The sequence below is a fragment of the Celeribacter neptunius genome (assembly GCF_900113955.1).
Classification (GTDB): Bacteria; Pseudomonadota; Alphaproteobacteria; order Rhodobacterales; family Rhodobacteraceae; genus Celeribacter; species Celeribacter neptunius.
In genome coordinates, this window is record NZ_FORH01000002.1 from 342,504 (window position 1) to 556,589 (window position 214,086).

Consider the following 214,086-nt stretch of genomic DNA (forward strand, 5'->3'; position numbering starts at 1 on the left):
GAGTGAACGGGCAAGATCATGGACGCGAACGCAAAACCCACCGAAGTCATTTCAGTCCGCGATGTCTTTGGCATCGACACCGACATGACGGTGAAAGGCTTTGCCGAGCCCTCCGACCGCGTGCCCGAACTGGACCCGACCTACAAGTTCGACCCGGACACCACGATGGCGATCCTCGCGGGCTTCAGCCACAATCGCCGGGTGATGATCCAGGGCTATCACGGCACCGGCAAATCGACCCATATCGAACAGGTGGCTTCGCGCCTCAACTGGCCCTCGGTGCGCGTCAACCTCGACAGCCACATCTCGCGGATCGACCTGATCGGCAAGGATGCGATCAAACTCAAGGATGGCAAACAGGTCACCGAGTTCCAGGAAGGCATCCTGCCCTGGGCGCTCCGCAACCCCTGCGCCATCGTGTTCGACGAATATGACGCCGGCCGCGCCGACGTGATGTTCGTGATCCAGCGGGTGCTGGAACATGACGGCAAGCTCACCTTGATGGACCAGAACGAGGTGATCACGCCGAACCCGTATTTCCGGCTGTTTGCCACCGCCAACACCGTGGGTCTCGGCGACACCACCGGGCTTTACCACGGCACGCAACAGATCAACCAGGCGCAGATGGACCGCTGGAGCCTTGTGGCGACGCTGAACTACCTGAGCCATGACGCGGAATCGAACATCGTCCTGTCGAAAGCGCCGCATTACAACACCGAGAAGGGCCGCAAGCAGATCAGTCAGATGGTCACCGTCGCCGATCTCACCCGCACCGCTTTCATGAACGGCGATCTGTCGACCGTGATGTCGCCGCGGACCGTGATCACCTGGGCGCAGAATGCCGAGATCTTCCGCGATATCGGCTATGCCTTCCGCCTCACCTTCCTCAATAAATGCGATGAGCTGGAGCGTCAGACCGTGGCCGAGTTCTACCAGCGCTGTTTCGACGAGGAACTGCCCGAGTCGGCGGCCTCTGTCGCGGGCTGAGCCCGTGCGCCGCTTCCGCGTGACCCGGTTCGGTGTGATCTTGGGTCTCGCCCTCTGCGGCAGCGCAGCAGGGGCGGAGTTCACCGCACAGAACCCGGAATTCATGCGCAATGGCGCTGCGGTCTGCATCGGGGCCTACACCGTGGCGCAATACGCCCCGGGCAGCGGCAGCCAGATTAGCTATTGGCAGGGCATCCTGCATCAGTATCGTGAGGCGCTGAGCGAAGCCGAGATTCAGGCATTGGTCGACGAGCGCGTTGCGAAATTCGAGAACATCGCCCGCAGAGCCTCTTTTGCCGAAGGCGCCGCGCCGGCGCAGAAAGCCGCCGCTGATTTCATCCGGAACGCGACAGGAAACTGCGCCGGGAACCGCGCGCTTTTGGAAAAGCTGCAATAAGCCGGAGATGGTGCGCGCGCCCGGTCGCGCTATCCGGAGTACCCCGCCCCCCTCGCCAAGATCACCGTGCGCAAGGTTAAACGGCCGGAAACCATTTCCTGACAGACTCGTCGCATGCGCTGGCCTCGGATCATCATGGCCGCCACGCTGATTGCAAGTGATGCGGCATGTCCCGCTCAGGCCCTCCCGGCCCGGAGCATCGATCCGCTTGTCCGCGAATTCGCCTATTGCGCCGGACGGCTGTCTGCCGAGATGGAACATCAATGGCTGCTCTCCGACCCGGCTTCGGACCGCACCGCCGTCCAGCGTCGCGCCATGCTATCGCTTCTGGAGGCGGCGAGCCCGCCCGATCAGGGGCGCGATTTGCTGCATCTGAGGATCTCCGCAAAATTTGCCCATGCCGATCTGTTGCGCCGCGCGAGCTTTGATCCCGACCCCGAAAGCGCCAACCGCGCCCGGCTGCGTGCCGAGGTGGAATTGGCGCATTGTCTGGCCCTGATCCTGAGCTGAGCCTGGCGCGCGCCCGAGGGGCGCCCCGCGGCGCTTGCGGGCGGAGAGTTCGAGCATTCGCGAAAAGGTATATCATGCGTATATACAAAATTCTTGCCAGATCGCGGAAAGGCGCCTAGGCTCCATGTAACAAATCCACGACAAGATGAGGCCATGGGACGACAACATCGCACAAAGACCCTCTTTTTGACGCCACGGCAGCCGATCGCCGCGCGCCTTGGACTTGTGCTTTTCCTCACCCTGCTCCTCACCTCCTTCTCCTTCTCCTTCTCCCTCATCCCGGCCCATGCCGCCTCGCTGCGCGCCGACAATCCGCTGGCCCGGAATTTCGCCTATTGCGCCGGTCGGCTGTCGGCCGAGGCGCAGGATCATCAGGACCGCGAGTTGTTGGCGCTCAAATCCGCGATGCAGGAGCTTCTGAGTGCAGTGATCGCGCCCGAAGCCGCACCGGCTTATGAGGAGCTGCGCATTGCCGGCCATGTGGCGCAGAGCCAGCTGCTCGCCGCCGCGCGGTTTTCCTTTGACGAAGACGAGGCGGCGCGCGCCAGAGAACTGGCGGCAGACCATCTGCGCCAATGCCGGGCCATGCTCTTGGGGCAATGACCCCCTCTCGTTTTCGCAAAAAGAAAGGCCCGCCATGACAGCGGGCCTTTTGCCTGATTGTGCGTGTTTTCAAATAGCGATTGCCGCGAGGGCGCTCAGGCCGCCTTGTCTTCGCTCACCACGTCACGGGCGGCTTTCGTGGCATTGGCCCACCAGGCCAGATCGGCCAGCATCGCTTGAACCGACGGCAGGATCCCGGCTTCGATCTCGGACATTTCGCCATTGGCGCCGAGCGGCGAGACCTTGAAGAAATCGGAACCGGAAATATTCACGGCGGAGCGCACCGGCACCATTTGCAGGTTGATCGTCACCGCACGCAGATGTTCGACCGCGCGGGCCGCGCCCACGGCACCATAACCAAAGACGGCGGCGGGTTTGCGCACCCATTCCTTGCCGGCCTGATCGAGCGCGTTTTTCAGAGACGCCGGGATCGAGGAGTTATATTCCGGGGTGACAAAGATATAGCCGTCGTACTCGGCCATTTTTTCCTGCCATTTTATGGCGTTGGCATCGCTCGAGGGCATCCAGAGGTTGGAGGCCATCTCGTTGAACAGCGGCAGGTTGTAGTCCTTGAGATCGACGAGATCGAAGTCGAGATCGGTGCTCAGCTCTTTCGCTTTTTCAAACAGCCAGCCTGCCGGTTTGTCGGCGAAACGCGCGTCACGGGTGGAGCCAATGATGATGGCAATTTTCGGGTTGGACATCGGGGTATTCCTTTGCTTGCACACATCCGGAAAACGGGGAGGAGGAGGAGCGGATGTGCTTTCGCCTTCAAATAATGCCGCGTCGCAGCGCAGCTCAAGCCTGATTTCTGTTTATCCTGGCGCAGCCGCTGTGCAGCACCGCGCGCGGCCCTCTGCAGCCCCGCTCAAGAGAAGGGACGATTTGCCCCGCGCTTTCGCTTGCCCGCTCCCGCGACGCATGGTTTAAGTTGAGCCATGAGCAAACCCAGCGACAACCCGGCAGATCCGTTCAAGAAAGCCCTCGCGGAAGCGACGAAAGTCCTTGCCGATGACGGCGAGCTGAGCGTCACCTATTCGATGGATCCTTCGGGGATTTCCGGCGACACGGTGCGCCTGCCGCAAGTGTCGCGGCGGATGACCAAGGACGAGGTCCTGATCGCCCGCGGCACCGCCGATGCGCTGGCTCTGCGCCACAAATTCCACGACCAGCCGATGTTCCAGCGCTATGCCCCCCCGGGGCAGATGGCCTTCGAGATTTACGACGCGCTGGAGACCGCACGTTGCGAGGCCGCGGGCGCCCGGTTCATGCCCGGCACGGCCGGCAATATCGACGCCAAAATCGGCAATGACGCGATGCGCCGCGGCTATGACGGCATCACCAAGCGCGAAGATGCGCCGCTGGCCCAGGCCATGGGCTATTACCTGCGCGAAAAGGCCACCGGGCGCGAGATGCCCAAGGGCGCGAAAGAGGTGTTGGATCTGTGGCGCGATTTCATCGACGGCCAGACCACGGACACGTTCGAGGATCTCGACAGCTTGCTCGAGGATCAAAAGGGCTTTGCCCGTCTCGCCCGCCGGGTGATCGAGGAGCTCGGCTATGGCGATCAGCTCGGCGATGACCCGGATGCGACCGATCCGGAAGAGGAGCAATCCGCCGAAACCGACGAGCAGGAAGAAGAGCCGCAGGATCAGGGCGAAGAGCAGGAACAGGAAGACGACAGCGAGGCCGAGTCGGAAAGTTCCCAGGAAGAACAGCAGGACATGCAGGAGGCGACCCTGTCCTCCGAGGACATGGCCGACGAGGAATTCACCGAAGAGGTGGAACTGCCCAACGACGAGCAGGAAGTCGAGCCGCCGCAGCCCGCCCCGGTGTCGGATGCCGATCCGAATTATCAGGTCTTCACCTCAGAGCATGACGAAGAGATCATGGCCGAAGAGCTGGCCGAACCGGCCGAGCTCGAGCGCCTGCGCGCCTATCTCGACCAACAGCTCGAACCGCTGAAAGGCGCGGTGTCGCGGCTCGCTAACAAGCTGCAACGCCGGCTTCAGGCGCAACAGAACCGCTCCTGGGAGTTCGACCGCGAAGAGGGCATCCTGGACGCCGGTCGTCTGGCCCGCGTGGTGGCGAACCCGACGACGCCCCTGAGTTTCAAGGTCGAGAAAGACACGGAATTCCGCGACACGGTGGTGACGCTTCTGTTGGACAACTCCGGCTCGATGCGGGGTCGTCCGATCTCGATCGCCGCGATCTGTGCCGATGTGCTGGCGCGCACGCTCGAGCGCTGCAACGTCAAGGTCGAGGTGCTGGGCTTCACCACCCGCGCCTGGAAAGGCGGGCTGTCGCGCGAAGAATGGCTCAATGCCGGTCGCCCGCAACAGCCGGGCCGTCTCAACGATCTGCGCCATATCATCTACAAATCCGCCGACGCGCCGATGCGGCGGACCCGGGCCAATCTCGGGTTGATGATGAAAGAAGGCTTGTTGAAAGAGAATATCGACGGCGAGGCGCTCGAATGGGCGCATCGGCGGATGATCGGTCGCTCGGAAGCCCGCAAGATCCTGATGGTGATCTCCGATGGCGCGCCGGTGGATGATTCCACCCTTTCGGTGAACCCGGCGAACTATCTCGAGAAACACCTGCGCGACGTGATCGCCATGATCGAGAAGCGCAAACAGGTGGAGCTTCTGGCCATCGGCATCGGCCATGACGTGACGCGCTATTACGACCGCGCCGTGACCATTACGGATGCCGAACAGCTTGCCGGCGCGATGACCGAACAGCTGGCGTCGCTGTTCGACAGCGATCCGCGGGCACGTGCCCGGGTGATGGGCATTCGCCGCGCCTCCTGATCCGGCCCGCCCCGGCCGGTTTCAACCGACTTGATCGATGACTTGACCATCGACGCATAGACCTATGAGAAGGACCATTTCCGAAATGTTCCAAAGCTTTGATGTGAGTTCTCGTCCGGAACAGGCCGCGCCGCGGGTGACCGCTCTGCGCAATGAGATGCGCGAGGCCGGGCTGGATGCCTTTCTCGTGCCGCGCTCTGACGCCCATCAGGGCGAATATGTTGCGCCTTGCGACGAGCGTCTGGCCTGGCTCACCGGTTTTACCGGCTCGGCGGGTTTTGCCGCCATTCTCGCCGGCCGTGCCGCGCTGTTTACCGACGGGCGCTATACCGTTCAGGTGCGGAACCAATGCGACGGCAAGATTTTCGACTATGTCGACTGGCCGGCGACCATGCTGGGCGACTGGCTCAAGCGCACCGATGCCACGAAAATCGGCTTTGATCCCTGGCTGCACACGATCCGCGAGGTGGCCGGGCTGCGCGCCACGCTCAAAGGCACCGGCAAGGAACTCATTCCCACAGGCAATCTGGTGGACCGGATCTGGGCCGAGCGCCCAGCCCGGCCGTCGGAACCCGTCTCCGTGCAACCCTATGAGCTCGCGGGCAAAACCTCCGAAGAGAAATTCGCCGAGATCGGCGAGGCCGTGGCCGCCAAGGGCGCCGAAGCGGTGGTGCTCACCCTGCCCGACTCGCTGTCCTGGCTGTTGAACATTCGCGGCTCCGACATTGCCCATAACCCGGTGGTACAGACCTTTGGCATTCTCACCACCACCGGGCGGCTGACGCTGTTCGACGATGCCGCGAAATACGCCCATCTCGGACCCGATCCGCGGATCTCGATCGAGCCGCGCGAGGCCTTCTCGAATGCGCTGAGCGAAATGACCGGCCCGGTTCTGGTCGATCCCGGCACCGCGCCGCATGCGGTCAAAACGCTGTTGAAACAGGCGCAGATCATCGAGGGCGAAGACCCGTGCATCCTGCCCAAGGCCTGCAAGACACCGGAGGAAATCGCCGGCACCCGCGAGGCGCATTTGCGCGACGGCGCGGCGATGGTCGAGTTCCTGAGCTGGCTTTCAGAGCAGGCGCCCGAGGATCTGACCGAGATCGAAGTGGTGAAAAAGCTCGAATCCTGCCGGGCCGCCACCAATCAGCTCAAGGAGATCTCCTTCGACACGATCTGTGGTGCGGGCGCCAATGGCGCCATCGTGCATTACCGCGTCACCGAGGACAGCAACCGCGCGCTCAAGGAAGGCGAATTGCTTCTGGTCGACAGCGGCGGGCAATATCAGGACGGCACGACCGATATCACCCGCACCGTGGCGCTTGGCGATGTCGGCTTTGAAGAGCGCGCCGCCTTTACCGCCGTGTTGCAGGGCATGATTGCGATCTCCACCGCGCGGTTCCCGCGTGGCGTTGCCGGATCGCATCTCGATGCGCTGGCGCGCGCGCCGCTGTGGCGCATGGGACGCGATTATGATCACGGCACGGGGCATGGCGTCGGCGCATACCTGTCGGTCCATGAGGGGCCGCAGCGGATCTCGCGCCTCTCCACCCTGCCCCTGACGGAAGGGATGATCCTGTCCAATGAACCGGGCTATTACCGTGAGGGCGCCTTTGGCATCCGCATCGAGAACCTGATCGTGGTGCAAGAGGCCGGCGCGCTCGAGGGCGCCGATCCGCGCGATATGCTCGATTTCGAAACCCTCACATGGGTGCCGATTGACCGCTCGCTCATTCTCGCCGATGAGCTGGCGCCCTGGGAACGTGACTGGATCAATGCCTATCACGAGACGGTCTATGAAAACATCGCGCCACGGGTGTCGGAACCCGCCCGGACCTGGCTGCGGCAAGCGGTTGCACCTGTCTGACATATACCTGTGACGCAAAGCCTGTTAAAAGCTTTGCGACAGGCCGTCTCTCCCCGGGGAGCGAGACCGGCCGACCTGAATACGAGTGCGCAAGTTTATTGCGCGACACTTTCGAAACCTGTGTTCAGACGCAGCGCGAGCGGCTATGCTGCGTGCGCAAACATATGTTTGAGCGCATATTTGAATGCGTCATCGACCGACATGACAAACATACGCAGCTGAACTGCGTGAGAAACGAAGGGATGGACCATGGGAGATCATATCAGGATACGGCCGGCGGCCGGCAAATGGGTCGTCCGTGCGGGCGGGGCCGTGCTTGGCGAGACCGATCGCGCGCTGGAACTGACCGAGGGCGATTACCCGCCGGTGATCTATTTCCCGCGTGAAGATCTTGCCATGGCCTTTCTGGAAGAGACCGACACGGTCGCCGCCTGCCCGTTCAAGGGCACGGCGAAACATTACGACATTCACACCAAATCGGTGGTGATCAACAATGCCGCCTGGACCTATGAGGACCCGAAGGAGCCGGCGCTCGAGATCAAGGATTACATTGCCTTCTACAGCCAGAAGGCTGCCGTCGAGCAGCTTTGAGGCTCGACCACAAAGCGTGTACAGAATAACTAACGGCTCCCTTCCGGGGGCCGTTTTTCGTTAGGAATGCTCTTCCGCCGCGGTTTCCGCCAGTTTGCGGGAGAACACCCGCAGCGCATCGACCTGAAACAGCGCACCATGCAGCTCCGGACCGGTCTCCTCGCGCAGGGTCACCACCGGGATGAAGATCAGATTGTTCTTCTCGAACAAGGGCATGGCTTTCTCCAACGTGGCATTGGGCGAAATATAGATGCCCTGCGAAATCAGCTCGCGACAGGCCTCTTCCGAGGCCGGGCGCGGCGCATCGGGTTTGCGGTAGCATTGATGCACCCGCACCGTGGCCAAAAGGTAGCTCTGCGGCCCGGCGGCGAGATGCACATCGCGCCGCTCCAGCAACGTCAGGAAGAACGAACGGTCGACGAGGCGCGAGGCCAGCGCGGTCGAGAGCGACACGGTCACCATCACCGCCAGCCCGGTCTGCCAGTCGCCGGTGAGCTCAAACACGATCAGCGTGGTAGAAATCGGCGCGCCCAGAACCGCCGCCGCCACCGCCCCCATGCCCGCCAGGGCATAGAGCGTCGCCGTGCCGGACACCGTGGGGAAGACCGCCGTGGCGATGAGACCAAAGGACAGCCCGGTCAGAGAGCCGACCATCAGCGCCGGAGAGAACACGCCCCCGCCCATGCGCCCGGCCATGGTGATCGCCACGGCAATGACCTTGAGCACCGCGTAGACGATGGCCTGCCAGAGGATCAGCTCGCCGGTGAGCGCCGAGGACGTGGTCTCGTAGCCGACCCCGATGATGTGCGGGAAAAAGATCGCGATCGCCCCGAGGAAGACCCCGGCAAAGGCCGGGCGCAACACCGGCGGGAGATGCAACCTCTCCTGCACCCAGGAGCCGAAATCGTCGGCCATGAAAATCGTTCGCATCATCAGCACCGCGACCAGCCCGCACAGAAGCCCGAGGATCAGGAAGGCCGGCAATTCGACATAGAAGCTCAGCGCGCCTTCGGCCGCCAGCGTGAACTCGGTGACGCCGCCGAATTCTAGCCGGTTGATCACCGTGCCCGCGACCGAGGCGATGGCAATCGGCGCAAAGGCATGCACCGCAAAATGCCGCAGCACCACTTCGAGCGCGAAAAGCGCCCCGGCGATCGGCGCGTTGAACGAGGCGGAGACGGCGGCGGCCACGGCACAGCCCAGAAGATCGCGCCCGGTGATGCCGTCGGCATGAAGCCGGTTCGACACCCAGGTGGAGATCACCCCCGCCATATGCACCACCGGCCCTTCGCGGCCCGAGGAGCCACCGGTCGACAGCGTCACAAGAGAGGCCAGCGCCGAGGCAATCCCCGCCCGTTTCTCGACCCGGCCGTCGTTGAGCGCGGCGCCTTCGATCACATCGGCGACCGAGCGCACCCGCCCGTCCGGGGTGAACCAGTTGAGGATGACACCGACGAGCATGCCGCCGAAGATCGGCAGGGTCAGCACCCAGTACCAGGGCAATTCGCTGGCGAACGTGTGCAGATGCCTGAGATCGTGTGTGCCGTAGAACAGTCCCTGAAGCGCATCGATCGCTTTGCGGAACGACAGCGCGGCAAAGCCGGAGGCGACGCCAATCAACAGGGCAATGAACCAGAACTGGATCTGGCTCGGGCCGCGCCGGCGGATCAGATCCAGCGTTTCTTTCAACCCGTCGCGGACTTCACGTGCCGCTTTGATCGGGTATGCCGGATTGTCTTCGGCCATGTCCCTGCCCTGCCTCCAGTTGCCGCGGCGCACGGGGACGAAAACAGCCGTCCCGGGGGCATTCCCCGCCGCGCCACCGCTTTCCCTGTCCGTCCGCTTCCACTATGGTCGCCGGGCCGTAACAGCCACAGCGAGACCACCATGATTTCCGATATCGTTTATGCCGAACTGTCCTCCGTTCTAGAGGGTCGGCTCACGCGTTCCAAGTCCGAACTCGACCAGCACGGGCTCTCTGAAACCTGGTTCCCGCTGACCCCGCCCGAGGCCGTCGCCTATCCCGAGAGCACCGAAGAGGTCGTGGCGCTGATGAAGCTTTGTCATGCCCATGAGATCCCGGTGACGGGTTTTGGCGCCGGCACCTCGCTCGAGGGGCAGACGCTGGCCGTCCAAGGCGGCATCGTGGTGGATTTTTCCCGCATGAACCGGGTGCTCAGGATCAATGACGCCGATATGGACGCCGTGGTGCAGCCCGGCATCACCCGCGAGGCGCTGAACGTCGAGCTGCGCGCCACCGGGTTGATGTTCCCGGTCGATCCCGGCGCCAATGCCTCATTGGGCGGCATGGCGATGACCCGGGCGTCGGGCACCACCGCGGTGAAATACGGCACGATGAAAGAGAATGTCATCGGCCTCGAGGTGGTGCTGGCCGACGGCACGGTCATTCACACCGGCAGCCGCGCCCGCAAATCCGCCGCCGGCTACGATCTGACCTCGCTTTTCGTCGGCTCCGAGGGCACCTTGGGGTTGATCACCGAAATGACGGTGCAACTGCATGGTCAGCCGGAGGCGATCTCTGCCGCGGTCTGTTCCTTTGACGAGATCGGCCCGGCGGTCGAGGCGGTGATCGCGACCATTCAGGTCGGTCTGCCGATGGCGCGGATCGAGTTTCTCGACGCCGCCTCGGTCGATGCCGTGAACAGATATTCCGGCGCCAACTTCCCGCTCAAGCCTCATCTTTTCGTTGAATTCCACGGCTCCGAGGGCGCGGTGGCCGAGCAGGTCGAGATGTTCGGCGAGATCATCCATGATTTCGGCGGTTCGGATTTCGAATGGGCCTCAAAGGCGGAGGACCGCAACGCGCTCTGGACCATGCGGCATCACGCTTACTGGGCCTGCCTGGCGCTGAAGACAGGCTCCAAGGCGGTGGTCACCGATATCTGTGTGCCGATCTCGAAACTCGCGGACGCGGTGGAACAGACCCGCGCCGATATCGCCGCCTCGCCCCTGGACGGGCCCATTCTCGGCCATGTCGGCGACGGCAATTTCCACGCCATCCTGCTGGTCGATCCCGACAATGAGACAGAGATCAAGGAAGCCAAACGCCTCGCCCATCTGATGGCAGAGCGCGCATTGGCGCTCGGCGGGACCATTACGGGCGAGCACGGGATCGGCATGGGCAAGAAAGGTCTGATGGCTGAGGAACATGGCGACGGCTGGGCCGTGATGGGTCAGATCAAGGCCGCGATGGACCCGAAGAATATCCTCAACCCCGGCAAGCTGGTGCCCTGACCCGGCGCGCCTGCACGCACCAACGGCAGCGGCATAAGCGGCGGTGCCATCACATGGTCAAGACCGGGCAACGCAAAGGTGCTGCCCGGTCTTTCTATGATCTGGTCAGAGAAGTGCGATCCTGAGAGCCTTGTGAAAGAGTGAGACGCGGAAAGGTCTACTTCCCCCCCCTCCGCGCCCATTTCCACAAAACCAAGGACACTCGAAACTGTCTCTGACCTTAGGTCAACAGGTTGAAGAGTCGGTTAACGCGCGAACAAAATCTGCCTGTCGACCGCGAGAAACGCGGTTCACCCCGCCAGAAGCGCGCGGGCCGCCTCACGCGCGGCTTCGGTGATCGTATCGCCCGAGAGCATGCGCGCCAGCTCGTCGATCCGGCTCGGATCATCGAGCGGCAGAACCTCGGACAGGGTCACCCCCGCCTCGACACGTTTCGACACCCGCCAATGATGCCCGCCCAGAGCCGCCACCTGCGGGCTGTGGGTCACCACGAGCACTTGGCCCTCATCGGCCAGCGCCTTGAGACGTCGCCCGACAGCATCGGCGGTGGCGCCGCCGACGCCCCGGTCGATCTCGTCGAAAATCATCGTCACCCCGGTCTGATCGCGGGTCAGGCAGACTTTCAAAGCCAGCAGGAAACGCGACAATTCCCCGCCCGAGGCGATCTTGCCCAAGGGCCCCGCCGGCGCGCCCGGGTTGGTGGCGACGGTAAAGGCCACGGCATCCACGCCCTCCGGCCCCGCCTCGCCCTCGGCGATCTCGGTGGCGAATACCGCGCGCTCCATTTTCAACGGCGCCAGCTCCTTGGCCATCATCGCGTCGAGGTCTTTCGCGGCTTTCAACCGCGCGGCGGTGAGGCTTTCGGTCGAAGCGGAGTAGGCCACCTCCGCCTCTTTGACGAAGGCTTTGAGTTTGGAAATATCCCCGGCGCCACTGTCGAGCGCGTCGAGTTTGGCCCGCAGCCCGTCGGCGAAATCCGACAGGGCATCGGGCAGAACCCCATGTTTGCGGGCCAGCCCGCGAATGGCAAAGAGGCGCTCCTCGACCGTCTCCAGCTCATGCGGGTTGAAGCGCAGGGATTCGATACAGCTCTCGACATCGGCCTGGGCCTCTGCCAGCTCGTTCAAAGCCCGCCCGAGGCTTTCGATGGCGCTGTCGAGACGGCCCTCGGCCTTCTCTGACGCCCCTTCGAGCCATTTCAGCGCATCCGAGAGCATGCCCTCGCCACCATCGTAGGAAATCGCCTGATGCGCCTTGGCGACATCGGCCGCGATCTTTTCCGCCGATTGCATCAGCCGGCGCTCGGCATCGAGCTTTGCCTCTTCGCCCGGCTCAGGGCCAAGCTTGTCGAATTCTCCCACGGCATGGCGCAGGAACTCTTCCTCGGCTTTCAGGCTCTCTTGACGGGCTTCCGCCTCGGCCAGCGCCTTGCGCGCCGTCGAGAGGCTTTTCCAGGCCACCCGGGTGCGGGTCAGAAGCGCGTCCAGCCCGCCGAACGCATCGAGCAATTGCCGATGCCCGCGCGGGTTCAACAACCCGCGGTCGTCATGCTGGCCATGCAGCTCGACCAGAACCTCGGAGAGCCGCCGCAGCACATCGCCCGAGACCCGACGATCGTTGACCCAAGCGGTCTTGCGCCCTTCGAGCGTATTGACCCGGCGCAGGATCAGCTCGCCATCCTCGGTCTCGATGTCCAATTCCTTGAGCACGGCTGAGGCGTCGTGATCTTTCGGCAGATCGAATACGGCGATCACCTCGCCCTGCTCGGCGCCCGCGCGCACCAGATCGGCCCGACCGCGCCAGCCCAGCACGAAACCGAGACTGTCGAGAAGGATGGATTTGCCGGCGCCGGTCTCACCGGTCAAAACATTGAGACCCGGCTGGAACTCGAGCTCCAGCCGGTCGATGATCAACATGTCCCGGATGTCGAGACTTCTCAGCATGATGATGCGTGCCTCAGAGCCACTCGCCGCGGATCATCTGACGATAGACCGCACCGAGCCAGTTCCCCTCGAAGACTTTCGGCTCAAGCCCCTTGCCGGTCAACAGTTTGTAACTGTCGGCATACCACTCCGTGGATTTGTAATTATGCCCCAGAACGGCGCCGGCGGTCTGCGCCTCTTCCGTCAGACCGAGCGACAGATAGGCCTCGACCAGACGGTGCAGCGCCTCGGCGGTGTGCTGCGTGGTCTGGAATTTCTCCACCACCACACGGAAGCGGTTCACCGCCGCGGTGTAATGTTTGTGCTTGAGATAGTAGCGACCGATCTCCATCTCCTTCGCCGCCAGGTGGTCGAAGGCCAAGTCGAATTTCAGGATCGCGGACCGGGCATATTCGCTGTCGGGGTAGCGTTCGATCACCACGCGGAGCGCCTGCAGCGCCTGATAGGTCAGGCCCTGGTCACGACCGACATCATCGATCTGGTCATAATAGGACAGCGCCAGAAGATATTGCGCATAGGCGGCATCCTCATCGGCCGGATAGAAATCGAGGAAGCGCTGCGCCGAAACCCGCGCATTCTCATAGTCGCGGTCGCGGTGATAGGAGAAAGCCTGCATGATCAGGGCGCGTTTGGCCCAGTCGGAATAGGGATAAAGCCGCTCGACCTCACCGAAATAGAAAGCGGCGTCACCGAAATCCTTTTGCGTGATCTCGTATTCGGCGCGCTCGTAGATGTCCTTGGCCGGGTATCCCTCGAGATCGCGCGTCGGCGCGTTATTGCCACAAGAAACAAGAAAAGCCATGGAAACAGCGAGTGTTATCGCCAAACCGCCTGTCTTACGTGCCGTCATGAAAGGCCTCGTCCTCACCATTCTTCAGCCCCTTCGACGAGGGGCGTGGGCACAGTCCTAGCACAGAAAAATCCGGTGCAAAACGTCTTTGCGGAGGAAATCTCGTCACGGGCGCGAGAGCGTCTCTCCCCGGCCCGCGCGACATCCGCATCCGGCTCTCAGGCCGCCAGATCGGACGCGCTCACCCCGGCGCCCGGAAGCTTGGCCGCGGTGCGGGCATCGACGGTGACGAAGGCCCAGGCGCCCGGTGTCGCGAAAAGCTTGCGCAACAGCGCGTTGGTCATCGCATGGCCGGATTTATTGCCCACGTAACGCCCCAGAATCGGTGCACCCGCGAGGTAGAGATCACCCAGAGCGTCGAGCATCTTGTGGCGCACCGGCTCATCGGCGTGACGCAGCCCGTTCTCACCGCCATTGACCTTGTCGCCATCGAAAACAACCGCGTTCTCGCCGGCAACGCCGCCGAGGATCAGCCCGTTTTCAAGCATGACATCGACATCCGCCTGACGGCAGAAAGTGCGGCAATTCGACAATTCGCGCACGAAGGCACCGTTGGCCATCACCAGGTGCTTGTTCTGCACGCCGATGGCCTCGTCGGCGAAATCGATGTGGAAATCGATCTCGGTGGTCTCGGCGGGTTCCAGACGGGCGGTTGCACTGCCAAAGTCGACCTCGACCGGCGCCAGAATCTTGAGACAGCGCGTCGGACCGTCCTGGCGGGTCAGACCGGCAGCGAGAATGGCATCGACGAAGGGCGCGGCAGAGCCATCGACGATCGGCACTTCCGGCCCGTCGACAGAGATCATCACATTGCTCACGCCACAGCCGGCAAGCGCCGCCATGATATGTTCGATGGTGGACAGTTCAACGCCATCCTCATTGCGGATCAGCGTGCAAAGCTGCGAGGGCACGACATTGTCCCAATGCGCCGCGATGCGGGGCTGACGGGTGTCGGCGGCATCGCACGCGATGTCGGACCGCAGGAAGGTGATGCCGGAGCCCGCAGGCGCGGGGGTCAACAGCATTTGCACCGGCGCGCCGGAATGAAGCCCGACTCCGTCGAAGCGAATTTCTTTTGCGACTGTGGTCTGCACCATAGGCCTCACATTCATTCTGCGGTCTCATCTGCGTCTTTGCGCAGCTCGCCATGGATCTCAGCCATGGCTGTCATGAGCCGGTTCTCATCTTGGTCGACTGACCTTTGCTCGGGTGCCCCTTGGTCTACTGCCTCGCGTTTCGCGTCATGTCAGCCCCGCATTTCACGGAAACGGGCCGAACGGCAGCGCCCAATTCACACCCACCAGCGTGATTTACGGGCAAGTAACCAAACCTGCCCCCCGGGCTCAACTCAATCTTTGTAACCGTTTGAAACATCCGCGCCGGCGCAATGGCAAATATCCGCGCACATTTCCGCTGCAACGCGGCAAATCCTTTGAATACAAAGAGAAAAGGCCGCCCTGAGGCGACCTTTTCAATGCAATACAGACCGTGATCGTGACCGTAAACCGGGGCAGAGATCGCCCCGGATCACGGGTTTATGTCAGTTGGCCTGACGGCGCAGGAAGGCCGGGATTTCGATCTTCTCAGCCTCGGGATTCGTGTCCTGATCCTCGTCATAAGCCTGATGCACCTGCGGACGGACCTGCGGCTGGGCGCCGAAACGGGCCTGCGGCTGCGGCGCCGGGGCGGCGGGGCGCGACGGCTCATCCGCATGGCCGGTCATACGACCGATCAGGGAGTTGATGCCAAAACGGCCCTTGGCTGCGGCACCGGTGTCTTGCGGCTGCGGCGCCGGGGCGGCCGGACGGGCGTCGGCCCGCGGTTGTTTGCTCACGGCCGCCTGCAGACGGGCCAGGGCTTCCGGCGAGGGCGTGCCGGGCGCGGGCGCGCGCGGCGCCACGAAAGCGTCGGCCTCAGGATCGTGCATCATGGATTGTTGGGCCGGTTGCGGCGCCGGTTGCGGGCGCGGCTGATAGGCCGGCGGCGGCAGATCGTCATCGAGCGCGCGGAAGGTTTCATCCGGCGCCTCTTCACGATGGCTGACCTGCGGATCGAAGACATCGAGAGTCGGCTGGGCCGGTTCCGGGGCCGGCTGTGCCACCGGGGCGGCGGCAACCGGCGCAGCAGCCACAGGGGCCACGTGCTCGAGCTTTTCTTCCACAACTTCCGGGGCCTGCAGCGGCTCGGCGAGACGGCGACGCGGCATCGGCGTATCGGCGACGGAGGCCGTAGCATCGATGCCCGTGGCCACGACGGAGACGCGCATCGCACCATCCATGCCATTGTCCATGGTGGAGCCAACGATGATATTGGCGTCCGGATCGACCTCTTCGCGAATGCGGTTGGCGGCTTCGTCCAGTTCGAACAGGGTGAGATCGCCACCACCGGTGATGTTGATCAAGACACCTTTCGCGCCCTTGAGCGAGATCTCGTCCAGAAGCGGGTTGGCGATCGCCTTCTCGGCGGCCTGCACCGCGCGATCTTCGCCGGTGGATTCGCCGGTGCCCATCATCGCCTTGCCCATCTCGTCCATCACGGAGCGCACATCGGCAAAGTCGAGGTTGATCAGGCCCGGACGGACCATCAGGTCGGAAATGCCTTTGACGCCCTGGTAGAGCACGTCATCGGCCATGGAGAAGGCCTCGGTGAAGGTGGTCTTCTCGTTGGCGAGGCGGAACAGGTTCTGGTTCGGAATGACGATCAGCGTGTCGACCATCTTCTGCAGCTGCTCGACGCCCTCATCGGCCTGACGCATCCGCTTGGCGCCTTCGAACTGGAAGGGCTTGGTCACGACGCCGACGGTCAGAACACCGAGCTCACGGGCGGCCTGGGCGATGATCGGGGCAGCCCCCGTCCCGGTGCCGCCGCCCATACCGGCGGTGATGAAGCACATATGCGCGCCGGCGAGATGGTCGACGATGGCCTCAATGCTTTCCTCGGCGGCCGCAGCACCGACGGAGGGGCGCGCCCCGGCGCCCAGCCCCTCGGTCACTTTCACACCCATCTGGATGCGGGCCTGCGCCTTGGCGTGTTGCAGCGCCTGAGCATCGGTGTTGGCCACGACGAATTCGACGCCCTCGAGCGCCTTTTCGATCATGTTGTTGACCGCGTTGCCACCAGCACCGCCCACACCAAACACCGTGATTTTCGGTTTCAACTCGTCCCGCTCGGGCATCGTCAGATTCAAAGCCATGAGTTCCCGCCTGCTTTCCTGTGTCCGGGCGATGCGCTTTTTTGCGATCACCGCCCCAAGACTGTCCCCAGCCCCGGAATCGGGGCCCAATTTACCTATTCATCATAAATCCTAGGGGGTTTCGCACGTCGCGTCACCCCGAAAACACGGCTCAGCCACAAAATATGGGTTAATACGCCTGTCATTTCGGCGGGATCTTGCGCAAAGCGCCAGATTTAGCGGGTAGGACTGCGGGTACGACTATAGAGGCGGCTTACCAGCCACTCACATCCGGGGAATCGGATGTTTCGACCCGCGCATATGCGCATTTCCTCATTCTGTTCGGGCACTGCTCGGTGCCGGTCGGGCGGCGATTCTTCTCGCCTGCCCTGTTTCAAACCCGTTGCTCGGGTATTCTGCCTTGCCGCATTCTACCACAGAGGCGAAGCCGCGCGCAATCGCTTCTCGCCCGCTGTCACCAATTGTCCTTGAACCAGCGCACCGCGCGTTTGAGCGAGCGGGCCGGGTAGCTTTCCATCGGGATCTCGAAATCCCACCATTCGTCCTGCGGGTTGGCGGCAAAGAGGCACAGACCGACGGCCGCGGCAAAAGCGGCACCGGTGGCGGCCTGCGGCAAGCCCTGAACCCGGAGCGGTCGGCCGATGCGGACATTCTGGCCGAGGATTTTCGGCGCGAGCGTGTCGAGCCCGGGGATTTGCGAAGCACCGCCGGTCAAAACGATCTGCTGACTCGGCATATGTTCAAAGCCTGCGGCATCGAGACATTCGCGCACGCCTTCGAGGATCTCCTCGACCCGCGGCCGGATGATGCCGATCAACTCGGCCCGCGACACGGTGCGCCGGTCGCGCTCCCAGTCGCCACTGTTGCCGCCCACCTCGATCATTTCGCGATCATCCATGCCGGTGGCATGGATACCACCGTAAAAGGTCTTGATCCGCTCGGCGGTGGCGGCGGGCACTTGCAAGCCCATGGCGATGTCCGAGGTGACGTGATCGCCGCCCATGCGGACGCTATCGGCGTAGATCATGTGTTTCTTCATGAAGATCGAGACATCGGTCGCCCCGCCCCCCATGTCGACACAGGCCGCACCGAGCTCCTGCTCATCCTCGACGAGGGCCGAGATGCCAGCGACATAGGCGCCCGAGGCGAGCCCCGCCACTTCGAGATCGCAACGTTTGATGCAATAGAGCAGGTTCTGGATCGCGGCGCTGTCCACCGTCAGCATATGCATATCGGCAGCGAGGCTGCGGCCGATCTGACCGCGCGGGTCCTTGAGACCCGAACGGTGGTCGAGCTGGAAATTCACCGGCTGGGCGTGCAGCACCTCACGATGCTGACCGTAATCCGGCACTTCGGAAGCGGCCAGAACGCGCGCGACATCCTGTTCGGAAACCGTATCGGCCTCGACCTCGACCTGCCCCGCCAACCCGTAGGAGCGCGGCGTGCCGCCGGAGAAACAGGCGATGACGTGATCGACCCGGGTCTGGGCCATTTTCTGGGCCGCCTGCACGGCGGTGCGAATGGCGCGTTCGGTCTCGGCCATGGCGTCGATCTCGCCGAAGCGCACCCCGCGAGACCGCGTGGTCGCCGCCCCGATCACCCGGAAGGACGATTGCCCGGCCAGCGCGCCGACACCATCGCCGCCCATGAAGCCCTCGCCATCGAAGCGCAGCACCAGACAGGCGATCTTGGAGGAGCCGACATCGAGAATGGCCACCACGCCGCGTTGCAGGGCGGCGTTGCGCATGTTCCGCATCGCCCGCTGGGCTTCGTAGAGATCGGTCATCAGTTGGTCACTCCAAGTTTCACGCTCCGCAAACGGCGCATTTCTTCGCGGGCCGCATCGGTCAGTTGCAAGGTCGGCCGGTTGGGCCGGCGCATATCCACGGTGATCACATCCCGGTTCAACAGGTCGCGGGACTGATCGAGCGCCACCACCTGGGCCAGCGCGCCGAGCGGGTCGGTCTCGGGCAGGAGCACCTGTTGATCGCGGTCGAGAACAAGGTTCCAGCGCCGTTCCCCGACCCGCACCAATCCGCGCAGACGCGGCAGCAGCGGTCCGGAGGCGCGCAAAATGGCCAGGGCCTCGGCAACATCGCGCTCCGCCCCCACCCCGGCGATCAGCGGCAGATCCGGCCGGTCGAGACGGCTTTCGAGCGCGCTGACACGGCGACCTTCGGCATCGAGCATTTCGAGCCCCTGCGCAGAGCGCCAGATCACCGCCGGGCTACGTTCGGTGACATCGACCTGCAGAATGCCGCCGGCCCGGATGTGCAGGCGTGCGGATTGCACCGCATCGAGGCTTTCGATCTCGGCGAGTTTCTCCGGCAGATCGAGCTCAAAGGAGGAAACCGGAAAATCCTGCGCCACGATGGTGCGGATTTCCTCGGCCAGCGGACCGGTGGCGCCATCGATCGCCATCAGTTTCACCATGAACTCGGGACGGTTCTGGATCTCGCTCTTGATCGTGGCAACACGTTCCATGAAACCGGTGCGATTGGCCTCGGAGGCAAACCAGAGCCCGACACAGGCCGTCACGGCCAGAACCGGCGCGATACGACGCAGGAAGAACCGGAAAGACGGGGTCAGCCAGAGCCGGTTCATCCGGTAGGCCGTGCGCGAGGGCGCCGGATCATGCGGGCGCGCAGCGCCATGGTTGCGGCGCGCACGAAGGGCGCGGGCCACGGCCTCGGACACGCGGGCGGAACCGCCCACGGTGGGGCCTTTGGCAAATTCGATCGGGTCTATCGGTCGCATGAGGCGTCCTCCACCATCCATTTGCAGAAGGCGCCAAAGGAGAGCCCGCTTTTCTGTGCCTGCTCGGGCGAGAGCGAGGTCGGCGTCATCCCCGGCTGGGTGTTGGTCTCCAGAAGAATGAGCCCGTCGCGCCCCCGCGCCTCGTCCCAGCGAAAATCCGTCCGGGAGATGCCACGACAGCCCAGTGCCCGATGGGCGCGCAGCGCATAGTCCTGACAGGCTTCGGTGATCTCATCGGGGAGCTCCGCCGGGCAGACATGGCGCGACCCGCCGGTCGCATATTTCGCCTCGTAATCGTACCAGCCATCGGTGAGGATATCGGTGACGCAAAGCGGCGTGTCGCCCATCACCGTACAGGTCAGCTCGCGGCCCGGGACGAATTTCTCGACCATCACGACGGGCGGCATTTCCTGGGCCAGACGCGGCGCGTTGGCGCCCTCATGCACGAGATAGACGCCCACCGACGAGCCTTCGTTATAGGGCTTCACCACATAGGGCGGCTCCATCACATGACCGGCTTCGACCTCGAGACGCGACGCCAGCCGCGACGGCGCGATGGGAAGCCCGGCGTTGCGATAGACTTCCTTGGTCTTTTCCTTGTCCATCGCCAGAGCCGAGGACAGGACACCAGAGTGGGTATAAGGGAGGCGCAGCCATTCGAGAATGCCCTGAACACAGCCGTCTTCGCCGAAACGACCGTGCAGCGCGTTGAACACGACATCGGGGTCACAAGCCGCCAGCTGCGCGCACAGGTCTTCGCCCGCGTCGATCTCAACAACTTCGAATCCTTCACCCCGAAGCGCCGCAGCGCATTCACGACCTGAAACCAAAGACACCTCGCGCTCTGCCGAGGGACCGCCTTTGAGGACCGCAACTTTCGGGGACTGCCTGCTCGACATGTCCACTCGCCTCAATATGATCGGAACCGTCTTTTTGCGGCCCCTTTAAAATCGCCCCGTTTCGGGGTCTGTTTTCACGCCCTGCTCGGGGCGCTGTCGTCTGATCCGGTCTGTTATGCCGGGATTGGCTGCTTATGCACCCGTTTTTTGCACATCGGTTGATTTCAGATCGGCGAGCCCATCCGGGATCGGATCGCCTTCGAATTCACCAACGCGTTTGATTTCCCATTGTAACGCGATGCCCGCGTTTTGGAATACCCTTTTTCGCACCGATTCGCCCAAGCTCTCGAGATCGTGCGCCGTGGCCACACCCGTGTTGATCATGAAGTTGGAATGCATCTCGCTCATCTGCGCCCCCCCGATGGAATAGCCCCTGAGCCCGGCATCATCGATCACCTTCCAGGCCTTGAGATCATGGGTATCGTCGGCCTTGCCGGTGGAGCTGAACCCGGCCGGATTGCGGAAGGTCGACCCGGCCGAGCGTTCCTTGGTCGGCTGGCTGGCGTCGCGCTTGGCAAGCTGATCGGTCATGCGCGCCTCGAGCGCCTCGGGATCGGCTTTTTCCGCTTTGAGCGTGGCCTCGGTGATCACCCAGCCCTCGGGCAGATCGCTCTGGCGATATTGAAACTTCAGATCGTCGGCGGTGAGCGTGACCAGCGCGCCGGCCCGCGTCACCGCCTTGGCCGAAACGAAATGATCGGCCACGTAAGAGCCGTAACAACCGGCGTTCATCCGCACCGCGCCGCCGATAGCACCGGGAATGGTGCGCAGGAAGGTCAGATCGAGCCCCTGTGCGGCGGCCTTGCGCGCGACATGGGCGTCAAGCGCCGCGACACCGGCAGTCACGCGACCGGCCTCGGCGTCGATCCCGATCTGGTTGAAGCCCCGCCCCATGCGGATCACCACGGCCCGGATACCGCCATCCCTGACAATGAGGTTGGAACCGACGCCCATCGGAAACACAGCGACAGCGGGATCGAGCGCCGCGAGAAACCCCTGCAGATCTTCGAGATCGGCGGGTTGAAACAACGCATCCGCAGGCCCGCCCACGCGCAGCCAGGTGAGATCCGACAACATGCGGCTCTCGGTCAGCTTGCCACGCACCTCTGGGTAGATCATTCCGCCGAACCCTTTGTCACCACGCGTTTCGCCCACCGGCCGAGATACACCACCGGCCAGCGCAGGATCGACACGCCCGCCGCAAAGACGACAAGCCCGACCCATGGGCCGTTCTCATAGGTGACATAGCCCAAAAGGGGAACCCCCAGCGCGATCAGCGCATAGGCAGCAGGCCAGTGGTTGCTCTTCGACGGGAACATGGCGATTACATTCGCCAGCACCGCCCAGCAACAGGCCAGTGCAAGTGAGATAGTCATGTGGCTCTCCTGTCAGCCTTTTCTGATCCCCCGCGTGAGACGACGCCAAAGCGCACCCAGCGGTTTGCGAAACAAAGACACAGCAGCGACACAACCAACCAATACCGGCCAGGGCCCATAGCTCCGACCGACCCAGATCAGGATCACGGGCAGCGCAAGCAGAAGCGCCAGCCCGGGAAGAATCTGGTACCTTATAGGTAACGGCGCAAGCGCCATGGTGGCAAGGGCCCAGATCGCCAAAGCCACGAGAGGAGAGAGAAGCGCGCTCATGACGCCCCTCCGAGCGCGAAGGCCACAAGCGCCAGGAGCGCAAAGATCAACCCGACCACCGGCACCCAGGCCGCGACGCGGAACGGCGCCTCCGGCTGGCGGCGTTTCAGGAAGATCAGGCTGGCATTCACCAGGGTGAACACCACCAGAAGAATGGTCGAGGTGACGCCAGCCAGATCCGCCACCGGCAGCATGAGCGCCGCAGCAATCACCAGCGCGCCGATCAGCACCGTGGCCAGAACCGGCGTGCCGAACCGTGCATGGGCATGGTGAAACAGGCCAAGCGTCCGGTTGCGCTTGCCCAGACCGAACAGCACGCGCGCCGCCATGACGACCTGCGCCAGAACGCCATTGAGCGCCGCGACCACGGCAATTGCAGAGAGCACCGCGACATGCCCGCCGCCCGCCTCATAGACCAGCGCCAGCGGGCGTTCGGACCCACCCAGCTCTTCGAGCGAGACCACGCGCACGGCGGTGAGCGTGACCACGACATAGAGCAAGGTGGTGATCCCGAGCGAGGCAATGATGGCAATCGGCAGGGTCCGTTCCGGGCGCTTCACCTCTTCGGCCATGTTGACGATATCCTCGAACCCGATGAAGGCGAAGAAGGCCAGCGTCGCCGCCACGCCGATCCCCGGCAGGTAAGGCTCTGCCGCAAGGTTCCAATCCGGGGAGGCAGGCCCCTGCCAGCCCGCCCAGATGACGAGCACCAGACCGGCCACTTCGATCACCGTGAAGAGCGCCGCCATGGCGAGGCTCTCCAACACGCCGATGATGGCGACGAGCACGAGGATCAGGCCAAGAGAGATCACCGCAAGGCTGAACGGAATATCAAGAAAGCCGATGAGATAGCCGGCCCCGCCTCGCAAAACGGCGGCCGCCGATACCGTGCCGCCCGCAACGATCGCGAGCCCGACGATCACCCCCAGAAGCTTCGAGCCCAAGCCCGCCTCGACATAGGCGGCCTCGCCGGCGGCCTCCGGGATGCGGGTCGACAGTTCGGCATAGGACAGCGCCGAGGGGGCGGCGATCAGACCGGCGAGCAAGAAGGCCAGAGGCGCGTAGAGCCCAGCCTCGGCTGCGACCGCACCGACCAGCACATAGATGCCGGCCCCGACCATGACGCCCACGCCGTAAGCCGTGAGCAATCCCGGTCCGATACGTCGTTTGAGCCCGTCAGACATCGCCCCGCCTCCGCCGCCAGAGAAGCGTGGCGCCCGTCACGGCGAGCGACAAGGCAAAGGCGGTCAGCGCGCCTGTCAGGGCGGATGCGATGGCGGCGGACGGGCCGCCCGTGAGCTTGCCATGCGCGGCGAGGAATTCAGTACCGTAGAACAGCACCCAGGCCCCAAGGCAAAGGTGCAGGGCCAGAATGACGGCGAAGGACCACCGGTCCTTGAGAGCGAACCAACCGCAGAGCGGCACCGCGGCCCATGGCAGCACGAGAAGAGCAAAGCTCAGTGCTTTCAACACCATAGACACAGTTTCTCTCCCTTACCCTTTCGCCAGACGTTCCGGCAGCCCATGCGCCCAGGTCGAGATCGTCCCGGCGCCGAGACAGACCACCATGTCGCCCTCGCGCGCCTGTTCGCGCACCAGACGTTCGAGATCCTCCTCGGAGGTCACGGCGCGGGCATGGCGATGGCCATGACGAATGAGCCCGGCCACGAGATCGTCGCGCGAGGCGCCGGGGATCGGCTCTTCGCCGGCGGCATAGACCTCGGCGATGCCCACCACATCGGCCTCGTTGAAACAGGTGCAGAAATCGTCGAACAGGTCATGCAGCCGCGAGTAACGATGCGGCTGGTGCACGGCGATCACCCGGCCTTCACAGGCCTGACGCGCGGCTTTCAGCACGGCGGCGATCTCCACCGGGTGGTGACCGTAATCGTCGATGATAGTGACGCCATTCACCTCGCCGACGCGGGTGAAGCGACGGTTCACACCACCGAAAGCGGCCAGCGCCTGTTTGATCTCTTCGGCCTTCATGCCCAGATGGCGCGACACCGCAACAGCGGCCAGCGCGTTGGAGACATTGTGATCGCCCGGCATCGGCAGGGTGCAGCCCTCGATCACCATATCCTCCGAGGCCAGCACGATATCGAAATGCGCCACGCCTTTCTTGTAGGTCAGGTTGACCGCCCGGACATCGGCCTGGGCGTTGAACCCATAGGTGACGATGCGGCGATCGGTGACCTTGCCGACAAGGCTTTGCACCTCCGGATGATCGGTGCAGCAAATCGCCAGCCCGTAGAAAGGAATGTTCGAAACGAAATCGTAAAAGCCTTTGCGAAGGTTCTCGATCGTGCCCCAATGTTCCATATGTTCAGGATCGATATTGGTGACAATGGCGATGGTGGCGGGTAGACGGTTGAAAGTCCCGTCGCTTTCATCGGCCTCGACCACCATCCAGTCGCCCTGCCCCATGCGCGCATTCGAGCCATAGGCATGGATGATACCGCCATTGATCACGGTCGGATCGATACCGCCCGAGACCAGCAATTCCGCCACCAGCGTGGTGGTGGTGGTCTTGCCATGGGTGCCGGCGACGGCGACATTGGATTTGAGCCGCATCAGCTCCGCGAGCATCTCGGCCCGGCGCACCACCGGCAGGCCCGCGGCGCGCGCCGCATCCAATTCCGGATTGCCCGGTTTGATCGCACTTGAGATCACCACCACCTCGGCATTGTCGAGATTTTCGGCCCGCTGGCCCTCGTAAATCACCGCACCGAGCTCTTTCAGCCGGTCGGTGATTTTCGACGCCTTGAGATCGGAGCCCTGTACCTTGTAGCCGTGATTGAGCAGCACCTCGGCAATGCCGGACATGCCGATGCCGCCAATGCCGACAAAATGGATGGCGCCCATTTCGGTGGGCAATTTGGTGACTGAAGCATTCATCTCTCGGGTCTCACTCGTCTCATGCCACCTTCAGGCGGTCGGATTTTAATTTGCGAAGGCCAGGTCTTCGACCAGCGCCGCCAGTTCCTCGGCCGCCCCGGGTTTCGAAACCGACAATGCGGCATGCGCCATCATCGTGGCCCCCTGGGGATGGGACAGCACGTTTTCGATCTGCTCGGCCAGGCTTTCTTGCGTGAGCTGGCTCTCCGGGATCATGATCGCCGCATCGGCTTCGACAAGGCCGCGGGCATTGGCGGTCTGGTGATCCGCCGTCGCCGCCGCGAAGGGAATGAAGATCGCCGGCCGCCCGATCACCGAGACATCGGCCACGGTCGAGGCGCCGGAGCGCGCAATCACCAGCTGGCTCTCGCTCATCCGTTTCGGCACATCGTGGAAGAACGTCTGCACATCGGCCTGAATGCCCCGGGACTGGTAGAAATCCACCACCCGGTCGAGATCCTCGGCCCGGGCCTGTTGGCTGATCCGGAGATTGGCGAGCATCGGCGCCGGCAGGGCGGCGATCGCCGCAGGCACAACGTCGGAAAGAATGCGCGCACCTTGAGAGCCGCCCATGATCAGAAGCTCCATCGGATAATCGCCCGGCGGAATATAGGGCGCGCCCTGTTTGTCCAGGACGGCGGCACGCACCGGATTGCCGGTATAGATACCCTCGACGCCCTCGGGCAGCGCGGTCGGCCAGGTGCCGCAGGCGACTTTGTCGACACGTTTGGCGAAGACCTGGTTGACCCGGCCCAGGACGCCGTTTTGTTCGTGGATCATCCGCGGCAGTTTCAACAGCGTCGCCGCCGCCACCGCCGGGATCGCCGGGTAGCCGCCGAAGCCCACCACAACGGCGGGCTTGTCGCGCAGGAACCGGCTCATCGCCTTCACGACTCCGCCGACGATCCGTGGCAGCACCAGCGCCTTGGCGGCAACGCCGCCGCGGGCAAAGGTGGCCGAGGGCATGACCTCGATTTCCACCGCCTCTGGGAAGGCCCCGGTGTAGCGGGCGCCCCGGGCATCGGTCGAGAGCTTGACCCGCCAGCCGCGCGCGAGCATCGCCTCGGCCAGCGACTGGGCCGGGAACATATGCCCGCCGGTGCCGCCGGCGGCGATGACGAGGAGGGGGGCGTGTTGGGTCATGTCGATCTCTTCCTGCTCAGCGCCACATGGTCACCGGCCACTTCACCGCCCACGACGGATCAGGATATCACCGATCTCGCCCTGCGGGCGGGTGCGGGTAAAGGCCAAAAGCGCGCCGAGCGCAATCCCCGATGCGATCACCGAGGAGCCGCCGTAGGACACGAACGGCAGGGTCATGCCCTTGGCCGGCAAAAGCCGCACCGCGACGCCCATGTTGATAAAGGCCTGAATGCCGAAGGCACAGGCCAGCCCGGTGCCGGCCAGACGGATGAACGGGTCGCGTTCCTTCAACAGCCGCCAGAGCGAGCGCACCGTAATAGTGGCGTAAAGCGCGATGATCACCATCACCAGCACGAGCCCGTATTCCTCGGCCGCAACCGCGATGATAAAATCGGTATGGGCATCGGGCAGCGACCATTTCACCGTGCCCTCGCCGACGCCAACCCCGAAGAACCCGCCTTCGCGAATGGCATTGGTGGCATAGCCGATCTGGGTGGTGGGATCGATCGCCGGGTTCAGGAATCCGTCGATGCGGCGGGCGAAATGTTCGGAATTGTGATAGGCGAATGTGCCCCCTGCAACGACCAGTCCGGCAATGCCCAGGAGCAGGGTCAACGGCGCGCCGGAGACGAAATACATCACGCCCCAGGCGAAAAGAATGAGCGAGGCCTGACCGAAATCCGGTTGCAACGCCAGCAGGATCACCACGAGAGACGCCATGAGGAAGGAATAGAGCCGCCCCGGGGGGCCGCCGATTTCAAGCCCCGCGGCCATCAGCCAGGCCGAGGTGACGACAAAGGCCGGTTTCAGGAACTCGGAGGGCTGAACAGAGGCGAAGCCCAGCGAGAACCAGCGCGTCGCGCCCTTGCCGAAATCGGTGCCGAAAAACGGCAGCAGCATCAGTGCAAGCAGCGCCCCCGCGAACCCGATCACCGCCATACGGCGCACCCGGGCCGGGTCCATCATGGTGATCGCGATCATCACCACCAGACCGACAGCGCCAAAGGCCGCCTGACGTTTGACATAGTGGAACAGATCGGCAAAGCCGTTTTTCTCGGCCAGCGGCGGCGAGGCCGCGAGCCCGAGCAACAGCCCGACACCGAAAAGGATGAAGACACAGGACAGGGTCCATTTGTCGATTGTCCGCCACCAACGGGGAAGCACCGGCTCGCCCACGCGGACGGGTGCCGTGCCGAAAACCATCTCTGTCATGATACCGCCTACTGCCTCGTTATCATTTTCGTGCCAGCGCCCCGGGGACGTCGATGCACATGCCTGTTCCGCCCGGTTGTCCGGATCTGATACCTCAGAGTAGCGGCTTTTTCGGGCGCACGCCACTATAGATTGTGGCACGCACGGGGAGATTGCGGGCAAGAGCGGGGATTTGCCGAAAGCTCAGCGATAGAGATCGCCATTCAGATAGCGCAGACCACTGTCGATGGCGATGGTGACTACGCTCTTCCCAGGACCGAGCACCCGCGCCCGCTCCAACGCCACATGCAGATTGGCGCCGGAGGTGATGCCCGCGAGGATACCCTCGCGCCGGGCCAGAAGATGCGCGCCTGCGTAAGCCTCTTCGTCGTGCACCGGCACCACATCGTCGATCAGATCGCGGCGCAGGATCGCGGGCAGAAACGACAGCCCGATGCCTTCCAGCTTATGCGTCCCTGTGGTATCTCCGCCCGACAGGTTGCGCACCTGATAGGGTTCGATGCCGATCACCCGGGTGTCCGGATTGGCCTGTTTCAGCACCTCCGCCGTGCCGGAGACGCAACCACCGCCGCCCACGGCGGTGACGAACTCATCCACCTGCCCCGCTCCGAATTCTTCGATTTGTGCAAGTATTTCACGCGCCATCGCGTGATAGCCGCACGGATTGTCGGGATTGTTCACCTGATCCGGCCAGAACGTCCCCGGCTCCTGCGCCAGAACCCGCGCCCGCGCGATCATCCGGTCGATGACATCGGCGGTGAGCACACCGTCCTTCGCCTCGATGATTTCCACCGTCGCACCAAAGGCCCGCATCGTCTGCAGCTTCTCTTCCGAGAAACCGTTGGAGGAGACGAAATGCGCCTGATAGCCCTTGGTGGCACAGACCATGGCCAGCGCGCTGCCGGTGGACCCGCCGGTATATTCGACCACCCGCCCGCCGGGTTTCAGCTCACCACGCGCCTCGGCGCCTTCGATCATCGACAGCGCCATGCGGTCCTTCATGCTGCCGGTCGGATTGGCGCCCTCCCATTTGACATAGACATCAGCCATCTCCGGGTCGGTCAGATGGGCGAGCTTGATCAGCGGCGTATTTCCAATGGCTTGCATGGCGGTTTTCTCCTGATTTCGCGACTCACTTTCATTTTGAAAGTTACTTAAATCCTCCCACCCGATACAAGATTTCATTTTGAAAGTGACTGGCGTAGATTTTGACGTAAATGTAGTGCACATTGCTCAGGAAACCCCGCCATGCGCCCCGACACCCATACCTTCCGTTCCCGCTGCTCGATCGCCCGCACGCTCGAGATCCTCGGCGACAAATGGACTCTTCTGGTGCTGCGCGACCTGATGTGGCACGGCAAGGACCGGTTCAAGGCGTTGCAGGAGAGCGAGGAACATATCCCCGCCAATCTCCTCTCCGAGAGATTGAAACGCCTGCAGGACTGGGGATTGATCGAGAAAGAGGCCTATCAGGAACGCCCCACCCGCTATCGCTACCGGTTGACCGAAGAGGGCCGCTCGCTCGAACCCGTTCTGTTGCAGATCATGCGCTGGGGGCATGCGCATCTCGGCGGCGGGCTGTTCGATCCGGTGAGCGGCCGCTCGCAACAGGCAACACCTGACAAAGCATGACTTGATCGCGATCATTGATCGGAGGGCGGAATCCCCGCATGGTGGCGCTAACCTTTCGCCCCTCCCTTTCCCAATCATGGAGATCGCAGATGCAAATCGGAATCGTCGGCGCGGGCATGGTCGGCTCCGCCGCAGGCTATGCCATCGCGCTCAAGGGCACCGCCAGCAAGATCACCTTTGTCGATTACAATGCCGATCTGGCCCGCGCCCAGGCCGAAGACATTGCCCATGCCGTGCCCTTTGCCTCTTCCACCGTGGTCACCGCAGGAGATTACAAGGATCTCAAAGGCGCGGGCGTGGTGATCCTCGCCGCTGGCGTCGGCCAGAAACCCGGGGAAAGCCGGCTGGAATTGCTCGCCCGTAACGCAGAAGTGTTTCGCCAGATCATCGACAAGGTGCTCGACGCCGCGCCGGATGCGATCCTGCTGGTCGCCACCAACCCGGTCGACATCATGACCCAGATCGCCACCCGGCTCTCCGGCCTGCCGCCCCAGCGGGTGATCGGCTCCGGCACCATTCTCGACACGGCGCGGTTCCGACATCTCATTGGCGAACATCTGGGCGTCTCGGCGCGTTCGATCCATGCCTATGTGCTGGGCGAACATGGCGACAGCGAAGTCCTGGGCTGGTCTTCCGCCCGCGCCGGCACGCTGTCGATCAAGGAGTTCGGCGCCCAGATGCGGGTGCCGCTCACCGCAGGGGTGAAAGCCCGCATCGACGATGGCGTGCGCAATGCCGCCTATACGATCATCAATGGCAAGGGCGCGACCTGGTACGGCATCGGCGCCGGGCTGGAGCGGTTGTTGCGGGCGATCACCCGCGATGAACAGACCGTGCTCTCGGTCTCCATCGTCACGCCCAAGGTCGAAGGGGTCAACGATGTGGCCCTGTCGATCCCCCGCATCGTCGGTGCGCAGGGCGTGGTCGCGGATCTGTTCCCGGAACTGGACGATGGCGAACACGAGGCGCTTGGCGCCTCGGCGCGGCTGTTGAAACAGACGCTGGATGCGCTGGACTATTGAGAGCGTCGATCGGCTCGGCCCAAAGAGAAACGTCCGGCCAAAGGCCGGACGTCAAAATGAGGTGGAGGCTACAGAGCGCTCTCAGACCGTCTGGCTCAACAGGGTGAGCGCGGTGACGGAACCATCGGCCACGGCCCCTGCGGCACCGGCATAGCCATTCACGGCGGTCACGACGCTCGGATCGCTGGGCGGCGGCGGAGGTGGCGGTGGCGGCGCTTGCTCAAACGAGACCGATTGCTCCGCGGTTTGGGACTGCGAGGCCTGGGTCTGGGTGGTATCATCCGAATCGGGCGCGGTCTCGACCGCCTCCTCGGAGGCGGCGGCCGCATCTGTCTCATTGGCGATGGCCGGTGTCGCAATCGCGGCGAAGACAGAACTTGCCTCGGCCCCGCGCGCGATGGCGGAGGCCACCATCCCCTGGACATTTTTCGGCAGCTCTGCCCCGGAGGCTGTCGCCTCGGTCGCGGCGGAATTCACGGCAGCCTTGGCCTGTTGGCCGACGGCCTCATCCGCGCTTCCGCGCCGCACAGCCGCAACGGCGGTCACCGAGGGAATAGGGCTCGTGGGAGACGAAACAAGGTTCATATGGTTCCCCTTTCACACAATACATTTCTAGAGACGCTAGGGGAACAATCTTGCCAGCCGATAAAGTGGCCGAATTTTTTATGGAAAGTTTACATTAATTGCGGATCTGCGGCTGGGATGCCGAAAATCGGAGCCTCAGAAGCGAAGCAGCGCAGAGCCCGTTGGGGCGGTCCCCTTCTGACACGGAACAAGGCCAAAGACCGCCGCAACAGGCTTGCATCGCTCAGGGAATCCCCTAAAGCTCACCTCACGGACAGGCGATGGCGTCGCCACCGCAGCAGCGGGGTCCGGTTTTGATCTTCCTGAACGCCGGGACTTTTCTTTGCCACTTGCGCGGAGGGAGTCCCTGCCCCGCAAAGTGGCACTTCGACAAGGAGCCACGCGATGGAGCGTCCGGAATTCTACCGTTTTCACCAAGGCGAGCGACAGCTGCCCTTCTCCGATACCGAATATGAGGCCCGTATTGCCAAACTCCGAGCCGAGATGGCCGGTCTCGGCGTTGAGGCGGCAATCCTCACCTCGATGCATGGCATCGCCTACTATAGCGGCTTTCTCTATTGTTCCTTCGGTCGGCCTTACGCGCTTGTCGTGACCGCCTCCGATGTGATCACCTTCAGCGCCGGGATCGACGCGGCGCAGCCCTGGCGCAGAGGCTATGGCGACAATATCACCTATACCGACTGGCAGCGGGATAACTACTGGCGGGCGATCCGTTCCGTCATCGGTACGGGCAAGCGCATCGGCTACGAGGCCGATCACCTGACGCTGGCACAAAAGGCGCTGATGGATACCTTCCTCGCCCCGCGCGAGACCGCCGATATCGCCCCCGCCGCGATGCGCCAACGCATGCACAAGTCCGCCGCCGAGATCGCGCTGATCAAGGCCGGCGCCGCCGTGGCCGACGTCGGAGGCTATGCCATCAAGGAGGCCATTCGCGCCGGTGTGCGCGAGATCGACGTGGCCATGGCCGGGCGCGACGCGATGGAGCTGGAGATTGCCAGGCGTTTCCCGCATGCCGAATATCGCGACACCTGGGTGTGGTTCCAGTCGGGGATCAACACCGATGGCGCGCATAACCCGGTCACGGGCCGCGTCCTGGAGCCGGGCGATATTCTCAGCCTCAATTGCTTCCCGATGATCTCCGGCTATTACACGGCGCTGGAACGCACGATGTTCGTCGAGCATGTCGATGCGGCCTCACGGAAGATCTGGGAGGCCAATGTGGCGGCACATGAATTCGGCATGAGCCTGTTGAAACCCGGCGTCAGCTGTGCCGCGGTAACAGAAGAGATCAACGGCTTCTTTGCCGAGCGCGATCTCTTGCAATACCGCAGCTTTGGATACGGGCATTCTTTCGGTGTGCTGTCGCATTATTACGGGCGCGAAGCCGGGCTCGAGCTGCGCGAGGATATCGACACGGTGCTGGAACCCGGCATGGTGATTTCGATGGAACCGATGCTGACCATCCCCGAGGGCCAGCCCGGCGCCGGCGGCTATCGCGAACACGATATTCTGGTGATCACCGAAGACGGCAGCGAGAATATCACCGGCTACCCCTACGGGCCGGAATTCAACGTGGTGTGACCGCGTCTGTAAAACTTAAACAAACCATGCATAAAGGCGGTCCCATGACCGCCTTTACTGCCTTTTCCATCACTATTCAGCTATTCCGAAGTCGGTCATAGTAAAGTCCGGCATAGCGAATGGGTTGATCTATTTGTCCTCGGCCTCCGCACCGGCGCGTTCGGCCTTGATCTGCGCTGCCGTTTCCCCACCGCCCCGCGTGCTCACGGATCTCGCGGTATTTCCGGCGCCATAGCATCCGCGGCACTGTCCGCCTTTGCATTGGTCTTTACGCTTTCCGCATAAAGCGATGCGGTAAAGCATGCGGCCAGGACCGCAATCACAGCAAAGTTTTTCATGATTTCCTCGTCAGCGCAGAAGCTTCGATCGGAAATATTTGATCAAACAATCAATATGAATGTGACTTTTTTCTGCGATTTCCCCCTTAGCGAAGACCCGTGTTCAGCCACGAAAGGCCGAGGGCGGCGCGCCGAGATCACGTTTGAAGGCGGCGATGAAGGCCGAGGGGCTGGAATAGCCCAGCCGGGCGGCAAGATCGGTGCTGCTTTCGCCCTGCTCGAGCCGCTCCAGCGCGAAAAGAATGCGTCGTCTCGCCCGCCAGTCGCGGAAACTCTTGCCGGTCTCGCTGGTGAACAGACGCGCCAGCGTGCGTTCCGAAGTGCCGACCTGATGCGCGATTTCACCAAGCCCCCGGCGCTCTTCCGGGTGCCGCAGAAAGATCGCCATCGCCGCCACCAGACGCGGATCGCGCCCCCCGGGCAGATGCATCTGCGCCGGTTTCAGCCGACCGATCTCGTCCAGAGCCACCCAGGCCAGTCGCCGCGTCTCGGCACGGGACAAAGCGCCATCGACCATCCGCTCCACCACCCCGCGCAACAAGGGCGTGGTGCGCAGCACGGTCACCGATTGCGGCAGGCCGGCGCGGCGCACATAGGCCGGCGCAACATAGAGATGGTGGGTCAGCACCGGGCCTTGCGTGCTGAGCTGATGCTCCGCGCCCGATGGAATCCAGATCGCGTGTTTGTGCGGGATGATCCAAACGTCTTCGCCCGCCTGCAACCGCATCACCCCGTTGTAGCACATGGCCAGTTGCGCCCGCGGGTGGCTGTGCGGTTCGACCGTGTATCCGCCCCGGAACTCTTCGCGCCGCGCAATCACCGGACGGCCGGGGGTAAGATCGAAACCGATCCCGGTGGGCGGCGCATCGGCGTTTGGCAGGTATTCGACATGCTTTGGCATAATGTCGCTCTACCGCATATGCGGTATTTTTCCTACATGTTTTCTCAGCCAAAGCGCCGCGCCCCATGCCCGACCGGTGCCTCTGCCAGCCCGTGATCTCAAGAGACGTCAGGACAGCACATGACCTATTTCAGAGAGGCCGTCATGGCGGCCATCACCCTGATCGCCGTGGCGATCGCCCTTCTCACCCCCGGCGCGATGTTGGCGCCGCAGGCGCTGACCTTCGGCATCATCCTGATCACGCTCGGCTTCTGGGCCACCGGGCTGGTGCCCGGTTATCTCGCCTCGCTGTTTCTCTTTGCCGGGCTGTTGCTGCCCGGGCTGGCCTCGCCCGATGTGGTGTTCTCCGGCTTCACCTCTTCGGCGATGTGGCTGATCATCGCCGGTTTCGTCATCGGGGCGGCGATCACCAACACCGGCTTGGGCGCCAGGATCGGCGAGGTGGCGCGGCCGCATCTGTCGAAAAGCTACCCGATGCTGATCGGCGGGCTGATGGTGATCGGCATGGTTCTGGGCTTTGTCATGCCCTCCTCTTTGGGTCGTTCCGCCGTTCTGGTGCCCGTGGGCATGGCGCTGGCGGATATGCTGGGGCTCGAGAAAGGCTCCAAGGGGCGTACCGGCGTCGCCGTGGTGATCGCCATCGGCACCAATATGCCGAGCTTTGCCATCCTGCCCTCGAACATCCCCAACATCATCCTCTCGGGTCTGGCGGACAAGGCCTTTGGCGTCGAGTTCTCCTATGCCGATTACCTGCTTCTGCATTACCCGGTGCTGGGTCTGTTGAAATCCGCTTTCATCGTCGGACTGGTGCTCATCTTCTTCCCGGCGCGGGTCGCCCCGACGCCTGCCAAGATCACCGACGACAGCCCGACCTCGTCGCGCAAACAGGGGCTGCTCATGGTGGTTCTGCTGGCCACCATCGGGTTCTGGGCCACCGACCAGCTGCACGGGATCAACGCCGCTTGGATCGGGCTGACCGCCTCGCTGGTGCTGTTGATCCCGCGTCTGGGGCTGGTGCCGCCGCCGGTGTTCAAAGGCGCGGTGGATTTCGGCATGTTGCTGTTCGTCGCCGGTGCCCTGGCGCTCGGCGCGGTGGTCAATGCCTCGGGGCTCGGCACGCTGATCGCCCATCAGGTGATCGCCGTGCTGCCCCTCTCAGACGGCAATGATTTCCTGAATTTCTTTTCGCTCTCCTCGCTCGGCATCGTCACCTCGATCTTCACCACCATGCCCGGCGTGCCCGCGGTTCTGACGCCCCTGGCCGGGGAGTTGTCGCAGGTCACCGGGTTCTCTCTGGAAGCCGTGCTGATGACCCAGGTCCTGGGTTTCTCCACCGTGCTCTTCCCCTATCAGATCGGGCCGCTGATCGTCGCCATGGGGCTCGCCGGTGAAAGCCCGAAACATCTGGTGAAGATGACGCTGGCGATCACCGCGCTGAGCTTCGTGATCTTCATCCCCCTCGACTTCCTGTGGTGGCAGGTGCTGGGCTGGATCTGAAGCGGGGCGAGGGCGTGCGCCGGACCGTGGGCAGGCGCTGCAACTATTGAACGTTGCATTTTATCGCAGCCAAATCCGTAAAAGATCTGGACGTTACGCGCGGGTCCAAATGCGCCTGACCGCCGGGACGGGTCATGCCGGAGGCATGCTTTCAGCATGACCGCACGCCCGGGCAACTCTCGTTGCTGTTCCGGGCGGTCTCGCATCGTTCGAACGTCCCCACCCTCCGCAAATCGGACAGGCCCGTCAAATCACCCGAGCTTTTCGACCTCGGCCGCGAAGGCCTCGCCACGTTTCTCGAAATTCGGGAACTGGTCGAAGGAAGCAGCGGCAGGCGCCAGAAGCACGGTGTCGCCCTCCTCCGCCTCAGCTGCCGCCTTGGCCACGGCAATCTCCATGGTCTCGCAAATCTCATAGGGCGTCTCGCCGATCTGCAGCGCGAAATCGCGGGCCGAGAAGCCGATGAGATAGGCCTTGGCGACCGAGCCGAGATGCGGCACGAGATCGGCAATGCCGCCCTCCTTGCCCAGCCCCCCGGCGATCCAGCGGATGCGCGGGAAGGCCTGTAGCGCCTTGGCGGCGGCATCGACATTGGTGGCCTTGGAGTCGTTGACATAGCGCACACCGTTCAGCTCGCGCACAAGCTGCGAGCGATGCGGCAGACCTTTGAACGAGGCGAGAGCGCTTTCGATCATCCGCGGCGGCAGATTGAGCGCGCGTGCGGCGGCATAGGCGGCACAGGCGTTCTGATGATTGTGCGCCCCGGGCAGGCCCACCATCTCGCGCAGATCGATCGAAGCCACCTGTTTGCCCTTGCGATACTCGGAGAGGAAGCCCTTGCGGGCAAAGACATTCCAGCCCGGACCGGCGAGTTTCTCGCCGGAAGAAATCCGGATCAGACGATTGTCCTCAAACCCTTCGACCAGCTGGTTGGCAAGGTAACGCCCCTCGGGCTCATCGACACCGACGACGGCGCGATCCGGCCCGCCCTCGGCAAACAGGCGCCGTTTGGCGGCGAAATAGCCGCCCATGCCGCCGTGGCGGTCGAGATGGTCGGGCGAGAGATTGGTGAAGACCGCGACATCGGGCGTGAGCGCGCGGGCCAGATCGGTCTGATAGGAGGAGAGCTCCAGAACGATCACCTCGCCATCCATCGGCTCGTCGATGTCCAGGACCCCGCGGCCGATATTGCCGGCAAGCTGACAAGGCGTGCCATTAGCTTCGAAAATGTGATGAATGAGCGCCGAGGTGGTGCTCTTGCCGTTCGAACCGGTCACCGCGATGACCCGCGGCGGCGTGTCATGCATCATCCAGTCGCCCTGCCCCAGTGAGCGGAAGAACAGACCGATGTCATTGTCCACCGGCACGCCCGCCTCCCAGGCCCGGGCGATCACCTTGTTCGGCTCCGGGTAGAGATGCGGAATGCCGGGCGAAACGACGAGACAAGAGATGCCGTCGAACGCATTGCCCCTGGTGAGATCGTGGATGGTAAAGCCCTCGGCTTCGGCCTTGTCGCGCGCCTCGACCGAGTCGTCCCAGCACAGTGCCTCGGCGCCGCCCGCGACCAGCGCCCTGGCGGTGGCAAGGCCGGAGCGCCCGAGCCCAAGCACGGCGACTTTGCGCCCTTCGTAGCCAAAGACTGGAATCATGGCGGCCCTCTTTTTCCCAAACGGTTTCGCTTGCGACGCACTATGTCCTGCGGCCCGGAGAATGACCAGAGGCCGGATGTCAGCTCCGCAGCGCGTTCATCAGGGCGAGAAGGCGCAGCTCATAGGCGCGCAGGGCCTGCAGCAGCGCGTTGTCCTTGTCCCTGGCCGCGCGGAACGCCAGGCCGGAGACAGAGAGGGACATATCACAGTCAGGAAAGCGCAGGGCCATATGGCTGATCGCGGTATCGGCCACACCGGTGGCGGGCGGCAAAGGCATCTCGGTCAGAGCGCCTGCGAGCACGTCGGCACCCTCGCGCAGGAGGGTTTCCGCCTCTTGCCGCGGGATCTCCGCCTGCTTCAGCACCGGGGTTGCGCTCTGCTCGTCGCCCATGGCGCGATAGATCACCTCCCCGGTGGCCCGGATCTGCATCAGCGGCAACTCGCGCAGCGGCCCGCCGGTGATGTCGTAGAAAAGGACACCACCGTCGCGATACGGACACAGGGCGGGATCGGAGCTTTGAGCCCCTGCGCCCAGAGCCCCCTGAGCGCCAAGCCCGAGCGCCAAGGCCAGCAGCGCGACGCAAGTTTTGCGGATCATGCGGCCGATTTGCGAAGCCCTGCCTGTGCCCGGGTGTTGCGACGACGCAGGATGCCAAGACCAGCGACACCGCCCAACAGCATGGGCAGACCGCCCGGCAGCGGCACGGACGGCAGGTGGTCGGCGACGATATAGCCGAGATCGGCAAAGGAGGCGACCGTGGTATAGGTCACATGGGTCTGATAGCCGAGCCATCCCGTCATCAGCGCGTCAGAGCCACAGGCCCAGCTCTCGGACCAATGCGCATCCGCGGTCCCTGCCCCGCCGTTGAGTTCGACGGGCACGAAAGTGGCGCTGGCATCGCATTCCGACTGATAGGCGGCCAGAGCGCTGGCACCCGTGTACTGGCCGGAGCCATTGACATAATCCCCGGTGAAATTCCAAAGCGTGCCAAACCCCAGCACATGCGCCATTTCATGAACGACCACGTCGAACAGCGTGCCGTTGGCCTCCATGACATCGAGATCATAGGTGTCGAACTGCATGATCCCGGCGGTGGCATAAGCCCAATCCGCGCTGCCGTAGGTGCCACCATACCAGCCGTCGGTCCAGCCCGCCTGGCCCAGGATGCCGCCCGGGTAATCGATCGGGGTGCCACTGGCCTCAATGGTCAGGCCGTCGACATTGGGATTGTCATAGGCATAATCGAGGATCATGCTTTCCCAGAAGCTTTCGGCACCGGAAAACACCGCCTGCTGCGAGGCGCTGAGTCCGCCTGTGAACACGATATCGATACCAAAAGTCGACGCCTAGATTGGCGCGGCGGCCAATCCGAAAATGGTGGCGAGCGCCGTAGCATGCAATTTGAGCGACATAGAAATTCCCCACTGACATATACGAACCGCAGCGCGCCCAGAGGGGACGCGCCGTCAAGTTAACGCAACGTTAACAGATTCGTGAGGATTTCAGAACGTTCGTGTTCGCGCTGCGCGAAAAACCGAGTTTACCGCAGTTTCAGCGTCGCCAGACCAATGAGCGCCAGCACCAGCGAGATGATCCAGAAGCGGATCACGATGGTCGGTTCCGACCAGCCCTTTTTCTCGTAATGGTGATGGATCGGCGCCATCAGGAAGACGCGCTTGCCGGTGCGCTTGAAATAGGCCACCTGGATGATCACCGAGAGCGCTTCGACCACGAAGAGCCCGCCGACGATGGCAAGCACGATCTCGTGTTTGGTGGCCACGGCGATGGCGCCCAGCGAGCCGCCCAGAGCGAGCGAGCCGGTGTCGCCCATGAAGACGGCCGCCGGCGGGGCATTGTACCACAGAAAGCCGAGGCCACCGCCAATGAGCGCGGCGGTGAACACAAGGATTTCGCCGGTCCCCGGCACGTAATGCAGGCCGAGATATTCGGTAAAGTCGACCCGACCGACGACATAGGCAATGGCGCCCAGCGTGCCGGAGGCGATCATCACCGGCATGATCGCCAGACCATCGAGCCCGTCGGTGAGGTTCACCGCATTGGCCGCGCCGACGATGACAATCATCGCAAAAGGGATGAAGAAGAAGGACATGTTGAACAGCACATCCTTGAACACCGGCAGGGCGAGCGTATAGGACAGCTCATCGGGATGCACCATCGAGGCCCAGAGAGAGGCGATGAAAGCGATCACGAAGCCAAGCGCGAGACGCACCCGGCTCGACACGCCTTTTGTATTCGATTTCGAGACCTTGGCATAATCGTCGGCAAAACCGATGAGACCATAGCCAAAGGTCACGAACATCACGATCCAGACATAGGGGTTGTCGAGCCGCGCCCAGAGAAGCGTCGAGACCAGAAGCGCGGTGAGAATGAGCAACCCGCCCATGGTCGGCGTGCCGGCCTTGGCGAAATGCGTCTCCGGACCATCGTCGCGGATCGGTTGGCCCTTGCCCTGACGGCGGCGCAACATGTCGATCAGCGGACGCCCAAAGATCATCGCGAAAATCAGCGCGGTGAAAAACGCCCCGCCCGAGCGCATGGTGATATAGCGAAACAGGTTGAACAGGTCGCCCCCGTCCGAGAGGCCCGAAATCCAATACAACATGTGCTCAACTCACCCTTTCATTTCTTCCGGCTGGCCTTGTCCCAATTTGCGCAGCGCGTCAACCAGAAGGCTGACTTTCGAGCCTTTCGAGCCTTTGATCAGGACGACATCGCCGGGGCCGACGAGACCCGTCAGCGCGTCGCGCGCGGTCTGGGCGGTTTCGAACCATTGCCCGCGCCGGGCGTCCGGCAGGACCTCATGGAGCCCGCGCATCAGCGGACCGACACAATGCACCGCATCCAGGGCGGCAAACCACGGCAGCGCCGCGAGCCCGACGTGGATGGCCTCTTCCTGTTCCCCCAGCTCGAGCATATCGCCGAGGATGGCGATGCGTCGACCGGACACGCCCGGCTGGGCCTTGGCCAGCACTTCGAGCGCCGCGCCCATCGAGGTCGGGTTGGCATTGAACGCGTCATCGATCAGCTCGATCGTCCCGCCCCCCGGCAGGCTGAGGCTCTCGCGGGCACCACGGCCCGCCGGCGGCTGCCAGAGCGCCAGATCCGCAGCGGCTTTCTCGAGATCCGCGCCCAGGGCATGGGCGACGGCAAGACAGCCGACCGCATTGGTGGCAAAATGCCGCCCCGCGGTGGAAAGCGCGAAATCGAGATGGTCTGTATCGACCGTGGCCGTGCCGCGCGTGGTGCCATCGTCCAGTTCGACCGACATCAGCCGCGCCGCGCAGAGCGCATCCTCGCCGAAACGGATGGTTTCACCGGACCAGGCCCGGCTCAGAATGTCGATCACCTCGAGATCGCCATTGATCACCGCCACGCCGCCGGGCTCGAGCCCGTCAAAGATGGCGGCTTTCTCGCGGGCGATGCCTTCGAGGCTTTCAAAGGCCGCCATATGCGCCGGGGCGACGGTGGTGATCATCGCCACATGCGGCCGCGCGAGCCGCGCCAGCGGTGCGATCTCGCCCGGGTTGCTCATGCCGATCTCGATCACCGCAAAATCCGTGTCGGCGGGCATGCGGGCGAGCGTCAGCGGCACGCCCCAATGGTTGTTATAACTGGCTTCGGCGGCATGACATTTGCCCTGCCCCGAGAGGATCGCGCGCAACATCTCCTTGGTCGAGGTCTTGCCGACCGAACCGGTGACACCGATGATCTTGCCTTTGACCCGGGCCCGGGCGGCGGCGCCCAAACGCCCGAGTGCCGGCAGCACCTCGTCGACGATCAGCAGCGGCGCATCTTCGGCGACACCTTCGGGAATATGCGACACCAGCGCAGCGGCGGCGCCTTTCTCCAGCGCCTGCGCCACGAAATCATGACCGTCGCGGACATCTTTCAGGGCAACGAACAGATCACCCGGCTGAATGCTCCGCGTGTCGATGGAAACGCCGGTGATCTCGAAATCCTGCGTTGCGCGACCACCCGTAGCCTGTGCCGCGTCTTGCGCGCTCCAAAGGACAGTCACAGCGCGCCATCCAGTGCAGCGACCGCCAGAGAGGCCTGTTCCACATCGTCGAACGGATAGGTGTTGTCACCAATCACCTGACCGCTCTCATGGCCCTTGCCACAGATCAACAGCGCGTCGCCCGCCTGCAACGCATCGACACCTCTGAGGATCGCCTCGGCGCGGTCGCCGACTTCCATCGCCTCGGGCGCACCGGCCAGAACTTCGGCCCGGATCGCGCCCGGATCTTCGGAGCGCGGATTGTCATCGGTGACGATCACCAGGTCGGCATGCTCGGCGGCGGCCTGCCCCATCAGTGGGCGTTTGGTGGTGTCGCGATCCCCGCCGGCGCCGACGATGGCAATGATCCGGCCCATGACATGCGGGCGCAACGCCGCAATCGCGGTGGCCACCGCATCGGGCGTATGGGCATAATCCACGAACACCGTGGCCCCATTGTCACGCGTCGCCGCGTGCTGCATCCGGCCACGCACGCCCGTAAGCTCGGGCAGGCAGGAGAAGACTTCCTCGGGATCGGCACCGCAGGCCATGACGAGTCCTGCGGCAGACATCACGTTCTCGGCCTGAAACCCGCCGATGAGATCGAGCCGGAGCTGATAGATATTGCCGACGAAATCGATGCGCAGATCCTGACCCGTGGCGTCAAAGCGCTGTCCGACGATGCGCAGATCGGCGGCATCGGACCGACCGACGCACATCACATCCATGCCCCGCTCGGCGCAGAGCCCTTCGAGTTCCATGCCCTTGGCATCGTCGATATTGATCACCGCCACGCCATCCTCGGGCAGAACCCGGGTGAACAGCCCCGCCTTGGCGGCGAAATAGGCCTCGAACGTGGCGTGATAATCGAGATGGTCCTGGGTGAAATTGGTGAACGCGGCCGCAGAAAGTCGCACCCCGTCGAGACGGCGTTGCGCCAGCCCGTGCGAGCTGGCTTCCATCGCGCCATGGCTGACCCCGGATTTCGCGGCCTCGGAGAGCATGCGATGCAGGGTGATCGGCTCCGGCGTGGTATGCGGGCTCGGCGCCTGCCAGTCGCCCTCGACCCCGGTGGTGCCGATATTGATCGCCTTGGCGCCCAGAAGCTGCCAGACCTGACGCGTAAACGTGGCGACCGAGGTCTTGCCGTTGGTGCCGGTGACGGCGACCATGACATCGGGTTGCGCGCCGAAAAACAGCGCCGCCGTGTAGGCCAGTGCCTGACGCGGGTCTTCGGCGATCACCAGAGCCGGATCGTATTCGGCGAGGGCCTCGGCGGCAATCTTTACGCCTTCGCGGTCGGTCAGAACCGCCTTTGCCCCGAGCTCGAGCGCCTTGCGGACGAATTCCGCCCCGTGCAGGCGCGCACCCGGCAGGGCAGCAAAGAGATGACCGCTCTCGGTCAGGCGACTGTCGACGGAAAGCCCCGTGATCTGCTCATCGCGCCCGCCCTGCGCGGTCAATCCCAGCTCCGATAGAGATTTCAACATGCCCGCGCCTTCTTTCGGTGATTTGCTTACTCGTTCGAGCTCAGTTTTATCGCAGCTTGAGAGGGAGTTTCAATCGCGGGTCTGAGACCGAGCAGCGGCGCGGTGCGACGGATCACCTCGGCGGCCACCGGCACGGCGGTCCAGCCGGCGGTGCGGCGCGGTCGCGCCCCGGTGGTCTCCACCGCCTCGTCGAGCGTCACGATCAGCACGTATTTCGGATCATTGGCCGGGAAGACCGCGGCAAAGGTGTTGATCGTCTTGTCATCATAATAGCCGCCGGTGGGTTTCGGCTTGTCGGCCGTGCCGGTCTTGCCGCCGATATTGTAGCCCGGAACCTCGGCGAAGGAGGCGGTGCCCGCGGGATCGGAGACCACCTCGCGCAACATCTTGCGCGCCGCCGCAGAGACCGCTTCGCTGACGATGCGCTCGCCTTTCGGCTGGGTGCCCCGATGTCTGATCAGCGTCGGTTCGACCCGCGTGCCGCCGTTCAACAGCGACGAATAGGCGGTGGCGAGGTGCAAGGGCGAGGCGGAGAGGCCGTGACCGAAACCGATGGTCAGCGTCGAAAGCTCCGACCAATGTTCCGGCAAAAGCGGACGGGCCGACCGGGCCTCCGAGAGCTCGACCGGGGTCGGCTCGAAAAAGCCCAGAGATTTCAAGAAGCTCTGTTGCCGTTCCACGCCGATCTGCTGGGCGATATGCGCCGTCGCCACGTTCGAGGATTTGACGATCATCCCGGACAGGCTGAGCTGTGGCCCGTAATTATGACCTTCGAATTCGCCGATCGTGTATTTGCCCCAGCGGAACGGCGGGGTGGCCGGAATGAGGGTCGAGGGTGTCGCGATCCCCAGCTCCATCGCCTGAGCCGCGGCAAAGATCTTGAAGGTCGAGCCGAGCTCATAGACCCCCTGCACCGCCCGGTTGAACCGCGGATTGTCAGCCGGGTCCTTGCCGGTAAAGGCGCCGGGGCGCGAGTTCGGATCGAAATCCGGCAGCGAGACCATGGAAATGATCTCGCCGGTGTCGACATCCATCATCACTGCGGCGGCACCGCGCGCATCCAACATGCGCATGCCGCCATAGAGCACTTCGCGTACCGTGGTTTGCACGGTGAGATCGAGCGAGAGCTGCAGCGGCTTGTCGCCATTGGCAGGATCGCGCAGATAGTCGTCGCGGGCCTTCTCGATGCCGGACTGACCGACGATTTCGGCGCTCATCACACCTTCGCGACCAAACTTTGTCCCGCCCAGAATATGCGCGGCCAGCTTGCCATTCGGGTAGAGCCGCTCTTCGCGCGGCCCGAACAACAGCCCCGGTTCGCCGATGTCATGCACGGCCTGCTGTTGCTCCGGGGCAATTTTCCTCTTGATCCAGAGGAATTTGCGCGTGCCGGTGAAATCCCGGATCAGACGGTCGTGATCGAGATCGGGGAAGATGCGCACCAGCTCGTCGGCGGCATGCACCGGATCGATCATCTCCTGTGGCTGGGCATAGAGCGAATTGGTCACCCGGTTGGTGGCCAGAATGCGCCCGTTGCGGTCAACGATATCGGCACGCTGCGCCAGGATCGGCGTCGACGAAGCTTCGGCACGGGGTTCCTCGGGCACGGTGGCGGAGACCTGCCCCATGCGGGCGCCAACGAGCACGAAGGCGGAGACGAAACACAACCCCAGAACCAAGAGCCGCCCCTCGGCTCTGAGCCGGGAGCGATCGCGCATTTCCTCGTGACGCAGACGCAGGTTTTCGCGTTCGATGGCGTCGGGGTTCTCGCCCTTCTGCCGGGCTTCCAGAATACGGGCCAGCGGCCGGAGCGGGGTGCGCATCGTCATGGCTGCCCGGCCTCCTGTGTGCCGACCACACCGGTGACATCGGTCAGCTGCGACAACAGATCATCCTCGACCGGAAAAGCCACCTGATCGACCCGGCCATATTGCTCCGGCTGAAACGGCAGCAGGCCAAGCCGGTCGAAATTGATCTCGGCCAGCTCCCGGAGCCGGTCGGGCCGGTTCAGATAGGCCCATTCGGCCTTGAGAACCGCCAGCTCCTCGCGCTGATGGCCGATCTCGCGTTGTATCTGGCTGACATCTTTCAGCACCGCCTGGGTGGCATAGTTTTCCTGATAGGCCCAGACGCCAAGCGCCATCACCACCAGACTGGCCACGATCATATAGAACCCACGCATCTTTACTCTCGCCTCAATACAGGTTTCGGCAGTCGCATCGCCGCACGATCCACGGGGAGCGCCTCCGCCGTGGTGCGTCTGCCGACCCGAAGCCGCGCAGACCGCGCCCGCGGGTTCGCCTCCAATTCGTCCTCATCGGGACCGATCGCCTTGGAGAGCTGCTCGAAACCGGGTGTTTTCACCTCTTGTTCGGGAGCATAGCGCGAGCCGCCACCGCCCGTCGAGGCCCTTTCCTGGAAGAAGCGCTTCACCACCCGGTCCTCTAGCGAGTGAAAACTCACCACCGCCAGTTGCCCGCCCGGCCTGAGCGCCCGCTCGGCGGCCTCGAGCCCCTTGATCAGCTCGCCAAACTCGTCGTTCACCGCGATGCGGATAGCCTGAAAGGTGCGGGTCGCCGGATGGCTCTGGCCCGGTTTCTTGCGCGGCAAGAGCCGCTCGACCAGCCCCGCCAATTGCAGCGTGGTGGTGAACGGTGCCTTCTCCACCCGATCCTTGACGATGGCGCGGGCGATTTTGCGCGACTGGCGCTCTTCACCATAATGAAACAGCACATCGGCGATTTCGGCCTCATCCGCCGTATTGATGAAATCCGCCGCCGACATGCCGTCCTGCGACATGCGCATGTCCAGAGGACCGTCTTTCATGAAGGAAAAGCCACGTTCGGCCTGATCGAGCTGCATCGAGGAGACGCCGAGATCGAGCACGACCCCGTCGAGATCGGAGGCGTATTCGTCCAGACGCGAGAATGTGCCCAGCACCAGATCGATCTTGCCGGCATAGGGCGGCTCGTTGATCCAGGCTTCGGCCATCTGATGCGCCAGCGGGTCGCGATCGACGCCGGTGACGTGATCCGCGCCTTCGGCGATCAATCCTTTGGTATAGCCACCCGCCCCGAAGGTCCCGTCGAGCCAGCGGCCGGTGATCGGCGCGCATTCGCGCAACAGCGGGTTCAGCAGGACCGGAATGTGAGGTTTATCGACATCCGAGGCCATCTCAGACCTCCAGATCATCCAGAAGGCTCAGGGGATCGAAATCCTCGCCCTGCTCTTCCAGCCACTTGTCGGAGATCGCCGCATCGACCGCCTCATGGGTCTCCGGCTTCCAGATCTCGAAGGTTTCGCCCATGCCGGCGAAATAGGCCACGCCGTCGAGATCGATCTTGTCGCGCAACGGCTGCGGCAGGACCAAACGGCCATCATTGTCGACCTCGGTCGGGCGGGCACGGTTGAGGATCATGCGCTCCATGATCTTGCGCTTTTCCGAGCCGCGCGGCAGGCGCGCGATGTCAGCGGCAAGCGCCCGGTAGCCCTCATAGGTATGGACGATCAACTGTTTCTGTTTGTCGTGGCCATAGACGATGACCATGCGGGGACGACCGGTTTCCGCGGCCAGAGGATCGCCAAGCTCGAGTTCACGACGAAAATCGGCAGGGATCGACACGCGTCCCTTTCCGTCCACCTTGAAGGTGTGTTCGCCGATGAACATGCCAACCAAGTGGCGGCTCCTTTACTGTCCCTGCCCCGCCGCCTGTTCACAAACTGCGAGGCCTTTTTAAGCGAAACGGCGGATCGAGCTGCTGCCACTGCTCAATCCGCCGCTCTCGTCCCGATGTTACGGGCTGTCCGGACTGCGCGCGCCACCTGGGGGGATGTCTGCTCGCTCGCGCGCCGGATCTCTTTGTTCTGGTGAGTGTGGGTGCCTGTATGAACCTGACTAAGGTCTTTGTTCGCGGTCTTTGATGCGCCGCTCATCTCCATCTCACCGGATGGAAACAAATTGCCATGGGATTTCATGGTAATCAATGGATTTATTCTCCACAGGCTATTTCGGAGCGCTGAGATAGCTCGAATTATTAAGGTATTTCTGAAAAATTTTGACCTTAATCACCACATATAGACGCGATATATAAAATGTAACCAAATGTACGAGAGCAAAGCCCGCCCCTCATTAACCAAAAAAATTTCCACAGGTGTGGAAGAAATCCACAAATCCACCGAGTTATCCACAGACTCGTGATTCGTTCGTGAGGATATCCTGCGGCGCGAGGCCCGCCTTACCCATGAATTCCCAGATTTCCCATGAAGTCCCATAAGGCTCCCTTCCATGGTGTCCAGTCACGGCCGCGTCACCTGTGCCATGAAATCCCAGCCCGCCTCCCGGCCCCGGTTCACCCGCCCCGGCCCGGCAAAAAATCGGCCCGGCATGAAATCGGCCCGGCATGAAAAAAGGGGCCCGAAGGCCCCTTTTCTCGTTCGCTTTTCCAGCCAGGTCGTCATCCTCATCCAGAGGTGAGACCCCGGCGGTCATTTCGGCTCGCTGCGCAGGCCCTGCCATGTGGCATAGCAGGCCAGAAGCAGCACGATGGTAAAGGGAAAGCCGGTCGAAACCGCCATCGCCTGCAACGCCCCGAGGCCACCGCCCAGCAGCAGCGCGATGGCAACGAGCCCTTCGAAACTGGCCCAGAACACGCGTTGCGGCACCGGGGCGTCGACCTTGCCGCCTGCGGTGATCGTGTCGATCACCAGCGACCCGGAGTCGGACGAGGTGACGAAGAACACCACGACCAGAACGATCGCGATCAGCGAGGTGATGGATTTCAGCGGCAGCGCCTCGAGCATGGCAAAGAGCTTGAGCTCGAGCGCGGCATCGGTCACCGCCGTGTAGCCGTCATTGACGATCTGGCTGATCGCCGTGCCGCCAAAGGCGGTCATCCACAGCACAGACACGAGCATCGGCACGATCAGCACGGCCACAAGGAATTCGCGCACGGTGCGACCGCGGGAGACCCGGGCGATGAACATGCCGACGAACGGCGACCAGGAAATCCACCAGGCCCAATAGAAGGCGGTCCAGCCCTGACGGAAATTGTCATCCGCACGCCCGAAGGGATTGGACAGGGCCGGCAGCTCGACCACATAGGCTTTCAGATTGGTGAAGAACCCGGTCAGGATCGCCATGGTCGGGCCAACGATGATCACGAAGATCAGCAGGAGCGCGGCGAGCGCCATGTTGATCTCGGACAGGCGTTTCACCCCGGCATCCAAGCCCGCCACCACGGAGAGCAGGGCAAACCCTGTGATCAGCGCAATCAGCAGCACCTTGGAGACATCGTTGACCGGCACACCGAACAGGTGGTTGAGCCCGGCATTGGCCTGCTCCGCCCCGAAGCCCAACGAGGTCGCCAGGCCGAAAAGCGTCGCGAACACCGCCATGATATCGATGATATGGCCGGGCCAGCCCCAGACGCGCTCGCCGAAAATCGGGTAGAACACCGAGCGCACCGTGAGCGGCAACCCCTTGTTGAAGGAGAACAGCGCCAGCGAGAGCGCCACCACGGCATAGATCGCCCAAGGGTGCAGCGCCCAGTGGAAAATCGTTGCCGCCATGCCGAGATGGCGTGCGGCCTCTGCATCGCCCGGCGCACCGGCCAGCGGCGCCCAGCTTTCGGGCGCACCGGCGTTCTCGGCGAAAGAGGACGAGAAATGCGAGATCGGCTCGGACACGCCGTAGAACATCAGACCGATGCCCATGCCGGCGGCGAACAGCATCGCGAACCAGCCGCTATAAGAATAGTCCGGGCTCGCTTCCTGGCCGCCGATCCGCACCTTGCCATAGGGCGAAACGATCAGGAACAGGCAGAAGATCACGAAGATATTGCCGGCCAGCAGGAAGAACCAGTCGAAGGTTGCGGTCAGCCAGTTGCGCAGGTCGGTAAAGAGCGCACCGGCCTGTTCCTGAAACGCCAGCGTCGCCAGCACGAAGATCACGATCGAGAGGCCGGAGACCAGAAAGACCGGGTTATGGATATCGAGCCCGAAAGGCCCGACCGTTGTGGTGATATTGTCCTGACCGATCTCATACTCTGTGTCGATCAGGGCGGCGTCGCCCTCCGGGGCGGGAATGCCGTCGTCACTCATGGGAATACTCCTCAAAAATTGGATGTCATCTCGAACCGCGCGGAAATCCCGCCCCGAGAGGGGTGGAACATCGGCCACGGTTGCGGCGGCTCAGCCGCGCACGAGAAAGACGGATGCGTCGGTATGGGTTGCCAGCTTGCCGCCATGAGACGGCCAGAAATGATCCGCAACATTGGGAACATGGGTGGCCATGACCACCAGATCGGCGCCACACTCGGCAATCACCTTGGACAGTGATTTTTCGAGATCGACGGCCGGATCATGACTGACGACGGCGCGGGTTTCGGCTTCGAACCCGTGCAGCTTGCTCTGACCCAGAGCAAACTCGGCCAGATGTTTCGCATATTCTTGTGGATTATGCCCCAGAGATCCGGGGGTGGCGGCGGTGACGCCGACATAGACAACGGCGGCCTTGTAATGCAGAGCGAGATCTGCCGCCGTCTCAAGTGCGCTGGACAGGTTGTCCTTATGTGCGAGGTCCACAGGGACCACGATTTTCTTAAACATATCGTCCTTTCGGGGAATGTATACGCGGGCTTGCCGGCCCGTCGGTTTCCTTTCACGAAAACGCTGCGCCCTGAAGATGGCTCAGGGCCAAGCGAGAGAGTTGAAACGCAATGGCAAGATGCCTTTCACAGTCTTCACGATAATGAGAGCGTAAAGATTCTGCAAATTCTTGAGATTTCACGCAAAACGCGCGCCCTCCCGGACGCGCGTTTCAACCTGCATCACCGGCCGCATACCGGTCGGGGCGTCACGCCCCGCCGGCTCAGGCGACCCCGAGCATGACCAGCGATCGCGCCAGATTGGCATAGGGCGCGGCGAGCGGGCTGTCGGTGGCAGCGATCGGCGTGCCCTCGTCACCGGCAATCCGGGCTTCGAGCGCCAGGGGAAGCTGCGCCAGCAGCGGCACATCCATTTTCTTGGCCTCATCGGCGACGCCGCCATGACCGAAAATATGCGCCTCATGGCCGCAATTCGGACAGGTATAGGTCGACATATTCTCGATCAGGCCCAGCACCGGCACGTTCAGCTTTTCGAACATGGAAATGCCGCGGCGCGCATCGATCAACGCCACGTCCTGCGGCGTCGAGACCACCAGCGCACCGGTCAGCTCGGTCTTTTGCCCGAGTGTGAGCTGCACATCGCCGGTGCCCGGCGGCATGTCGATCAGCAGCACGTCGAGCTCGCCCCAGGCCACCTGCCCGAGCATCTGCTGCATCGCGCCCATCAGCATCGGCCCGCGCCAGACCACGGCCTCGCCATCCGGGATCATCAAGCCGATCGACATCAATGTGACCCCATGGGCGTGCAACGGTTCGATGGTCTGACCGTCCGGCGAAGCGGGCCGCTTGTTCACGCCCATCATCCGCGGCTGGCTCGGCCCGTAGATATCGGCGTCAAGAAGCCCGACCTTGCGGCCCTGTTTCGCCAGCGCCACGGCAAGGTTGGCCGAGACGGTGGATTTGCCCACGCCGCCCTTGCCGGATGCGATGGCAATAATGTGTTTCACCCCCGGCACGCCCTGCTTGCCCTGTTGCGGCGTCGGATGACGGCCGATCTTCAAGGAAGGCGGCTCGCCCCCCGCCGCGGCGGGTTTCGGGGTGGAGCCAGCTGGCCCATGGGCGGTGGTCACGATGGAAACCTTGCTGACGCCCTCGAGCGCCAGAAGAATCGTCCGGGCCTTTTCCTCGACCGGACCGAGGCTCTGCGCCAGGACGGAATCGGGGGCTTCGAGCACGAAACTGACCTCGCCGTTGCCAATTCGCAACGCCCGAACCAGGTCCGCATCGACCAAAGACTGGCCATTCGGCAGGATCACGGCGCTCAGAGCCTTCATAATAGTGTCATGTGTTGCGGACATAGGTTCCCCTTTTCACCGGCCTGTTCACAGGCCTTCACATCGCGGTATGGCCTTCGAAATAGGGGGATTCCTGACCTTTTTCCACTCCGCAATCGCATATCGGCCCCATATCCGGCGGGGGGCGCAACGGGATCACACACAAAATCTTGAAAATAGGTCAGTAAGACACATGCATTTTCTGCATAGCGGCAATGCTGACAGGGAGGATTGTGCAATCGCAGCAATTCCCCAATATTAGTTTCAACAACAGCAGCCAAGGCTTGCACCTTTGACCGCCACTAGGTGGTACGCCCGAAACGGGATGCGGCAGACGCCCGAAGGATCAAGGCACGGCTCGACACGCGGACCCCGGTCCGAACGCATACTAAGGTTAAAAAGTCAGATGGCTTACGCAAACGACATCCAAAGTGCCGCCCCGGCATCCGCTTCCTTCGGCGGCCTGTTCAAATCCCTGGCCGAGCGCGTTGCGCGCTACCGGGTGTACCGGGAAACCACGCTGGAACTTTCCGGCCTGAGCGATCGCGATCTCGCTGATCTCGGCCTGTCCCGCGCGTCGATCAAAGCCATCGCGTATGAGGCCGCTTACGGCCAGTAAAGAATAGACATCACGGCCTCCTCCTCCTCCCTGAGGCCCTGATACCAGCGGCAACACCGTCCTCCTCCCTGGTGTTGCCGCTACAGATACCGGAATTCGGGGTCCCTTCCTCCTCCCTTGGGCCCTGAAGACCAGAGCGGCGATGCGTCCTCCTCCCTGCATCGCCGCACCAATACCGGGGCTCTTCCCTTTGTCTGGGCCCCTCGAAATGCGGTCTTCCTCTCCTCCTCCCTGGGAGGCCGTGACTGAAGGCGGCGGTGTCTTCCTCCTCCCTGACACCGCCGCATTTCTTTTCTGATACGGGTCTCTTCCTCCCTTCGGACCCGACAATGAGACGCTCGCACCCCCTCCTCCTCCCTGGGTGCGGGCGTCTTTTTTATTTGGGAGGGGACGATGCCTTCCGGGACAACTGAGCCGGAAACCGCTCGGCAGCGCATGAGGCCCCGCAAGGTCCCGCTTGAGCATCGGACAGAACTTCACGCAAACAAACATCCTGCAAACGACCCCGTGCCAAACCGCCGGAACGGCGGATGACCCGCGGCAGGCCATCAGTTCACCGCACAGATGGGATCTTCTGGCATCTCCGGCCGGTCTCTTCGGCCCGCGAAGGCGGCGTGCTCAGAGACATGCTCGGGGCAAGATTTCGGGGAAACCACAGAGCCCTCAGGCAGGGAGCAGAAACGAGGACAGACAGGGAGGGGCAAACACGCCCTTGCCGTCAAAGCGTTGCCATGGTCCGCCGCACCGTTTCGATCCGCTGCGCATTGGGCGGGTGCGAGCCCAGGAAACGATCGCCGGGGTCGGCGATACGGGTGAAATAGGCCGCGCCGCGCACCGGATTGTAGCCAGCGCGATAGGCGATCACCGTGCCGAGCTGGTCGGCCTCGAGCTCATAGTTTTTCGAATAGGTGCGTGCGCCGACAGTGGCGCCAAAATCCTGCGCCGCGTCGACCGCCGAGGCATCGCCGCCCATCGCCGCCACCAGCACCCCGCCCAACAGCGCGCCGGTCAGCGCGGTTTGCTGGGTGCGCTCGAGATGGCCGGCGATGTGATGCGCCGCCTCATGCCCCATGACAAAGGCGAGCTCATCGACATTCTCGACATCCGCGATCAGCGCAACGGTAAAGGTCAGCACAGGCCGGCCAGTGTCATCGATCATCTGCCAGGCATTGGCTGGCGCCTTCGGGTCACTTTCGACCACGATCTTGAAATCGCAATTGGCGCCCGGCAGCTGTTGGCGACAGGTCCGCTCGGCCACCGGTTCGACCCGAGCCACGACCGCGGCGAAATCTCTCACAGTGACATGTTTGCCCGAGGCACGCGACACGGGGGCGCTGGCCGGAGCGACCGGCGCCGGGGTTGGGCGCACCGTGGAAGTGGTTTCGACACAGGCAGAGAGCAGCCCGGCAAGGGTCAGAAAAACAACGGCATGTCGGCGCAATTGGCGATCTCCTGTCAGGGCCTGCCCTGCCAAAATAGGGCCTTCGCAGAGACTATTCCAGTCACATGTCCGAGCGCCCGTATCTGGCGGCTTGCTTTTGCCGCTCCGCAGGTGCAGCATCGTCCCATGTTTACCATCGAACACGATTTCGACGCCACCGTGGTGACTCTTGTGGATGAGGGGGAAGCTCCCCTCCTGGAAGACGTGATCATTTCCGCCTTTGCCGAATGCGTGACCGTCGAACAGCACGATCCGCGCACCGACCGGGTGCATAAAATCACCTTTTCGCTGCAACAGCTGCGCGATCTCGGCGCGGCGCTTGATCTGCCCGAAGGCGCCTATCGGCTGACCCCGCTGGACGACGAGGATTAGGCTCAGCGGCGTTCACCCGACGCGAAAGACCTTGTCGCGCGAGGTTTCGCCGCGCACCAGCGTGAGCGCGGATTTCGGACGGCCCATGGCTTTTGCCAGCAGTTTCACCACATCTTTCGTCGCCTTGCCGGCCTCCGGCACGGTGGTGACATAGACCCGCACCTGCCCGTCCTCGATCCTGATCGCGTTGCGTGAGGCTTTCGGCGTCACCCGCACGGCGAGGTGATCGCCTTCGATGGCGGCCTCGAGCGCGGCTTTCAATTCGTCCTTATCCATGCCCTCCTTATAGCGAGACGGTTGAATTTGCCCAGCAAAAGGACGACATGGAAGGAAACGCACAGGACAAAGGCCCGACATGCCCGATCTGAACCAAGCCGCTCTCGATTTCCTGCTGACCCGCCGGTCCCGCCCCGCCAAGACGCTCAGCGCCCCCTACCCTGACCGGGCAGCGCTGCTGCCGATCCTGACCGCCGCGGCCCGAACACCGGATCACGGCAAGCTCGAGCCTTGGCGCTTCATCGTGTTGCAAAAGCCGGCCCTGACCCGGCTGGCGGATCTCGTGGCACCGCTGGGCGAAACGCTCGGCGAAGCACCAGAGAAGATCGAGAAGGTCAAGCGCCAGTATCTCGACTCGGGGCTCGCGGTGGCGGTGGTGTTCTCGCCCAAGGAGAGCGAAAAAGTGCCGCAGATCGAACAGCTCTATTCCACCGGTGCGGTCTGCCTGTCGCTTCTGAACGCAGCGCTGGCCGCCGGCTGGGGCGCCAACTGGCTCTCCGGCTGGGTGTCGCACGAGCGCGCGTTTTGCGAACAGGGGCTCGGTCTCGCAGCACATGAGAGCATCGCCGGGCTGATCCATATCGGCACGGAGACGATTGCCCCGCCGGAGCGGCCGCGCCCGGATCTCGGCGAGATCGTGACATGGGTGAACGCCTGATGTTCGGTGATTTTGCCAAGGCCATCGGTCAATTGGGCGACAAGCGCTTTCAATCGGTGCTGCTGAAAGGGCTCGGGCTCACGGTCGCGCTTCTCGTGGCGATCTATCTCGTTTTCGTCTGGGTGATCGGGGTCTTTGTCCCCGACACGTTCACCCTGCCGCTGATCGGTCAGATCACCTGGGTCGACAACGCGCTCTCGATCGGCTCGTTTTTCCTGATGATCGGACTCTCCGTGTTCCTGATGGTGCCGGTGGCCTCGGCCTTTACCGGCATCTTCCTCGAAGAGGTCGCGGAAGCGGTCGAGGACCGGCATTACCCCGGACTGCCCGAGGTGCCGCGCCAGTCATTGATGGATATCGTCATGGATTCGCTCGGGTTTCTCGGCGTCATTGTCGCCGCCAACCTCGTCGCCCTGGTGATCTACCTGATCCTCTCGCCCGCGGCCCCGGTGATCTTCTGGGGGTTGAATGGCTTTTTGCTCGGCCGCGAATATTTCCAGATGGTGGCCATGCGACGTCTGGGGCGCGAGGGGGCGAAAGCTGCACGCAAACGCCATATGCCACAGATCTGGCTGGCCGGTGCGCTGATGGCGGTGCCCTTGTCCGTCCCACTGGTCAATCTGCTCATTCCGGTGCTGGGCGCGGCCACGTTCACCCATCTGTTCATGCGACTCGAGGGCGGGCGAAGCTGAGGCGCGACGGCAGGTGTGACCGGGCGCTCTCCCGCCCCCGGAACACGACGGTCGCAACACCGCCTGAGCCGTGTTCTCAGGCCCCTGTGTCGATCAAGGAGACAAAGGCCGGCAGGCCCTTGAGCCCCGGCGCATCGAGATATTTACCGGGATCGAGATGATAAGGCCGCGCATGTTTGCGACCCCGCCTCAGGAACATCGCGGGCTTTCTCTCGGGGACCCCCGCCACCCGATGCAACAGCCGCTGCCCCTCGCGCGGCGACAGAAGCGGCCGCGCCGGTTCCTGTGCCTTTGTGTCGGAAAACAGCGACAGAAAACATTCGAGCGACCCCGCCTCGGCACCGTAAGCGCTCTCGCGCGCCAGCGGGGCCAAAACATCGCGGGCCACCTGGCCGAGATAGAGGCTTTCGCAGGCCACGCCCTGGCTGAACACCATATCATGCTCGGCGAGCAGCAGATGCACATAGGAGATCCAGTCCCGGGGGCGCAGCCGCACCGCGTGTCCATCGACGAAAGCCACGGCCGGGATCAGCACCTGCGGCCCATATGTGTCCGCCATCTCTTCGGGTATCTCGAAGAGCAGGCGATGCTGTTGGCTGAGCACCAAAGGCGCGTCATTGCCGAGGCTGCCGGGCGCGAAGACCACCGGCGCATGCCGCCCCCAGCCGCGCACCCGCCGAGCGGCGCACCATGTCACCTCCTGCGCCCCGTGATCGAGCGTCATCACCCGGTCACCGGGGCGGATCTCACCGGCGGCACGCGCGCCCTCGGGCGTTTCGATCGGCATCGAGGCCTCGAAACAGACCGCCTGATAGGTGGTCGAGGCATCCTGATCGCTGTTGTAGAACTGCGGCGGCTCGCCACCACTGAAATTGTTCCAGTACCAGCTCTCGAGATCGAATTCCGGGGTCCAGACGATTTGAGTCAGATCGCCGTTGCTGTCCAGCCCCTCGAACACCACGGCATAGCCCGTATCACCGCCATAATCGATATAGTCGGAGCGCACCACGGTGGCGTTCTGGATCGTGTCGCCGCCCTGACCGGTAAAGCTCAGCGTATAGGTGTCACCGGGGGAAAAGATATAAGGGCTGTCGTCGCCTGGTTGCGATTCGATCACGAGGCCCGAGGTCGACGCCGGCGGATAGTCAAAGGTCGACGTGCCGGGTCCCGAATTCACATTCGAGCCGGTCGATGCCGCAAATTGGCTATCGAGAGCGTTGATCGTAATGGTCATTCGAAAATGATCCCAGGTGAGGTTTCCCGCACCTTAGGCCGGAGTGGTTAACACCCTCCAAATATGGCCAAATATGGGATTATTTATTTCGCGGCGCTCTCTCTCGGTACAACGCGACCTCCTTCAGACCGTCCTTCAGAACGGCACATCACCGGCCTGATCCGCCGGCATCACGAAGCCCGCCACAAGCTTCTTCGTGCCCGAATGATCGAACTCGATGGAGAGCTTGTCGCCCTCGATCTCCATCACCTCGCCATAGCCGAATTTCTTGTGAAACACCCGGTCGCCGATGGTGAAGCTGCTGGTCGCCTTGGCATTGATGGTGATCGGCGGTTTCGGCGAAGCATTGCGCTGCGCACGCTCCTGCATGCGTTTCCAGCCCGGCGAATTGTAGACATCGGCCTTGGCGGCCCGGCGTTCGAAGGTCGACGGGCTCTCCGCCATCGTCATGGACCCGCCGTAGCGCCCAGCCCCATGTCCGGCCATGTGCCCCGCCATATGACCGGCCTGCCCGCCCAGTCCCGACGGCGCGGTGACATCGACATCCTCGGGCGACAGCTCATCGATGAAACGCGACGCGAGTTGCGATTGCCACTGGCCATAGACCCGGCGATTGGCGGCAAAGGAAATCGTGCAAAGCTCCTCGGCGCGGGTGATGCCGACATAGGCCAGCCGCCGCTCTTCCTCGAGCCCCTTGACGCCGCTCTCATCCATCGAGCGCTGCGAGGGGAACAGCCCCTCTTCCCAGCCCGGCAGGAAGACCACGGGAAATTCGAGCCCCTTGGCGCCATGCAGCGTCATGATGGTGACCTTCTCGCCGTCATTGCCGCTGTCATTGTCCATGATCAGCGCGACATGCTCCAGAAAACCCGCGAGGTTTTCGAACTGTTCCAGCGCCTTGACCAATTCCTTGAGGTTCTCCAAACGCCCCGGCGCCTCCGGGTTTTTGTCATTCTGCCACATCGTGGTGTAGCCGGATTCGTCGAGGATCCGCTCCGCCAGCTCGATATGACCGATCTCGGCAGGATCATAGGCGACATCTTCGACGAGCGCGTCCTCATCCTCGACGCCATAGCGGATCTGCTGCACGTTCAGCGAGGTCCAGCGGTCGAGATCGGCGAGCAACTGCGCCACGCCGGACTTGGCCTTGCCCTTCAAAAGCCCGTCCGCCACCGCGATCCGCGCGCCCTCGACGAGATTCACCCCGTTGGAGCGCGCCGCGACCTGAATGTCCTGCAGTGCCTTGTCGCCGACGCCGCGTTTCGGCGTGTTGATGATGCGCTCGAATGCCAGATCGTCATCCGGCTGACAGACCACGCGGAAATAGGCCATGGCATCGCGGATCTCCATCCGCTCGTAGAACCGTGGCCCGCCGATCACCCGATACGGCAGGCTGATCGACAGGAACCGATCCTCGAAAGCCCGCATCTGATGCGAGGCCCGCACCAGAATCGCCATGTCATCAAGGGAATATTGCCGAAGCCGGGCCCGTGTGCCGCCATGCATCGCCTCGATTTCCTCACCGACCCAGCGCGCTTCCTCTTCGCCATCCCAATGGCCGACGAGGCGCACCTTTTCGCCCTCGGTCTCGGCGGTCCAGAGATCCTTGCCGAGACGGTCCTTATTGCCCGCGATCACCGAGGAGGCGGCGGCGAGAATATGCGGTGTAGAGCGGTAATTCTGTTCCAGACGGACAACCTTCGCGCCCGGAAAATCACGTTCGAACCGCAGGATATTGCCCACTTCCGCCCCGCGCCAGCCGTAGATCGACTGATCGTCATCGCCAACACAGCAGATATTTTTGTGCCCACCGGCCAGCAGCCGCAACCACAGGTATTGCGCCACGTTGGTGTCCTGATACTCGTCCACCAGGATGTATTTGAACCAGCGCTGATACTGTTCCAGCAGATCGCCGTGTTTCTGGAAAATCGTCACCATGTGGAGCAGCAGATCGCCGAAATCGACGGCGTTGAGCGTCTTCAACCGCTCCTGATATTGGGCGTAGAGCTTGACCCCCAGCCCGTTGAACTCGGCCCCCTCGCCCGCCGACACATGGCCCGGGGTCAGCGCCCGGTTCTTCCAGCTGTCGATCATCCCGGCCAATTGCCGCGCTGGCCAGCGCTTCTCGTCGATGCCGGCGGCATTGATCAGCTGTTTCAACAGCCGGATCTGGTCATCCGTGTCGAGAATGGTGAAATTCGATTTCAGATCCACCAGTTCGGCATGACGCCGCAGCAGCTTGACACAGACCGAGTGAAAGGTCCCGAGCCAGGGCATGCCCTCGATCTGATGACCCATGAGCGCGGCCACACGGTCCTTCATCTCGCGCGCGGCCTTGTTGGTGAAGGTCACGGCAAGGATCTCGTTCGGGCGTGCCCGGCCGGTATTGAGCAGATGCGCGATACGGGCGGTGAGCGCCTTGGTCTTGCCCGTGCCCGCGCCGGCGAGCATCAGGACCGGCCCATCGAGGGTTTCGACCGCTTCGCGCTGCGCCGGGTTCAGGCTGTCGAGATAGGAGGTGTCCGGTGCGCCCAGCGCGGATTCCCGCGCCCCCTGCATCGCCAGTTGCGACAGGGAAAGGGACTGCGGCGCGGCGGCCGCCTCGAAGGCGTCATCTTCATTGAAACTGCTCATGGGGGCAGGATACAGAAGTGACGCAGCGAGGGAAAGCACGTTCTGCAATTGTTCTCGCATCAAAATGGCCTCACGCAGTCTCGAAAACCCTCGGACTACGGGCGTCCGCCCAACTGCGCCCGGCACCAAGCCGATCAACGTCTCGGGCCCTCGCCCCCGCCATTCGCGTCCTCTGGGGCAGCCTGTCCGCCCTGCGGGACTTTCCTGCCATTCGGACGTTGAGCAATCGGAGCGCTTGCGCCAGCCCGCCGAGACGGGTCAAGCCAGAGGCATGCTTTCAGCATGGCCGCACGCCCGGGCAACTGCGTTGCTGTTCCGGGCGGGTGCGCTACGTTCAAACCTCCCCAAATGGCTCTCTCCGCCCCTCGGACTACTCCGCCTTGCCCGGCTCCGACACGGTGGCCAGCGCGCCCGAGACATAGCGTGCAAACAAGCGGGAGAAATCTGCAATATCCTCGCCCGACCAACCGTCGAAGATCTGCGCCATCAGCCGCCATTTCGACAGGGTGAAGGCCCCGAGGAAGTCCCTGGCCTTGGGGGTGATCACCAGCACGGATTTGCGCGCGTCCTCCTGCACCGCCTGCCGGGCGACATAGCCACGCGTCACCAGTTCGGAAACGATGCGCGAGGCGCGCGAAGGATCGACCGCCATGACCTCGGCCACCATACCGATGGTCGGCGCCTCCGGACGGCCTCGCCCGATCCCGGCCGAGATTTGTGCCACCGACAGCAAGCCCTGCAGGATTGCGGGCTCGAGCGTCTCGGACATGCCGGCGAGCACCTTGCCCTTGAATTCGCCCTTCTCGGCCATGCGGCGCCATTGGAACATAGTGAGATCCAGCGCCAGAAGCGCCTCGACCGCCTCGGCGGAAAAGCCTTCGCCGACAAGGAAATCCGGCACGCCCGCGTGGACCCGCGGATCATGCGACGCCTTGGTCACAGGCCGGGTATCCGCGTCAGAGGCGGCGTCGGAGACAGGTTTGGAACGGTCATGCGAATTCATATGCCGGATGTCTCATGTAAATGTGCGAATGTCAATTATGTGATACTAACATTTATGTGCTATTGACATATATGTGGGTTTAGCGCTACCTCCGGCTCAAACGCCCCATTGCGAGCCGGCCAGAACCAGGACCGCGCCCAGACCAGGGCCTCAGGAGTTTCCGTATTTCCATGTCACAAATGTCTCCCTCCACCCCGGCCAGCGCCACTTCAGCCCCAGCACCGGACCGCGCCGATACAGAAGCGCATCCCCATAAGGAACATGGTTCCGTCCGTCTGGTGATCGCCTCTGTCGCGGTACTTTTGCTTTTGGCCTCGCTCGATCAAACCATCGTCTCCACCGCGCTTCCGACCATCGTCGCCGATCTCGGCGGGCTCGAGCACCTGTCCTGGGTGGTCACCGCCTATATTCTCGCCTCCACCGTGGTGGCGCCGCTCTATGGCAAGCTCGGCGATCTCTATGGCCGACGCAATGTGGTGATCGTCTCGGTCACGCTGTTCCTCTTCGGCTCGGTGCTTTGCGGTCTTTCCGGCTCGATGGGATTTCTGATCATGGCCCGGGCGCTGCAGGGGCTTGGCGGCGGCGGGTTGTTCGTCCTGGCGCTGTCGATCATCGGCGATGTGATCCCGCCGAAAGAACGTGGCAAGATCCAGGGCGTCTTTGCCGGGGTCTTTGGCCTTTCCTCGGTGGCCGGACCGCTCTTGGGCGGCTGGTTCGTCGATGCGCTGTCCTGGCACTGGATCTTCTTCATCAACCTGCCGGTCGGCGCGCTGGCGCTCTCGGGCTTTGTCTTCGGCTTCAAACCGCGCGGTGTCCGCACCCAGCACAAGATCGACTACCCCGGTGCGCTGACCCTGAGCCTGACGCTGTCGTCGCTGGTGCTTCTGACCGCTTTGGGCGGCAAGGAATTCGGCCTCACCGACCCGATCGGGCTCGGGCTGATGGCCCTGTTCGTGATGGCTCTGGTCAGCTTCGTGCGGATCGAGGGCAAGGCCTCCGAGCCGATCCTGCCGATCACCCTGTTCAAGATGAACATCTTTGCCGTCACCACGGTGATTTCCTTCATTTCCGGCGCGCTGATGTTCGGCACGCTGACCTTCATCCCGATGTTCCTGCAACTGGCCAAGGGCGCCAGCGCGACGCAATCGGGTCTCCAGCTCATCCCGATGACCTTCGGCATCCTCCTGTCCTCGACAATCGCCGGGCAATATATGGGCCGGACCGGACGCTACCGGGTCCTGCCGATGATCGGGCTGTCGCTGGCCTCCGTGTCGCTTCTGTCCCTGAGCCGCCTGTCGCCCGAAATGCCGTCCTGGCAGATCTGGCTGTCGCTCGCGGGCATGGGCGCCGGCATGGGCTGTATCTTCCCGGTGGTTACCACCGCCGTGCAAAACGCCGTGGAGCGGCATCAGATCGGCACTGCGACCGCGGCCGGGCTGATGTTCCGACAGGTCGGGGCCTCGATTGCCGTGGCGCTGTTCGGCGCATTGTTTGCCGCCCGCATGGCTCGGCTGATGGGAGAAGCGCATGTCGAGGGGCTCTCCAATGTCGCGGAGCTCGGGCCGCAGATCCTCGCCACCCTGCCCGAAGACACCAAGGCGCTGATCGCCGAGACGATTTCCACCGCGCTGCACCCGATCTACTGGATCGCCGCGGGGCTGGCGCTGGCCGGGCTGATGCTCTCTTTCTTCCTGCGGGAAATTCCACTGCGTTCGCGCGAAAGTTGAGCACGGACCACAGCTTAATCGCCGAGACGACACAGGTGATTCCCCCCACAGCACGTTTTGCAAACCGATCCGCACGTCAAAAATTGATTTGCTAAAATCATGAGTTTTGGGTGCAAATTTGCAAATTGTCCCGCCAAAACAGCGGCTCCCGCCGAAATCCTCCGCGCGGTCGCTTGCCGAAACGATATTCCGGGGTTTTGGGGATTTACTGCACCGCAGAAATCCCTAACCTGATGAAAAAAGCAGCAAGGTAAGGGGAACTTGTGCCATGGCCGACTTCAAGAAAGTCCTGATCGCCAACCGGGGGGAGATCGCGATCCGCGTCATGCGCGCGGCGAACGAACTGGGGAAACGGACCGTCGCGATCTATGCCGAAGAGGATAAGCTCTCTTTGCACCGTTTCAAAGCGGATGAGGCCTATAAGATCGGCGAAGGCATGGGCCCGGTGGCCGCCTATCTGTCGATCGAGGAGATCATCCGGGTCGCGAAACTGTCGGGCGCCGATGCGATCCATCCGGGCTACGGGCTGTTGTCCGAGAACCCTGACTTCGTCGACGCCTGCACCGCAGCCGGTATCACCTTTATCGGCCCGAAGGCCAAGACCATGCGGCAATTGGGCGACAAGGCCTCGGCCCGCAAGGTGGCGATCGAGGCCGGCGTGCCGGTCATTCCCGCGACCGAGGTTCTGGGCGACGATTTCGACGCGATCCGCAAGGAAGCCGCCGAAATCGGCTTCCCGCTGATGCTGAAAGCCTCCTGGGGCGGCGGCGGGCGCGGCATGCGTCCGATCATGAATGCCGAGGAGCTCGAGGAAAAGGTCAAGGAAGGCCGGCGCGAAGCCGAGGCCGCCTTTGGCAATGGCGAGGGCTATCTTGAGAAGATGATCACCAAGGCGCGTCACGTCGAGGTGCAGATCCTCGGCGACAGCCATGGCAATATCTACCACCTCTACGAGCGCGACTGTTCGGTACAGCGCCGCAACCAGAAAGTGGTCGAACGCGCCCCTGCCCCCTTCCTGTCCTCGGCCCAGCGCGAGGAGCTGTGTTCCCTGGGCAAGCGGATCTGTGAATTCGTGAATTACGAATGCGCCGGCACGGTCGAATTCCTGATGGATATGGAGACCGGCAAATTCTACTTCATCGAGGTGAACCCGCGGGTGCAGGTCGAGCACACGGTGACCGAGGAAGTCACCGGCATCGACATTGTGCGCGCCCAGATCCTGATTGCCGAGGGCAAGGCGCTGGTCGAAGCCACCGGTGTGGCCTCGCAATATGATGTGAAGCTCGACGGCCATGCGCTGCAGACCCGCGTCACCACCGAAGACCCGTCGAACAACTTCATCCCGGATTATGGCCGGATCACCACCTATCGTTCGGCGACCGGCATGGGCATCCGCCTCGACGGCGGCACGGCCTATTCCGGCGCGGTGATCACACGCTACTATGACTCGCTGCTCACGAAAGTGACCGCCTGGGCGCGCACGCCCGAGGCGGCGATCAAACGCATGGACCGGGCGCTTCGCGAATTCCGTATCCGCGGGGTTCAGACCAATATTGCCTTCGTCGAGAACCTGCTGAAACACCCGACCTTCCTGTCCAATGAATACACCACGAAATTCATCGACACGACGCCGGAACTGTTTGATTTCAAACCGCGCCGCGACCGGGCGACCAAGCTTCTGACCTATCTCGGCGACATCTCGGTAAACGGCCATCCGGAGACCATCGGACGCGCCAAGCCCAAGGCGGATGCGCCCCGGGCGATTGCGCCGAAACTGCGCGGGGAGACCCCTGCCATGGGCACGCGTCAGCTCCTGGAAGAGCAAGGCGCCAAGGCGGTGGCCGACTGGATGCTCGACCAGGAAAAACTCCTGATCACCGACACGACGATGCGCGACGGGCACCAGTCGCTTCTGGCGACCCGGATGCGCTCCATCGACATGGTCAATGCCGCGGCCTCTTACGCGCATAACCTGCCCGGCCTGTTCTCGGTCGAATGCTGGGGCGGCGCCACTTTCGATGTGGCGTATCGCTTCCTGCAGGAATGCCCCTGGCAGCGCCTGCGCGACATTCGCGAGCGCATGCCCAACATCATGACGCAAATGCTGCTGCGCGCCTCGAACGGCGTCGGCTACACCAATTATCCGGACAATGTGGTCCAGAGCTTCGTGAAACAGGCGGCCGAAACCGGCGTCGACGTGTTCCGCGTCTTCGACAGTCTCAACTGGGTCGAGAACATGCGCGTCGCCATGGATGCGGTGATCGAGAGCGGCAAGGTCTGCGAAGGCACGATCTGCTACACCGGCGATCTCCTGGACCCGACGCGTCCGAAATACACGCTCGACTATTACGTCAAAATGGCGAAAGAGCTCGAGGCCGCCGGCGCCCATGTCCTTGGCCTCAAGGACATGGCGGGCCTGTTGAAACCGACGCAGGCCGGCATGCTGGTCAAGGCGCTCAAAGAAGAGGTCGGGTTGCCGATCCATTTCCACACCCATGACACCTCGGGCGCGGCGATCGCGACCGTTCTGGCCGCGGCCGAGGCCGGGGTCGACGCGGTGGATGCGGCGATGGATGCGCTTTCGGGCAACACCTCTCAGCCGACGCTGGGCTCCATCGTCGAGGCACTCAGGTTCAACGACCGCAATACCGGGCTCGACGTGAGCGCAATCCGCGAGATGTCGAATTACTGGGAAGCGGTGCGGGCGCAATATGCCGCCTTTGAATCGAGCCTGCAGGCCCCGGCCTCCGAAGTCTATCTGCATGAGATGCCGGGTGGTCAATTCACCAACCTGAAGGCACAGGCGCGCTCGCTCGGGCTCGAAGAGCGCTGGCACGAGGTGGCCCAGGCCTATGCCGATGTGAACATGATGTTCGGCGATATCGTCAAGGTGACGCCTTCCTCCAAGGTGGTCGGCGACATGGCGCTGATGATGGTGTCGCAAGGCCTCAGCCGTGCCGAGGTCGAAGATCCGAAGGTCGATGTCAGCTTCCCGGATTCGGTGATCGACATGATGCGCGGCAACCTCGGCCAGCCGCCGGGCGGTTTCCCCGACACGATCGTCAAGAAAGTGCTGGGCAAGGAGAAACCCAATCTGGAACGCCCGGGCAAACATCTCGAGCCGGTCGATCTCGAGGCGACCCGCGCCGAGCTCTGTGCCAAGTTCGATTGCGACATGATCGATGACGAGGATCTCAACGGCTACCTGATGTATCCGAAGGTCTTCTCCGATTACATGGAGCGGCACGAGCAATACGGCCCGGTGCGGACGCTGCCGACCAAGAACTTTTTCTACGGCATGCAGGAGGGCGAGGAGCTCTCCGCCACGATCGATCCCGGTGTGACGCTGGAGATCCGCTGTCAGGCGATTTCCGAACCGAACGAGGCGGGTGAGGTGAAGCTGTTCTTCGAGCTTAATGGTCAGCCGCGCACCGTGCGCATCAAAGACCGCTCGGCCGCCTCCTCCGTCGTCGCCAACGTCAAGGCGGATGCCGGCAACCCGAAACACATCGGCGCACCAATGCCCGGCGTGGTCGCCACCGTGGTGGTCGCAGCCGGTCAGGCGGTGAAAAAGGGCGATGTGCTCCTGACCATCGAAGCGATGAAGATGGAGACCTCGATCACCTCGGATCAGGACGGCACGGTCAAGGCGGTGCATATCGCCCCGGGCGCCCAAATCGACGCCAAGGACCTGCTGGTCGAGTTCGAGTAACCGACCGGTGACCGGACTGGAAAACACGAAAGCCCCGCTCAGGCGGGGCTTTTTATTGGCAGCCATATCGGTTGAGCCGGTCGTTTCTTTGTCAGTGTCGTTTCTTTGTCAGTATTGCGGGATGGAGCGGACGTTTGAGTATTCGGCGCAAGCCGCACGTCGATGACGCGGGCGGTGGCGAGCCTACCCCGCGTGCCTCTCACTTTATCTCAGCAAAATTCGAAAAAGTTCAACACATTGTGCTGTCCTGACAAAATCGCCGCCGCGCGGGACGCGTCAGCGATGTGCGGCGGCCTGCGGCCTTGATTCCTCACGGGAGGCACGACGTTCAAATGTCTGGTAAGGGCTCATTCCGGACTGTCGTCCTTACCCCGTCTTCCGTGGCGTGAGCACCAGAGACGTCAGCCCGCCGAACAAGAGCGCCCAGACCGGGGCGCCGATGCTCATGAAGCTCAGCCCTGACACGGTGGTCATGAAGGTGACGAGCGCGGCATCGCGGTCCTTCGGATCGTGGAGCGCCGCGCTCAGCCCCCCGGCGATGGTGTTCAACAGCGCCAGACCGGCGATGGTCACGACGAGCGCCTTGGGCGCGATCAGGAACAGCGCGATCACCGCCGCGCCCAGAAGCCCGGTGACACAATAGAGCACGCCGGTGACGGCGGCCGCCTTCCAACGCGTCGCCGGGTTCTCATCGGCTTCCGGCCCGGCACAGATCGCCGCAGTGATCGCCGCGAGGTTGAAGGCATAGCCGCCGAAAGGCGCGAGGATCAGCGTGGTCAGCCCGGTCACCGTGATCGCGCTCGAGACCGGCGGCTGATAACCTGCGGATTTGAGCGTCACCACCCCGGGCATGTTCTGCGAGGACATGGTGACGATATAGAGCGGCAGCGCGATGCCGATGAGCGCCGACAGGGTGAATTCGGGCATGGTGAAGACCGGCCTGGCCAGTTCGAAGGTGAACGGCGCGCCCGTGGCGAAGGCGCCAGTCGCAGCACAATAGAGGATGCCGACCGCGAGCACCGACGGGATCGCAAACCGCGCGAAGAACCGCCGCCCGGCAAGATAGGTGGCACACATCAGCGCCACGAGCGGCAGGTTCTCCTCCATCGAGGAAAACACCCCCAGCCCGAAGCGGAACAGGATGCCCGCCAACATGGCGTTGCCAATGGCGTCGGGGATCAGATGGGCGATGCGTTCGAACCAGCCGGTCACCCCGGTGAGCGTCAAAAGCGCGCCACAGACCAGAAACGCCCCGATCGCCTCGGGGGCCGAGACGCCGTCGAGGCTCAGCACCAGAAGCGCCGCGCCCGGCGTCGACCAGGCCGTCAGGATCGGCATTTTGAAGCGCAGTGTCAGAATGAGGGTCGACAGCCCCATGCCAAGCCCCAGCGCCAGCATCCAGCTGTTGGCCACGGCCTGCGGCACGCCCAGCACGTCGATGGCCTGAAAGATGATCGCAACGCTGCTGGTATAGCCCAGAAGCACAGCGATGCTGCCGGAGACGAGATGCGAAAGTTTCAGTCCGGACATGATGCGATCCCCATAAATAAAGAACTGCGACGCATTGGGCGCAGGTTTGGGTTTGAACCCCGGCGCATACGTGCGTTATAACGCTCAAAGCCGCTATAGCGCATGGACGTTATAACGCACAAGCCCGATTTTCGACATGCTGAACAGGATCTCCTCATGGTCAACACCGATGGCAGAGACGGCCCCAATGACAGCTCCGGTGAGGGCGGCGCGACGCCCACGATCCCGCTCAAGGCGATCCGCGGCAAGGCCGGGCTGAGCCTCGCACAGGCCGCCGAGCTGACTGGGGTGAGCAAGGCCATGCTGGGACAGATCGAACGTGGCGAATCCTCCCCGACGCTGATCACCCTGTGGAAACTGGCGAAAGGCTTTCACCTGCCACTCTCGGCCTTCATCGAGGGGCTGACGGAGCCGACCCAACCTCCCGCCACCTCGACCGGCGCACCGACACGCCCTGCCCGACCTGTGAATTTCGGCGAGAGCATCAGTTTTGACACGCTCTTCGCCTTCGATCCGGCCTTTGGCTCGGAAACCTTCCTGATCCACCTGAAACCGGGACAGACCCATGTGTCGCATCCGCATGACGCGGGCGTGGTCGAGGATATTTTCGTCACCGAAGGCGTGGTGGAGATCGAGCTCGACGGCGAATGGAGCCGATATCACAGCGGCGACGCGCTGCGTTTCAGGGCCGACCAGCCGCACAGCTACCGCAACCCGGGCCGCATCCCGGCCCGGTTCCACAATACCATCCACTACCCGCAGCGGGGCTGAGCATTCCCCGGAGCACAGCCAGGACAGGCGCGGCAACCGGTCGCATCGGGCCTGACGCGCAGCACCTGTGCATCCGCGCGGGGGATCAAACACTTATATCTGAATACGTTATGATTAGATCTTGGGGATCTTGCACCCTCCGCACTTACCCGATCTGACCCCGGGCCGGCGCAAGACCGACACGATGCCAACAAGACGCCAACAACAAAGACGCATATCCCATGACCCTGACATTGACTGCCTTCTACGCCGGGCTGGCCGGCCTGATGTATCTCTATCTCTCGATCTACGTGATCAAACAGCGCCTCAATATCGGCCAGGGCCTGGGCGATGGTGGCGATGACACGCTCAACCGCCGCATCCGCGCCCATGGCAATTTCGCCGAATATGCGCCCATCACCCTGATCCTGATCGCCGCGTTCGAGGCCCAGGGCGCCCCCGCCCTGCTCACCCATGTGATGGGGCTCACCTTGCTGATCTCGCGCGGGTTGCATGCCTACGGCATGCAGGGCAGCGACAAGGAATGGGGCCGCAAATACGGCATCCTGTCGACCTTCGGCCTGCTCCTCGTACTCTCCCTCGGCAATATCGGCATGGCGATCTTCTGAGACGCTGACCCGACAAGTCTCAAATCCGAAGATGACAAAAAGGGGCGCTTGCAGGCGCCCCTTTTCGTCCCCCCCTGTCCCGGCGCCGCCCTCAACGCCGGTATTCACGCAGGTAATGCCGCTCGAAAGCCCGTTTCATCCAGTGGAACAGCCGGCAATTCGGCAGGGTCAGCGAGATCCTGTGGTTGCGGAACACGAGGATGCCCTTGTTCACCGAATCGACGATGCACACCAGCTCGGCCTTGAACTCATGGCTGGGCGCCTTGCCTGCAAGCTCGTCGCGGATATTGGCCACCGCCGCCTCGGCCTGAAGATCCGCCTGATGCGCCTGTTTGGCGAGCCAGTCGGGGCCGGGATAGGAGCCGGTATCGCCCACGACATAGGTCTTGGGCCAGCCGACCACGCGGCATTGCGCATCCGCCTGGATGAACCCGCCCGGGCTGCGCGGCAGCTCGGTGTTGTCGAGCCACAAAGGCCCTGTGAGCCCGGACATGAAGAGCACCAGATCGGCGGGGATTTCCTCGCGCTCGGTCACCACCTTGTCGGCTTCGATGCGGATCGGTTTGGCGCCGATGTGGATGGACACGTCGCGCTTGCGCATCTCTTTCAACAGCCCGTCCACCGCTTTCGGCCCGAGCCGCTGACCGGGACGCTCGGCCCCGTTGAAGAACACCAGTTTGAATTTGTCACGCCGCCCCTGCTGTCGGAGCAGCGTGTCGATGCCGAAGAGGAACTCGAACATCGGCCCGCCGCGCACCGCCTGCGTCTCTTTCGGGTTGGTGCCGAAGCCCAGGGCAATCGTGCCGCCCTCCATGTCCCGGATGCGATCGTGGATCAGCTGGCCTTTGGCGGCCCCTTCGCAAGGAATGATCGCATGTTCGGCGAGCCCCGGCAGTTTCTTGAGATAGCGCCCGCCGGTGGCGATGATCAGCACATCGTTGCTCAGCGCCTCCGTGCCACTCTCTCCCTCGACATCAACCACCCGGCCTTCGTCGCGGACATTGACCACCCGGCCCTCGTGCCAGGTGACCTGTTCGCGGGCGAAGAATTTCGACAGGTCGACATCGATGTCGGCGGCCGTTCGAATCCCCGCGGGCATCCAGATCAGGCTGGGCAGATAGGTCAGATGATTGTTCGGCGAGATCACGGTGATCTTGGCGTTCATCCTGGCTTTGCGGATCTCGCGCACGGCGGTGAGTGCACCGAAACCGCTGCCGAGGATCATGATATGAGTGGAGCTCTGGCTCATGGGACTTTTCCTTTGACGCCGATAGGGCGTGAAAACGAGGGATCTCGGGATCGGATCAAAGCGCCTCGCGCCCGCGCCGTCCTTAATCCACATCAAAGATATATTTCAGAAATAGGTAATTTCACTGCGACAGGTTGACCGTTGTTTTTCAGGCGATCCCGCATGGCCTGAGAAAAAATCCGGGCCGGATCGCATTTTTCCCTTGCAGCCCCGCCGATGATTTCATATCTCACGCCTCACCCAAGGAAGCGGGCGTAGCTCAGGGGTAGAGCATAACCTTGCCAAGGTTAGGGTCGGGCGTTCGAATCGCCTCGCCCGCTCCAATTTCCTCCCAGCCTTCGGGCAAAGAGGATCGGGTAACATACCTCATGACCGTACCCCCGGTCACGTAACCGAGCCGACGGACAGGCTGGACGCGAGCGGGCGTAGCTCAGGGGTAGAGCATAACCTTGCCAAGGTTAGGGTCGGGCGTTCGAATCGCCTCGCCCGCTCCAATTTCTCTCCACAGAGGCTTTTCGAAAGAGACCTTTCGACAACAAAGACCGGGCGGCACCGGGCTTTCGACGACTCTGACAGCCGCGCAGACCGCGTCGCCTTGCCCCCTCTGGACACCACGCCGTTTCGCATCTCGACGCATGCCCACCCGCCGCCCTCGGATGCGCCTTCCTCGGACGTGCATTGCACCCCGCTTAACCCAAAAAGCGATTTCCAAGCGCTCTCAAGGGCTTGAGACTTGACGTTACGGCACAGAGACCGAAAACTGCGACCGGACAAAACGCGCGGATTCTTTCATGGCTTTCAAAACCATCATGTCGCCGAAATCGGCGGCGCTCTACCCCATCCGGATCAAGGACTGCCTGATCACCACGGGACAGGAGGTCAAGGCCGAGGATCGGGTCCTGATCGCCGAGACCGCGCAGGGCAAGCGGATCGGGATCAAGGCCGGTGAGACCGGACGGGTGATTCAGGCCCCGCCCAAGGATGCCATCCTCGACCGACGGCAGATGATCCTGGTGATCGAGACTTTCGAGCCTGCCGAAGCCGGGAGCGCCACGCCCGAAACCGACACGGGAACGCGCACGGAGACGCCCCGGCCCCGGGAACAGGAAGTGCGAAGAGAGCCGCAGCAGGAAACACAGCGAGAGCCAGGGCAAAAGCCGGAACGGGACCCGGAACGGGACCCGGAACCGGCGCCTTCCGCGCAAGCCAGCCCCCGTCGCCCTGCCGCCAAAAGCGCCAAGAGGACCAAGCGCGCCAAGACCGAGCCGCCGCGCGCAAACGCCGCGTCCAGCTCGGCTACCTCGAAAGCGCGCCCGAACCCTGACCGCAAGAAGATCACCTTCGGTCGCGTCCTGGGAAGCTACGGCTATTACGTCCTGCCGATTGTCGCGATCATCGTGATTCAGGCGGCCTTCCCCGGCTTTCTCGACAAGTTTTTCGACTCGGGCAGTGTCAGCTCCACGCCCCAGTCCGGCTCCGGCACCAATGCAGGCGGCACGACAAGCTCCCTGCCTGTGGTCAGCTTCCCGCGACCGCAGGACTATGCCTGGATGGACGCTCCCGAAATGGAAAGCCTCACCCGCATGAGCCGCGATGGCGCCACGCGGTTCTTCGATATCGACATCGCCCCCGACGGCTCCGTTCTCATCGTCGGCGCGCGCTATGGCGACGGCTATGCCTTCAGCTTCGATAGCAGCCATACGATCCAGGGCGAATACTCCTCTTCGGGGCCGGTCAGCGACGGGTTCGCGCTCTACGACCTGTTCGACGCTTCGCGCAGCACGCTTTTTGCCTTCAGCAACGGCGCGCGCGACTCGAGCCGCATCTATACCGCCACCGACGATCTCGAGGATGTCACCCGGACCTCCCGGATCGGCGATCTCCGGCTCGAGAATTTCCGCATTCTCAGCGCCGACCGCGCCGGCAATTTCGGCATGCTCTGGGGGGAATATCTCGATCGGGACCCGGACAGCAGCCCGCCGATCGACCTGCCCTTTATCGTCGCCCTGTCCGCCGTGGGCGATGCCACACAGACCCAGTCGAACGGTGGCGCCGGGCGGTGGACCATCAACACCGCGGAATTGCCGGAAGGCTATGGCCCGACCGTCTCCGCCGGCTATAGCGATGCCGCCTTCTGGGGCGATCCGCCCGCGGCAAAATTCATCACTCGCACTGTCGGCTACAAGGATGGCGATTTCAGCATCGACACGATGGACACGATCGATCTCGATCTTGCCGATCTCATGCCCGCTGGCACGTTCTCCGGTTGGCGCGGCACAGTGGATGGCAAGGATGTCGGCCGGTTCGAGGCGGTGGCGCTCGAATATGATAGCGGCGGCGACTATTCGCTCTATGCCGGGCAATTCAGCGGCACGCGCGGCCAGCCCCTGCCCGAACATTTCGACGTTTTCCTCGATGTCGGCAAACCCGATGCGCCGAGCACCCGGCTTGTCCTTGCCCGCAATGACAGCCGAGCCTCGGACGGGCTGGAGGTCCGCGACGTGATGGCCCTGCCACAGGGCGGGTTCGCCGTGCTGATGCGCGAGGAAACGGGCACGCCCTATACGGCGGTGGTCACGCTCAGCCGCGAGGGCGCCGTCCGCTCACAATATGTCCGCCGCGATCATGGTCTCGAAAGAATGGCCATCGGGCCGAATGGCAATCTGCATCTGGTCGGCTGGGATGTCGAAGAGAGCGGGAAAGAGGCTCTCTATCTGATCTTGCGCCCCTGAGCTTGTGCCCCGATCTTGTGCCCTCGATTTCGCCTCTTCTGGCCCGCGCTCATTTATGGGAGCGCCCTGCCACCGAGGCCAGCTTCTCCGGCGCGACCACAGCCTCGCGATGACGGAACAGCGGCAAGCGTTCGCCTTGCTGACAGGCCGCGCGGATATGACAGGTCTCACAGATCTGCGGCAGGATCTCGCTCGCCTGTCTGCAATCCTCGCCCGGGTTTTCGACGAACCCTTCCGCGATGGCCACGAGATCATCCGCCGGCGTCTGACACCCAAGCACACAGCGCAAGCTCGAAAGCCGTGCGAACATGTCGCTGTGAATATCCGGCTCGCGGCTGCTGACCAGCATGGTCACGATATGCGGCTGATGGAACTCGGCCATCAGCGCCACGCCAAGACCGCTTTCCGAGCCGACGAGCAGATCAAAGATCAGAACGTCGAATCTTTCCTCCCGCAATCTGCGGATCGCCCCGTCGGAGCTCCGGCTGCGGCGGACATAATGCGACCGGCAGCCGAAAGCGGTCTGCCATTTGGTCGAGGTTTCGATATCTTCGTGCCACACCAAAACGCGCATGGGATACACCGCTCACAGGGAATGGCGAGAGGGTGAGGAGGATTCCTTAAGAAAGTGTTAACGAACTATTAACAATTCGAACAATCACCCGTTGCCCCTCTTATTTTTTGCACAACCGCTCACACAATCACCCATCGCACATCTATCGCGCGAGAAATCATCCGCGGCCGGGGCCGGCACCCTGCCCAGCCCCATTGGCAAAGCTGGCCCGGCATGCGTATAACCGACGCGAACCAAAGAGGGATCGCCATGCGCAAAGCCAGCATCACCCGCAACACGGCGGAGACCAAGATCACGGTCGAGATCAATCTCGACGGCACCGGCACATATGACAACCAGACGGGCGTGGGTTTCTTTGACCACATGCTCGATCAACTGTCCCGCCATTCGCTGATCGACATGGTGATCCGGGCCGAGGGCGACACCCATATCGACGATCACCACACGGTCGAGGACACCGGCATCGCACTGGGTCAGGCTCTGGTCAAGGCGGTGGGCGACAAGAAGGGCATCTATCGCTACGGGCATTTTTCCCTGGCCATGGATGACACCCAGGTGGCATGCGCGCTCGATCTCTCGGCGCGGCCCTTCCTGGTCTGGAATGTCGAGTTTCCGACCGCCAAGATCGGCACGTTCGACACCGAGCTGGTGCGCGAGTTCTTTCAGGCGCTCTCGACCCACGGCGGTATCACGCTGCATGTCGATAAGGTGCACGGGATCAATTCCCACCATATCGCCGAAGCGGCGTTCAAATCGGTGGCACGTGCCCTGCGCATGGCGGTCGAGATCGATCCGCGCATGGCCGACAGCCTGCCCTCGACCAAGGGCGCGCTGTAAACACTTCAGCGTAAGAATTACGTTGCGGGCAGACGCCCCGCAACGCCCCACCTCGGACCGGCACTTGCCCGGTCGATGAAAGACCAAAGACATGCTGACAGCACTCGTCGATTACGACAGCGGCAATCTCCACTCGGCCCACAAGGCCTTTGAACGCATGGCGCGCGAGCGCGGCTCCGGCACCATCGTGGTGACTTCGGAACCCGACGTGGTGGCCAAGGCCGATCGTATCGTGTTGCCGGGCGACGGCGCTTTCCCGGCCTGCAAGAAACAGCTGTTCGACTACACCGGACTGTTCGACGCAATCTCCGAAGCGGTGACCCGGAAGGGCCGTCCCTTCATGGGGATCTGCATCGGCATGCAGATGATGGCGACGCGTGGGCTCGAGTATGAAGAAACCATGGGATTCGACTGGATTCCCGGCGAGGTGGTCAAGATCACCCCCGCCGATCCGGCCCTGAAAGTGCCGCATATGGGCTGGAATAACTTGTACGTTTCGAACAATCACCCGGTGCTCGACGGCATCCAGACGGGTGATCATGCCTATTTCGTACATTCCTACCATTTCAAGGTCGCAGAGCCGGCGCATCGTCTCGCCTATGTCGACTATGGCGAGGAGGTCACCGCCATCGTCGCCCGCGACAACATGATCGGCTGCCAGTTCCACCCGGAAAAGAGCCAGAGCGCCGGTCTCAGGATCATTTCCAACTTTCTCGGCTGGGCGCCCTAAGCCCTTAAAAATTCGCAACAGGACAAAGGGGCCCACGAGGCCCCTTTTGCATCTCTTCAAACGGCTACGCGCGTGCTTACTGCAACCGGGTCCAGGTCTGCCCCTTGCAGATCGGTCCGACACAGCCGGAAACCTTCAGGCTATTGCCCGTCAGACTCATCTTCGAATTGTAGACCTTGCCGGTCGAGGGCTGCCAGATCTTGCCCTGTTTGTAGGAGCCTCCGCCCTGGGGCACCATGTCCCAGACGATCGGCTTGCCGACATTTTCAGATTGCACCGGACCATTGGCGTCGAAGGCCTTGGCGATCGTGCCACAGATCTGCGCGCCACAGGCGGCGATCTTGATATGAGCATAATGGCCATCGTCAACCTGGGTCTTCCAGGTCCCGATCACCGGATCGGCGGCAAAGGCCGGCGCGGCCATGGTCAGGGCCGTCATAGCGGCCAAAGCGAGTTTCTTCATTCCAGTTCCTCCCTGAATGGGCACATCCTGAGGCCAAGCCCCGATTTGAGGCAAGTTTAACGCAACGGCACTTTTCACCAAAGCGGGTTTTGCATTTGCCCCATAATCATGCCAAAGGGAGCGCATTGACTTCACGACAGGAGCCCGAGCGCCATGATCCTCTATCCCGCCATCGACCTGAAAGACGGCCATGCCGTGCGCCTCTACAAAGGCGAGATGGAAAAGGCGACCGTGTTCAACGAGAACCCGGCGGCGCAGGCATTGGAATTCGTCGAAGCGGGCTGTGAATGGCTGCATCTGGTGGACCTGAACGGCGCCTTTGCCGGTGAGCCGGTCAACGCCACCCCGGTCGAGGAAATCCTCAAACAATGCAAGGTGCCGGCGCAGCTGGGCGGCGGCATTCGCGACATGGCAACGATCGAGATGTGGCTCTCGAAAGGGCTCGAGCGCGTGATCCTCGGCACCGTGGCGGTGGAGAACCCCGATCTGGTGCGCGAGGCGGCGCGTGCCTTTCCGGGCCATGTCGCCGTCGGCATTGATGCGCGCAAAGGCATGGTCGCGACCAAGGGCTGGGCCGAAGAGACCAATGTGAACGCCACCGATCTGGCGAAGTCCTTTGAAGACGCAGGTGTTTCGGCGATCATCTACACCGACATCAACCGCGATGGCGCGATGCAGGGGCCGAACGTGGAAGAAACCGCAGCACTCGCCAATGCCGTGTCAATCCCGGTGATCGCCTCCGGCGGCGTCTCCTCGATCAAAGACCTCGAGAATCTCAAAGGCTGTGGCGCGCCTTTGAATGGCGCCATTTCCGGCCGGGCACTCTATGACGGTGCGATTGACCTGAAAGAGGCGCTCAAGGTGATGAAAGGGTGAGACGGCGCTGGTACGCCCTCCTCTCCCTCGGTATCGCGCTCTGCCTCTCGCCGATGGTTGCGGTGTTCTGGGCCGACGGGTTTGCCGCGCGGCACGGCTGCCGGCTCGACGAGGCCGGCATCTATCCCTGTGTCGTGAACGGCCATGATTGGGGCACCACACTTGGCACCGCATTTCTCTCCGGCTGGCTCATGCTGTTCACCCTGCCCCTGGCCGGGCTCTTGTCGGTCGTGATGCTGACCCTCATGCTGCGCGCCCGGTTGCGTCGTCGCAAAAGCTGACCCTGCGACATCTTTGCCCTTCCCTTTGTCGCCCGACTGTCTCTAAGTGAAGAGAGTTAACATAGCGCACAGGTTTTTCGATGGCACAGGTTTCCCACACGCCGCTTCCCCAACAATCCCGGCTCTGGGGCAAGGTCTCCGACGGCGATTTCATCGATGGTTATGCGGTGGAGAGCCTGCTTTCCCCGCGCGAAGCGGCCGACATCGGCCTCACCATGCCCGGCTGGGCCGATGCGCTTTTGCGCCTGCGCAACACACTTGTGAAACCACTTGGCCTGAAAACGGAAAGCACCGATACGGGCGACGGCGCGATTTTTCCGGTGGAGTATGAAGGGGCAGACGAGCTGATCCTCGGCACGGATGACCGGCATCTGAATTTCCGGATCTGCCTGCGCCAGGACGCGGGGCGGGTGCATATGGCCACATGGGTACATCGCAACAATGTGCTGGGGCGGGCCTATCTCATGCTGGTCATGCCGTTTCACCGGCTGATCACCCGTGACGCCATGCGCCGGATCGCGCGCGCCTCGTGAAACGCGCGCTTTCGATCTTTCTCTTCCTCTGGGCCTTGCCCATCGTGACGGCTCTGATCTCGGGGCTGTTAAGCCTCCTCACAGGCTGCGGTCTGGTCAATGATATGTTCGAACCGCTGTCGTGCAAAATCGCCGGGAAGGAATGGGGCGTGGCGCTCTATTTCGGTTTCGCACCGGTGTTTGTCACGCTTCTTCTGAGCCCGCTCGCCCTGATTGCCGGCGTCCTGCGCCTCTGGTTGGCCCGTCGCGGCACCTCCTGATGTTGCATCAGCCGCGCGGGCGCAGTAAGTCGCAATAAGTCGCTGTTCCCCGAGGCCAACCAAAAGGCGCGCCCATGCTCAAGACCCGCATCATCCCCTGCCTCGACGTGGCCGATGGCCGCGTGGTGAAAGGCGTCAACTTCGTCGATCTCATTGACGCGGGCGACCCGGTCGAGAGCGCACGCGCCTATGATGCCGCCGGCGCCGACGAGCTGTGTTTTCTGGACATCCATGCAACGCATGAGAACCGCGGCACGATGTATGATCTGGCGACGCGGACCGCCGAGCAATGTTTCATGCCGCTGACCATCGGCGGCGGCGTGCGCACGACCGAGGATGTGCGCAATCTCCTGCTGGCGGGGGCCGATAAGGTCTCCTTCAATTCCGCCGCCGTGGCCGACCCGGACGTGATCGCACGCGCCGCCGATCACTTTGGCAGTCAATGCATCGTCTGTGCCATCGATGCCAAAACCATCGAATGGGACGAGGACGGCACACCGGTGAAATGGGCGATCTTCACCCATGGCGGGCGCAAGGCTGCGCTCGATGCCGAAGGCCATCCGATCGATGCCGTCGAATTCGCCAGGCTGATCGAGAAGAAGGGCGCGGGCGAGATCCTTCTGACCTCGATGGATCGCGATGGCACGCGCGCGGGCTTCAATCTCGAGATGACGCGCACGATTGCCGATGCGGTGAACATCCCGGTCATCGCCTCCGGCGGGGTCGGCAATCTTGACCATCTCGTCGAAGGTGTCACCAAAGGCCACGCCAGCGCGGTTCTCGCCGCCTCCATTTTCCATTTCGGGGATTACACCATTCAGGAGGCCAAGGAATACATGGCCTCCAAAGGCATCCCCATGCGCCTAAATTAATGCGTCTAAACTGAGGAGCCGCCCATGTCCGTTTTGCACGAACTCGAACAGGTGATCCTGTCCCGCAAAGACGCCGATCCGGAAAGCAGCTGGACCGCGAAGCTTCTGGCCAAAGGCCCGGAGAAATGCGCCGAGAAATTCGGTGAAGAAGCGGTCGAGGCGATCATCGCGGCGGTGAAGAACGACCGCGACAACCTCACCTATGAGGCCGCCGATGTGCTCTATCACATGCTGGTCATGTTGGCCGCGCGCGATGTGGCATTGGATGATGTGCTTAATGAGCTGGCCCGGCGTCAGGGCCTGTCGGGGATTGCGGAGAAGGCGTCGCGCGGCTGAGGCCGCAGGCAAATGGCCGCTTTCCGGGACGAAGGGAACGCTGGCCTTCTTGGTGCTGAGCCGTGACAAGCCTGCCTGTAGGATGGCGCTTCGATCTAAGAGGTCTACGCTTTATCTCTGCCAAACCCGTGGAAGTTCAATCTCTTGCGCGCGGGTGACAATGCGCCAGCCTGCGAGGACAGGCAGGCGCAGGCGCGGCGGCTTCGCCTTGTTCCGCGCCAAGAACGCCAACGTCTCCAAGGGCCTCAAACCCGCCATTTACTGCAAGCGCCGCCTCAAAGCCCCAACCTTGGGATCTCGATCGCCGGGCAGCGGTCCATCACCACTTCTGCGCCCTGGGCACGGGCCAGCGCGGCGGCTTTCTCGTTGACGATATCGAGCTGCATCCAGACGTATTTGAGGCCTTTCAAGGCATGCAGCGCCTCGTCGACCACATGTTCGATCTCATCGGCGCGGCGAAAGATATCGACCATATCGACCGGCTCGGTGATGTCGGAGAGCCTGGCGACACAGGTCTGACCAAAGAGCTCCCTGCCCGCCTGACCGGGGTTGACCCCGATCACCTTGACGCCACGCGCGGCCATGAATTGCCCGACCTGATGCGACGGGCGTTCGGGGCGTGGCGAGGCGCCCACGAGGGCAATCACCTTGGTGTCCTGAAGGATGCGGATGATATCGGCGTCGGAGAGATGATCTACATGTTGCATGGCCAAACCATAGCGCGATTCACCGGCTTTCGCGATGAATTTCATACGAAATTCATTGTAACGCGCCTGTTTCGCCGCTCTGCGGCACGGCCCCGCCCGCCCCTGCGCCGGTCGCTGACGGACAGATCGGGCGGCCAGAAAAAAGCCCGGGCAAAAAGCCCGGGCAAAGTTTTGGAACGAGGGACAGTGAGAGCAACGCGCGTGTTCCAAACTGCGCGTCTCACAATCATAGATAGGTGCGCCCTGCCGGATTGAAAGGGGCGGTCAGGAAAATGTGAACGGAGGGTGAACCTGCGCCGAAGCTGCGCTGCGCGAGAGGCTCAGCGCCTCGACGCTGCATATAGGGCGACGGCGGCGGCATTCGAGACGTTGAGCGAGCCGAAATCGCGGGCGAACTCGATTTTCACCAGCTTGTCGACCGTCTCCTTGGTCTTTTGCCGCAAGCCCGGCCCCTCGGCGCCCATGACCAGCGCCACCGGGCGACCGGCGAGCGCCGCCATCGCGGTGTCGATCGTGTCCTCGGCCTCGCCATCGAGCCCGAGACAGGTGAAGCCCAGCCCTTGCAGCTGAACGATCGTGTCGGCAAGGTTGCGCACCCGCAGGTAGGGCTGGCGTTCGAGCGCGCCCGAGGCGGTCTTGGCCAGCGCCCCGGTCTCGGGGGCCGCGTGACGCGCGGTGGCGATCACCGCCTCGGCGCCGAACACCTCGGCGGAGCGCAGAATGGCGCCGACATTATGCGGATCGGTGACCTGATCGAGCACCACCACCGTGGGCGCCCCCTCGCCCGCCGCCAGACAGACCTCTTCCACAGAGCCCCATTTCAGGGGCTTCACTTCCAGAAGCGCGCCCTGATGCACCGAGGCCGGATCGACCGGCACGCCGTGATTGCGCGGATCATGGAATTTGCGCGGATCGATCTCTTCGAACGCCATGCCCGCAGCGGCGATATCCTCAGCCAGTTTCGCCTGGGCATTCTTGGTCACCAGAAGCCGCAGCTTCTCGCGTGCCGGGTTTCTGAGCGCATCGCGCACTGCATGCAGACCAAAGAGCCACACGGTCTCCTGCGCGGCTTTGCGTTTGGCTTGCTCTTTTTCGACGACCCATTTGGGTTTTTTCATGGCTCAGATGTCCCGGATTGAAAGGCTGACCCTTCTTGGCGCAGGCAATCTCGAAGGACAAGCAATTTTCCTGTTGACGCCCCCGGCGCTCAAATGTATCCACCGCCCACACAACGCGAAACGGACGTGTCAATGACACGACAATCGCGGAAAGTGGGCGACGGGCTGCAAGGTGCGGCAGCGGACTGTAACTCCGCCGAGGAGACTCATGCCTGGTTCGATTCCAGGGTCGCCCACCACTTCTCAATAAAATCAAGGGCTTACTCACTCCAATGTAAGGGAGATGAGAAAATATGGCCCGTACAACGCTTCCCAAAGGCATCTTCAAACGCGGCAACACCTATGCTCTGCGGTTTTCCGTGCCAAAGGAATTGCAACAGCTCGTCGGTAAGAAGGAAATCGTTCGTTCTCTCGGAACATCTGAACTGAGCGAAGCCCTTGAGAAAAGCCCAGAAGTCCAGAGAGAAATAAAGGCCTCCCTCTTTGGGAAACATGAGCTTCGCCCAGCGCAACCCAAACGGCTCCAAGCCAATCACACTGTGAAGGCAACGGCACACAAATGGCTCGCGGAGAGTGACGGCCTCAAACAAGCGACACGCCACCGCTATCAGCGCATCCTAGAACGCTTCGAAAAGTTCTCTGAGAACACCGAGGTAACCAAGATCAATCGGGCAATGGCGCTAGAATACATTGATCACCTTAGGACCACACCCTCGCAGCGTACGGGTACTTCTCTATCGCACCGAACCCTTGCCACCCATCAAATCTGTCTAGCATCGTATTGGCGTGTCCTTGAGCATTGGGGGCTCGTAGATAGCGATATGAAGAACCCATTTTCTTCTTTGCTTAGGCGCATGGCAGGTCAAAAGAAGAAAGCCGACCCAAGGCGCAAAACCCTCCGCCCCGTTACCCGCGATGAGGCAGAAGACCTTCTCAGATATATCGCCACGAATTCTCGCCTGAAGTATCAATTCGAAATGTTCGCGACTGTGCGGCTACTTTGGACCACCGGATGCAGACTTGGAGAAATCGCAAAGCTTCACTTGAAAGACATTGTGGACCACAAGGATCACATCCGGCTGAATATCAGGGATGCGAAGACCGAAGCGGGTAACCGGGTTGTCATGCTCGTAGGGGAAAGCGACTGTGAGCTCATCCGAGAGGCTGTGAGGCGCTCGCAGGAAGCTGTGCCATCCTGCAAGGAAAATTGTGACGTCCTATTCCCTAGAATTCAGCGGGGAGGGTATGATCGCTCCCTTACACACTATATCGGCAAAGCCCTCGAAAGTGCTCGCAAGAAATTTCCCACCTGCAACGAATGGGACATGCATTCGTTCCGACGAGCAGCCATCTCCGCCCTTATCAACGCGTCTGTTCCCAAAGAAGCCAGAAATTTGGTCGTGGGCCATTCCAATAGCGAAGACATAGGTCTGTCCGTTTACGCCAAACACGGTGACCTCAGTGAGATCATCAAGTCTACCTTTACCTCGCTCTACAACGAGCAGGGAGGAGAGTTGCTAGGCTCCTATCCGTTCGCAACCATTTCCAAGCGCATACACCATGAAGAGAGGCTCGAGTACGACCAAAAATTACCACAGCGTCGCCTTGAGACCCAGAGATTCTAACCAACGAAATCTCATAGGATGATGCCCCCCCCCCTTGGCTCTCCCCTCGTCCGCGAGGCTAAAAATGTAACGATAATGGTTCGCTAAAGAAGGGACCAACCATTCGCTATGCTCACACATTGGTTGTTTCCCCTCAAATGAGCTCGGCCCGAAGACCCCCAGAACTTAGGTATTCGCGCCAAAAACCAACCCGCCGTCTTCGTCAGCTTCGAAGGCGGCCCTTCATTATATGGAGCCCCAAAATGGACATCGATCAAGCCGTAAAAAAAATCGGCAACGGCAATAAGTCCTATCCCTACACCAGCACTGAAACCTTGGTTTTGGGAAGCTTTATGACCGCACACGGCGAAGACTACACCTCAACGAAACTTGAGGGTTGGAGCCTGCAGAAAAATCATCCTCAAATCGCGGCGATCCCGCCCAATTTTCGTAGTGACGCAGCATATATCTATCGGTTGCATCGTGACCATAAAGACGAGCTACTCGAAGCCCTCCGCATATCCCACCTTTGCGACTACTACACGCCACATCCAACCATGATGAGAAGAGCTTATCGAGAGTGGGCGAGTCAGCAGACCCGGTAACTGATCAAAGCAATCATGGCCTCGGCGCACTCGCTCCGGGGCTTTTTTCTCACTCAGTCGGAGACCAATTCATTGTCCAAAAATCGGAAAACATGCCCGTATTGCCGAGGGTCGTTTGTCACAACGCGTCGCAATCAAAAATTTTGCACTCCAAAGTGCAGAAAACTATCGAGCCAAAGAGAAATTCGGGAGAAATCACCAATCAATTCCACAAATAGTCATCAAAAGTGGCGAGAAAATGTAGAAATTTTCGATAAGGCCCTTCGATGGGCTGAGATGTACTACACGATGCCCCCATCGGACCGCTCCGCATTTCTAGACACGCTTCTCGACTGTGCAGCTAATAACATACCCAAGGTACGAACAATCCTTGGAATGCCCAAGTTGCTACGTGCCAACCGAGAAGAGCCAAATCTGTTCTGGCGCAAATGCCCTGCCGCACATCGAACCATCTCTCAACTTGTAAGTGCTCATTGCAGTGAACGTTTCGGAATAAGCTACAAGACCTGGATCAAAGGCGTTCAAGCCTCCGTTTAAGAGCAAAGCGTCTTCACCATATGTAATAACGCTGAGTAACCTTGTGCGAACCTGCGAGAGATGCTCATTGTGCTTGAACCACCATAGACCGAGCTAAAGGTGTGTCGGTCTATGGAACCATCTTCCTTCGAAACCAACGATGTTCTACCCCAATCATGAACATCTAAAATTCATATACTCAAAGGCAATTACACCCCGATCTCCTTTAGACTCGGTCTAAGCCAAGACATCAAAGCATGGACCGTTTCCAAGACCTCGACACTGAGTGATTTGACTTCTCTGGATATGCTCGATCACAGACGCAAAGGCTTGGTAGTCCACTCTATTATGTCGGTTTAGGGGATATAAGCTAACGCTCGACCAAAGGCAGATATGTGCGCCACATGAAAGTGCCCTTTGGTTCATAGTTAGAAAGCTCACCTCTTTGGCCAGCAAAAATTCAATCAAAACTCAATAATACATAATAATAAACCCCATCTTTTTTGAAGTGCCTTTCAAACACCCCCGCCCCCCTTTGAATGCCAAAAAAACTCCGTGATCTCTTGGCCTTACATCTCTGCCAATAGACCTTGGTCCTGTGTCATGCCCAGCGCATGGTGCGATAGCCGGACTATGGAGTGGTCTCCGCCTTTTGGCAGACCCACTGCCGCAAACTCATAGACATCATTGGCAGATTAGGAGGGCAGCTATGCTCATCGGCTACGCACGCACATCGACATTGGAACAGATCGCAGGCTTGGAGGCTCAGAGAGAGTCACTGATGGCCATCGGGTGCGAAAGGGTATGGGAGGAACAAACAAGCTCTGTAGGCCGCCGTACGGGCCTCTCTGAGGCTCTGGAGTACCTTCGAGAAGACGACAGCCTCATTGTCACCAAATTGGATCGTTTGGCCCGCTCCGTGAGACACCTCGGAGAGATCGTAGAGACCTTGGAGGCCAAGAAGGTCGGACTTCGCATTCTCGATCTCGGATTGGACACATCCAACGCCACAGGCAAGCTCATGCTAAACGTCTTGGCCTCTGTGGCGCAGTTTGAACGCGAGATGATGCTGGAGCGTCAGAAAGAAGGGATCGCGAAAGCCCAGAGGGAGGGGAAGTACAAAGGGCGAGCCCCCACCGCCCAGCGCATGGCTCCACAGGTCCACAGGATGCTCTCAGAGGGCATGACCAAGCGAGCTATCGCAGAGGCACTGGGTATCTCTGAGAGGTCTGTTTATCGGGTTACCAATATGTCCTAACAGCAATCGAGGGAGAGCAATCCGAGGGGGCGTGGCAGAAAGCTATTGCGTCGCCCTCTCTGACAACGACTGCAGAATTCGCCCCATAGACAGAACGCCTTGATGGACGAATTTGTTTGGAAGCATGAAACCCCGAAGGGATGGCTAACTACTACTGCGTTGCGGAATGGAACGATGGGCGGGAAGCTGCCATTCGCTGCGCATACAACAGGGTCAACATGCATGACCAAAAGCAGCCAATCACCAAACACGCACCAACACTATTTTTACGTTCTTCCAATGGTAGCTTGCGGCTTTGTTTAGCCGACCAATCTTGCCAGATTTGATTTCAAGGTATTTTTTGTCTCTGCGGTATCCATGCGCCAAACGTTCGAAAGTCCACGAGTTGCCTTGCTCAATGATGAAAGTACATCGTTGCTTGCAAACGGTGCATCGGTTTCAGTCAAGATACGCTCTCTTGGCATCAAAGATACGGCAGCTTTACCTTTCGCACTTCGCAGCATTGGCGCACCCACTGAGAACCAGCATCCAAGTTTGATCGCTCGCTCCAGTTCAGCACGGCTTCCCGTGAACCAATGTAGAACTGGAATACCACAACCAGGATGCTCTTCAATTTTATCAAGCACTGCATCCGCAGCATGGCGACTGTGAATGGAGATGATTTTGGTTCTTTCAGTTCGGCATAATGAAAGAATCTCAGCGAAAACCTTGGCCTGAGCTTCTTTCGAACCAACAAACTCTTTCCCCCCGTCTAAGCCGACTTCACCGACATATCGGGTTTCCCGAAGTAATCTTTCAAACAGCGGCATCTCGTTGGGTCGTTCACCAACAAGCTGTGGGTGATAGCCGAGAGCGGTTCTAATTCGACTATCCTTTTTCACCAACCGGGATGTCTTCGGATACGCCTTAGGAATGGTCGTCACTGATAACACGTAAACTTGTGCAGCCTCCAGTTCCTGAATGGTACTGGTCCGGTCTTCCATCAAATCGAGGTGGCAATGAAAATCGATCACAGTATCACACTAGATGCCTTGGCTTTTGAGAAAATCACCGAGTTCCTTAAGACCGCGCTCGTAGACGGCGAGCCATTGGTCTCGCTCGGCGACATCGATTGGAAGAGGGCCGGATTTCAGTGCATTTTTTAGACGTTGTTTCTTTGACTTTGGTTGGGCAGCCCTTACCACTGCCATCAGGTCGTCTTTCTTAGTGCCATCATACTCAGCGAAGTTTTGCGGTATTGAATAGGTATACGGTGTGTTGTCGGCAATACCCGCTTTGAGGAAAGAAGCCCTTCGGATGAGACAAGGTATACAGCGACCACATTGCTCACTCTTTCGTTTCCACTTACCACAGGACACGGTTTGGCTGGCGTATCGCTGATCACTCGCGCTTAGAGATGCGGCGACCATCATTTCGCCTTTGGTCATGGTCCAGAAAGGGTTTTCGATAATCGCTTTGATGCCGACGCGTGAAAACAACTCTTGCATCTGCGACAAATAGTTTGGATGGGCTGTACGAGTACTATGCGACCCTATCCGTCGTGGTGTTAAAGGTGCATTCAAAGCAATAAAGCCATTTTCCGGTATGTATAAAGGTACATTACCTAGCCCGTTGAGCTCGGCCACAGCATCCGCACATACGGCCGCCATTGCCAGAAAATTGAAGCTTCTGCCTCGCATTGTTGTGTCGTTTGAACTGCCAGATTGCCTTGGGCTTGCGTTGAAAGCAAACCGCTGAAGTGGTTGCCCCAAGCGATCATACAGATAGTTCTGTCGTTGCGAGTCTTGAGGATAAGAGTGACTGACTAGGATGGGGTTGTTTCCGTTTGCAATCAGATTTTTTGCGCCGAGCCAACTGTCCAAACCGCCCGAGTACAAACAAACACTATCAACGCTCAGCAAATTTGACTTTTTTCTAAGTCGGCCACCAATGGCGTTTGGTTTGGGAGGGCCATTCTGTAGAAACGTAAACTGCCAGTGATCGCCTGTCAGGAAGTTCAGGATTCTCTGTAGCAACGGTCTTGCCGCTGTCCATTTGTCTGGCTGCACAACAGGAACATGTAGATCGAAATCTCGCGCCCAACCATTGTCAGAAACATCTTCTCTGCGGAAGAAAGTATCTGCAGCAGTGACCGCCATCGAAATCGTGAGAAAATCGAACGCGGTAGTGCTGGTCGGTGCCCCCAAACGTTCGACCCTGTCAGGTAGGGTTTTGCCAATGTAGCCTGCCTTATCAATGTTGTGGCAAGTTCCATATAGCCTGACTATGCGGGAGTTGTCCGCAATGGTCACAGTTGGCGAGATTTCTTCGGTTTGAAAGTGAAGAATGCACTTAGTCATCAAAGCGCTCCCAAGTTTGCCAAACATGTCGAGCTGCTGTGCGCATGTATCTTTCGACTGCATCTGAGCCAAGTTTGATGCCCGCTTGCTGCACTTGTGATGCAAATGACTGCTCAACATGCTCTCTTGTCAGGTCCAAAATCTCAGTCTCACATTTGGCGGTCGTCACCACATCATCAGATCGGTTCCACGAATTTCCCGCTTCATTGACAATTATCTGAAATATCGACTGGGCGAGGTATTCAATCATGATTTGTGTAATGTTATCGTCGGTTAGCGAGTTCGGGTCAAAGTTGGCATCAAAATCAAGCACATGTTCAATAGCTTCCTGAACTGCCACGTTGATGGCGTCGGCGTCCGGACTATCCCCACTTACGTGTTCAGCGATAGCTTGGGCAAATTGATCTACTGTTTTGCCTGTGTAGCGATCGGGATCAAGTCCTGTGACGTCGTTGCCATCGGCAATTGCTTTCAGGGTTTCCCCGAATGCGCCACCTGCTGTAATAACTTGACCAAGACGTCTCGGGCCAACAGCAGCTCCTCCCGAAGCTTGCCGTGCGAATTTACCTAAAGATTTCTGAAGAGGGGCTTTTCCGCCGCCACCAGAAACATAGTCACCAAAGCTTTTTCGAAAGGATCGGTATCGGTTGGGATCAGATGGAGGAATTGGAGCTCCAGGTTGATCGTCTGCCCAGTCAGGAACCAATGGATTGCGGCCACGACCGCCTTTGGAAGATGCAGAAGTTCCCATCATTAACCTCCTTTCTGCAATGTCTCGATCAGGCTTCTGAGCCATGCCGCAGGCTGTTGAACACTTGATAGGAAGCGCAACAGATCATCTTTTGTTTCCGGGTGCTTGGTTGCAAGAATGACAGCGCCGTTGACATCTGCCCGCTTGCGAGACCAATCACCGTCTTGGCGCAGTGTATTGATTAGCTCACTCATCGCCGCCGACCTTTCGTCCAACGGTATTGTATCTATTGCAGTCCCCGCAGCCTTAGATACTCGGGTGGAAATCTGGAGAAGCGCTGCAATTGCCTTGATCGTTTCTGGGGAAAGGGTCGCATTCGTAATTTGAAGGGGTAAAGTTTCCCGTGCCAAGTAAACTGCCGCGCGCAAGTCTACTTTTGAAAGCTCTGGAGATAACTGTCCCCACTCGGCGATAAATTCTTTGTGGTCATGCCAACTCTCAGGAAATCCAGTTGTGGATGTTCCAATCTTTTCCAAGTCGGTTGATGAAAGTTTCTTGACCTTTCCTTTCGGAGAAGCATTCACCATCTTTAGCAGATCACCGAAAGCTCGGTCGCTTGTACACCTTTCGAACAGCGAAATTTTTGCGATCACAGCCTCGTCCAAGTTCATCTTTCGTCTTTTAGCAAGACCATGACGCATACGAACGGTGTTCATCATCCTCTTAATTATCCGAGGGTTCCCTAAGACCGCTTTTGATTGAGCAAGCGTTGGTGCTATTCGCAGGACGTTTTCGAGCTGCGTTTTCAGATCTGCGTTCGCAGAAACTATCTTAGACAGTTCATCCAGCGAGAACCGTCCGCTTTCTGACCAAGAGTTTTGAATTGTCTCCAGCAAGTAAGTGCGGGCACTTTCCAAAGCTGCTGCATTCACAGCCGAGGAGCGAGATAAGACCAACATACAAAGGAAAGCTTGCACTTCTTGTAGGCCAAGCCTCGGAACAGCCACGGGGAATTGGACCAGTTTATCCAGATAGTCTTCGACATGCTTCTTCGAGACTCCCGAAAAATGGGTGGCGACAGCGTGACGAACCATATCTACATCTGCGGCAACGACGAATGCGGTGTTCGGGAGGGAAAGGAACAGTCGCATTGCCTCGAGGTTTTCGATTGCAGTTTTCGGAAGGCAGCGGTCAAGGTTATCTACAAAGACAACCAAACGTTTATCTAGGCCTTCCAACAGAGCCGAAAACTCTGCCTTAAATGCGGCGATTTCTTCTGGCGGAGATTGAACCTCTTTGGGATCAATCAGTCCTTTCAACTTCCCGGTTGCCGTATCTACGCCATCCTGAATGGCTATTAAATCCTCCGCGTCTCCTTTGCCGGCAATTGCATCACCGCCAGATTCAATAGCCTTTGACACAAAACCGAACGTGGGCAAACCGAGAGCAGCCATCCCTGCTTCTGCGCCAAGACCTAGGAGTCTGAGTTTGTTCACTCGTCGGAAAAGCCCTTTTGCTTTCTCTTTCAGGTCTTCGGGCGCTTCCGTTATCAGGGCTTGAGAAATAACGGTCATTAAGGCCGATTTTGCTTCATCAAAACCTTGGTACAACCATGCGTCGAACTCGATTACGATTGTATTCCCATCGTCGGTAAGACGTTTGTTTACCAACTGTAAGATGCTGGACTTTCCAACACCCCATCCGCCGTAAACCCCAACGGATAATGGTAGCAACGTATCATCTGAGATCATGTCGCAGATCATTTCGGCGACTTCAGAATGGTTCAAATAATCGATGTCAGTTTCGTTGTCGGACCACATGGAAATACCTTTTTTAAACTCTCCGAACGTTCGCTTAAAAAGTGTGCCTATGAAAGTGGGAATATTGTGAGATGCAGTTATTTCTGAGGAGATGTATCAATAGCCCCTCCAGGAGACCTAGGCTACATGTGTGTACGGATCGCAAAAAAGATGTCTCAGGTGAACTGGTGTCAGTGGCTGCTTTAGGAAAGCTGCGGCGTAGCACTTGACGACACCAGCAAGGTCCGGTTTGGGCCGAAAATCAACAAGCGCACACAACAACTTTTTGAATGCTTAAATTTGTGGACGAGCCTACCTCCGAAGCATCGCATCCTTCTTGCCTTTGGCTCTTTAGAAAAAAGCAAACGCGCTCGGGCCTTGGCACAACCGCTCAGGTTGCCTGTATCGCCCTGCTATGAGTGCCCCAAGTGGCAGCGTATCGCTACCGCTATCAGATCAAACGCCACCAAACTTCACCCAATACGATCGCCGAAGAAGTTGTAAGGGTAGTGTAAGGGTTGACTGGCGTTTTACCCTTACAGTATTCAGCCAATTCTAAGCAACCTAGGGTAAGCCTTTAGGTGAATTGGGAAATGTCAAATTCCTGAATAAAATCAGGAAAGTGGGCGACGGGCTGCAAGGTGCGGCAGCGGACTGTAACTCCGCCGAGGAGACTCATGCCTGGTTCGATTCCAGGGTCGCCCACCACTTCTCCCTCATGATGACATAGGCAGCAGGCGGACAGAGAGCGCTCTCGTTTCAGCCCTTGCAACTCCCCGCGATTGCCCCAGACTATGCGCAAACGATCAAGGGAGAACGCCATGGCATTGCAACGCAAGGAAATCCGTTACGACGGCCTCAATGGCGATACGGGCGGCCCATTCATCGGCAGCCTGCATTGGGACGATGCCCTCGATGGTCCCCGCCCCGGCGTGCTGGTCGCCCATGCCTTCAGCGGCCGCAAGATGTTCGAGGAACAGCGCGCGCAGGAACTCGCCGCCCTGGGCTATGTCGGCTTTGCCGTGGACTATTATGGCCAGGGCTGGACCACCGATGATCCGGCCGAGGCTCATGCCGCCAAGGACAGGCTCGACAAGGATCGCGCCACATTGGCCGCGCGGATGGAAGCCGCGTTCAAGGCACTCGCGACGCAGGAACTGGTCAATGAAGATCTCATTGCCGGGATCGGCTATTGTTTCGGTGGCAAGGCCGTGTTGGATCTGGCGCGCCAGGGCGTCGACATCAAAGGCGTCGTGTCCTTTCACGGCATTCTCGACCGGGCCGAGACCGCCCCGGATGTGAAAATCCCCGCCGAGGTGCTGGCGCTGCATGGCTGGGACGATCCGCTGGCCCGCCCCGAAAGTGTTCTGGCCTTCGGTCAGGAGATGACCGAGCGCGGCGCACGCTGGCAACTCCACGCCTATGGTCACACCGGCCACGCGTTCACCAACCCGGCGGCGAAACCCGGGGCGCAGCCCGGCTTCGGCTTTGACGTCAAGGCCACCGCGCGCAGCTGGCGCGCCATGGTGGATTTCCTGGCCGAGGTGTTACGCTGAAAGCCGCGCCCGGCACGGCGATCACTGGATCTCCACCGCCTTGCGCTCGTAATGCGCCGCCTCGGTGGAACCATCATCGAAGGTCACACTGACATCGATGGTCCGCACCGTCTCGGGCGGGAAGCTGACCAGAATCGCATCGAGGCTCTCGGCCTTGAGCGCATTGGGGGTCGCCGTGTTCTCGTAACAGGGCTCGGGCTCGAACACCGTCATCTCGCCGCCATTCACCGCATATTGAATACCCGAGAGGCCGCAACGCCAGCTCAGGAGATTGGTGAAATACAAAAGATCCTTGCCGTCATAGAGGCGCACCGCGACCCATTGCGGCTTGGTCGCGGTGAGGATCGGCTTGACCTCCGCCGCCGTGGTGAAATTTTCCGCGGATGCCGGCATGGCCAGAGCTGAGAGCGCGACAAGCCCCAAGAGGTATGAGCGCCGGCTGGATTTTACTCGTCCCATAAAAAAATCCTTTTAACTGCACGGGAATTCACGTCTTTTGGTCGAAGATGAACAGCCCTATAGTCGGGGCAAATGTTCCGCGTGACACCCGTATTCCCAAACCAACAGAGTTGGCCCTCCGTATGACCAGTAAGCCCGAAAATCCTGTCCCATTCAACATTCTCATCATCGGACAGGACGGGCGCCTGATGTATGAGGCGCTGCTCTTCGCCGCCTCATTGCGCGCCAAGGACCCGGATTTCAAAGGCCGGCTGTTTATCGCCGAACCGCAGCCGGGCCCGAAATGGCACGGCGACCCGCGGATGAAACAGGCGGATCTGCTGGCGGCCTTCAAACGTCTGGGGGCCGAGATCCTGCCGTTTGAGAGCCGGCATTTCGGCCAGAGCTACCCCTATGGCAACAAGATCGAAGCCCTTCTGGCCCTGCCCGAGGGCGAGCCTTTCGTGTTTTTCGACAGCGACACGCTGATCACCGGGCCGCTCTCGAAAGTGCCCTTCGATTTCTCCAGACCCTGCGCCTCGCTCAAGGTCGAGGGTACATGGCCGGAGATCGAGCTTTACGGTCCGGGCTATGCCGAGATCTGGAAATCGCTCTACGATCGGTTCGGCCTCGATTTCGAGAGCACGCTCGATCTGTCGCAGCCGGACGAATACTGGAAACGCTATCTCTATTTCAACGCCGGGTTCTTCTTCTTTGAATGCCCGCGCAAATTCGGTCAGCGGTTCCTGGAGTATGCGCTCGAGATCCGCGACAACCCGCCAGAGGCGGCTGCGCTTCAGACCTTTGATCCCTGGCTCGATCAGGTTGCCCTGCCGCTGGTGATCCATTCCTTTGGCGGCGCCCGGCGCACCCTTCCGGAAGACACGCTCGATGGCGAGATCTCCTGCCACTACCGCACTTTTCCGCTCTTGTTCGCACGCGAGGGGGACCGCGTGGTCGAGGTGCTGCGCGAGGTCGCCGCGCCGAATTGGATCAAGAAGGTGCTGAAGAAATACGACCCGATCAAGAGGCTGGTCTATCAGCCGAAAGGTCAGCGCATTCGCGACATGTTCGATCGCGATCACCTGCCCCGGCGCGAAAAGATGATCCGCAACAGGATCAAAAAGGCCGGGTTGTGGATGCGTTGAGCCAGCGCCGAAGCGCGCAAGCGCCAAAAACCGGCAAGGTTTCGCCACCCGGACAGCGTGCCACGGGTCGGTGGCGAGGGTTTCACTTTGCACACCCCGAAAGCTGCGTTAGGGTGGCCCGACCAAGACGAGCAGACCAAGCCAGCACACGGAAATGAAACCGAATTTCGCCCTGAACCTGAGCCATGACGGGATCACGCTTTTGCATCGCGCCTCTGCGGGATGGCATGTCATGGGCGAAGTGGCTTTGGACGCGCCCGATATGAGCGACGCGCTGGCACAGCTCAGAGAGCGCGCCACCTCGGTCTCGACCGCCGGGCTGGCCACGAAACTGGTCATTCCGAACAGCCAGATCCTCTATCGCAGCCTGCCCGATCCCGGACCGGCCGGGCGTGACGCCGCCATTCGCAGCGATCTGGAGGGGGCGACCCCCTACACGCTCGATGAGCTGATCTGGGACAGCAGCAGCGACGGCGCGACCTTGCAGGTCGCGGTGATTGCCCGCGAAACCCTTGAGGAAGCGGAAAGTTTTGCCACGGAACACCGGTTCAACCCGGTCTCTCTCGTGGCGCTTCCGGAGGCCGGAAGCTTTACCGGCGAGCCGTTTTTCGGCCGCGCCAAGGCCGCCGACCGGCTGATCGGTGCCGGCACGAAAATCGACCCCGACACCGAGGCGCTGCAGATCCTGCCGCAACGGCCCCTGCCGCCGGAACCGGTCGCAGCGGAGCCCCCGGCGAGCCCGGAGCCGGTCCCGGTCCCCGACACGATGGAAACCGCAGCGGGGTCTCAACCGGAGACGCTCGCACCCGCCGTCGAAGAGAGCCTCGATGCGGAGACCGCAAAAGCCCCGTCCCCCGAAATCCTCGCGGATCAGCCGGCACCGACGAAGACGAAAGCGAAGTCCCCGGCAGAAACCGCAGAGACTGCGGCAGAGGTCGCCGAGGAGATCACGGAAAAGGTCTCAGAAGAGACCGGCGAGACCGCTTCCGAAACGCCGGCCGAACCGGAGATGGAGGCGGAGGACCCCGCCACGGCGCAGGCCTCCGGGTTTTCCTCCCGGCGTGCGGTCGCGACGCGCTCCGACACTGACACTGACACTGACACTGACACGGAGACCCCTTCGGAATCGCGCCTGAAAGACCGCCCTTCCCGGGTCCTTCTTTCCAACGCCTCGGCCGCCGAAGCCGCTCAGGCCCCGCAGGCGGAAGACCAGGCAGAAGACCGCGCCGAAACGCCGATCCAAACGGGTGCGGATCAGAAGACCACCTCCGATGCGGTCGAGCACCCGCATGCCGCCGTCACCGCCGGCGATGTACCGCTCCTGCCCGAGACCGAAGAGGCGCCGAAACCGAAAGCCCCGCGGCTGCGCGCAGATCCTCTGCCAGAACCGCCGCCGATGCCCACCGCACCGGTGGCCGCGAAACGCGTCGCGCAGCAGGAAGCATCGAAACTGGGGACATCGAAACCGGGGAAGGGCAGCCGCGCCCTCGGAGCGTTGAAATCTCTCTCTGCCCGCAGCGGCTCGAAACGCGACAAGCCGGCCCCCGAGACAGCCGCCGAGGCGGCGGCGCCCGCAACAGCAAAGCCCGAAACCGCAAAAGCAGAAATCGCAAAGCCCGCCACTGCGAAACGCGCCCGGCTGCCCAGGCTGACTGCCCCTCAAATGCCTCCGGAGGCGGGACCGGCATCCGCCAAGGCGACCAGCGATCCGGTCGATCTGGCATCTGCCGCCCTGCCGACCGCAGGTGAAGAAATTCAGCCCCTCTCGGATCGTGCCGCCGGGCTCGACCGGGTGGAGAACACCCGCGACGAGGCCGAAGCCCTGACCATTTTCGGCGCCCGCCGCCGGGCCCGCGGCGGAACGGGCAAGCCGCGCTATCTCGGGCTGGTCCTGACCGGTGGCTTGATCCTCGTGTTGCTTCTGGCCGGCCTCCTGCTCGGGCGCAGCCCCGAAACGGCACCGGAGACCAGCTCCGGCGCCGCTCCCGAAAGCGCGCAACGCGTCACGGACGCGACCGCGGCCTCCTCTGCGCCGAGCACCGAAATCGCCACCGAGATCGCAGAGGCCGAAGCCCCGACAGAGGTGAGCACCGCCGAGGAGGCCGCGGACGACCTGGCCGAGGCCGATCTCGCCGCGGAAGAAGACATGGTTCAGGCGCAGGAAACGGGGCTGGAACCTGAGGCCGAGCCCACGCCTGAGCTCGTGGCGCAAACCGCCGTGCCGGCGCCCCCCGGCAATCTCAACGATCAGCCGGAGATCGATCGCGAGGCGCTCGAGGCGACCTATGCCGCCACCGGCATCTGGCCTCTGGCGCCGGAAAACGGCACGGGCGAGAGCGTCGAAGACGATCTCAACGCACTCTACAGCGCCTCGATCGATCCGGTCATCGCCTCGCAGGATGCCGGCGCCCTGCCCGATCCGGCTCGCCATCTGGGCGACAGTACCCCGCGCGCCGCCCTGCCGCCGGCCCCACCGGGGACGCGCTATGACTATGACGAGGACGGCTTCGTGCGCGCCACGCCCGAGGGCACGCTGACCCCGGACGGCACGGTGGTCTATGCCGGCCGCCCCTCGGTGACCCCGGCGGCCCGGCCCGGCTCTTCGGTGAATGCCGCGGTGGAAGCCGCGCTTGCCCCCGCCGCCGTGGATGAAAACGATCCGACCCGGCTGGCGCTCGCCGGGTTCCGGCCGAACCTGCGCCCCGACGGGCTGATCGAGAGCAATGAAAAGGCCAATCTCGGGGGCATGACCCGGGCCGAGCTGGCGGCGTTCCGGCCACTGCCGCGCCCGGCCTCGGCTCAGGAACTGGCCGAGGAGGAAGCCCGTTACGCCGGCGAAAACGAAGCGGCGCGCACCGCACCGGTGGTCATGGTCTCTCTGCGGCCGACACCGCGTCCCGCCAATATCGAAAAGCTCGCCGCCGCCGCCCGCGCGGCCGAAGCGGCTGCGGCCGCCGCCGCCGATGCCGGCACGACCCGGACATCGGCCGCGACTCAGGTCACCGCACGGGTGCCGGAAACCGCGTTGCCGAGAAACGCCCCAGCCAATGTTGCGCAAGCCGCGACCAGCCAGAATGTGATCAACCTGCGCAGGCTCAACCTGATGGGTGTTTACGGATCGAACTCTGATCGCCGGGCACTCGTCCGCCTGCCCTCCGGCCGGTTCGCCAAGGTGAAGGTCGGCGATCAGCTCGACGGCGGCCGGGTGCAATCGATCGGCTCCGACACGCTCACCTATCTCAAACGCGGCCGCGCCATCACCCTCGAAATCGAAGGCTGAACCGCCCGCGGTCTTCCGCCCGGCCCGCCCTGCGACCGGGCAAGGCACAAAACATGTGCCAAGGCTCCGGAAAACACCGCTCCTCTCTTGTTCACGCCGGAGATCCCTTTACCATCTTGAAATGACGCAGGTTCCGCCTTCGGCGGAGGAGCCCGTTCCTGATCGCGGCCGCAAGCCGCCACCGCTGAGCGAAGGAGAGACATATGCAAGGCCTCTTGGCCCAGGCCCTCATCTATCTGTTGGCGATCGTCGTGGCCGTCCCCCTGGCGCGGCGGCTCGGGCTTGGCTCGGTTCTCGGCTATCTTCTGGCCGGCATGGTGATCGGACCGCTGCTCGGGCTGGTGCATTCCTCGGACAGCGCCAATCTGTTACATTTCGCCGAGTTCGGCGTGGTGATGATGCTGTTCCTGATCGGGCTGGAGCTCGATCCGCGCGGGCTCTGGGAGATGCGGCACAAGCTTCTGGGCATGGGCGGGTTGCAAATCCTTCTGACCGGGGCGGCGATCACCGGGGCGGCCACGGCCGCCGGGCTCAGTTGGCAGGAAGGGCTGGCGCTCGGCATGATTCTGTCCCTTTCCTCGACCGCCGTGGTGTTGCAGACCCTGTCGGAAAAACATCTCATCCATACCGGCGGCGGCCGCGCGGCGTTTTCGGTGCTGCTGACCCAGGACATTGCCGTCATCCCGATGCTGGCGCTGATGCCGCTTCTGGCGACCAGTTCGCGACTGTCGATCAATCCCGACGGATCGATCAGCCGGGCCTCCGATCTGGCGAAAGAGGGCGCGCATGGCGCCTCGCTGGTCGCCGGCCTGCCGGGCTGGGGCGTCACCCTCGTCACACTCGGCGCGGTCGCCGCGATCATCCTCGCCGGGGTGTTCCTCACCCGACCGCTGTTTCGCTATATCCACGCCGCCAACCTGCGCGAGATTTACACCGCCGTGGCGCTTCTGATCGTGATCGGCATCGCGCTTTTGATGAATGCGGTGGGCCTGTCGCCGGCGCTTGGCACGTTTCTGGCCGGCGTGGTGCTGGCCAACTCGGAATTCCGGCATGAGTTGGAAAGCTCGATCGAGCCCTTCAAGGGGCTGCTTCTGGGGCTGTTTTTCATCGCCGTCGGCGCCGGGATCAATTTCACCGTGCTGTTCCGCGACCCGGTGACGATCATTGCGCTCACCATTGCCCTGATGATCACCAAGGGGCTGATCCTCTTTGCCATCGGACGGCTGTTCAAACTGCGCAAACGCGGACAATGGCTGTTTGCCCTCTCCTTGGCCCAGGCCGGGGAATTCGGCATGGTGCTCACGACGTTCTCGCTGCAACAAGGCGTGCTGACGCCCTATCTCGGCGAACGCGTGCTTCTGGTCATCGCCCTGTCGCTACTGTTCACTCCGCTGTTCTTCATGCTGCAGGACTATCTCCGCGCCAAGCTATCGGAGCGCCTGGACGAGACACCGCATGACGACATCGACGATCAGCAGGCGATCATCATCGCCGGGATCGGGCGGTTCGGTCAGGTGGTCAACCGGCTGGTACAGGCCTCGGGTTTTCGCACCACGGTTCTCGACCACGATCTGAAAACCATCCAGCTGATGCGCAAATTCGGTTTCAAGGGTTTCTTCGGCGACCCGACCCGGCCCGAGCTTCTGCATGCCGCCGGGATCGAAACCGCACGCATTCTGGTGGTCGCCCTGGACGATCCGGCAGCGGCAACACGGCTGGTGAAATACGCCCGGCAACTCCGGCCCGATCTCTTCATCATCGTGCGCGCCCGCGACCGCATCCATGTCTATGAGCTCTACAATGCCGGCGCCGACAAGATCGTCCGCGAAATGTTCGACAGCTCGCTGCGCGCCGGGCGCTATGTTCTCGAGCAGATGGGCTTTTCCGAATATGACGCCTCGGTCACCGAACAGGCCTATTATCAGCATGACCGGGTCGCCATGCGAACGCTGGCCGAATTGTGGGACCCGAAGGTTCCGGTGTCGGAAAACCGCGCCTATGTCGCGCGCTCACAAGCGCTCGACAAGGAATTCGAGGCGGCTCTGGTCACCGAGCTGGAACGCAAACGGCAAAAGGGCGACGCGGCCTGAGCCGCGCGCCTGCCCGCTTTCCCCCGGTCTCAACCGTCGGACACGCCGGCTTCGGCGAAGGTTGCCATGCCCGACAGGCAGGCCACCGCGCCTTTGACCAGCGGGATCACCAACCCGGCGCCGGAGCCTTCGCCCAGACGCAGCCCCATCGACACCAGCGGCTCCTTGCCCAGTGCCCCAAGCAGCGCACCGTGGGCGGCCTCGGCGGAGGCATGTCCGGCAAGACAGTGATCGAGCGCACCGGGCACGGCCTTCTCCAGAGTGGCGGCGGCGGCACAGCAGATGAACCCGTCGAGAATGACCGGAATGCGCAGATGCCGCGCCCGGGCGATGGCCCCGGCCATGGCCGCGACTTCGCGCCCGCCCAGGGATGCGAGGATCTCGAGCGGTGCCTTGCCGCCATGGCGCGCGACGCCCGCGGCGCAGACCTCTTCCTTGATCTTCAGACCGGCATCGTCGACGCCGGTGCCGCGCCCGACCCAATCGGCAGCCGAACCGCCATAGAGCGCATGGGCAATCGCCGCCGCCGAAGTGGTATTGCCGATGCCCATTTCGCCGACGACCAGCAGATCCGTCTCCGCGTTCACCGCGTCCCAGCCGGACTTGAGCGCGGCCACGCAGTCCGCCTCGCTCATCGCCGGGCTTTCGGTGAAATCTGCGGTCGGGCGGTCAAGGTCGAGCGCATGCACCGACATCTCGGCCCCTGCGTTGCGGGCGAGCTGATTGATCGCCGCACCACCATGTTCGAAATTCGCCACCATCTGCACCGTCACCTCGGCCGGAAAGGCCGAGACACCACGTGCGGTCACACCGTGGTTGCCGGCAAAGATCGCCACCTGCGGATGGCTGATGCGAGGGCGGGCCTCGCCACGCCAGGCGGCATACCAGATGGCAATCTCTTCGAGACGTCCGAGCGAGCCTGCCGGTTTGGTCAATTGCGCATTGCGCGCCTCTGCGCCCGCGCGCGCCGCCGCATCTGGCCCCGGCGCCGCTTTCAACATCTCTGCAAACCCGTTCATGTCGGAAAAAGCCATCGCCACCGCTCCCTCATTGTATTTGTGTCCTCGGGGTTTTATCCCGGTCCTGCGCCTAGGAACAGGCGAAAACCCGGACGGACAACAGGAGGCCGCGATGCGCCGCCGTTTCACCCCGCACTCCGCAGATATCGCCACCGCTCTGGCGCTCCTGACCCGTATTCCGGTCCGGGCCGGCTTCACACGCACGGCGGAGGCCGCCTGGGCCTTTCCACTGGCCGGTGTCGCGGTCGGGTTGGTGGCCGGCGCGGTGGCAACAATCGCCGGCTGGCTCGGTCTCGGGGCCGCGCTGATCGCAGGCTTCACCCTCGCCGCGGCGGTGATCGTCACCGGCGCACTGCATGAGGACGGGCTGGCAGACTGCGCCGACGGGTTCTGGGGCGGGTTCGACAAGGTGCGACGGCTCGAGATCATGCGCGACAGCCGGATCGGCTCCTACGGGGTGATCGCGCTTGGCCTGTCGCTGATCCTGCGGGCGACGGCGCTCACGACGCTGGCACATGAGGATCTGATCGTCACCGCGGTGATCGCCGCCGCCGTGCTGTCGCGCGCGCCCATGGCCTATCTCATGGCACTGATGCCGCCGGCGCGCTCAGACGGGCTGTCGGTGAAGACCGGACGGCCGCCGCGCGATGCGGCGAGCCTCGGCGGGGTTCTGGCGTTTTTCCTGAGCTGGCTTCTGGTCGGTTTCGTGCCCACCGTGGTCGCGGCCTCGGCGGTGACCCTTACGGGCTTCATCACCTCCCGGATTGCACAGGTAAAGATCGGCGGTCAGACCGGCGATGTTCTGGGCGCGACACAACAGCTCGGGGAAATTGTCGCCTTGACAGTCCTTGCCACCTTGGCCTGAGACCCGGCTCCCCCACGATCGGCCTCCGTTCAGGTCGCGATCAGACAGCACCGTGCCGCACAACCAAAACGGGTCAGCCCGCTCCGCCGTGATTAGTTTTGTGGCAAAGCCACGCGGGTGAGGTGTGGGATACCCTACTTTTTTACGGGGAAAATCCGACAGGTTTTCCCATGCGATCAAAAAATGCTTCCCTGAGGCGTTTTGTCGAGCGACCCTTTTGGCCAACGCACCCTGACCAAAGCTGTTCTCTCGAGGCGCATTGTGAACGAGACCCGTATGCCTCCTCCGGACGATATCCTGTCCGCGATCTATGACGTCGCGCTCTCTCCCGAGTGCTACGCCCGGCTTTTGCCGCATATGGATCGGGAGAACACGCCCATGGCCGCGGAGCCGGCGCTGCCCGAACATCTGTTGCTGACCCATTTCATCCGCGCCGAAGAGATTCTGGACCGCGGGCACCCGCAGAAGACCACCGATGAGGTCGCGACGCTGATGGGCCGGTTTTCGCAATCCACCGCACTCCTGGTCAACGCCCGGCTCGAGGTTCTGGCGGTCAACGGGCCAGCCGAACAGCTGTTTGGCATCGCGCCGGGCGCGCCGCTCAGCCGCGCGCGTTTGCCGGAGACCACCCGCGCCGCGCTTCTGGCGCTGATCAAGAAACGCCTCCTACCGGGCGACGCCATCGCCGATGCCAATGAGTCCCTGCTGGAATTGCAGCATCACGATCGGCCCCGCCCGGTGCTGTTGCAACTGCATGTCGAACAGCTGCCCAAGGCCGGGCGGGTGGTGCTGATCCTGTCCTCGGATCTGATCTGGCCCGAGGGGTTCGAGACCGTGCTCGCCTCGGCCTTTGGCCTCACCCCGACCGAGACCGAAGTGATCCGCCGGTTGATCAACTCCGAGAATATTCAGGAAATCGCCAAGGCCCGCGGCCGCTCGGTCGACACCATTCGCACCCAGGTCAAAACCATTCTTGGCAAGACCGACACCCGCTCGCAAGCCGAGTTGATCCGCATCGTTTTGATGATGATGCATATGGCCACCGGGCCGACCGCGCGCCGCAATCGCATCGGCACCGGCGCCCCGCTCCAGCAGGTGCAGTGGCACCGCCTCACCCTGCGCGACGGGCGGCGGATGAGCTATCGTGACTTCGGCGCGCCGGAGGGACGGCCGGTGGTGGTCTGGCCAATGGACTATGGGTTCACCCGCTGGTCGCCCACCGCCGAGGCCCGGGCCCGGACGCTCGGGCTGCGGGTGATCCTGCCCCTGCGCGGTGGCTATGGCAGCTCCGACATGCCGCCCCTGCGCGGCCTCCTGTCCGATCACTACGCCCGCGATATCGCCGATCTGATGGACCATCTGGCGCTGCCGCCCTGCCCGCATCTGACCATGGGGGTCGATCTGATGATGGTGGCGCGCTTTGCGGCGCTGTTTCCCGAGCGCATCACCGGCCTCATCAGCTGTGCCGCGATCTTTCCGATCACCGAGGCCAAGCAGATCCGCTGCATGGACAAATGGCACCGGATGATCCTCGCCACCGCGCGCAACACGCCGCGGCTTCTGCCCTTTCTGGTCAAGGCCGGGTTTGCCCTCGCGCTCAGGGCCGGCAAGGACGCGTTCATGCACAATATCTTCGCCGATGCCCCCGGCGATCTGGCGCTCCTCGATGATCCTGAAACCCGCGAAGCGCTGTTCGAGGGCACGCATTACACGCTTTCGAAAGAACACAATGCCGCCGATATCTTCACCCGCACCACGATCGAACAGATGACGCGGGACTGGCGCGCGGATCTGCAGGCGCTGGTGCGGCATGTGCCGGTTCAGATCATTCAGGGCCGCGAGGATACCGAAGTCCCGCCCGAGATGCTGGCAGAACATATGCGAGACTATCCGGAGGTCACGCTTCACCTCTGTGAGGATGGCGGACGCTTCGTGTTCTTTCGTCATTGGCAAAAGGCGCTCGAGCTGCTCGATCGGCTGGCCTGATCAGCGGGCGATGCCCGGTCATCACTCTGACACGCCCCCGTCCGCGCCCTGATGCGGCCGGGCGGTTTTGCGGTGCTGAAAATCACGGGAGATCATGTAAAAACCTAAAGAAAATCGGTGATTGGCCGATTTTTTTTCGCGGCTCTACCCCATCTGGGGAATGTGACATCGCCAGGCCTGCCCTAGGATCGGGACACTGTTTGTTCGGTGTTGGAGCCTGTTTTAATGAGTTTCTATGTTTTTGATATGCCGCTCCTGTGTCGGGCAATCGGTGTCGTGGGCAGTGTCATCTATGTCGGCGGGTTTGCCGCGCTTCAGATGCACTGGATTGAGAGCAAAGGGCTGGCCTATTCCCTGAGCAAGATCGTGGGCGCGCTCTTCATACTGGTCAGCCTGAGTGTCGACTTCAATCTGGCGTCGGCGATCACGCAACTTTGCTTTCTCAGTTTCGGCCTCTACGGGCTGACATTGCGGCTGAAGGACCGAAACGCCCCAAAGCGGTCCGCAGCGGAGTGGGGGGGAAATCCCAAGCCTCTTGGGGTAACCGATTTATGAACCATTCCCCTGACAGGCCCAGTCTCCCTGAGGCCGTTCCTGATGTCAGGGAAACCGCTGCCCGTGGACCGGATCAAGAATAGAACGATCATCGATCGAAAAACTTGATCCGGTCCACGTTTTGATTGCCCAGCTCTTGCGCGGCGGCAACGCCGGGCCGCACCTCCCTTATTCGTAGACCGCCGCCCGCTTCTGCATCTGCGCCATGACGCTTTCCATCTGGTGATTGCTGCCAATGAGCGCCCGTTGCTCCCGGCTTTCCTCCATCAGGATATGGGCGCGGTCGTGACTGCTTTCTGCCGTGCCGATGAGCCGTTTCGCCGCCTGCATCGCCGAGGGGCTCTTGCCCGCAATCGCCTCTGCGATCTGCAGCGCCCGCGCATGTGCCTCGCCGGCCAGCTCGGTCACCAGCCCGAAGCCCAGCGCCCGCTCCGCAGGCAGCACCTCATTGGTGAAGGTCAGAAGCCGCAGCACGTCAGAGCGCAGCACCCGTGGGAAAAGCACCATCCCGCCCATATCCGGCACGAGCCCCCATTTCATCTCCATGATCGAAAACTGCGCCTCTGGCCCCGCCACCCGGATATCGGCCGCGATCGCCAATTGCATCCCGGCGCCGAAACACGGACCTTGAATCGCGGCAATCACCGGAATCGGCAGATCATGAAGCGCCAGGCTAAAGGCCTGAAACGCATTGCCGTCGCCATGGGTCCGCTCCATCACCAGCTTGTCGAGATCCTCGGAGAGGAAGCGTTGGAAATTCGCCGTATCGAGCCCGGCGCAAAACGCCTTGCCTGCACCGGCGAGCAGCACCACGCGCGCGCTGGAGGCCTTGATTTCCGCCACCCCGGCGAGCAGATCGGCGATCAGCTCCTCGGTGACCGCGTTCATCTTTTCCGGCCGGTTGAGGGTCAAATGGGCGATATGATCTTTGATCTCGAGCGTGACGGTCTCTGACATGGGAACTCCTCCTGTTGCCGCAACGCTAGCAGTCCCGCTCCATCCGGTCAGCCGTGACGCAGCGGCGCTTGCGCACGCGCGCAACTTGCGGCAGGAAAACGCCATGACACAGAATGATCCGCGCCAGACCCCGCTTGCCCAATCGCTCCCCGCCACCGTGCCTTTCGTTGCGCCCGAGCGGATGGAAGAGCTGCGCGGAGCCGCCTTCGACGCCCGGCTTGGCGCCAATGAGCTCTCTTTCGGCCCCTCGCCCAAGGCCCTTGCCGCGATGCAGGCAGCCCTCGCGGGCGTCTGGAAATATGGCGAACCGGAGAATCGCGATCTGCGGCTGGCGCTGGCCGCCCATCATGGCATCGCCCCGGAAGAGATCACCGTCGGCGAAGGCATCGACGGGCTGTTGGGCAATCTGGTGCGGCTCTATGTGAACCCCGGTGAGGCGGTGGTCACCTCGGCGGGGTCCTATCCGACTTTCAATTACCATGTGGCGGGCTTCGGCGGCGTGCTCCATACCGTGCCTTACAAGGGCAATTTTGAGGACCCCGAGGCGCTCATCGCCAAGGCGCAAGAGGTCGGTGCCAAACTCGTTTACTTGTCCAATCCGAACAATCCCATGGGATCTGTGCATTCCGCCGAGACCGTAGAGGCGATGATCGAGGCCGTGCCCGAAGGTTGCCTGATGGTACTGGACGAGGCCTATACGGAATTCGCCCCGGCGCGCAGCCGCCCAGAGCTCGACACATCTGATAGGCGTGTCATCCGTTTTCGCACCTTTTCAAAGGCCTACGGCATGGCTGGCGCCCGCGTCGGCTATGGTATCGCGCATCGCAGCGTGGCGCAGAGCTTCGACAAAATCCGCAATCATTTCGGTGTCAACCGGGGGGCGCAGGCCGGTGCTCTGGCGGCGCTCGCTGATCAGACCTATCTGGCGCAGACGCTCGAACGGGTCGCGGAGGGTCGCAACAGGCTTGCACAAATCGCGCAATCGAACGGGTTCGTGCCCCTGCCCTCGGCCAGCAACTTCGTCACCATGGACTGTGGCCGTGACGGAGACTATGCGCGGGCGCTGGTGACGGCTTTGGACAGCCATGGCATCTTTGTCCGCATGCCCGGCGTGGCGCCGCTGGATCGCTGTATCCGGGTTTCCGTCGGCCTGCCCGAAGAGCTGGAGATTTTCGCCGAACGCCTGCCGCTGGCGCTGGCCGATCTGGCGTAAGGGCAGCTGTTCGCAGGCCGGCTCTGAGCCCCTTTGGGGACATTTGGTCACGAGGGCGTGCGCCGGACCTTGGGCAGGCGCTGCAACTTTTGGACGTTGCACTTTATGCCAGCCCAATCCGAGAAAGATCAGATCGTTGCGCGAGGATGGCAATGCGCCTGACCGCCGGGACGGTCCGGCGCAGGCGCGGCGGCTTCGCCTTGTTCCGCGCCAGGTCCACTTCGTTCAGACGTCTGTTCCGTCCCGCAAAGCGGATATAAAAACGCCCCCGGCTCCGCACCGGGGGCGTTTGATTTCAGCTGCGGATACTGCGTTTCAGACCCGGCTGGCCAGCAGCGAAGCCGCCGCGCGCGAGGCGCCGGAACCATGCGGGATGTCCAGAGCGGTAAAAGCGGTCTCCATCGCGCCGATGATGCCCAGCACCATATGGGCGTTGATATGCCCCATATGGCCGATGCGGAAATAGCCATCCGCCTCCGCCGAACCGATCTCACCGAAACCGAGCGAAATGCCCAGGGTGATGCCGAGATGCTCGGTCATCCAGTTGCGCAACCGCGTGCCATCCGGTCCGCCGAGGTTCAGCGTGGTCACCGCATGGGACCGGTATTCCGGCTCGGCGATATTGAAGCGCAGATTGCCGCCCTGCCCCCAGGTCTGCACCGCCGCCCAATAGGCGCGCGCCAGGGTCTCGTGCCGGGCCCAGACATTTTCCAGCCCTTCCTCGAGGATCATATCGACCGCCTGACGCAGCCCATAGAGGTGATGGGTCGGCGGCGTACCGTCGAAATATTCATAGAGATGCACCGGCTTGGCGCGGGTTTCCCAATCCCAGTAGGGCGTGCGCAGATCGTTGCCCATGCCGAGCTGACGGGCCTTTTCCGTGAACCAGACAAAGCCCATGCCCGGCGGGGTCATCAGGCCCTTTTGCGAGGCGGCGATCATCACATCGACGCCCCAATTGTCCATTTCGAACCGATCACAGCCCAGGGAGGCGATGCAATCGACCGCGAAAACCGCCGGGTGCCCGGCGGCGTCGATCGCCTTGCGCATGGCGGCAATGTCATTGCGCACCGAGGTCGCGGTATCGACATGCACGGACATCACGGCCTTGATCTTGTGGTCTGTATCGGCCTTGAGGGCTGCTTCCAGCTGCGCCGGGTCGACCGGGGCCTGTTTGCCAAATTCGATCGTCTCGACATCGGCGCCAAGGCGGCGGGCGACATCGGCCCAACCATGGCCGAAATTGCCGGTCAGGCAGACGAGCACCTTGTCGCCACGGGAAATCATGTTGGTCAGCGACGCTTCCCAGAGCCCGTGACCATTGGTGATATAGAGCGCCACATTGCTCTCGGTCCCGGCGATCGTCTTGAGATCCGGGATCAGGCTCTGGGTCAGATCGACCAGCTCGCCGGTGTAGATGTTCGGCGCCGGGCGATGCATCGCCTGCAACACGGGATCGGGAATCACGGAAGGGCCGGGAATGGCAAGATAATGGCGACCGTTGGCAAGTGTCATCTGAACCTCGAGAACTTGGGAGGCCCAAGCGGTAACGCCGCAGCATCGCGGCGTCAATTGTTCCCAAAGTCACATCGGGTCTGCGGCGATGCAATGGCGTGGCCGCACCGAAGCCCCCCCTGTTTGCGCCGCCCGACCGACGCCTCCCGACCCTCGCTTGCCCCATGGCGCAAAGGGCGATAAAGAGGCGCGATCTTCATTGGGAATGGGCACGTATGTTCAAGTCGCTGAAAAAAGGGTTCAAGAAGCTTGAACGCGCCGAGGTCGGCCAGTTCGGCAACGATGTCTCGACCCCGCGCACGCGGCACCTGGCGATGTGGCATTTCCACCTGTTCGATCACGCCTTCCTGCGCGGGCTCTGGACCAATCTCCATGAGATCGCCCCCGGTGTCTGGCGCTCGAACCAGCCCTCGCCCAGGCGCATCGCCCGCTATGCAAGGATGGGGATCAAGACCATCCTGTCGCTCAGAGGCGACAAGGACGTGTCCTTCAACCTGCTGGAACAACAGGCCTGTGATGCGCATGGCATCACCCTGATCACCACCAACAAGGCGGCCGCCCGCGGCGCCTTGGCGGGCAAGGATTATGTCGCGCTGATCGATCTTCTGGCGTCTCTGGAAAAGCCGTTTCTCATCCATTGCAAATCCGGCGCCGACCGGGCCGGTCTTGCCTCGGCGCTCTATCTTCTGCACTGTGAGGGCGCGACGATCAAAGAGGCCAAGAAAATGCTGTCCTGGCGTTTCATGCATCTCAAGAGCACCAAAACCGGCATTCTCGACCATATCCTGCGGCTTTACGAACAAGACGTGGCGGCGCGCGGCCCGATCCCGATCCGCGACTGGTTCGAACACGATTACGACATTCGAAAAGCCAGACAGTTCAAAACACTCCGGTCTTTCCCATGACATCCGACACGCCTCAGAAAAGCCCGGCCCGAGAGCCCAAACCCGGTGTCCGGTCGCAGATCTCGGCGCCCGAGAAAGGCTCGCGCGATCTGATCCGCTGGCTCTGGCGCGATTACCTGCGCCACCATCTCGGCTTTGTCATCCTGGCGCTGATCCTGATGTCGCTCGAAGGGGCGATGCTCGGCGCGCTGTCCTATCTGATCAAACCGATGTTCGACAAGGTGCTCGTCGCCGGACAATCCGATGCCGTGCTCTGGGTGGCACTGGCGGTGTTCGGCGTGTTTTCCCTGCGCGCGCTGGCCTCTTTCGGGCAGCGCGTGATCATGGCGCGCGTGGGTCAGCTGGTCTCCGCCGCGCTGCAAGGCGATCTGGTGCGCCATATGCTGACACTCGACGGGCGGTTCTTTCAGGACAACCCGCCGGGCACGCTGATCGAACGCACCCGCGGCGACAGCGGCGCCGCCGCCAATGTCTGGGCCACCGTGCTTTCGGTGGCCGCTCGCGATGTCATTTCACTTCTGTCGCTTCTGGCCGTGGCCATCTCGGTCGATTGGCGCTGGACGCTGATCGCTGTGGCGGGTGCGCCGCTTCTGGCCCTGCCGATCACCGTGTTGCAAAACCTCGTGCGCCGCACCTCGCGCAGCGCCCGCGAAGCCTCGGCCCGGGTCTCCACCCGGCTGGACGAGATTTTCCACGGCGCCACCACGATCAAGCTCGCCGGCACGGAACGCCGTGAGGCCGGGCGGTTTCAGGATGAAATGTCCGGTATGGTTCACGCCCAGATCAAATCCGTCGCAGGTCAGGCCGGCATTCCGGCGCTGATGGATATCGTCGCAGGGTTGGGTTTTTTCGGTGTGCTGCTCTATGGCGGGCAGCAGATCATCGACGGCACCAAGACCGTTGGTGAATTCATGTCGTTTTTCACCGCCATGGCGCTGGTCTTCGAACCTCTGCGTCGCCTCGGCAATGTCTCCGGCGCCTGGCAGGCGGCACGCGCCTCGCTTGAGCGGCTGCATGCGATTTTCGACGAGCGTCCGAGCATCACCACACCTAAGAAGCCCGCCGCCCTGCCCGTCACCGCCGATCGCGCCGATATCCGGTTCGAGAATGTCGCCTTTGCCTATGCCGATGCGCCGGTGTTGCGCGGCACGACATTCACCGCCGAAGCCGGCAAGACCACGGCGCTGGTCGGCGCCTCGGGGGCCGGCAAATCGACGCTGTTTCACCTGATGACCCGGCTGGCCGACCCGGTGAACGGTCAGATCACCATCGGTGGTGTGCCGACGACCAAGATGGATCTCGTGCAATTGCGCGGGCTGTATTCCGTGGTGTCGCAAGACGCGCTTTTGTTCGATGAAAGCCTGCGCGACAATGTGGTGATGGGGGCCGAGGCCGATGAGGCGAAACTGAAAAAGGCGCTCGATGCTGCCCATGTCAGCGAATTCGCGTTGAAGCTCGATCACGGGCTCGACACGCCGGTGGGGCCGCGCGGCTCGGGACTTTCGGGCGGTCAGCGCCAACGCGTCGCCATTGCCCGCGCGGTGCTGCGCGACCGGCCGGTGCTTTTGCTCGACGAGGCCACCTCGGCGCTCGATGCACAGAGTGAGAAGATCGTGCAGGAGGCGCTCGAGAAGCTGTCCGAAGGCCGCACCTCTCTGGTGATCGCACACCGGCTTTCAACCATCCGCAATGCCGACAAGATCGTGGTGATGGACAAGGGCCGGGTGGTCGATGAGGGCACTCACGACGAATTGCTGGCGCGGGGCGGGCTCTATGCCGATCTCTACCGGCTGCAATATTCCGAGGGCAAGACCGTCAGTGACGGTAGCGCCGGGCGAGCCGTATCGGGTCCGCGCCAAGGCGATACCGGAGAAGACGGAAAAGGTTCCGGGCTCCTTGCCGCCACCAGCCGGATGTTTGGTAACGTGATGGGTCTGTTCGGACGCGCAAAGGACTGAGTTTGATCCGACCCTTGAGCCGCCCGGCGATCTCCACATCTTCCATCAGCGGCAGCTCGGAGAAACCGCCGATCTCGTCGTAAAGCTCGCGCGAGATCAGCAGGGCCTGATCGCCATAGGGAAGGCCAAACCATTTTGTCCGAAGATTGGCCCAGCCGGCGGTGACACGCGGCCCGAGTCCTTCTGCGTCGTGAAATGACAGCGAATAGACCATCGCCTTGTCATAGGCTTTCGCCAGATGCTGCACGGTTTCTTCCGCCCAGCCCTCGGGCAGCCAGGTGTCGGCATGGAGAAACATCAGCCAATCGCCCTCGGCCGCCTCGGCACCGCGTTTGAGCTGGCCGCCGCGGCCCGCCTCACCGATCACCAGTTCGGCACCGACGAAATCGGCCATCTTCTCGACCCCGTCGGAGGAGCCGCCATCGGAAAGGATCAGCTCGCGCACCAGCCCGGCGTCGAGCCCTTCCATCAGGGAAAGCAAGGTGTCGCGCAGCTTCGGCGTGACATTCAGGGTCGGGATGATGACGGAAATCGGCGCGCGCATAGGGGGTCCGGCAAGGTTGCAGCTTCTCAAGTCTTTCCCCCTTCCTATATGAAGGGGGCCAAAAGGGGAAAGAGACCTATGACCGAGACCGCACGCACTGTGATCGAAATATCAGGCGAAGACCGGATGCACTTCCTGCAAGGGCTGATCACCAATGATGTGAAGAGGCTCGAGACGGGGGCACTCTATGCCGCGCTGCTGACGCCGCAGGGCAAGTTCATCGTCGATTTCTTCCTGATCCCCGAGGGGGATGTGATCCTCATGGACGTGCCCGCCAGCGAGGCGGAGGCGCTCCTGAAACGCCTCACCATGTACAAGCTGCGCTCGAAAGTGACGCTGACACCGACGGAGCGACACGTGTCGCGCGGTCCGGGACCGGCGGCGCCCGAGGGCGCCTTTGCCGATCCGCGGGCGCCCAAGATGGGCTGGCGCGCCTATGACGGACGGCCTTCGGAAGAGGTCGACTGGGACGCGATCCGGGTCGCCGAATGCATTCCCGAATTCGGCATCGAACTGACCCCAGACACATTCATCCTCGAGGCCGGATTCCCCCGGCTCAATGGTGTGGATTTCAAGAAAGGCTGCTATGTCGGCCAGGAGGTCACCGCGCGGATGCATCACAAGACCGAGCTGCGCAAGGGGCTCAGAACCGTGTCGATCGAGGGCGCCGCCCCCGTGGGCACGGAGATCAAAACCGAGACCGACAAGACCGCCGGCACGCTGTTCACCCAATCGGGCGGCCAGGCCATCGCCTATCTGCGCTTTGATCGCGCCACCGGTCCGCTCAGCGCCGGGGCCGCGAAAATCACGGTTTGAAGCAACAGTCCCGCTCCTATCCCATCGAGATAGAGGTCGCCTTAACCCGCCCGAAACTCTTGTCTTTGCAAACTTCTTCTGTCCGGGCATGATGCCCGGGCGAATTGGTTAACATTGCACATGCATGTGAGGCACATGCGGGAACAAAAGGCCAGGCGCGCGCGAGCAAGGCAACGGAGGATGGCCGATGACTGAGAAAACCCCTTGTATCATTTGTGTGGCCATTACCGGCTCGCTGCCGACCAAGGCCGACAACCCCGCCGTGCCGATCAGCATCGCCGAACAGGTTGAGAGCACGCATGCGGCCTATGAGGCCGGCGCCTCGATCGCGCATTGCCATGTGCGCGACGACGAGGGCAAGCCGACCTCGGACGTGGTGCGTTTCTCGCGGCTGATGGAGGGCATTCAGACCCATTGCCCGGGGATGATCGTCCAGCTCTCCACCGGTGGCCGCTCCGGCGCCGGCAAGGCGCGTGGCGGCATGCTGACGCTGCGCCCGCCGATGGCGTCCCTGTCGGTCGGCTCGAACAATTTCCCGACCCGGGTCTATGAGAACCCGCCGGATCTCGTCGACTGGCTGGCCTCGGAGATGAAGACCTATGGCGTGAAGCCGGAGATTGAGGCCTTTGATCTCTCGCATATCTACAAGGCGAAACAGATGGTCGACGCCGGAGAGATCGGCGCGCGGCCCTATGTGCAATTCGTCATGGGGGTGAAAAACGCCATGCCCGCCGACAAGCGCGTCTTCGATTTCTATGTCGAGACGGTGAAGCACCTGTTTGGCGAGGATACGCCCTGGTGTGCGGCCGGCATCGGTCGGCATCAGCTCGAATTAAATGACTGGGCGGCGGCGGCGGGCGGGCATCTGCGCACCGGGCTCGAGGACAATATCCGGCTCGATAAATCGACGCTCGCGCCGTCCAACGCCGCGCTTGTAGAGCTGGCCGTCAATGCCGCCCAACGCTATGGCCGGCCAATCGCCACACCAACGCAAGCCCGCAAAATCCTCGGGCTGCGCTCTGGCTGAGACCCGCGACCGAAAAGACTGAGAGAGGCATGGATCTCACGACCCGACTCCAGGAACTCGGACTGGACATACGGCGCCTGACCCGGCTGCAGGGCGGGGATCTCTCTGAGGTCTTTCGTCTTGAAACCGCTGACGGAACGCTCGTTGCCAAGTCCGGCCCGCAGGTGGGCATCGAGGCCCGCATGCTCGAAGCTCTGGCCGCGGCGGGCGCCCCCGTACCTCGCGTCCTGCAGGCAACCGACACGCTCCTGATCATGCAAGACCTGCCAGAGGCCCCGGCCACGCCCGAGGGCTGGCGCGCCCTGGGCCGGGCGCTCCGTCAGATGCACGATCTGGAGGGCGCCGCATCGGGTTGGACCGAGGATTACGCCTTTGGCGCGGTCCGGCTCGACAATCGCCCCACCTCCGACTGGCCCCTGTTCTGGGCCGAGCGACGGCTCCTGCCCTTCGCCAGGACCTTTCCCGATCTCGCATCACAGATCGAACAGCTCTGCACCCGCCTGCCCGATCTTTTGCCGGCCCGCGCCACCGGGCTTTTGCACGGCGACCTCTGGTCTGGAAACCTGCATTTTTCCAGCGCGCCAGGTGACAGTTCGGGCGGCTATTTCATCGACCTGGCCTGTTACCACGGTGATGGCGAGGTCGATCTGGCGATGCTGCATCTCTTCGGCACACCGGCACCGGCGTTTTGGGACGGCTATGGCGCCCCTGCCACGGGATGGCAAAGCCGGATGGGCCTCTATCAGCTATTTCCGGCACTGGTGCATCTCAGGCTGTTCGGCGCCGGCTATCGCGGGATGGTGGAGCGCTGTCTCTCGGACGCGCTCATCGCCTGACGCGCATCTTCAAATAATGATGGTGGCGCATTCCAGCGCGCATCCGGCGACACAGAGCGTATTGCCCTTGCAACCGCGTGCGCATTCCAAAAGGCATTTCCCGGCATCTTCGGGGGTGCGCAGGGTCGGGTCGAGTATGGTCAGCTCCGGCACCTTGTCGGGGCCGATGATGACACGCGCCACCTCTTCATCATCGTCGGCGAGCAATATGGTGATCTCGGTATCGCTGTCGATCCGGGCGCGCAGGCCGCGACCGGTGTCCTCATCGATCGCGGTCAGCGTGTAGGTCAATTTGTGAGTGGCTTCGGTGATTGCGGTCATGACATCCTCCTCATCTCAGATGAGTCGAGTGTTCCCGAGCTTCCGGATATTTACCTTGATCTGGCGCCACGCCCCCTCCTCCGGAACGAGAAAAGGCGACCCGAGGGGCCGCCTTTGCACAAATTATGGTCCGGTCAGAGCACGCGGACGCGGACGCATTCCGAATACGCCGTCGCGCCTCAGGCGCGTTCCGAATATTCCATGGTCTCGGTGTTGACGACGATCTCCTCGTCGGTGCCCACGAAAGGCGGCACCATGACGCGCACGCCATTGTCGAGGATCGCCGGCTTGAACGAGTTCGCGGCGGTCTGGCCTTTGACGACCGGCTCGGTCTCGACGATCTTGCAGGTCACTTTCTGCGGCAGGGTCGCGTTGAGCGCCTCTTCCTCGTAGAATTCGACGACGATGGTCATGCCATCCTGCAGGAAGGGGCGACGCTCGCCCAGAATGTCGGCCGGGATCGTGACCTGATCATAGGTCTCGGTGTCCATGATGTTCAAAAGGCCGTCGCTCTCATAGAGAAACTGCATGTCCTTTTGTTCGAGACGCACGCGCTCGACCTTGTCGGCGGAGCGGAACCGTTCGTTGAGCTTGCGCCCGTCACGCAAGTTCTTGAGTTCGACCTGAGCAAAGGCACCGCCTTTACCGGGTTTCACATGGTCGACTTTCACAGCGGCCCAAAGGCCCCCGTCATGTTCCAGCACGTTGCCGGGGCGGATTTCGTTACCGTTGATTTTGGGCATGTCACTAAACCGTGGCGATTGGTTGAAGAAAGATCAGCGCACCCTATATCTGGACAGTCGCAAACTGGCAAGGCGCTCGACACCGCCCCGATCAGCACCGGGGACGGCGGGGCACACAACTGAGGGCAGGCACCCGATTGGAGACGAGGCAGATGTTAGCGCCGAAAGGCATTCGCGAAACGCATAAGTGCTATGCATTTGCGCTGTATCCGAATCGTCACAAAGGTGCCATAAAGCGCCGCACGCCAGAAAGACAAGAGCAATAATATAAGGAAGACCCATGGCTGAGTTCGTGGACGGCACCGCATTCAACTATGAGCAAGGAACACGCGCCCGCAAGCTGTTTGCGGCTGTTGTGTTGGCTGCGCTCGATGATGCGATCGCCGATGACAAAAAATATGGCAATGGTCCGGAACAGATCGCACGCTGGGCACGCTCCCGCGATGGTCGTGAAGTTCTGTCCTGTGCCGGGATCGACCCGTGTGAGCGCGTCGTCTCCGGTCTGATGGAATTCGTTTCCAAAGGCATCCGCACCTCTGTGGCGCTGTCGCGCGAGGAAAGCGAACGCCGTCACGCACAAGAGGCTGCCGAAGCCGCGTAACCCCCGTTGCCGATTATTGAACAAGACGCGCCATGCTGCTCGCTGGCGCGTCTTTTCGTTTTTGGGCATGCTGTGGTCAACGCACACAGGAGCAAGGACCCCGGCCATGACGAGTAGGACGAAAAAGATCGACATCTCCGCCATCCCCGCGAAGACCGGTACGCTTTATCCGCCGCCGCATCACACGGGCACCCGCGACCGGGTGAAACGCGCCCTCGGCGATCAGGCGGGGCTGACGCAATTCGGGGTCAACATGACCACATTGCCGCCCGGCTGCGCCTCTGCCCTGCCGCATTGGCATGAGAAAGAGGATGAATTCGTCTATATCCTGGCTGGCCATCCGACACTGGTCTACGGCGACAGCGAAGAGCGGCTCGCTCCCGGTGACTGCGCCGGGTTCAAGGCCGGTGAAGAGATCGGCCATTGCCTGCGCAACGACACCGAGAGCGATGTCGTGGTGCTCGAAGTCGGCTCGCGCAAGGACGGCGAACGTGCCTTCTATCCCGGGCTTGACCTGATGGCCGATACGGCCAGCGCGAATTTCTACCATCACCTCGATGGCACGCCTTACGAGGACATCCGCCGCCGTGGCCCGGGGGAAGACTGAGCGAAGACTGAGCGAGGCCTGATCCCCCTTCCCTCTCCCGTGCCCGTGACATAGTCAAAGGGCAAAGGAGAGGCAGATGACCAAGGCGATCATGATTCAGGGCACCGGTTCCAATGTCGGGAAATCCATGCTGGTCGCCGGCATCTGTCGTGCCTTCGCCCGGCGCGGTCTCAGGGTCGCACCCTTCAAGCCCCAGAACATGTCGAACAATGCCGCCGTCACCGAGGATGGCGGCGAGATCGGTCGGGCACAGGCGCTTCAGGCCCGTGCCTGCCACCGTGCGCCTCATACCGATATGAACCCGGTTCTGCTGAAACCCGAAAGCGATACCGGCGCGCAGGTGGTGGTGCAAGGCCATCGCGTCGGCACGCTCAGGGCCTTTGACTACGGGCGCGAAAAGCCCAACCTGCTGCCGAAAGTTCTGGAGAGCTTTCATCGTCTTGCCGAAACCGCCGATCTGGTGGTGATCGAGGGCGCCGGCAGCCCGGCGGAAACCAATCTGCGCGCCGGCGACATTGCCAATATGGGCTTTGCCGAGGCCGCGAACATCCCGGTGGTTCTGGCGGGCGATATCGACCGTGGCGGTGTCATCGCCCAGATCGTCGGCACCCATACGGTGCTCGACGCGGCGGATCGCGACCGGATCAAAGCCTTTCTCGTCAACAAGTTCCGGGGCGATGTCCGGCTCTTTGCCGAGGGCACCCGCGAGATCGCCACGCGCACCGGCTGGGCCGATCTCGGCACTTTGCCGTGGTTCCGGGACGCGCATCTCCTGCCCGCCGAAGACGCGGTCGAAATCCGCTCCAAAGGTGACGGGCGGATCAAGGTGGCCGTGCCGATGCTCTCGCGCATCGCCAATTTCGACGATCTCGACCCGTTGGCCGCCGAACCGGAAGTCTCGGTCGAGATGGTGCCCCCGGGCACGCCCCTGCCCGGTGACGCCGATCTCGTGCTGATCCCCGGTACGAAATCCACCATTGCCGATCTCGCCTTTTTCCGGACGCAGGGCTGGGACATCGATCTCATGGCGCATGTGCGGCGCGGCGGTCATGTGCTGGGGATTTGCGGCGGCTATCAGATGCTCGGGCGCAGCATTGCGGACCCGGAGGGGATCGAGGGCGCCGCCGGACGGCATGAGGGTCTGGGGCTTCTCGAGATTGACACGGTGATGACGCCGGAAAAACGGCTCGCCAATGTCACCGCGAGAGATCTCGCTTCCGAGGCCTCACTCACCGCCTACGAGATCCATATCGGCCGCAGCGAGGGGCCGGATACGGCACGGGCCTGGCTCGAGGTTCAGGGCCGGCCCGAGGGCGCCGCCTCGGAGACGGGCCGCGTCATGGGCTGCTACCTGCATGGGCTGTTCGCCTCGGACGCGTTTCGCCAGGCCTATCTCAACCGCTTCGGGGCCGTCGGGACGGGGATGAATTTTGACAGCACGGTCGAGGCCACGCTGGACGCGCTGGCAGATCATATCGAGGCGCATCTCGATCTCGACCGGCTCTATGAGCTGGCGGGAACGGTTTGAGCCCTTTGGGGGACATTGGCCTTCTGGGCGCGGGACAAGGCCGAAGACCGCCGCGCCTGCGCCTGCCCGTCCCGGCGGGCTGGTCACGGCTCAGCGACAGAGAGGCCAATGTCCCCTCCACCCGCAAAACGGACAATCAATGACCTTATTCGAACTCGCGCAGGGTGAGCGCGCGCTGCACTTCGCGGCGCACCAGACGGCGGAGATTGCGGGTGATGCGCTCGCCCAGCTCGCCCTGCAATTCCTCACGGATCACCTGCGCCACCAGATCGCGCAGCGCGTCCTCGTCCATGATGTCCTCGTCGGCATAGCCGGCCAGCGCCAGCTCTTCCTCGAGACTGGGGTCGGGATCATGCGCCACTTCGGCCTCGGCACCGAGATCCTCGACCGTCTCGCTATACGCTTCCGAGAAGGCCTGTTCTTCCAGATCAGCCAGTTCCGCGTCGGCAATCTCTTCGGCCCCCGGGATCTCATCCGTCTCGGAGGCAGGATCGTCAACGGCCACGGCCCCGAGCGCATCTGACTGCTCTGTCGCGGGCTCGGCCGCCTGTGCCGGAATCTCCTCGATCACCTCGGCATCGTCGATGTGATCCTTTCTGTCACCAGCGCTGTCATCGGCATCCTGGGTCATCGCGGCCTCACTCTCGTCCCGGGTGCGGAAATGGAGCACCCGCGCTCCGGTTTCGGTAAAGGCGCGTGGCATTGCGCGCGGGATCTCGGCCTCGAGATCCTCGGACCCGTCGGGCTCCCAATCTGTCATGCCCTGCGCTCCAACCGCCGCTTCCAACTCGGCGATCCGCTGTTCCAGCGTCAGCCGCGCGGCATGGGCCGCCGCCTCTTCGGCAGGCGTGTCATCGAGCTCCGGGTTCCAGCCATCCGTTGGCGCGGCGGCAACCTCTTGCGGCCCGTCGGCCCGCAGCTCGGCGCCAAGCTCGAACGGTGTCTCCGCCGGCGTCTCAGCAGCCGGTGCGCTGCCGGCTCCGGTCTCCGCCAGGTCCGTCTCTGGCAGATGCACGACCAGTTCCGGCGACAGGACCAGCGGCATGGCCCGCTCCGGCTCGGCTGTCGCGCGCCCCGGCTTCGCCTGAGATGCGGCAGCTTCGGCAGGGCCGTCGCGCTCGGGCCCATCGCGCTTCGGAGAGCCCGGCTGGACCACACGGAAATTCGGTGTCAGGACCAGCGCCTCGGCCGGCGCGTCCTTCTCCTGCCCCAGAGCTTCCACTTGAACGCTGTGCTGCTGGGCCATATCGGAGGCTTGTTCAGGAGTGGTTTCGGGGGTGATCTCTTTCGACCCGGTCATCGCCTCTTGCAACAGGGCGAGCACATCGGGGCGGGGCATGGAGCGATTTTCGGCGGGAGTCTGTTCCCGACGCGCCTGGCGCATTGCCGCAGCGTGCCCCGGGTCGGTCTGACCATGAGTCTCGGCAACGAGCCTGCGGATCGAGGCAAGCACATCGTCCGTATCAATATTTGTCATCGGATCAGACATACCGACTCCCTCACACTACCTCTGATGGTAGCCAGCTTCGCCTTTGCACACAATAAGCTGTTTGTGGCTTTCGATTTCAGCTCTCGCGCGCAGCCTGAGATTCGTCTGGAATTTCAGCGCGTATACAGGCTCATATCAAAGAGCCCGCCAAAACGAAAACCCCGCGCAATCTGCGCGGGGCTTCCTCAATCCTGTAAGCGGTCGCTTATTTCTTCAACAGGCCTTCGAGCACCCGGTCGAGTTTTTCGCCCTGCGGGCTGACATACCGGGTCGGCGCGTTTTTCACCGCGTCGTAATAGGCCGCCGGATCGTAAACCGGCACGTTGAGCTTCAGGCTCTCGACCGTCAGCATGCCCAGCGATTGCAGCACGGAATAGGATTGCGTCTCGCGGGCGATCCGGGCCTGAATGGCGGAGACCTGCGCATCGAGAAGATCCTGTTCGGCACTCAGCACGTCGAGCGTGGTGGAGGCACCGAGATCGGCCTCTTCCTTCACGCCGTTATAGGCAACGCGCTGTGCCTGCACATAGGCGTTCGAGGCCTGCTCGGACGCAGCATAGACCGAGAGCATCGCCCAGTTGGTGCGCACGCCCTGCTCCACCTCACGGGTGGTTTGCAACAGCTCGGCACGGGCGGCATCGCGATTGGCGATGGTTTCGCGCACGGCCGAGGAAATCGAACCGCCGGCATAGATCGGTCCGGAGACACTCAGCCCGAAGCTGGTGCCGTCGGTGCCGGTGTCGAACGCGTCACCGAATTGTTCCTGCACCGTACCTGAGACGGTGGGCAGCATGTTGCGTTCAGCGATCTCGACTGCCAGATCCTGAGCCGCCGCCTGATGCTGCAGACCGATGATCCCCGGGTGAGACCGCTTGGCGATGGTCACCGCCGATTCCAGCGACTTCGCCGGCAGGGTGATATTGGGCGGGCTCGACAGCGAATTCGGATAATGGCCAATCGCGACCTTGTAGGTCTCGCGGGCCGCCGAGAGCGTGCCACGGGCAGAGGCCAGAGCAGCCCGGACCGAGGCCAGCTGCGCCTCATATTGCGCCACTTCGGTGCGGGTGATCTCGCCAACTTCGAACCGGTCCTGAGCGGCACGCAGGTTCTGCTGGTTCAGACGTACGGCACTGTCGCGCAGGTTGACCAGAGCCTGGGCCTCGCGCACGCCCTGATAGGCGTCGACGGCGCTGGCGAGAACCGTCTGCTCGACATTCACCAACCCGGCACGGGTGGCCAGAACCACCTCTTTTTGCACATCGACGGACAGCTTGTTGCGCCCGAAAGTGTAGATATCCATCGAAGCAATGAAGCTGAGCGTATCCGACCAGTCGCTCCAGGTGTTCCCCGTTTGCGGCGAGTTTTCGGTCCCGAGCGAGTAGTTGTAACTCAGGCTCGGACGCAAAGCCGACAGCGCCGAGGCGACACCTTCGTCGGCGGCGCGCAGCGTGGCGCGGTTCTGTTCCAGAAGACCCGAATTCTTGTAGGCCGAGGCCAGCGCATCGCCGAGCGTTTCCGCCCAGGCGCCCAGCGGCCCCGCCATCATCCCCAGCGCCGCAACACCGGCGAGAAGGGTTCGGTTGATTTTTTTGCTCTTGCTCATTGGCCTCATGCCCCTTTGTTATCTTCGAACGCCGGGGCCGTCCCGGCCTATCGCGCGTTCTGCATCAGAGCGCGAATTCCGCGCGTTTTTCAAACCCCGGCAGCACGGGCGCCGTGGCGTTGAACGCCATGCGCCAGGAAATCTCACCGTCAATCTTGTACCCAATACGCACAATGCCAAGGGCTCCGTCGAGGAAAATAGCACAGATGCGACCATTTTCCTTCACTTGTGACAGAATACCCTCGGGCATTTCTTCAACACCCCCTTGCAGGATCACGACATCATAGGGACCGTGCTGCGGCGCGCCTTTGGCGATCACACCGGTCTCGATCACCACATTGTCGGCTTCGGCAGCGGACAGCGCGGCGGCGGCCTCCTTGGCCAGCGCCTCGTCTTCCTCGACCGCGATCACGGTCTGCGCCATCCGCGCCATTACCGCGGAGGAGTAGCCAAGGCCACAGCCCAGATCGAGCACCAGCTCGTCATCCTGGATATTCACCGCATCGAGCATTTTCGCCAGAACCCGCGGGTCGAGCACCACGCGGCCGTTGCCCAGCTCGACATGTTCGCCGACATAGGCGCCTGCGCGTTTCGCATCCGGCACGAAATTCTCGCGCGGGACGGTGAGCATGGCCTCGATGATCGGGAATTTGGTCACATCGGAAGGACGAACCTGCGTGTCAACCATGGTGGTGCGGAGCTGGGTGAAATCGGGCATGTGCTGAACTCTTTCGTTCAAGGGTGTTCCCGGGTGTTTTGCCACAAGCCTTCGCCATGGGCAACATGTCAATGCATCTGCAAAATCCGGAAACCTACGCAAGAGCAGGGAAATATTGACCGCGCCGCGCAATTGCGCGCAGCAACAGCCTCACAAGAAAATATGACACGCCATCAGGCACATGTGGACCCGGCCCTGCCATGCAGACCCCGGTTGGCTCTGGGCAACATTCAAACTGGGCAACTCATATCAAACCGAGCCCCCAAGCTTCAGTAAGCCGCACATTTTCCAGCAAACAAAAATGCGTTCTCGCACAGATTTTTGGCCCCGCATCTTGCCGCCAGCATTACGTTTGGCATATGCGCGTATTTTCACGTAAGACATGGCGGACAAATATCCTATCCGCATTCATTGATCGGATCTCTGAGGGAGTTACCTAACATGTTAGAAAGTAGATACATTTTCATTATGGGCCCTCCGCGTTCGGGGACGACAGCCCTAACAAGAATGCTGATGAATTCTCCAGAGGTATTGCTTGCGGATGCCGACGCAATGGGCACATCGGTGGGAAAACCCACCTACGAAAGCGGCATCTTTACACGCCCACTCTCAGATACTGAAGTTATGGAGAGGTTTCAGCGCCTTGACGGAAAAGCTCCTTTTATTCTGGAGAAAACACCAACCCATATTGAGCATATGGACCGGATCCGAAATCTTTTTAAAAACGCTCGCTTTTTAATCACCCACAGAGAACCCTTCAGCTGCATGCTGTCTTGGAAGGTTGCAACACGAACATTCATACAAGATTCCGGAACTTGGGGCGCGGCGTGTCACCGATGGAAAACTGCCACGGAAGTTCTGATCAAAAACCACAACAACCCGAGTGTCATGCCGATTGATTTCCACGACTTCATGTCAGGCACAGAACAGGTGGGATCAGAAATTTTTACTTGGCTTGGACTAAACGAAAACAACTTGCAGCCATGTCTTGAAAAAATGAAGGATGAAACGCGTGTGCGTGTCCCTGGAGTGGTGGGCGAAAGTGTGACGGGACAGAAAACACAGCTAAACTGGAAAGAAAAGGCAAGCGTATCGCTAATTTGTCGCCGCACGGAAGCGCGCTGGCAGGCAACTTTTCGCCCACGATGATAGCGGAAACGACGCTCCCTCCGCGACCTGTCGAAGCCGCAACTCAAAGAGGGCCTTCGTTCGCCGGGACATCACCGAGGGGGCCACTTATGATGACGCCCCAAGCGCATCTGAGACAGGATAATGCCCATCCGTGGGGCGCGGTCGGGCATGACATGCCGTCCCCTCCGGGGGTCAACACCCAAGCGCGACAGAAACGCGGGCGAGAACGGGAAAACCAAAACGTGAATGCGTGGCAGAAGCCCTTGCGCTTCCCGCGCGAGTCATCTAAACGCCTGCAATACCACATCGGCGGCGAGTTGGCGGAGTGGTGACGCAGCGGATTGCAAATCCGTGTACACCGGTTCGATTCCGGTACTCGCCTCCACTATCCTCCATATCCCATATCCCCAGTATCGCGACGGTGTTTTTCCGTCTTATCGAGACGGTGAGATCGCTGTGGCCTGCGCCTGTTTCGTCCTGCTTGCGCGAACGGTCTCGCACAGTTCCCCTGTTCGCCCCAATTCTACTCCCCCCCGGCTTGCAGCGATTCCGCGTAGAATCCGTGCATTCTTCACGGAGCAGCGCTCAATCTTGCGCCAGACAGGGTCCTGCCGCCGGAGATCGCCGCTCGCGCATTGCCTCTCATCGCCCGGCCCCGCTTCCTGAAGCGGCATAATAATGACAAACAATGAGAAAACTTATGACTGACAGCACAACGGGCGCCACGCCCGTCTCGACCACGCCCGTCCTATCGGTGCGCGATCTTTCCGTCGCCCTGCCCGGCAATCACGACCGCCCCTATGCGGTGCAGGATATCAGCTTCGATCTGATGCCCGGCGAAATCCTCTGTATCATCGGCGAGAGCGGCTCCGGCAAATCGGTCACCGCCAATACCGTCATGGGGCTTTTGCCCGATGTCATGACCATCGCGCGGGGCAGCATCGAATTTCAGGGCCGCTCCCTGCTCGATCTGCCCGAAAGCGAGCTGCGCAAGCTGCGTGGCCGCGCCGTCTCGATCATATTTCAGGACCCGCTTTCGGCGCTCAATCCGCTGATGAGTATCGGCGATCAGATCCGCGAAGTGCTCGACACGCACAATATCGGCACCAAGGAAAGCCGCACCGAGAAGGTCGTCGAGATGCTGACCGAGGTCGGCCTGCCCGATCCGCTGCTGATCCAGCATCAATACCCGTTCCGTCTGTCGGGCGGCCAGAGACAGCGGGTGATGATCGCCATGGCACTGGCGCTCGACCCGGACATCCTGATCGCCGACGAGCCGACCACCGCGCTCGACGTGACGACACAGGCGCAGATCCTCGATCTGATCGCCCGCATCCAGCAGCGCAAGGGCATGAGCGTCATGTTCATCACCCATGATTTCGGCGTGGTGGCCGAGATCGCCGATCGGGTGATCGTGATGGAAAAAGGCCATCTGGTGGAACAGGGCCCGGCGCGACAGGTGCTCGACGCCCCCGCGCATCCCTATACGCAAAAGCTGATTGCCGCCGTGCCCACCATGCGCGAGGTGGATCGCGCCCGTGCCGAAACCCGGCCCGTCGCCCTGAAGGTAGAGAACCTGCACAAGACCTATCGCACCCGCAGCGGCTTTCTCGGCCGTATGCGCGAGGTGAAAGCGGTGGATGACATCAGCTTCACCCTGCACAAGGGCGAGACCATCGGCATCGTCGGCGAGAGCGGCTCCGGCAAATCCTCCATGGGCAAGGTGCTGATGAAACTGATCCCCGCTGACAGTGGCGAGATCCGGTTTCAGGGCGAAAACACGCTGGCGCTCGACGAGGAAAATTTCCGCCCGCTCCGCCCCCGCATCCAGATGATCTTTCAAGACCCCTATGCCTCGCTCAACCCGCGTTTCACCATCGGTCAGGCGCTGACCGTCGGGCCGATCGCCCATAGTCTCCTGACCCGCGAGGATGCCCGCAAACGCGCCGAGGAGCTTCTGGAACTGGTCGGGTTGGACCCTTCGGCCTTTGACCGCTACCCGCATGAATTCTCCGGCGGCCAGCGGCAAAGGGTCGGCATCGCCCGGGCGCTGATGTTCGATCCGGAGGTGATCGTCGCCGATGAGGCGGTCTCCGCCCTCGATGTTTCGATTCAGGCCCAGGTGCTCGAATTGCTCGACAAGATCCGGCGCGAGCGCAAGCTGGCCATGGTCTTCATCACCCATGACCTGCGGGTGGCGAGCCAGATCAGCGATGAGATCATCGTCATGCATCGTGGCAAGATGGTCGAATACGGCCCGCCGTCACAGATTTTCCAGACCCCACAGCACGAATATACCCGCTCTCTGATCGCGGCGATTCCCGGTGCTTCCGCGGCCTAGGCGCGCTCTCATGACATCTAGACATGGCAGGGGCGGCTTCGGCGGCCCCTTCTTTTTGCCCGGATTTTGCGCAACCTGTGGCCATTGCCCGCATTTCCCACATCGCGAATGAATGAAAAACAGGCAGTAGTTGTTTTTCACAACTTCTTAGTTGTGTTTCACAACTTAAATCTTGCGCCACGGTGATGCGCCCCGAACCATGAAGGAAAGATGACAATGAAGAACCGCACTCCGATGACCGCCAGCACAGCGCAGAACACCGGCTCAGACAGGCCCGAGGAAGATCAGCCGATCACCCTCGCCGGCCTGCATATCGACGTGCTCGATGGCGCGTTCAGCTGGTATATCCGCTCGCTCGATTCGGTGGTGTCGCGGGATCTCGACCGCCGCACCGCGCATCTCGATGTCGCCAAGGGCAAGGGCAAGATCACCGCGCTTTTGCTGGTCGATGACTACCCGGGCATCCGCCCGTCGCAGATCGCCGAGGTGCTGATGCGCGACCGCCCGGCCACCGGCCGCATCCTCGACAATCTCGTCAAGGCCGGCGACATCCGCCGCGAGGCCGATGCCGAAGATCAGCGCGCCCAGGCGCTTCACATCACCGACAAGGGCCACGCGCTCGCCGAAGAGGTGCGCGAGATCATCCGTGCCCAGGAAGAGGAATTCTTCGACTTCATCGCCCCCGAGGACCGCGTGCAATTCATGCGCATCCTCAAACGCACCTATCTGAACATGAGAAAGAAACTCGAATGACCGAGACGCGTATCGCCCTGATTTCCGGTGCCAACCGAGGCATCGGTGCCGCCACCGCCCAGCGCCTGTTCGAGGCCGGATGGTCGCTCTCTCTGGGGATGCGCAATCCCGCCTTTCCCGACTGGGCCAAAGGCATCGCCGGCGCCGAAGAGCGCATTCACCTCGCTCCCTATGACGCCGCTGATCCCGAGAGTGCGACGATCTGGGCCGCCGGGGCCATGGCCCGTTTTGACCGCATTGATGCGCTCGTCGCCAATGCCGGCATCATGATCCCGAAAACCGTCATCGAAATCGAAGACGATGAAATGGCCCAGCTCTTGGAGATCAACGTCCAGGGCCCGCGCCGTCTCGCCGCCGCCTGTTGGGACGCGCTCGGCGCCTCCGGCAAGGGCCGGGTGATCATCCTCGGCTCGCTGTCGGGCAAGCGGATCAAATCCGCTCGCTCCGGCGCCTATTCCGTTTCGAAATTCGCCGCCGTCGGTCTGGCGCATGCGCTGCGCCACACGGGGTTCGAGGCAGGTATCCGCGCCACCGCCGTCTGCCCCGGCTTTGTCGCCACCGACATGGCCATGGCACTGACCGACCGTGCCGCCACGGCAATGACCGATCCTAAGGACCTCGCCAGGGTGATCGAAATGCTGATCGAGCTGCCCAATGAGGCGAGCACCGCGGAATTCTGCGTCAATTGCCAACTCGAGGAGAGCTTCTGACATGCCCGGCCCCTTTGTTGTCCCCGTCCATGGCGATCTGGACCTGCCGAAGAAAGTCGATGTAGTGATCATCGGCGGCGGCATCATCGGCACATCGGCGGCACTCGAGCTGGCCGATCAGGGGCTAAGCGTCGCGCTGTGCGAGAAAGGCGGCATCGGCCACGAGCAATCGAGCCGCAACTGGGGCTGGGTGCGGATCACCCGGCGCGACCCGCGCGAGATTCCGCTGATGGCCGAAGCGCTGCGGATCTGGCCGGGCCTGGCGGAGCGTACCGGGAGGGACCTGGGCTACAAACGCGCCGGCATCGCCTTTGCCTGTGCTTCGGACCGCGAATACGCGGAGCACGAACGCTGGCTCGAGCACCTGAAGGACTATCAGTTCGACAGCCGGATGCTCTCCCCGGAAGAGTTCCACGAGATGACGCCGGGCTCGAAGATGGAGATCAAAGGCGCGCTCTATACGGCCGAGGACGGTCGCGCCGAGCCGCAAAAGGCCGCGCCGGCACTGGCCGAAGCGGCGCGCGAGCGGGGCGCGCATATCCTCACCGAATGTGCCGTGCGCGGCATCGAGACCTCGGGCGGCAAGGTCTCCGGCGTGGTCACGGAACGCGGCGAGATCGCCTGTGAACAGGTGCTGCTCGCGGGCGGCGCCTGGTCGAGCCTGTTTGCCCGCAACACCGGGCTGCGCCTGCCGCAGCTCAAGGTGAAGAATTCGGTCATTCGCACCAAGCCGCTCGAAGGCGGGCCGGAACACGCGATCTGGTCGGAAGGTTTCTCGATCCGCAAACGTCAGGACGGCGGCTATACGATCGCCGACGGGTTCCGCAACATCGTCGACATCGTACCCGACAGTTTCCGCTATATGCGTGAGTTCCTCCCGGCTCTGGGCGCGGAATGGAAATCGCTGATGCTGCGCTTTGGCGGGCGGTTCTATGACGAGGCGCGCCTGCCCAACAAATGGCGTCTCGATGAGGCGAGCCCGTTCGAATACAACCGCGTGCTCGATCCGAAACCGGCTTTCTCGCTGCAGGACAAGGCCCTGGACAATCTGCGCAAAGCCTTCCCCGCATTCGAGAAAGCCGAGATCGCCCAGCGCTGGGCCGGGGCGATCGATGTGACCCCGGATGCGATCCCGGTGATCTCGCCGGTGGAGCAAATCCCCGGCTTCTACATTGCCACCGGGTTTTCCGGGCACGGCTTTGGCATCGGGCCGGCGGCGGGCCGTCTCGCGGCCGATCTGGTCGCCGGGCGCGCGCCGCTCGTCGACCCGAGCCCCTTCCGCTTCACCCGTTTCAGCGATGGTTCGAAAATCGAGATCATCAGCGGGTTCTGATGCGTCCGCGCCCTCCCCTCGGGCGCCGCAAATGGCGGTACGCGAAACGCAAGCGCGTGCTGCTCCTCCTCCAACTTGCGACACAACAGGGAACTGAAAATGACTGACGATAAGAAGACAGATTTCGCACATCCCAATCGCCGCCAGGCTTTGATGATGATGGGGGCCGCCGGCGCTGCCGGAGCCGCCGGGCTCATGGGACCGATGGCCATCGGTCGCGATCGCGCCTTTGCCGCCAATGCCGACGCGTCGGGCCAACTGGTTCTGGCGTTTTCGCAGGAACCCACCGTGTTCAACCCCTTGATGCCGCATATCGAGGTGGATGAGGGGCTCTATTATGCCGTCTACGATCCGCTGTTCGATTTCGACCCGGCGGGCGAATTCTTTCCGATTCTGGCCGCCGAAGTGCCCACGGTCGCCAATGGCGGGATTTCCGCCGACGGGTTGAAATGGCACCTCAAGCTGAAAGACGGCGTCACCTGGCACGACGGCACGCCCTTCACCGCCGAGGATGTGAAATTCTCGCTCGAACTCACCGTCGATCCGGAGTTCCGCTCCTTCCGGTCCACCGGTTACAAGCTGATGCAGAACATCACCGTGATTTCGGACACAGAGCTGAGCTGGGAGATGAGCGAGCCTTTTGCGCCGATGGCGGCGATTCTCGCCTCGACCTATATCGTGCCGAAACATGTGTTCGACGGCGTCGCCGACAAGAACGAAACCGTGCTCAACACCGCGCCGATCGGCACCGGTCCGTTCAAGTTCAAAAATCGCATGGCCGGCGATCACATCGAGTTCGAGGCCAATGCCGACTATCACATGGACGGGCCTTTCCTCGAGACGCTGATCATCAAATACGTGCCCGATCTCAACGTCATGTACACCCAGTTCAAATCCGGCGACATCGACGTCATCGGCTTGCAATATATCACCCCGGATCATCTCGCCGAGGCGGAGACCCTCGACGGCAAGGTGGTGAAAGTGACGGGTCGGGCCACCTTTGAGTCGATCGGGCTCAACATGATGCGGCCGCAATTCGCCGATCTCGCGGTGCGTCAGGCGCTTTACATGGCGATCGACAAGACCTCGATCATCGACGCGCTCTATTACGGCGTGCCGACCCCGACCGAGACCTATATGCCACAGCAATCCTATTACTATAATCAGAGCCTGCCCAAGCATGAGTTCAACATCGAGGCGGCCAATGCGCTTTTGGACGAGGCGGGCTGGGCCAAAGGTGCCGACGGTATCCGCGCCAAAGACGGCGTGCGCCTGGCCTTTTCCAACTCCACCACGGCAGGCAACCACCTGCGTGAACAGGCCCAGCAGTTCATTCAACAGACCTTCGCCATGATCGGCGTCGAGATGGAGATCAAGAACTTCCCGCCCGCCGTCATGTGGGGCGACTATTGGATGAATTCCGAGTTCGACTCGGTGATGGTCGGGCTCAACACCCTGGCCGGCGCCGATCCGGACACCTCGGATTACTTCATGTCCACCATGTCGCCGGCCCGCGGTGGTTCGGGGCAGAACACATTCGCCTATCAGAACCCTAAGGTCGACGAATTGCTCACCAAGGGCGCGGCCAATTTCGTGCCCGAGGAACGCAAGGCGATCTATGAGGAAATGCAGGCGGTGATGCGCGAGGACCTGCCCTTCCTGCCGCTGTTCCAATATGCGGTGATCAAGGGCTGGAAAGACGATGTGACGGGTCCGGCGCCCAACGTCAACAACCGCATCGACACCTGGAACGTGCGCGACTGGGCCCGCACCTGATCAGACCCTGATCCGCACCAGACCCATCCCGGTCCACATGGGTCCCTTGCGCGCGGGCTCCCCTTCCCCCGCGCGCCTCGGCCAGCCGCCTCCCTTCGGCTGGCCACCTAAGCCACACCCCGCTGTCATCGCACGCCACACGAAAAGGACGCCCGCCATGCTGCGCTATCTTCTGTCCCGCTTCGGCCAGAGTCTCATCCTCCTGCTGATCGTTTCCTTCATCGGCTTTGCGGTGCTGACGCTGGCCCCCGGCGGGCCGCTGTCGCAATTCGCGCTCAGCCCCGGCATGACTCAGGAACAGATCGACAAGATCGCCGCACAGATGGGGCTCGACCGCCCGGTGGTGGTGCAATATTTCGACTGGATCACCCATCTCGTCATGGGCGACTGGGGCACCTCTTACCGGGACGGGCAATCGGTGCTGCATGTGATCGGCAGCCATCTTTTCGCAACGCTGCTCCTGATGGGCACGGCGACCACGCTCTCGGTCTCTCTGGGCAGCTCGATCGGCATTTTCAGCGCCCTGCGGCGCGGCTCCACCTTCGATTACACGATGACCGTGCTGGCGATGGTGGCGCTGTCGATCCCGACCTTCTGGTTCGGCCTCATCGCCATCTACCTGTTCTCGCTCAATCTCGGCTGGTTGCCGGCGGGCAATATGTACACGGTGGGCGATGGCTCCGTACTCGATTACCTGCGCCACCTGATCCTGCCCGCCGCCGTTCTGGCGCTGGTCGATGTGGCGATCTGGAGCCGCTATATGCGCACCTCCACCCTCAATGTGATCAATCAGGATTTCATCCGCACCGCCAAGGCCAAGGGCCTGCCGCGGCGCCGGGTGGTGATGAAACATATCGTCGGCAACTCGCTCGTACCGATGATCACCCTGGCCGGTCTGCAATTGCCGATGGTGCTGGGCGGCGCACTGGTCACCGAGACCGTGTTCACCTGGCCCGGCATGGGGCGGCTGTTTCTCGATAGTCTCGGCTATTCCGATTACCCGGTGGTCATGGGGCTTCTGATGGCCTCGGCCATGCTCGTCCTGGTCGGCAATCTCGCCGCCGATCTCATCGTCGCGCTGATCGATCCGCGCATCCGCCTCGAGTGATCTAGAAAGGCCCAGCCATGACTGCTGTCACAACCACACCGCCCGCCCGCAGCCCCCGGATCAAATCCCGTGCCCTGCGCCGTTTTCTGAGCCACCGCCTCGCCCTCATCGGGTTGATCATGGTGCTCACGCTCACCGCGGCCTGTTTCATCGGCCCGATGCTCCTGCCCTATGACGAGCTCTATATCGACCTGCTGGCGCGGTTTTCGCCGCCCGGCACCGGCGGGCATATCTTTGGCACCGATCCGCTGGGCCGCGACATCGCCGCGCGCCTGTTCCATGCCGGGCAAATTTCCATGGCCGTCGGCTTTGCCGTGATGTTGATCGCCACCACCATCGGCTCGGTGGTGGGGGTGGTCTCCGGCTATTACGGCGGCAAGGTCGCCGCCGTGCTGATGCGCGTGGTCGATGCGTTTCTCTCCTTCCCCTCGGTCTTTCTGCTTCTGGCGCTGGCGGCCTTCATCCAGCCCGGTCCGGTGATGATCGCCCTGATCATCTCGGCCACCAGCTGGATGGAAGTGGCGCGGATCGTCGAGGCAGAGGTCAAATCCCTGCGCAATCAGGATTTCGTGCAGGCGGCACATATGCTCGGGCTTTCCAACCGCTGGATCATGTTCCGCGAGCTCTTGCCCAACGCGATCGGCCCAATCATCGTCGCCGCCACACTCACCGTGGCCCGCGCGATCCTGCTCGAAGCCTATATCTCATTCCTCGGCTACGGCATTCAGCCGCCGCTGCCGAGCTGGGGCAATATGCTCAACGGCGCGCAGCAATATCTGCAATCGGCGCCCTGGCTCGCCATCGTACCCGGCGTGGCGATCACCATCGCGGTGACCGGGTTCAATTTCATCGGCGACGGGCTGCGCGACGCCTTCGACAGCCGCAGCCACGGCCAGTGAGCGGGAGACAGAGATGGCTCCGAAGTTTTCCCCATTCAAAGACACGCTCTGGTATGCCACCGCGCCCGAAGCGCCGCAGACCCGGCCGCTTCTGGGCGAGGTCACGGCCGATGTCTGTATCGTCGGCGCCGGCTATTCCGGGCTGACCACGGCGCTCGAGCTGGCGCGTCAGGGCGTCTCGGTGGTGGTGCTGGAGCGCGAAGAGATCGGCTTTGGTGGCTCCGGCCGCAATGCCGGGCATTGCACGCCGACCTTTACCCATTACAGCCTGCCCGAGCTCCACAAGGTGCTTGGTGCGCCCTGGGCCGAACGGCTGATCCATCGCCAGACCCGCGCCAATGACAAGGTGAGCGAGATGATCGCCCGCTATGGCATCGATTGCGAATGGGAACAGAATGGCTATGTCCAGGGCGCGCTCTTCCCATCGCATCTCAAGACGCTCGAGCGACAAGTCGAGAGCTACAACGCCGTGGGCGCCCGCACCCGGCTGCTTGACCGTGACGAAGTGCGCGAGGTCACCGGCTCGGCGCGCTTCTATGGCGGCTGGATGCACGAGGAGGCCGGCGGGCTGAACGCCCTGGCCTATGCCCGTGGCCTCGGTCGCGCCGTCCTGTCCGAGGGCGGGCAGATCTACACCGGCTCCGGCGTGACCGGCTGCGACCGCGAAGATCAGGCCTGGGTGGTCAAGACCCAGCGCGGATCGGTGCGCGCGGAAAAGGTGATCTACACCACCGGCGCCTATACCGTCGCGGGCTGGCCCAGGCTCGACCAGACCTTCCGTATCATGCGGGTGTTCGTCGCCGCGACCCAACCCCTGTCGCCTGCCTCGCAAGCCGTGGTCCTGCCCAAGCGCACGACGATTCAGGACGGGCGCGGCGACATCTATGTCTACAAATACAACCGTGAAAACCGCATCGTCGCCTCGATGTTCCCGATGGGCGCGCGCGGCCGCGATCCCGCCTATACCCGCAAGGTGCTCTCGGACCGGCTGAAATGGCTGCATCCCGATCTGCGCGAGGAGCTCAGATGGGAGTTCTTCTGGTATGGCGAGCTGGACATGCAGCGCCGCACCGTGCCGCGGCTTTACGGCCTCGCCCCCGGGGTGGTGGCGATGACCGGGCTGTCGGGGCGCGGCGTGCCCACCGGCTCGATGATCGGCGGCATCCTGTCGGACTGGGCCATGGGTGTGCCGGAGGCCGATCTGGATCTCAGGCTCGAACCCTTGAGCCGGCAACCACACTACATGCGGATCGCACCACAGGCCGCACTCCGGGGATACCGGCTCCGCGACGGGCTGCGCGCCCTGCGCCAGCGCGCGCCCCTGCCACCACACGCATAAGCATTCAACGGGGCGCCAGAGACGCCCACATCTAGGAGAAACACCATGCCGGGACCGCAACTTGATCCGGTCGAGAGCAACGCCACCCTGCCCGCCGAGGTCGATGTCGTCATCATCGGCGGCGGCATCGCCGGGGTCTGTACCGCGCTTGAACTCGTGGAGCGCGGCAAGACCGTCGCCCTCTGCGAGAAAGGCGAAATCGGCGCCGAACAGTCGAGCCGCAACTGGGGCTGGGTGCGCCTGACCCATCGCGACCCGCGGGAAATGCCGCTGATGGTCGAATCCGTGCGTCTGTGGAAGGCGATGAACGACCGCATCGGCGATGAGACCGGCTACCGGCAATGCGGGGTGACCTACACGGTCACCGACGACAAGGTTCTGGCCAGCGAAGGTGAGGCGGCCGAGGAGCTGCAGAAATATCAGATCCCGGCGCGTATTTTGAACGCGAACGAAGTGCGCGAGGCGTTTCCCGGATTTTCGCTCGACATCAAGGGCGCGCTCCACAACCCGCATGACGGCCGCGCCGAACCGCAGAAGGCCGCCCCCGCGATCGCCCGTGCGGTGCAGGCGCGGGGCGGCTCCGTGCATCAATATTGCGCCGTGCGCACGCTCGAGACGGCGGACGGCAAGGTCACCGGCGCGGTCACCGAGAAAGGCCCGATCAAATGCTCCGCCGTGCTGGTCGCCGGCGGGGTCTGGTCGCGGCTGTTTTTGGGCAATCTCGGGATCGAACTGCCCCAGCTCAGGACCAAGGGCACGGTGATGCGCACCGAACCGGTGGCCGACGGCCAGGAACAGACGCTCAAATCGCCGGGCTTTGCCCTGCGCAAACGGCTCGATGGCGGCTATAACATCGCCTCGGCGGCGCCGAGCCGCTATCAGCTCACCCCGGACAGTTTCCGGCTGTTCCGTGCCTTCCTGCCGACCTTGAAAAACGAATGGCGCAACATCTCTCTGGGTCTGGGACCAGCGTTCTTCGACGCGCTGCGCACACCGCGCCGCTGGACCGCCAAGGATGTCACACCGTTCGAGAAAAGCCGCATCCTCGATCCCGAACCGGACAGGCCGAGGATCGACAAGGTGCTCGACCTGGTGAAACGCGATTACGCGCCCTTCAAGGGCGCCAAGGTGGCCCAGCGCTGGGCCGGCTATATCGATGTCATGCCGGACATCATTCCGGTGATTTCCGAGACCAAGGGGGTGAAAAACGGCATCGACGGGTTGTTCGTTGCCACCGGGTTCTCCGGGCACGGGTTCGGGCTCGGCACCGGCGCGGGGCTTCTGGCCGCCGATCTGATCACCGGGCGCGCGCCTTGCGTCGATCCGACACCGTTCCGGCTGCATCGATTCTCCGATGGCAGCAAGATCACCCCGACCCTCGGCGTCACCCAGCGTTGAGACACGGCACAGAGAGGCCCCCATGACGCTCCTGATGAATGTCACCGATCCCGAGCGGCTCGCAGCCTTTGACGAGATCCTCGGAGTGGCGCAGCCGGGGCTCCGGATCGTCAAGCCGGGAGAGGCTTATGATCCCGAAGAGATCCGCTATCTCTTCACCTGGCAGCCGCTCGAGGATTGGGTCGCGCTGCCCAATCTCGAAGTGGTGTTCTCGGTGAGTGCGGGGGTCGATCAGTTCACCGCCCTGCCCGCGCATATCGCGCTGGTGAAAATGGTCGATCCGCTGAACACCGAACGGGTGGCGGATTATGTGCTCGCCGCCTGTCTCGTCGGTTTGCGAGACTTTCCGCGCTATGGCGAGCAACAGCGCCAACGACTTTGGCAGCCCGCGCCGGGGCGCACCATCGCGGAGACCCGCGTCACGGTATTGGGGCTGGGCCAGACCGGGCGGGCCGCCGCCGCGAAACTCGTCGCAGCCGGGTTCGAGACCTCCGGCTGGGCGCGCAGCGCGCATGAGATCGAGGGCATGACCTGCCGCAGCGGTGAAGCGGGGCTGACGGCGCTCCTGGCAGAGGCCGATATCGTCGTCTGCCTGCTGCCCCTGACCGAGGCGACCCGCGGCATTCTCTCGAAACCCTTGTTCGCACGAATGAAGCCCGGCGCCAGCCTCGTGCATGCCGGGCGCGGGCCGCAGTGCAATTTCACCGATCTCGCCGAAGCGCTCGAAACCGGTCAGCTCGGCAATGCGGTGATCGATGTGTTCGAGACCGAACCCCTGCCCAAGGCTGATCCTTGTTGGGACCTGCCCAATTGCCTGATCACCCCGCATGTGGCCGGACGCACCGGCGCCGAGACCGCGGCACGCAATGTCGCGCAGAACCTCGCGCGGCTGACCGCCGGGCAAGAGCTGCTCTGGCGCGTCGATCGGCAGAAAGGCTATTGATCGCGCCGGGTATGCCTTGTGCGCCTTGTGCGCCAGACGCACCGGGTGCGGCTAGACCCGGATGAGCTTGCAGCCCTCCTGCGCGCATCTCCGGGCCAGATCCTCGGACAGGTCCGCCCCGGTGACGATCACCTCATACTCCCAGAGCTGCCCGTGCTGACAGGCCAGATCGAGCCCGAGCTTTTCGGTATCCGCGACCAGGATCCGCGTTCTGGCACAGCCGGCGATGGCCTTGCGCGCCGCGATCTCGTCGGAATTGTAATCGAGCACCGCGCCGGATGCAGAGAGCCCGCCACAGCTGAACACCGCGTAATCGACGCGATATCTCGAAAAGAATTCGAAAGAGGCCATGCCGATCAGATCCAGATCGCGCATCCGGACGCTGCCGCCGGCCATCTCGACCACGGCGCCGGGAGCATGTTGCAGCGCACAGACCGCATGGATGCTGTTGCTCGCGACGAACAGGTTTTCGCGGGACGCCAGGAGACGGGCGCAATGTTCGACCGTGGTGCCGGTGCCCAGCGCCACACGCGCCCCATCGGGGATCAGGTTTTTCACCGCCAGAGCGATCCGCTGCTTTTCCTGTCTCGAGATGCTCTCCCGCGGCAGATAGCCGATATTCTCGCTCTGCTGCCGCAACCGCGCCGCGCCATTGCGGCGCTGCACCAGCCCGGCCTCATCGAGATCGCGCAAATCCGTCCGGATGGTCTGAACCGACACGGACAGGCGCTCGGACAGCTCTGCCGCGGAAAGGTCGCCGCTTTCCGACAGGAGCGAAATGATGCGGTCGCGCCGCTCTGCCAGATCCAACCGCCTCATGACTTTCCTTCGAAAACAACCACAGGTTTCATCCAAGGTTAGGCCGGATCGTTTTTTGGCGCAATATCATTAAAAAAGTTACAGTTTTGTCACAAAACCTTTGCGTGAACCGAGAATAAATCCCCCGTGAAAACTTTCGAACGAAAGCAAATTCCCAGGAGTTCCCGATGAAGACCTTCCTCACCTCGACCGCCTTTGCGCTTATGGCCTCGACCGCCATGGCCGATACGATCACGCTTTACACCTCTCAGCCCAACGCCGATGCGCAGAAGACCGTGGATGCGTTCATGGCCGCCAACCCGGGCACCGAGGTGGATTGGGTGCGCGATGGCACGACCAAGCTGATGGCCCGCCTGCGCGCCGAAATCGAAGCCGGCAACCCGCAGCCCGACGTGCTACTCATCGCCGACACCGTCACGCTCGAAGGCATGGCACAGGATGGCCTCCTGAGCGCCTATCAGTCGCCGGAAGCCGCGCATTACAACGCCGCGCTCTACTCGGCCGAAGGCTATTACTATTCCACCAAGCTGATCACCACCGGCATCGTCTACAACACCGGCATTGAAACCGCCCCGACCTCCTGGACCGATCTCTCGGAGGATGCGCTCAAGGGTCAGGTGGCCATGCCCTCGCCGCTCTATTCCGGCGCGGCGCTGATCCATCTCGCCACGCTGACCGGCGACAAGGATCTTGGCTGGGATTATTACGGCAAGCTGGCCGGCAACGAAGCCCGCGCCCAGGGCGGCAATGGCGGCACGTTCAAGGCCGTCGCCTCCGGCGAGAAACCCTATGGCATGGTCGTCGACTACCTCGCCATCCGCAACAAGGCCGACGGTTCGCCGGTCGATTTCGTCTTCCCCGAGGAAGGTGTCTCCTATGTGACCGAACCGGTGGCGATCCTGTCCACGGCGAAAAATATCGAAGGCGCGCAGAAGTTCGTCGACTTCGTGCTGAGCCAGCAGGGCCAGGATCTGGTGCTCGACATGGGCTATATCCCGGCGCGCGACGGCATGGGCGTGCCCGCCGGTTTCCCGGCACGTGAAGACATCAAGCTGATGGCTTTCGACCCGGCCGAGGCGCTGAAAAACGCCGAGGCCAACAAAGAGAAATTCGCAGAGCTCTTCGGCGCCGAATAATGCACCAAGCCTTGCGAAACGGGGGCAGCCGGTCCGAGACCCGGCTGCTCTCTGCCATTCTCGTCATCGCGATCGGGCTGACGCTCGCCCCCGTGCTGCGCCTTTTCGTCGAAGGGGTGACGCAGGACGGCGCACCGAGCCTGGCACTCTTCGACACGGTGCTGGCGCAGCCCGCCACCCTGAGCGCGCTCAAACATTCGCTGATCACCGCCGGGGCCGGCACATTGGTGTCGCTCCTTCTTGGCGCGGGCTTCGCCTTTCTCGTGGCCCTCACCGATCTGCGCGCCAAACCGGCGCTGGTGTTCTGCCTGATGATCCCGATGATGATCCCGCCGCAGATCACCGCGCTGTCCTGGACCCAGATCATGGGGCCGTCTTCGGTGCTGTTGAAAACCCTCGGGATCGCGCCGCCGCTGGGCGCGCCACAGCCGCTCTATTCGGCCGAGGGCATCATCCTGCTGCTCGGGCTTCAGCATATGTCGATCAACTTCCTGACCCTGCGGGCCGGACTGCGGGCGATCCCGCAGGAGGTGGTCGAGGCGGCGCGGATCAGCGGCGCCCGCGGCCTGCGCACCTGGTGGCAGGTGGTGATGCCGCTGACCCTGCCGAGCCTCGCCGCCGGCACCGCCATCACCTTTGTCACCGCCTTGGGCAATTTCGGCATTCCCGCCATGCTCGGCATTCCGGCGGGCTATGTGACCCTGCCGACGCTGGTCTATCAGAAACTCGCCGGCATGGGCACGACCGTGCTGGCCGAAGTGTCGGTCCTGGCCATGCTGATCGGCGCGGTCGCGGTGATCGGCATCCTGATCCAACGCTTCTTTCAATCCCGGCAGAGAGTCTATCTCGTCGGCTCCACCTCGCGCCCGCTGGCGATCCCACTGGGCGCGGCGCGTCTGCCGGTGGAAATCTTGCTCTGGGCCGTGGTCTTTGCCATCCTCGTGCTGCCGCTGTTCGGGCTGATCGCCACCTCGCTGGTGCCCGCTTACGGCGTACCGCTGCGGCTCGACACGGTGACGCTGGCCGCCTGGCAGGAGGTGCTGTTCCGACAGCCCGCCACCACCCGCGCTTTCGTCAATTCCTTTGGCCTCGCGAGCGGTGCCGCGCTCACCCTGATGCTGATCTGCCTGCCGCTGGCCTGGCTGATGGAGCGGCATCCGACCCGGCTGTCGCGCCTGTTCGACAGCCTGCTCGACCTGCCCTATGCGCTCCCGGGCGTCGTGCTGTCGATCGCGATGATCCTCCTGCTGATCAAGCTGCCCTTCACCGAGGCGACGCTCTACGGCACGATCTGGATCATCTTCCTGGCCTATCTGGCACGGTTCTTCGCGGTGATGTTCCGCCCCGTGCAAGCCAGCCTGAAACAGCTCGACCCGGCGATGGCCGAGGCGGCGCAATCGGTCGGGGCCGGCCTCACCCAGCGTCTGCGCGATGTGATCCTGCCGCTTTCGGCCCCTGCCGCCGCCGCCGGGGCCATCCTCGTCTTTCTCACCGCCTTCAACGAGCTGACGGTCTCGGCGCTTCTGTGGTCCTCGGGCACCGAAACCTTGGGCGTGGTGATCTTCAACCTCGACGACAGCGGCGAAACCGCCATGGCCAGCGCGCTTGCCATGACCATCGTGCTCGTCGTCATGGCGCTGATGGGGCTGATCCAGATCTTCGCCCGTCGCTTCCCGAAAGGAGTCGTTCCATGGCAGACATAAACCTGTCCTCTGTCGGCAAGACATTCGCAGGCACGCCCGCGCTCGCGGACATCACCACCCGGTTCGAGGATGGCGAATTCATCGCCCTGCTCGGCCCCTCGGGCTGTGGCAAGACCACGCTTCTGCGGCTTCTGGCCGGGTTCGACATGCCGAGCACGGGCCAGATCCGCATCGGCGCGCGCGACATGGCCAATGCCCGGACCGGCAAGATGGTGCCGCCGGAAGAGCGCAACATCGGCTTCGTGTTCCAGAGCTACGCGCTCTGGCCGCATATGACGGTGCGCCGCAACGTGTCGTACCCGCTGGAAATCCGCAAGCTGACCAAGCCCGAGATCGCCGCCGGAACCGAGGCCGCGCTCGCCGCCACCGGTCTTGCCCCCTATGCCGATCGCATGCCCTCGGATCTCTCGGGCGGACAGAGACAGCGCGTGGCGCTGGCCCGTTGCCTGGTGTCCCACCCCGATGCGGTCTTGCTCGATGAGCCGCTGGCCAATCTCGACGTCGCCCTCAGAGCCTCGATGCAGGAGGTGTTCACCGATTTTCACAAGCGCACCGGCGCCACCATGGTCTATGTCACCCATGATCAGGCCGAGGCGATGGCCATGGCCGACCGGATCGCGGTGATGGATCAGGGCCGCATCCAGCAATTCGACACGCCGCAGACCCTCTACGAACGCCCGCACAACCGTTTCGTGGCGGAATTCGTCGGGCGCGGCACCGTGGTGCCGGTTCAGGGGATCGAGCGGGACGAAAGCGCGCTTCACGCCCATGTTCTGGGGGCACGGATTGCGGTGCAAAGCGGCAACAATGCGCCTTCGGTCAGCCATGTCTGCCTGCGCCCCGAGAACCTCTCGATCACCGAGACCGGGGATCTGCGCGCCAAGGTCACGCGGGTCACCTATCTCGGCGGGCGGTATCTGTTGGAGACCGTGGCCGAATGCGGCACGCGGCTCCTGGCGGAGACGCGCGCGAAATTCGACATCGGCGCCCAGCTCGGCCTCACCATCACCACACCCTGGGCCTTTCGCGAGGATTGAAAATGGAAAGCGTAAGACTTCTCTCCGGCATCGGCGACAAGGGCCCGGCCTGCATGCGGCTCGATCTCGGTGACCGGATCTGGCTATTGGATTGCGGCTTCGGCCCCGAGGCCAATGCGCATTTCAACCCCGACTGGCTCAAGGGCGCCGAGGCGGTGTTCATCACCCATGACCATATCGACCATATCGGCGGCGCCTCGCACGCGGTGGAGGCCGGTCTGCCGATCTATGCCACGGCGCAGACCGCCAAGGCGCTGCCCCCCGCCGCGCAAGTGCACCTCCTGCCCGAACAGGGGGAGAGTGTGATCGATGGTGTGCGCCTGACCACCGGGCGAAATGGCCATGCCATGGGCGGGGTCTGGATGCATTTCGATCTCGGCGAGGGGCTGTTCTACTCGGGCGACTGGTCCGAGGAATCGGATTGGTTCCCCTTCGACATGCCTCCGCCCGCCGCCACCGCCATTCTCGATTGTTCCTACCATCTCGACGACGTGCCGCAGTCGGAGCGTTTCGCGGCCTTGGACCGCCTGCTCGACGGGCTGCACGGCCAGGTGCTCCTGCCGGTGCCGCCCTCGGGGCGCGCCGGCGAAATGGCGCTGCACCTGATCCGGCGCTACGGCGTGGAGAGCGTCATGCTCGATCCCGAATGCCGCGCCGCCCTGAGCGCGGCGCTCGCCAGCCCGGGGCTCAGCCCCGATGTGCAGGAAATTACCCCCTTGCTGGCCCGCGGCCCGATGGATCAGGCGCGGTTCCTGATCTGCGACACGCCCAATGCCGATGGCGGCGCCGCCTGGGGCTATGTCCGGGCCTGGAACGAAAGCGGCCGGCTGGGGCGCGACGCGCATGTCGTGTTCACCGGCCATATGACGGCGCATGCGCGCGGCATCTGCTCTGTTCCCGGCGGCTATTTCCAACGCTGGAACGTGCACCCGCCGCTGCGCGATCAGGTCAGGATGCTCGAACGTCTCGGGGCCAAACGCTTTGCCCCTGCCTTCTGCGCCCAGCCGGAGGATTACCTGATCGAAGATCTCGGCGTGGAGATTTTCCTGCATGATCCGGTGCGGCTATGACCGCGATCCCGGCCAAGAGCTTCTGCCTGATCCGCCACGGCGAGACCACGGCCAATGCCCGTGGCATCATCGCCGGGCACACGGATGTGGCGCTCACCGGGCTGGGCCGACAGCAAGCCCGCGCCCTGCACCAGCGGGTTTGGCCGGAGCGGATCGCGCTTCATTCCAGCCCGTTGTCGCGGGCGCGTGAAACATGCGGACTGGCCTTCCCGGGTCACGCCTTCACGCTCCATGACGGGTTGCGCGAACGGCACTGGGGCGTGTTTGAAACCCGCCCGCTGAGCGAACAGCCGAGGCGGGAAGACACGCCCGAAGCCGGCGAAAGCTGGCCCGACATGCTGGCCCGCGTGTCCCGAACGATTGCCGAAATCTGCGCGACCGGTGATGGCGCCCTGCCGGTTCTGATCTGCCATTCCGGGGTGATCCGCGCCGCCCGCGTGCTCTGGACCAGTGGCGACGTCGGCAACCGCCCGGCCAATGCCCGACCGATCCTGTTCAAAAAAACCGGACAGGGCTTCAAGGAGAAACAACTATGACCCATCCCAGCCCCGCTCTCCCGAGACCCTGTGTGGTCTTCGACGTCGATGGCACTCTGGCAGAGTTCGACGCCGACCGCCTCGGCCATCTCGTGCATGGGATCGAAAAGCAATGGGACGCCTTTCATCTCGCCATGGCCGATGCGCCGCTGATCGCGCCGATCGCCCGGCTGATGCGGCGCCTGAAGGACAGTGGCGAGACCATCGTGATCTGTTCCGGGCGTCCGCGCGGTTGGGCCGAACATACGATTGCCTGGCTCGAGAAACACGATCTGCCCTTTGACGGCATCTATCTGCGCCCCGAGGATCAGGACGAGGCCAGCGACCCGGATGTCAAGCGCCGTGCTCTGGCGGAGATGAAAGCCGACGGGCTCACCCCCTGGCTGATCATCGATGACCGCAGCTCCGTCGTCGACGCCTGGCGCGCCGAAGGGCTGGTCTGCCTGCAATGTGCGCCGGGAGATTTTTAAGGGGATTTCCGACAGGATTTCTGACGGCAGAGCCGCGCGCGGCGCCTTGACACCTCCCGGCCCGCCCGGCAGTCTCTGCCGCAACTCTGGTTGTCATTCGGAAAAGCGTTTTGGAACAAACCCCTCAGACCCTCGTCGTCGATCTGGACGGTACGCTCCTGAACTCCGATATGCTCTATGAGACCTTCTGGTCGAGCCTTGCCCATGACTGGAAGACCCCGTTTCGCGCCGCCGCCGCGCTGAGCCATGGCAAGGCCGCACTCAAACGGCTGCTGGCGGAACGCTCGTCCGTCGATGTCACCACCCTGCCCTATAACGAGGCGGTGATCGCCAGGCTGACAGACTGGCGCGCCGCCGGTGGACGTACCGCGCTGGTGACCGCCACGGATCAGAGCCTCGCCGATGCGATTGCCACCCATCTCGGCCTTTTCGACGATGTGATCGGCTCGGACGGGCAATCGAACCTGAAAGGCGCCCACAAGGCCGAGATGCTCGTGGCGCGCTATGGCGGGGACAAGGGCGGGTTCACCTATGTCGGGGATCATGCGGCGGATCTGGCAGTCTGGGCGGTGGCCGACGGCGCGATCACCGTGAATGCCAAACCGGCCCTGCGCGCCCGGGTTACCTGCAAGGGCGAGATCGAACATCTCGGGACCAGCAAACGCGACCCTCAGCCCTATTTCAAGGCGATCCGACCGCATCAATGGCTCAAGAACCTGCTGATCTTCCTGCCGATGCTGACGGCGCATGAGCTGAGCCTGCCGGCGTTTTTCCTGTCACTGATCTCTTTCGTCGCCTTCAGCCTGATCGCCTCGTCGGTCTATGTGCTCAATGATCTGCTCGATCTGAAGGGGGACCGGGCGCATCCGCGCAAACGGCGTCGTCCGTTTGCCGCCGGCACGATCCCGATTGCGCGCGGCACGGTGATGGCCATCGCCCTGCTCTGTGCCGGGCTGATCCCGGCAGTGCTGCTGGGCGGGCTGTTCCTGCAGGTGCTGATTGCCTATTACATCCTCACCACCGCCTATTCGCTCTATCTCAAGCGCCAGCTGGTGATGGACATCTTTGCGCTGGCTGCACTGTACACCATCCGCATTTTGGCCGGCGCGGCCGGCACCGGCATTCCGATCTCGGTCTGGCTCCTGGCCTTTTCGATCTTCTTCTTCTTCTCGCTGGCGGCGGTGAAACGCCAGGCCGAGCTGGTCGACAGTCTCAACTCCGGCAAGCTCAAGGCCCATGGTCGCGGCTATCATGTCAATGATGTGCCGATAGTGGCGATGATGGCGCTGTCCTCGGGCTATGTCTCGGTTCTGGTGATGGCGCTCTATCTGAAATCGCCGGAAATCGCCGTGCTCTATTCCGCGCCCGGGTATCTCTGGGGGGCCTGCATGGTGGTGCTGTTCTGGCTGTCGCGCATAGTGATGGTCACACATCGCGGCCAGATGAACGACGATCCGGTGCTCTATGCCGCCAAGGACCGCGTCAGCCTGATCTGCTTTGCCCTGATCCTGGCGCTTGGCGTGGCGGGCGCCACCCTATGAGCGCGCTCGCTCAGGGGCACCGCCGCCTCACCACGACGCAATTGGTGCTGCGTTACGGCGGTTTCGCGGTGCTGGCGACACTTGCCAATCTCGGCACCCAGCGGCTGGTGCTGGCCATCTGGCCGGAGGCGACAGGTCTTCTGGCGGCGCTGTTTTTCGGCACCGGTGTCGGGCTGGTGGTGAAATACATTCTCGACAAGCGCTGGATCTTTTTCGACATGGAGAGGGGCGCCCGGGCGCATGGCAAGAAATTCAGCCTCTACACGGCGATGGGGCTCGTCACCACGGCGATTTTCTGGGGCATGGAAACCGCGAGCTGGCTGATCTGGCGAACCGATCTGGCGCGCGAGGCCGGCGCCATATTGGGGCTTGCGATCGGCTATGTGGTGAAGTTTCACCTCGACCGCCGCTTCGTGTTTCAAAACCCAAGCTGAGCTGCCCTGACGGGGTCACGGGCGCCGCCCTTCAACGATCCCGTTTCAAGGCACTGCGCCCACGACGGCACCACAACGACAGCCCGCAACACCGGCAGCCACACTGGTAGCAACACCGGCGACACAGAGCATCGGCGGCGGCGGTGATGTCGCTAACATATATCGCATACATTCATATATTTTCCACAACAGCCGCAAACTATGTTAGAATAGGATGGTTCGGATATCTCACGAACCGCTTGCATTTTGCTGGGGCAAGACCAAAGCCCCGCGCTCAACGGTTGGTACCACCGGAAAGAGCGACGGGGTGAGAGACCAGCCACCTGTGGTGTGGCACGGTCTGGCACAGCGCGCAAAAAAAGGGGGGGGATGCTTTCGATCTCGAAAGCATCTTGTAGAAGGACATGGGGAATAGAATACCGTCACCGCGCCGCGAGGGGTTGGTGGTTTTTGTTGGCTCGATGCGTAGCTTTTCGGATGCGTTTCTGCGCGCCGTTCAATCCGAGATCGACAATGTCGATGCCCTGCGCCTGTCGCAGATCTCGGATCTGAAAGCCTTTGCCGCAGGCCTGTCCCAGCGGCTCTGGCTTATCGTGCTGCACAGCCGGAATTTCGACCATGTCAGCGATCCCTTTGCCCTGATCCGGGAGGTACAGCAAAGCTTCATCGACGCCGGCCACCCGCGCCCGGCCATCGTCATCGCCTATTCCGACATCAATGCGGTGACGCTCAACCGCGACGCGGCGATGAAGCTCCTGCGCGATCACGACAAGCTGCAGAATTTCTCCGGCCTCTTGCCGATGTCGCAGCCGATGGAGGTCTGGCTCGACATCCTGCGGTTACAGCTCAACCACGGCACCTATTTCCCCGTCGAGCTGTTGACCGATCTTCTGTCAAAACTGCCCATGTTCACCGAGATGCAGAGCGCCTCTGCCATCACCGTGACGCCGCTGGAGATGCTGCATGACTTCGGCCCCTTGACCCGGCGGGAAACCCAGGTGCTCTCCATGGTTGCCGACGGCTTGCAGAACAAGCAGATCGCCGACGAGCTGTCGCTGTCGGAACATACGGTCAAGCTGCACATGCACAATGTCATCGCCAAGCTGAAAGTGCGCAACCGCACCGAAGCGGCGATGCGCTACACCGAGATGCGGGACAGGGTCAGTTCAGAAGCCTGAGCCGGTTTCAGTCACGCCTTTGCAGCGTGATATTCGCGTGGTGTTCGCAGGTCCCGTTCACCGCAATCGGACCGAAGCCTGTGAGCGAACGAAAGCCTCACGACCCTACTCGTTCAGCCCGATGCAGACGGAGCGCTCAGCGCGCGTAGCAGCGCGACTTCTTGCCGAAACCCGCCGGGGAACAGACCCAGCTGCCATTGCCGAGCGGACGGCGGCTATCGGCCACCTGCACGTCCGGGGAGACGGCTTGGTTGCCTTTTTGCGACCAGTCGAAGCGCATCGCACCCTTGCCCGCAACGGTCTTGGGAGCGAGCTGCAACACCGGCACATCTTGCGGCGCCACGGCGGCGGGGGTCTCGGCCAGGGCCATCGATGTGCTCAGGGCCGCGCTCAGCGTGACACTCGCGGCAAGGGCGACAGCAGATCCCAGGGCCCGCGCAGCACGGCGGGTCGTCGAAACAGAAATATGGGTCATTTATACTCAGCCTCTCGTTTTATTTTCGCCAGAAGCGCCCCCTCCCGGGACCTTCAGCTCAGGTCGAGCCGTTCGAGACAGGGCGGCGCGATCTCTTGCGAACCGCTCTCATGCAACGCCTGTCACCGGACTTTCTTACTCCTGAACTCTTAAATTTTCTTCTACAGGTCAACTGTGGCCTTCCTGTGGAACGGGAGGGTCAGCTCCGTGAAATCCCCATAAAAAAAAGCGCAGGCATAAATACCTGCGCATTATCAGTCTGTTACTTTTGTTATTCAAAGGGGCCCGGCGGGTGGCGGAAAATCGCCGGGTCCCTCTCCGGATGGCTTCAGGCCACGGGGCGTTTGCCCGTCACCACGGCAAATTGACCTGAAGCCAAGGAGCTCTCTTCCGAAACCTCGCGCTTCGGCCCTGAGGTTTCGGATCTGGCGACGCGCGTGCAACCTTCGTATATTGCCCTGCGCTCCGCCAAGATCCGTCGCTCTGGGTCTCGGCTGAACGCTTCATTTCAACACTTGGTTTTTGACCCTCCAATCCGGGGCGCCAAAGCCCTCTGGCCACGGATAGACCTCGATCTGGTTGAAATAGGCCACGCCCACGAGGCTCGGATAATCCGCCACCTCCTGACGCACGGCGTTATTCCACATGTCGACGTAATCCTGATCACCGACATAGCCAAGCTCGGCGACCACGACCGGTTTGCCAAAGCTCGCTGCCCGTTCATAGCGCGGTGCGAAGATCTCTTCGAAGGTGCGGTCATGACCGTATTTCGCCTGATCCCAGGCCTGCAGCCCAAAGACCGTCAGCCCGACCAGATCGGCATAGTCGTCGCCCGGGTAGTAGTCTTCCATCCCTTCATCGCCCAAGGGCGACCACATGACGTTGATATTGGGCGCATGCGCCCGGCACACGTCGATCATGTGGCGATAGGCGGAGATATAGGTCTCCGGCTCCCAGCCAGACCAGATGAACTGACCGGAACTGTCGTCCATTTCATGGGCAAAGCGCAGGGTCACCGGGCTGTCCAATGTCCGCAACACATCGCAGACCGCGATCATGTTGGCGTCATAGCGCCCGTCCTCGATCCCGCGGCGCAGATATTGCGCAGTGTTGCGCTCGCTGCGCGACCAGGTCCAGGGTTCGAGCGTCACCAGAAGCGAGCGCCCGCGTTCCTTGGCATAGCGGTCCGCATCGTTCAGCGATGGCAGGTATACGTCCTCCCACGGCAGGAACAGATGTTCGATCACAACCTGCCCATCGGCGGAAAAATCCCCGTCAGGGTCATAGACCCCGAATGGCAATGTTCCCGGAGGGGCGGCCTGTGCCAGAGATGCGACCAAGGCGAGTGCAATCGCGACCCCCGTGGTCCCTTTCATCCTCTTAAGCGTCATCACACGCCTCCTTTCATTTGCCCGGTATGTTACTCGCGCCATTTTGGCTCGAAACTCACCCGGACCTCTCCCGGTTGCCCCATACCGGCACCGGAAACCACATATTCCACCTTCGTGACCTGCAACGGCCCCGAATTGATGCTGAGCGCATAGAGACCTTCGTCCCAATGCAGGCTTGTTGCCCAGAGCCCCAGCGCCATCACCGCGGTGAACCCGGTGAGATATCCCGGGACCTGCCGCCAGATCTGGTGCAGCGCACCGGCACGCCACGCGTCGCGCAAATGCCGGATCACGATCAGCCCCAGAAGCGCCGTGTAGGCGAAGCCGTTGATCAGAGCTAAAATATAGAAGCCTTGCGTCTCGACGACATTGCCCTGTGTCAAGACCGGCAGAATAGATCCCACGGCCAGGGCGCCATAGAGCGCGACAATCTTGGCCGGCAGCGCGCGACTGGCCGCTTCGCCCTTGGGCGTGATGCGGAAATCGACGAAACCGCCCATGACCCGATCCCGCACCGCCATCAGGCAGCCCCACAGGACCCAGGGCCATTGGATCAGCACGAAGAGCGCTTTTTCCCAGGCCAGAACCTTGGCGTCGAGCGGCCTGAAGAACCCATCGCCTTTCATCCGATAGGCAAACAGGATCATGATCACGACCATCGGCAGGACATGGCCGAGGAAGGCCGGATAATGCACATCGGCAAAGCGTTGATCGAACAGAAGCGCGGTGATCGGCACGAAATACAGCACCGCCATGGAAATCGCGAAGAAAGCATACCAGCTCTGCGCCAGCAGGAAGAGGAATTTCAGCCGCGGCGGCAGCTTGCCGAGATAGTCGGGCGTATAGCGCAGCAAGAGCGTCATCAGCGAGCGCGACCATTGGAATTCCTGGGTCACCAGATCGGGCAGGCTCGCCGGACCGTCGCCCACGGCGATCGCGTCCACCGCATGCACGCCCTTATACCCGGCGGCGGCCAGAAGCATGGTGGTCGAATGATCCTCGGCCAGTTCCGGACCAAGCCCCCCGGCCGCTTTCAAGGCAGAGGTCCGCACAGCGTAATGCGAGCCGATGCACATCGGCGTCAGCGCCCCGGCATAGCCGGTCTGGAACACGCCGTGAAACGCCGCTTCGGCATAGAGGCGCGTGCGCGCGGCCCAGCTTTCATCGGCGTTGGCGGCACAGATCGACGGTGCGGAGACATAGCCCACATCCGGGTCGGCAAAGGGGCGCAGCATCTCTCTGAGATAGCCGGCATGCGGCACGTGATCGGAATCGAGCTGGCTGACGATGTCGTAATCGCGATAGCCCCAATGATCATAGAAATAGGCCAGATTGCCCTCTTTGCAGCGCGTCCGGCGTGGCCATTCGCTCTGATGATAGAGATCACAGCCCTTGCGCGTGGACAATTTCACGCCATGGGCGGCGCACCAGTCCCGGGTCGCCTCGCTCGGGTCCTCGTCGGCCAGCCAAGTGTCATGCGCCACATCCTGGGCCAGCATCGCCTCGAGCGTCTTGCGCACCACCGAAAACGGCTCGGAGGGGGTCTTGGTGGTGATCATCGCCACCCGCCATTGTCCGGAGACCGGATCGGGCGCCGCAGAGCGCTGCGCCATGAAGAAGATCACCACGAAATAGAGCTGCATGCCCCAGATCCAGGCCAGAACCAGCGTCACGGTGAGATAGGGGGCAAGGCCGATCACGTGATCCGGACGCAGCCACCAGCCCCAGAAGAACAGCGCGGAGAGGCCCCACAGTGCGGCGATGACACCATAGGTCCGGCGCTGCCGAGGGCTGAGCATCGGGGCAAGATAACCATTATGTGTCAAAGCTTGTTTCATTCCCCCCTCCCGTCTTCAAACCCTCTCGGTTTCGACCTGAAACCAGGGCATGGCATCCTCGACCATCCGGTTGAGATCGCGCAGACGCGCCCGGAAGCCCAGAATTTCAAACGCCCGTGTCGGATCGGCCACCAGAGCCGCCGGATCGCCTTCGCGCCGCGGCGCGAGTTCATAGGGCACGGAGCGGCCACTGACCGCTGTCACCGCATCGATCACTTCGCGCACGGAGGCGCCAGTCCCGGTGCCCAGGTTCACCGCGAGGCTGTCGCCGCCGCTCTCGAGATGACTCAGGGCCAGGAGATGCGCGCGGGCCAGATCCTCGACATGGATATAATCGCGGATGCAGGTGCCGTCGGGCGTGTCGTAATCCGTGCCGAACAGTTTGAGCGGCGGGGCGGAACCGAAAGCCGCCATCAGCGCCAGCGGGATCAGATGCGTCTCGGGCAGATGCCGTTCGCCGATCTCGGCCTCGCTGTCGGCGCCGGCGGCATTGAAATACCTGAGCGCCGCATAGCGCAGATCGGATGCGGCCGCGGCATCGCGGAGCATCCATTCGCTGACCAGCTTGGTCCGCCCGTAAGGGTTGATCGGGTTCTGCGGCGTCTCCTCGGTGATCGGCAGATGATCGGGAATGCCATAGGTGGCGCAGGTCGAGGAAAACACGATCTTGTTCACCCCCGTGGCTGCCAAGGCGCTCATCAACACGCTCATACCGCCGAGATTATTGTCGTAATAGAGCTGCGGCCGGACCATGCTTTCGCCGACATAGGCCAGCGCCGCGAAATGCACCACCGCCTCGATTTCATGCCGGGTCAGAACCCGCATCACCGCCTCGCGGTCACGCAGGTCGGCGACTTCCAATGGTCCCCATTTCACCGCGTCTTTATGCCCGCGCGACAGGTTGTCGATCACCACGGGTTCGATCCCCTCCTGCGCCAGCGCCTTGCAGAAATGCGAGCCGATATAGCCAGCGCCGCCGGTCACCAGAATCCGTTTTGGCAGATGATGTTGAGAGAGTGTCATACCCGCACTCCTTCCTCCGCGGCCAGATAAGGCATCCTCATTTCCGGTTCATGCTGCGGCATGCGCTGCAATTCTCTGCGGAAATAGGAAATCGTCGGCAAAAGCCCCTGACGCAGCGGCATTTTCGGCTCCCATCCCAGAACCGCCTTGGCCCGCGAAATATCCGGGCGCCGTTGCAACGGATCGTCCTTCGGCAAAGGCCGGAAGGTCAGCGGCAGATGCGTACCGGTGATGTCGCGCACCAGCTCGGCCAGTTCCAGCATGGTGAATTCGCCGGGATTGCCGAGGTTCACCGGCATGGTGATCGGTGCCTGGCCTTCGGGCACATCTTCGGTATTCATCAGCGCCATCAGCCCGTCGATCATATCGCTCATGTAGCAGAACGACCGGGTCTGCAGCCCGTCGCCATAGATCGTGAGCGGCTTGCCGGACAATGCCTGAACGACAAAGTTCGACACCACCCGCCCGTCATCGGGGTCCATGTTCGGCCCATAAGTGTTGAAGATCCGGGCGATCCGCACATCAACGCCATATTGGTGATTATATTCATAGAACAGGGTCTCGGCGGCGCGTTTGCCCTCGTCATAGCAGGACCGCGGACCGACCGTGTTGACATTGCCGCGATAGTCTTCGCGCTGCTCCGGGCGGTCCGGGTCGCCATAGACCTCGGAGGTCGAGCTTTGCAGAATCCGTGCGCCCTTGTCGCGCGCCAGATTGAGCAGGTTCATCGCACCCTCGACATTGGTCGCAAAGGTCTTGATCGGATCGATCTGATATTTCGGCGGCGAGGCCGGGCAAGCCAGATTGTAAATCTGCGTCACTGGTTGCGAAATGCGAATTGGCTTGACGATATCATGTTGCATGAACATGAAGCGCGGATGGCGCAGAAGCCTTTCGATATTGGACATGCGCCCGGTTTCCAGATTGTCGAGACAGGTCACATAGGCCCCGCCCTCAAGCAATCTCCGACACAGGTTCGAGCCCAGGAACCCTGCGCCACCTGCCACCAGAACGTGATCCCGTGAGGGGACCCAACCGATCTTGTCCTTGAAACCAAAGTCAAATCTTGTCGTCATCTCTAGGTCCTCCCCTACCCTGTCCCTTGGCACGCGGTCATGGGACCGGTGTCGCGATACCCCCCCATGGGTATCGTCAGAACATGACTAGAGAGCCCGCCCTCTTGCGGCTTGGACCCGTTTCGAGTTCTTCGAACTTACCTATTTACCCCTGAAAATCCCCTCCGCACTCTGTGCATGAGAGATAGGACTCTCTACCTTTGAAGGTTAATACTTTCTTACCTCAGGGCCTACCTAGCTGTTCGACCAGCATGCCCCCGGAAATTTCGCGCTCTGCGTGTAAAACCTGATCCTTCGATCAGGTTTTCATGATGAATAGATAGAATTGTAGACATTCTCCCCGCAAAGACCGATTCTTCCGCCTTAAAATCGCTGCATTCTTTTAGCCCCTCAGACTGCTAGGCGACCAGACCACAGGCCATCCCGGCCGTCCCGCGCACCGCGCACCGAGCCCCGCGAAGACTTCCCGAACCCGCTCCAAACCGGCCATATCGCTTTTGCGCTTGAAAACCGCTGGACCTGACAGATCCTTGGCATAGCTATGACTTCCGTGGACCCGGCGCGGTCGTCTGCCCCCGGCCACGGAGAGAGAGTGCAATGAGGAGGAAAACATGAGTCTGGATTTGTTGATCGGCGGCACGGATGTCGCAGCCGAAGGCGCCCGCAGCTATCGCCGCATGGACCCGGTGACGGGTGATCTGGCGACCGAGGCCGCTGCCGCCTCGGTCACGGATGCGCTCAAGGCCGTGGCCTGCGCGCAAACGGCCTTTGCCGAATGGTCGGCCACCGGGCCGGACGCCCGCCGGGCGGTTCTGGTCAAGGCCGGCGACATCATGGAGGCGCGCGCCGGGGAGTTCGTCGAAGCCATGGTCACCGAGACCGGGGCGACGGAGGTCTGGGCCGGGTTCAACGTCCATCTCGCCGCCGGCATGCTGCGCGAGGCGGGGGCGATGACCAGCCAGATCGGCGGCGAGGTCATTCCCTCGAACAAGCCCGGCACGCTGGCGATGGCCGTGGCCAAGCCGCGTGGTGTCTGTCTCGGTATTGCGCCCTGGAACGCGCCGGTGATCCTCGGCACGCGGGCGGTGGCGATGGCGCTGGCCTGTGGCAACACCGTGGTGCTGAAATCTTCCGAGCTTTGCCCGCGCGTACACCGGTTGATCGGCGAATGTCTCACCGAGGCCGGCCTGCCCGCGGGCGCGATCAACGTGATCTCCAACGCGCCCGAAGATGCCGCCGATGTGGTGAAAGCCCTGATCGAGGCGCCGGAAGTGCGGCATGTGAATTTCACCGGTTCCACCGCGGTCGGGCGCATCATCGGTCGTCTGGCCGGCGAGAACCTGAAACCCGCGCTGCTGGAGCTGGGCGGCAAGGCACCGTTCATCGTGCTTGCCGATGCCGATCTGGACGGCGCGGTGAACGCGGCCATTTTCGGCGCTTTCATGAACCAGGGTCAGATCTGCATGTCGACCGAACGGATCATCGTGGTCGAGGCGGTCGCGGACGCTTTCGTCGAGAAACTCGCGGCACGCGCCGCCAGCCTGCCTTATGGCAATCCGCGCGAGAAGGTCGTGCTCGGCGCGCTCGTGACCGAAGATGCGGCGCAGAAAATGGATGCGCTCATTTCCGACGCCACGGGCAAGGGCGCCAAACTCGTCGTCGGCGGCACCCGCAACGGTGCGATCCATTCGGCGACGCTTCTCGATGGCGTGACCTCCGAGATGCGCATCTATGCTGAGGAAAGCTTTGGTCCGGTCAAGTCCATCATCCGCGTCAAGGACACCGACGAGGCCGTGAACGTGGCCAATGACACCGAATACGGGCTGTCTGCGGCGCTGTTCTCGCAGGACATCACCACGGCGCTCGACGTTGCCAACCGCATCCAGAGCGGCATTTGCCATATCAACGGCCCAACCGTCTCGGACGAACCGCAAATGCCCTTTGGCGGGGTGAAAGCCTCCGGCTATGGCCGGTTCGGCGGCAAATCCGGGATCGCGGAATTCACCGACCTGCGCTGGATCACCATCGAGGACCCGGGCCAGCACTACCCGTTCTGATCGAAGTGCGTTTGATCTGAAGGCTTCCCAAGATGGACGAGAGCATCTCTGCCGCTCTCGTCCTTTTTTGTCACCGCTGCGCAAGCCGCCGGCCGATAAAAAGCGCCGACAGCGCGGTCAACAGCGCCAGCGCCAGAAACAACACACGACAAGCCAGTTCAACCGCGGGCAAGAGCTCCGGGGAAACCGGCCCGCCCGCCACAATGGCCGTGGCCGTGGGCTCGGGCACCTGCCCCAGACCGGTGATCAGCCGCGTCGGCTGCGCGCCCTGATCGATCACCTGGTGGGCTGAACCCGAACCCGCATCTGTCTCTCAGATATCGAGCTTCGGGAAATAATCCCCGGTGTGGCCGACGATCCAGTCGCGCACTTTTTCGGCCGCCGGGGACAAGGGCCGGTCCTGCCCCGAGAGCAGATACCATTGCCGATAGATCGGCGAGCCCTCGACCTTGAGCGCCACCAGACGCCCCGAGGCCAGTTCCTCGGCCACCGTATGGGCCGAAATCATCGCCAGCCCCAAGCCGCTCAACACCGCCTGCTTGATCGTCTCGTTGCTGTCCATTTCCAATGTCGGCGCGGTATGGCCAAGACCGATCTCATCGAGGAACCGCGCCGCCAAAATGCGTGTCCCCGAGCCTTCTTCGCGCATCACCCATCGCTCGCTCAACAGCGCCTCGCGCGGCACATGCGGCACCCTCGCCAAAGGATGATCAGCCGCGGCAATCACGATATGCGGATGTTCACCCAGTGCGATCTCATGGGTCAGCGGGTCCCGCGGCGGCCGCCCCATGATGCAGAGATCGAGCGCGCCGCGTTTGAGCGAGGCCACGGTGTCGCGCCGGTTCGCGATGCTCAGCGAGATCTCGATGCCCGGGAATTCCCGTTGGCACAGGGCGACGATTCTCGGGGCAAAATACTTGCCGGTAGAGACGACACCCAGCACGACAGAGCCGGAATGGCCGTGATTGAGCGCATTGATATTGGTGATCGCACGCTCCAGAGCGGCGCGCAGCTCGTCATAGGCTTCGAGCAGAACCTCGCCCTGCGGCGTGACGCTGTTGCGCGCCCTTCCCTGTCGCACGATGAGCGGAGAACCAATGATTTCCTCAAGCGTTTTCAATTGGCTATGAACAGCCGGCCCGGTCAGCCCGAGCTGTTCGGCGGCAACGGAAATATTGCCGGTCTGGGCCACGGTTTGCAGTGCGCGCAATTGCCGCAGTGAGAGCTGATCGAGTCGTTTCATAAATTTATTTTACACTACTGGTTAGTTTTTTAAATTTTTTTATAGGTTCGTTTACGGAATGTTGAGGCGGAGATTGATGAGGAAGGGAGGCCTCGCCAATGCCGCTACAGACAGACAATTCCCATGGTGAGATCCCCGAGGCCCTGCGCCCGGCGCTTATCGCGCTCTGCGATGTCGGGGCGCAGCTCAGCCGGATCATCGCCCTCGGCCCCCTGGGCGATGCCCTGGGTGGCAAGCTCGGCGCCGAGGTCGGCTCCAACACCGATGGCGACACGCAAAAGGCGCTCGACGTGATGGCCGATGAGCTCTTCGCCGAGGCGCTCAAGGGCACCGGTGTGCGCTGGTACGCGTCCGAGGAACAGGACGAGGTGGTCGAGATCGACACGCAGGGCACGCTGGCCCTGGCCATCGACCCGCTGGACGGCTCATCGAACATCGATGTGAATGTCTCGATCGGGACGATCTTTGGCATCCAGCCGGCGCTCGATCAGGGCGAAGAGACCTTTCTGCGCGACGGCACGCATCTTCTGGCCTCCGGCTATTTCATCTACGGGCCGCAGACCATTCTGGTCGCCACGTTCGGCGATGGCGTGCGCCATTTCATCCTCAACCGCGACAGCGGCATGTTCGAGGAGGCGCCGAAGCCGCCCTCGATCCCCTCGACCGCCAGCGAATTTGCCATCAACGCCTCGAATTACCGGCATTGGGCGAGCCCGGTGCGCGCCTATATCGACGATTGCATCGCCGGTGTCGAAGGCCCGCGCGGCCGCAATTTCAACATGCGCTGGGTCGCCTCTCTGGTGGCCGAAACGCATCGGATCATGTCGCGCGGCGGGATCTTTCTCTACCCGTCCGACAGCCGTGACGGCTATCAGAACGGTCGGCTCAGGCTGGTCTATGAATGCGCGCCGATTGCCTTTCTCGTCGAACAGGCGGGAGGCAAGGCCACGACCGGCACCAAGCGGATCCTGAGCTGCGTGCCCGATCAGCTGCATACCCGCGTGCCCTTCGTCTTTGGCACATCGGACAAGGTCGAACGCGTCGCCACCTATCACGATCTGCCACAGAACGAGGTCTCTGCCCTGTTCGGCAATCGCGGTCTCTTCCGCGCCTGAGATCCGTGCCTGAGATCCACGCTTAAAACAACGGGCTGCGACAGACAGCCCGGCACCAAACTGCCCACGCACCCATCGCCATGTTCTGCGCCTCGCAGAGCGCCCCACGCATAACGACATTGCGCCCCCTGAGATCAGAGAGAGAGCCCCCATGTCCAAGAAACACCCGATCATCTCCGTCACCGGTTCTTCCGGCGCCGGCACCTCCACGGTCAAATCCACTTTCGATCAGATTTTCCGTCGTGAGGGGATTTCCACCGTCTCCATCGAAGGCGACGCGTTTCACCGCTACGACCGGATGGAAATGAAGGCCGAGCTCGACAATCGCAAGGCGGCGGGCGACGAGACTTTCAGCCATTTCTCTTATGAAGCCAATGAGTTGGAGAAGCTCGAAGACGTGTTCCGCACCTATGGCGAGACCGGCGGCGGCGAGACCCGCCATTATATCCACGATGACAAGGAAGCGGCACTTCACGATACGCCGCCGGGCAAGTTCACCGACTGGGCGCCCTTCGCCGACGGCTCGGATCTCTTGTTCTACGAGGGGCTGCATGGCGCCGTGGTGAATGACACGGTCGATATCGCGGCCCAGGCGGATCTCAAGATCGGCGTGGTGCCGGTGATCAATCTCGAATGGATTCAGAAGATCCATCGCGACAGCTCGCAGCGCGGCTATACGCCCGAGGCGGTGACCGACACGATCCTGCGCCGCATGCATGCCTATGTGCATTGCATCTGCCCGCAATTCTCCGAGACCGACATCAATTTCCAGCGCGTGCCCGTCGTGGACACCTCGAACCCGTTCATCGCCCGTTGGATTCCCACCGCCGATGAGAGCCTCGTGGTGATCCGGTTCAAGAACCCGCGCGGCATCGATTTCCCGTACCTGATGTCGATGATCGAAGGCAGCTGGATGACCCGGGCCAATTCTCTGGTGATCCCCGGCGGCAAGATGGATCTGGCGATGCAGCTGATCTTCACGCCGATGATCCTGCGTCTGGTCACCGACTCCAAGCGCGTCTGAGCCCCCGTTTCACCCCATTTTGCGAACGCTCTCCGAGGAGACTGTCATGAATATTCAAACCCAAGAGAAGCCCCAAACCCAAGTCGATGAAACCGTGATGGCCAATGCCATCCGGGTGCTCTCGATGGATGCGATCGAGGCCGCCAATTCCGGCCATCCCGGCGCGCCGATGGGATTGGCCGATGTCGCCACCGTGCTGTTCAACCGCTTTCTCACCCTTGACCCGAAAAATCCCGATTGGCCGGACCGCGACCGGTTCGTGATGTCGGCGGGTCATGGTTCGATGCTGGTCTATGCCATCCATCACCTGCTGGGCTATGAGGACATGGACGCCGATCAGCTCCGGAATTTCCGCCAGATGGGCTCGCGTACCGCCGGTCACCCGGAATATGGCCACGCGATGGGCATCGAGACCACCACCGGCCCTCTGGGGCAAGGTGTGGCCACCTCGGTCGGCATGGCGCTGGCCGAACGGATGCTGAACGCGCGCTTCGGGGATGATCTCGTCGATCACTACACCTATGTGCTGGCGGGCGACGGCTGCCTGATGGAGGGCATCAGCCACGAAGCCATCGACATGGCGGGTCATATGGGGCTCGGGCGGCTCATTTTGTTCTGGGATGACAACCGCATCACCATCGACGGCGCCACCGATCTCTCGACCTCGATGGATCAGGGCAAACGCTTCGAGGCGGCGGGCTGGCATGTGCAGGCGATCGACGGCCACGACACTGACGCCATCGCCAAGGCGATCGAGGCCGCGCGCGCCGACAAGCGCCCGTCGATGATCGCTTGCCGCACGGTGATCGGCAAGGGCGCGCCGAACAAGGCCGGCAGCCACAAGGTCCATGGCGCACCTTTGGGCGCGGATGAAATTGCCGCCACCCGTGAGGCACTGAACTGGCCGCACGCGCCTTTCGAAGTCCCTGGAGAGGTGCGCGACGCCTGGCGCCAGATCGCCCAGCGCGGCGCCGAGGCTCAGACCGCCTGGCGCAAACGCAAGGCGGTACATGCCAAGGCCGAGGCCTTTGATATCGCCCATGCCGCCCCCGACGCGGTGGCGCTCAACGCCGCGATGACAGCCTATAAGCACAAGCTGAGCGCGGATCTGCCCAAGGTGGCGACCCGCAAAGCCTCTGAGATGGCTCTGGAAGTGGTCAATGGCACATTGCCGAACATGGCCGGCGGCTCCGCCGATCTCACCGGCTCGAACAACACCAAGACCTCCGCCATGCGTCCGGTGAGCCGTGACGATTATTCCGGCGATTACATCCATTACGGCATTCGCGAACATGGTATGGCGGCGGCGATGAACGGCATCGCGCTTCATCGCGGGCTGATCCCCTATGGCGGTACATTTCTGGCTTTCGCAGATTATTGCCGCCCGGCGATCCGGCTTTCGGCGCTGATGAACGTGCCCGTCACCTATGTCATGACCCATGACTCGATCGGTCTTGGCGAAGACGGGCCGACGCATCAGCCGGTGGAAACCGTGGCCTCTCTGCGTGCCATGCCAAATCTCACAGTGATCCGCCCGATGGATGCGGTGGAGACCGCCGAGGCCTGGCAGATCGCCGCCACCTCGGCGGGCACGCCTACCCTTCTCGTCCTGTCGCGCCAGAACCTGCCCTGCCTGCGCACCCGCCACACCGATCAGAACCTCACGGCCAAGGGTGCCTATGTGATCTATGAGCCCGAAGGCGGGCGCGACGTGACGCTCATCGGCACCGGCTCCGAGGTCGAGATCGCGATGGAAGCCTCGAAAATGCTGGCCTCCGAGGGCATCCGCGCCGCGGTGATCTCCGCACCCAGTTTCGAGCTTTTCGCCCAGCAGGACCCGGAGTATCGCGCCGCCATCCGCGGCTGTGCCCCGCGCGTCGGAATCGAAGCCGCGGTGCGTCAGGGCTGGTGCGTCTTTCTGGAGCGCTCCGACGGCTTCGTCGGCATGACCGGCTTTGGCGCCTCTGCCCCCGCCCCCGAGCTTTACCGCCATTTCAACATCACGCCTGAGGCCGTTGTCGCCTCGGCCAAACGTCAGATCTCTGACCAGAATTAAGGGAAACAACCATGAGCACCAAAGTCGCCATCAACGGGTTCGGACGGATCGGCCGCAACGTGCTGCGCGCCATCGCGGAATCCGGTCGCAACGACATCGAAGTGGTCGCGATCAACGATCTCGGCCCGGTCGAGACCAATGCCCATCTGCTGCAATTCGACTCCGTCCATGGCCGGTTCCCGCAAGAGGTCAAGGTCAAGGGCAACGCGATCGACATCGGCAACGGTCCGATCGAAGTCACCGCCGAACGCGATCCCGCCAACCTGCCCTGGCAGGGCGTCGACATCGCGCTGGAATGCACCGGGATTTTCACCGCCCGCGACAAGGCGGCGCTGCATCTCGAGAACGGTTCCAAGCGGGTGTTGGTCTCTGCGCCTGCGAGTGGCGCCGACAAGACCGTGGTCTTCGGCGTCAACCACCGCGAGCTGCAAAGCGATCATCTGGTGGTCTCCAACGCGTCCTGCACCACGAATTGCCTGTCGCCGGTGGCCAAGACGCTCAATGACGCGGTGGGGATTGCGAAAGGTTTCATGACCACGATCCACAGCTACACCGGCGATCAACCGACGCTCGACACGATGCATTCGGATCTCTACCGGGCCCGGGCCGCCGCGCAGTCGATGATCCCGACCTCGACCGGGGCTGCGAAAGCCGTGGGGCTGGTGCTGCCGGAACTCAATGGCCGGCTCGACGGTGTCGCGATCCGCGTGCCGACCCCGAATGTCTCGGTCGTCGATCTGGTGTTCGAGGCCAGCCGCGACACCACCGTGGAAGAGATCAACGACGCCATTCGCAACGCCGCAGACGGGCCGCTCTCGGGCATCCTCGGCTATACCGAGCGGGCCAATGTCTCGATCGATTTCAACCACGATCCGCACAGCTCCGTGTTCCATATGGACCAGACCAAGGTGATGGAGGGCCGGATGGTCCGCATCCTGAGCTGGTACGACAATGAATGGGGCTTTTCCAATCGCATGGCCGACACCGCCGTCGCCATGGGCGCGCTCATCTGACAACTCATTTCGGAGGAAGACCAATGGCTCTCATCACCCTCAGACAATTGCTCGATCACGCCGCCGAACAGGGCTATGGCGTGCCGGCCTTCAACATCAACAACATGGAACAGGGTCTGGCGATCCTGCGCGCGGCTGAGCGCTGTGACGCGCCGGTGATCCTTCAGGCCTCGCGCGGTGCACGTTCCTATGCCGGCGACATCATGCTGCGCCATATGGTCGAGGCGCTCTCGGAAATGTATCCGCAGATCCCGGTGGTGATGCATCAGGACCATGGCAACAATGACGCCACCTGCCTCTCGGCCATCCGTCACGGTTTCACCTCGGTGATGATGGACGGTTCGCTCGAGGAGGATATGAAGACCCCCGCCAGCTACGATTACAATGTCGAGATCACCGCCCGCGTGACAAGGGCCGCGCACGCGGTTGGTGCCTCCGTCGAAGGGGAGCTCGGTGTCCTTGGCTCCCTGGAGACGGGGGAGGCTGCGGCCGAGGACGGCTCCGGCGCCGAGGGCAAGCTCAGCCACGACCAGCTCCTGACCGACCCGGATGAGGCGGTGGATTTCGTCTCGCGCACCAAATGCGACGCGCTGGCCATCGCCTGCGGCACTTCGCACGGCGCCTACAAGTTCACCCGCAAACCCGATGGCGACATCCTCTCGATGGCGACCATCGCGGCCATTCACGAGAAACTGCCGAACACGCATCTCGTCATGCACGGCTCCTCCTCGGTGCCGCAATATCTCCAGGACCTGATCAACGCCAATGGCGGCGACATGCCCCAGACCTATGGCGTGCCGGTCGAGGAGATCGAAAAGGGCATCAGGATGGGCGTGCGCAAGGTCAATATCGACACCGATTGCCGCATGGCGATGACCGGGCAGTTCCGCAAGGTCGCCAAGGACAAGCCCGCCGAATTCGACCCGCGCAAATTCATGATCCCGGCGATGGACGAGTTGGAAGCGCTCTGCCGCGACCGGTTCGAACGCTTCGGCACCGCCGGACAGGCCGGAAAGATCACCGCCATTTCCATGGATGACATGGCCAAGCGCTACGCAAGCGGCGCGCTTGACCCGCAAATCGCGCAAACGCTTGCCGCCGAATAATGACCCCCAACCGGAGGATTTCAAAATGGACCAGTCAAACCGCTACGCCCGCCTTGATCTGAAGGAAGAAGACCTGATCGCAGGCGGTGGTCACGTGCTCGTGGCCTATCACATGAAACCGAAAGAGGGCTTTGGCGATTATCTCGCCACCGCCGCGCATTTCGCCGCCGAAAGCTCCACCGGCACCAATGTCGAGGTCTCGACCACCGACGATTTCACCCGTGGCGTCGATGCGCTGGTCTATGAGATCGATCCCGCCAAAGAGCTGATGAAAATCGCCTACCCGGTCGATCTCTTCGATCGCAATATCATCGACGGCCGGGCGATGCTTTGTTCTTTCCTGACGCTCACCATCGGCAACAACCAGGGCATGGGCGATGTGGAATATGCCAAGATGCATGATTTCTACGTGCCCCCGGCCTATCTGCGGCTGTTCGACGGGCCGTCGACCACCATCGCCGACATGTGGCGCGTGCTGGACCGTCCGCATGTCGATGGCGGCTTCGTCGTCGGCACGATCATCAAGCCGAAACTCGGGTTGCGGCCGCAGCCCTTTGCCGATGCCTGCTATGATTTCTGGCTCGGCGGCGATTTCATCAAGAACGATGAGCCGCAGGGCAATCAGGTGTTCTCGCCGCTGCGCGAGACCATCCCGCTGGTCGCCGACGCGATGAAACGCGCACAGGACGAGACCGGTCAGGCCAAGCTCTTTTCCGCCAATATCACCGCCGACGATCATTACGAGATGCTGGCCCGCGCCGAGTTTATCCTCGAGACCTTCGGCGAGAATGCCGATCACGTTGCCTTTCTGGTCGATGGCTATGTCACCGGTCCGGCGGCGATCACCACCGCGCGCCGCGCCTTCCCGCGCCAATACCTGCATTACCACCGTGCCGGGCACGGGGCCGTCACCAGCCCGCAGGCGAAACGCGGCTATACGGCCTTTGTGCTGTCGAAAATGGCGCGTCTTCAGGGCGCCTCCGGCATCCATGTCGGCACCATGGGCTTTGGCAAGATGGAGGGCGAGAACAGCGACCGCAACATCGCCTATATGATCACCGAGGACAGCGCCGACGGGCCCTATTACCATCAGGAATGGCACGGCATGGCGCCGACCACGCCGATCATTTCGGGCGGCATGAACGCGCTTCGCATGCCCGGGTTCTTCGAGAATCTCGGCCATTCCAATCTGGTGATGACCGCCGGCGGTGGCTCTTTCGGCCATATCGACGGCGCGGCGGCGGGCGCGATCTCGCTGCGTCAGGCCGAGACCTGCTGGAAACAGGGCGCCGACCCGGTCGAGTTCGCCAAGGAGCACAAGGAATTCGCCCGCGCTTTCGAGAGCTTCCCGGGCGATGCCGACAAGCTCTATCCTGGCTGGCGCGAAGCGCTCAGGATCAATTCCGCAGCCTGATCCGAGGCCTAAACCCTCTTCTCCCAGTGCGGTGCGGCGCTCCCGTCGCACCGCGCGCTTATCCTCAGAAGATCACAGGAGCTTCTCATGCTTGATCGTACCGTCAAAATCGCCCCTTCGATCCTCTCGGCCGACTTTGCCGATTTCGGTCGCGAAATTCAGGCCATCGAGGCCCAGGGCGCCGATTGGGTCCATGTCGATGTCATGGACGGGCATTTCGTGCCGAACCTGACCTTTGGCCCGCCCGCGGTGAAAGCCTTTCGTCCGCATGTGAAAACTGTGATGGATGTGCATCTGATGATCTCACCGGTCGATGCCTATATCGACGCCTATGCCGAGGCCGGTGCCGACATCCTGACGGCGCATCTCGAGGCCGGACCGCACAGCCACCGCACGCTGCAGGCCATTCGCGGCGCCGGCATGAAAGCCGGTCTGGCGCTCAACCCGGGCACGCCGGCAGAAGCGGTCGAGCATCTGTTGGATCTCACCGATCTGATCTGTGTGATGACCGTGAACCCCGGGTTCGGCGGGCAGAAGTTCATCGACATGACCGACAAGATCCGCAAGCTGAGCGCGATGATCGGCGACCGTCCGGTGCATATCGAAATTGACGGCGGCGTCGATCCCTCGACCGCGCCGCTGGTGGTCGAAGCCGGTGCCGATGTGCTGGTCGCGGGCTCTGCCGTGTTCCGTGGCGGTTCGGTGGACAAAGCGGAGGTCTATGGCGAGAATATCGCGGCGATCCGAAGCGCGGCCACCGGGGCCAGCGCAGCCGCTTGAAGGATTTCTCCCCCCATGCCCACTCAAATGCCCAGTCAGATGTCCAGCCAGATGACCCGCATTCTCTTTGATCTCGACGGGACGCTGATCGACAGCGCCCCCGACATTCACGCCATGGCCAACACGCTTCTCGCGCGCGAGGACAAGGACCCGATCAGCCTCGATGAGGCACGCGGCTTTGTCGGCAATGGCGCCAAGGTCTTTGTCACCCGCATGTGCGCAGCGCGAAGCATCAAGACCTCCGAGGAACCGCGGCTGCACAAAGATTTTCTGGCGCTCTACGAGACGGCGGTGGAGCTGACCGTGCCCTACCCCGGCGCGATCGAGGCGCTCACCGCGCTGAAAGCCGCCGGGCATCGGCTCGGTGTCGCCACCAACAAACCCGAAAGCCCGGCCCGCGCCGTCTTGGAGCATCTGAACATGACCTCCTTCTTCGAGGTGATCTTGGGCGGCGACAGCTGTGCCACGCACAAGCCCGACCCGCTGATGCTGCACGAGGGGTTCAAACGCCTGGGAGACGGCCCCGCGCTCTTTGTCGGCGACAGCGAGATCGACGCGGCAGCCGCGAAAAACGCAAATACCCCCTTCCTGCTCTACACCGAGGGCTATCGCAAAGCGCCCGCCGAGAGCCTTGGCGCGGCGGCGATCTTCTCCGATTTCGCCACCCTGCCCGAGCATGTGACACAGATATTGGAAAGCACCGGATGACGCTCAAAGCCCTGATTTTCGACGTGGATGGCACGCTGGCCGAGACCGAAGAGGTGCATCGGCAAGCGTTCAACGAGACCTTTGCCGAGGCCGGTCTCGACTGGAGTTGGTCCCGCGACGATTACGCCTGGCTGTTGAAAACCACCGGCGGCAAGGAGCGGATGAAAGCCTATCGCGCGCATCTTGGCCTCAGCCGGCCCTCCGACGCCGAAATCGCGGCGCTGCACAAGGTGAAGACCGCGCGCTATGCCGAGATCATCGCCCGTGGCGAGATCGCGCTCCGCCCCGGCGTGGCCGAGCTGATCGCCGCGGCGCGGGCCAAGGGCCTCAAGCTCGCGGTGGCCACCACCACCAACCGGCCCAATGTCGACGCGCTCGCTCAGGCCTGTTGGGGCAGACACGCCGAGGAGGTGTTCGACGTGATCGCCGCCGGCGACGAGGTGGACCGCAAGAAACCCGCACCCGATGTCTTTACCCTCGCGCTGATGCGGCTAAGCCTGCCGGCGCATGAGTGCCTCGCTTTCGAGGACAGCCGCAATGGCGTTTTCTCGGCCCAGGCCGCCGGGCTGCGCGTGGTGGTGACCCCGTCCGCCTATACCGGGTGTGAGGATTTCTCCATGGCCGAGAAGATCATGCCGGCGCTGGATTTGAGCCTACTTGAGGAGAAGGTGCCAAGTCGCACCTCTGCCTGAGCCGCTATCAGCCAGACAGATCCCCCAGATAGATCAGCCCAGATAAACCGTGCCCGCCGGGTAGGAAATCCGCTTGGTGCGGCGCGTGGCGAGCAGGAAACCCAGCGTCAGCGGGCCGACCCGACCGACGAACATGATGAACATGACGACGATCCGCCCCACCGTGTCGAAATCGCCGGTGACGCCGCGCGACGTGCCGACCGTCGCAAAGGCCGAAACCGTCTCGAAGGCCAGATCGAGGAATGCGCCCTCGTGGAACAAGAGCATGGCGAAGAGCGAGAGAAGGATCAGAAACAGGCTGACCATGGTCAGCGCCAGCACTTTCATCACCTGATCGGTGCCGAGCCGGCGCCCGAAGACATCGATATTCTGATGCCGACGGAAAAACGCGATGGTGGCCAGCAGGAGCACGATGAAGGTGGTGACCTTGATGCCGCCGCCGGTCGAGGTCGACCCCGCCCCGATCACCATCAGCACCATCAGCATCAGCGTGGTGGCATCGTTGAGCCCGGCGAGATCGATGGTGTTGAAGCCTGCGGTGCGGGTCGAGGCGGCCTGAAACCAGCTGGCCCAGAGCTTGGCCGGCCAGTGAAGCGGCCCCAGAGTCGCCGGATTGCCCCATTCCATCGCCGCGAAGGCCAGTGTCGGCAGGATCAGCAGCAGCGCCGTGCCCAGAAGCATCAGCTTGGTATGCAGGGAAAACCGCCGCCATGTCTTATGCCGCCAGACATCGGAGGCGACGGTGAACCCGATACCGCCCAAGATGAACAGCAGCGGAATGGTGAGATTGATCAGCGGATCGCCGACCCAGCGGCTCAGACTGTCGGGAAACAGCGCGAAACCGGCATTGTTGAAAGCCGAGACGGAATGGAAGATCGCATCCCAGATCCCCTGCCCCCATCCGAATTCCGGCACGAACACCAGCGCCAGAAGGACGGCGCCAATCAGTTCGAACAGCAGGACGACGCGCAAGATCATCCGCGTCAGTTTCAAGAGATCCGTGGCCGAGGTCTGATTGAGATCCTCGCGCAGGTAGAGGTGATGGGTAAAGCCCACGGGCAGACCCAGCATCGACAAGATCAGCACGGCAAAGCTCATCAGCCCCAAGCCACCCAATTGAATCAACAGGGTGAGGATGAGCTGGCCGAAAAAGGTAAACCCCGCGCCGGTATCGACAACCGCCAACCCTGTGACAGTGACGGCAGAGGTGGCGGTGAAGGCGGCATCCGACCAGGTGATCGGCGCGGTCGTGGCCCAGGGCAGTTTCAGGGCGAGAATGCCCATGAGGATCAGCCCGGCATAGATCAGCACCAGCACCAGAGGTGGCGGCAGATGCGAGACATTGCGTTTCGAGGCCCTGAGCAGCACCGTCACTGCCTCGCCCGGAGATCATCCCCGTAACGCCGCAGATCGGGCCGCTTGCCCAGAAGCAACAGCTTGTCGCCCTCCTTGAGGCGAAGCTCGCCATTTTCGCAGGACAGGAACTGGCTCTCGCGCATCGCGCCCAGCGCCCGCAGTTCGTAGGTCTCGGCCAGGCTCATCTCCTTGATCGACACACCGTCGAGAAGCGCCGGCACTTTCAGATCGACCACGTGATAGCCATTGCCGAGGCTGACATAGTCGCGGATCAGCGGATTGTGCAGCATCTGGCCGATATGTTGCCCGATCTCCTGTTCCGGCAGGATCACCCGGTCGGCACCGAGCTTGCTCAGAATGCGGTGATGGGTCTTGTTCAGCGCCTTGACCCAGATGGTTTCAACGCCCAACATTTTGACATGCATGGTACAGAGGATATTGGCCTCGAGATCCTCGCCGATGGCGATCACCGCCACATCGTAATTGCCGACCCCGGCCTCTTTCAGCGCCGCCTCATCCTTGCCATCGGCGATCACCGCCTCGGTGAGCACATCGGCCAGACGGGTGACATTGCGTTCATCCGTGTCGATGCCCAGAACGGGATTTCCGAACCGTGCCAGCTCACTGGCGACGGTGCTGCCAAAGGTGCCAAGGCCGATCACGGCGAAGCTGCGATTTTTCAAGGATCAATGCTTTCGGCTGTTTCTCCCCCGAGCAAAACCGCATTTCAGCCGGGGAATCAATCGTCTCATCGCGGAAATCCGGGGGAGCAGCCTCTCGCCGCGACCTCTGATGCCGCCCTCGGCCAAGACCCGCGCCTTCCACGGACAGTTCCGTGAGACCAGGGGGAATTGATCCACAATTCGGAAACATTCCCCGCGATTGCCGCATTTTCGCCTCGAATTGAAGACAAAACCAAAGCCATTAATATGGTTAAGGTCGCTTAAGGTTGCTCATGACACGCCCCGTGAAACTTATTGTACAAATCCCGGCTTTGAACGAAGAAGAAACAATCGCCGAAGCGATCCGCGCCATTCCGCGCGACGTCCCCGGTATCGAACGGGTCGAAATCCTGGTGATCGATGACGGGTCCACCGACCGCACCGTCGAGGTGGCGCGCGGGGCCGGCGCCGATCATATTCTGCGCATGCCGTCGAATGTCGGGCTGGCCCGGGCCTTTTCCGCCGGCATCGAAGAGGCTCTGGCGCTCGGAGCCGATATCATCGTCAACACCGATGCCGACAATCAATATTGTGCCGATGACATCCCGGCGCTGATCTCGCCGATCCTCGAGCGCCGTGCCCAGATCGTCGTCGGGGCGCGACCGATCACCGAGATCGAGAGCTTCTCGCCGCTCAAGAAAGCGCTGCAACGGCTCGGCAGCTGGGTGGTGCGTCAGGCGAGCGAAACCGATATCCCCGATGCCCCCTCGGGCTTTCGGGCCTATGCCCGCGACGCGGCGGCGCGTCTTTGTGTCATCAACACCTATACCTATACGCTCGAAACCATCATTCAGGCCGGGCGCAAACGCATTCCCATGACCTCCGTGCCGGTGCGGGTGAACGAGGTGACGCGGCCCTCGCGCCTGTTCAAGGGCATCCGCGAATATGTCATGCGCTCGGCCAAGACGATCCTGCGGGTCTTCGTGATCTACGCGCCCATTCGCTTCTTCTTTTCTCTGGCAGCGATCTTTGCCATCCCCGCGGTGATCGCGATCGCCCGGTTCCTGGTCTATTACCTCGTCGGCAACGGCAGCGGGCATGTCCAGTCGCTGGTCCTCGCCGCAGCGCTGATGGCGATGGCCACCGTGCTGTTCGCCGTCGGCATCCTGGCTGACATGATCGCCGCGAACCGCAGCCTGCTCGAGGATATCCGGGCACGCGACCTGTTGCGGGCCGAGCGTCCGGCCGCGGCCGAGGTGCTGCCGATGAAAACCAGAAAGATCGCCGATGTTTCGTAGTGATGTCGCAGACCGCGCCCCGGGCGGGGCCTCCGTTTTCGCCTGGCTGTCCGCGACTGCCACCGCCCGATACGCCGTATTTCTCGGCTTTGCCGTCCTGCTCTTCCTGAGCTGGGGACGCAATGTCAACTGGGACGAATTCTATTTCCTGAGCCACGTGCATGCCTTTCTCGACGGTCGGCTCGACCGGCCCTTGCAGACGGTTTACGTCCATGCCTTTGGCTGGCTCGCCACTATACCCGGCCATGAAATGGGACAGATCGTGATCGCCCGGCTGGTGATGACCGGCCTGCTGGCCGTCACCTGTCTGTCCATCTTCCGCATGGCCACCGCTCTGGCCGATCGGCGCGCCGCCTGGATCGCGCTCGTCGCTTTCCTGAGTTCCGGTTTCACCCTCGCCCATGGCACAAGCTTTCGTGCCGACCCGATCGCGGCCGCGGGGCTGATGGCGGCGCTCGCCATCCTGTTCACGGCACGCCTGTCGGTGGGGCAGATCCTCGCCGTCGCCGTGCTGAGCGCTTTTGCCCTGCTGGTGACGATCAAGGCCGTCCTCTATTTTCCGGCCTATCTTGCGGTGCTGATCTGGCGCTGGCGGGAGCCCGGCCTGCCGCTGCGCATCCTCACGGCCTGGCTGCTCGGGCTGGCGATCGCTGCGGCGCTTTTTGCCCTGCATTCCGCCGGGATCGAGGCCCCCGCCGACAAGACCGCGATGAGCAATGCGCAGGGCGCGCTGCATACGACGCTTCTTCAAAGCGGGCTGTTTCCGCGCGGGCGGGACGCGCTGCTTTGGGCCTTGCTCAGTTCCGGCACGCTCGCGCTCGCCTGGTTCGGCGTGAGCCGCGCCGGGGCCCGGTTGGGATGGCTGCTCCTGGCCTTTGCCGCGCCACTGATCCTGTCGATCGTCTTCTACCGCAATGCCTTTCCCTATTTCTTCCCTTTCATCACCCCGCCGCTGATGATCGCCGCCGCGGTGGGCGCCGCCCGGCTCGGCTCCGGCCCGGCGCTCGGGGCGCTCATGGCCCTGATGCTGGCCAGCGGCAGCGTGCAGGCCATTGCCGCCGCCTCGGAAAGCGCCGAGACGCAACGGGCGACTTTGGCCGAGATCCATCGCCTGTTCCCAGAGCCGGTGCCCTATATCGACCAGAATGCCATGGTCGCCAGCTTCCCACGCCAGAGCTTCTTCATGTCGACCTGGGGCATCCTGAAATATCGCGCAGCAGGCCAGCCGGTGATGGCGGATCTCATTGCAGAGACCCAGCCGCCGCTCCTGCTTACCAATCGCTGGACCTTGGATCAGGCGATGACGGCACCGGAGATCACGGACAGCGCATTGTCGCTCCTGCCGCCGGATCAGAGCGTGTTGCGACAGAGCTATGTGCATTACTCCGGGGCGATCTGGCTCGCCGGCCAAACCGTGACACTGGGAGAGAGCGCGCATGAGCTCGACCTGCCGGTGCATGGCCGCTACCGGGTGATTGCGGACACTCCCGTGCGCCTGGCGGGAGAAACGGTGCAGCCGGAAGACACCGTGGAGCTCACCGGGCCGGTGATGCTCACTGGCCCCGCCGGCGGCAAGGTAACGCTGATCTGGGACACCACGGCGCCACAACGGCCCGGCGCCCTGCCCCAGCGCGCCCTCTACGCGGGGTTCTGGCAGCTGCCGTTCTGAAACAAGGCGTGGCCGGCGGCAAGGACCCGGGCCTTTCGTTCAGGCCTGCTGTGCGGGGGGCGCGACCCTTGCCATAGCGGGCCATTCCGAGCCGGCGGAATTGATCCCGGTCCTTCCCCTCAGGCAGCGTCGCAACTCACGCGGCCGGGCATAACGCCGAAAAACGGCGCACCGGCACGACAATGATCCCTCGCTTTTCGCTCATCTCCGCCGCTGCCAATATGTCGTGAGCAGAACGAGCCCGGCGCCAACTGCGAGATCGAGGGCCCGGTTGATCGCCACGGCCAGAAAGACCGTGCCCGGTGAGGCCTGGATCAGCGTCGCGAGACCGGCGGCGATCGCCTCGTTCACGCCAAGACCCGCAGGTACGATGCCGACGGCAGCGCCAAGCGTCGGAGCCACCGCATAGAGCGCCGCCTCGACCCAGCCGATCTTGGCTCCGAGCGCGCCAAACGCCATGCTCAACCTGAGCATGGTCACGATCAGGCTGAGGAGCCGGACCGCCACCATAGCCATCAGATATCTTGGCGCGGCGGATCTCGACAGGAGCCACAGGACGCCGCAAATGGCGACAAAGCCTCCGCCCGCGATCCAGAGCCAGATTGCGCCGTCCAGCACCCAAAGCGCCGCGGCAGAGATCGTCACCGTTAGGCTCAGCGTGAGCACCGCCGTCAGAAGGACCAGACGCGTTGCCTCGCCAACCCCCGCACCGCTCTCGATGAGGGCCGCGCCACGCACGAGCGCCCCACCGGGGATGGGCAGGAGCTCGGCGACATTCGCGGTCGCGACCGTCTGCAGGGCCCGAGCATTCGAGATCCTGCGCCCGACCGCAGAGATGGTGATCCTGAAGGTCAGGGCCGCAACAATCAGCAATGCCGGTGTCAGGACCAGAAAGTTCACGGCGAGATGCACCGGCGACAGGCTGGACCATGTCAGATCCAGGCTGGCCACGGCCCAGATCGCACCGATGGTCAGGACCGCCAGCCCGACAGCCCCGAAGGCCCGGCGAACCGCGGGTTGTTTCAAGGCTGTCTTCAGCCGACCCACGGTATATATGCGGCCCTCAGGTTTCAGCGGTCTCACCAATATAATGGCGGGCAGTATCGCGGGCGACACGGTCCCAATTGTAATAGCTGGACGCGACATGGCGCGCCTTCTCGATAAATTCGGCCCGCCTCTCCGGCGACCAGGCCGCAATCTCCTCGATCTTGGCAACCCATTGATCGGCCTGCCCCGGAGCGAGCAGAAACCCCGTTTCCCCGTCCTTGACCGCGTCCTTTAGGCCACCATGCCCGGCGGCCACGACGACACCGCCGGCGACAGCCGTCTCCACCGCCACGAGACCGAAGCCTTCGAAAGACCCGTTGCCCTGATCGACATTCGGAATGATGACGCACATTGCAGCGGCCATATGGCGATGCAGCACGGCCTGCTCGAGACGGCCGAGAAAGCGCACGCGCGGCGTCTCGAGCGCCGCGCCTTCCCCGGCGTCCCAAATGGTGCCGGCCACCTCGACCTCCATGGTTTCGGGCAATCGCGGCAGTACATTCTCGGCAAACCAGCGGAAGCCTTTGAGTGGGATCAGCCGGCCCGAGAACAGGATTGTCTGATTGGGCGCCGCTGCGGAACCGTCCATTTGCGAGGCGATCTCTGCGGCCAGGGGCACGATGACCGTGTCCCGAAACCCCAGGGCTTCGGCCGCTCTGGCCGTGGCCCCGGAATTGGCGATCACGGTAACCGGCCCGAGCAGCCTGGCACCAAGCTTCAGATAGAGACGATAAAGCTTGCCCAGGAGGCCGTCCCGCGCGGCAAAGGACACATCCGTCCCATGCGCCGACAAGACGCGCCGCGCCGAGGGCTTTCTCAACCGGGCCGCCAGGGCGAGCGGCCAGCTTGCCATATCCGCGACATGGGTGACGGGGGCCGGATGCGCGCTCGACAGCAGGGAAAAGGCGGTTTTCGCACCAAAGCGCAGAAGCTCCCAGGCCCCCGGCGTGCTGCCGTCGGCATGCCCGGGCAGCGCGATCACCTCAACCTCGCCATAGGCCCGCAAGCGGTCACTCAGCTTTTCGGAATAGGTTTCCATCCCGCCCATGGCCGGGGGCCATTTCCGCGAAACGAATGTGATTCTGAAAGGCTCTGACATGACGGCATCTTAGGCGCCGCCATTCGAATGACAACGACCATAAACACCTGCCGTTTATATTCTTTTCGTCGTGATGGCGGGCCTCCGGACGCCTGTCAGCCACGCGGCCGGGTCCTGCGTCCTGCCCCCCGTCGCACCACGGGGCGCCCACGCCCCCGACCCGCAGGACCGGGGGGAGCAAGGCAGACGCGGAACCATGGCCTTGCCGCTCATCTGCGGCAAGACCGGTCCAAGCGTTACATCTTGCCGCCGTAGACCGGGAAGAAGCTGTACTCGCCGTAATCCTTGATCTTCTCCATGGATTTGAGGGTTTCCATGTCGTCGGCGGAAATCTCGAAATCCACTGCGGCGTTGTTTTCCATATGGGCCGGGTTGCCGGTCTTCGGCAGCGGCAGAAGCCCCAGCTGCAGGCAATAGCGAATACCGAGCTGCGGGATGCTGACGCCATATTTCTCGGCCATCGCGGCGACGTCCGCATTCTTGAACAGCTCACCGTGACCGACCGGGGAATAGGCCTCAACCAGAATGCCCTGGCTTTCGGTGTATTCGATCAGCGCGAAGGGCGTGTTGCTGATATGGGCGAGGATCTGGTTGATCATCGGCTTGACCGTGCCATTGTCGATCAGGTTGTCGAGATCTTCCTTTTGGAAATTCGACACGCCGATGGCGCGCAGCTTGCCGGCCTCATAGGCCTCTTCGAGCGCTTTCCAGGCCGCTCGGTTGCCTTCGAAAAACCGATCTTCCCCTGCGAAATCCTGCCAGGGTTGCGGGCTGTGAATGATCATCAGGTCGACATAGTCGAGCCCCATCAACGCGAGCGAGCCATCGATCGCGGCCTTGGCCTCGTCGTAGGATTTGATGCCGGCGTCGAGTTTCGTGGTGACGAAGAGCTCGTCGCGCGCGATGCCGCAGTCGCGGATGCCTTCGCCGACACCACGCTCATTGCCATAGGCCTGGGCGGTGTCGATATGGCGATAGCCAAGCTTGACTGCGGCTTTGACGGCATCGGCCACCTTGTCATCGTCGATCATCCAGGTGCCGAGGCCGAGTTTCGGAATTTCGACACCGTTGGAAAGGGTGTAGCTGTCTTGAAGGATCATCGGATCTTCCTTTCTGTCTTCCGTTTGGCCGCTCCGCGCTGCGGAACGGGGCCGCATCCCAAGCGCACCGCACGCTGCGGGTCGCCTGTGGAGCAGCCGATAGGTGATATTTTCATGCCGACACTCTAGCCGCATCGGCGAGCTATGATAATCGGGGCAAAATAGATGGCACTCATGATCAGAGATCATGAATGAGCGCTCGGATCGGGGGATTTGGGCGCCTGACAACCACGAGGCCTTATAGATACATAGGTACATAGGTACGAGGCTTTCCCGCGCACGTGTTTCAGCCGTCCAATTTTTCGAACCGGTAGGTCAGTGCGGCGCCGCCGGGCTGGACATAGGCCAGTTCCACAGTGGCCATGGCGAAAGGTTCGACAAAGCGGGCGTTGCGCAGCCCACCGGTGTCCAGCGGCTCGAACCCGATGTCACGGATCAGCTCGCCGGCGACCGCCTTGGCCTGTGCATCATCGCCATAGGTGAGCACCTGTGGCGCGGGCCTCTGGCCCTTTCGGGCAAAGACCGGCCGGAAACTCTCCGAAGGGGTGGTGTTGAAACAGGACACCCAACGTGCCCCGGGCCGCATCGTTGCCAGCTCCTCGGCCCCCGACGAGGTTGTCCCCACCACAAGCTCCGTGTCGCTCTCGTTGAGCGGCACACAGCAGTTCAGCACGAGCTTTCCGGCGAGATCCCCAGCCTGGTCAAGCACATCCGTCACCCGCGACCAATGCACGGCCAGAAGCAGCACCTCTGCGCCCGCCACCGTCTCGGCAACCGTGCCGCAGGACGCCCCTGCCTCGCGCGCCAGAGCTTCGAGCTTGGCCGTGCTGCGGGCATAGGAGAAACAGACCTCGTGACCGCAGGCGGCCCAGAGGCGGCCCAGCTTGCCGCCCATCAGGCCCGATCCCAAGATGCCGATTTTCATGCGCCTTTCCTTTCGATCACGGGCGTGCCCTGCGCCACCCTCTTATTCTGCCCGGCTCTCGAACACTTGCTTGGCAACCGGCAGCGCCGAGAAGACTTTCGGCCAGCCCGCATAGAATGCGAGATGCGACAGCATGGCGCCGGCTTCGTCCCGTGTCAGCCCGTTGTCCATCGCACGGTTCAGGTGAAATGTCATTTGTTCCGGCTGACCGGCGGCGATGAGAGCGGCCACGGTGACAAGGCTGCGGTCACGCGGCGCGAGATCGGGGCGCAACCACAGATCGCGGAACAGCAGCTCGCGGGTGTTGTCCACCACGCCGATGCTGACATCGCTGTAAAGCCCGCTGACGAGCTCTTCGCGCGCGTCCTCGGCCTCCTGGTTCAGCGGCAGCAGCTCGACCTCTGCGCCCGGCAGGCTCTCGGGCGTGATGCCGCGGGATTTGAACACGGGCGCGGCGGCGTCAGCGGCGGCGGTGGCGTTGCCAAGCCCGGTGTAGAAAGCGAGATGGGTGATCGTTTCGGAAAGCTCAGCGGGCGTCACACCGGCGTCCAGGGCCAGGGCCACGTAGCTTTCAAGGTTTTCGGTCTCGTGACGGGTCATGAGGGCTGCAAAGGTGACAAGCGCGCGGTCGCGCACGGACATCGCCTCGCTTTGCCACTCGGAGCCGAGGAGGGTCTCGCTGGTGTAGGCCTCAAGCGCCGGGGTGACTTGAGCGACGGAAGACGGCACGGTGTCGCGCACATCCTGCGCCAAAGCGGCGCTGGTCATGAGGGCAAAGGCGGAGGCGGCGATCGGGGTCTTTTTCAGCGGCTTTTTCAGGGGCTTTTTCGGGAACGTCATGGGGAACTCCTGTTGGGTTTCCACACATATGGGGCGGATCGGCCTGCGGTTAATGCCGCTCTGCATCACCCCAATCATGAGCCATTTTCATCAATGCTTTTAGAGCAGTTTTTCACGCCCGCTCGCGCAGGACCTCCAACACCAGGCTGAAGGCCGAAGACGGGCGTTGGCGGCTGGGATAGTAGAGGTGAAACCCCGGGAAATACGGAGAATAATCCCCGAGACATATCTGAAGCGCGCCGCTGTCGAGATGCGGTTTGGCGAGCCGTTCGGGAATGAGCGCCAGCCCATGCCCGTCGATCGCCGCACGCATCACCGGGTTGATGGTATTGAAACAGGCCTGACCTTTGACCTTCACATTGATCTCCTGGCCGTCCTTGTCCTCGAATTCCCAGACATAGAGCGCACCGTGAGTGGCCAGACGCAGGTTGATACAGCGATGCTCGGAGAGTTCCTGCGGCGTTTGCGGCACGCCCGCCACGTCGAAATACGCGGCCGCACCGACGCAGACCATGCGCTCGTCCGGACCGATCCGCATGGCGATCATCCCCTCGCTGACCTGATCGCCATAACGCACCCCGGCGTCGCATTGCGAGGCGGCCAGGTCCGTGTAGCCATAATCCATGACGAACTCGATATTGACGGAAGGGTATTTTTTCAGGATCGGCGACAGTTTCGGCCAGAGAATGGTCTCGATCGCATATTCCACCCCCACGATCCGCACCGTGCCCGTCGGCTCGTCCTGCGCATCATTGAGCGCCTGAAGCCGGTTCTCGATCTTTTCGAAACAGGGGGTCAGCGTGGCAAGCAGATCCTCGCCCTCGAACGTCGGGGCGACCGTGCGAGTCGTGCGCGTCAGAAGCCGCAGACCGAGCCGTTGTTCCAGCCCCTTGATCGTATGGCTCAGCGCCGATTGTGACACGTTCAGCCGCGCCGCCGCCCTGGTGAAACTCCGCTCTTCGGCGACGGCGGCAAAGGCGATCAGGTCGTTAATATTCTCGCGTATCATGAGGGAGGCCGGGGATTGGGAGGTGAGGATCAAACGGATTTCCTCATATATATGTGCCTGCCTCATAAAGTCGACGGATTATGCGGAGATCGGGTTGTGCGGAGACGCCCATCTGCGGGGCAGGCCTCTGTGACGGAGCCATCGCCGGAGATGGCAAGAACCGCCCCCGCCCGCGGACCATTCATGACCGCGCCTCATGAATGGCTTGAACGGAACACCGATTATCGCGCACCAGATTTGCCCCATCTTGGTGTCATGCGTTTCTGAACCCCGTTTCGAGAGAGAGGATGCCATGTGCCAAGCATGCAATGAAAGATCTGCCCAACACCTGACGCGTGAGGGAGAGAGCCGTCGCGGCTTCCTGACCGCCGGGGCCGCCGCCCTCGCGGCCCCCCTGACCATTCCCGCCCTGTCCGGCGCGGCCCATGCGCAAGATGCCCCCTCTGCCCTTGCGGAAAGCCGGGTGCAATCCTGGGCCGCCTTCGACACGAGCGGCTCTTTCGCGCCGCACACGATCCCCCGCCGTGCGGCCGGGCCGAAAGATATGGTGGTCGAAATCTTGTACAGCTCGATCTGCCATTCCGACATTCACACCTACAAGGGCGACTGGGGCATGCCGCAGTTTCCGCTGGTGCCGGGGCATGAGATGGTCGGACGCGTCACCGGGGTCGGCTCGGAGGTGACCAAATTCCGCGAAGGCGATTACGCCGGTGTCGGCACCATGGTCGACAGCTGTGGCACCTGTGCCAATTGTCTTGCCGATCGCGAACAGAACTGCCTGAACGGCACGACCTTCACCTATAATTCCGCCGACAAGCTCTCGGGCGGCGTGACCTATGGCGGCTATTCCAGAAAGATTGTCGTCAAGGAAGACTTTGCCCTGCGCATCCCGCCGGGGGTCGATCTCGCCGGGTTCGCGCCGCTTCTGTGCGCCGGCATCACCACGTTTTCGCCGATCAACCATTGGGATCTGCGGCCGGGTCAGCGCTATGGCGTGATCGGCATGGGCGGCCTCGGCCGCCTCGCAGTAAAGCTCGCCGCCGCAAAAGGCGCCGAAGTCGTGGTTTTCACCACCTCCGAGGACAAGCTCGAAGACGCGAAAACCTTCGGTGCGGCCGAGGCCTATCTCTGGTCCGACGAAGACGCCATGCGCCGCCAGAGGGGCAGTTTCGATCTGATGCTCTCCACCGTGCCGGTCGCTTATCCGATGCAACCCTTCCTCAACCTGCTCAAACTCGACAAGACCCTGGTCAATGTCGGGGCGCTGTTTCCGGTCGAAGGCGCGCATGGCATGATGATGGGCTTCGGACGGCAAAGCCTTGCCGGATCGATGACCGGCGGGATCGCCGAAACCCAGGCGGTGATCGATTTCGCCGCACATCACGGGATTGCCGCCAGCTATGAAATGATCGCACCGGAGCAGATCGGCGCGGCCTGTCAAAAGGTCGTCAACAAAGAGGCGCGCTACCGCTATGTTATCGACATGACGCAGGCGTGATGCCAATCATGCGAGGCGGATCACAGGACCCGCCTTGCGCGACCCGACAGTATCTTGTCGGAATCTTTGCAGAATTTTATCGGAGCGACTGAATGGACCGGCGCAAATTTCTCATCTGGGGGCATGCCATCATCTGCTCGCTCGGCCTATCTCTGCCGGCCACGGCTGAAGAGAGCGGCAACACGTTTCGAAAAGGAAGCACCATGACGGAAATCCAATTCATTCTCGGCTCGGAGCGCCTCTTCGCAACGCTTGACGACAGCCCCGCGGCACGGGACTTCGCCGCGATGTTGCCTCTCGAGCTGACCCTCTCGGATTATCACGGGACCGAAAAAATCGCAGATCTGCCGCGCAAGCTCGACACCACGGGCGCACCGGCGAGCTACAAGCCGGAGACGGGAGATATCACTCTCTACGCGCCCTGGGGCAATCTCGCGATCTTTTACAAACCCTTCCAGAGCTCACGCGGGCTTGTCCGTCTGGGCCGTTTTGACGGGTCGATTTCAGCCTTGCTCAAGGACGGAGACTTTCCGGTTCGCATCGAAATCGTGGAGTGAAGCGGCCTCTCGCCCCCGCGCGGGCGTGACGGCGCTGCGATGAACGCGGCCCCAAAGCACCGAGGGGACATGGCCCTCTTCGCCCGCATGGCAAGGTCTCCGGCCAGCCCCGCCCTGCATGACTGTCCTGAAAAATTTTGCGTATATGCAAATTGAATGCTAATACGCAAAAAAGGGGAGACATGTAGAGAGGCCTGTCATGCGCAAGAACGACCTGATACCGACCGGCGCCAGCATCCCGAAGGCGCACCCCGCCGAGGATATCGGCCGCAACCTGAAAGCTCTGCGTCAGGCGCGCGGGATGTCCCTGACCGCCTCCGCAGCGCGTTGTTCGGTTTCGGCGGCGACCCTGTCACGGATCGAGAACGGTCTTCTGTCTCCGACCTATGATGTCATTTCAAAAATCTGCGAAGGCTTTGAAATCGGCATCCGTGATCTGATCGGCTATGGCGACCGGGTGGCGCTGAGCGGCTGGACCAGCGCAACGCGCGCCGGAGCGGGTCGGATCGTCGAAACCCCGCATTATCGCTTTGAGCTGCTGTGCGACGAGATTCTGGCCAAACCGTTTCTGGTGTTCCGGGCGGATATTCTCTGTCGCTCGATGGCCGAATTCGGCGCGCTTCAGTCCCACGCGGGGCAAGAGCAGATCGTTGTCCAGAGCGGCCGCGTCGAAGTCTGGATCGAGCAATACAAGCCCCGCCTGCTGGACGCGGGCGACAGCCTGGCCTTTGACAGCCGGCTGGGACATGCCGTGATCTCGGTCGGGGGAGACACGCCGGCCCGTGTCCTCTGGATCTGCGACTCGCAGGAGGTCAGGTGATGGCCGGGAAACCGCCTGTGGTCGTCATTGGCGCCGGGGTCGTCGGCGTTCTGACCGCCTATTCTCTGGCGAAACGAGGCCGCTCCGTGACCGTGATCGACCGCGCGCCCGCCCCCGCCGAGCTGTGCAGCCGCGCCAATGCCGGCATCCTCGCCGTCGGTCATGCCAAGGCCTGGGCCGGCCCCGCGGCGCGCGGATCGATCCTGCGGGCCCTTGCGGGGCGCGAGCCCGGCGTCGCGATCACACGGCTGATGGATATCGCTCTCTGGCGATGGGGCGCGGAATTTCTCCGCAATTGCAGCGCCCGGGCCCATGCGGCCAATTCGGCCAAGCTGCAAAGGCTCAGCCGTTACAGCCGCGCGCTGACAAAGCGGATCGAGGCCGATCTCGACCTGCCCTCCGAGCTGCGTCACGACGGTGGTCTGTACCTGTTTCAAAACCAGGCCCAGTTCGCCGCCCATTCCGCTTCGCTTGGCAAAGATGGCAGTCATGGGATGGACGGTCATGGAGAAGATCGTGCCATGAAGGCGCTGCCCCCCGAGGCCCTGAGTGGCAAGGACCCGGCCTTGGCGCAGTTGCCGATGCACTTGGCCGGCGGCCTGTTCAGCCCGCTGGATTCCGTGGGCGACTGTCACGCCTTCACCCGGCGCGTGGCCGCCGCGCTCGCCGAGAGGCCGGGTGTGTCGTTCCGCTTTGGTGTCAACGTGACGGGGTTCGAACGACACGGCGCCCGTCTCGATACGGTGCTGACGGATCAGGGGCCGGTTCAGGCCGAGGCCGTGGTGCTGGCAACCGGGGTTGACACCCCGACGCTCAGCCGCAGCCTCGGGGTCCGGCCAAAGATCTACCCGGTCAAAGGCTATTCGGGCACCTGGAAGATCCTGGATGACACCCGCATTCCGCACCTGCCCTTCATCGATGAAACCGCGCTGATGGCCGTCGCCAGCTACGGCGGCCGGTTGCGCGTCACCGCCCTCGCGGAATTTGCGGGGCACGACACCTCCCTGCCCGAGGCGCGCAGAAAGCTGCTGCAGGACTATGTCGCCGGCACATTCGGCGATGCCGTCGATCTCGACCGGGCAGAATTCTGGACCGGGCTTCGGCCCAGTACACCCGCAGGCCCGCCCTATCTGGGACGGGTCCGGAAAATCGACAACCTCTGGATCAATGCCGGTCACGGTCAGCTTGGCTGGACCATGGCCGCCGGCTGCGCCGAGCTTCTCGCCGCGCGCCTGACCGGAGACCAGACCGAAATCGACACTGTCTCCTCAACCGCCCCTTGGCTCGACGCGATATAGGAAATCGAACATGACCCCGCAGATGATCACCTATGACGATGTAATCTCCCGCCTGACATGGCCTGAGGCCGTCGAAACCCTGAGGGCTGGCCATCTCTTGCCGAAGGCCGAGGTGGGCGACCTATTTCTCGGGCCACCGGAGGGCACATTGCTGAGCCGTGCGGCCTATATCGAAGGGCTCGGATACGGTCTGAAATCGGTCACCGTCTTTGGCCGGAACCCGCAGGCCGGCTTGCCGAGCGTGCAAGGGGCGATGTTCGTCTTCGAACCCGAACACGGCCAGCTCCAGGCGATTATCGAGAGCCGTCTCGTGACTGAGTTCAAGACCGCTGCGGATTCCGTCTTGGGCGCCACCCTGCTGGCCCGTCCCGACAGCCAGAGCCTGTTGATCGTCGGGGCAGGCACCGTGGCCCGCAGCCTGATCCGTGCCTATAGCGCCGTTATGCCCTCGCTCAGACGCATCGGCATCTGGTCGCGCCGTGCCGCGCAAGCCGACGCCCTGGCACAGGAATTCGACCTCGACGGGATCGAGGTCCTGGCCGAACCGGATCTCCCCGCTGCCGCGGCGCGGGCGGATATCATCTCGACCGCGACGATGGCCCGCGACCCGATCCTGAAGGCGGATTGGGTCAGGCCCGGGACCCATGTCGACCTCATCGGCGCCTTCAAGGCCGACATGCGCGAAGCGGATGATGCGCTGATCTCCACCGGCTCCCTCTATGTCGACAGCCGGGACACGACGATTGATCATATCGGCGAGTTGAAAATCCCGATTGCAGCGGGCGTGATCACCGCCGAGGCGGTCAGAGGCGACCTTTACGATCTCATCAAGAGCCCCGCTTGCGGCCGGCAAAAGGCGGAGGAGATCACCATATTCAAGAACGGTGGCGGGGCGCATCTCGATCTGATGATCGCACGGTTCATCGCGGCGCGGGCCGAGAGAGAAGCGGGCTGACGGGGACAAGCCCCGCACCGCCCGAAAATCATCCCAGCGTCTACGCCGGTGGCCGCCCTGCCCGGCTGCCCGGCTTCAGTCGATTTGTTCGGGCAAAGATTAAAGTGGCGAACTGACGACCGAGGACATCACAAAAGAATGCCGCGTTTCGAAATCGCTCGTCTACAAATGGCGCTTGGGTGTCGCGCGGCACCCAAGCGCCCTTCGCCCCCTTCAACAAAGCCGACCTTTGCTGAGGTCATGTAGGATCATGTCGACGAGGCTTTTCCGGCGGAACATGCAGGAGAAGAGCTGATCCGGCTGCGAGGCGGCGGCGTCGGTCTCACCTTGCCAGCGAGCTGATCGGGAACATCCCAACAGCGGAAGCGGAGGTAAATTTCTGTGCAGTTCTCATTTCTCGACCAAGACGGTCACCTCAATACTCCAACCTCGTCCATGCTGCATCGTTCAGGGATGACCGTACGCAGACCTCAATGAATTGCATGCCTGCGAGGCCCTCGGACATGCCGGGGAGAACCGTTGAAATCTGACGCTTCTTTTGCGCGGCCCGTATTGCTACGGCCGCCTCGGTGTAGATATTGGCGAAGGCTTCGAGATAGCCTTCGGGATGGCCGCCGGGCGTGCGGCTTACGGCATTGGCGGAGGCGCTCGCCCCTGCGCCAGATCGGGTCAAAAGCTGTTTTGGCGCACCAAAAGGCGTAAACCAAAGCACGTTCGGCGCCTCTTGCGCCCATTCCAGCCCGCCGGTTTCACCGTAGACCTTGAGGCTCAGGGCATTTTCATTGCCCACGGCGACCTGAGAACACCAGAGCATTCCTCTGGCGCCGCCCTCAAACCGCAACATCACATGTGCATTGTCATCGACCGCGCGCCCCGGCACGAAACTTTGTAAATCGGCAGCGAGGCTGTCGACCCTGAGCCCGGACACGAAACAGGCAAGGTTGTGCGCATGGCTACCGATGTCACCCACGGCGCCGCCAAGCCCCGCCCGTGCCGGATCGGTGCGCCAGTCGGCCTGTTTGCCACCCGTATCATCAGCCAGCCAGTCCTGTGCATACGCGACCTGCACCACGCGGATTTTGCCGAGATCGCCACGGGCGATCATCTCGCGGGCCTGACGGATCATCGGATAGCCGGTGTAATTGTGGGTGAGGATGAAAAGCGCATCGCTGTCGTCTGCGACCTGAGCCAGCTCCTGTGCCTGTTCCATCGTGGCCGTCAGCGGCTTGTCGCAAATTACGTGGATGCCACGTCTCAGAAAGGCCGCCGCCGCCACGCCATGTACATGGTTCGGCGTCACGATGGCCACCGCCTCGATCCCGTCTGCCCGCGCGGCCTCACGCTCTGCCATCTCATCGAAAGAGCCGTAGCACCGCGTGGGATCAAGCCCCAGTGCCAGACCGCTGTCCCGCGCTTTCTTAGGTGTCGAGGACAGCGCCCCCGCGACCAGTTCGAACTCCCCATCAAGCCGCGCGGCATAGCGATGCACCGCGCCGATAAAGGCGTCCTTGCCGCCGCCAACCATGCCCAGCCGGATTTTTGTCATTGCGAAATCCCCAGCATCTTGCGGTTGGCTGCGTCATCCGCGCCGGAGGCCGCGAAATCGTCAAAGGCGCGCTCCGTGACGCGAATGATATGGTCGCGCACGAACTCAGCCCCTTCGCGGGCACCATCCTCGGGATGTTTGAGGCAGCATTCCCATTCCACCACGGCCCAGCCATCGAAATCATTGGCCGTGAGTTTGGAGAACACGGCCTTGAAATCCACCTGCCCGTCGCCCGGGCTGCGGAAACGGCCTGCACGGTCCGGCCAAGGCTGAAACCCGCCATACACGCCCTGACGTCCGGTCGGATTGAACTCGGCATCCTTGACGTGGAACATGCGGATACGGTCGCGGTAAATGTCGAGGTTGTCGAGATAATCGAGGCATTGCAGCACGTAGTGCGACGGGTCATAGAGCATACAGGCACGGGGATGATGATCGACCCGATCGAGGAACATCTCGTAGCTCACGCCATCATGCAGATCTTCGCCGGGGTGAATCTCGTAACAGATATCCACCCCGCAGTCCTCGGCGTGATCGAGGATAGGCCGCCAGCGCGCCGCCAATTCGTCAAATGCCGCCTCGACAAGCCCCCTCGGACGCTGCGGCCACGGGTAGAGGTAGGGCCATGCCAAAGCGCCAGAAAAGCTCGCCATCGCGGTGAGCCCGAGATTGGCCGAGGCGCTCAGGGTCTTTTTGACCTGATCCACCGCCCATATCTGACGCGCTTTCGGGTTGCCACGCAGTGCAGCAGGCGCGAAGCCGTCGAAAGCGGGATCATAGGCCGGGTGCACGGCCACAAGCTGCCCCTGAATATGCGACGACAGTTCCGTGACGCGCACGCCGTTCTCTTCCGCCTGCCCACGCCAGTCGTCGCAATAGGTCTTGCTTGTCGCCGCCTTGTCCAGATCGATGAGAGAGGGTTCGCCAGAGGGCACCTGCACCCCGATATAGCCACAGCCTGCTGCCCATCGGGTGATTTCTTCCCACGAATTGAACGGGGCCTGATCGCCGACGAATTGCGCCAGAAAAAGCGCTGGTCCCTTGATGGTTTTCATCTCTGCCTCTCTTTCTCAGAGCCGCCCCGCACCCAGATCTTCCGCCAAAGCACGACAGGCACGCACGCAAAGGGCCATCGAGGTCAACGTGGTGCCCGCGACGCCGCTGGTGCAGAAACTCGAGGCATCCGCGACCACGACGTTCGGCGCATCCCACAGGCGGTTGAGCGGGTCGACAACAGAGGTTGCCCGGTCTTCGCCCATGCGCGCACCGCCGGTTTCATGAATGGCAGCCCCCATGATCATCGTGCGTTTGAACCATGTGCGGAACATGAAGCGGCTGAACGGATCGACATCCGGATAGGCCCCGCGCCCCATTTCGCGCAGGCCCAGCGGAGAGCCGATGAATTCGAGATCAATCCCGGTGTGTTCTGCCAGATCGACCAGTGTGTCGACCTGATCGCGGAGTGTCGCCTTGTCCGCCTCGGAGAGTTTGCAGCGCAGATGCGGCACCGGCAGGCCCCAGGCATCCTTTTTGTGCGGTGCAAGCGTGATCCGGTTCTGAACATCCGGCATCATCTGGCCAAAGCCAAAGGCCGAGAACCGCGCGGGCGTGTCGTCCGGCACAGGCATACGCCCCACCGACATCTGATAGTCGAACAGCGTGGAGGCCTCTCCCTCCGGCGTAAAGGCGCGCGGCAGGAACATGCCGCCCGAGGGCGGGTAAAACGGATCTTCGGGGGCGGCCTGATCGACGGACCAGCCCTGGGATTTTTCATAGGCCCCGACTGCTAGGCAGGGGAGTTGATCCATGAAATAGCGGCCCAACGCCCCCGACGAATTGCCCAAGCCCTCCGGATGTCCCGCCTGGGCGGACATCAGCATCAAGCGCACGGTTTCGATGGCGGAGGCGCAGAGCACCACAGAGGATGCCGCAACGGTTTCGACAGCTCCGGTCTTGGCATCGAGAACCTCGACCCCTGTCGCGCGCCCAGCTCCGGCATCCGTGACGATCTTGCGCACAATGCTGTTATAGCGCACCGTCAGGTTGCCCGTTGCCTGCGCGGCCCGAATGGGCGAGGGCGTACGTTCCGGTTCCGGTGCGATGTAGCGCCATGTGGTGATCCGGCGATCCGGCCATTTGGCTTCGACGTCGGCCTTGAAGATTGTCTCGGCCGGGTTCAGATGCGCCTCATGGGCATAGACTCCATCCGGCAGGGTCGGCACATTGTCCTCTTGGCCGTAGAGTTTCATGAAGGTTTCGATCTCGGCGTAGAAACTTTTGAGATCGTCATAGGAAATTGGCCAATCCGCCCCCTGCCCGGTCCGGCTTTTCAGTTTGAAATCGTCATCGGTCCAGCGCAGCAACACCCGCCCGAAAGTATGAATACGCCCCCCGGATTGTTTACCCCGGATCCACAGAAACGGTGCGTCCTTGTCCGAGCTGTAGGGATTCTTGCGGTCATTGACGAAGAGATGCGCGAGCTTTTCGGAAAAGAACGCAGCGCGGGCCTGCACCGGTTGCCCCTTGAGGGTCGCCCGTGCCCGTTCCCAGATGTTGATATCGCTTTGCGGCGGCTTTTTTCGGGCCGGGTCGAACGCTTCGGGGCCAACCTCACGCCCGGCCTCCAGCAAAAGGACCTTCAGCCCTTTTTCGGTCAATTCCTTCACGGCAAATGAGCCCGTCGGCCCGGAGCCGATTACAATCGCATCATAGCGAGTTTGCGTCATAAGAGTCTCCATAGGGCCGATCAAGGCCCTGCAATTCAAAGAGCAGTGCCGTCGGCACCGAAAAGGGAAGCTTTGCTGAGGTCGATGCCAACCTGGATGGCCGCGCCGGGGGTAAAACCGCTGTCCCCCATCAGGCGCAACGAGAAATTCTGTTTGTGCCAGTCGAACCAGACCACGGTGTCGGCGCCCATGGGTTCCACGACCGCCACCGTGCCGTTCAATTCGGGCCCGGAAATGCCCTCAAGGCACAGATGCTCGGGACGGAACCCCAGAGTGGCAGGGCCTTCGACAGGGGCGCCGTGATAGCCGTCGAGCGAGAAGCGCGTGTCGCCGGTTTCAAAGTCAAAGCCTGCGTCGGTTTTGATGACCCGCCCCTCGATAAAATTCATCGACGGCGCACCGATAAAGCCCGCGACGAACAGGTTCGCAGGGCGGTGGTAAATCTCGGACGGCGGCGCAAGTTGCTGGATCACCCCGTCCTTCATGATCGCGATCCGGTCGGCCAGTGTCATGGCCTCCACCTGATCGTGGGTCACATAGATCATCGTGTTGCCGAGGTCCTGATGCAGCTTCTTGATCTCCACCCGAAGCTCATTGCGCAGCTTCGCGTCGAGGTTCGACAGGGGTTCGTCGAAGAGGAACACATCGACTTCACGCACCAAAGCGCGCCCGATCGCCACCCTCTGACGCTGACCACCGGAGAGTTCGGCAGGCTTGCGATCCAGGAGCGGCGTGAGATGCAGCATATCGGCGGCCCGCGCGACACGTGTGTTGACCTCGTCGGATGGCAGCCCCGCCACCCGCAAGCCAAAAGCGAGGTTCTTGCGCACCGTCATGCGCGGGTAAAGCGCATAGGACTGGAACACCATGCCTATGCCGCGATCCTTGGGCTCGGCCCAGGTGACGTTTTTGCCCTCGATCCAGATCTCTCCATCACTCACATCGTTGAGACCCGCAATCGCGTTCAGCAGCGTGGATTTCCCGCAGCCGGAACTGCCCAAGAGCACAAGAAACTCACGCGGACGAATGTCGAGATTGAGGTTCTGAAGCACGACGGTCGGGCCGTAGCTGACCTTGAGATCCTTGATGGAGACAGCGGTTTGCATGCGATTATCCTTTGACGGCGCCGGCGGCGATGCCGCGGACAAACCAGCGGCCGGAGAAGAAATAGATGGCGAGCGGGACCAGAGCGGTGAGGATCGTGGCGGCCATATTGACGTTGTAGAGGCGCTCGCCCGTGGTGGTGTTGACGATGTTGTTGAGCTGCACCGTCATCGGCAGGTTGTCGCGCCCCGCGAACACCAGCCCCAAAAGAAAGTCGTTCCAGATGCCGGTGAATTGCATCATTGCGGCGACGACCAGCATGGGCACCGACATCGGCAGCATGATCTCAAGGAAGATCCGCCAGAACCCGGCCCCGTCGAGACGGGATGCTTTGAACAGTTCTTCGGGGATGGTGACGAAATAGTTGCGGAACAACAGCGTCACCAAGGGCAGACCAAAGAGCACATGAACGATGACGATCCCGATGAGCGAATTGTAAAGCCCAAGCGCCGCGAAGCCGCGCACCAGCGGGTAGAGAAACACCTGATAAGGCACCAGCGCCCCCGCCATCAGCAGGCCGAACATCAGATTGCCGCCGCGCGGGCGCCAGAAAGACAAAGCATACCCGTTGATCGCCCCGAACAGGACGGAGATGACAACGGAGGGCAAGGTGATCAGCACGGAGTTCAGGAACCCGGCACGGATGCCGGCACATTCGGCCCCGGCACAGGCCCCGGCCCAGGCGACCTTCCAGGCGGAGAAATCGAGATGATCGGGCAGCGCGAAAATGCGCGCCGCGCGGATTTCCGGCATGGTTTTGAGCGAGGTGACGATCATCACGTAGAGCGGCACGGTAAAGAACAGCGCGGCCGAGATGAGAAAGGCATAGAGCCCGATACGCCCGGCGGTGATCCGGGTCGGCTTGGCGCCGCGGGGATTGATCTCGGCTGAACGGGTCACAGAACACCTGCCTTGCGCTTGGCGCGGATGTAGCTTGCGTAGCGGAAGGGCGCGACGATGATCACCACGCTCATCAAGAGCATGATGGCGGCGGCGGTGGCGAGCCCGAGGTTCTGACGCTGGAACAGGTTGTCCATGATGAACTTCGCGGGCACCTCGGTGGCCGTTCCCGGCCCGCCGTTGGTGATGGCGATCACAAGGTCATACGTCTTGATCACCCCCATGGTGAGCAGCGTGGCCACCGCGGCCAGAGGCGGCCCGAGTTGCGGCAGGATGATCGAGACATAGACACGCCAGGCCGGAATGCCATCGACCCGGGCGGCACGCCATTGTTCAACATCGATCCCGCGCATGCCCGCAAGCATCATCACCATGACAAGACCTGAGCCCTGCCAGAGACCGGCAATGACAACACCGTAGATCGCATAGTCGCGCGAGGTCAGAAGATCGAAGGAGAAACTCTCCCAACCGAGCCCCTGCATGGTCGCCTGCACGCCCAGAACCGGGTTCATCAGCCATTGCCAGACAAGGCCAGTGACCACGAAGGACATGGCATAGGGATAAAGAAACAAAGTGCGAAAGGCGTTTTCGAACCGCACTTTGCGGTCAAGGGCCGCCGCGAGGCAAAAGCCGATGACGAGACAGCCCAGAACGTAAAGCACGCCGAACGTGGCGAGGTTCGAGACCGCCTTGATCCATTTCGAGGAGCCAAGCAGGCGTTCGTATTGATCGAAGCCGACATACGCGCCCGAGGGGAACAATTTCGACTTGGTGAAGGACAGGTTCAGTGTCCAGACCATCGCCCCGATATAGACCACCACGACCGTCAGCCATGTCGGCAGGATCGCAAGGGCGGGCATGAAGGATTTCTTTTGTCGTCTGGCCATGAAAATCTCCAAAATACGGGGCCGCACAGGGGAGAGGCGGCCCCGCAGGGGAGGTAACTTATTCGAACACCTCGGCGAATTGCTCCATCGCCTCGTCAATGTCCGCATCTGGTGTATTGAAGAACTCGCCAACGAAATCGGTCAACAGACCAACCTGTTCCGGCGTGATCGTGATGGCGTGCTCCGGCACGATGGTGCCAGCTTCGAGCATGGCCAGACCTTTTTGCGTACAGACATCAAACTGGCTCTTGTCAACATCGGTGCGGATCGGCATGGAGCCTTTGTTGAGCGAGAATTCGACCTGAACTTTCGGGTCCATCACCACTTCCGCCATCAGTTTCTGAGCGGCTTCGGCGCCTTCCAGTTTCGGATAACCGAAAGCATCGCCGATGTAGATCATGCCGGGGGTCGAGGGGGCCATTGCACAGCCGAAATCGACCTCCGGGGTCAAGCCGGCGTTGGTAAATTCGCCCTTCGCCCAGTCCCCCATGAACTGAACCCCGGCGGTGCCTTCGATCACCATAGCCGTGGCATCGTTCCAGTTACGGCCCGGTGCGCCTTCATCGACATAGCCACGCATTTTCGCGACAATTTCGAGCGTGGATTTCACCCCCTCGGACGAGAGGACATCGGCATCCTTGTCGACGAAGATTTTCATGAACCCGTCAAGCCCGACCTGCGTGAGCAGGACCATGTTGAACACCTTGGCCTCCTGCCAGGACTGGCCACCCCATGCGATCGGGGTGATCCCCGCAGCTTTCAGCGCATCCATATCGGCAAAGAATTCGTCCCAGCTTTCCGGTTCGCCGTCGATGCCAGCCTTCTCGAAGGCGGGCATGGAATAGAACATCCAGCTTTCGCCGTGGATCCCGACCGGCGTGAGGTAAATTTCACCGTCATAGGTGATGCTCTCCAGAATCGAGGCCGGGATCACATCTGCCCAGTGGCCGGCTTCGGCGACATCGGTGACCGGCGTCATCAGACCGGCTTCGATGAATTCGAGCGGGTCCTGACCGACGATCAATTGTTTCACAGCCGGCGGATCGCCTGCCATGATCCGGTTCTGGAAAGCCGCATTGGCATTCTCAAAACCCGCAACCGAGGCGTTTTCCCAAGTGCCGCCACGAGCTTCGAATTCGGACTTGATAGCATCCAAGGCTTTCAGCTCGCCGCCGGAGGTCCAGGAGGAAAAGACCTCGGCGGTCAGATCCTGCGCCTTCAAGGGCGCGGTGAGCGCCAGGCTGGCCGCGCCGGCCAGCAGCAGGGGAGAATATGTCATGTCGTGTCTCCTGTTGGTCTTTGTTCGGTTGGAATGTTGGTCTTGTTATGAGGTGATCGGCAAAAGAGCTTGCCGAACGAAGGTGAGGCCACGTTTCAGATCGCCGACGGGATCCGGTGCGGCGTCGAGTTCGAGGATGGCCCAGCCTTGATAGCCGCGTGTGTTCAGCAGGCGCATCCAGGCGGGCCAGTCCACACGCCCCAGTCCAAAGCCGCAAAAATACGGTCTATGACGGTCGTGAATATCGGCGTCGATCGGCGTGTCTGCGGGCATCGGGCCGATGGCGTCTTTCCAGTGCGCGATGATCATGCGCTCATGATGACGATCCACGATCTGGATCGGGTCTCCGCCCATGAGGATCAGGTGCGCCGTATCCGGGCACATATGAACATCGGCGGGATCGGTCAGCAGCATCATCAGATCGACATCGCGAGCGGCGGCGAACACGGAATGCGCCTCGGTGTGAAGCGCCAACCGAACCCCGCATTCGGCCACGGCCTTGGCAATCCGATGCACCAGCCCGGCCAGCGCCTGTGCGGCTTCCAGATCATAGGGCTGCGTGGCCGACAGAGCCGGCGTTTGCCGCATCGGCAAGCCGGTCACCATGATATCTGCCCCGCCTGCCCTCAGAAATTTGGCGTAAGACACGGCGCGATCCGTCAGGCCTGTCTCGTCATCGCCAGGTGCAAAATTCGCCAGATCGACAAAAAAGCCGCTGCACAGCGTCAAATCGCGCGAGGTCATTGCTTCCGAAAAGGCTTCGGCCGTTCCATAGGCATTTACGGCACCTTCCCAGTCGAAAGGTGCAAAGGTCAACTCGATCCCTTTAATGCCGGCCTCCGCCACGGCGTCCAGGATCGTGTCCCAAAACAGCCCGGGCGTGGCTTCTGCCTTTTGCGTGATACCCTCGTAATCCTCGACCCCCCAAAATTTCGGATGATGGAAGGTGACGAGATCAACCCCGAAGTTCAGCTTTGGCTGCACCATATCTACCTTGTCCTGAGTGTGCGTTGTGTCGTTTTGGCAAACGATTGCCATTAAAGTTTTCGTATTGCAGAATCGCCGTCGTGAAAACAACTTTTTGGCAATCGATTGCCAATCTCGACATTATGGCAAACGATTGCCATATTATTGTGCAAACAGTGCCTGACACGATTGAGAGATACTCATGGCGATAAAAAAGACCGACGTGGCGACGGGGCAAGCAAGCATGAAACAGGTCGCCGACGCGGCTGGTGTTGCCGTATCGACCGTGAGCCGCGCGCTGGCCAATCCCGGACGCGTCAATGAAAAGACCCGCAAGCGCATTCTCGAAGCGGCGCAAACTCTGGGCTATACACCCAACGCCGCAGCGCGCAGTCTGCGGAAAGGGCGCACGGGAGCAATCATGATTGTTCTGCCCGGCCAGTTGTTTCATGGCGCATCGCAGGTGATCCCGCTTGTTCTTGCGGGAATAGACCGCTTTCTTGCGGCGCATGGTTACAATATTCTGATTGCCAACCTAGATCGAGACGAGAGCTCGGAGGCCCATATCGTCAACCTCGCGTCGAACGGCTCTGTTGACGGGGCGATCATCATTTCATCCGGAATTCCGCAAACATCTCAAAAAAGCCTGACGCAAACAGGATTGCCCATTATCTCTGCGCTCCATGATCTGAGCCATCATGGCATTCCCAGTGTCATTACCAATGAAAGCGAGGTCATGGGGAAAATGACCGAACTTCTGGCTCAGCAAGGGCACCGACAGTTTTTCTATGTGGCCGGTCCGCAAGGCATGTACCATGAAAGAGTGAGGTTGGACGGGATTAGACAGGGGATCGCTCAAGCAGATTTGCCAGCCGGTTCACTCCGAAAGTCCCAAGGCTTGCGCCCCTACCAAGAAGGCTTTCAAATCGGTGTGGACGCTGCAGATATGTTTCTCGATTTTGCGCAACGCCCGACCGCAGTCATGTGTTGTTCTGACGATGCGGCTCTTTCATTTATTGCAAAATTGACCACATCGGGGCTTCGTGTGCCAGAAGATGTCTGCGTGGTCGGGTTCGACGGCTCGGCGGTTGGTGCCTTCGTCAACCCGTCGTTGACGACGATCGCGCAACCCGCCGAAGCGATAGGATCCAAAGTCGCCGAATTGTTAACGCGTCAGCTGGACGGCGAGCATGTGCCGATGGTCACACAGCTTGATAGTGCCATCGTACGGCGTCAAAGCGCTTGAGGAGCGTGGCTCCGATGAACAGCAGCCCGAGTGTCGAGCATCCTTAGCTGCTCTGAACAGCTTGGCCCCCCCCTGCCCCGGGACAGTTTCTGGCCTGTGTCATGCGACGCTCGGCCCTGGTCAGCCCCACTTGAGTGATCTGGCCTGATTGTTCATGCATGACCGGCCTTTGGCCGATCGGGAAGATGGTTCCCTGGGACGGGGCGCGATCAACCGTGGCTCGGGTCTCGGCCATGCGAACGCGCCGGTTTCCGACGATGCCGTCGGGGCGGCCACCTACTCCATGGCTTGACAAAAGGAAGCGGCTCGCTCAATCAGAGGGGGCATTGGTTCCTGCCGTTTCGGCAGGTGAAAAGGGAATGCGACAGGGCCTTTGTCCGTCAGGACGTTGACCCAAGCGCAGCCGCCCCCGCGACCGTGACCGGAAAGGGTGCTTCAGGCCACTGGCTTTCGAGCTGGGAAGGCGAAGCAGCCGCAGAACGCGAGAGACGTGTTCGAAATCCGCAAGCCGGGAGACCTGCCAATGTTGTTGATGACCGGCGAACGGGGTGTTTCGCGACCGGGAGGAGAGGGCCGGTCGCTGTCTTGACCTTTGTTCCCTGTCCACTGGCGCGTTTCTCCCGAAGCCCCTGGCAAGAGGAACGGGCGAAATGCCAACGATTTTATCTGTTTGCATCACCTGCAAACGCGACGATGCCGATCCCGCGGACGACACGCGGCCGGGGACGCATTTGTTGCGCGCGCTGCACGATCATGGTGCCTCGGACGATGTGGAAATCCGCGAGGTTTCCTGTCTGTCCGCCTGTTCCAACGGTTGCGCGGTGGCGCTCAGTGAGCCGGGCAAATGGTCCTATGTCTACGGCCGGATGACCGCCGAGGACGCCCCCGACATTCTCGCCGGTGCCGCCGCCTATGCCGTCACCGACAACGGCCTCGTGCCCTGGCGCGACCGGCCGGTGATCTTTCGCAAGCAAAGCCTCGCGCGCATCCCCCCTTTCCCGACATCCGAGCAGGAGTAATCCCATGTCCGATCTTCATTCTGATTTGGCCAAAATCCCCGTCACCGTGATCACCGGTTTTCTGGGCGCTGGCAAAACCTCGCTGATCCGCCATCTGATGGCCAACGCAGGCGGGCGCAAGCTGGCCGTGCTGGTCAATGAATTCGGCACCGTGGGGGTCGATGGTGAGATCCTGCGGCAATGCGCTGACGAGAATTGCCCCGACGAGAACATCGTCGAACTGGCAAATGGCTGTCTGTGCTGCACCGTGGCGGATGAGTTCATTCCCACGATCGAGGCACTGATGGCGCGGCCGCAAAAGCCCGATCACATTCTGATCGAAACCTCCGGGCTGGCGCTGCCGAAACCGCTGCTCAAGGCCTTCGACTGGCCCGCGATCCGCTCGAAAATCACCGTGGACGGGGTGATTGCATTGGCCGATGCCGAGGCCGTCGCCGCCGGGCGCTTCGCCCCCGATGTGGCTGCCGTCGATGCGCAGCGTCTGGCCGATGACAGCCTTGATCATGAAACCCCGCTCTCCGAGGTGTTCGAAGATCAGATTTCCTGCGCCGATCTGGTGCTGCTGTCCAAGGCCGATCTGGCGGGTACGACAGGTCTTGCGGCGGCGCGCACGGTGATCGAGGCCGAGCTGCCGCGCAAACTGCCGATCCTGCCGCTGACCGAAGGCGTGATCGATCCCCGGATCGTTTTGGGGCTGAACGCCGCCGCCGAGGACGATCTCGCCGCGCGCCCTTCGCATCATGACGGGGCGGATGATCACGAGCATGACGATTTCGATACGGTGGTGATCGAGCTGCCGGAGATTGACGATCCCGTCCCATTGATTGCCGCGATTGAACGCCTCGCGCGCGACCAGAACATCCTGCGCGTCAAAGGCCATATCGCGGTCACCGGCAAGCCGATGCGGCTGTTGATTCAGGCCGTGGGTGACCGCGTTCGGCATCAGTTCGACCGTCCCTGGGGCGCCGATCCGCGACGCTCGGCCCTGGTGGTGATCGGCGAACATGACGATGTGAACGAAGACGCGATCCGCGCCGAGCTGCTCGGGGTGCCCGCCTGATGCACGTCACCTTCCGCGAAAGCCACGGCCTTGAGGAAACCGAGGTGCCGACCGATCTCGGGCAGCGCCCTGCGGATCTGGTGGTGCTGTCGTTTTCCGACAGTGATCTTGGGGCTTTCGCGGCGGGGTGGCGGCGGGCACGGCGGGCAGAGGGCGGCTTGCCGACGCTTCGGCTCGCCAATCTGGTCAATCTGCGCCATCCGGTGTCGGTCGACACCTATGTCGAAAACACGCTCTCGCGGGCCAAGGGCATTCTCGTGCGGCTGATCGGCGGCGAGGCCTATTGGCCCTATGGTCTCGCCAGTCTTCAGGATCTCGCACGGCGGCAGGGGATCGCGCTGGCCATCCTGCCCGCCGATGGGCGTGATGATCCCCGGCTGGACGCGCTTTCGACCGTGCCCTTGGCGGTTTTGCAACGGCTCAAAGACCTGTGTGAGGCGGGCGGCGCGATCGCGGCCGAGGCCGCTTTGGCGGAACTGGCGCAGGCCTCGGGGTTTGCGGTCGCCCCCGTTGCGGGCGAGACCCAAGTCCCGGCGCATGGGGTTTACTGTCCAGATCAGGGGCCGGTTTCGAACCTTGGTGAGCACGGCCCTCTTGCGTTGGTGAGCTTCTATCGCTCCTATCTGACCTCCGCCGATACCGCGCCGATTGATGCGTTGATCACCGGCCTGCGCGCACGGGGATTTGCGGCATACGGGGTCTATGCGCCGTCGCTCAAAGCACCGGGATTGGGCGATTGGTTGACCTCTTCCCTCGGCACGCGCAGCCCCGCATTTGTTGTCAATGCCACTGCCTTTTCGGCGCAAGGACCCGATGGGCAGACCCCGTTCGACGGCTTTGACGGCCCGGTGTTTCAGGTGGCGCTCTCGACCGCGCGGCGCAAGGACTGGGCGGGGGCCGAGCGTGGCCTTTCACCCGCTGATCTGGCGATGCATGTGGTCTTGCCGGAGGTGGACGGACGCCTGCACGCGGGGGTGATTTCCTTCAAATCTCCCGCGCCGCGTGATCCCGATCTCGAATATGCCCGCTTTGTTCATCGCGCCGATCCAGACCGGATCGAGACGGCGCTGGACCGGATCGAAAACTGGTATCGTCTGGCCGAGACCCCGGCACAGGAGCGCCAGTTGACCGTGGTGCTTTCGACCTATCCCGGACGTCCGTGGCAAATGGCCCATGCCGTGGGGCTCGATGCGCTGGCCTCGACGGAGGTCCTTTTGGAACAGTTGCAGAGCGAGGGCTATCAGGTCGGTGCGGGACCGGGACCGCAAGCGCTCGAGACCGCCCGGCTGTCCTGGCCTCTGAGCGCCTATCGCAAGGCCCTTGCGCAGCTGCCGCTCCAGCTCCGGCAGGACCTGTTCGCCGCATGGGGGACGCCGGAAAACGACCCCGATGTCGAAACAGACACCTTTCATTTCGCCGCCCTCGAACGCGGCCATATCCTGATCGCGCTGCAACCGGAACGGGGTGCTCCTGAAGACCGTGACGACAGTTATCACGACCTCGACCGCATCCCGCGCCATGCCTATGTCGCCTTCTATCTCTGGCTGCGCACGCAGGGGCGTCATGCGCTCGTTCACATGGGCGCGCATGGCACGCTCGAATGGCTGCCGGGGAAAGCCGTGGCCCTGAGTGAGACCTGTTGGCCCGAGGCGCTGTTGGGGTCGATGCCCGTGATCTATCCCTTTATCGTCAACGACCCCGGCGAGGCGGCGCAGGCCAAGCGACGGATCGGCGCCGTCACCCTTGGCCATCTGCCACCGCCGATGCGGGCGGCGGAGGTGCCTGCGGGCCTGCGCCATCTGGAACAGTTGCTCGACGAATATTCCACCGCCGACGGTCTGGACCCGGCGCGGCGCGATCGTCTGATCGCCGATATTCAGCTTGAGGCACAGGCCAGCGGTGTGGCCGAAGATCTCGGCATTCCGCAAAAGGCCAATGCCGCAGAAGTGCTTACCCGGATTGATCGCTTTGTCTGCGACATCAAGGAAAGCCAGTTCGGCGACGGGTTGCACATCTATGGCACCGGGGATTGCGGCGCAGAGGAGCGTGCGGGCCTCAGCGCTGCGCTGTCTGGCCGCCGTGTCGCGCCGGGGCCGTCCGGCAGCCCGGCACGGGGGCGGACGGATGTCTTGCCCACCGGGCGCAATCTGTTCGCGGTCGACCCGCGCGCCGTGCCGACCCGCGCCGCCTATGCGCAGGGGGTGAAACTGGCCGAAGAGCTGTTGCGCAAGCATTTGCAGGACCAAGGCGACTGGCCCAAGGGGCTTGTCGTCGATCTCTGGGGCTCGGCCACGATGCGCACGGGCGGCGAAGAGTTCGCCATGGCGCTGCATCTGGCCGGGCTGAAACCCGTTTGGGACGAGGGTGCGGCACGGGTGTCCGGCGTCGAGGTTCTGCCGCTCGCCCTATTGGACCGCCCCCGGATCGACGTGACCTTGCGGGTCTCGGGCCTGTTTCGCGATATCTTTCCGGGTCTGGCGCAGCTGTTTGAAGCCGGTGCCGAGGCTCTGGCGCGCCGCAGCGAGGATGCGGCCGACAACCCCTATCTGGCGCGGATCGCGCGGGTGTTTGCCCCGAAACCGGGGCACTATGGTGTCGGGATGGGAGCAGCCTTCGGTGAGTTCACGCCGGAGGCCCGCGCCATGGCCGGTGAGGCGTGGCTGGCGGCGTCCTCCTATGCGATGTCTCAAAGTGGTGAGATGCAGCCCGACCGGGCCGCGCTCGAAACCCGTCTGCGGAACGCCGACAGTTTCGTGCATGCGCAGGACCTGCCGGAAAGCGATGTGCTTCTGGCGTCGGATTATGCCGCTCATGAGGCCGGGTTTGCCGCGGCTCTGGCGCAGCTCGGGGCGCAGGCGCCTGTACTTTATCATCTGGATGCGACCCGGCCCGACCGCCCCCGCGCGCGCAGCCTGACCGAAGAGATCGCCCGCACTGTGCGGGCCCGCGCCGCCAATCCGATCTGGGTCGAGGGCATGATGCGGCATGGATTTCGGGGGGGCGCGGAGATTGCGGCCACGCTCGATCATCTCGCCGCCTTCGCGCATCTGGCACAGGTCGTCCCCGCGCATCTGTTTGACCTTTACCACGCGGCCACTCTGGGGCGCGAAGATGTGGTGGCGTTTTTGCAGCGTGAAAACCCCGCCGCGCTTCAGGCCATGCGCGATCTTTTCGCACGGCTGTCCGAGGCGGGGCTTTGGCAAACGCGGCGCAACTCCATCGCGGTGTCGCTGGAGGAGGACACATGAGTTTCAAGGTCCAAGGCTGGTGTCCCGGCGCGCTGCGTCCGATGGCCTCCGGAGACGGTTTGGTGGTGCGGGTGCGCCCGCCGTCCGGGCGATTGACTCAGGCGCAGGCCATGGGGATCGCCAAGGCAGCGCGGCGCTATGGCAATGGACTGATTGATCTGTCGGGGCGGGCCAATGTGCAACTGCGCGGCGTCACACCGGAGACCCACACGCCCCTGATCACGGCACTCACTGCGCTGGACTTGATCGACGCCAATGTCGCCTCGGAAACCCGGCGCAACATCATCGTCACGCCTTTTGCAGATGCCACAACCTATCGTCTGGCCGAGGAGCTGCCGCGCAGGCTGAACGATGCGCCCGAGCTCCCGGGAAAATTCGGGTTCATCCTCGATTGCGGCGCGGCCCCGGTCATGTCGGATATTCAGGCAGACATCCGGTTCGAACGGTCGGCGGACGGCCAACGAATTTTGCGTGCCGCGGGCTGTGATCTCGGTGCACCGGTGCGCGAGGATGAGGCCGCAGAAGCCGCGATTGCACTCGCGACATGGTTTCTCGAGGCCGGTGGCGTCACCGATGGACGGGGGCGTATGGCGCAGTTGATCGCAGAGGGCGCGCGCCCCGAAGGCATGTTGACACCCCGGATTGCGCCTGCGCCCGCGCTCCCGCGCCCGGAACCGGGGAGGACGCCGCACGGCGCGTTGATTGGGTTTGCTTTCGGCCAGATGGATGCGGACAGGTTGAACGCCCTAGCCATGCTCGGTCCGATCCGGGTGACGCCCTGGCGCATGGTTTTGATCGAAGGGCTGACTGAACGGCCCAGGCTTGACGGGCTGATCACCGATCCGGCCGATCCGCTTTTGCGTGTCCATGCCTGCACAGGCGCGCCCGGCTGTCTTCAGGCGCATGGTCCGACCCGCGATCTCGCCCGCCGGCTTGCGCCACAGGTGCCCCGGCACAAAACCCTACATGTCTCGGGGTGCGCCAAGGGCTGTGCCTGGCCCCTGCCCGCCGATCTGACATTTGTGGCGACCTCTGGGGGGCTCGATCTCATCCGGAAGGGCCGCGCCGCGGACCGGCCCGAAAGATCCGGCATATCCGCTTCTGATCTCACCTCTCTTTCGGAGCTTTTCTGATGCCCTACACCTACGAAACGGATGGTGCGAAGATTTACGAACAGTCCTTTGCCACGATCCGCCGTGAGGCCGATCTGGCCCGGTTCACCCCCGAGGAAGAGATCGTCGCCGTGCGGATGATCCATGCTTCGGGCCTTGTCGGGCTGGAACGCGACATGCGCCTTACCCCCAACATGGTCCTCACGGCGCGTGCGGCCCTTGAGGCGGGCGCGCCGATCCTCTGCGATGCGCGCATGGTGTCCGAAGGCATCACGCGTACCCGCCTACCTGCGGAGAATGCCGTGATCTGCACCTTGCAGGACCCCGCTGTGCCGGGGCTGGCCAAGGCGATGGGCAACACCCGCTCGGCAGCGGCGCTGGAGCTGTGGCGCCCGCATCTCAAAGGCGCGGTGGTGGCGATCGGCAATGCGCCGACCGCGCTGTTTCATCTTTTGAACATGCTTGAAGATCCTGCATGCCCCCGCCCCGCGGCGATCATCGGCTGTCCGGTCGGGTTCATCGGCGCTGCGGAATCGAAAGCGGCGCTCATGGCCGCTGCCCCGGTGCCCGCACTGATCGTTGAGGGGCGACTGGGCGGATCGGCCATCACTGTTGCGGCGGTCAATGCGCTCGCCTCGCGAAAGGAGTAAACCATGGGACGGATCATTTGTGCGGGCCTCGGCCCCGGCGACCCCGATCTGATGTCGCGCCGTGCCGAACGCGCGGTGCGGGGGGCGGGTCATGTCGCCTATTTCCGCAAGAAAGGCCGCAAAGGCCAGGCGCGTCAGATCGTCGAGGGGATGCTCTCTGAGCGGGCCATCGAACTGGCGATGGAATATCCGATCACCACCGAGATTCCGTTCAACAGCCCCGAGTACAACGCGCTTTTGTCCGCTTTCTACGATGATTGGGCGGCGCGTCTCGCGGATCTCGCGCGCGCCACCGACATTGTCGTGCTCTGCGAAGGTGACCCGTTTTTTTACGGCTCTTTCATGCATCTCTACACACGGCTGCGCGACCGGGTGGAGATCGAGGTCATCCCCGGCATCACCGGCATGACGGGTTGCTGGACTGCGACCGACACGCCGATCACATGGGGCGATGACGTTCTGACCGTGTTGATGGGCACGATGGACGAGGCGGAGATGATCGCGCGCATGGCCACCTCTGACGCGCTGGTGGTGATGAAGACCGGGCGCAACCTGCCGAAGGTCAAGCGCGCGCTGGCTCGCGCCGGACGGCTTGAGGCGGCTTGGCTTGTCGAGCGTGGCACCATGCCTGGCGAACGGATTGTGCGGCTGGCCGAGACCGAGGCCACCGATTGCCCCTATTTTGCGATCGTTTTGGTGCATGGTCACGGACGTCGGCCCGAGGCGGTTCCGCCCACGATTCAACCCAGGGTGGAGGCAGCACAATGAGCGGTTGGGTGACGGTTGCGGGACTTGGGCCTGGAGCGGAGGATTTGGTGACGCCAGAGGTGCGCGCTGCTCTGGAAGAGGCCACCGATATCGTGGGCTATATCCCCTATGTCGCCCGCGTGCCCCCGCGCGAAGGCCTGGCCCTGCACGCCAGCGACAACCGCGTCGAGCTTGATCGCGCTTTGCAGGCGCTTGAGATGGCGGCAGAGGGGCGACGCGTGGTGATCGTCTCCTCGGGTGATCCGGGGGTTTTTGCCATGGCGTCTGCCCTGTTCGAACGGCTGGAGACCGCGCCGGAGTTTGCCGACACGGACATCCGCATCCTGCCCGGCATCACCGCCATGCTTGCCGCGGCCGCCCGTGCCGGCGCCCCGCTTGGCCATGATTTCTGTGCAATCAACCTGAGTGACAATCTCAAGCCCTTCGATCTGATCGAGCGCCGTCTGCGCCATGCCGCGCGGGGTGATTTTGCGATGGCCTTTTACAATCCGCGTTCGAAATCGCGGCCGCATCAATTCGCCCGCGTGCTCGATATTCTGCGTGAGGAATGCGAGGCTGGGCGGATCGTCCTGTTTGCTCGTGCCGTGTCGACGCCCGAGGAGAAGATCACCGTGGTGCCTTTGTCGGAAGCACGCCCGGAGATGGCCGATATGCGCACGGTGGTTCTGGTCGGCAATACGAGCACGCGGCGGGTTGGGCGCTGGATCTACACGCCACGCGGCACTGTAGCGGCGGGGACGGCGTGATGCCGTTCCAGCCACTCCACCACCCCGCCGAGACTGTCACAGAGCTCGCGCGGGGGCAGCACCGGACGGTCCACCATGATCACGGGCAGACCAAGCCTGCGGGCCGCGATCAGCTTGGCCTCAGCACCCGCCCCGCCAGCATTTTTCGCCACGACATGGGTGATCCGATGCCTACGCATAAGGTCCAGATCGCCCTCTGCATCAAAAGGGCCGCGCGCGATAACAACCTCGGTCTCGGGCAGCGGCAACACGCCCTCCGGCGGGTCGACAAGGCGCAGGAGATAATGGTTCCGGGGCTTCGCCGCAAACCCGGCGAGCTGTTGCTTGCCAATCGCCAGAAACACCCGCGCGTCGTGTTCGGGCAGGCTGCAACAGGCGGCGTCCATATCGGGCACATGGGTCCAACGGTCACCGTCTTGGGCCTGCCACGGCTTCCGCTCATAACCCAACAGAGGCACCTTGGCGCGCGCGCAAGCGAGGATCGCATTCCGGCTCATTCCGGCAGCGAAGGGATGGGTGGCGTCGATCACATGGCTGATGCCCTCACGCGCGAGATAATCGATGAGCCCGTCGACGCCACCAAAGCCGCCGGTCCGGGTCGGCAGGGGTTGGGGCACCGGGCGGGCCGTACGCCCGGCATAGGAAAACACCGCGTCGATCCCGCGATCCGCCAGATGTCGGGCCAGTCGGCTGGCTTCGGTGGTGCCGCCCAGCAAAAGGAGACGCGTCATGGCTGATCCGTGGTTGAGCATCGTCGGTTTGGGCGAAGATGGCCTGAACGGCTTGCCGAATGCAAGCCGTGCCGCCTTGGAGGAGGCCGAGGTCATCTTTGGCGGGGCGCGTCATCTGGAACTGGCGGGTGCGGGCACGCGGGGACAGGCTTGGCCAGTGCCCTTCGACCTTGCGCCGGTTCTGGCCTGTCGTGGACAAAAGGTGGTCGTTCTGGCCTCGGGCGATCCGTTCTGGTTCGGCGCGGGCGGGTCCCTCGCTGCGCATCTGTCGCCGGGGGAATGGTGTGCCTTTCCGGTGGCAGGGATCGTTTCGCTGGCCTGCGCACGGCTCGGATGGCGGATCGAGGAGGTCACCGCGCTGGGGCTTCATGCCGCGGGGTTTGGCGCGCTGCGTCGCGCGCTCCATCCGGGTGCGAAAGTCATCGCGACCCTCAGGGACGCAGATACACCGCGCGCTCTGGCCGACTGGCTGGTGGCGGAGGGTTTCGGCACCGTGCAGATGCATGTGCTCGAACGCATGGGCGGGCCGCATCAGCGGGTTCGCATGAGGCGGGCGGAGAGCTTCGATCTGACCAGCATGACTGCCCCCGTGGCGGTCGCGCTGGATGGGGCGGACTTGTCGCGCAATGCGGGTCTGCCGCATGTGCCGGGCTTGCCAGAGGACCGGTTTACGCATGACGGCCAGATCACCAAATCTCCGATCCGGGCGCTGACGCTCGCCACACTGGCGCCGCGTCCGGGGGCGCTTTTGTGGGACATCGGCGGCGGATCGGGATCGATCTCGGTCGAGTGGGGACTTGCCGGGGGGCGGGCCATTACAATTGAGCCGCGCCCCGATCGCATCGCCAATATTCAGAGCAATATCGAGGCCTTCGGCCTGACGCGTCAAATCCGCGCCATCGAAGGTCGTGCGCCCGAGGTGCTGGGCGATTTGCCCTCCCCCGAGGCCGTGTTCATCGGCGGTGGCAGCACAGAGGCGCTCTATGACTGGCTTTGGGCGCATCTGCCCGGAGGGACGCGGATCGTGGCCAATGCGGTGACGCTCGAGACCGAGGCGATTTTGGCCGGGCTCCACGCCCGTCACGGGGGATCGCTGATGCGCATAGACCTATCGCGGGCCGAAGGCCTGGGGCGGATGCGCGGCTGGTCGGCGGCGCGTCCCGTGGTGCAATGGAGTGTGACGCGATGAGAGTGGCCGGCATGGGCTTTCAACGCAGCGCCCCCCCTGCGGCCTTACGCGCGGCACTCGCTTCGGTCGGGGCGGTCGACCATGTCGCGACCGCGCGCTCGAAAGCCGCGGCTCTGGCGCAGATTTTGGGATGCGATGTGCGAGGCGCTGATGTCGCGGGCATTGCTACGCCGACGATGTCACAGGCCTCCCTCAATGCTCATGGCACCGGATCGGTGGCCGAAGCGGCCGCACTCGTGGTGGCTGGCCCCAACGCGCGGCTTTTGGAAAAACGCAAGATCATCGGCGGCGTCACCATCGCTGTCGCAGAAGGAGACGGAAGATGACGGTTCATTTTATCGGTGCAGGACCGGGGGCAGCAGATTTGATCACGCTCCGCGGGCGCGACCTGATCGCGGCCTGTCCGGTGTGTCTTTATGCCGGAAGCCTCGTGCCGGAGGCCTTGCTGGCCCATTGCCCGGAGCGGGCGCGAGTCATCAACACGGCGCCTCTGAGCCTCGACGAAATCATGGCTGAAATCGCCGCGACCCATGCCGCAGGCCACGATATCGCCCGGCTGCATTCCGGCGATCTGTCCGTCTGGTCGGCGATGGGCGAACAGCTGCGCCGCCTGCGCGCGCTGGACATCCCCTATGACGTCACCCCCGGCGTGCCGAGCTTTGCCGCCGCCGCCGCCACGCTTTGTGCCGAGCTGACCCTGCCCGGCGTGGTGCAATCCGTGGTGCTGACCCGGACCTCGGGGCGGGCGACGGCGATGCCGCCGGGGGAGACGCTTGAGAATTTCGCAAAAACAGGCGCAGTTCTGGCCATTCACCTGTCGGTGCATGTGCTCGACAAGGTGATCGCAGAGCTGACGCCGCATTACGGCGCGGACTGTCCGGTCGCGGTGGTCTGGCGCGCGAGCTGGCCGGATGAGCGCGTGGCGCGTGCCAGGCTGGGCAGCCTGAAAACCGCCATCGGGGCGGAGATGGAGCGCACCGCGCTGATCCTTGTGGGCCGCTCGATCGGGGCCGAAGACTTTGCCGAAAGCCGGCTTTATGCGCGGGATTACGACCGGCGTTATCGCCCCGTGGGCACCAACCCGCGCTTTCCCGAGACGGCAAAAGGCGGTGCGGCATGACGCCGGGTCTGGTGATTGCCGCCGCTTCGTCAGGCACTGGGAAAACGACACTGATGCTGGGACTCCTGGCAGCGTTGCGTGCGCGCGGCGTGCGGGTGCAGCCGCTGAAATGCGGTCCCGATTACATCGATCCGGCGTTTCACACGGCGGCGGCGGGGCGCAGTTCGGTCAATCTCGATGCCTGGGCGATGTCTCCGGCGCAGATCGCCACCCTTGCGGACCGGCCCACCGATCTCCCTGCCGATCTTTTCGTGACCGAGGGCTCGATGGGGCTCTTTGATGGCGTGGCCGTGCCGGGCGAAACCGGCATCGGAGCCAGCGCCGATATCGCCGCGTTGATGGGCTGGCCGGTGATCCTGGTGATCGATGCCTCGGGACAGGCGCAGACGGCGGCAGCGGTCGCGTTGGGGCTCGCGCAGTTCCGCGCCGATGTCACGGTCGCGGGCGTCGTTTTGAACAAAATCGCCTCGCCCCGGCACGAGCAGCTGGTGCGGCGTGGGTTCGAAAGCATTGCACTTCCGGTTCTGGGCGTCTTGCCGCGCACCGCCGGGATCGAACTGCCGTCCCGGCATCTGGGTCTGGTGCAGGCGCAGGAAACCGGAGATCTGCAGCGGCTGCTCAACCACGCTGGCGAGATCGTGGCTGAGCATTGCGATCTCGACGCGCTGATGGCCTGTGCAGGGGCGAAAGAGATCCCTTTTGCCCCCTATACGCCCGCGCCACCGCCCGGTCAGCGCATTGCCTTGGCGCGGGACGCGGCGTTTTCCTTTGTCTATCCGCATTTGATCGAGGCCTGGCGCACCGCCGGGGCGAGCATCTTGCCGTTTTCGCCACTGGCCGACGAGGCGCCGGACCCGCATGCCGACATCTGTTGGTTGCCGGGGGGCTATCCCGAGCTTCACGCCGGGCGGCTTTCCGGCAATCGCACATTCATGGAGGGAGTGCGGCGGTTTGCCCAAACCCGCCCCATGCATGGGGAATGCGGGGGCTATATGGCTCTCGGCGCCGGGATCGTGGACGCTGAGGGGCATCGCCACGAGATGCTGGGTCTTCTGGGACTGGAGACCAGCTTTGCCAAGCGCAAGATGCATCTGGGCTATCGTCGCGCGGAGCTAATGGCAGGGATGCCGGGGTTTGCCGAGGGTCACGCGCTGCGCGGGCATGAGTTTCACTATGCGGGCATCCTCAAGCAACCCGACGCCCCTCTGGCGCGGGTGGTCGATCCGAATGGCACGGCGGTGCCTGAGACTGGTTCGATCCGCGTGATGCCCGATGGCGGGCAGGTTACGGGGACGTTTTTCCACCTGATCGCCGAGGCGACCCGGTGATGCCGGACCTGAAAGCGCCGGATCACGCGGTTCGGCGCATGAGGTAGATGTCCATCACCCAGCCCAGCTCGGCGCGCAGCGCGGCGCGTATGGTGACGATTTTTTCGGCCACCTCGGCCAGAGTTCCGGCGACGAGGCGCTCCTGAGGCATCGCCACGCAACCGCCCCACCAGATCTCGATCCCCGCCGGGTCGAGCGCGCGAAAGGCGCAGTCGCCATCGAGCATGACAACAACGGTTTGCACCCCGTCTGGCCAGCCGTGGTTGCGCAATTGCCGTCCGGTGGTGAGAGTGACGGGGGCGCCGACGCCGTTGAGCGGAATGGCGTGCGCCGCGCAAAGGGCCTGTATCGCGGTGATGCCGGGAATGACACGCGGCGTGATCTGCATCCGGTGACCGAGCCGCTCGGCGATGCGCAGACTGCTGTCATAAAGCATCGGATCGCCCCAGATCAAAAGCGCCACGTTCGCGTCGGCCTCTGTGCCCAAAGCCTCGGTGATCGCCGTTTTCCAAGCCTGTGCAATCGCATCATGCCAGTCCGACACGCGTTGATCATAGGGCGCGCCGTCGGCATCGCGTTCGGGCAGGTCAAACTCGACAACACGCGTGGTCGGATTGTTCAGATGCTGTGCCAGAAGGCAACGGCGCAACTCGGCCAGTTCGGTCTTTTCCGGGCCTTTCAGCGGGATCAGGATCAGATCGGCGGCATTCATCGCCGCGATGGCCTGTTGCGTGACGTGATCGGGATCGCCGGTGCCGATGCCGATCAGGTTCAGGTCGATCATTGTGGTCCTCTCGAAACAGGGGGCCGAAGCCCCCTGCCGTGTGGTCTCTGACGGATCAGGTCAGGCATAAAGGCGTGGCGTGACAAAACCGCTGCCCTGCAGGGATTTCGCGCGTTTCGCCAGCGCCAGAACGGCCAGATCCAGAAGCGGTTCGATCAGGATCACCGTCATATAGGCGGCGCCAAAGGTCAGCACCTGGCTCACCTCGGCCACGCCCTGACCGTAAATCGCCCAGAAGGTCACCCACAGCACGATCCCGCCCTGATAGGCGGTCGAGAGCGCCAGCGCTTGCGAATATTTCAGATCGACATAGGCGGTGCCCGGCGCGATCAGGCGTTTGGCCAGCATTTGCAGCCCGAAGAGCGGCACCAGAAGCGTTGTCACATTCATCCCGTATTGCGGCAGATCGAACGGGGCGAAGAACACCCCCTGCGCCAGCAGCCCAAGCGCCAGACCGATGGCCGCAGGCGCCGCGCCAAGGATCAGGAACAGGGTTGAGCCGAGGATCAAATGCACCTCCGAGACCCCGACCGGATGGTGCGGCAGCACCTGAAAGAAAACGAAGACGGCGGCGGTGGCGATGAGCGCCCGCCCGACCAGGGAGACAAGCCCTTGCTGACGTATCGTGTCGACGGCTGTTTTGAGGGTATAGAGGCCTGCACCTGCCGCAGTGGCATAGCTCAAGACGATTTTGGCACCCGTGACGATGCCAGGTTCAATATGCATATCGCGTACTCCTTGCCGTCACACCCGACGGCGGTTGATGTGGCTGATGGCCGGTTTCCTGGCTCGCGGGTCAAAGCGCCACTCCCCCTTCCCAGAGATCCCGACAGGGCTCTCCAGTGGTTGTCGGAGCGCGCTCACCGCATACAGTCGCGGGGGCGGCCGGGGCTTCGGGTGCTGCGATTTGCGACATCCTTCCCCGTTCCCGATTGAGCCCTGCGCATCGCGCATGATGGGCACCAAACAGGCCTTCAGATAAACGTGGCTTTGGCGATGTCGTCAAGTGCATATCTCGCCTGCGGACAGCAGATGCCCGCAATTTTCATCACAGACAGATCACAGTCGCCCAACGTGATCTCGACGCAGGTTTCCGATCCTCATGATCAATCCGCCAGTCCCGGCCACGGGCCAAGGCAACATTGATCTTCTGATGCTTCATATTTGGCAAATGCCCGGATCGGGCCCTTCTGCATGGCTCTCTCGGAGGCGGCTGGATCTGCCCGCGCATCTTCACGCAAACAGACAAGGCAGTCGGAACACAACCAAAGCACGGGTGCAGAGGTCAGCCGATCCGGCTGGCATGGCGTGTTTTCATCTGCCGCAGGCCAAGCGCAACGAGAAAGAGGCCGGTCAGGATCAGGACAATGGTCGGGGCCGGGGCAGCATCGATCCAGAACGACAGGTAGACACCGGTTCCCCCGGACGCCAGCGCCACGACAATGGCCGTGATCATCATCGCAGCAAAGCGCCGGGTGAGCAGAAAGGCAATTGCCCCCGGAGCGATCAGATAGGCCACCGACAGGATGATCCCGACCGAAGACAGCATCGCCACGATCGTGGCCGAGAGGATCGCCAGCAGCCCGTAATGCAGCCAGCTGACCCGCAAGCCGATCATCCGGGCCTGTACCGGGTCGAAACTCTGGGCGAGGAAATCACGCCATTTGATCCCGAGGATGAGGGCAACGGCTCCGGAGATCAGACCGGCGGTCCAGAGATCATCCGCCCCGACCCCGAGCATATTGCCGAACAGAATATGATCGAGATGCAAGGCGGTTTCGATCTGGGTGTAGATCACGATGCCCAACCCGAACATGCCGGAGAACACCACGCCCATGACCGTGTCCTGTTTGATCCGGGAATGGTCCTTGATGAACCCCGTTCCAAGCGCACAGACCAGCCCGGCGAGGAAAGCCCCGATGATCAGCGGGATGCCTGCAACATAGGCCAGAACGACGCCGGGCAGCACCGCGTGGCTCGTGGCATCGCCCATCAGCGACCAGCCCTTGAGCACCAGAAAGGTGCTGAGCATGGCGGCGGCCGGGGCAATCAGCAACACGATCAGCAGCGCGTTCTGCATGAAGGGAAATTGCAGCGGCATAAGAAGATCGGAGATCAAAGCGGCCATCATGATGCCTCCTTCAGAGCGGCCTTTGCGCGGGCGCGGGACGCCAGCATGCCATGTTTCGGGGCGCACACGAGCGCCACGAGAAACAATCCGGTTTGCAGGCAGACGATGACGCCGCCCGTGGCGCCGTCGAGGAAATAGCTCAGATAGGCGCCCAGTGCCGACGTGAGCGAGCCGATCGCGACGGAGAGCGCCAGGAGGCGCGGAAAACGGTCGGTCAGAAGATAGGCCGTGGCACCGGGGGTCACCACCAGTGCGATCACCAGAAAGGCGCCCACCGTCTGCATCGCCGCCACGGTCGAGGCGGAGAGCAGGGTGAAAAAAATCAACCGCAGCGCGGTGACGTTCAATCCGATCGAACGGGCATGGGCCTCGTCGAAGAACACGGCCAGAAGATCGCGCCATTTCGCCAGCAGCACAGCGAGCGACACGCCTCCGATGAGGACAAGTTGCAGGGTATCGCTTGGTGTGATCGCGAGGATATTGCCCATGATGATCGTCTGGATCGAGACGGCCATCGGATTGAGGGAGACCATGAACAGACCCAGGCCGAAAAAGGCGGTGAAGATCAACCCGATCACCACGTCTTCCTTGAGCCCGGATCGCTGCCGCAGAAAGAGCATGGCCAATGCGGCCAGCCCGCCCGACAGAAAGGCGCCGATGGCGAAAGGCAGGCCGAGCATATAGGCCCCGGCCACGCCGGGCACGACGGAATGCGACAGCGCATCGCCGATCAGCGACCAGCCCTTGAGCATCAGATAGGCGGAGAGGAAGGCACAGACCGCGCCGACCAGGGCCGAGACCCAGATCGCATTGGTCATGTAGCCGTACTGGAAAGGTTCGAGCCAGCTCATGTGCGCCCCTTCACGGTACGGGTCCTGTCGTCATAGACCACAAGCGGGCGTTCATCGTCGGAGAAGACTTCGAGCCTGCGCGGGTCCTCATCGTCATGCAGCCGCTGGCCTTCGAGCAGGAAGTGCCGCAGCACACCGCCAAAGGCCTCGCGCAGCAGATCCGGGGTGAAAACCTTTTCGGTCGGGCCATAGGCCAGCACCGTCCCCTTGACCAGAACCACCTGGTCGCAAAATTCCGGCACGGAGCCGAGATTATGCGTGGCCACCAGCATCACGCGGCCTTCGGCACGCAGATCTCGCAGGAGCGCGATGATCTGTTCTTCGGTCTTGACGTCAACGCCGGTGAAAGGCTCGTCCAACAGGATGACTTGCGCGTCTTGTGCCAGAGCGCGGGCGAGGAAGACGCGCTTTTTCTGCCCGCCGGACAGCTCGCCGATCTGTCGCTGGCGGAACTCGGTCATATTGACCCGTTCCAATGCTGAGGTGACGGCCGCATTATCGGCGGCACGGGGGCGGCGCAGAAATCCCATATGGCCGTACCGCCCCATCATCACCACGTCTTCGACCAGAACGGGGAAGCTCCAGTCGACCTCCTCGGCCTGTGGCACATAGGCGACGGCCTGTTTCTTCATCATCGCGCGGACCGGTTCGCCAAGGATCTCGATCTGCCCGCTTGCGACCGGGACAAAGCCCATCAGTGCCTTGAACAGTGTCGATTTTCCGGCACCGTTCACGCCGACCAGCGCGGCAATCGTGCCGCAGGGAATGGCGAAACTCGCGTTCCGCAGAGCGGTATGGCCGTTGCGATAGGTAACGGTGATGCCAGAGGCCCGGATACCATCACTCATGGCTGAAGCCCCTCCACGATGGTCTCCGATGTGACGCGCAACAGTTCGAGATAGCTCGGCACAGGGCCGCCGGCCTCGGAAAGGCTGTCGACATAGAGCACCCCGCCGTAACGCGCCCCGGTCTCGCGCGCGACTTGTCTGGCGGGTTTGTCGGAGACGGTGGATTCCGAAAAGACGGCCGGGATTTCATGGGCACGCACCGTGTCGATGACCCCGCGCACCTGTTGCGGCGTGCCCTGGGCATCGGCGTTGATCGGCCAGAGATAGGCCTCCTTCAACCCGAAATCCCGCGCCAGATAGGAAAACGCCCCTTCGGAGGTGACCAGCCAGCGGCGGCTTTCGGGCAAGCTGCGGGCGGCCTCGCGCAGCGGGCCAATGACATCGGCCATCTGCTGTTTGTAGCGGGCGGCATTGGCGGCGTAGATCCCGGCATTGTCCGGATCGGCCTCGCTCAACGCGTCCCGGATATTGTCGATATAGATCTCGGCGGAATCGAGCGCCATCCAGCCATGCGGATTGGGTTTGCCCTCATACTCCCCGCCGGCGATGGCAATCGGAACGATGCCCTCGGAGACGGTCGCGGCAGGCACATCGCGCAGGTTGGAAAAGAACTGCTCGAACCAGCGCTCCAGATTCAACCCGTTCCACAGGATCAGGTCGGCGCCTTGCGCCTTGACCAGATCGCGCGGCGTCGGGGCGTAGCCATGGATCTCGGCGCCCGGCTTGGTGATCGACACCACCTCTGCCGCCTCCCCGGCGACATTCTGTGCCATGTCGGCAATCACCGTGAAGGTTGTCACCACTTTCAGCCGCTCCTGCGCGGCGAGCGACCCGGCCAGCCCGGCGAGACCCAGACCGAGGCCCAGAGCGAGAATGTTACGTCTCTTGAACATGGGAATCTCCTCCTCGTTGCCTAAATGCATCTAGGAATGATTTGCATCTGTCAAGCGACATGCGAATGACTTGCAACTGACTCTTGCGTCTGACGACAAAAATGCGCAAGAAACACCCAATGACCGAGATTGATCGCCGAACCGAAAAACTGACCGCCGCTTTGCGCAGGGCCGGTGTGCGTATAACCCGTCAGCGGGCGGCGCTCCTGTCTGTTCTGGCTGAGGCCGACGATCATCCGGACGCCGTCGACCTGCAGCGCCGAGCGGAGGAGAAGGTCCCGGGTATCTCGCTATCCACCGTCTATCGCACCCTGACCGAGCTTGAGAACCAGGGCGTGATTCTGCGCCATCAGTTCGAAGGCGCGTCGGCAAGATATGAACATAGCGAGACCCAGCACCACGACCATATGATCGATGTCGAGACCAACGAGGTGATCGAATTCTCCAATGAGCCGATCGAGCGCCTGCAAGCCGAGATCGCCGAGGCGATGGGCTACGAGATCGTACATCATCGGCTGGAACTCTACGTGCGCAAGAAGAAGCCCCTGGCATAGCGGCACGCACGGGCTCTGGGGCCGTGGCATGTCTTCTGATTGAGCAGAAATCTGTGGCGCGGCAAGCAAGTCCGACATGGATTGGTCAAGGCCCGTTCCGATAGAGATCTGTTGTCTCGGGACCACCGTCGGAAATGACGCGGATCACTCACAAGTCACACTTGAGACGTCGTCAGATTTTCTGACGCTTTACTCGGGGAGCGCATCAGCTTCGCCCGATCTCAAATCGCATCTGGAGGATAACCCCCACGGCAGGTCAGTGACACGCCGAATACATTGTGCATGCCCTGCTCCACTTGCTTCCAGCGGGGATTTAGAAACGCAGAAAGCCGCCCTATGGGCGGCTATATCGTTGATATTATATGGGTATTTAGTTGTTCGGCCTTGATTGCGGGAGCACGCAGCCGACGTAACCTACCCCAACCAAGGTGCTATGTTTGAATTCAGCCCAACTCAGGTGATCCAGCCCCTTCTCTGCGCCACACACAAACGTCTCAAATGGGCGGATGACATAGCCGATGACCAGCATGCGGATGATCAGCTCCGGGTCGATCGAGGGACGCCCAAGGGAGCTGTAGAACGGGCGTAGAGCCTCACGCATTCCATCCATGTCGAGGAAGCGATCGATCTCGCGGTCGTCATTTTACTACCAGCCCAAAGGCGAGACGGCGATGAACCTGATGTTGATGCGTCAGATCGACGAGCAGTTCTTGGAAACGCCGTTCTTTGGTGTTCACCAAATGACCTGGCATCTTCGTAATGACGGCCATTTGGTCAATGAAAAGCGGATCAGGCGTCTCATGCGGCTGATGGGTTTGATGCCGATTTACCAGAAGCCCAGCACCAGCAGGCCTGCGAAGGGCCACAAAATCTATCCCTATCTGTTGAAGGGATTGCGCGTGATGCGACCCAATCAGGTCTGGTGCGCAGACATCACCTATCTGCCAATGCGGCGCGGGTTCCTGTATCTGGTGGCGATCATGGATTGGCACACCCGCAAAGTGCTGGCCTGGCGCATCTCGAACACGCTGGAAGCTGAGTTCTGCGTCGATGCGCTGAACGAGGCAATCGCCAGGTTCGGCCCACCTGAGGTCATGAACACTGACCAGGGCAGCCAGTTCACGTCATTTGTCTGGACAGATCGATTACGCCGATCCGGTGTGCGTATCTCCATGGATGGCAAGGGGCGCTTCTTGGACAACATCTTCGTGGAGCGGCTCTGGCGTTCACTGAAATACGAATGCGTATATCTGTACGCTTGGGAAACCGGATCAGATGCCCGCGCAGGGATCGCCAAATGGGTCGAGTTCTACAACCACAAACGCCCTCACAGCGCCCATGGCGGACAGCCGCCAGCCGTGGGTCTATTGGCTGAGAAAAGATGAAACCCAACCCGATCAGCAGGAGCAGAGAGTAGCTTAACTTACGCCAAAACCTGTCCAAACATTGGGGAGTAGCTCAAGGCGACCGAATGGCTCTGGACTTATAACAATGAGCGACCCAACATGGCCATCGGCGGCATGACGCCCGCCATGAAACTGAAAGCAGCCGCGTGATTTCTACGGCTGGGCCCCATTAAAAATGGGGGGATTACCTCGGCACGCGACATTCTACTTGAACATGGAAGTTTTTGATGCCGTCAAACGGATCTCTGGATCAGGTCTGGATTACAATTGTTCCAGCATCGACTGGCAACGCTACTTGGGTTGCAATTGGAGTGTAGAGATCTAGCTCGACATCAGGTGTCTCTATGCCTACCACCAAAGAATATCTCGCTTTATTATTTATCCTGCCAAGCCTTTTGCGCTCCCTTGAGGTGCCCCTAGTTTCCTAGACACCTGCCTGTTTCAGTTTGAGCTGTCTGGTTTCGAAGTCAATGGGCGATAGCATGCCGTTGTTCGTGTGCTTGCGCTTCGGGTTGTAGAAGAGCTCAATGTATTCGAACACGTCACGCCTTGCATCGTCGCGTGTCGGATAGGTTCTGCGCCTTATCCGCTCCCGTTTCAGCAGTTGGAAGAAGCTTTCGGCGACCGCGTTGTCATGGCAGTTCCCGCGTCGGCTCATGTTGGCTTCGAGGTTGTGCTGGCGCAGGAACATTTGCCATTCGCGGCTGGTGAACTGGGAGCCCTGGTCTGAATGCACCGTGACCCGGTTGCCGGGCTTTCGCCGCCATACGGCCATCAGCAGTGCCAGCAAGGCGAGATCGGTGGTCATTCGGGATTGGGCGGACCAGCCCACGACACGACGTGAGAACAGGTCGATGACGACGCACAGGTACATCCATCCTTCGTGGGTCTTGATGTAGGTGATATCCGTCACCCAGACTTGATCCTGTGCGGCGACCTTGAACTGCTGTCCCAGCCTATTCTCGACCACGATGGCTGGCTTTCCGCCGTAACAACCTGGCCGACGTCTGTAGCCCACCTGGGCCGCGATTCCGGCCAGCGATGACAGCCGGGCAACCCGGTTCTCGGATATTTGCTCGCCCTGGTCGCGCAGATCGTCCGTCAACTTGCGATAGCCATACACCTTGCCGCTGTCGGCCCAGGCCTGTCGGATCAGCTCGGTCTGGCGCGCATCCTGCTGCGCACGGTGACTTAACGGTTCTTTAAGCCATGCGTAGAAGCCGGAGAAATGGACCCGCAGCACCCGGCACATGGCCCGGACGCCGAACTCTCCGCGATGTGCCCGGATGAAGGCGTACTTCATTGGGCCCCTCGCGCGAAGTACACCGTTGCCTTTTTTAGAATATCGCGCTCCTCGGTTACTCTGGCCAGTTCACGCTTCAACCGACGGTTCTCAGCTTCATGATCCACGCTGGGCTTCTTTGGCAACGGATCGCCAAACTGCTTCTTCCACTTGTACAGAGAATGCATGCTGACACCCAAACGTCGGGAAACCTCCCGAACCGGATACCCGCGCACCGTGATCTAATGCACCGCGTCACGCTTGAACTCGGCGCTGTAATTGCTTGTCCCCATGTCGGCCTCCTTGCCTCAAAGTTAGGGGGCAAAGCGTCTACAAATCTAGGGGCGCCTCAAGCATTGCGGGCCGAAACGACCTCACAACCATCAATGCCCGCGTGGACAAAGCCCGAGTTCAACTGACAAACTGGGCCGGGTCTTCGCGGAAATGCTGTACCCCGATTGCACGCAGCGCGGTTTGACAAACACTGCTACGTTCTAACACTATCGACATAGACATCATTCGAATGACCGAGAGGACCCCAGTGGATTTTCACACCCCATCATCCTTTGAGGACGCCTCTAAACTCGCGGCAGAAGCGACGGGTTTGACCCGCTTTCTCGCGGGTGGAACAGACGTGCTCGTCCAGATGCGCTCAGGCACAGTTTTGCCGGATACCCTGATCGATCTGAAACTCATTCCGGGCACACAGGGCATCACCCGCACGCCCGATGGCGGCTGGCGGATCGGCATTGCCGTGTCCGGTGCCCGCCTCGGGGATCACGCGGAACTCATCGCCGACTGGCCCGGTGTCGTCGAAGGCATGGAACTGGTCGGATCGACGCAGGTTCAGGGCCGCGCAACGCTCGTCGGCAATCTTTGCAACGGGTCCCCCGCCGCTGACAGCGTACCGGGTTTGGTCGCTGCTCAGGCGTCTGTGGAAATCACGGGCTTGACGGGCGTGCGCACCGTTCCCGTCGAGGACATTCCCGCAGGTCCGGGGAAGACGACGCTCCAGCCCGGGGACGTGATTTCCGGCATCCTGATCCCGCCGCGCGGCGAACATGCGGGCGATGCCTATCAGCGATTCACGCCGCGCACGGAAATGGACATTGCCGTCGCGGGATGCGCGATCAGCCTGCGCGTTGACGGTGACACAATCTCAGAGGCCCGCGTCGCGGTGGGGGCGGTCGCGCCGACCGTGCGGCTTGTGCCTGATGCGGCGGCTGCGCTGATCGGAAGCACGCTCGATGACGCCGCGATTGACGCGCTGGTCGCTGCCGTGAGAGCCGCCTGCAATCCGATTGACGACAAACGCGGCACTGCAGAGTTCAGAACCGAGGTGGCAGGTGTGCTCGCCAAGCGGGTCGCGAAAATCGCCTATGGTCGCGCAAAAGGAGAGGCCCAATGAGCAAGATCCATGTCACGACCGTCGTAAACGGCGACGAGGTCGAATTCCTCGCGGACCCGCGGGAAACGCTTCTCGATTGCCTGCGTGATCACCTCGGGCTGACCGGATCCAAGGAAGGCTGCGGGACCGGCGATTGCGGCGCCTGTTCGGTCACGGTGGACGGGGTGCTGATCAGCTCCTGCCTGATGCTCGGCGTCGAGGCGCAGGGCAAGCGGATCGAGACCATCGAAGGGATGGCAAACGGCGAAGAGCTCCACCCGCTTCAGCGCAAATTCGTCGAACACGCCGCTCTGCAATGTGGGTTCTGCACGCCTGGTATTCTCGTCGCAGCCAAGGCGCTCTTGGAGAAGAACCCAGACCCGACGGAGACGGAGGTCCGGTATTGGCTGGCGGGCAATCTGTGCCGCTGCACCGGCTACGACAAAATTATTCGGGCCGTCATGGACGCCGCGTCTGAGATGAGAGGAGCCGCCTGATGCCCAAAGATGACATCAAAGAATTCCGTCTCGTCGGCACCCGCCCCAATCGCCCCGACGGTTTGGACAAAGTCACGGGTCGCGCGCGTTACGGCGCGGATATCACGGCCCCGGGGATGCTTTGGGGCGCCGTGCTCCGCAGCCCGCACGCCCATGCCAAAATCCTCAAAATTGACACGTCCAAGGCAGAAGCCCTCTCCGGTGTCAAAGCCGTTGTGACCCGCGCGGATTTCCCGACCGGCCTCACGGGCGAGGAGTGGAATCTTCAGGAAAACACGATGGCGGGCGAGAAAGCACTCTACGATGGCCACGCCATTGCCGCCGTCGCCGCGACCTCAAGCCTGATCGCGCAGGAGGCCGTTCGGCTCATCAAGGTGGACTATGAGGTTCTCCCGCATGTGACGGATGTGGATGACGCCATCAAACCCGATGCGCCGGTCATTCGCGAAGGGGCCGCCGACGCCAGCGTTCCCGAGGGCATGCCGCCAAATGTCGTCAAGTACTTCGAATTTGGGCGCGGGGATATGGAGGCTGGCTTCAAAGACGCTGATCTCGTCATGGAGCGCAGCTTTAAGACCGAAGCCACCCACCAAGGCTATATCGAACCCCATGCCTGCCTCGGCCAGCTGGGTGCCGATGGCAAGGGCGAGATGTGGGTCTGCACGCAGGGGCAGTGGTTCATCCGGCAGATGTGCTCGGCCGTGTTGGGCCTCAACGCTGCGCAGCTTCGCGTGACCCCGTCCGAGATTGGCGGCGGGTTTGGTGGCAAAACAACGATCTTTATGGAGCCGCTGTCCCTTGCGCTGTCGCAGAAGGCCGGCGGGCGTCCCGTCAAAATCGTCATGAGCCGGTCCGAAGTGCTGCGTGCCACCGGACCGACGGCCTCCGCCTCTATGGACGTGAAAATCGGCATGACCAAGGACGGCAAACTGACCGCCGCCCGTGCCGAATTCCGGATGCAGGGGGGGGCCTTCCCTGGTGCGCCCGTGGACATGGCGCTCTATTGCAGCCTTGCGCCCTACAAGATCGAGAATGTCGAACACATTGGCTACGACGTGCTCGCCAACCGCCCGAAATGCGCCGCCTACCGTGCTCCGGGGTCTCCGATGGGGGCCTTCGCGGTCGAGAGCCTGATCGACGAGATGTGCCGCAAACTGGATCTCGATCCGATGGAGGTGCGTCTCAAAAACGCCGTGCGCGAGGGTGATCAGGCCAGCTATGGTCCAACCTTCGGTTCCATCGGTCTCGTCGAGGTTCTGGAAGCGACCGCAAAACACCCGAACCTCGCTGTTCCGCTCGGCCCCAATCAGGGACGCGGCGTGGCCTCTGGCTATTGGTTCAACCACAACGGCGAAACGTCCGTGTCCATGGCGATCTCCGAGGATGGCACCGCTCAGGTGTCCGTCGGAACGCCGGATATTGGCGGCAGCCGTGCTTCGATTGCCTTGATGGTCGCGGAAACGCTTGGGATCGCCTACGAAGATGTGCGCGTGAACGTGGTGGAAACCGGGGCGCTTGGCGTCAACGAACCGACCCACGGGAGCCGCGCCACCTTCGCCACCGGCAAGGCCGCCACCATCGCCGCCCGCGCCGCGATCAAGGAGATGTGCCGTCGCGCCGCGAACGAATGGGGCATTGACGAAGACGCCGTTGAATGGGTCGAAGGTGCCGCGCAGCCCGCCGGACCAAACGCGGGAAACTATCCTCCGATGAGCATCAAGGACATCGCGAAAAACATGGGGGCGACGGGCGGTCCGATCTCTGGCCACCATGAATCCGTGCCCGATGGGGTTGGGGCCAGCTTTGGCTGTCACGTTGTGGACGTCGAGGTGGATCCCGAAACCGGCCTCACCAAAATTCTGCGCTACCTCGTGGTGCAGGATGCAGGCCGGGCGATCCACCCGTCCTATGTGGAGGGCCAGTATCAGGGCGGTGCCGTTCAGGGCATCGGCTGGGCGCTCAATGAGGAATATGTCTACGGCAAGGATGGTCGTCTGCAGAACCCCATCTTCCTCGATTACCGCATGCCCGTGGCCTCTGACCTGCCGATGATCGACACGATGATCGTGGAGGTTCCCAATCCGGGCCACCCCTTCGGCGTGCGCGGCGTGGGGGAAACGGGGATCACGCCACCGCTGCCCGCGATTGCAAATGCCATTCAAGGCGCAACAGGCCTTCGGATGTCACATCTGCCGATGACCCCGACCAAAGTTCTCGCCGCTCTGAAGGCGTCGCAAGAATGAGCGAACTCACCGTTCATCTGTGGGCCGGCCTGCGCCGGTTTACAGGGGGGCTCGAGGTCGTCACAGTGGAGGCCAGCAGCATCGGCAAAATGCTCGATGCGCTGGTCGCGGTCTATCCGGGTCTCGGTCCGATTTTCGAGGCCGGCATTTCGGTCGCCGTTGATGGAGAAATCATCAACGGCGGGCGGCACCGCCCCCTCGCACCATCGAACGAGATTTACCTCATGCAGCGGGTAAAGGGCGGATAGGCCTTTCCACAACAGGTTCCGCGAGGACAAAACCATGTCAGTCATGGGCCTGAGGACCAAGGTCAACTGGCCTCCCTTATCGCTGCAAATCCCCCACTCCTCCCTTGAGCATCGAACGCCGAGGGAGGCATATTGGCACGGTCGAGAACAGAAATTGGCCGCATGACCCGAAGGGCAACGAAGTAAAACTAAAACCGGATACACCTTAGAAACGCTGCCAAGCTGTCCGGAAAACTGGGACCACTTCAGACTTCACAACCGTTGAGCACGCTCCACATGCTTCCAGGGGGGATTTTGGGGCGCTGGTCCAGAAACGCAGAAAGCCGCCCTATGGGCGGCTATA

General features: G+C 62.4%; 192 protein-coding genes, 5 tRNA genes, 4 pseudogenes and 2 riboswitches. Of the genes and pseudogenes, 109 read left to right on the forward strand and 92 right to left on the reverse strand.

From position 1 onward, the window contains the following. The first annotated feature begins 18 nt into the window (after nt 1-18). From cobS (BM151_RS07815) to BM151_RS07830, 4 genes are all read left to right on the forward strand, one after another. On the forward strand, nt 19-987 hold the full coding sequence (gene cobS, locus BM151_RS07815; protein WP_090059744.1) for a cobaltochelatase subunit CobS: 969 nt from the start codon (nt 19-21) through the stop codon (nt 985-987). Between the two features lie 4 nt (nt 988-991). Further along, nucleotides 992-1,384: a hypothetical protein gene (locus tag BM151_RS07820; protein WP_090059746.1), complete on the forward strand. Its 393-nt coding sequence runs from the start codon at nt 992-994 to the stop codon at nt 1,382-1,384. A gap of 114 nt (nt 1,385-1,498) precedes the next feature. Then, nucleotides 1,499-1,894, forward strand: coding sequence for a hypothetical protein (locus BM151_RS07825; protein WP_090059748.1), 396 nt, complete (start codon nt 1,499-1,501; stop codon nt 1,892-1,894). Between the two features lie 153 nt (nt 1,895-2,047). Then, nucleotides 2,048-2,497 (forward strand): hypothetical protein, encoded by a 450-nt coding sequence (locus tag BM151_RS07830; protein ID WP_090059750.1) that lies wholly within the window; start codon nt 2,048-2,050, stop codon nt 2,495-2,497. A gap of 95 nt (nt 2,498-2,592) precedes the next feature. Here BM151_RS07830 and BM151_RS07835 read toward each other — a convergent pair whose 3' ends face one another. Continuing rightward, nucleotides 2,593-3,201 (reverse strand): NADPH-dependent FMN reductase, encoded by a 609-nt coding sequence (locus BM151_RS07835; RefSeq protein WP_090059752.1) that lies wholly within the window; start codon nt 3,199-3,201, stop codon nt 2,593-2,595. A 234-nt stretch (nt 3,202-3,435) separates the two neighbouring features. On the opposite strand from BM151_RS07835, the gene cobT (BM151_RS07840) reads away from it, so the two are divergent. The 3 genes from cobT (BM151_RS07840) to BM151_RS07850 all read left to right on the forward strand — a co-directional run bounded on the left by cobT (BM151_RS07840) (nt 3,436) and on the right by BM151_RS07850 (nt 7,768). Then, on the forward strand, nt 3,436-5,310 hold the full coding sequence (gene cobT, locus BM151_RS07840) for a cobaltochelatase subunit CobT (RefSeq protein WP_090059754.1): 1,875 nt from the start codon (nt 3,436-3,438) through the stop codon (nt 5,308-5,310). Nucleotides 5,311-5,395: 85 nt separating this feature from the next. Continuing rightward, the gene (locus BM151_RS07845) at nt 5,396-7,177 is read left to right on the forward strand and encodes an aminopeptidase P family protein (RefSeq protein WP_090059756.1); all 1,782 of its coding nucleotides are present in this window, start codon (nt 5,396-5,398) and stop codon (nt 7,175-7,177) included. Between the two features lie 249 nt (nt 7,178-7,426). Next, entirely contained in the window at nt 7,427-7,768 is a 342-nt protein-coding gene (locus tag BM151_RS07850) for a DUF427 domain-containing protein (RefSeq protein ID WP_090059758.1), read from the forward strand. A gap of 60 nt (nt 7,769-7,828) precedes the next feature. Here the strand turns inward: BM151_RS07850 and BM151_RS07855 are convergent, their stop codons facing one another. Then, the gene (locus BM151_RS07855) at nt 7,829-9,514 is read right to left on the reverse strand and encodes a chloride channel protein (protein WP_090059760.1); all 1,686 of its coding nucleotides are present in this window, start codon (nt 9,512-9,514) and stop codon (nt 7,829-7,831) included. A 141-nt stretch (nt 9,515-9,655) separates the two neighbouring features. Here BM151_RS07855 and BM151_RS07860 point away from each other — a divergent pair, with 141 nt between their 5' ends. Beyond that, nucleotides 9,656-11,023, forward strand: a complete 1,368-nt coding sequence (locus BM151_RS07860) for an FAD-binding oxidoreductase (protein WP_090059762.1) — start codon at nt 9,656-9,658, stop codon at nt 11,021-11,023. Between the two features lie 290 nt (nt 11,024-11,313). Here BM151_RS07860 and recN read toward each other — a convergent pair whose 3' ends face one another. The 16 genes from recN to BM151_RS07940 all read right to left on the reverse strand — a co-directional run bounded on the left by recN (nt 11,314) and on the right by BM151_RS07940 (nt 28,671). Then, nucleotides 11,314-12,966 carry a DNA repair protein RecN gene (recN, locus tag BM151_RS07865; RefSeq protein WP_090059764.1) on the reverse strand — a complete coding sequence of 551 codons (1,653 nt, stop codon included), beginning with the start codon at nt 12,964-12,966 and terminating at the stop codon, nt 11,314-11,316. Nucleotides 12,967-12,979: 13 nt separating this feature from the next. After that, on the reverse strand, nt 12,980-13,816 hold the full coding sequence (locus BM151_RS07870; protein WP_090059766.1) for an outer membrane protein assembly factor BamD: 837 nt from the start codon (nt 13,814-13,816) through the stop codon (nt 12,980-12,982). 158 nt (nt 13,817-13,974) lie between these two features. After that, nucleotides 13,975-14,910, reverse strand: coding sequence for a UDP-3-O-acyl-N-acetylglucosamine deacetylase (lpxC, locus tag BM151_RS07875; protein ID WP_090060120.1), 936 nt, complete (start codon nt 14,908-14,910; stop codon nt 13,975-13,977). Nucleotides 14,911-15,356: 446 nt separating this feature from the next. Next, a complete protein-coding gene (gene ftsZ, locus BM151_RS07880) occupies nt 15,357-17,009 on the reverse strand; it encodes a cell division protein FtsZ (protein WP_090059768.1) in 1,653 nt (550 codons plus the stop codon). Nucleotides 17,010-17,463: 454 nt separating this feature from the next. Further along, nucleotides 17,464-18,795 (reverse strand): cell division protein FtsA, encoded by a 1,332-nt coding sequence (gene ftsA / locus BM151_RS07885; protein WP_090059770.1) that lies wholly within the window; start codon nt 18,793-18,795, stop codon nt 17,464-17,466. Then, on the reverse strand, nt 18,795-19,766 hold the full coding sequence (locus BM151_RS07890; RefSeq protein ID WP_090059771.1) for a cell division protein FtsQ/DivIB: 972 nt from the start codon (nt 19,764-19,766) through the stop codon (nt 18,795-18,797). The genes ftsA and BM151_RS07890 overlap by 1 nt, the downstream gene beginning before the upstream one ends. Beyond that, entirely contained in the window at nt 19,754-20,665 is a 912-nt protein-coding gene (locus BM151_RS07895; protein WP_177213064.1) for a D-alanine--D-alanine ligase, read from the reverse strand. The genes BM151_RS07890 and BM151_RS07895 overlap by 13 nt, the downstream gene beginning before the upstream one ends. Nucleotides 20,666-20,797: 132 nt before the next feature. Then, complete coding sequence (murB, locus tag BM151_RS07900) at nt 20,798-21,781, reverse strand: UDP-N-acetylmuramate dehydrogenase (protein ID WP_090060122.1); 984 nt, start codon at nt 21,779-21,781, stop codon at nt 20,798-20,800. After that, nucleotides 21,781-22,041 carry a DUF2484 family protein gene (locus BM151_RS07905; RefSeq protein WP_090059774.1) on the reverse strand — a complete coding sequence of 87 codons (261 nt, stop codon included), beginning with the start codon at nt 22,039-22,041 and terminating at the stop codon, nt 21,781-21,783. The genes murB and BM151_RS07905 overlap by 1 nt, the downstream gene beginning before the upstream one ends. A gap of 12 nt (nt 22,042-22,053) precedes the next feature. Next, nucleotides 22,054-22,311, reverse strand: a complete 258-nt coding sequence (locus BM151_RS07910) for a DUF2484 family protein (protein ID WP_090059776.1) — start codon at nt 22,309-22,311, stop codon at nt 22,054-22,056. After that, on the reverse strand, nt 22,308-23,495 hold the full coding sequence (locus tag BM151_RS07915; protein WP_090059778.1) for an APC family permease: 1,188 nt from the start codon (nt 23,493-23,495) through the stop codon (nt 22,308-22,310). Before BM151_RS07915 ends, BM151_RS07910 begins: the two co-directional genes overlap by 4 nt. Then, nucleotides 23,488-23,793, reverse strand: coding sequence for a hypothetical protein (locus BM151_RS07920; protein ID WP_143093071.1), 306 nt, complete (start codon nt 23,791-23,793; stop codon nt 23,488-23,490). Before BM151_RS07920 ends, BM151_RS07915 begins: the two co-directional genes overlap by 8 nt. A 12-nt stretch (nt 23,794-23,805) precedes the next feature. Beyond that, nucleotides 23,806-25,209 (reverse strand): UDP-N-acetylmuramate--L-alanine ligase, encoded by a 1,404-nt coding sequence (gene murC / locus BM151_RS07925; protein ID WP_090059783.1) that lies wholly within the window; start codon nt 25,207-25,209, stop codon nt 23,806-23,808. Nucleotides 25,210-25,254: 45 nt separating this feature from the next. Continuing rightward, complete coding sequence (gene murG, locus BM151_RS07930) at nt 25,255-26,352, reverse strand: undecaprenyldiphospho-muramoylpentapeptide beta-N-acetylglucosaminyltransferase (protein ID WP_090059785.1); 1,098 nt, start codon at nt 26,350-26,352, stop codon at nt 25,255-25,257. Nucleotides 26,353-26,394: 42 nt separating this feature from the next. Then, entirely contained in the window at nt 26,395-27,564 is a 1,170-nt protein-coding gene (locus tag BM151_RS07935) for an FtsW/RodA/SpoVE family cell cycle protein (RefSeq protein ID WP_090059788.1), read from the reverse strand. 183 nt (nt 27,565-27,747) lie between these two features. Then, nucleotides 27,748-28,671: a PLP-dependent cysteine synthase family protein gene (locus tag BM151_RS07940; RefSeq protein WP_090059789.1), complete on the reverse strand. Its 924-nt coding sequence runs from the start codon at nt 28,669-28,671 to the stop codon at nt 27,748-27,750. 141 nt (nt 28,672-28,812) lie between these two features. Between BM151_RS07940 and BM151_RS07945 the strand changes: the two genes are divergently transcribed. After that, nucleotides 28,813-29,196, forward strand: coding sequence for a winged helix-turn-helix transcriptional regulator (locus tag BM151_RS07945; protein WP_090059791.1), 384 nt, complete (start codon nt 28,813-28,815; stop codon nt 29,194-29,196). A gap of 89 nt (nt 29,197-29,285) precedes the next feature. Beyond that, a complete protein-coding gene (locus BM151_RS07950) occupies nt 29,286-30,218 on the forward strand; it encodes an L-lactate dehydrogenase (RefSeq protein WP_090059794.1) in 933 nt (310 codons plus the stop codon). 81 nt (nt 30,219-30,299) lie between these two features. Here BM151_RS07950 and BM151_RS07955 read toward each other — a convergent pair whose 3' ends face one another. Then, nucleotides 30,300-30,803 (reverse strand): hypothetical protein, encoded by a 504-nt coding sequence (locus BM151_RS07955; RefSeq protein WP_143093072.1) that lies wholly within the window; start codon nt 30,801-30,803, stop codon nt 30,300-30,302. 384 nt (nt 30,804-31,187) lie between these two features. Here BM151_RS07955 and BM151_RS07960 point away from each other — a divergent pair, with 384 nt between their 5' ends. Continuing rightward, nucleotides 31,188-32,387 (forward strand): aminopeptidase P family protein, encoded by a 1,200-nt coding sequence (locus BM151_RS07960; RefSeq protein ID WP_090059797.1) that lies wholly within the window; start codon nt 31,188-31,190, stop codon nt 32,385-32,387. Between the two features lie 203 nt (nt 32,388-32,590). On the opposite strand, the gene BM151_RS21950 is transcribed toward BM151_RS07960, so the two are convergent. Beyond that, on the reverse strand, nt 32,591-32,725 hold the full coding sequence (locus BM151_RS21950) for a hypothetical protein (protein WP_281245292.1): 135 nt from the start codon (nt 32,723-32,725) through the stop codon (nt 32,591-32,593). 103 nt (nt 32,726-32,828) lie between these two features. Beyond that, nucleotides 32,829-33,626 (reverse strand): AraC family transcriptional regulator, encoded by a 798-nt coding sequence (locus BM151_RS07965; protein WP_090059799.1) that lies wholly within the window; start codon nt 33,624-33,626, stop codon nt 32,829-32,831. A 120-nt stretch (nt 33,627-33,746) separates the two neighbouring features. On the opposite strand from BM151_RS07965, the gene BM151_RS07970 reads away from it, so the two are divergent. Further along, a complete protein-coding gene (locus BM151_RS07970; protein WP_090059801.1) occupies nt 33,747-35,123 on the forward strand; it encodes an SLC13 family permease in 1,377 nt (458 codons plus the stop codon). A gap of 251 nt (nt 35,124-35,374) precedes the next feature. Here BM151_RS07970 and murD read toward each other — a convergent pair whose 3' ends face one another. The 13 genes from murD to BM151_RS08035 form a co-directional block, all read right to left on the reverse strand. Beyond that, nucleotides 35,375-36,772 (reverse strand): UDP-N-acetylmuramoyl-L-alanine--D-glutamate ligase, encoded by a 1,398-nt coding sequence (gene murD / locus BM151_RS07975; protein ID WP_090059803.1) that lies wholly within the window; start codon nt 36,770-36,772, stop codon nt 35,375-35,377. 79 nt (nt 36,773-36,851) lie between these two features. Further along, the gene (locus BM151_RS07980) at nt 36,852-37,370 is read right to left on the reverse strand and encodes a hypothetical protein (RefSeq protein WP_090059805.1); all 519 of its coding nucleotides are present in this window, start codon (nt 37,368-37,370) and stop codon (nt 36,852-36,854) included. Continuing rightward, the gene (locus BM151_RS07985) at nt 37,367-38,095 is read right to left on the reverse strand and encodes a VPLPA-CTERM sorting domain-containing protein (protein WP_143093073.1); all 729 of its coding nucleotides are present in this window, start codon (nt 38,093-38,095) and stop codon (nt 37,367-37,369) included. Before BM151_RS07985 ends, BM151_RS07980 begins: the two co-directional genes overlap by 4 nt. Before the next feature lie 218 nt (nt 38,096-38,313). Beyond that, on the reverse strand, nt 38,314-39,396 hold the full coding sequence (gene mraY, locus BM151_RS07990; RefSeq protein ID WP_090059809.1) for a phospho-N-acetylmuramoyl-pentapeptide-transferase: 1,083 nt from the start codon (nt 39,394-39,396) through the stop codon (nt 38,314-38,316). Nucleotides 39,397-39,405: 9 nt separating this feature from the next. Next, a complete protein-coding gene (locus BM151_RS07995; RefSeq protein ID WP_090059811.1) occupies nt 39,406-40,812 on the reverse strand; it encodes a UDP-N-acetylmuramoyl-tripeptide--D-alanyl-D-alanine ligase in 1,407 nt (468 codons plus the stop codon). Next, a complete protein-coding gene (locus BM151_RS08000; protein WP_090059813.1) occupies nt 40,809-42,281 on the reverse strand; it encodes a UDP-N-acetylmuramoyl-L-alanyl-D-glutamate--2,6-diaminopimelate ligase in 1,473 nt (490 codons plus the stop codon). Before BM151_RS08000 ends, BM151_RS07995 begins: the two co-directional genes overlap by 4 nt. A gap of 26 nt (nt 42,282-42,307) precedes the next feature. After that, a complete protein-coding gene (locus BM151_RS08005) occupies nt 42,308-44,110 on the reverse strand; it encodes a peptidoglycan D,D-transpeptidase FtsI family protein (RefSeq protein ID WP_090059815.1) in 1,803 nt (600 codons plus the stop codon). Beyond that, the gene (ftsL, locus tag BM151_RS08010; protein ID WP_090059817.1) at nt 44,107-44,463 is read right to left on the reverse strand and encodes a cell division protein FtsL; all 357 of its coding nucleotides are present in this window, start codon (nt 44,461-44,463) and stop codon (nt 44,107-44,109) included. The genes BM151_RS08005 and ftsL overlap by 4 nt, the downstream gene beginning before the upstream one ends. Nucleotides 44,464-44,465: 2 nt before the next feature. Beyond that, nucleotides 44,466-45,473, reverse strand: coding sequence for a 16S rRNA (cytosine(1402)-N(4))-methyltransferase RsmH (gene rsmH, locus BM151_RS08015; protein WP_245781142.1), 1,008 nt, complete (start codon nt 45,471-45,473; stop codon nt 44,466-44,468). Then, nucleotides 45,457-45,948: a division/cell wall cluster transcriptional repressor MraZ gene (gene mraZ / locus BM151_RS08020; RefSeq protein WP_167600304.1), complete on the reverse strand. Its 492-nt coding sequence runs from the start codon at nt 45,946-45,948 to the stop codon at nt 45,457-45,459. The genes rsmH and mraZ overlap by 17 nt, the downstream gene beginning before the upstream one ends. An 818-nt stretch (nt 45,949-46,766) precedes the next feature. Then, nucleotides 46,767-48,380: a BCCT family transporter gene (locus tag BM151_RS08025; RefSeq protein WP_090059824.1), complete on the reverse strand. Its 1,614-nt coding sequence runs from the start codon at nt 48,378-48,380 to the stop codon at nt 46,767-46,769. Nucleotides 48,381-48,470: 90 nt separating this feature from the next. After that, on the reverse strand, nt 48,471-48,887 hold the full coding sequence (locus BM151_RS08030) for a universal stress protein (RefSeq protein ID WP_090059826.1): 417 nt from the start codon (nt 48,885-48,887) through the stop codon (nt 48,471-48,473). 262 nt (nt 48,888-49,149) lie between these two features. Beyond that, nucleotides 49,150-50,244 (reverse strand): Mrp/NBP35 family ATP-binding protein, encoded by a 1,095-nt coding sequence (locus BM151_RS08035; protein WP_090059827.1) that lies wholly within the window; start codon nt 50,242-50,244, stop codon nt 49,150-49,152. A gap of 382 nt (nt 50,245-50,626) precedes the next feature. Here BM151_RS08035 and BM151_RS08040 point away from each other — a divergent pair, with 382 nt between their 5' ends. Further along, entirely contained in the window at nt 50,627-50,839 is a 213-nt protein-coding gene (locus BM151_RS08040; protein ID WP_090059829.1) for a DUF1127 domain-containing protein, read from the forward strand. Between the two features lie 718 nt (nt 50,840-51,557). Here BM151_RS08040 and BM151_RS08045 read toward each other — a convergent pair. Continuing rightward, nucleotides 51,558-52,280, reverse strand: a complete 723-nt coding sequence (locus BM151_RS08045; protein WP_245781143.1) for a M48 family metalloprotease — start codon at nt 52,278-52,280, stop codon at nt 51,558-51,560. Nucleotides 52,281-52,406: 126 nt separating this feature from the next. On the opposite strand from BM151_RS08045, the gene BM151_RS08050 reads away from it, so the two are divergent. After that, nucleotides 52,407-52,652 (forward strand): hypothetical protein, encoded by a 246-nt coding sequence (locus tag BM151_RS08050; protein WP_090059833.1) that lies wholly within the window; start codon nt 52,407-52,409, stop codon nt 52,650-52,652. A gap of 12 nt (nt 52,653-52,664) precedes the next feature. Here the strand turns inward: BM151_RS08050 and BM151_RS08055 are convergent, their stop codons facing one another. Beyond that, nucleotides 52,665-52,928: a DUF167 domain-containing protein gene (locus BM151_RS08055; protein WP_090059835.1), complete on the reverse strand. Its 264-nt coding sequence runs from the start codon at nt 52,926-52,928 to the stop codon at nt 52,665-52,667. Nucleotides 52,929-53,007: 79 nt separating this feature from the next. Between BM151_RS08055 and BM151_RS08060 the strand changes: the two genes are divergently transcribed. Further along, entirely contained in the window at nt 53,008-53,586 is a 579-nt protein-coding gene (locus BM151_RS08060; protein ID WP_090059837.1) for a nitroreductase family protein, read from the forward strand. Further along, nucleotides 53,571-54,278: an EI24 domain-containing protein gene (locus BM151_RS08065; RefSeq protein WP_245781144.1), complete on the forward strand. Its 708-nt coding sequence runs from the start codon at nt 53,571-53,573 to the stop codon at nt 54,276-54,278. The genes BM151_RS08060 and BM151_RS08065 overlap by 16 nt, the downstream gene beginning before the upstream one ends. 76 nt (nt 54,279-54,354) lie before the next feature. On the opposite strand, the gene BM151_RS08070 is transcribed toward BM151_RS08065, so the two are convergent. The 3 genes from BM151_RS08070 to BM151_RS08080 form a co-directional block, all read right to left on the reverse strand. Beyond that, complete coding sequence (locus BM151_RS08070; protein WP_090059839.1) at nt 54,355-55,512, reverse strand: Hint domain-containing protein; 1,158 nt, start codon at nt 55,510-55,512, stop codon at nt 54,355-54,357. Between the two features lie 135 nt (nt 55,513-55,647). Further along, nucleotides 55,648-58,146: an ATP-dependent helicase gene (locus BM151_RS08075; protein WP_090060125.1), complete on the reverse strand. Its 2,499-nt coding sequence runs from the start codon at nt 58,144-58,146 to the stop codon at nt 55,648-55,650. Between the two features lie 370 nt (nt 58,147-58,516). After that, nucleotides 58,517-59,149 carry a MarR family winged helix-turn-helix transcriptional regulator gene (locus BM151_RS08080; protein ID WP_090059841.1) on the reverse strand — a complete coding sequence of 211 codons (633 nt, stop codon included), beginning with the start codon at nt 59,147-59,149 and terminating at the stop codon, nt 58,517-58,519. A 170-nt stretch (nt 59,150-59,319) separates the two neighbouring features. On the opposite strand from BM151_RS08080, the gene BM151_RS08085 reads away from it, so the two are divergent. Both BM151_RS08085 and BM151_RS08090 read left to right on the forward strand, forming a co-directional pair. Next, complete coding sequence (locus BM151_RS08085; RefSeq protein ID WP_245781145.1) at nt 59,320-60,876, forward strand: MDR family MFS transporter; 1,557 nt, start codon at nt 59,320-59,322, stop codon at nt 60,874-60,876. Between the two features lie 268 nt (nt 60,877-61,144). Next, entirely contained in the window at nt 61,145-64,588 is a 3,444-nt protein-coding gene (locus tag BM151_RS08090; RefSeq protein WP_090059845.1) for a pyruvate carboxylase, read from the forward strand. A gap of 366 nt (nt 64,589-64,954) precedes the next feature. Here BM151_RS08090 and BM151_RS08095 read toward each other — a convergent pair whose 3' ends face one another. Beyond that, nucleotides 64,955-66,121 carry a benzoate/H(+) symporter BenE family transporter gene (locus BM151_RS08095; protein WP_177213077.1) on the reverse strand — a complete coding sequence of 389 codons (1,167 nt, stop codon included), beginning with the start codon at nt 66,119-66,121 and terminating at the stop codon, nt 64,955-64,957. A 153-nt stretch (nt 66,122-66,274) separates the two neighbouring features. Here BM151_RS08095 and BM151_RS08100 point away from each other — a divergent pair, with 153 nt between their 5' ends. Beyond that, nucleotides 66,275-66,889 carry a helix-turn-helix domain-containing protein gene (locus BM151_RS08100; RefSeq protein WP_090059849.1) on the forward strand — a complete coding sequence of 205 codons (615 nt, stop codon included), beginning with the start codon at nt 66,275-66,277 and terminating at the stop codon, nt 66,887-66,889. A 221-nt stretch (nt 66,890-67,110) separates the two neighbouring features. After that, nucleotides 67,111-67,497, forward strand: a complete 387-nt coding sequence (locus BM151_RS08105; protein WP_090059850.1) for an MAPEG family protein — start codon at nt 67,111-67,113, stop codon at nt 67,495-67,497. Between the two features lie 91 nt (nt 67,498-67,588). Here the strand turns inward: BM151_RS08105 and BM151_RS08110 are convergent, their stop codons facing one another. Then, nucleotides 67,589-68,746 carry an NAD(P)/FAD-dependent oxidoreductase gene (locus tag BM151_RS08110; protein ID WP_090059852.1) on the reverse strand — a complete coding sequence of 386 codons (1,158 nt, stop codon included), beginning with the start codon at nt 68,744-68,746 and terminating at the stop codon, nt 67,589-67,591. 248 nt (nt 68,747-68,994) lie between these two features. Here BM151_RS08110 and BM151_RS08115 point away from each other — a divergent pair. The 3 genes from BM151_RS08115 (at nt 68,995) to BM151_RS08125 (ending at nt 71,478) form a co-directional block, all read left to right on the forward strand. After that, nucleotides 68,995-69,069, forward strand: a tRNA-Gly gene (locus BM151_RS08115). Between the two features lie 96 nt (nt 69,070-69,165). Next, nucleotides 69,166-69,240: transfer RNA gene (locus tag BM151_RS08120), tRNA-Gly, on the forward strand. A 297-nt stretch (nt 69,241-69,537) separates the two neighbouring features. Continuing rightward, nucleotides 69,538-71,478, forward strand: a complete 1,941-nt coding sequence (locus BM151_RS08125) for a hypothetical protein (RefSeq protein WP_090059854.1) — start codon at nt 69,538-69,540, stop codon at nt 71,476-71,478. 49 nt (nt 71,479-71,527) lie between these two features. On the opposite strand, the gene BM151_RS08130 is transcribed toward BM151_RS08125, so the two are convergent. Beyond that, nucleotides 71,528-72,052 (reverse strand): hypothetical protein, encoded by a 525-nt coding sequence (locus tag BM151_RS08130; protein ID WP_090059856.1) that lies wholly within the window; start codon nt 72,050-72,052, stop codon nt 71,528-71,530. A gap of 249 nt (nt 72,053-72,301) precedes the next feature. On the opposite strand from BM151_RS08130, the gene hisB reads away from it, so the two are divergent. Both hisB and hisH read left to right on the forward strand, forming a co-directional pair. Then, nucleotides 72,302-72,889 (forward strand): imidazoleglycerol-phosphate dehydratase HisB, encoded by a 588-nt coding sequence (gene hisB, locus BM151_RS08135; protein WP_090059858.1) that lies wholly within the window; start codon nt 72,302-72,304, stop codon nt 72,887-72,889. A 91-nt stretch (nt 72,890-72,980) separates the two neighbouring features. Beyond that, nucleotides 72,981-73,619, forward strand: a complete 639-nt coding sequence (hisH, locus tag BM151_RS08140; protein WP_090059860.1) for an imidazole glycerol phosphate synthase subunit HisH — start codon at nt 72,981-72,983, stop codon at nt 73,617-73,619. Between the two features lie 76 nt (nt 73,620-73,695). On the opposite strand, the gene BM151_RS08145 is transcribed toward hisH, so the two are convergent. Next, on the reverse strand, nt 73,696-74,082 hold the full coding sequence (locus BM151_RS08145; RefSeq protein WP_090059862.1) for a DUF2147 domain-containing protein: 387 nt from the start codon (nt 74,080-74,082) through the stop codon (nt 73,696-73,698). Between the two features lie 153 nt (nt 74,083-74,235). Here BM151_RS08145 and hisA point away from each other — a divergent pair, with 153 nt between their 5' ends. The 6 genes from hisA to BM151_RS08175 all read left to right on the forward strand — a co-directional run bounded on the left by hisA (nt 74,236) and on the right by BM151_RS08175 (nt 77,240). Next, nucleotides 74,236-74,958, forward strand: a complete 723-nt coding sequence (gene hisA, locus BM151_RS08150; RefSeq protein WP_090059864.1) for a 1-(5-phosphoribosyl)-5-[(5-phosphoribosylamino)methylideneamino]imidazole-4-carboxamide isomerase — start codon at nt 74,236-74,238, stop codon at nt 74,956-74,958. Beyond that, nucleotides 74,955-75,239 carry a hypothetical protein gene (locus tag BM151_RS08155; RefSeq protein WP_090059866.1) on the forward strand — a complete coding sequence of 95 codons (285 nt, stop codon included), beginning with the start codon at nt 74,955-74,957 and terminating at the stop codon, nt 75,237-75,239. The genes hisA and BM151_RS08155 overlap by 4 nt, the downstream gene beginning before the upstream one ends. Nucleotides 75,240-75,319: 80 nt before the next feature. After that, on the forward strand, nt 75,320-75,772 hold the full coding sequence (locus BM151_RS08160; protein WP_090059868.1) for a DUF2867 domain-containing protein: 453 nt from the start codon (nt 75,320-75,322) through the stop codon (nt 75,770-75,772). Beyond that, complete coding sequence (locus tag BM151_RS08165) at nt 75,769-76,032, forward strand: hypothetical protein (RefSeq protein ID WP_090059870.1); 264 nt, start codon at nt 75,769-75,771, stop codon at nt 76,030-76,032. Before BM151_RS08160 ends, BM151_RS08165 begins: the two co-directional genes overlap by 4 nt. Before the next feature lie 74 nt (nt 76,033-76,106). Continuing rightward, entirely contained in the window at nt 76,107-76,904 is a 798-nt protein-coding gene (gene hisF, locus BM151_RS08170; protein WP_090059872.1) for an imidazole glycerol phosphate synthase subunit HisF, read from the forward strand. A 24-nt stretch (nt 76,905-76,928) separates the two neighbouring features. Beyond that, the gene (locus tag BM151_RS08175; protein WP_090059874.1) at nt 76,929-77,240 is read left to right on the forward strand and encodes a phosphoribosyl-ATP diphosphatase; all 312 of its coding nucleotides are present in this window, start codon (nt 76,929-76,931) and stop codon (nt 77,238-77,240) included. A gap of 275 nt (nt 77,241-77,515) precedes the next feature. On the opposite strand, the gene BM151_RS08180 is transcribed toward BM151_RS08175, so the two are convergent. Further along, a complete protein-coding gene (locus BM151_RS08180) occupies nt 77,516-77,947 on the reverse strand; it encodes a CoA-binding protein (protein WP_090060127.1) in 432 nt (143 codons plus the stop codon). 320 nt (nt 77,948-78,267) lie between these two features. Continuing rightward, nucleotides 78,268-79,065, reverse strand: coding sequence for a 23S rRNA (guanosine(2251)-2'-O)-methyltransferase RlmB (gene rlmB / locus BM151_RS08185; RefSeq protein ID WP_090059876.1), 798 nt, complete (start codon nt 79,063-79,065; stop codon nt 78,268-78,270). A gap of 155 nt (nt 79,066-79,220) precedes the next feature. On the opposite strand from rlmB, the gene BM151_RS21600 reads away from it, so the two are divergent. The 4 genes from BM151_RS21600 to BM151_RS08200 all read left to right on the forward strand — a co-directional run bounded on the left by BM151_RS21600 (nt 79,221) and on the right by BM151_RS08200 (nt 83,048). Continuing rightward, a tRNA-Tyr gene (locus tag BM151_RS21600) sits at nt 79,221-79,304 on the forward strand. 54 nt (nt 79,305-79,358) lie between these two features. Then, nucleotides 79,359-80,690 carry a DUF6538 domain-containing protein gene (locus BM151_RS08190; protein ID WP_090059878.1) on the forward strand — a complete coding sequence of 444 codons (1,332 nt, stop codon included), beginning with the start codon at nt 79,359-79,361 and terminating at the stop codon, nt 80,688-80,690. A gap of 242 nt (nt 80,691-80,932) precedes the next feature. After that, nucleotides 80,933-81,274: a hypothetical protein gene (locus BM151_RS08195; protein WP_090059880.1), complete on the forward strand. Its 342-nt coding sequence runs from the start codon at nt 80,933-80,935 to the stop codon at nt 81,272-81,274. 1,225 nt (nt 81,275-82,499) lie between these two features. Then, nucleotides 82,500-83,048, forward strand: a complete 549-nt coding sequence (locus tag BM151_RS08200) for a recombinase family protein (RefSeq protein ID WP_090059882.1) — start codon at nt 82,500-82,502, stop codon at nt 83,046-83,048. Between the two features lie 299 nt (nt 83,049-83,347). Here the strand turns inward: BM151_RS08200 and qatD are convergent, their stop codons facing one another. From qatD to BM151_RS08220, 4 genes are read right to left on the reverse strand one after another with little or no spacing between them, the layout of a single operon-like run. Further along, on the reverse strand, nt 83,348-84,061 hold the full coding sequence (gene qatD / locus BM151_RS08205; RefSeq protein ID WP_090059884.1) for a Qat anti-phage system TatD family nuclease QatD: 714 nt from the start codon (nt 84,059-84,061) through the stop codon (nt 83,348-83,350). Between the two features lie 9 nt (nt 84,062-84,070). Then, the gene (gene qatC, locus BM151_RS08210) at nt 84,071-85,414 is read right to left on the reverse strand and encodes a Qat anti-phage system QueC-like protein QatC (protein WP_177213065.1); all 1,344 of its coding nucleotides are present in this window, start codon (nt 85,412-85,414) and stop codon (nt 84,071-84,073) included. Then, nucleotides 85,380-86,138, reverse strand: a complete 759-nt coding sequence (locus BM151_RS21605) for a type 1 periplasmic-binding domain-containing protein (protein WP_177213066.1) — start codon at nt 86,136-86,138, stop codon at nt 85,380-85,382. The genes qatC and BM151_RS21605 overlap by 35 nt, the downstream gene beginning before the upstream one ends. A 2-nt stretch (nt 86,139-86,140) precedes the next feature. Beyond that, complete coding sequence (locus BM151_RS08220; RefSeq protein WP_090059890.1) at nt 86,141-87,898, reverse strand: KAP family P-loop NTPase fold protein; 1,758 nt, start codon at nt 87,896-87,898, stop codon at nt 86,141-86,143. Between the two features lie 603 nt (nt 87,899-88,501). Here BM151_RS08220 and BM151_RS21610 point away from each other — a divergent pair. Then, nucleotides 88,502-88,585, forward strand: a tRNA-Tyr gene (locus tag BM151_RS21610). Between the two features lie 113 nt (nt 88,586-88,698). Continuing rightward, complete coding sequence (locus BM151_RS08225) at nt 88,699-89,433, forward strand: dienelactone hydrolase family protein (protein ID WP_090059892.1); 735 nt, start codon at nt 88,699-88,701, stop codon at nt 89,431-89,433. Between the two features lie 21 nt (nt 89,434-89,454). Here the strand turns inward: BM151_RS08225 and BM151_RS08230 are convergent, their stop codons facing one another. Next, on the reverse strand, nt 89,455-89,892 hold the full coding sequence (locus BM151_RS08230; RefSeq protein WP_090059895.1) for a hypothetical protein: 438 nt from the start codon (nt 89,890-89,892) through the stop codon (nt 89,455-89,457). A 122-nt stretch (nt 89,893-90,014) separates the two neighbouring features. Here BM151_RS08230 and BM151_RS08235 point away from each other — a divergent pair, with 122 nt between their 5' ends. The 3 genes from BM151_RS08235 (at nt 90,015) to BM151_RS08245 (ending at nt 96,389) form a co-directional block, all read left to right on the forward strand. Then, the gene (locus BM151_RS08235) at nt 90,015-91,019 is read left to right on the forward strand and encodes a hypothetical protein (RefSeq protein WP_090059897.1); all 1,005 of its coding nucleotides are present in this window, start codon (nt 90,015-90,017) and stop codon (nt 91,017-91,019) included. Nucleotides 91,020-91,173: 154 nt separating this feature from the next. Next, nucleotides 91,174-94,299, forward strand: coding sequence for a hypothetical protein (locus BM151_RS08240; protein ID WP_090059899.1), 3,126 nt, complete (start codon nt 91,174-91,176; stop codon nt 94,297-94,299). 203 nt (nt 94,300-94,502) lie between these two features. After that, nucleotides 94,503-96,389 carry a monovalent cation:proton antiporter-2 (CPA2) family protein gene (locus BM151_RS08245; protein ID WP_090059902.1) on the forward strand — a complete coding sequence of 629 codons (1,887 nt, stop codon included), beginning with the start codon at nt 94,503-94,505 and terminating at the stop codon, nt 96,387-96,389. A 29-nt stretch (nt 96,390-96,418) separates the two neighbouring features. Here the strand turns inward: BM151_RS08245 and cobT (BM151_RS08250) are convergent, their stop codons facing one another. Beyond that, on the reverse strand, nt 96,419-97,423 hold the full coding sequence (gene cobT / locus BM151_RS08250) for a nicotinate-nucleotide--dimethylbenzimidazole phosphoribosyltransferase (RefSeq protein WP_090059904.1): 1,005 nt from the start codon (nt 97,421-97,423) through the stop codon (nt 96,419-96,421). Between the two features lie 97 nt (nt 97,424-97,520). On the opposite strand from cobT (BM151_RS08250), the gene cobS (BM151_RS08255) reads away from it, so the two are divergent. The 3 genes from cobS (BM151_RS08255) to BM151_RS08265 all read left to right on the forward strand — a co-directional run bounded on the left by cobS (BM151_RS08255) (nt 97,521) and on the right by BM151_RS08265 (nt 100,814). Next, a complete protein-coding gene (cobS, locus tag BM151_RS08255; protein WP_090059906.1) occupies nt 97,521-98,273 on the forward strand; it encodes an adenosylcobinamide-GDP ribazoletransferase in 753 nt (250 codons plus the stop codon). A 276-nt stretch (nt 98,274-98,549) separates the two neighbouring features. Further along, entirely contained in the window at nt 98,550-100,259 is a 1,710-nt protein-coding gene (locus tag BM151_RS08260) for a bifunctional helix-turn-helix transcriptional regulator/alpha/beta hydrolase (protein ID WP_090059908.1), read from the forward strand. Nucleotides 100,260-100,484: 225 nt separating this feature from the next. After that, on the forward strand, nt 100,485-100,814 hold the full coding sequence (locus BM151_RS08265; protein WP_090059910.1) for a CBU_0592 family membrane protein: 330 nt from the start codon (nt 100,485-100,487) through the stop codon (nt 100,812-100,814). A gap of 168 nt (nt 100,815-100,982) precedes the next feature. On the opposite strand, the gene BM151_RS08270 is transcribed toward BM151_RS08265, so the two are convergent. Further along, nucleotides 100,983-101,771 carry a crotonase/enoyl-CoA hydratase family protein gene (locus BM151_RS08270; protein ID WP_090059912.1) on the reverse strand — a complete coding sequence of 263 codons (789 nt, stop codon included), beginning with the start codon at nt 101,769-101,771 and terminating at the stop codon, nt 100,983-100,985. A gap of 103 nt (nt 101,772-101,874) precedes the next feature. On the opposite strand from BM151_RS08270, the gene BM151_RS08275 reads away from it, so the two are divergent. Then, on the forward strand, nt 101,875-102,984 hold the full coding sequence (locus tag BM151_RS08275) for a pyridoxal phosphate-dependent aminotransferase (protein WP_090059914.1): 1,110 nt from the start codon (nt 101,875-101,877) through the stop codon (nt 102,982-102,984). Nucleotides 102,985-103,299: 315 nt separating this feature from the next. Here BM151_RS08275 and BM151_RS08280 read toward each other — a convergent pair whose 3' ends face one another. Continuing rightward, nucleotides 103,300-104,499: a pyridoxal-phosphate-dependent aminotransferase family protein gene (locus tag BM151_RS08280; protein WP_090059916.1), complete on the reverse strand. Its 1,200-nt coding sequence runs from the start codon at nt 104,497-104,499 to the stop codon at nt 103,300-103,302. A 215-nt stretch (nt 104,500-104,714) separates the two neighbouring features. Between BM151_RS08280 and BM151_RS08285 the strand changes: the two genes are divergently transcribed. Then, nucleotides 104,715-105,404, forward strand: a complete 690-nt coding sequence (locus BM151_RS08285; protein WP_177213067.1) for a phosphatase domain-containing protein — start codon at nt 104,715-104,717, stop codon at nt 105,402-105,404. Continuing rightward, nucleotides 105,401-107,362: an ABC transporter ATP-binding protein gene (locus BM151_RS08290; RefSeq protein WP_425429536.1), complete on the forward strand. Its 1,962-nt coding sequence runs from the start codon at nt 105,401-105,403 to the stop codon at nt 107,360-107,362. The genes BM151_RS08285 and BM151_RS08290 overlap by 4 nt, the downstream gene beginning before the upstream one ends. On the opposite strand, the pseudogene BM151_RS08295 reads toward BM151_RS08290, so the two are convergent. Continuing rightward, nucleotides 107,289-107,906: pseudogene (locus BM151_RS08295) on the reverse strand (glycosyltransferase); the annotation flags it as partial. The gene BM151_RS08290 and the pseudogene BM151_RS08295 overlap by 74 nt on opposite strands. A 78-nt stretch (nt 107,907-107,984) precedes the next feature. Here BM151_RS08295 and ygfZ point away from each other — a divergent pair. The 3 genes from ygfZ to BM151_RS08310 all read left to right on the forward strand — a co-directional run bounded on the left by ygfZ (nt 107,985) and on the right by BM151_RS08310 (nt 110,585). Then, nucleotides 107,985-108,722, forward strand: a complete 738-nt coding sequence (ygfZ, locus tag BM151_RS08300; RefSeq protein WP_090059923.1) for a CAF17-like 4Fe-4S cluster assembly/insertion protein YgfZ — start codon at nt 107,985-107,987, stop codon at nt 108,720-108,722. 187 nt (nt 108,723-108,909) lie between these two features. Next, entirely contained in the window at nt 108,910-109,749 is an 840-nt protein-coding gene (locus BM151_RS08305) for a 3-oxoadipate:acetyl-CoA acetyltransferase (protein ID WP_090059925.1), read from the forward strand. Between the two features lie 29 nt (nt 109,750-109,778). Continuing rightward, the gene (locus tag BM151_RS08310) at nt 109,779-110,585 is read left to right on the forward strand and encodes a fructosamine kinase family protein (protein ID WP_090059927.1); all 807 of its coding nucleotides are present in this window, start codon (nt 109,779-109,781) and stop codon (nt 110,583-110,585) included. Between the two features lie 9 nt (nt 110,586-110,594). Here the strand turns inward: BM151_RS08310 and BM151_RS08315 are convergent, their stop codons facing one another. Together BM151_RS08315 and efp are read right to left on the reverse strand one after the other, a co-directional pair. Then, entirely contained in the window at nt 110,595-110,906 is a 312-nt protein-coding gene (locus BM151_RS08315; RefSeq protein ID WP_090059929.1) for a hypothetical protein, read from the reverse strand. 179 nt (nt 110,907-111,085) lie between these two features. Further along, nucleotides 111,086-111,649 carry an elongation factor P gene (gene efp / locus BM151_RS08320; protein ID WP_090059931.1) on the reverse strand — a complete coding sequence of 188 codons (564 nt, stop codon included), beginning with the start codon at nt 111,647-111,649 and terminating at the stop codon, nt 111,086-111,088. A gap of 280 nt (nt 111,650-111,929) precedes the next feature. Here efp and BM151_RS08325 point away from each other — a divergent pair, with 280 nt between their 5' ends. The 3 genes from BM151_RS08325 to BM151_RS08335 all read left to right on the forward strand — a co-directional run bounded on the left by BM151_RS08325 (nt 111,930) and on the right by BM151_RS08335 (nt 114,385). Next, nucleotides 111,930-112,250, forward strand: coding sequence for a DUF6280 family protein (locus BM151_RS08325; RefSeq protein ID WP_090059933.1), 321 nt, complete (start codon nt 111,930-111,932; stop codon nt 112,248-112,250). 106 nt (nt 112,251-112,356) lie between these two features. Further along, entirely contained in the window at nt 112,357-112,857 is a 501-nt protein-coding gene (locus tag BM151_RS08330) for a cupin domain-containing protein (RefSeq protein ID WP_090059934.1), read from the forward strand. Between the two features lie 76 nt (nt 112,858-112,933). Beyond that, the gene (locus BM151_RS08335; RefSeq protein WP_090059936.1) at nt 112,934-114,385 is read left to right on the forward strand and encodes a cobyric acid synthase; all 1,452 of its coding nucleotides are present in this window, start codon (nt 112,934-112,936) and stop codon (nt 114,383-114,385) included. Nucleotides 114,386-114,530: 145 nt separating this feature from the next. On the opposite strand, the gene BM151_RS08340 is transcribed toward BM151_RS08335, so the two are convergent. The 3 genes from BM151_RS08340 to BM151_RS08350 form a co-directional block, all read right to left on the reverse strand. Next, nucleotides 114,531-115,874: a hypothetical protein gene (locus BM151_RS08340; protein WP_090059938.1), complete on the reverse strand. Its 1,344-nt coding sequence runs from the start codon at nt 115,872-115,874 to the stop codon at nt 114,531-114,533. Between the two features lie 205 nt (nt 115,875-116,079). After that, nucleotides 116,080-117,477 carry a TolC family outer membrane protein gene (locus tag BM151_RS08345; protein ID WP_090059940.1) on the reverse strand — a complete coding sequence of 466 codons (1,398 nt, stop codon included), beginning with the start codon at nt 117,475-117,477 and terminating at the stop codon, nt 116,080-116,082. Between the two features lie 64 nt (nt 117,478-117,541). Beyond that, nucleotides 117,542-118,195, reverse strand: a complete 654-nt coding sequence (locus BM151_RS08350) for a protein-L-isoaspartate O-methyltransferase family protein (RefSeq protein ID WP_090059942.1) — start codon at nt 118,193-118,195, stop codon at nt 117,542-117,544. A 513-nt stretch (nt 118,196-118,708) separates the two neighbouring features. Here BM151_RS08350 and BM151_RS08355 point away from each other — a divergent pair. From BM151_RS08355 to BM151_RS08410, 12 genes are all read left to right on the forward strand, one after another. Further along, complete coding sequence (locus BM151_RS08355; protein WP_177213068.1) at nt 118,709-119,344, forward strand: sulfotransferase family protein; 636 nt, start codon at nt 118,709-118,711, stop codon at nt 119,342-119,344. 293 nt (nt 119,345-119,637) lie between these two features. Next, a tRNA-Cys gene (locus BM151_RS08360) sits at nt 119,638-119,711 on the forward strand. Nucleotides 119,712-120,026: 315 nt separating this feature from the next. Further along, nucleotides 120,027-121,667 carry an ABC transporter ATP-binding protein gene (locus BM151_RS08365; RefSeq protein ID WP_090059946.1) on the forward strand — a complete coding sequence of 547 codons (1,641 nt, stop codon included), beginning with the start codon at nt 120,027-120,029 and terminating at the stop codon, nt 121,665-121,667. 216 nt (nt 121,668-121,883) lie between these two features. Next, nucleotides 121,884-122,420, forward strand: coding sequence for a MarR family winged helix-turn-helix transcriptional regulator (locus BM151_RS08370; RefSeq protein ID WP_218151346.1), 537 nt, complete (start codon nt 121,884-121,886; stop codon nt 122,418-122,420). Then, the gene (locus BM151_RS08375) at nt 122,417-123,130 is read left to right on the forward strand and encodes an SDR family NAD(P)-dependent oxidoreductase (RefSeq protein ID WP_090059948.1); all 714 of its coding nucleotides are present in this window, start codon (nt 122,417-122,419) and stop codon (nt 123,128-123,130) included. Before BM151_RS08370 ends, BM151_RS08375 begins: the two co-directional genes overlap by 4 nt. A gap of 1 nt (nt 123,131) precedes the next feature. Beyond that, nucleotides 123,132-124,463, forward strand: coding sequence for an NAD(P)/FAD-dependent oxidoreductase (locus BM151_RS08380; RefSeq protein WP_090059950.1), 1,332 nt, complete (start codon nt 123,132-123,134; stop codon nt 124,461-124,463). 99 nt (nt 124,464-124,562) lie between these two features. Then, entirely contained in the window at nt 124,563-126,239 is a 1,677-nt protein-coding gene (locus tag BM151_RS08385) for a peptide ABC transporter substrate-binding protein (protein ID WP_090059952.1), read from the forward strand. A gap of 157 nt (nt 126,240-126,396) precedes the next feature. Next, entirely contained in the window at nt 126,397-127,347 is a 951-nt protein-coding gene (locus BM151_RS08390; RefSeq protein ID WP_090059954.1) for an ABC transporter permease, read from the forward strand. Between the two features lie 17 nt (nt 127,348-127,364). Next, entirely contained in the window at nt 127,365-128,246 is an 882-nt protein-coding gene (locus BM151_RS08395; protein ID WP_090059956.1) for an ABC transporter permease, read from the forward strand. Between the two features lie 13 nt (nt 128,247-128,259). After that, the gene (locus BM151_RS08400) at nt 128,260-129,585 is read left to right on the forward strand and encodes an NAD(P)/FAD-dependent oxidoreductase (protein WP_090059958.1); all 1,326 of its coding nucleotides are present in this window, start codon (nt 128,260-128,262) and stop codon (nt 129,583-129,585) included. A 45-nt stretch (nt 129,586-129,630) separates the two neighbouring features. Further along, entirely contained in the window at nt 129,631-130,983 is a 1,353-nt protein-coding gene (locus tag BM151_RS08405; protein WP_090059960.1) for an NAD(P)/FAD-dependent oxidoreductase, read from the forward strand. A gap of 22 nt (nt 130,984-131,005) precedes the next feature. After that, entirely contained in the window at nt 131,006-131,926 is a 921-nt protein-coding gene (locus BM151_RS08410; protein ID WP_177213069.1) for a 2-hydroxyacid dehydrogenase, read from the forward strand. A gap of 51 nt (nt 131,927-131,977) precedes the next feature. Here BM151_RS08410 and BM151_RS08415 read toward each other — a convergent pair whose 3' ends face one another. Then, nucleotides 131,978-132,745: a DeoR/GlpR family DNA-binding transcription regulator gene (locus BM151_RS08415; protein ID WP_090059964.1), complete on the reverse strand. Its 768-nt coding sequence runs from the start codon at nt 132,743-132,745 to the stop codon at nt 131,978-131,980. Nucleotides 132,746-132,912: 167 nt separating this feature from the next. Here BM151_RS08415 and BM151_RS08420 point away from each other — a divergent pair, with 167 nt between their 5' ends. From BM151_RS08420 to BM151_RS08460, 9 genes are all read left to right on the forward strand, one after another. After that, nucleotides 132,913-133,881: an ABC transporter substrate-binding protein gene (locus BM151_RS08420; RefSeq protein ID WP_090059966.1), complete on the forward strand. Its 969-nt coding sequence runs from the start codon at nt 132,913-132,915 to the stop codon at nt 133,879-133,881. After that, the gene (locus BM151_RS08425) at nt 133,881-135,584 is read left to right on the forward strand and encodes an ABC transporter permease (RefSeq protein ID WP_090059967.1); all 1,704 of its coding nucleotides are present in this window, start codon (nt 133,881-133,883) and stop codon (nt 135,582-135,584) included. The genes BM151_RS08420 and BM151_RS08425 overlap by 1 nt, the downstream gene beginning before the upstream one ends. Beyond that, a complete protein-coding gene (locus BM151_RS08430) occupies nt 135,572-136,621 on the forward strand; it encodes an ABC transporter ATP-binding protein (RefSeq protein WP_090059969.1) in 1,050 nt (349 codons plus the stop codon). Before BM151_RS08425 ends, BM151_RS08430 begins: the two co-directional genes overlap by 13 nt. 53 nt (nt 136,622-136,674) lie before the next feature. Beyond that, nucleotides 136,675-137,691, forward strand: a complete 1,017-nt coding sequence (locus tag BM151_RS08435) for an MBL fold metallo-hydrolase (protein ID WP_090060130.1) — start codon at nt 136,675-136,677, stop codon at nt 137,689-137,691. Continuing rightward, entirely contained in the window at nt 137,688-138,227 is a 540-nt protein-coding gene (locus BM151_RS08440) for a histidine phosphatase family protein (protein ID WP_090059971.1), read from the forward strand. The genes BM151_RS08435 and BM151_RS08440 overlap by 4 nt, the downstream gene beginning before the upstream one ends. Then, nucleotides 138,224-138,697 (forward strand): phosphatase domain-containing protein, encoded by a 474-nt coding sequence (locus BM151_RS08445; protein WP_090059973.1) that lies wholly within the window; start codon nt 138,224-138,226, stop codon nt 138,695-138,697. The genes BM151_RS08440 and BM151_RS08445 overlap by 4 nt, the downstream gene beginning before the upstream one ends. Before the next feature lie 110 nt (nt 138,698-138,807). After that, nucleotides 138,808-140,238, forward strand: coding sequence for a UbiA family prenyltransferase (locus tag BM151_RS08450; protein ID WP_245781146.1), 1,431 nt, complete (start codon nt 138,808-138,810; stop codon nt 140,236-140,238). Then, the gene (locus BM151_RS08455) at nt 140,235-140,672 is read left to right on the forward strand and encodes a GtrA family protein (protein WP_090059978.1); all 438 of its coding nucleotides are present in this window, start codon (nt 140,235-140,237) and stop codon (nt 140,670-140,672) included. The genes BM151_RS08450 and BM151_RS08455 overlap by 4 nt, the downstream gene beginning before the upstream one ends. A gap of 461 nt (nt 140,673-141,133) precedes the next feature. Beyond that, on the forward strand, nt 141,134-141,850 hold the full coding sequence (locus tag BM151_RS08460) for a helix-turn-helix domain-containing protein (RefSeq protein ID WP_177213071.1): 717 nt from the start codon (nt 141,134-141,136) through the stop codon (nt 141,848-141,850). A gap of 136 nt (nt 141,851-141,986) precedes the next feature. On the opposite strand, the gene BM151_RS21430 is transcribed toward BM151_RS08460, so the two are convergent. The 5 genes from BM151_RS21430 to BM151_RS08485 form a co-directional block, all read right to left on the reverse strand. Next, nucleotides 141,987-142,325 carry a hypothetical protein gene (locus BM151_RS21430; protein ID WP_143093074.1) on the reverse strand — a complete coding sequence of 113 codons (339 nt, stop codon included), beginning with the start codon at nt 142,323-142,325 and terminating at the stop codon, nt 141,987-141,989. Between the two features lie 503 nt (nt 142,326-142,828). Continuing rightward, nucleotides 142,829-143,716 carry a glycoside hydrolase family 26 protein gene (locus BM151_RS08470; protein ID WP_143093075.1) on the reverse strand — a complete coding sequence of 296 codons (888 nt, stop codon included), beginning with the start codon at nt 143,714-143,716 and terminating at the stop codon, nt 142,829-142,831. 29 nt (nt 143,717-143,745) lie between these two features. After that, nucleotides 143,746-145,554 carry a glycosyltransferase family 2 protein gene (locus BM151_RS08475; protein WP_090059984.1) on the reverse strand — a complete coding sequence of 603 codons (1,809 nt, stop codon included), beginning with the start codon at nt 145,552-145,554 and terminating at the stop codon, nt 143,746-143,748. A 15-nt stretch (nt 145,555-145,569) separates the two neighbouring features. Next, nucleotides 145,570-146,556, reverse strand: coding sequence for a UDP-glucose 4-epimerase GalE (gene galE / locus BM151_RS08480; RefSeq protein ID WP_090060132.1), 987 nt, complete (start codon nt 146,554-146,556; stop codon nt 145,570-145,572). Nucleotides 146,557-146,573: 17 nt separating this feature from the next. Further along, entirely contained in the window at nt 146,574-147,653 is a 1,080-nt protein-coding gene (locus BM151_RS08485) for a UDP-glucuronic acid decarboxylase family protein (RefSeq protein WP_090059986.1), read from the reverse strand. 611 nt (nt 147,654-148,264) lie between these two features. Here BM151_RS08485 and BM151_RS08490 point away from each other — a divergent pair. Continuing rightward, complete coding sequence (locus tag BM151_RS08490; RefSeq protein ID WP_090059987.1) at nt 148,265-149,710, forward strand: aldehyde dehydrogenase; 1,446 nt, start codon at nt 148,265-148,267, stop codon at nt 149,708-149,710. 70 nt (nt 149,711-149,780) lie between these two features. Here the strand turns inward: BM151_RS08490 and BM151_RS08495 are convergent, their stop codons facing one another. Both BM151_RS08495 and BM151_RS08500 read right to left on the reverse strand, forming a co-directional pair. Beyond that, entirely contained in the window at nt 149,781-149,990 is a 210-nt protein-coding gene (locus BM151_RS08495) for a hypothetical protein (protein WP_090059989.1), read from the reverse strand. Between the two features lie 33 nt (nt 149,991-150,023). Further along, the gene (locus BM151_RS08500; RefSeq protein WP_090059990.1) at nt 150,024-150,953 is read right to left on the reverse strand and encodes a LysR family transcriptional regulator; all 930 of its coding nucleotides are present in this window, start codon (nt 150,951-150,953) and stop codon (nt 150,024-150,026) included. A gap of 98 nt (nt 150,954-151,051) precedes the next feature. Here BM151_RS08500 and BM151_RS08505 point away from each other — a divergent pair, with 98 nt between their 5' ends. From BM151_RS08505 to BM151_RS08545, 9 genes are all read left to right on the forward strand, one after another. Continuing rightward, nucleotides 151,052-152,068, forward strand: a complete 1,017-nt coding sequence (locus BM151_RS08505) for a class 1 fructose-bisphosphatase (protein WP_090059992.1) — start codon at nt 151,052-151,054, stop codon at nt 152,066-152,068. Nucleotides 152,069-152,219: 151 nt separating this feature from the next. Further along, nucleotides 152,220-153,092, forward strand: coding sequence for a phosphoribulokinase (locus tag BM151_RS08510; protein ID WP_090059993.1), 873 nt, complete (start codon nt 152,220-152,222; stop codon nt 153,090-153,092). A gap of 46 nt (nt 153,093-153,138) precedes the next feature. Then, nucleotides 153,139-155,148, forward strand: coding sequence for a transketolase (tkt, locus tag BM151_RS08515; protein ID WP_090059995.1), 2,010 nt, complete (start codon nt 153,139-153,141; stop codon nt 155,146-155,148). An 11-nt stretch (nt 155,149-155,159) separates the two neighbouring features. Further along, entirely contained in the window at nt 155,160-156,161 is a 1,002-nt protein-coding gene (gene gap / locus BM151_RS08520) for a type I glyceraldehyde-3-phosphate dehydrogenase (RefSeq protein WP_090059997.1), read from the forward strand. A 23-nt stretch (nt 156,162-156,184) separates the two neighbouring features. Next, on the forward strand, nt 156,185-157,267 hold the full coding sequence (gene fba, locus BM151_RS08525; RefSeq protein WP_090059998.1) for a class II fructose-bisphosphate aldolase: 1,083 nt from the start codon (nt 156,185-156,187) through the stop codon (nt 157,265-157,267). Nucleotides 157,268-157,292: 25 nt separating this feature from the next. Continuing rightward, a complete protein-coding gene (locus tag BM151_RS08530; RefSeq protein ID WP_090060133.1) occupies nt 157,293-158,681 on the forward strand; it encodes a ribulose-bisphosphate carboxylase in 1,389 nt (462 codons plus the stop codon). 87 nt (nt 158,682-158,768) lie between these two features. Next, nucleotides 158,769-159,461 (forward strand): ribulose-phosphate 3-epimerase, encoded by a 693-nt coding sequence (gene rpe, locus BM151_RS08535; protein ID WP_090060000.1) that lies wholly within the window; start codon nt 158,769-158,771, stop codon nt 159,459-159,461. A 15-nt stretch (nt 159,462-159,476) separates the two neighbouring features. Next, a complete protein-coding gene (gene gph, locus BM151_RS08540; RefSeq protein WP_245781147.1) occupies nt 159,477-160,169 on the forward strand; it encodes a phosphoglycolate phosphatase in 693 nt (230 codons plus the stop codon). Next, the gene (locus BM151_RS08545) at nt 160,166-160,861 is read left to right on the forward strand and encodes an HAD family hydrolase (protein WP_090060001.1); all 696 of its coding nucleotides are present in this window, start codon (nt 160,166-160,168) and stop codon (nt 160,859-160,861) included. Before gph ends, BM151_RS08545 begins: the two co-directional genes overlap by 4 nt. 33 nt (nt 160,862-160,894) lie before the next feature. Here the strand turns inward: BM151_RS08545 and BM151_RS08550 are convergent, their stop codons facing one another. Together BM151_RS08550 and BM151_RS08555 are read right to left on the reverse strand one after the other, a co-directional pair. Next, nucleotides 160,895-162,235 carry a TrkH family potassium uptake protein gene (locus BM151_RS08550; RefSeq protein WP_245781148.1) on the reverse strand — a complete coding sequence of 447 codons (1,341 nt, stop codon included), beginning with the start codon at nt 162,233-162,235 and terminating at the stop codon, nt 160,895-160,897. Beyond that, nucleotides 162,232-162,900: a potassium channel family protein gene (locus tag BM151_RS08555; RefSeq protein ID WP_245781149.1), complete on the reverse strand. Its 669-nt coding sequence runs from the start codon at nt 162,898-162,900 to the stop codon at nt 162,232-162,234. The genes BM151_RS08550 and BM151_RS08555 overlap by 4 nt, the downstream gene beginning before the upstream one ends. 284 nt (nt 162,901-163,184) lie before the next feature. Between BM151_RS08555 and BM151_RS08560 the strand changes: the two genes are divergently transcribed. Next, nucleotides 163,185-164,177: a glycosyltransferase family 2 protein gene (locus tag BM151_RS08560; protein ID WP_090060003.1), complete on the forward strand. Its 993-nt coding sequence runs from the start codon at nt 163,185-163,187 to the stop codon at nt 164,175-164,177. After that, nucleotides 164,167-165,846 (forward strand): hypothetical protein, encoded by a 1,680-nt coding sequence (locus tag BM151_RS08565; RefSeq protein ID WP_090060004.1) that lies wholly within the window; start codon nt 164,167-164,169, stop codon nt 165,844-165,846. The genes BM151_RS08560 and BM151_RS08565 overlap by 11 nt, the downstream gene beginning before the upstream one ends. Nucleotides 165,847-166,047: 201 nt before the next feature. Here BM151_RS08565 and BM151_RS08570 read toward each other — a convergent pair whose 3' ends face one another. The 6 genes and pseudogenes from BM151_RS08570 to BM151_RS08595 form a co-directional block, all read right to left on the reverse strand. Next, nucleotides 166,048-166,872: a hypothetical protein gene (locus tag BM151_RS08570; RefSeq protein WP_143093076.1), complete on the reverse strand. Its 825-nt coding sequence runs from the start codon at nt 166,870-166,872 to the stop codon at nt 166,048-166,050. Between the two features lie 37 nt (nt 166,873-166,909). After that, complete coding sequence (locus BM151_RS08575) at nt 166,910-167,941, reverse strand: glycosyltransferase family 4 protein (protein WP_177213072.1); 1,032 nt, start codon at nt 167,939-167,941, stop codon at nt 166,910-166,912. 287 nt (nt 167,942-168,228) lie between these two features. Beyond that, nucleotides 168,229-169,092 carry an aldo/keto reductase gene (locus BM151_RS08580; RefSeq protein WP_090060009.1) on the reverse strand — a complete coding sequence of 288 codons (864 nt, stop codon included), beginning with the start codon at nt 169,090-169,092 and terminating at the stop codon, nt 168,229-168,231. A 286-nt stretch (nt 169,093-169,378) separates the two neighbouring features. After that, nucleotides 169,379-170,026, reverse strand: a pseudogene (locus tag BM151_RS08585) (NADPH-dependent F420 reductase); the annotation flags it as partial. Nucleotides 170,027-170,059: 33 nt separating this feature from the next. After that, nucleotides 170,060-170,857, reverse strand: a complete 798-nt coding sequence (locus BM151_RS08590) for a carboxymuconolactone decarboxylase family protein (protein WP_090060012.1) — start codon at nt 170,855-170,857, stop codon at nt 170,060-170,062. Between the two features lie 112 nt (nt 170,858-170,969). After that, a complete protein-coding gene (locus BM151_RS08595; protein WP_090060140.1) occupies nt 170,970-171,866 on the reverse strand; it encodes a LysR family transcriptional regulator in 897 nt (298 codons plus the stop codon). Between the two features lie 292 nt (nt 171,867-172,158). Between BM151_RS08595 and BM151_RS08600 the strand changes: the two genes are divergently transcribed. From BM151_RS08600 to BM151_RS08620, 5 genes are all read left to right on the forward strand, one after another. Continuing rightward, complete coding sequence (locus BM151_RS08600) at nt 172,159-173,364, forward strand: NAD(P)-dependent alcohol dehydrogenase (RefSeq protein ID WP_090060014.1); 1,206 nt, start codon at nt 172,159-172,161, stop codon at nt 173,362-173,364. Nucleotides 173,365-173,567: 203 nt separating this feature from the next. After that, the gene (locus BM151_RS08605) at nt 173,568-173,921 is read left to right on the forward strand and encodes a cyclophilin-like fold protein (protein WP_090060141.1); all 354 of its coding nucleotides are present in this window, start codon (nt 173,568-173,570) and stop codon (nt 173,919-173,921) included. 199 nt (nt 173,922-174,120) lie between these two features. Further along, nucleotides 174,121-174,741 carry a helix-turn-helix domain-containing protein gene (locus BM151_RS08610; RefSeq protein WP_090060015.1) on the forward strand — a complete coding sequence of 207 codons (621 nt, stop codon included), beginning with the start codon at nt 174,121-174,123 and terminating at the stop codon, nt 174,739-174,741. Further along, entirely contained in the window at nt 174,741-176,039 is a 1,299-nt protein-coding gene (locus BM151_RS08615; RefSeq protein ID WP_090060017.1) for an FAD-dependent oxidoreductase, read from the forward strand. The genes BM151_RS08610 and BM151_RS08615 overlap by 1 nt, the downstream gene beginning before the upstream one ends. 10 nt (nt 176,040-176,049) lie before the next feature. Further along, the gene (locus BM151_RS08620) at nt 176,050-176,994 is read left to right on the forward strand and encodes an ornithine cyclodeaminase family protein (protein WP_090060018.1); all 945 of its coding nucleotides are present in this window, start codon (nt 176,050-176,052) and stop codon (nt 176,992-176,994) included. A gap of 415 nt (nt 176,995-177,409) precedes the next feature. On the opposite strand, the gene BM151_RS08625 is transcribed toward BM151_RS08620, so the two are convergent. From BM151_RS08625 to BM151_RS08660, 8 genes are read right to left on the reverse strand one after another with little or no spacing between them, the layout of a single operon-like run. Continuing rightward, entirely contained in the window at nt 177,410-178,540 is a 1,131-nt protein-coding gene (locus tag BM151_RS08625; protein ID WP_090060020.1) for a Gfo/Idh/MocA family protein, read from the reverse strand. After that, nucleotides 178,537-179,595 carry a sugar phosphate isomerase/epimerase family protein gene (locus tag BM151_RS08630; RefSeq protein ID WP_090060021.1) on the reverse strand — a complete coding sequence of 353 codons (1,059 nt, stop codon included), beginning with the start codon at nt 179,593-179,595 and terminating at the stop codon, nt 178,537-178,539. The genes BM151_RS08625 and BM151_RS08630 overlap by 4 nt, the downstream gene beginning before the upstream one ends. Nucleotides 179,596-179,610: 15 nt before the next feature. Then, entirely contained in the window at nt 179,611-181,266 is a 1,656-nt protein-coding gene (locus BM151_RS08635) for a GMC oxidoreductase (RefSeq protein ID WP_090060023.1), read from the reverse strand. A gap of 35 nt (nt 181,267-181,301) precedes the next feature. Further along, nucleotides 181,302-182,372 carry an ABC transporter ATP-binding protein gene (locus tag BM151_RS08640; protein ID WP_090060024.1) on the reverse strand — a complete coding sequence of 357 codons (1,071 nt, stop codon included), beginning with the start codon at nt 182,370-182,372 and terminating at the stop codon, nt 181,302-181,304. A 4-nt stretch (nt 182,373-182,376) separates the two neighbouring features. After that, the gene (locus BM151_RS08645) at nt 182,377-183,270 is read right to left on the reverse strand and encodes a carbohydrate ABC transporter permease (RefSeq protein WP_090060026.1); all 894 of its coding nucleotides are present in this window, start codon (nt 183,268-183,270) and stop codon (nt 182,377-182,379) included. Continuing rightward, a complete protein-coding gene (locus tag BM151_RS08650; RefSeq protein ID WP_090060028.1) occupies nt 183,267-184,157 on the reverse strand; it encodes a carbohydrate ABC transporter permease in 891 nt (296 codons plus the stop codon). Before BM151_RS08650 ends, BM151_RS08645 begins: the two co-directional genes overlap by 4 nt. 58 nt (nt 184,158-184,215) lie before the next feature. Further along, entirely contained in the window at nt 184,216-185,436 is a 1,221-nt protein-coding gene (locus BM151_RS08655; protein ID WP_090060029.1) for an ABC transporter substrate-binding protein, read from the reverse strand. Nucleotides 185,437-185,481: 45 nt separating this feature from the next. Then, complete coding sequence (locus BM151_RS08660; RefSeq protein WP_090060031.1) at nt 185,482-186,423, reverse strand: sugar phosphate isomerase/epimerase family protein; 942 nt, start codon at nt 186,421-186,423, stop codon at nt 185,482-185,484. A gap of 181 nt (nt 186,424-186,604) precedes the next feature. Here BM151_RS08660 and BM151_RS08665 point away from each other — a divergent pair, with 181 nt between their 5' ends. The 9 genes from BM151_RS08665 to cobJ all read left to right on the forward strand — a co-directional run bounded on the left by BM151_RS08665 (nt 186,605) and on the right by cobJ (nt 196,251). Next, on the forward strand, nt 186,605-187,648 hold the full coding sequence (locus BM151_RS08665; protein WP_218151347.1) for a LacI family DNA-binding transcriptional regulator: 1,044 nt from the start codon (nt 186,605-186,607) through the stop codon (nt 187,646-187,648). A gap of 154 nt (nt 187,649-187,802) precedes the next feature. Then, entirely contained in the window at nt 187,803-187,940 is a 138-nt protein-coding gene (locus BM151_RS21615; RefSeq protein WP_177213073.1) for a hypothetical protein, read from the forward strand. 18 nt (nt 187,941-187,958) lie between these two features. Continuing rightward, nucleotides 187,959-188,187, forward strand: a riboswitch (cobalamin riboswitch). A 111-nt stretch (nt 188,188-188,298) separates the two neighbouring features. Beyond that, a complete protein-coding gene (locus BM151_RS08670) occupies nt 188,299-188,667 on the forward strand; it encodes a DUF1636 family protein (protein ID WP_090060033.1) in 369 nt (122 codons plus the stop codon). Between the two features lie 4 nt (nt 188,668-188,671). Further along, complete coding sequence (gene cobW / locus BM151_RS08675) at nt 188,672-189,727, forward strand: cobalamin biosynthesis protein CobW (RefSeq protein WP_090060034.1); 1,056 nt, start codon at nt 188,672-188,674, stop codon at nt 189,725-189,727. Continuing rightward, nucleotides 189,727-192,975 carry a cobaltochelatase subunit CobN gene (cobN, locus tag BM151_RS08680; protein ID WP_090060036.1) on the forward strand — a complete coding sequence of 1,083 codons (3,249 nt, stop codon included), beginning with the start codon at nt 189,727-189,729 and terminating at the stop codon, nt 192,973-192,975. Before cobW ends, cobN begins: the two co-directional genes overlap by 1 nt. Continuing rightward, nucleotides 192,972-194,108, forward strand: a complete 1,137-nt coding sequence (gene cobG, locus BM151_RS08685) for a precorrin-3B synthase (RefSeq protein ID WP_090060038.1) — start codon at nt 192,972-192,974, stop codon at nt 194,106-194,108. Before cobN ends, cobG begins: the two co-directional genes overlap by 4 nt. After that, on the forward strand, nt 194,108-194,737 hold the full coding sequence (locus tag BM151_RS08690; RefSeq protein WP_090060039.1) for a precorrin-8X methylmutase: 630 nt from the start codon (nt 194,108-194,110) through the stop codon (nt 194,735-194,737). The genes cobG and BM151_RS08690 overlap by 1 nt, the downstream gene beginning before the upstream one ends. A gap of 3 nt (nt 194,738-194,740) precedes the next feature. Then, complete coding sequence (locus BM151_RS08695) at nt 194,741-195,505, forward strand: precorrin-2 C(20)-methyltransferase (RefSeq protein ID WP_090060041.1); 765 nt, start codon at nt 194,741-194,743, stop codon at nt 195,503-195,505. Continuing rightward, nucleotides 195,502-196,251 (forward strand): precorrin-3B C(17)-methyltransferase, encoded by a 750-nt coding sequence (cobJ, locus tag BM151_RS08700; protein ID WP_090060043.1) that lies wholly within the window; start codon nt 195,502-195,504, stop codon nt 196,249-196,251. Before BM151_RS08695 ends, cobJ begins: the two co-directional genes overlap by 4 nt. Here cobJ and BM151_RS08705 read toward each other — a convergent pair. Next, a complete protein-coding gene (locus BM151_RS08705; protein WP_090060045.1) occupies nt 196,212-196,982 on the reverse strand; it encodes a cobalt-precorrin-6A reductase in 771 nt (256 codons plus the stop codon). The genes cobJ and BM151_RS08705 overlap by 40 nt on opposite strands. Between BM151_RS08705 and cbiE the strand changes: the two genes are divergently transcribed. From cbiE to BM151_RS08725, 4 genes are read left to right on the forward strand one after another with little or no spacing between them, the layout of a single operon-like run. Further along, on the forward strand, nt 196,981-198,171 hold the full coding sequence (gene cbiE, locus BM151_RS08710; RefSeq protein WP_090060047.1) for a precorrin-6y C5,15-methyltransferase (decarboxylating) subunit CbiE: 1,191 nt from the start codon (nt 196,981-196,983) through the stop codon (nt 198,169-198,171). The two genes, BM151_RS08705 and cbiE, sit on opposite strands and share 2 nt — an antisense overlap. Beyond that, nucleotides 198,168-198,497, forward strand: coding sequence for a cobalamin biosynthesis protein (locus tag BM151_RS08715; RefSeq protein WP_090060049.1), 330 nt, complete (start codon nt 198,168-198,170; stop codon nt 198,495-198,497). The genes cbiE and BM151_RS08715 overlap by 4 nt, the downstream gene beginning before the upstream one ends. Further along, nucleotides 198,494-199,291, forward strand: a complete 798-nt coding sequence (cobM, locus tag BM151_RS08720; RefSeq protein ID WP_090060051.1) for a precorrin-4 C(11)-methyltransferase — start codon at nt 198,494-198,496, stop codon at nt 199,289-199,291. Before BM151_RS08715 ends, cobM begins: the two co-directional genes overlap by 4 nt. Further along, a complete protein-coding gene (locus BM151_RS08725) occupies nt 199,288-200,619 on the forward strand; it encodes a cobyrinic acid a,c-diamide synthase CobB (RefSeq protein ID WP_090060052.1) in 1,332 nt (443 codons plus the stop codon). The genes cobM and BM151_RS08725 overlap by 4 nt, the downstream gene beginning before the upstream one ends. Nucleotides 200,620-200,641: 22 nt before the next feature. Here BM151_RS08725 and cobF read toward each other — a convergent pair whose 3' ends face one another. The 6 genes from cobF to BM151_RS08755 all read right to left on the reverse strand — a co-directional run bounded on the left by cobF (nt 200,642) and on the right by BM151_RS08755 (nt 206,126). Further along, on the reverse strand, nt 200,642-201,403 hold the full coding sequence (gene cobF / locus BM151_RS08730; RefSeq protein ID WP_090060054.1) for a precorrin-6A synthase (deacetylating): 762 nt from the start codon (nt 201,401-201,403) through the stop codon (nt 200,642-200,644). 60 nt (nt 201,404-201,463) lie between these two features. Then, nucleotides 201,464-202,129, reverse strand: coding sequence for an energy-coupling factor ABC transporter permease (locus tag BM151_RS08735; protein ID WP_090060056.1), 666 nt, complete (start codon nt 202,127-202,129; stop codon nt 201,464-201,466). A gap of 31 nt (nt 202,130-202,160) precedes the next feature. Beyond that, a riboswitch (cobalamin riboswitch) is annotated at nt 202,161-202,386 on the reverse strand. A gap of 302 nt (nt 202,387-202,688) precedes the next feature. Beyond that, the gene (locus BM151_RS08740) at nt 202,689-203,531 is read right to left on the reverse strand and encodes a metal ABC transporter permease (RefSeq protein ID WP_143093077.1); all 843 of its coding nucleotides are present in this window, start codon (nt 203,529-203,531) and stop codon (nt 202,689-202,691) included. Then, a complete protein-coding gene (locus BM151_RS08745) occupies nt 203,531-204,385 on the reverse strand; it encodes a metal ABC transporter permease (RefSeq protein WP_090060057.1) in 855 nt (284 codons plus the stop codon). Before BM151_RS08745 ends, BM151_RS08740 begins: the two co-directional genes overlap by 1 nt. Continuing rightward, nucleotides 204,382-205,233, reverse strand: a complete 852-nt coding sequence (locus tag BM151_RS08750) for a manganese/iron ABC transporter ATP-binding protein (protein WP_090060058.1) — start codon at nt 205,231-205,233, stop codon at nt 204,382-204,384. Before BM151_RS08750 ends, BM151_RS08745 begins: the two co-directional genes overlap by 4 nt. Beyond that, nucleotides 205,230-206,126, reverse strand: coding sequence for a metal ABC transporter substrate-binding protein (locus BM151_RS08755; RefSeq protein WP_090060060.1), 897 nt, complete (start codon nt 206,124-206,126; stop codon nt 205,230-205,232). Before BM151_RS08755 ends, BM151_RS08750 begins: the two co-directional genes overlap by 4 nt. Nucleotides 206,127-206,245: 119 nt before the next feature. Between BM151_RS08755 and BM151_RS08760 the strand changes: the two genes are divergently transcribed. Then, nucleotides 206,246-206,680, forward strand: coding sequence for a Fur family transcriptional regulator (locus BM151_RS08760; protein WP_090060062.1), 435 nt, complete (start codon nt 206,246-206,248; stop codon nt 206,678-206,680). 511 nt (nt 206,681-207,191) lie between these two features. On the opposite strand, the pseudogene BM151_RS22040 reads toward BM151_RS08760, so the two are convergent. Then, nucleotides 207,192-207,314, reverse strand: a pseudogene (locus BM151_RS22040) (transposase); the annotation flags it as partial. On the opposite strand from BM151_RS22040, the pseudogene BM151_RS08770 reads away from it, so the two are divergent. Beyond that, nucleotides 207,304-208,065 (forward strand): annotated as a pseudogene (locus BM151_RS08770) (IS3 family transposase); the annotation flags it as partial. The pseudogenes BM151_RS22040 and BM151_RS08770 overlap by 11 nt on opposite strands. Before the next feature lie 445 nt (nt 208,066-208,510). On the opposite strand, the gene BM151_RS08775 reads toward BM151_RS08770, so the two are convergent. Beyond that, nucleotides 208,511-209,610, reverse strand: a protein-coding gene (locus BM151_RS08775; protein ID WP_245781157.1) for an IS3 family transposase whose coding sequence is annotated in 2 segments (ribosomal slippage) — nt 208,511-209,415 and nt 209,415-209,610 — 1,101 coding nt in all. Because the reading frame shifts where the segments join, the coding sequence is not laid out codon by codon here. A gap of 299 nt (nt 209,611-209,909) precedes the next feature. Between BM151_RS08775 and BM151_RS08780 the strand changes: the two genes are divergently transcribed. From BM151_RS08780 to BM151_RS08795, 4 genes are read left to right on the forward strand one after another with little or no spacing between them, the layout of a single operon-like run. Continuing rightward, entirely contained in the window at nt 209,910-210,776 is an 867-nt protein-coding gene (locus BM151_RS08780; protein ID WP_090060067.1) for an FAD binding domain-containing protein, read from the forward strand. Beyond that, nucleotides 210,773-211,252, forward strand: coding sequence for a (2Fe-2S)-binding protein (locus BM151_RS08785; RefSeq protein ID WP_090060068.1), 480 nt, complete (start codon nt 210,773-210,775; stop codon nt 211,250-211,252). Before BM151_RS08780 ends, BM151_RS08785 begins: the two co-directional genes overlap by 4 nt. Continuing rightward, the gene (locus tag BM151_RS08790) at nt 211,252-213,495 is read left to right on the forward strand and encodes a xanthine dehydrogenase family protein molybdopterin-binding subunit (protein WP_090060070.1); all 2,244 of its coding nucleotides are present in this window, start codon (nt 211,252-211,254) and stop codon (nt 213,493-213,495) included. The genes BM151_RS08785 and BM151_RS08790 overlap by 1 nt, the downstream gene beginning before the upstream one ends. Further along, a complete protein-coding gene (locus tag BM151_RS08795; protein ID WP_090060072.1) occupies nt 213,492-213,743 on the forward strand; it encodes a MoaD/ThiS family protein in 252 nt (83 codons plus the stop codon). Before BM151_RS08790 ends, BM151_RS08795 begins: the two co-directional genes overlap by 4 nt. The last annotated feature ends 343 nt before the right edge of the window (nt 213,744-214,086 follow it).

What these genes read in the sequence shown, in the direction of transcription:
- BM151_RS08350 (WP_090059942.1), bottom strand. Translation starts at nt 118,195, where the DNA reads ATGCCCGATTTCACCCAGCTCCGCACCACCATGGTTGACACGCAGGTT.
- ftsL (WP_090059817.1), bottom strand. Translation starts at nt 44,463, where the DNA reads ATGCGTGGGTTCTATATGATCGTGGCCAGTCTGGTGGTGATGGCGCTT.
- BM151_RS08405 (WP_090059960.1), top strand. Translation starts at nt 129,631, where the DNA reads ATGCCGGGACCGCAACTTGATCCGGTCGAGAGCAACGCCACCCTGCCC.
- BM151_RS08635 (WP_090060023.1), bottom strand. Translation starts at nt 181,266, where the DNA reads ATGACGCAAACTCGCTATGATGCGATTGTAATCGGCTCCGGGCCGACG.
- BM151_RS08305 (WP_090059925.1), top strand. Translation starts at nt 108,910, where the DNA reads ATGACTGAGAAAACCCCTTGTATCATTTGTGTGGCCATTACCGGCTCG.
- cobM (WP_090060051.1), top strand. Translation starts at nt 198,494, where the DNA reads ATGACGGTTCATTTTATCGGTGCAGGACCGGGGGCAGCAGATTTGATC.
- BM151_RS08145 (WP_090059862.1), bottom strand. Translation starts at nt 74,082, where the DNA reads ATGAAGAAACTCGCTTTGGCCGCTATGACGGCCCTGACCATGGCCGCG.
- BM151_RS08005 (WP_090059815.1), bottom strand. Translation starts at nt 44,110, where the DNA reads ATGACGATGCGCACCCCGCTCCGGCCGCTGGCCCGTATTCTGGAAGCC.
- BM151_RS08790 (WP_090060070.1), top strand. Translation starts at nt 211,252, where the DNA reads ATGCCCAAAGATGACATCAAAGAATTCCGTCTCGTCGGCACCCGCCCC.
- BM151_RS08125 (WP_090059854.1), top strand. Translation starts at nt 69,538, where the DNA reads ATGGCTTTCAAAACCATCATGTCGCCGAAATCGGCGGCGCTCTACCCC.
- BM151_RS08070 (WP_090059839.1), bottom strand. Translation starts at nt 55,512, where the DNA reads ATGACCATTACGATCAACGCTCTCGATAGCCAATTTGCGGCATCGACC.
- BM151_RS08705 (WP_090060045.1), bottom strand. Translation starts at nt 196,982, where the DNA reads ATGACGCGTCTCCTTTTGCTGGGCGGCACCACCGAAGCCAGCCGACTG.
- BM151_RS08075 (WP_090060125.1), bottom strand. Translation starts at nt 58,146, where the DNA reads ATGAGCAGTTTCAATGAAGATGACGCCTTCGAGGCGGCCGCCGCGCCG.
- BM151_RS07860 (WP_090059762.1), top strand. Translation starts at nt 9,656, where the DNA reads ATGATTTCCGATATCGTTTATGCCGAACTGTCCTCCGTTCTAGAGGGT.
- BM151_RS07855 (WP_090059760.1), bottom strand. Translation starts at nt 9,514, where the DNA reads ATGGCCGAAGACAATCCGGCATACCCGATCAAAGCGGCACGTGAAGTC.
- BM151_RS08545 (WP_090060001.1), top strand. Translation starts at nt 160,166, where the DNA reads ATGACGCTCAAAGCCCTGATTTTCGACGTGGATGGCACGCTGGCCGAG.
- ftsA (WP_090059770.1), bottom strand. Translation starts at nt 18,795, where the DNA reads ATGACCGATCTCTACGAAGCCCAGCGGGCGATGCGGAACATGCGCAAC.
- BM151_RS07905 (WP_090059774.1), bottom strand. Translation starts at nt 22,041, where the DNA reads ATGACTATCTCACTTGCACTGGCCTGTTGCTGGGCGGTGCTGGCGAAT.
- BM151_RS08425 (WP_090059967.1), top strand. Translation starts at nt 133,881, where the DNA reads ATGCACCAAGCCTTGCGAAACGGGGGCAGCCGGTCCGAGACCCGGCTG.
- qatC (WP_177213065.1), bottom strand. Translation starts at nt 85,414, where the DNA reads ATGTTTGGCAAACTTGGGAGCGCTTTGATGACTAAGTGCATTCTTCAC.
- BM151_RS08565 (WP_090060004.1), top strand. Translation starts at nt 164,167, where the DNA reads ATGTTTCGTAGTGATGTCGCAGACCGCGCCCCGGGCGGGGCCTCCGTT.
- gap (WP_090059997.1), top strand. Translation starts at nt 155,160, where the DNA reads ATGAGCACCAAAGTCGCCATCAACGGGTTCGGACGGATCGGCCGCAAC.
- BM151_RS08355 (WP_177213068.1), top strand. Translation starts at nt 118,709, where the DNA reads ATGAATTCTCCAGAGGTATTGCTTGCGGATGCCGACGCAATGGGCACA.
- cobW (WP_090060034.1), top strand. Translation starts at nt 188,672, where the DNA reads ATGTCCGATCTTCATTCTGATTTGGCCAAAATCCCCGTCACCGTGATC.
- BM151_RS08030 (WP_090059826.1), bottom strand. Translation starts at nt 48,887, where the DNA reads ATGTTTAAGAAAATCGTGGTCCCTGTGGACCTCGCACATAAGGACAAC.
- BM151_RS08050 (WP_090059833.1), top strand. Translation starts at nt 52,407, where the DNA reads ATGTTTACCATCGAACACGATTTCGACGCCACCGTGGTGACTCTTGTG.
- BM151_RS08500 (WP_090059990.1), bottom strand. Translation starts at nt 150,953, where the DNA reads ATGAAACGACTCGATCAGCTCTCACTGCGGCAATTGCGCGCACTGCAA.
- BM151_RS08265 (WP_090059910.1), top strand. Translation starts at nt 100,485, where the DNA reads ATGAGTTTCTATGTTTTTGATATGCCGCTCCTGTGTCGGGCAATCGGT.
- BM151_RS08160 (WP_090059868.1), top strand. Translation starts at nt 75,320, where the DNA reads ATGGCACAGGTTTCCCACACGCCGCTTCCCCAACAATCCCGGCTCTGG.
- cobT (WP_090059754.1), top strand. Translation starts at nt 3,436, where the DNA reads ATGAGCAAACCCAGCGACAACCCGGCAGATCCGTTCAAGAAAGCCCTC.
- BM151_RS08435 (WP_090060130.1), top strand. Translation starts at nt 136,675, where the DNA reads ATGCGGCTCGATCTCGGTGACCGGATCTGGCTATTGGATTGCGGCTTC.
- BM151_RS07825 (WP_090059748.1), top strand. Translation starts at nt 1,499, where the DNA reads ATGCGCTGGCCTCGGATCATCATGGCCGCCACGCTGATTGCAAGTGAT.
- BM151_RS07935 (WP_090059788.1), bottom strand. Translation starts at nt 27,564, where the DNA reads ATGACAGAGATGGTTTTCGGCACGGCACCCGTCCGCGTGGGCGAGCCG.
- BM151_RS08325 (WP_090059933.1), top strand. Translation starts at nt 111,930, where the DNA reads ATGGCTGAGTTCGTGGACGGCACCGCATTCAACTATGAGCAAGGAACA.
- BM151_RS08510 (WP_090059993.1), top strand. Translation starts at nt 152,220, where the DNA reads ATGTCCAAGAAACACCCGATCATCTCCGTCACCGGTTCTTCCGGCGCC.
- BM151_RS08530 (WP_090060133.1), top strand. Translation starts at nt 157,293, where the DNA reads ATGGACCAGTCAAACCGCTACGCCCGCCTTGATCTGAAGGAAGAAGAC.
- BM151_RS08440 (WP_090059971.1), top strand. Translation starts at nt 137,688, where the DNA reads ATGACCGCGATCCCGGCCAAGAGCTTCTGCCTGATCCGCCACGGCGAG.
- BM151_RS08220 (WP_090059890.1), bottom strand. Translation starts at nt 87,898, where the DNA reads ATGTGGTCCGACAACGAAACTGACATCGATTATTTGAACCATTCTGAA.
- BM151_RS08735 (WP_090060056.1), bottom strand. Translation starts at nt 202,129, where the DNA reads ATGCATATTGAACCTGGCATCGTCACGGGTGCCAAAATCGTCTTGAGC.
- BM151_RS08245 (WP_090059902.1), top strand. Translation starts at nt 94,503, where the DNA reads ATGCAAGGCCTCTTGGCCCAGGCCCTCATCTATCTGTTGGCGATCGTC.
- cobG (WP_090060038.1), top strand. Translation starts at nt 192,972, where the DNA reads ATGAGTTTCAAGGTCCAAGGCTGGTGTCCCGGCGCGCTGCGTCCGATG.
- BM151_RS08725 (WP_090060052.1), top strand. Translation starts at nt 199,288, where the DNA reads ATGACGCCGGGTCTGGTGATTGCCGCCGCTTCGTCAGGCACTGGGAAA.
- BM151_RS07910 (WP_090059776.1), bottom strand. Translation starts at nt 22,311, where the DNA reads ATGAGCGCGCTTCTCTCTCCTCTCGTGGCTTTGGCGATCTGGGCCCTT.
- BM151_RS07965 (WP_090059799.1), bottom strand. Translation starts at nt 33,626, where the DNA reads ATGCCAAAGCATGTCGAATACCTGCCAAACGCCGATGCGCCGCCCACC.
- BM151_RS08105 (WP_090059850.1), top strand. Translation starts at nt 67,111, where the DNA reads ATGACCCTGACATTGACTGCCTTCTACGCCGGGCTGGCCGGCCTGATG.
- BM151_RS08785 (WP_090060068.1), top strand. Translation starts at nt 210,773, where the DNA reads ATGAGCAAGATCCATGTCACGACCGTCGTAAACGGCGACGAGGTCGAA.
- BM151_RS07895 (WP_177213064.1), bottom strand. Translation starts at nt 20,665, where the DNA reads ATGTCGAGCAGGCAGTCCCCGAAAGTTGCGGTCCTCAAAGGCGGTCCC.
- BM151_RS08475 (WP_090059984.1), bottom strand. Translation starts at nt 145,554, where the DNA reads ATGAAACAAGCTTTGACACATAATGGTTATCTTGCCCCGATGCTCAGC.
- BM151_RS08745 (WP_090060057.1), bottom strand. Translation starts at nt 204,385, where the DNA reads ATGAGCTGGCTCGAACCTTTCCAGTACGGCTACATGACCAATGCGATC.
- BM151_RS08590 (WP_090060012.1), bottom strand. Translation starts at nt 170,857, where the DNA reads ATGACGTTCCCGAAAAAGCCCCTGAAAAAGCCGCTGAAAAAGACCCCG.
- BM151_RS07980 (WP_090059805.1), bottom strand. Translation starts at nt 37,370, where the DNA reads ATGATCCGCAAAACTTGCGTCGCGCTGCTGGCCTTGGCGCTCGGGCTT.
- BM151_RS08280 (WP_090059916.1), bottom strand. Translation starts at nt 104,499, where the DNA reads ATGACACTTGCCAACGGTCGCCATTATCTTGCCATTCCCGGCCCTTCC.
- BM151_RS08060 (WP_090059837.1), top strand. Translation starts at nt 53,008, where the DNA reads ATGCCCGATCTGAACCAAGCCGCTCTCGATTTCCTGCTGACCCGCCGG.
- BM151_RS08650 (WP_090060028.1), bottom strand. Translation starts at nt 184,157, where the DNA reads ATGGCCAGACGACAAAAGAAATCCTTCATGCCCGCCCTTGCGATCCTG.
- BM151_RS07945 (WP_090059791.1), top strand. Translation starts at nt 28,813, where the DNA reads ATGCGCCCCGACACCCATACCTTCCGTTCCCGCTGCTCGATCGCCCGC.
- BM151_RS07835 (WP_090059752.1), bottom strand. Translation starts at nt 3,201, where the DNA reads ATGTCCAACCCGAAAATTGCCATCATCATTGGCTCCACCCGTGACGCG.
- BM151_RS08625 (WP_090060020.1), bottom strand. Translation starts at nt 178,540, where the DNA reads ATGACAAAAATCCGGCTGGGCATGGTTGGCGGCGGCAAGGACGCCTTT.
- BM151_RS21605 (WP_177213066.1), bottom strand. Translation starts at nt 86,138, where the DNA reads ATGGGAACTTCTGCATCTTCCAAAGGCGGTCGTGGCCGCAATCCATTG.
- BM151_RS08090 (WP_090059845.1), top strand. Translation starts at nt 61,145, where the DNA reads ATGGCCGACTTCAAGAAAGTCCTGATCGCCAACCGGGGGGAGATCGCG.
- BM151_RS07970 (WP_090059801.1), top strand. Translation starts at nt 33,747, where the DNA reads ATGACCTATTTCAGAGAGGCCGTCATGGCGGCCATCACCCTGATCGCC.
- BM151_RS08290 (WP_425429536.1), top strand. Translation starts at nt 105,401, where the DNA reads ATGACATCCGACACGCCTCAGAAAAGCCCGGCCCGAGAGCCCAAACCC.
- cobS (WP_090059744.1), top strand. Translation starts at nt 19, where the DNA reads ATGGACGCGAACGCAAAACCCACCGAAGTCATTTCAGTCCGCGATGTC.
- hisB (WP_090059858.1), top strand. Translation starts at nt 72,302, where the DNA reads ATGCGCAAAGCCAGCATCACCCGCAACACGGCGGAGACCAAGATCACG.
- hisH (WP_090059860.1), top strand. Translation starts at nt 72,981, where the DNA reads ATGCTGACAGCACTCGTCGATTACGACAGCGGCAATCTCCACTCGGCC.
- BM151_RS08040 (WP_090059829.1), top strand. Translation starts at nt 50,627, where the DNA reads ATGGCTTACGCAAACGACATCCAAAGTGCCGCCCCGGCATCCGCTTCC.
- cobS (WP_090059906.1), top strand. Translation starts at nt 97,521, where the DNA reads ATGCGCCGCCGTTTCACCCCGCACTCCGCAGATATCGCCACCGCTCTG.
- BM151_RS08180 (WP_090060127.1), bottom strand. Translation starts at nt 77,947, where the DNA reads ATGCAACATGTAGATCATCTCTCCGACGCCGATATCATCCGCATCCTT.
- gph (WP_245781147.1), top strand. Translation starts at nt 159,477, where the DNA reads ATGCCCACTCAAATGCCCAGTCAGATGTCCAGCCAGATGACCCGCATT.
- BM151_RS08505 (WP_090059992.1), top strand. Translation starts at nt 151,052, where the DNA reads ATGCCGCTACAGACAGACAATTCCCATGGTGAGATCCCCGAGGCCCTG.
- BM151_RS08370 (WP_218151346.1), top strand. Translation starts at nt 121,884, where the DNA reads ATGAAGAACCGCACTCCGATGACCGCCAGCACAGCGCAGAACACCGGC.
- BM151_RS08485 (WP_090059986.1), bottom strand. Translation starts at nt 147,653, where the DNA reads ATGACGACAAGATTTGACTTTGGTTTCAAGGACAAGATCGGTTGGGTC.
- BM151_RS08080 (WP_090059841.1), bottom strand. Translation starts at nt 59,149, where the DNA reads ATGAATTCGCATGACCGTTCCAAACCTGTCTCCGACGCCGCCTCTGAC.
- BM151_RS08260 (WP_090059908.1), top strand. Translation starts at nt 98,550, where the DNA reads ATGCCTCCTCCGGACGATATCCTGTCCGCGATCTATGACGTCGCGCTC.
- BM151_RS07955 (WP_143093072.1), bottom strand. Translation starts at nt 30,803, where the DNA reads ATGAACCTTGTTTCGTCTCCCACGAGCCCTATTCCCTCGGTGACCGCC.
- cbiE (WP_090060047.1), top strand. Translation starts at nt 196,981, where the DNA reads ATGGCTGATCCGTGGTTGAGCATCGTCGGTTTGGGCGAAGATGGCCTG.
- BM151_RS08580 (WP_090060009.1), bottom strand. Translation starts at nt 169,092, where the DNA reads ATGATCCTTCAAGACAGCTACACCCTTTCCAACGGTGTCGAAATTCCG.
- BM151_RS08025 (WP_090059824.1), bottom strand. Translation starts at nt 48,380, where the DNA reads ATGAGTGACGACGGCATTCCCGCCCCGGAGGGCGACGCCGCCCTGATC.
- BM151_RS08200 (WP_090059882.1), top strand. Translation starts at nt 82,500, where the DNA reads ATGCTCATCGGCTACGCACGCACATCGACATTGGAACAGATCGCAGGC.
- BM151_RS08455 (WP_090059978.1), top strand. Translation starts at nt 140,235, where the DNA reads ATGAGCGCGCTCGCTCAGGGGCACCGCCGCCTCACCACGACGCAATTG.
- BM151_RS08000 (WP_090059813.1), bottom strand. Translation starts at nt 42,281, where the DNA reads ATGTTGAAATCTCTATCGGAGCTGGGATTGACCGCGCAGGGCGGGCGC.
- BM151_RS08665 (WP_218151347.1), top strand. Translation starts at nt 186,605, where the DNA reads ATGGCGATAAAAAAGACCGACGTGGCGACGGGGCAAGCAAGCATGAAA.
- BM151_RS08695 (WP_090060041.1), top strand. Translation starts at nt 194,741, where the DNA reads ATGGGACGGATCATTTGTGCGGGCCTCGGCCCCGGCGACCCCGATCTG.
- murD (WP_090059803.1), bottom strand. Translation starts at nt 36,772, where the DNA reads ATGATTCCAGTCTTTGGCTACGAAGGGCGCAAAGTCGCCGTGCTTGGG.
- BM151_RS08420 (WP_090059966.1), top strand. Translation starts at nt 132,913, where the DNA reads ATGAAGACCTTCCTCACCTCGACCGCCTTTGCGCTTATGGCCTCGACC.
- BM151_RS21615 (WP_177213073.1), top strand. Translation starts at nt 187,803, where the DNA reads ATGCATGACCGGCCTTTGGCCGATCGGGAAGATGGTTCCCTGGGACGG.
- BM151_RS08400 (WP_090059958.1), top strand. Translation starts at nt 128,260, where the DNA reads ATGGCTCCGAAGTTTTCCCCATTCAAAGACACGCTCTGGTATGCCACC.
- BM151_RS07850 (WP_090059758.1), top strand. Translation starts at nt 7,427, where the DNA reads ATGGGAGATCATATCAGGATACGGCCGGCGGCCGGCAAATGGGTCGTC.
- BM151_RS08755 (WP_090060060.1), bottom strand. Translation starts at nt 206,126, where the DNA reads ATGTTCAAGAGACGTAACATTCTCGCTCTGGGCCTCGGTCTGGGTCTC.
- BM151_RS08235 (WP_090059897.1), top strand. Translation starts at nt 90,015, where the DNA reads ATGACCAGTAAGCCCGAAAATCCTGTCCCATTCAACATTCTCATCATC.
- BM151_RS08375 (WP_090059948.1), top strand. Translation starts at nt 122,417, where the DNA reads ATGACCGAGACGCGTATCGCCCTGATTTCCGGTGCCAACCGAGGCATC.
- BM151_RS07950 (WP_090059794.1), top strand. Translation starts at nt 29,286, where the DNA reads ATGCAAATCGGAATCGTCGGCGCGGGCATGGTCGGCTCCGCCGCAGGC.
- efp (WP_090059931.1), bottom strand. Translation starts at nt 111,649, where the DNA reads ATGCCCAAAATCAACGGTAACGAAATCCGCCCCGGCAACGTGCTGGAA.
- BM151_RS21950 (WP_281245292.1), bottom strand. Translation starts at nt 32,725, where the DNA reads ATGAAAAACTTTGCTGTGATTGCGGTCCTGGCCGCATGCTTTACCGCA.
- BM151_RS08065 (WP_245781144.1), top strand. Translation starts at nt 53,571, where the DNA reads ATGGGTGAACGCCTGATGTTCGGTGATTTTGCCAAGGCCATCGGTCAA.
- BM151_RS08190 (WP_090059878.1), top strand. Translation starts at nt 79,359, where the DNA reads ATGGCCCGTACAACGCTTCCCAAAGGCATCTTCAAACGCGGCAACACC.
- BM151_RS08620 (WP_090060018.1), top strand. Translation starts at nt 176,050, where the DNA reads ATGACCCCGCAGATGATCACCTATGACGATGTAATCTCCCGCCTGACA.
- BM151_RS08660 (WP_090060031.1), bottom strand. Translation starts at nt 186,423, where the DNA reads ATGGTGCAGCCAAAGCTGAACTTCGGGGTTGATCTCGTCACCTTCCAT.
- BM151_RS08640 (WP_090060024.1), bottom strand. Translation starts at nt 182,372, where the DNA reads ATGCAAACCGCTGTCTCCATCAAGGATCTCAAGGTCAGCTACGGCCCG.
- BM151_RS08760 (WP_090060062.1), top strand. Translation starts at nt 206,246, where the DNA reads ATGACCGAGATTGATCGCCGAACCGAAAAACTGACCGCCGCTTTGCGC.
- BM151_RS08390 (WP_090059954.1), top strand. Translation starts at nt 126,397, where the DNA reads ATGCTGCGCTATCTTCTGTCCCGCTTCGGCCAGAGTCTCATCCTCCTG.
- BM151_RS21430 (WP_143093074.1), bottom strand. Translation starts at nt 142,325, where the DNA reads ATGACCCATATTTCTGTTTCGACGACCCGCCGTGCTGCGCGGGCCCTG.
- BM151_RS08230 (WP_090059895.1), bottom strand. Translation starts at nt 89,892, where the DNA reads ATGGGACGAGTAAAATCCAGCCGGCGCTCATACCTCTTGGGGCTTGTC.
- recN (WP_090059764.1), bottom strand. Translation starts at nt 12,966, where the DNA reads ATGCTGAGAAGTCTCGACATCCGGGACATGTTGATCATCGACCGGCTG.
- BM151_RS08130 (WP_090059856.1), bottom strand. Translation starts at nt 72,052, where the DNA reads ATGCGCGTTTTGGTGTGGCACGAAGATATCGAAACCTCGACCAAATGG.
- BM151_RS08100 (WP_090059849.1), top strand. Translation starts at nt 66,275, where the DNA reads ATGGTCAACACCGATGGCAGAGACGGCCCCAATGACAGCTCCGGTGAG.
- BM151_RS08410 (WP_177213069.1), top strand. Translation starts at nt 131,006, where the DNA reads ATGACGCTCCTGATGAATGTCACCGATCCCGAGCGGCTCGCAGCCTTT.
- ftsZ (WP_090059768.1), bottom strand. Translation starts at nt 17,009, where the DNA reads ATGGCTTTGAATCTGACGATGCCCGAGCGGGACGAGTTGAAACCGAAA.
- BM151_RS08460 (WP_177213071.1), top strand. Translation starts at nt 141,134, where the DNA reads ATGCGTAGCTTTTCGGATGCGTTTCTGCGCGCCGTTCAATCCGAGATC.
- murC (WP_090059783.1), bottom strand. Translation starts at nt 25,209, where the DNA reads ATGAATGCTTCAGTCACCAAATTGCCCACCGAAATGGGCGCCATCCAT.
- BM151_RS07940 (WP_090059789.1), bottom strand. Translation starts at nt 28,671, where the DNA reads ATGCAAGCCATTGGAAATACGCCGCTGATCAAGCTCGCCCATCTGACC.
- BM151_RS08275 (WP_090059914.1), top strand. Translation starts at nt 101,875, where the DNA reads ATGACACAGAATGATCCGCGCCAGACCCCGCTTGCCCAATCGCTCCCC.
- hisF (WP_090059872.1), top strand. Translation starts at nt 76,107, where the DNA reads ATGCTCAAGACCCGCATCATCCCCTGCCTCGACGTGGCCGATGGCCGC.
- BM151_RS08670 (WP_090060033.1), top strand. Translation starts at nt 188,299, where the DNA reads ATGCCAACGATTTTATCTGTTTGCATCACCTGCAAACGCGACGATGCC.
- BM151_RS08470 (WP_143093075.1), bottom strand. Translation starts at nt 143,716, where the DNA reads ATGACGCTTAAGAGGATGAAAGGGACCACGGGGGTCGCGATTGCACTC.
- BM151_RS07845 (WP_090059756.1), top strand. Translation starts at nt 5,396, where the DNA reads ATGTTCCAAAGCTTTGATGTGAGTTCTCGTCCGGAACAGGCCGCGCCG.
- BM151_RS07960 (WP_090059797.1), top strand. Translation starts at nt 31,188, where the DNA reads ATGGAGCGTCCGGAATTCTACCGTTTTCACCAAGGCGAGCGACAGCTG.
- BM151_RS08270 (WP_090059912.1), bottom strand. Translation starts at nt 101,771, where the DNA reads ATGTCAGAGACCGTCACGCTCGAGATCAAAGATCATATCGCCCATTTG.
- BM151_RS08630 (WP_090060021.1), bottom strand. Translation starts at nt 179,595, where the DNA reads ATGAAAACCATCAAGGGACCAGCGCTTTTTCTGGCGCAATTCGTCGGC.
- BM151_RS08750 (WP_090060058.1), bottom strand. Translation starts at nt 205,233, where the DNA reads ATGAGTGATGGTATCCGGGCCTCTGGCATCACCGTTACCTATCGCAAC.
- BM151_RS08740 (WP_143093077.1), bottom strand. Translation starts at nt 203,531, where the DNA reads ATGGCCGCTTTGATCTCCGATCTTCTTATGCCGCTGCAATTTCCCTTC.
- BM151_RS08055 (WP_090059835.1), bottom strand. Translation starts at nt 52,928, where the DNA reads ATGGATAAGGACGAATTGAAAGCCGCGCTCGAGGCCGCCATCGAAGGC.
- tkt (WP_090059995.1), top strand. Translation starts at nt 153,139, where the DNA reads ATGAATATTCAAACCCAAGAGAAGCCCCAAACCCAAGTCGATGAAACC.
- BM151_RS07890 (WP_090059771.1), bottom strand. Translation starts at nt 19,766, where the DNA reads ATGCGACCGATAGACCCGATCGAATTTGCCAAAGGCCCCACCGTGGGC.
- murG (WP_090059785.1), bottom strand. Translation starts at nt 26,352, where the DNA reads ATGACCCAACACGCCCCCCTCCTCGTCATCGCCGCCGGCGGCACCGGC.
- BM151_RS08335 (WP_090059936.1), top strand. Translation starts at nt 112,934, where the DNA reads ATGACCAAGGCGATCATGATTCAGGGCACCGGTTCCAATGTCGGGAAA.
- BM151_RS08610 (WP_090060015.1), top strand. Translation starts at nt 174,121, where the DNA reads ATGCGCAAGAACGACCTGATACCGACCGGCGCCAGCATCCCGAAGGCG.
- rlmB (WP_090059876.1), bottom strand. Translation starts at nt 79,065, where the DNA reads ATGAAAAAACCCAAATGGGTCGTCGAAAAAGAGCAAGCCAAACGCAAA.
- BM151_RS08490 (WP_090059987.1), top strand. Translation starts at nt 148,265, where the DNA reads ATGAGTCTGGATTTGTTGATCGGCGGCACGGATGTCGCAGCCGAAGGC.
- mraZ (WP_167600304.1), bottom strand. Translation starts at nt 45,948, where the DNA reads ATGTTCATCGGCGAACACACCTTCAAGGTGGACGGAAAGGGACGCGTG.
- rsmH (WP_245781142.1), bottom strand. Translation starts at nt 45,473, where the DNA reads ATGATCTGGAGGTCTGAGATGGCCTCGGATGTCGATAAACCTCACATT.
- BM151_RS08365 (WP_090059946.1), top strand. Translation starts at nt 120,027, where the DNA reads ATGACTGACAGCACAACGGGCGCCACGCCCGTCTCGACCACGCCCGTC.
- cobF (WP_090060054.1), bottom strand. Translation starts at nt 201,403, where the DNA reads ATGATCGACCTGAACCTGATCGGCATCGGCACCGGCGATCCCGATCAC.
- BM151_RS08315 (WP_090059929.1), bottom strand. Translation starts at nt 110,906, where the DNA reads ATGACCGCAATCACCGAAGCCACTCACAAATTGACCTACACGCTGACC.
- mraY (WP_090059809.1), bottom strand. Translation starts at nt 39,396, where the DNA reads ATGTTGTATTGGATTTCGGGCCTCTCGGACGGGGGCGACCTGTTCAAC.
- BM151_RS08395 (WP_090059956.1), top strand. Translation starts at nt 127,365, where the DNA reads ATGACTGCTGTCACAACCACACCGCCCGCCCGCAGCCCCCGGATCAAA.
- rpe (WP_090060000.1), top strand. Translation starts at nt 158,769, where the DNA reads ATGCTTGATCGTACCGTCAAAATCGCCCCTTCGATCCTCTCGGCCGAC.
- BM151_RS08795 (WP_090060072.1), top strand. Translation starts at nt 213,492, where the DNA reads ATGAGCGAACTCACCGTTCATCTGTGGGCCGGCCTGCGCCGGTTTACA.
- cobN (WP_090060036.1), top strand. Translation starts at nt 189,727, where the DNA reads ATGCACGTCACCTTCCGCGAAAGCCACGGCCTTGAGGAAACCGAGGTG.
- BM151_RS07915 (WP_090059778.1), bottom strand. Translation starts at nt 23,495, where the DNA reads ATGTCTGACGGGCTCAAACGACGTATCGGACCGGGATTGCTCACGGCT.
- BM151_RS08595 (WP_090060140.1), bottom strand. Translation starts at nt 171,866, where the DNA reads ATGATACGCGAGAATATTAACGACCTGATCGCCTTTGCCGCCGTCGCC.
- ygfZ (WP_090059923.1), top strand. Translation starts at nt 107,985, where the DNA reads ATGACCGAGACCGCACGCACTGTGATCGAAATATCAGGCGAAGACCGG.
- BM151_RS08340 (WP_090059938.1), bottom strand. Translation starts at nt 115,874, where the DNA reads ATGTCTGATCCGATGACAAATATTGATACGGACGATGTGCTTGCCTCG.
- BM151_RS07830 (WP_090059750.1), top strand. Translation starts at nt 2,048, where the DNA reads ATGGGACGACAACATCGCACAAAGACCCTCTTTTTGACGCCACGGCAG.
- cobT (WP_090059904.1), bottom strand. Translation starts at nt 97,423, where the DNA reads ATGGCTTTTTCCGACATGAACGGGTTTGCAGAGATGTTGAAAGCGGCG.
- BM151_RS08380 (WP_090059950.1), top strand. Translation starts at nt 123,132, where the DNA reads ATGCCCGGCCCCTTTGTTGTCCCCGTCCATGGCGATCTGGACCTGCCG.
- BM151_RS08655 (WP_090060029.1), bottom strand. Translation starts at nt 185,436, where the DNA reads ATGACATATTCTCCCCTGCTGCTGGCCGGCGCGGCCAGCCTGGCGCTC.
- BM151_RS08035 (WP_090059827.1), bottom strand. Translation starts at nt 50,244, where the DNA reads ATGTCCGCAACACATGACACTATTATGAAGGCTCTGAGCGCCGTGATC.
- BM151_RS08195 (WP_090059880.1), top strand. Translation starts at nt 80,933, where the DNA reads ATGGACATCGATCAAGCCGTAAAAAAAATCGGCAACGGCAATAAGTCC.
- BM151_RS08085 (WP_245781145.1), top strand. Translation starts at nt 59,320, where the DNA reads ATGTCACAAATGTCTCCCTCCACCCCGGCCAGCGCCACTTCAGCCCCA.
- cobJ (WP_090060043.1), top strand. Translation starts at nt 195,502, where the DNA reads ATGAGCGGTTGGGTGACGGTTGCGGGACTTGGGCCTGGAGCGGAGGAT.
- BM151_RS08330 (WP_090059934.1), top strand. Translation starts at nt 112,357, where the DNA reads ATGACGAGTAGGACGAAAAAGATCGACATCTCCGCCATCCCCGCGAAG.
- BM151_RS08600 (WP_090060014.1), top strand. Translation starts at nt 172,159, where the DNA reads ATGTGCCAAGCATGCAATGAAAGATCTGCCCAACACCTGACGCGTGAG.
- BM151_RS07870 (WP_090059766.1), bottom strand. Translation starts at nt 13,816, where the DNA reads ATGACGGCACGTAAGACAGGCGGTTTGGCGATAACACTCGCTGTTTCC.
- BM151_RS08575 (WP_177213072.1), bottom strand. Translation starts at nt 167,941, where the DNA reads ATGGGCGGGATGGAAACCTATTCCGAAAAGCTGAGTGACCGCTTGCGG.
- BM151_RS08690 (WP_090060039.1), top strand. Translation starts at nt 194,108, where the DNA reads ATGCCCTACACCTACGAAACGGATGGTGCGAAGATTTACGAACAGTCC.
- BM151_RS08285 (WP_177213067.1), top strand. Translation starts at nt 104,715, where the DNA reads ATGTTCAAGTCGCTGAAAAAAGGGTTCAAGAAGCTTGAACGCGCCGAG.
- BM151_RS08715 (WP_090060049.1), top strand. Translation starts at nt 198,168, where the DNA reads ATGAGAGTGGCCGGCATGGGCTTTCAACGCAGCGCCCCCCCTGCGGCC.
- BM151_RS08225 (WP_090059892.1), top strand. Translation starts at nt 88,699, where the DNA reads ATGGCATTGCAACGCAAGGAAATCCGTTACGACGGCCTCAATGGCGAT.
- hisA (WP_090059864.1), top strand. Translation starts at nt 74,236, where the DNA reads ATGATCCTCTATCCCGCCATCGACCTGAAAGACGGCCATGCCGTGCGC.
- BM151_RS08605 (WP_090060141.1), top strand. Translation starts at nt 173,568, where the DNA reads ATGACGGAAATCCAATTCATTCTCGGCTCGGAGCGCCTCTTCGCAACG.
- BM151_RS08110 (WP_090059852.1), bottom strand. Translation starts at nt 68,746, where the DNA reads ATGAGCCAGAGCTCCACTCATATCATGATCCTCGGCAGCGGTTTCGGT.
- BM151_RS08445 (WP_090059973.1), top strand. Translation starts at nt 138,224, where the DNA reads ATGACCCATCCCAGCCCCGCTCTCCCGAGACCCTGTGTGGTCTTCGAC.
- BM151_RS08615 (WP_090060017.1), top strand. Translation starts at nt 174,741, where the DNA reads ATGGCCGGGAAACCGCCTGTGGTCGTCATTGGCGCCGGGGTCGTCGGC.
- BM151_RS08385 (WP_090059952.1), top strand. Translation starts at nt 124,563, where the DNA reads ATGACTGACGATAAGAAGACAGATTTCGCACATCCCAATCGCCGCCAG.
- BM151_RS08310 (WP_090059927.1), top strand. Translation starts at nt 109,779, where the DNA reads ATGGATCTCACGACCCGACTCCAGGAACTCGGACTGGACATACGGCGC.
- BM151_RS08240 (WP_090059899.1), top strand. Translation starts at nt 91,174, where the DNA reads ATGAAACCGAATTTCGCCCTGAACCTGAGCCATGACGGGATCACGCTT.
- BM151_RS08345 (WP_090059940.1), bottom strand. Translation starts at nt 117,477, where the DNA reads ATGAGCAAGAGCAAAAAAATCAACCGAACCCTTCTCGCCGGTGTTGCG.
- fba (WP_090059998.1), top strand. Translation starts at nt 156,185, where the DNA reads ATGGCTCTCATCACCCTCAGACAATTGCTCGATCACGCCGCCGAACAG.
- BM151_RS08415 (WP_090059964.1), bottom strand. Translation starts at nt 132,745, where the DNA reads ATGAGGCGGTTGGATCTGGCAGAGCGGCGCGACCGCATCATTTCGCTC.
- BM151_RS08175 (WP_090059874.1), top strand. Translation starts at nt 76,929, where the DNA reads ATGTCCGTTTTGCACGAACTCGAACAGGTGATCCTGTCCCGCAAAGAC.
- BM151_RS08430 (WP_090059969.1), top strand. Translation starts at nt 135,572, where the DNA reads ATGGCAGACATAAACCTGTCCTCTGTCGGCAAGACATTCGCAGGCACG.